We start from the raw sequence: 230,686 nt of genomic DNA on the forward strand, positions 1-230,686 counted from the left end.
ATCGGCGGCATGCTGGCGTATTCTGAGGCGTATCCAGCGACTTGTCGTCCACAAGACATCAAAGCAGCAAGAGAGTTTGATGAATTTGCGAATTTTACTTTATTAGATTGCTATGCGCACGGCAAGTATTCGGCAGCACAAGACCGATACGTGAAAAATCATCAACTCAATATGAATATTTTACCTGGGGAATTAGAAGCGATCGCAGCGCAGAAAAATGATTACATTGCCTTTAGCTATTATGCTTCTTCTACCTTGAATGCTGAAAAAATTCCTGAAGGAACGCCGCCGAATCGGTACATGACTTTTGGAAAACAAGACAATCCTTATATTGAAACGACGGAATGGAATTGGCAGATTGATCCGCTCGGCTTCCGTGATGTCTTAAATAAAGTCTATCAGCGGTACCGCTTGCCAGTGTTTCCGATTGAAAACGGGATTGGTGTCAGGGAGCATTGGAATGGCAAAGAACCGATTCAAGATGATTACCGTATTGCCTACCATCAAGAGCATATTCGAGCGATATTTGAAGCGATGGTGGAAGATGGAGTGGTTTGTCTTGGTTATCTTGGCTGGGGACTGATCGACATTTTGAGCTCGCAAGGTGATATGGAGAAACGATACGGACTCGTGTATGTCAATCGTGGCAACCATGAGTTGCGAGATATGAAACGTGTACCGAAAAAATCGTATGAATGGTTCAAAGAAGTGATCAAAACGAATGGTAGTACGATCTATACAAACCCATATACAGAATAGGAGGAACAAAAATGGCAGCAGAAAAGCGCACGTTTTTAGATAAATTTACAGAGTTTTCGGTCCGTCTCGGCAATCAGGTTCATCTCAAAAGTCTTCGTGATGCGTTTGCGACCTTAATGCCTGCCTTTATTATCGCAGGGATCGCTGTGTTGTTTAATAATGTCTTCTTTCCATGGTTTTTAGAAGGGGCTGCCTTGGCGCGAATGCAAGTGTTTGGCAATTCCATCACCAATGGAACATTGAATATCGCCGGTCTGCTGATCGCCCCGATGATTGCTTATTTTCTTTGCCGCAACAAAAACAATCCGAGCGCCATCAATGCAACCTTTGTGGCAACGACTTGCTTAGTGGTCATGTTGGCGATGGCTCATGCCGTGATGCCAGAAGGCGCTCAAGCAGAAGTGACCATCAGTGGTGTGATGTTATTTGACGATGTCGGGACCAAAGGGATGTTTTCTGGAATCATTTGTGGGTTAGTTGCCACGGAATTATTTATTCGACTGTCAGAAAACAAGCACTTAAAAATCAATTTAGGGGATCAAGTTCCTCCTGCCGTCAGCAAATCCTTCAGCACGTTGATCCCTGCTATTTTGGTGATTTCCTTCTTTGCCGTAGTTGCGACCGTGCTAGCAGCCTTTGATACAGACCTGATTCAAATCATTTCAACAGTGATCCAAGAACCCCTGCGTTTATTGAACACATCGATTTTTGGGTTCTTGATCATCTATTCAACGGGCAATTTTCTGTTTACTTTAGGCATTCACCAAACCGTCATCAATGGCACCTTGTTAGATCCATTGCTGTTAGTCAATATGAATGAAAACATGCAAGCCGTGCAAGAAGGCGCTGCGCCGCCCAATATCTTAAATTCAGCATTCGTGACGGTTTTTGCTCAACTAGGTGGGACTGGGTTTACGATCAGCTTGATCATTGCAGTGCTCTTATTCGTTCGCAATTACCAACCTTTTCGAGATGTCGTCAATCTATCCCTAGCTCCGGGTATTTTTAATATCAACGAGCCAATCATCTTTGGTTTACCGATCGTCTTCAATTTACCAATGATCATTCCCTTCGTTGCAAGTCCAATTGTTGCGACGTTGATTGGCTACTTTGCTACCGCAGTAGGATTCATTGAGCCGCTTTCCGTGATGGTTCCTTGGACGACACCACCAATTCTTAGTGCATTATTGGCATCAAAAGGGGATTTTAAAGTTGTTTTGGTTCAAGTGATCATCATCGTCGTTTGTGTAGCAATCTATTTTCCATTTTTAAAAATCGCTCAACGGGTTGCAATCAAATCTGCTGAATTGGAGCGGGCAGAATAAACAAAACAGGATGAATCCTATACTAGAGTGACCTACAAAAGTTAGAACAAAATTCTAACGTTTTGGGGGTCACTATTTTTTGAGGTGATTTTTTTACTAAGTTTCTATTTTGAACTTTAATTAAATGGTATACTATCCCAAAAGGAGCGACTATGAAACTTTCAGAAATGCAAAAAGCGATTTATCAAAACAAAATCGATCACCAATTCAATGTCACAAATATTGAAAAAGAGTTTTTGGCTTTATATGGTGAAGTAGGGGAAGCCTTTGACGCGTATCGGAAGCAACAAGAGGTAGGAGAAGAATTGGCGGATGTGGCGATTTATCTTCTTGGGTTAGCGGAAATCCTTTCCATCGATCTTGAAGTAGAGATTCATAAAAAAATGGCCGTCAACCAAAAGCGTCGTTATACGAGTTATGGCAATGGCTATGCCAAACGAATCGATAATTGATACACGCACAAAAACTAGTGGATTCCTCGAGTATAGGCCCTTACCGAAATAGAAATGGAAGCAGGAGATAGGATGGAAAAGAATGTAAGCATGCGTGAATTAACCACGGCGGATTTAGCAGAAGTCGTGGACCACTATATTGCCGTATTTTCAGCAGAACCATGGAATGACCAATTGACAGTGCCGCAAATCACCGACTATGTATCATCAATGATGGCAATGAATACTTTTATTGGTTATCGACTAATAGACCGAGCATCGAATGAATTGATTGGTCTTTCATTAGGCTTTATCAAGCCCTGGTATCAAGGAAAAGAGTATGTGATCGATACTTTTTTAATTACTGGCACGCACCAAGGAAAAGGCTTGGGTTCCACTTTTTTAGAAAGGATCAAAGAAGATCTGCTCAAAAAAGAGATTCCAACGATCCTGTTAGATACCGAAGAAAGTATGCCAGCAGCGGATTTTTATAAAAAGAATGGCTTTAAGCCGTTACCAGATAATGTGAGCTATTATTTATCTCTAGATTAATCCAAGCATGTCAATAAATAAAAAAGTCTGCGAAAAAATCGCAGGCTTTTTAGTTATGCACAGTTTCAACAGGTTTATCCACAATATGTTGTAGGAACATGTTTTCGCCTACTAAATATTGGGTGTGTGGTTTTTAGAAAAGGATTTCAAAGAGATTCTTATGGACCAATGAGCGTAAAAGTGAAAAAAGTACTGAAACGCTTATAGAATATAGCAAAATTTATCTAGATGAGAGGCTCTGTTGGTACCGATCAGCTAATTTCTATCATCTTCGCGATAGGTCTTGCGATACTGCAGCGGCGTTAAACCAAATTTACGCTGAAATCTTTTGCTGAAGTAGCTCAAGTGATTGAAGCCAACGTGGTAGCAGATGGTTGAGACAGGCTCATCCGTTTCGATCAATAGGTTTTTGGCTTGAGACAATCGATAATCAATCAGATAGTTGATTGGGGTCAATGTCGTGTATTGCCGAAAAAGGGCGGTACAAGTACGTGTATTGATGGCAGCAGCTTTAGCGATCGCAGGAACCGTTAATGGTTCTTGATAATGCTGATGGACAAATGCCAGCATTAAGTAGATAGTTTCTTTCTTGGGTGAAGCAGGCCTTGCAGCCATTAGCTGTGAAAGGGCAGCTAAAAACAATTCATAGAGAGTAAATCGTTGTTCAATAAGCAGAGGCAGACGCACGGTTTGAACAAATGCTTGATGTTGGGCTGTTAAGGTTAAGCGCCGATAGCTGCGGGTGCGATCGTGGACTAATTGTTCGATCGCTTCTTTAAAAACAGGGTCAGCAATAAAGCCTGAAGAAAAATCAAAGCAGCAATATCGGACGTTTTCTGAAGCTAAAACAGCACCATGGAGTACACGGCTATTAATAATGATCGCCTCATTCTTATTTAGCAAAATTTGCTCGTCGTCAATCGTATACATGAAGCTACCTTCTTCGACCCATACGATTTGCAGCTCGTCATGCCAATGTAGAGGCAATTGGTCGCCACGCTTTTGTTGCAAGCAACGTTGATAAATTGCAAAGGAGCGATTTGTAGTTGTATGTTTGGTCGTTTCTTCGTTTTCTTCTGTGCGTTCAAAGTACATACCGCACCACCTTTTTACTTAATAGTGTTAAAAACAATCAGGATATTGACAAAAATTCACTATCTGATTCGGTATAATACTAACAAAGTTAAGCGAAAGACAAAAGGAGTTTTTATGAAAAAAACAGTTGGGATTGTTTATGCTTGTTCAGCAGCAGCTTTGTGGGCAGTTTCTGGCATCGCTGGACAAATTTTATTTACAAAATATGGTATTTCAGCAAATTGGCTCGTTTCAACACGATTGGTTCTTTCAGGGTGTTTGTTGCTAAGTATTGGGTTAAAGGATCGCGCCCGATTGATTTCCCCATTTCGTGAGAAAAAGGACTTCATTCAGCTGCTCTTGTTTTCTTTCTTAGGCATGTTTCTCGTTCAATTTACCTACTTTAAAACGATTGAGCAAAGCAATGCTTCATTTGCAACGATTATTCAATATACTGGACCTTTCTTTGTTTTACTCTATGCTGCGATAGCCAAAAGGCAGTTCCCCTCTTTAAAGACATGTTTCTGGTTATTGGTAACCTTACTTGGCGTGACGGCTGTGGCATCAAAAGGACAGATTGAGCAATTAGCGACTTCCCAATCTGCGCTAGGCTGGGGGTTAGCATCAGCGATATCACTAGCTTTTTATTCTATACAGCCGCGTAAACTCTTGCAAAAATATGGGAGTTTACCAATTGTCGGCTGGGGGATGTTGATTGGTGGAGGCTTGGGGAATGTGGTTCATCCAATGTGGCAGATAGGTAGTCAACTGAACGTTCAAGTGATTCTTTATTTGCTGGTGGTCATTTTATTTGGAACAGCACTAGCGTATTTGATTTTTTTAACAAGTTTACGCTATTTATCCTCAACACTTGCAACAGTTTTAACAGCAGTTGAGCCACTGCTGGCTGCTTTCTTATCGATCATTGTTTTTCATGATCACTTCACAGTGGTGGAGCTAGTAGGATTTATGGCAGTTATAGGGAGCATCATGTGTTTACAAAAAAAATTGTGAAAAAGACGAGATTCGCCAAAATCGGTGAAGTCTCGTCTTTTTTATAAATCAACAGAAAAAGAAAACGCAGGAGTCTACGCTTTCTTTTTCTGTTCTTCTTTTTTCTTGTCTGTGGTCGGTACGGAATCTAGGGCTTTTTTGAAAATCTCTTCTTTTTTCGTTTTATAGTTATGTTGTCGTTCAGCATACACTTTTTCTTTCGTCTTTGTTTTCATACTCGGTCACCTCTTCCTTTTTTTTAAGTATAGCATGATTTCACAAATTTATGCAAATCCTTGGTTTTCTCCTTGGTATTATAATCTTTTTCGTGAAATACATTGTGAAAATATTTCTTTTGGCAGAGATGAGGGACTTCTCTCTCAAGAAATTCGCATGCGGTTGGAAGCGATATAACAGGATTTTATCATAGCGTCGATCACACAGGTGAAAGAAGCGTTCTTTTTGAAACAACTTTTTCACAGAATCCCTCGTGAAAAAAAGGAATGATAATTGGGTGGTTTTAGTATCGATTTTTAAAAAAGGGGATCAGGAAAGAAATGTTATTCAAATAACAGTCTTGTTTTTCAAAAAGTGGGTTTGTTTGCAAAAAAAATCCTGTTTTTATTCGCGAATTAAAATAACGTTGAATGAAATAGCATTTTTCTGTAGTTTATAGAAATCTTTGTAAATAGTGTGCCATTGAGCAACACCAAAGAGAAAGTGATCAAAAAGAATAACGCAGGAAAATAAATGACACGTTTTATTAAACGCAAATTAAAAAAATACAAAACGAAAACAATATCAAAAAATATTAATTTTTGTTAAAATGGGGTACAGGGGGTGTTTTATTGGAATCTCGGAAAATCAAACGTAAGCGTTTAGTGAAACAAAAACGGTCCCTTTTCGTACAAAAAGGATTGGGTATCACAGCAGCGTTAGCATCGACTTCAGGTGTCTTTACGTCTCTTGCCCATGCGACCGAAACGACAAACGCTTCGTCATCAACCAACACAACTGCTACTCTTGCCAGATCGTCAGCTGAAACGGCGATCAATCGACAATTTAAAACAACAGCTTCACTGAATGTTCGTTCAAATGCTTCAACAAGTGCCTCTATCGTAAGTGGTGTAGGAGCAAATACAACAATCACTGCGGTGGCTCAAAAGAACGGTACCTCAGTGAATGGCAATACAACATGGTATAAGCTATCAACAGGGGGCTGGATCTCAGGTGCTTATGTGAAAAGCACCTCAGGCTCTTCTTCTGCCAATACTAGCTCGTCCAATTCGTCGTCGTCTTCATCGGAAAAAGCAATCTCGAAATCAGTGAAAACGACCACTGCATTGAACGTCCGTTCAAATGCAACGACTAGTTCTAGTGTCGTACGTGGACTAAGCAGCAATGCGACAGTACAAGTCGTTGCACAAAAGAGTGGAACGTCGGTGAATGGCACGACCACTTGGTACAAATTGTCCACTGGCGGTTGGATCACGGCGGCCTATGTCAAAGATGTTTCCAGCAGCTCGACAGGCAATAGTTCTTCTGGCGGCAACACAAGTGTTTCTGCAGAAACGGCTATCAACAAGAACGTGAAAACAACAGCGACATTGAATGTCCGTTCGAGTGCCTCAACAAGTGGTAGTGTCGTTGGCAGCCTAAGCAACAGTACGACGGTGAAGGTCGTTGCCCAGAAAAATGGCACATCCGTTGGCGGCACCAATGTTTGGTACAAAGTATCGACTGGTGGCTGGATCACAGCGGCATATGTACGTGACGTCACGTCTAGTTCTGGAAATACAAGTAATAACAATAATTCAAACACAGGTTCAAGCAACACCGGTTCATCAAACGGCTCAAGCAATGCGAGTGAGCAAGCCATCAATAAAACGTTCCAAACAACCACTGGTATGAATGTGCGCTCAAATGCATCGACTTCTGCAAGTGTAGTCAGCAGTTTGGGCAGCAATGCGACCTTCAAAGCAGTCGCTCAAAAACAAGGAACGTCAGTCAATGGCAATGCCACTTGGTATAAGTTATCAACGGGTGGCTGGGTATCTTCAGCGTATGTGAAGGAAGTCAGTGCAACGACTCCTGGCAACAATAACAACGCAGGCAATACCAATGTTCCGATGAGCGTGAACGGAGCAGCGATCGTTGCAGAAGCTAGAAAACATATCGGCACTCCTTATCAATGGGGAGGCAAAGGACCAGATGTCTTCGACTGTTCCGGGTTTACACGCTACGTCTTCTTAAAAGTGACGGGCAAAAACATCGGTGATTGGACAGTCCCACAAGAAAGCGCAGGGACGATCATTCCTGTCTCGCAAGCACAAGCTGGCGACTTGCTGTTCTGGGGTCAAAAAGGGAATACCTACCACGTAGCGATCGCTACAAGTAATACAAGCTATATCCATGCGCCAAGCACGGGTTATACAGTCACCGAAGCACAATCAGGCTTTTCGACTGCTAGCTTCGCTCTACGAGTGAAATAAATGTTTCATTGAATAGGCAAAGGGTTTGTCCTTTGTTAGAAGCGCCCCTAAGAAAGCTGCCATCAGTTTTCTTAGGGGCGCTTTTTGGGTTGGGCGCAGATCTTTTTAAAAGGTGGGCTTTGCCCTGTTTTTTTGACAAAAAGGCCGATTTGTCAAAATCACTTGTTTTTACTAGTACAAATTTTTGTCAAAAAAAATAGTTACTGATACCATAAAAACGTACCAATATTAGGAGGGATCTACATGAGATATACGAACGGAAATTACGAAGCTTTTGCAAGAAGCAGAAAACCGAAAGATGTCGAAAAGAAAGAAGCCTATATTGTTGGTGGGGGATTAGCAGGACTTGCTGCGGCAGTCTTCTTGATCCGTGACGGCCATATGGCGGGTGAGAAAATCCACGTCCTTGAAGAACTTTCTTTATCAGGCGGTTCATTGGACGGAAAATTCATTCCCCATGATGGATTTGTGACCCGCGGCGGTCGAGAAATGGAAAATCATTTTGAGTGTCTGTGGGATCTATTTCGCTCGATTCCATCTTTGGAGGTGGAAGATGCTTCGGTGTTAGATGAGTTTTACTGGTTGGACCACGATGATCCAAATTCGTCTAACTGTCGGATCATTCACAATCGCGGCCAACGAGCAGCAGATGATGGAGAATTTACCTTGTCTGCTACAGCACAAAAAGAATTAACCCAATTATTTATGACTTCAGAAGATCAATTGATCGGGAAAAAAATCGAAGATGTTTTTGGCGATGAATTCTTTGAATCCAATTTTTGGCTATACTGGTGTACGATGTTCGCCTTTGAAAAATGGCATTCGGCGATTGAAATGCGCCGCTATGTGTTGCGTTTTGTGCACCATATCGATGGCTTGCCTGATTTTACTGCGTTAAAATTTACCCGTTACAACCAATATGAGTCATTGGTCAAACCACTACTTGCTTATTTGGAAGAACAAGGAGTTGACTTCCAATATGAATGCACCGTCAGCAATATCGATGTTCGGATCGTGGGCGAGGAAAAAGTTGCTCAAAAACTTGTGCTAGAAAAAGCGGGGGCAATCGAAGAAATTCCTTTATCAGAAGATGACTTGGTCTTTGTTACCAACGGATCGATCACTGAAAGTTCCACGCAAGGGGACCATTATACTCCAGCGCCTATCTCAAAAGCACCTGGTGGCAGCTGGCGTTTATGGAAAAACTTGGCGGCGCAATCGCCTGAGTTTGGTCATCCAGAAGTCTTTTATGAAAACTTACCTGAAGAAAGCTGGTTTGTTTCGGCAACCGTGACTTGGCAGAATTTTGATGTGGAACCTTATTTAGAAAAATTGACCCATCGCAAGTTACGAACAGGCAGAATCGTCACTGGCGGGATCATCACCATCAAAGATTCCAATTGGATGATGAGCTTTGCGACCCATCGCCAACCGCACTTTAAAGAACAAAAAGACCAACAAACGATCACATGGGTGTATGGCTTGTTGTCAAATACACCAGGAAACTACATCAAAAAACCAATTGAACAATGTTCTGGACAAGAAATCGTGCAAGAACTGCTTTACCATTTAGGCGTGCCAGAAGCAGAAATCCAACGCATTTCAAAAGAATCAAGTGTGGCAGTTCCAGTCTACATGCCGTTTATCACTTCTTACTTCATGCTGCGTGAACCAGGGGATCGGCCATTGGTTATTCCAAATGGCTCCAAAAACTTAGCTTTTATCGGTAATTTCGCAGAGACTGAACGAGACACTGTTTTTACAACAGAATATTCCGTTCGGACTGCAATGGAGGCTGTTTATCAGCTATTAGATGTGGAACGTGGGGTACCAGAAGTGTTTGCTTCCGCTTATGATCTACGTACTTTGGCCAAAGCTGTCTATTATCTGACCGATAAGAAAAAAATTACGGAAATGGAGCTGCCGTTTATCGAACGGAAACTCTTGGAAGGCTTTGTTAAGAAAACCGAACATACCTACATTGGCGATCTGTTGAAAGAAAACCATTTGATTTAAATAAAACGCAACGACAACGAGGCGAAAGAAGCTGCTCGTTGTCGTTGCGCTTTTTATTTACTTTTTAGCGCAGTTTAAACGAATCATTATTCCTCAGATAAAATCCGAACTTGGATCTCTGTCAAATAAGCTTGCTCGTTGCTAAGGGTCGTTTCGTGGATCGATCGTTCATAGAAGTAGTCATCGATTTGCCATTGGTGCGTCGCAATCAGCTGCTTGAGTTTTTGATAGAACTGCTTCAATCCTTCGTCATCCCCCTGATAAATGGCGGTTAAATAGCATCCTGCTGGTTTCACGAAGGAAGTCCCGTGCGGCTCTTCTTGCCGCACGTAAACGTAGTCGATGTCTTGCGTATCGTCTTTGTTCGTCCGAATCATAAAACCGTACTCGTTATTCGAGAATAGATAAGGCTGTGCCATCAAAAGGTCGTAGGCTTGGGTGATCATCTCTGGGATGGAGCTGCCGTTTAATCTAGGACTGAGGGAGAAATATTCCTCTGGCTTTTCCTTCAAGGTGAAGGGGGAAGTTTTTTCTGCAGCCAGGCGCAAATCCGCAGCTTTTCGTTCGATGATTTTTTTGATGTTGGTCAACTGCTGAATTTTTTCATCGATGGTTTGCCGCTTGGCTTCCAATAAGTTTCTCATGGTCTCGGCATCCCCCTGCAGCGCTGTTTGGATCTCTTTTAAGGGCATCGATAATTCTTTCAATGACAGGATCAATCCGAGATCCAAAAGTTGATCAAGGGAATAATACCGATACCCGTTCTCGTCTTTGCTGTTTGGTTGAAATAGCCCAATCTCGTCATAATAGTGGAGTGTCCGAGGATTGATCCGCGCGAAGCGTGCCATTTCCGATACTTTTAATTTGGTTTTCATGGCGTTCCTCCTTGACTTTACAGTTACTGTAAACTTTATACTAAGGATAGTCAACTACTGGGAGGAAGATAGAATGAATAAAAAAGTAACGTATCGACCATTTAAACGAGAAGATCTGCCTGCGCTTGTGCAAGTAATTATTGATAGCTGGAACTACGACAAGCAATTTGACAAGAAGACCGCCAAGCACTTTGCTCATGTCTTTTTGTGTTATGAACTTGCTCGTGCGACCTATTCGCGGGTGGCTCTTTTAAATGGTGAAGCTGTCGGTATCTTATTAGCAGATAGTAAGAGAGGGAAGAAGCTTCATCCAGCGCGCTATTGGGGGAAAACGATTTGGCATGCTGGCTGCTTACTGCTTACGAAAGAAGGGAGAAACACGCTGCTGCATTATGCCAAGGAGGTGGCTGAGTTAAATCAAGCGATGTTGAAAGACTTACAAACTCCTTTTCAGACCGAAGTTGGTTTGTTTGCCGTTAGTCCCAAAACACAAGGATTGGGTGTAGGCAAGCAGCTCTTTACTTCCTTTTTAGCGATGGTCCAGCAGGAAAAAACGGTTCCGTTTTTCCTTTATACCGATACCACCTGTAATTTCGGTTTTTATGAGCATATGGGCTTGAAGCGGGCAGCTGCTGTGAAACGCTGGATCAAAAAACCGATCAAGAAGGAAATCGAGTTTTATATCTATACTTCCTAAGAGTGCAGCGATGCACTCTTTTTTCATTGGCTAGTATGGTAAACTGGAAGCAAAGAAGGACAAGGAAGCTGTTTTCGTTTTATGGAAACGGCGCTTATTTTGGTCGAAAGCGATGGCTCAATCCGCTTTCGTAAAAAGGATGGGGAATGGGAAAGGATGGTTTATTTGGAAAAAAAGCAGATAGGGTTTATTTTAAGTGATATTGATGGGACGATCTTGGATCATAAGCATCAAATCGATCTGGATTTGATTGAAGAAATCAAACGATTGAAGCAGCAAGCGATTCCTTTTGTTTTGGCTTCCGCTCGCTCCCCGAAAGGAATGCTACCGATAGCTCAAGAATTAGGGATAGAAGACTGGCCCTTGGCTTGTTACAACGGTGCCTTGATTGGAGGGTACGATCAAAAGGGCACACTGGTACCGATTTTCAGTCATGAGGTCAAAAAAGCAGAAGCAAAAACTTTGGTTGCGCGCATCAAAGCTGATTTTCCTGGTGTTTCCATCAATGTCTACTCTGGTGATCAGTGGTATTGCGAAAGAGTGGACCAATGGGCACGAGCAGAAGCGGCGATCACCAAAGAGACTCCTGTAGAAACTTCATTAGAACAACTGTTGGCACAAGAAGCTTTTGAGGTTCATAAGTTTCTTTTGATTGGCACAATGGCAGAAATCCAAGCGCTTCATGCTGCCTGCCAGAACGCTGGATTTTTAGAAAGCGCCTTTTACTTATCCAAAGAGAATTATTTGGAAGTCACTCATCAAGCTGTGGGAAAAGATAAGGCGCTAAATGAATTGGCGGCCTATTTTCAAGTGCCGCTGGCGCAAACCTTAGCGATCGGCGATAATTTTAACGACCTGCCAATGATTGCTTCAGCTGGTATTGGTGTTGCGATGGAGAATGCGCCTGAATTGGTCAAAGCAAAAGCTGATTTTGTGACGACTAGCAATACAGACCATGGGGTTACTGATGCGTTGTGGCGATTTGTCACAGAATAGATAAAAAAACTAGGTTTTTTGAACAAATTGATTGACTTTCATTTCTACTCTCCTTAAACTTTTAGCTATACCTAAAAAGGTAAGTGTTTGTTGGAAAGAAGGAGAAAAATGAATAAGAAGATCGAGAAGACATTGACCAAATTTGCCGAGCCGTTGGGGCTCTCCGTTGATACTTCCACTGGGGTGATTTATGGAACGTATCATAGTTATAAACTTTTTTTAGTTCAAGAGAATAACAATAGTTATTCTCTAGTGGCTCATTTTTCACTTAGCAAAGATGGCGAACTTCCCAACCAAGAAGAAGTCAAAGAAGTTTTAAGTGAGTCAAAAGAGATCATCGACTGTGTGATCCAAGGATATCAAGTTGCCTATACATTACGCGGAGCGATGACTGCAGGGAAAACCGTGGACAAGTTGCGTACTGCGTTGGACCAGTTGACGAATTTTTTGAAGACGAAAGGCTTCCAAAATGCTTGTACCTTCTGCGGCGCGGTCACTGAGCCGGTTTCGCTGTATGCTATTGGCGGCGCTCCCGTCATTGCCTGTGAAGCTTGCTTTAAGAAACAACAAGAAGCAGTCCTTGCGCAAGAACGGGAAAAAGGGCAGAAAAAAGAAAATTGGTTAGCTGGAACCGTGGGTGCGTTTCTTGGCTCACTGATTGGTGCCGGCGCAATTATTTTATTGGGACAACTTGGGTATGTTGCTGCATTGTCTGGGATCGCGATGGCGATCTGTGCCATCAAAGGGTATGAATTATTAGGTGGAAAACTCAGCACAAAAGGTATTATTAGTAGTATTATCGTCATGATCATCATGGTCTATGTCGGGAATCGTATCGACTGGTCGATCAGTGTAGCGAATTATTACACGGACGTTGATGTCTTCTATGCCTTCCGTATTTTACCTGATTTGATTCGTGAAGGATATTTGGAAGCGAGTCAATATTACGGGAACTTAGGTCTGGTCTATCTCTTTACGGCGATTGGGGCTGTGCCAACTATTATCGCTACGGTACGAGAGGGGAAAGTGACGCGTCAAAGCTATAAAATGGAGTAATCCACGTTTCTATCCAAAGATAAAAAAACACAAAGCGAGATCTTTTTCGCTTTGTGTTTTTTGTTTTTGTGTCATAAATAATAACATGCTGTGTTAACATAAAAAATAAATAATAATAAAATGAGAAAAATAGCTTGCTTTTATAATTAATTTTTATTAAAATCTTATTTACATTCAGAGCTTTGTAATAATTCTGAAAATTTTGGATTTTCATAAGGGGTAGGTAAGATGAAGAAAAAATGGGGATATGGTGTCGTCGCTGTTTGTGGAATCGTATTAGCAGGTTGCTCAACAGGAGGGACATCAAGTACAGGTGAAAGTTCAAGTGGTAGTGGGACAGCAGCTGCCGAACAAATTTTTAATGTTGTGGTTCAACAAGAAATGCCGAGTGCCGATCTATCCTTAGCCACCGATACGATCAGTTTCAGTGCTTTAAATAATGTGTATGAAGGGTTGTACCGCTTAGATGCTGATAGTAAGCCCGAACCAGCAGGTGCCGCCGAATTAGCGGAAGTCAGTGAAGATGGTCTGACCTATAAATTGAAACTACGAGAAGATGCCAAATGGTCAAATGGAGAACCAGTAACGGCAGCGGATTATGTGTTTGGTTGGCAACGCACCGTAAGTGCGGAAACAGGTTCTGAGTATGCGTACTTATTTGCGCCCGTAACCAATGCCGAAGCGATAACAGCAGGTGAAAAAGATGCCTCAGAATTGGGGATCAAAGCAGTCAGTGACTATGAATTAGAAATCACGCTGACGACACCTACGCCATACTTCCAATACTTATTGGCATTTCCATCCTTCTTCCCACAAAGCCAAGCAGTCGTAGAAGACAACGGCGATCAATATGCTTCAACGAGCGACAATGCCGTTTACAATGGACCCTTTGTGTTGGCTGGCTTTGATGGGCCAGGAACCGATACAGAATGGTCATATGAAAAGAACGATCAATATTGGGACAAAGAGACGGTGAAACTTGATACCATCAATGTTAGTGTCGTAAAAGAATCATCGACCTCCTTGAATCTATTCCAAGATGGGCAAGCAGACGACGTCATCTTAACAGGAGAATTGGCACAGCAAATGGCCAATGATGAAGCGTTTGTGTCAGAACCATTAGCCCGTACTTCCTATATCGAGTTGAATCAGCGCGAAGAAGATTCGCCATTCCGCAATGAGGATTTGCGTAAAGCAATCTCTTATGCCATCGATCGTGATGCATTAGTGACATCGATTTTAGGGGACGGTTCATTGGCTTCCACAGGATTGATACCAAAAGGAATGACCTTTAACCCAACTGATAATACTGATTTTGTCGATGAAGCGGAAAGTGTCATTGAATACGATCAAGAAAAGGCCAAAGAACATTGGGAAAAAGCCAAAGAGGCGTTAGGAATCGATTCCTTGAGCTTTGAAATTTTGGCTTCTGATACAGATTCAACCAAAAAGGCCATTGAGTATATTCAAAGTGCGATTCAAGACACGCTGGATGGGGTGAAAGTTAGCCTAAGTCCTGTTCCTTTCTCCGTTCGTTTAGATCGTTCAAACTCAGGTGACTTTGATGTCGTCATGGGTGGTTGGGGAGCTGACTATGCGGATGCTAGCAGCTTTACTGATTTGTTTGTTACCGACAATTCCTACAACCGCGGTCGTTGGACAAGTGAGGCGTACGATGCAGCAGTGAAATCGTCTGCCACGACAAACGCTGGCAATCCAGATGCTCGCTGGCAAGACTTGTTAGATGCAGAGAAAATCATTATGGATCAACAAGGGGTCATCCCTGTGTACCAAAACGTTGAAGCTCATTTACGTGCACCAAAAGTAAAAGGGGTCGTATCACACGGTGCTGGTGCGCAATATGACTACAAGTGGGCAGTTATTGAAGAATAAGCGCCTAAAGAAGAAACTGGTTTTGCGTAAGCAAGCCAGTTTTTTTTCTTGGGCTTTGTTCTTACTTACACAATGTTAGTAATGAGAGCGGATGCAATTGTTTATAAAAAAACAAAAAAAGTTGGCAAGGGATCAACGATTGACTTGCCAACCTCGTTTTTTGTTCATCTATTTCACAGAAATCCAGTGAAAGATTATTCGCTAACTGTTACGTCACCTGTTACAGAAGCGCCATCTTCGTCAAGTGTTGCTGAATCTTGGAATTCTTTTGAAGTGAATGTTACGTTACCTTCAACTTTTGCACCGTTCAATACAAAGCCGTTAGCATTCACTTCAACGTCACCTTTGATTACACCGTGAACGATGTTGAAGTTTTCTGAGTTAACGATCAATTTAGGAACAGTTACTGTGTATTCAGCTGTTACGTTGCGGTCTTCATCTTGTGAGTACAATGCAAATTTACGGTAGATATCAGCAGAGTCGTCACCTTTGTCGTGGAATTCGCCATCAACGGTTACATCGTTATCAAATGTCATGTCGCCAGTTACAGCAACGATCCAGTTACCATCTGCGCTCAATGCTTTTTCGATCACTGAAGTTTGGTCACTGATAGAAGCAGTTGAAACAACGTCATCTGATGATTCAGTTGATGCAGCAGTTGAAGCTGCTGTTGATGATGATGAGCTTGCAGCTGTATCGTTATCTGAACTACATGCAGCTAAAAGAGTGCCTCCCATAAGCAATGATGCAGCGATTAAAGTGATTTTAGTTTTTTTCATGTTTCCTTCTCCTTTGTATTCCCATAGTTTTCTTAAAAACAAAATGATTATACCATACCGAGATGAAGTTTGTGAAACAAAAAACATAAATGAGGAGAAATTTAATAAATAGCAGCCTAGGATTAAAAAAATTTCAAAAAAACTGGGAATAAATGAGTGACGCTTACGAATGAATGAGACATCTCATTCACAAAGAACTCTCCATTATGGAAGAAATGCCCTTCTTCTATAATGGAGGATCATTACTACATGCGCTTTCGATCAGTCAACTGCTTGAACTTCGATACGATCAAATCCATGATGAACTGATACATAAAAGCATGGGTTTGAAAATGGGTTTGATGAGGGAAGATGATTGCTTCTTGGACAAAGGGCAGTTCCGAGATCTGTGGATTAGCGGTGATCACGATGACTTTGGCTTTGGTTCGATCGAAGAAATCTTTTCGTGGTGTTCCATTTCGAATTTGCTGTTTCGTTAGGTAGTCACCGGAGTTGGTAAAAATGATAAACAGCGATTCTTCATCAGCGGTCTTGATGATTTCTTCCTGTACGAGATCGTCTTGGAAGGTCCGAATGAACTTGCCGTTGTATGCTAGTTTGATCTGGAAATCAATAGCAGCTGATTCTGAGAATAAAATTCCAAAAGCAAAGACATTTTTATGGGTCACAATTGCTTGTGCGACCCGTTCGATGGCTGGCAGATCAAGATGATGACGCAGATAATCGATGTCTTGTACAACTGCGTCAAAATAGGAGTCTACGCCCTCTTGCTCTAAGGCAGACAAAATATTCGAACGATAATTCAGGGGATTGTTGAAGCGATTCTCGATAAAGGCAGCGTTGTCTTTTAGATCGCCATAATCATCAAAGCCCAAGGTGCGAGCGAATTTTGAAACGGTTGACTTTGACACATGGCAAAGAGCAGCAAATTCACCAATGCTTAGAGTTTGGATCTGATCATAATGGTTGATCATGGTCAAACCGATATAGTAGTTGGTGGAATCAGTGGGTGCATTATTTAAAAGATTCAATAAACGAATGATTAAGAGGCCCATTTTCTTTCCTTTCTTGTAAGCAGTTTCCAAATTGCGAACTTTCGCAGGTGAGAGAAAAAAATCTGCTATAGTAACGCCATAAAGCGCTTTATAAATCAAACACGGGAGTGAGTCATTTGGCAAAAGATTATTCAAAACTTGCTAGTGAAATTATAGCACAGGTCGGTGGGGAACAAAATATCGTTAGCCTGTATCATTGCATCACTAGATTGCGTTTTAAGTTGAAAGATGTCGAGTTGGCACGAAAAAATAAGGATAAGATTCAGCAGCTTGATGGGGTATTGTCTGTCATTGAAGGAAATGGCCAGTTTCAAGTCGTGATCGGTAATCATGTAGCGGATGTTTTTCAAACGATCATGAGTAAGTATTCGATCCAAAATGCTTTGGAAAGTGATGGGGATGCCGAAGAATCAACAGAAAAACAAGGCAATGTATTTATCCGATTCTTCAATGTATTGTCTGCGATCTTTAATCCAATCATTGTTGCTCTTGCAGGGGCAGGGATGTTGAAAGCTTTGCTAGTTGTTTTTACAACCTATCATTTGATGGATACGGAAGGAAGCACCTATAAAATATTAGCTGCTGCTGGCAATAGTGTCTTTTATTTCTTGCCTTTATTTTTAGCGATCAGTGCAGCGCGGATTTTCAAAGTCAATATGTTTATTGCTTTAGCAATCGTTGGGGCGTTGCTGGAGCCGAATTTTACAGCAATGGTGACGGAAAACGGTGTGACGGTCGATTTCTTTGGCATCCCAGCTGTGTTGATGGGGTATTCGGGTACCGTGATTCCAGCGATCGTTTCGATCTATATCTACTCGCATTTGGAACGACTACTCAAACGGATCATTCCTAAGAGTATCGAGATTTTTGCTCTATCACTAGTAGCTCTTTTGATCATGGTGCCTTTGACCGTTTTGATCATTGGACCGGTCGGTGTAATGCTTGGAGACGGTTTAGGCAATGCCATGAACTTTATCAGCGACAAGAGCGGGCTGTTGGCTGGCTTGTTGATCGGTGGCGGTTGGACATTCTTAGTAATGATCGGGATCCATTGGGGAGTTGTACCGATCATGGTCAATAACCTAGCGGTATATGGCTATGATACGCTGCGCCCGATGATCGCAGCAGCAACATTTGCGAGTGCTGGGGTTGCTTTAGGTGTATTTTTACGCTCTCGCAGAAAAGAAACCAAAGGCCTGGCGCTATCTTCCTTGCTTCCAGCATTGCTTGGCGGAATTACAGAGCCAATCGTCTATGGACTTTCGGTAAAATTTAAAAAGCCGTTGATTGCTCAAACCATCGTTGGTGCCCTTGCTGGTGCGTTTATGGGAATGATGCAAACCAAGGCCATCGTCTATGTTTTCCCAGCATTGACGACATTGCCAGCTTTCTTTGGGGACACCTTTGTGTACTATTTGATCGGCATTGCCTTTGCGTTCTTCGGTACTGCTATTTTGACCTATGTATTAGGATTTGAAGAAACGCTAGAACCTGTTTTAGAAGAAGGTGCAGGGCTGCAAGTGATGACACCAGTTGCTGGTGAAGCGATCACGCTTGATGATGTCAAAGATGAAGTGTTTTCTTCTCGAGCAATGGGGGATGGATTAGCCGTTTATCCATCAGCCGGCGATATTTATGCGCCACTTACTGGTACGGTTGTGACAGTTTTTCCAACTGGACATGCTTTTGGGATCCAATCAGCTGCTGGGACGGAAGTGTTGGTTCATATCGGCTTAGACACGGTTGATTTAGCAAAAGGCGTGTTTGAGATTTCGGTGAAACAAGGGGATCAAGTCGTGAAGGGGCAAAAAATTGGCACCTTTGACTTAGCAAAAATTATTGAAAAAGGATATGATCCGACAACCATGTTGGTCTTTACCAGTGTGATCAAAGAAGATGCATTGACAGTTGTGGATCAAGCGAAAAAAGACGTTACCGCTTTGGTAGCAAATGATTTATTAAAAGGAGCGATTTCATGAGTGTATTTCCAAAAAATTTCCTATGGGGCGGCGCGATCGCCGCAAATCAAGCCGAAGGAGCTTATTTGGAAGGAGGAAAAGGATTAAGTGTAGCCGATATTTTACCAGTTGGTGAAAAACGTATTGAGCAAGTTTCACTGCAGCTTGAAGAGGATAACTTTTATCCGAGCCATGAAGCCATCGACTTTTATCATCGGTACCCAGAAGACATTGAACTGTTTGCGGAAATGGGCTTGAAGTGTTTGCGTACCTCAATTGCTTGGAGTCGCATTTTTCCGAATGGGGATGAAACGGAACCCAATGAAGCAGGTTTACAATTTTATGATGATTTATTTGATGCTTTGAATGAAAAAGGGATCCAACCAGTTGTTACGTTAGCCCACTTTGAGACGCCACTGCATTTGGTGACGAAATATGGTGGTTGGCAAAATCGTGCGCTGATCGATTTTTTTGATCGGTATACAAAAGTGGTTTTTGCACGCTACAAAGGGAAAGTGAAATATTGGATGACTTTCAATGAAATCAACCATACCCATACGATCCCGTTACTCGCAGCAGGTATCGATGTGTTTTCTTTCGAGACTGAAGAAGAAAAATTACAGGCACTTTATCAAGCAAGTCATAATATGTTTGTTGCAAGTGCCAAAGCAGTTCTGAATGGGAAGGCAGTAGATGAAAACAATCAGATTGGCTGTATGCTGTCACTAAGCCCGATTTACCCTGCGACGTGCAACCCGCAAGATGTTTTTGAATCGTATCAACTGCGCCGTCGTTCCTTGTTCTATAGTGATGTGCAATTGCGAGGAGCGTATCCGGAATACTTCGACCGCATCGTGAAGGATAATCATCTGCTGCTGGACATTACAGAAGAAGATCTAGCGATCATTAAAGCGGGGACCTGTGATTATTTAGGCTTTAGTTTTTACCGCAGCTCATTGCATGAAGCAGGCATGAAAATTTTAGGCAATACTGGCGGATTACTAGGGAAAAAGAATCCTTACCTAAAAGAAACTGCTTGGGGATGGCCGATCGATCCACTGGCATTACGCTATGTTTGCAGCGAATTGACTGATCGCTATCAAAAACCATTATTTATCGTTGAAAATGGAATTGGTTTAAAGGATGTTGTCAATGAAGATGGATCGATCGTCGATGAAGAACGGATGGCCTATTTGAAAGACCATGTAGAAGCAATGGCGGAATCGATCAAAGATGGCGCCACGATTCTAGGCTATACATGGTGGGGGCCGATCGATATCGTTTCTGCGGGGACAGGAGAGATGGAAAAACGATACGGCTTTATCTATGTCGATAAGCAAAATGATGGTAGCGGAGATCTTTCCCGCAAGAAAAAAGCTAGTTTTGCGTATTATCAGCAAGTGATCGCCACGAATGGGGAAGCGTTGGCGTACGAATCATTTTTGAAAGGCGGCAAGTAAAATGAAAAGTTATTTTCCAAAAGATTTCCTCTGGGGAGGAGCAACAGCTGCCAACCAAGTTGAAGGAGGTTCTGGAATCGATGGAAAAGGCTTGTCAGTTTCTGATGTTTATCTATTCGACTCCTCAATGCCGAAAGAGCGTTGGACGGACCAATGGCATATGATGACTCATCAGCAAGTTGCAGAAGCACAGGATCCAAACAGCACGAAATACTATCCGAAAAGACAGGGAATCGATTTTTATCATCACTTTAAAGAAGATATTCGTTTATTTGCTGAGATGGGCTTCAAAGCCTATCGGATGTCAATTGCCTGGACACGGATCTTTCCAAAGGGGGATGAGGTAGAGCCAAACGAAGCTGGATTGGCATTTTACGACGCAGTCTTTGATGAGTGTTTGAAGTATGGGATCGAACCAGTGGTATCACTATCCCATTATGAGATGCCTTTGTATTTAGTGACTGAGTATGGAGGATGGCCAAACCGGCAAGTGATCGACTTTTACGTCCGTTTTGCCAAGACGGTGATTGAGCGATACCAAAAGAAAGTCAAATACTGGGTGACTTTTAATGAAATCAATTGTGTCAAACACCATCCATATGTTAGCGTCGGGATTATTGAAGAAGGTCATCCTAATATTGAACAAGACAAGTACCAAGGGGCACACCATCAATTTGTCGCCAGCGCAATCGTGACTGACTATTGCCATCGATTGATTCCCGATGCCAAGGTCGGCTGTATGATCAGCTATCAATTATTAACGCCGTACAGCTGTGATCCGGACGATGTCCAAAAAACAGTCGAAAGTCAACGAACCTCACTCTTTTTCAGTGATGTGCAGGCAAGAGGCTATTATCCAGCATATGCCAACCGCATGTTTGAAGAAAAAGGAGTGGAATTGGTGATCGAACCGGGAGACTTAGAAATCATCCGAGAAAACCCGGTTGATTTTGTTTCCTTTAGTTACTATATGTCCAGCGCAGTCAGCGCGCATCCAGAACGCTTGGAAAGTGCTGTCGGGAATCTGATCACTGGTGGGATTAAAAATCCCTATTTGCCAAGCAGTAAATGGGGCTGGCAGATCGATCCCAAAGGGTTGCGAACAGCATTGAATCAACTCTATGACCGCTACCAAAAACCTTTGTTTATTGCAGAAAACGGTTTGGGAGCAGAAGATGTCGTAAACGAAGATAGCACCATCGATGATTTTTATCGAATCGACTATCTGCGTCAGCATATTGAACAAATCAATGAAGCGTTGCATGATGGCGTCGAGGTCTTTGGCTATACGGCATGGGGCTGTATCGATATCATTAGTGCCTCAACCTCACAAATGTCGAAACGTTATGGCTTTATCTATGTTGACCAAGACGATGAAGGCAATGGCACAAAGAAACGCATCAAGAAAGCGTCATTTGATTGGTACAAAAAAGTAATTGCTTCAAACGGCGCAACTCTTTGATTTTTGATTCTTCCAGATAAAGCAATTGCTAGGCTTAATCATAAGGTTTTTTAACAATTTACCTTTTTATCAAGAAAAAAAGCCAACTTTATTTGCTATTTTATTTTAACCATGCTATGATGAATGGGTAAAGTTCTGATATGTTAATACTTGTTTATCTTTTCTATTGATACACACTTCAATTACACATCATTTTCTATTACAAACAAATAAACACAGTCGATGTGTAATATGGAGGTATACGTTTATGAATAACGGTACAGTAAAATGGTTTAATGCAGATAAAGGTTTTGGATTTATTACAGGTGAAGACGGCAATGATGTATTTGCTCACTTCTCAGCTATCCAAGGCGACGGCTTCAAAACTTTAGAAGAAGGTCAAGCAGTGACTTTCGACGTTGAAGAAGGCCAACGTGGCTTACAAGCAACAAACATCGTTAAAGGTTAATTGACGTTAACAAGCGAGAATCCATTGGGTTCTCGCTTTTTTGTTTTATTTTATATAAATATTGAAATGGATCGGGTTTTGATGATCTGCTATAAGAGAATAGTTGCAGGCTTTGAGGACCTAACATGGTAAATAGTACATCTTTGATTTCACTATTCAACTAGCCCTAAGCGTCGCGGTTTACTTACCCATGATTTCTCATTCGATGATAAGCGTATAAAAAGAAAGAGGGGCTGTATACCGTATTCAATAAATTAATAAAGTGGTTGAATAGGTTTAGTGGTGTTGCTACCATTAAAAGCAATGGTTACTAGTGATTCAAATGGCATGACTCATGTGAATGGAATAAAGAAACAGGTAAAGCGGAACATGCCACGATTCAGGTACCCCGTACTTATACAAGAGTAAACGATGTGAAAGATCGATAATTCTTATTCGTTTCCTCGATATTGTCTTGAATGAATTGGAAAAGTAGAATATATTGGTACAAATTAGCTGCTTTTTTTATTGCGATTGGAACACAGATGATTACATTTCGAGGGGGATTTATATGAAGCCAAAAGAAATACTTTGCCAATGGGTTGATGCGTTTAATCAGGCAGATGTAGAATGTATTTCAGAATTATATGATGAGAATGCAATAAACCATCAGGTTGCCAATGAGCCAGTTATTGGGAAAGAAGCGATCAAGCAGATGTTTGAGCAAGAATTTTCTAACGCAAACATGGTTTGTATCGTTGAGAACATTTTCGAAGATGGACAATGGGCAATTTTAGAGTGGCGTGACCCCTTAGGTTTGAGAGGCTGCGGTTTTTTTCAAATAGTAAATGATAAAATTTTATTTCAAAGAGGCTACTGGGATAAATTATCTTTCTTAAAACAGCACGACTTGCCTATTGAATAAAAGGAATTCCCTTATAGGAATGGTTAGCAGATATGCATGACAGGAAGGTTGATCGCTTTACGTAGAATTCTTAAAGGAGCAACACTGTTTGAAAACAATACCTTTTGTTTAAGTAATGATTAAGAATAAGCTAGTTTACTTCCGTTGGCGCCTTGTTGCGTGGTATAGTTATTGATAAGCGACAAATATTTTTGTACCACACGTTACTTGTTTTGAAGAAATTTATTCAAACCTGGCGTAACTTCAGAGTTACAAGGATACAATAGAGGTTAGGGATTGTATCGTTTAAATGAGAAATAAATAATAGTAGTAATAGTATGCTGCACTTTCAAAGAATAAATATTGACTCGTCAGATAGCCTTCTCGTTTACCCAAACGAGAGGGCTATCGTTCATTAGAAAAGAAAAAGTGTCTTTTTCCTAAAAGAAAGGAAGAAGACACTTTTTGGCTTTATTCTGCTGTGAGGGGGATCGTCAGCTTGCGATCATCGGTTTGATCGTCCAGCATTGAATCGACATATTGCTTCAAAAAGTAAGAATAGGTCGCTAACCACTGATACTCCTCGGAGTCTTTGATAGCAGCTTTTTCTTCGGCTGAGTAAGTATCATTGCCAGTAAAAAGGGCAGTGTTCAGCCTCGTGACAAACGTACAAAGTTTTGTCATCTGGGCATCTGACAGTTCAGACACTGCGGACAATTGGTCACGGACCAGTTGGTCGGTGTCTTTTTCAAAAATACTTTTCTGGTAGTTTTGATAGTTCAGCAACTGTTCATCAGTTTGCTTCGTTTCAGCCGCCCAAGCATCGAGATCAATCTGGCGTGCTTCGTAGTTGATTTCCTTGTCAGAAAGAGAAAGGACGCCGTAGCCTAATTCTGCCGTTGAATAAGACCCAGTGACTGCTTCATAAAGCGAATCATTCCCTTCGTTAATGTCTTGAATGTGGATATGACCAGAGAAAACGGCTGGCACGTTGAAGCGTTCCAACAAAGCGACAGTCTCAGAGGCGTTGTCAAGAACATAACCGTCTTGTAAGAGTTCATTATGACCGAACAAGTTATGGTGCAAGAAGACCAGTGGTACTTGCTCCGCTTCTTTCGTCAGGGTTAATTGCTCCTCCAACCAAGTTAGAGTAGCCGGTTTCAACTCACCATTCGTAGTAGGATCATCCCAATTAACCTCAGAATCGTAGATACATGAATCGAGCAAAAAGAGACGATACTTGTCGTTTAACTGAATGCTGTAGCTAAGGGAAGACTTGTCGATACTGTTGGCTTTTTCGTAACCTTCAGCAAAAATCGTTTGAAAATCCTCAGGACTGATTTGATCTGCGTAGTATTCCTTTTCACCTTTAAATGCTCGCGCCCAACCATTGTAAATCTCGTGGTTGCCAGGTAATGCTAAAACCATAATGTCAGCTTCTTGCAATGGTTCAAGCAATCTTGCCAACTCTTGAGCACTTGCTTTCTCGCCATTGAGCGTCATATCACCGGTCAAAATAATTCCCGTGGGTTTCTCTTTTAAGGCTTGAGCGGTGAAGGCCTCGATCGATTGTTCTTGATACGTCATCTCTTTGCCAGCAGCTCCCTTTGTGAAGGTCTGAAAGGCTGCGCCGTTATCATGGAGCGTGGAGGAAAGAAAATGAATATCACTTAAGAGCCAAAACTCACTGTTGCTCGCCTGTTTCAATGGAGTATCGGCTTCATGCACCTTACGAAATTGAAAGAATAACAGGAAACAGGTGACAAAAAGTGTAAGTAGTGCCAATGGCCAAAACCATTTTTTGTGTGTACGAATCGCGATTCCCTCCTCGCTTGTTTTATTTATTATAGAAAGGAATAGGGATCTTGTCACATAAATGGTCTTTTTTTGAATGATTTCTTGTTTTCACAGTTTTTCTTATTAAAATAATTGTGATCAAGTTATAATCCTTGAATAATTAGCCTTACTTTTGATAAAGATAACATGAGTTGAATTTATTTTAGATGATGAAAATGAAAAGAAAATGCGGTAATTTATTCAGAAACGTTGATTTAACGGTCTTTAATTGTCCTGTTATTTATCGTTGAGATAAAGGGAGTGTTAGATTGAAACATTTTTGTAACATTTCCTTTATCTGTGTGTCATATCATTATGGTAGAATTCATTTGTCGTTAAATCGAACATTAAACTTTCTTAGACAAAATTAAGTTTTTATAAAGGCAGTTCATCTGTCAAATCAACCAGCTAGTCGGAGGAAAAACGAGTGAAGAATAGTTTGTTATCAGCATTAATGGTGTGTTCACTAACATTAACAGCAGTTGCAGCACCTGCATTAGCATTTGCAGATTCCATTGATGATCAAATCGAGCAGCAAGACCAAAAAATCAATTCTCTTAAAGGTCAGCAAGCTGACGCCCAATCACAAATCGATTCTCTAGAAGCAGAAATTGAAACAGTGAGTGCAAAAGTTGCTTCATTAGAAGCGAAACAAGTTGAGTTAGGTCAAGAAGCTGAGAAATTGCAAGACAAAATCGCAACATTGAAATTGCGTATTGCCAAACGTGAAGAAGCAATCCAAAAGCAAGCCCGTGATGTACAAGTTAACGGTCAAAGCACCAATTTCATTGATGCTGTTTTAGAAGCAGATTCTTTAACGGATGTTATCGGTCGCGTACAAGCGATGACAACGATCGTCAATGCAAACAATGATTTAGTTGAACAACAAAAACAAGACAAACAAGATGTTGAAGACAAAGTCAAAGAAAACGAAAGCAAGATCCAAGAAGTTGCTGCGAACCAAGCAGAACTTAGCCAACAAAGAGATGCCATCGCGGCAAAACAAGCTGATTTAAATGTCTTGAAAGCAAACTTAGCAGCAGAACAAGCGACTGCTGAAAAAGACAAAGATGCTTTGAACAAGAAAAAACAAGAAGCGGAAGCTGAAAAAGCCCGTATCTTGAAAGAACAACAAGAAGCTGCTGCTGCTCAAAAAGCAGAAGAAGAAAGACAAGCTGCTGCTTTGAAAGAAGCACAACAAGAAGCTGCTGCTCAATCAACTGAAAGCACGACAGAGAATACAACAGCTTCTACTGAAACAGCAACAAGTAGTTCTTCAAGCAACACAAGTTCAAGCAATACCAGCAGTTCTAACAGCTCAAGTTCATCGAACGCAGGCTCTTCAAACACTGGTTCAAGCAATTCAAGCTCAAGTAACTCAGGTTCAAATTCTGCATCAAACAATAATTCTACCGGAAGTATTTCTACTGGCGGCGGAAAAGATCATTCAAGCTCAGGTAACATGTATGCTTGGGGTCAATGTACTTGGTACGTGAAAAACCGCGCTCCTTGGGTAGGTACTTACTGGGGTAATGGTGCACAATGGGGTGCATCAGCTGCAGCTGATGGATACACTGTCAATGGTACACCAGCAGCCGGTGCCGTTGTAGTCTTTGCCGCTGGTCAATCAGTTGGTGGCGAATGGACTGCTGATCCAACTTATGGACACGTAGCTTATGTTGAATCATACAACCCATCAAACAATACGATTACAATCTCTCAAGGCGGAATGGGCTTTGACAGTCCTGGTGGACCAAACACTGCAACAATGAGCGCATCTGGATATACTTACATCCATCGCTAATCAATTCAAAAGCAAAGCATCAACGCAATCGCGTTGATGCTTTTTTATTTGATCGATAGCTTTCTAAATCAGTCAGATAAGAGAACTATCTAGAGAAGCAAGACAGGGTTCTCTCAAATTTCATCAAGATTCTATAGAAAATAGGAGGTTTCTCGATCTACTAGCAAGGAGGGAGAAATGGCGAAAAGGTTCCTTTTGAAGTTACCACCAGTTCTTCCATTGCACGAGAAATCGCCGTATAGAGAATCCTTCGATCTTGATCGGTATGATAATTTTCTTCTGAGACATCATATAAGAGGACCTGCTTAAATTCCAATCCTTTGGCAAGATGAATCGGTAAAACCGTTCCATGAAATGACACGGCCTGTTTATCGAAGAACTGTTTGAGCTCCTCACTGGATCGACTATCTTTGGTGATGATCGTTACTGGCTGCTTAAGTTCCTTTACTATGTCTACCAAGGCAATATCAGACAGATTGGCATAAAACTGTGGCAACTTTCCTTCTGGTCGAACGGCAGAGATGTTTAAATTGGTTTCTTTTGGTAGAATTTGGGCAAATAACCGCGTGATTGCACCGCTAGAACGATAACTCGTAGTCAGCTGATACGTTTCGAGGAATTTCGCCTGTTGTTGAAATAATGTTTGGATTTCTGATACGGTGATGGCACTTGTAAAGATCGCCTGTTGCTGATCCCCCACGAGGGTAAAAGCGGTCATAGGAAAAAGACATAATAGAAACTGAATTTGTGCTGGCGTATAATCTTGGACTTCATCGATAAACAGATAGCGTAACGCAGGGACAGGTTGTTTTTCGGCGAGCAAATGACGAATCAGCAATAGACAAACGGTATAATCCAAACTATCTGTTGTTTGCGTCAAAGTGATCTGTCCGTGAGTAAAATAGTCGGCACTGTCTGCTAACAATCGTTTTGTATCAAACCAAGTAAGGTCGTTGATTTGTTTGGAAACCGTTGCGTATTTTTTCTTCAGGAGGCGAATGGCTGCTTTCTGAATTGTTTTTTCTGAATCATCCTTTAAAACTGTCCCTAAGAGGGAGCGCTGTTCGTCTTCAGTCAAAGAACGAACTTGGTCGTGAACATTTGCTGCTAAGGCATTTTTTTGCAGTCGTTCCTCCCAAGCGTAAGCCAATTTCTTTTTGACTGCTTGGATGCGATCGCGCAAGGATGCCTGTTTCGGTGTCTCTTGTAAGAAAGTGTCGATCGTTTCTTCAGAAAAAAGGACGACGTTTTTTCTTTTGATTGGTTTAAACTGAAGCACAAGTTCTTCTGGCAGCTGTTTGCTCAAGGATTGAAGAAAGCGACTAAAGTCAGCACTGCGCAAAAGGTCGATTGCTTCACTGGGTGTTTGCTGGATGCGGTCAAAATACGCCTCTTCCGATTCTAAGTCAACACTAGGAAATGCTTGGCAAAACTGGCGCATGGTCAATGTCAATGGATTTTTTTCACCGAGGGAAGGCAGCACTTGCGAAATATAATCAATAAACCGAGAGTTCGGGGAGAGGATCAAGACATTCTCTGCGGTCATCTCTTCACGAAAATGGTACAGCAAAAAGGCGATCCGTTGCATGACAGCAGACGTTTTTCCGCTTCCAGCAACACCGTTGACCAGTAGGTTTTTATGCGCTAAGTCACGGATGATGACGTTTTGTTCGTGTTGGATCGAAGCAGTGATATCTTGCATTTTTTGACTATTATTGGCTTCAAGGGCTGCCAGTAACACTTCATCTTGAATCGCGACTGAGGTATCAAAGGCTTGCTTCATGTGATCTTTTTCGATAATAAATTGTCGGCGATGTTCAAGAGCGGCAGAAATCGTCTGATTGTTCACTTGATAAGAGACCGGGCCCAAGCGTTTGGCATAGAACAATTCGGCAATAGGGGAGCGCCAATCATAGATCAACCCTTCCTTATTTTCATTAACAAAACCATTGATTCCAATGTAAAAATCTTCTATCGTTTCCTCATCTTCAAATTGTAGGGAGATTTTACCAAAGTAGGGACTATCCAGTAGACGGTCGATGGCAGCTAATTCACGTTCAGCAGATTGAAGAGCGGCGTTCATTTGGTCGATCTCACGGTTCTTACTTTCGATGGCAGCAAAAGTATCTAAACGGTCAGCAAAATTATCAAAGTTTAAGCGAATCTCTTCGCCGATGCTTTGCATCGCAAGGCGATCTTTTTTTCTGCCTTCAGTCAAGAAACTGCTCAGCACTGTCTTTCGTGTCAGCAATTGCTGGTACGTGTCTGCGAGATGCTTCTTTTCAGCCTTTAGGTCGTTCATTCAGACTCACATCCATTCTCCAAAGTATCTAAATTATACGAGCATCCACCAAAAATACTAGTCTATTTTTTTGACTCTGGATGCGGTATAATAATAGTGGGAAGAGGCAGCTGATTGTTCCAATGTCATGGGAGCAAGCAGAATGCGTCTATTTTTTTGTTTTAAAAATGGGAAAAAGGGTCATTGCTTTGTAGTGACCCCAAAAAGTTAGACTTTTATGGCTCTTTGTCAATAAGGACTGATGAGTTGTGCAAAATCAAATCTGGGTCAGAATGAACCAGATTCTGGCTCAGATTTTTTGTTATCTTACATTGATTAATTGATTGATCAAAAAGATTCTAATTCTCATGTTCTCGAATGATTTAAATCCGTAGGATACTCGTTTCATTGTCTTTATGTGGGTATTCTTCGCTTCTATTTTTCCATTGGAATAAGGATAGATCATTGCGTTGGTGATGCCTTCTTCATAGGTCAGAAGGTTTTGAAGCTTTTCCCGAAAGCCGTCATCTAACGTTTCGGGAAGTTCTGCCAATAAGGAGAAAAATAAGTCAGGGTCTTTGTCTCGAAAGGCTTCAACTAATTCATGAAAAAAGCGATACGCCTCCTTTAGGGGCGGAGAAAACTCAAGCAATCGATCAATCATCATTGCTTCAGTAAGAAATGGGTATTTTGGTGCTCGGAAACTTTTCCATGTTTTGTATTCATAATGGTTGATGTTTGCACGATTTTTTAGCAAAAAGCGCCAGTTCTTTTTCAGTTTTTCTGCCTGGCTTTTCTGTCCGGCTTTACGAAGTTCATTCATTTCACGGATACGCAACTCATTGAACGCTTGATTCATGTGTTTGACAATATGAAACCGATCAATCACGACTTTCGCATTTGGCAGAACACGTTTGGTGAGCTGGAAGTAGGCGGCGTTCATGTCTGTCACCAAGAATTCTACTTCTTCTGGATTGGTACAACCTAAGAAATAGCTTGTTAATCGAGGTAATTTACGCGTAGGCAAAACATCTATTAATTTTCCTGTTTCGCCATCTGCACAAATAAAGCTCATTTTATCTTCTATGGAAGCATGCGAACGAAATTCATCAACCATCAATACTCTTGGGAGAATCTTCTTAGATTGCTTTGGTAAATAGCTTTTAAACTCTTTCAATGTACGAATAACGGTGGTCAAAGATACCTGACAGCTTTTCGCAATAAAAGATAAAGATACTTTTTCAGTCAGTAAAGAAGCAATTTTATATCTAACATGATTTGCGATTGAATGTCTGGGTTGGACAAAATAACTTTGAGCAGTCCAATGGGTGCGACAGTTTTTACAGGTATAGCGCTGCTTTTTTAGGCGCATAACCAAAGGCATATGATTGTATTGTTCAAAACGGACAATTGTTTCCTTCTTCCCATTTTTCACTATAATTGCTTTCCCGTTTCCATCTACCACAGTAGAACCACAACTTCTACAAGCACGAGGAGTAGGCGAGAGAACAGCATCGACGACCAACGTCTTTTTCTTCTGAAGGGTCTCGTAAGAGACCTCTGTAATCATCAAATCTTTCTCTATTATTCTCAGCATTTTTTTGATAGAATCATTCATATAGCATATCGTCCTCTCAGTTGTTTATTTTGTGGTGATTTAATCATACTAGAGAACGATATGTTTTTTAATACCTAAAATGAAAATGGGGCTGAAGAATCAATTCTGATTCATCAGTCCCATAAATTATAGAGCCACTTTTATGGAGTGGAGAAATCCACTCCTTTTTTGTACGATAAGATTAACTGTTAGACAGCTGTTTTTACAGCTTCTCGAAACTGAACCGGACTTCGCCAATTTAATTTCTTTTTGATGCGTTTATGGTTGTAATAATAGATATATTGGTCAATTTTTGTTTTCAATTCATCTAAACTCCGATAGACTTCTCCATGAAAAATCTCTTGCTTTAATAAACCAAAGAAGTTTTCCATAGGTGAGTTATCTAAACAATTCCCTTTACGAGACATACTCTGGAAGATTTTATGCTGCTTCAATTTATTCTTATAAGCATTCATTTGATAGGCCCATCCTTGATCTGAATGGAAGGTTCTACGAAATGGACAATCATTTGTCATCTGGATTGCTTCTTCTAATCCTTCCATTATGGCTAGTGCGTTTGGTTTTTCAGAAATCCGATAAGATAGAATTTCACTATTGTAGAAATCCATGAAAGGATCTAAATACAGCTTTTTCTGACGAACGACACCTGTGGTGTCTACTTCATAATACTTAAACTCTGTGGTATCAGTTGTAATTTTTTGGTGACAGATATTTGTATAAAACCGACGATGAATACGATTTTTGGCGACAGTGCCAACCTTCCCACGATAAGAATTGTACCGTCGAGATTTTCGAGTGTAAGACTTTACTTCGATACCTAGTTTTTTTATCAGACGTTGAATCTTCTTTTTATTGACATGAATCCCTTGATTCTCTAATTCTTTTTTTAGTCGCAGACAGCCATAGTCTTTATGCTCTTTGCGAATTTCAAGCATTTTTTCTTCAATTTCTTGGTCTGGGTTTGGTCTGTCAAACCGTTTCTGCCAATACATATAGGTTGCTTTAGGAAATTTCAATGTTTCAAGAAGCTCAACTAGTTTGAATGATCCTCGGAGGCTGGCGATGATTCGTGCGATTGATTCTTGCGTCTTTGCTGGGCTTCCTGTTTTCGCAGCTTCCTCAACTCTTTTAAAAAGGCATTCTCAATTTGAAGGGATCGGACTTGCTTTTCTAATGCCTTGATACGATCGCGTTCTTCAGTTGTTGTATTTTCTTTTTTGTTTTCTTTTTTTCTAGTCAAAGTAAGTGGTCGCCCTTTCTCTTTTGAGAGCCCCTCAATACCTGCTTCTCTGAAATTACGCATCCAATTGGCAATAAGCGCAGGGTTGTTCATTTCTAAAGTGCTAGCAACTTCTCGATAGGACATCTCACTTGTTTGATATAACTCTAGCGCATTTAACTTAAATTGAACAGAATATTTCTGATTTTGATGCTTTCTCAATAGACCTTCCTCTCCGTATTCACGATAGGCATTCACCCAATTACTTACTTGAGACTTGCTTGAAATACCGTATTTGTTGGCAAGATACCGATATCCGCCCACGCCACTAAGATATTCTTTAACGATTTTTAGTTTTAATTCAAAAGGATATTTTGCCATACAAATAACGACCCCCAAAAGTTAGATTTTTTTGGTCTAACTTTTGGGGGTCGCTTCACTTGTGTTTTTGAAGGGGCTGTTTATACTGAATATAGAGAAAAATACAAAGCGAAAAATCGTTGAGGGAGTGTCAGCATGTCCAAATTATTGTCACCAGTGAAGCTAGCGAATTTAGCATTGGCCAACCGCGTCGTTATGTCGCCGATGTGTATGTATGAAGTAAAAAAAGAAGACGGTGTTGCGGAACCCTTTCATTTTGTTCACTATGGGGCACGAGCATTAAGCAAAGTCGGCTTGATCATTATTGAAGCGACTGCCGTTGAACCAGACGGACGAATCACAAACAATGATCTAGGGCTATGGAATGAAGAACAGCAAACAGAGCTGACGAAATTGGTGGAACTGCTGCATGGGTTCGATGCGCAAGTAGGCATCCAACTAAGTCATGCAGGACGAAAAGCAGTTGATGCCAGCAATCCTTTGGCACCAAGTGCCGTTGCCTTTAACGAACGCTACCCGTTACCGTCAGAAATGACCCTGTCGGAAATCAAACGGGTGCAAGATAGTTTTGTTCAGGCTGCCCAACGAGCAGCCAAAGCGGGTGTCACGATGATCGAACTTCATGGGGCTCATGGCTACTTGATGGATCAATTTCTTTCCCCTTTCGTCAATCAACGCACCGACCAGTATGGTGGTTCCTTAGAGAATCGGTATCGCTTTGTAAAAGAAACGGTACAAGCAGTTCGAGCAGTCTTTTCTGGGTCCTTGTGGATGCGCTTGTCACTGACAGACTATGAAGAACCAGGACGCCAAAATTCGTTGGAAGATTGGCAGCAAGTAGCCCAATGGCTTCAAGCAGATGGCATTGATTGTCTTGACTGTTCCACAGGCGGTGTGGTGGATAAAAAGCCTAATATTCCGATCTATGATGGCTACCAAGTGCCCTTTGCTGCAGCTATCAAGCAAGTGGTCGATATTCCCGTAGCAGCAGTCGGTTTATTGGATAATCCTGATCTTTGCGAATATCTTTTGCAAACCAATCAAGTGGATTTGGTTTTACAAGGCCGCGCATTGATCAGAAATGTCAACTGGTTGGCAGATGCAGCGGCTAAACTCCACGATAAGTCTTTTCAAGCGTACAATGATTCCTATCAACGCGGGGTGAAGCGTTGAATCATCTGATAAAATTCTCCTAGAAGAAAATTCTTCTTAGGAGATTTTTTTTATTCTACTAGTATGCTTTACAAACTAGTGACAAACACGTATACTAGGTACAACACTAGTTTGTATAACATACTAGATAAAGGGAACCAAAGGAGGGAAATCGTGAAAGAGACGCAATTGCTAAAAGGGGTTTTGGAAGGGTGTGTTTTGCAAGTGATTGCTCAAAAAGAGATTTATGGTTATGAACTGGTACAGGAACTGAAGCAAAGAGGCTTTGAAACGATCGTTGGCGGCACGATCTATCCTTTGCTGCAGAAGTTGGAAAAACAAGAACTTATTACCTCTGAGATGAAAAAATCACCTGAAGGACCTGATCGCAAGTATTTCTCGATCACCCCTAAAGGCATAGACTATTTGGCACAATTTAGAGAACAATGGACGAACCTAATGAAGAAAGTCGATGGATTATTTAAGGAGTGAGGAAACATGGCAAATAAACAAGAGACGTCCTATTGGCGAGAGCAAACCAATCTGATCGAGCAACAATTCAATGAGAAAAATCGCCAATTTTTTGATGATTTTCGAAGCTACCTCTTACTTTCCAGCCTTTTTTACGATGAGCATAAAGTCACAGAGCAGGTATACGCGATTGCAATGGATTTATTAGAAGCACAAACTCATGGGGAAGAGGCGCAACACTATTTTGGCAATGATCCGAAAGGGGTAGCAGATGAACTATTGGCAAACACGCCAAAGAGTAATCTCAAAGAGCGTCTCAAATTGGCGTATCTAGCGGTTGGCATCAGTTGGGGGATCAAGTTTATAGCTGATTTTACAAATCAAGGACCACTGGTCCTTAACCTGCTGGATTATCTTTTGACAGGATTGGTAACTGTGGTAGCGGTCATCGGGATTTTTGCGATCATCAGCAAAACCATCTATCAAAAGAAGGGCACAAGCAAGGTGATTCGTTTCGGCTCCCTTTGGCTCGTTGTGAGTGGCTGGATTGGTCTTTCACTGTTGATCAATCTGCTGACCCCAAACTGGTGGCTCCTGACGATCGCATTTCCTTTTGATGTAGTATTGGTTGGCAGTTTGCTGGTAGCGGCGATCGTTTTTGTTGTATCACGCAAAGAAAAAGCTTTTTATCCGATCGTTTTTCTACTGGGGGTATTTGTGTTGCTTGGTTGCCTGCAAAAAGCCATGGCATTTTATCACATTGGGGATCCATCGTGGATGACCGGCGGACTTTTGACACTGCTCGTTGTAGGGTTTCTTATTTTTCTCTGGTGGACCCGTCGAGTGATGAAAAAGCAATAAGCAAAGCCAGAAACAAGTGTGTTGCTTGTTTCTGGCTTTTTTACATGGACAAAAGCATTATCCTGAGGAATCTTTCTGCTTCATGCTACACTTAAAAAAGAAACGGAGGGAAATCAAGATGTTGACAACAGATCGGTTCTTTCACGGCCACGACAAGCAGACCGCTTTTTTTGAAGGCTGGTACCATAAGCACCAAATTGGTGAAGAAGTCTATGCTTTTATTCCTGGTCTTTCGATTCAAGAAGACGGTACCAAAGAAGTGTTCATTCAAGTGATCAATCATGAGGGCGCGCATTACTTCTCCTTTCCAGAAACTGATTTTCAGGTTTCAGAAGAGGAGCGAAAAGTAACGATTGGTGACAATATCTTTAGTGAAGCAGGCATTCAAGTTTCTTTAAAAAATAACGATCTCCAAGTACAAGGAGCAGTAAAATACAACGACCACAAACCGATTCAGCGGACACGTTATGCGCCGAGTATCATGGGGCCTTTTTCGTATCTGTCATTTATGGAATGCTACCACGGTGTCTTGAGCATGAGTCATACCTTAGAAGGTACGCTGTACTGGAACGAAGAACCAATCGATTTTACGAACGGGATCGGTTATTTGGAAAAAGACTGGGGAACCTCCTTTCCAGCAGCTTATATTTGGGTTCAGTGCAATAGCTTTGATGCGCCAGATGTTCGGTTCTTTTTCTCCGCAGCCGACATTCCCTTTGCTGGTTTTGCTTTTTTGGGAACGATTTGTGTTCTGCAAGTCGGCAGCCAAGAATATCGTTTTGCTACTTATCATGGTGCAAAGATTCATGATGTCAAACGTACGGAAGACCGTTTAGTGATCCATCTCAAACAAAAACAGTGGCTGCTGACGATCGAAGTGTTGACGAAAGAAGGCCATTCGTTGTTAGCACCTTCTATTGGGCAAATGAATCGGATCATTCGCGAAAGCGCCAGTACGGAAATTGCCTTGACCCTTTTAGAAAATGGGCAGGAGATCTTGCGGCAGACGGGAACGTTGGCTGGTTTTGAAGAAGTAGCGAATCTGCGAGGATTTCACTATTAAAAAAAGGCGGGAAAAAAGCAGAAAAATTCGTTTCTTTTGATATACTAGTAGATAGTTACTGCGAAAACACGTATCTTTGGAGGGAAACGGATGGAAAAAATAACGAATGAGACACTGTTTAAACTGAAAACGATTGCGCAGCCTGCAGTGGGGCAAAATCAGGTTTTTTACTTGGAAACGGCAGTCAACCAAGAGACCAATACGTATGATTCAGCGATTTATAGTATTGACCCAAAGACCAACGAACGGCGTGAGTGGGGCATCGAAGCGACGGCCCACAACAACCTAAAGGTCTCGCCAGATGAGCAATGGCTCAGTTTTGTGACGACCGATCCAAAGAAAGGTGAAAGTACGTTATGGACGATGCCAGTGTCCGGCGGCAAGCCCCAAGCACTTGTCACTGAGAAGGGTCTTTTGGAAGCAAGACGCAACGGCGGTCTATTATAAGCTAGCACAAGAAGAGCCGGTCTCAGAGAATCAAGACGACACAGAAAAGACGGACAAGCAAAAGGAATTTCCAGAAGTAAAAGCTACTACGAAAGTCAATTATTTGGCGGATGGCGTCGGCTTTTTAAAAGAAAAAAAACATTCAATCATCAAAAAAACGATCGCGACACAAGAAACGGAACTGATTTTTGAGCATGATTCTCCCTTTGTTTTTTCTGGCATCGCGGATGATCAGAAGACGTTGTTCCTCACCTTTGACAAAGAGGAAGAAGATGAATGGGACTATGGCTCGAAGGTTTGTCTCCTTGATAGCCAGACGAAAAAGACAGAAAGTTTAGAAAACATTCTGCCAGAAGGAACCTACACTTTTGCTGCTGCGCGCAATGATCAGCTATTACTATTAGGCAATGATCTCTCTTACGGATTTGTGACCTTGGATGATTTGTTTTTGATCGACTTAAAAACGAAAGCAGTCAAGAATCTTTCCAAGGAGTTAGATGTTGCCTTTGGCAATGCGATCATCAGTGATTTTCAACAAAAAAATCGTGGCGTAGCGATCACCTGGTTGACGGATGACACATTCCTTGTACCCGTAACGGAACATGGCAAGCTACAATTGTACCGTGCCACGATCCAAGGAGAATGGACCAAACTGCTTGATGAAAAAATGGATATCCTCGATGCGGCGATCTATTCAGAAGCCAAACTTGCTGTTGCTTATGCGACGCCAACGATCCCTAGTCGCTTAGCCTTGATTGACTTAACAAGTGGCGAAGTAACCGATCTCTATGATCCCAACCAAGCAGTTATGTCACAGTTAGCGATCAGTAAACCCGAAGCGTTTTGGTACGAAGGAGCAGATGGTTGGCAAATTCAAGGCTGGTATTTACCCCCGACCGAAACAAAGGAGAATCATCCAGCGATTTTGTACATTCATGACGGTCCGCAAGTTTGCTATGGGGAAACATTTTTCCATGAGATGCAAGTCCATGCCGCTAATGGCTATGGGGTCATCTTGTTGAACCCTCGTGGCGGGCAAGGATACGGTCAGGCGTTTGTCAAATCGATTTTAGGCGATTATGGCAATAAAGATTATCAAGACTTGCTGTTGGGGGTGGATGCCGTGTTGGCAAACCATCCAGAAATCGATACGAACACCATTCACGTGGCTGGCGGCAGTTATGGCGGCTTTATGACCAACTGGATCGTTGGCCATACCGATCGTTTTTGTGCGGCCGTTACGCAACGCTCGATCTCAAATTGGATCAGCTTTTATGGGACGAGCGACATTGGACCAGCTTTTGTCAAATTCCAATTGTTGCGGGAACTTGATGAGACCGAAGGACTTTGGAAGATGTCGCCTTTGGCCTATGCCAGCCAAGTCAAGACACCTACGCTAGTCCTCCATGGGGAAAATGATTTGCGATGTCCGCAAGAACAAGGACAGCAGTTTTACATGGCATTGCAACGTCAAGGCGTCAATACGAAGCTGATGCTGTTTCCTCAATCCTCTCATGGTTTGTCGCGCAATGGCTTACCGAACCTGCGGATAGAACGCTTGCAGGCGATTAGTGAATGGCTTGCATCACATGAGAACCAATCAGTAAATTAACCGAATGAAATCACCTGACAAAGAATCACGACTTGGGCTGCTTGAAAAGACCGACCAGTGATTACTTAAAGATCAGGTGATTTTTTTGCGGGATCAAAAGCTACAGGGTCCTGATATCTTGCCGTCAATGACAGTGACGGTTGAAAACAAATTCATATGACGTTTTCTTCACGTGTTAAATAACAAAAAGAAGAAATAGTTTTGCTTGCTTCCTGTGTTTTAGTGTGATATGATACAAAACGTAATCGTTACACTTTAAGTGTTCTTTTGGTGTGACGCAAGAGAAAGGAGCTGGTTATTATGAGAAACAATATTATTTTGGCATGTGTGGAGACAGGGGAAAGACTTTATTTGACCAATAAGAACCAGCGCAATACGCCGGAACGTTTAGAATTAAAAAAATATTCACCAAAGTTGCGGCGCAGAGCGATTTTTCGTGAAATCAAGAAATAGGAAGGAAAATAACTGAATGGCAAAAAAATCAAAAATTGCAAAATACAACAAACAAGTACAACTCATCGAACAATACCGAGCAGTACGTCAAGAACTAAAAGCACAAGGAGATACCCAAGCATTGGCCAAACTACCGAAGGATTCGAATCCGACTCGTTTGAAGAAACGGGATATGATCGATGGACGTCCGCGCGGCTACATGAATAAATTCGGCATGTCACGGATCAATTTCCGTAAGCATGCACATCTCGGAGAAATTCCCGGAGTTACAAAAGCAAGCTGGTAAAAGAAAGGAGTCAATATGGAAAAAACGGACTTGTCTAGTGCGTATCGACGTTTAAAGAGCCCGAACATCAAAACAAGGAAACGCGCATTAAAGATCATTCATGAATTTAAGCGAAATAAACGAAAAAATGCATTGCAGCTGCGTGCATAATGAGAAAGTGAAAGAAAGTTGGAAATGACATGGCAGTACCTGCAAGAAAAACATCAAAAGCAAAAAAGAATAAGCGCCGGACCCACTATGGCGTCAAAGCACCAGCGATTTCGTTTGATGGGACAACAGGAACCTTAAAGCGCAGCCACCATGTATCATTAGCAGAATATAAAGCGCAGCACCCGATCGAAAAGAATTAACGCCGTCTTATGACGCCGTCCAGAAAGCAGGGGGAAAATGGAGATCATCTATCCGTCATTGATTGAAGAAGCCTATCGTCACAGTAAAAAATTTCATCCAGAGATCACCAAAGAGGCAATCTATCGCCATTTTTACGAAGCAGGCTTGATTAAAGAAAACGGCGATCCGACGGAAAAAGCCTTGTCAGAAGGGGTCGTTAAAGATTATACTGAGGACTGGGATCTTACCTTTGAAGAATTTTTGATGATCTACCCCGTGTTTCGTTCCTTTGACTCAAAGCATTTCAAGAAGATCGAGCATTTTTGGGAAATGGATTTGGCTTTGCAAGAACAAATTCTTACCCAATGGGAGCAAGAAACCTTCACAGAGGAAGAGATCATCGACCTAACTGCTTTTTTTGAAGAGCGATTACCTTCTAAAAAGCAACAGTGAATGAACCGTGAAAGGCGTACATGTGATGAAAAAGACGATCCAGCCATTTTTAAAACTTCTAAAGCCCTATGATTATCTGCTGTTTATTCTGTTAGTTGTCGGCTCTTTTTTACCGCTTTTTCTATTTGAAGCACAAGCTCAAAGTGATACCGGCGATCGGTATGCAATCGTGCGGATCAATGGAGAAGAGGTTGACCGTTTTAACTTAGAAGAAATCGATGCGATGGAAAAAACCTACTATCCAGCAGAAGGTCAGTACAATATCGTCGAGATCAAAGATGGCGCGATCCGAGTTCGTGAAGACAATAGTCCCGACCAGATTGCTGTCAAAACCAGCTGGATCTATCGCAATGGGCAGACGAGCATTTGCCTGCCTCATAAGCTGGTGATCGAGATCAAGCAAGCCGGTGCCTCTGACTATTTAATTTATTAACAGAAAAAGGAAGCCAGCTGAACAATTCCTGTTCAGCTGGCTTTTTTATGAGGATGAGCAGAAGAAGCTGTCAAAACCGCCAATCGACCAACGTGTAAGTCAGCCAGAAACAGCGTTTTTGATACAAGAAAAGCGCAGAATTCCAACTGTCAGAAGAAAGAGGAACTATGGGTGAAAGCTACAATCTCTGTCCAATCTTTCACAAAAATTTCTGCCCAATCATCTAAAATAGTTGGGGAACTGCGGCTCTATTTGGTATACTTAGGCAAGTCAGTTCCTTTGAAGCTTCTCTTTCTAAGGACTATGAACGAGCGATGATACGAATATGACCAATTTTCGGAAGTGATAACTTTACTAGATGGGGGCTTAACGAAGATGGGAAATGAAACAATTTGGGAAAACACAGACAATTTTTATCTGTTATGTCAACCAATCATGCAGGTAGAATCGCTAAGTCAGCAAGAGGTGAACGGCTATGAGGTCTTGCTGCGCAGCGAGAAAAACAACCGCTTTCCGCAACAAGAATTCAGCGCAATGATTCAATCTGAAAGCGGCAATCAGCAGTTGATGGGGTGGTATGCCCAGGAGCTGCAACGGTTGTGCCAAAAAAAGCCGAAAACCCGCTTTAGTGTCAATATTCATCCACAACAGCTGCTGTGGCAGTCAACGTGGACTTTTTTTGAGGGGATGACTGCCCACAAAGAGCAGTTGCAGATCGAATTAACAGAGCATCCTGTAAAAGGTCAGCATGATTCTTTTGATTTGTCTACTGCTCTTGCAAAAATCAAAGCCTATGGCTATGTGATCGCTGTCGATGACATCGGCTGTGGCCAAAATACCCTGTCATTGGTCTTTGCCAATCTTGAAAATGTGGATTGTTTGAAATTTTCACTACTGCCGTTTATTCAGCTCGATGAGGAGATCGGGTTTAGTTTCTTGACCTGTTGGTTGAAGGTCGCCAAAAAGTATCAGCTTGAGTTGATCGTTGAAGACATCGAGACCCGCGATAAGATGACGCAGCTGCTTGAGATGGGGGTTCATTTACAACAAGGATATTTATGGTCTAAAGGAGAGCGATTGTGATGGAATGTTAGAACGAGGCGTGCTCTTGGCGTTTGGTTTGCCGCTGATGATTGCCAGTTTACTGGTGACCGCAGATGTTTTTGTACGAAGTGTGCAAAAAATATCGGTTTCTCGTCCATTTAAGTATTTTATTATTGGTATTCTGACGTTTACACATTTGTATTTTATTCTTTCTTTTTCAATGAATTCAGTTGGGTTTATCTGTTATCAATACACAACTGCTTTTATTGCGAGTCATTTTTTCTATGGTGATCGTGGCAAGATCTTGATTTTGATAACGCCGTGTATGGTCGTTTTCTATTTACTGTTTGTCGGTTTTTCTGACATTGGCAAAGCCTTTTATTTACCGCTATTAGGTGTCGGTGTCTTTGTCCTTGATTTTCTCTTATCAAAAATCAAGCCGCTGCGTCCGCAACAGCAATTTTATTTGATGTATTTTTTGACCTGTCTGCTCTCACCGCGTTTTTCGATGTTGGTCCATCATACGACGACCTATGACTGGGAAGCGATGTTGGCAGTACTTGTTGGTTCTTTTGTGCTGTTGGGCGGCTTTATGTGGCTGCATCGGTTGATTGAAGGCGAAGAGTACCAAGTACTGGCAGATTTGGCGAATAGTAAGATCGATGCGTTGACCGGCTGCTTCAACTATGGGACCTATAACCACGATCTGCTTCAAGCCGTTTCACAGAAAAAGACTGTGACGATCGCCATGATCGATCTCGATCACTTCAAAAAGGTCAACGACCGTTATGGTCATATCGCTGGAAATGAACTGTTGAGAACCTTTGCCACACGGACGACTACTTTTTTAGAGGCGCATTTTGCCGAGACCTTTTCCTTTTATCGTTATGGAGGCGAAGAGTTCTGTGTCGTGATCGAAGGGGATGTCAAAGAAAAGACCATAGCTGCGATGACGACGCTGTGTCAAACCATTTCCAGCAGTATGTTTCCTGTCGCCAATTTTGAAAAAGGGACGATGTCTTTGTCATGCGGCGTTGAAGCGAGCACCGTTTGTCATGGCGATATCTTGGCAGCCGTCGAAAGAGCCGATCAAGCACTCTATCTCGCAAAACAAAGTGGTCGAAATCGGGTGTGCACCTTACCTGACACGTAAAAAAATAATGAAAAAATGATTTGCACAAATTCACAAAGAATTAAATCTTTATGCACAAAAAGTTAGTAATAATAAAGAAATAATGTTATTTATTTAAAAAATATACATTTTGCTTTTTTTATTTATCTTGAGAATCTTCGTATATCAACAAAAAGATTGAAACTATGTATAATTTCTGGTAAATTATTCTAAATCAAGAGTGATAAAAACTGTCAATAATAAATAGTGATTCTTACTTGATGCTTTGTCCGCTTTTCCAATGAAATGTTTCTGGAATTGTCCCGTCGAATCAGCAAGTAAGGGTTCTTTTTTTTAGAAAGGAAGCACAGGAAATGGCAAATACGCTGGTTGTCAATACACTCGCAAATTTAGGCGCAATTATCATCAATATTTATTTGTTATTCAAAATCAGTGACGGATTCGTTGGCCAAGGGACGTTCAAAGCGAAACAGATCGCAGCTGCGATTGCTTGTGAAACCGTGGTAGGGATGCTGATGATGAATTTCTCTTACGTCGTATACGAAACGCGATTTGACCTGCGCTTTTTGCTTTACGCTTTTTCCATGAAATATCTGGGGTGGAAGGTGACCGTACCGACGATGGTCAATCTAGCGTTAGGGCGTTTCTTGTTTGAAGTATCAAAATCGTCTTGGTTGAACTTATATCTTACGTTTTTTTTGATAGTGACACTGACATTTCTGCATGCCTGGGCCAAACGGCGATTTACTGACAAACAAGAGTTGTTCCTATCAATTACCTACTTGATCGCTATCTCCTTTCTTTTTGGTTTTTATCTGACGGGTGATATTCAAAAAACGACCCTAATTTATATAGTTTATGGCATTCTGGCCTATACTTTGGCGTTTTTCCTTTACTCGATAGTAAATGATATGCAGCGCATTTTGGCATTGGTCAAAATCGATGATCTTACGCAGTTGAACAACTTCCGTAAATTTCAAGATGACCGCCAACGCCTAGACACGACCGAGGTGGACTTATCGATCGCTTTGATCGATATCGATCATTTCAAAAATTACAATGACCGTTACGGACACCGTGCTGGGGATGTGATTTTGCAAGAAATCGCTCGTATTTTTTCGACCTACTGTACAGCGAGCAATCCGGTCTATCGCATCGGTGGGGAAGAGTTTGCGATCTTGATCCAAGGAGACGCACAGGCTGCTGCTTATCTCCTCGAAAAAATTCAAAAGCGCATCCGTTACCAAGAGATCATCTTGGATGCAGGCGATTCGGTCAGCATCACGTTGTCGATTGGGATCGCACAACGGCAAAAGGGCGAGTTGCTACAGCAAACACAAGAACGAGCGGATCAAGCATTGTATCGAGCCAAGCGCAGCGGTCGCGACCAACTCTGTCTTTACTGATGGAGTTGGCTTCTTTTCTTTTTTATTTTCAAAAATACTACCTTTAATGAGGAGCGCATATGGAAAATAGTTTAATCATGATTCCTTCGCTAGAACCTGACCACAAACTGCTGGCTCTGGTGGAGAAAATTCGTTTGCATAACCAGCACCTGCCGATTTTGGTCGTGGATGATGGCAGTGGGGTAGCTTATCAACCTGTCTTTTCGGCATTGGCACAGCAGTTTGGTTGTCAGGTTTTGACCCATCCAAAGAATCTTGGAAAAGGCGCAGCCATCAAAACCGCCCTCACTGAAGTGCTGACAAACCAGCCAGCTGTTGAATTTATGGTGACCATTGATTCGGATGGGCAGCATGAGTATACCGATATGATGGCTTGCTTAGCAAAGGCCCAAGACCATCCCGACAGTATTATTTTAGGGACCCGATCCTTTGGCAAAGAAGTGCCCTTGCGGAGTAAGTTCGGCAACATTTTGACCCGAAATATCCTACGTTTAGCGACTGGTCTTGCCATCGAGGATTCGCAGACGGGCTTAAGGGTTTTCCCTCGGAAATTCATGACAGATTTGTTGGCGATCTCAGGTGAGCGCTTTGATTATGAAACGCGGATGCTGATCGAAGCCCAGAAACGTGGGTGGCCGATTCTCTCGCAACCGATCGCCACCATCTATATTGAAGAAAATGCCTCTTCCCATTTTCGGGTCTTGGCAGATTCCGTCGCTATCTATAGCGTCTTTTTGAAGTATTTGTTTTCATCTGTGGTCTCCTTTTTTGTCGATGTGATCGCCTATGCGTTATTGATCCATTTCTTGTCTGTCATCGATCTGTCCTCCATCGTGATCGCTTCGTTGGGTGCCCGCTTGATTTCGGCGATCGTCAATTACTACATCAATCGCGAGCTTGTTTTTGGTCAACGGACAAAGAACAGTATGCTGCAGTATTTTTTATTAGTGATCGTACAGATTTTGCTGTCCTCTTTCCTCGTCTACCTGATCTATTTGATCCTGCCGATCGGGGATTCTGTGTTGTTAAAAATAGGCGTCGATTGCCTGCTCTTTTTCTTTAGTTACCATGTGCAAAAAAATGTCATCTTTAAGGAGTGATTGAGGTGGAACAAAAACGTTTGCCTTGGGCGAAAAAAGTCGTTTACTTTCTGGCGTTTGTCTTTTCGCTGATCTATTTATCATGGCGGGGGCTGTATACATTGCCATGGCACGAGTCTTGGTTTGCCCTGCTGTTTGGTTTGCTGCTTTGGGGCAGTGAGATCGTATCGAACTTTACGGGCTTGCTGTTGATTTGGAACAAAAACAAAGCAAAACCTTTTGAAAAACCGATCGTGCCAGAAGCCGACTATCCAGCGATCGATGTGTTGATTGCGACCCATAATGAAGAAGTGCCGCTTTTATTAAAAACGGTCAATGCGGCAGTTCATATGAAATACCCCGATCCCAAAAAAGTTCACATCTACTTGTCAGATGACACCAACCGTCCAGAGGTCAAAGCACTGGCAGATAAATTTGGCATCGGCTATATCGGATTGACAGGCAATCAGCATGCCAAGTCAGGCAATCTCAATCATGCATTGTCAAAAACCAATTCGCCGCTAGTGGCGACCTTTGATGCAGATATGATCCCTTACTCAGATTTTTTGCTGGAAACAGTGCCATATTTTGTGGCAAATCAGCAGGAACGCCGCAAAGATCAGACCATCAAACCGTTGGGCTTTGTCCAAACACCGCAAAGCTTTTACAATGCGGATCTTTTTCAGTACAATCTTTTTTCAGAAGCGGCGATCCCTAACGAGCAGGACTTCTTTTCCAGAGAAGTCAATGTTTTGAACAACGCCCATGATACAGCTATTTATACAGGTTCCAATACGGTGATCGCACGAGAAGCGATCGAAGCCGCTGGCGGATTTCCGACGAACACGATCACGGAAGATTTTGAATTAGGCGCCTTGATCAATTGCCAAGGTTATCGCAGTTTATCAACACTGCAGCCCATGGCCAGCGGTCTGTCTCCCATTGATATCCCAAGTGCCTTAAAGCAGCGGATTCGCTGGGGAAGAGGAGTGGTCCAAAGTGTCCACAATCTCCATCTTTTTAAGAACAAGACGTTGTCTTTGGCGCAAAAAATGGTTTTCTTAAACAGTTATTTGTATTGGTGGTCGTTTTTACGTCGGTTGCTGTTTATTTTCGCGCCGATTTTGTACACCGTCTTTAATGTAAGGGTCGTAGAGACCAACTTTTGGGTCTTGCTGCTGTTTTGGCTGCCAAGCTATACGTTCTTGCATTTGGCGATGCAGGATTTGAGCAGTGATATTCGAACGCAGCGCTGGGGCGAGATCCAGGAAACGATTTTTGCACCTTACCTAGTGATTCCTGTCTTTTTACAAGCCATTGGCATCAAAGAGACCCGTTTCAAAGTGACCAATAAAGCAGCAACTCAGTCTAAAAAAGACTTGTTGTTTGTGGTGCCGCATTTGTTGCTGTTGATTTTGACGATTATCGGCTTAGTGAAGTTTAATTACGGCAAATTCGGCTCAGAGATTTTCTATGGCAGCGTGTTGACTTTCTGGTTGCTGACCCATTTCTTTAACTTAACCTTTGCGGTCTTATTTTATCTCGGTCGCCCGATTTACCGAACGACGGAACGGTTTAGAGCCCATTATCCTGTTGAAGTTTCCGACCAAGACGCCAGCTATTTTTTGATGACAGAAAATATCTCAGAAAACGGCTTGTCCTTCGTTTCTGACGTTCCTCTTTATTTTCCGCCAGATGCGCAGCTGACGTTTAAAATCACCCGTAATGGCTACCAAGCAGAGATGACGGGAAACGTCGTCCGCGTTTTTTCAGGCAAGGATCGCTGGGTCTATGGGGTTGCTTTACACCAATTATCAGAACAAGACTACTTGGCTTATTTGCAGATCATTTATGATGGCTTCAATCAAAGCCTGCCAGTTCTGCGTGACCCGTGGATGACCTTCTTTGACAGTCTTTTTGAAAATCTCGGTAAGCATCTGCTGCAAGCCAAACAAAAGCCATTGCCGCCTCAACGAGTGCCTGTCCTGTCGATTGATCAAGAATGGGTCTTTGAAGAAGGAGCCTATACGGTCACAACGTTTGGTTTTGACCAGCTCACGTTGGTAAAAACAGAAGAAGTCGAGATGCCGACCCATCTAACCTTACCGATCAGTAATCTTGTGCTTCACGCTGAAAAAGCAACGGTTCAGTCAAAAGAAAATCAAGTGATTTATCAAGTAAGCAATCTTTCCGAGCTGCGTTTTACAGCAGCCTTTCAAGAATGGGTAGACAGCTTGCTGAGAAAGGAGGAAGGTGATGATCGAGATCCTGCTGCGATTTAGTCTTTTTGGTTTATCATTAGCTGGCTATGCCTATCTTTTTGTACGAGTTTGCCATTTTCCCAAACACATCAGCTGGATCGCTGCTTGCTGTTTGCCGATCCTCGTTCTTTCCTTTGTCGCATATGGTCCAAAAGGATGGTTGATCTGGGGGGCATGGGTTTTATTTGGTCTTGGTTTACTATTATGCGTTTGGCGTTTTTGGCAGGAGCGCTATCAGGTACGTTGGGGCTTGCAAGAGCCCATCCTGCTGTGGTTTTACGGCTATTTTGCTTTGTTCGTTTTAACCTTGCTTCACAGTCATTTGACCCACTATGACAACTTCTCCCATTGGGCGACGATCGTTAAATTCCTTTATACGCAGGGACAATTGCCAACGGCAGCCGATGCCATCATCAGTTTTACTTCCTATCCTTTAGGCAGCTCGCTGTTTGTTACTTATACAGCGATCATTGTTGGCTATCATGAGAATGTCTTGCTGATTGGTCAATTGATTTTGATTTTCTGTAGTCTGTATAGTTTCTTTGCGATTATTCGTGATCCGAAAAGAAAGCTAGCTTTTGCCCTGATCTTCACCAGTATGGCGGTTTTCAATTATTTTAATATTGCGATTCGAATGAATAATTTGTTAGTGGACTTTATCCTGCCAGTGTTGACTTTAGCTGGCATCGCTGGCTTATTCGCTTTAAAAGGCAACGTACTACCGTCGATCGGTTTCTTTCTTTTGATTGGCGCCTCTCTTGATTTGGTCAAAAATAGCGCCGTCTTTTTTCTGCTGATTTTAGGCGGCTATTTACTTGTCTGCTTGTGGCAGGCATCAGTTCGTTGGCGGCAACGGCTGGGCATGATGATTGTAGGATTAGCTGCCATTGGGCTATCTGTCCTGCCAGCGATTCTTTGGAACCTGCATGTCAAAGCGAATTTTCCTAAATCGAAGCATGAAGTCAGCGTGACCGCTTATAAACAGATTTTTGGCGAAAAGGATTCTCAGATACTGCAGCAGATTACGGATGTTTTTGTCAAAACCATCACGGATGTTGCGACGATCTCCACGCAAGGGATTCTCTTGATCCAGGTCATTCTTTTGGGCAGTTGGCTATTTGTCCGATTTATCATGAAAAAACGCAATCCATTTTTCAAAGAACTGCTGTTGATCGATGGTATCATTGGTGGGTATTATTTAGGAATCTATGCCATGTTCTTGTTCTCGATGCCCACTGATGAAGCATTGTCTTTGGCAGGGTTCGATCGCTATGCCTCAAGTATCGTGATTTTAGCACTTGGATTAATGACCTTTTTCATGGTCAGAGGCATTGATCATTTGTATCATGAACAAGCGATCGATCGGCGAAACTACCGTAGTTTTGCCAGCTTGACCACGAAAAAAATCTATCAATACAGTACCTTGATTCTGCTATTTTTTGCGACATTGCTGATCCTTTCAGAGAATAATGGCATGCGTTATACCAATCGTGAATATGCTGCTTCGATTCCAGCACAAGTTTCAGCCGTTACTGGCGATCACTTTGACCTAAACGAGAAAAAATATTTGGTGGTCAGTACTAACAAAGAAGCAGTAGATAGCTACTTAGTTGGCTATGTCGGAAAATATTACTTGTTTTCACCTAATGTCGATGGCCGAGAGAATTTCCTCTTATCAGATGCAGAATTTCGCTCGCTTTTAAAGCAATACGATGAAGTCGTCGTCTTAGAAGAGCACTATACCTTTAATGCCATGACGAAGAAGCTAACAGGCAAGACCTTTGCCCCAGGCGTATATTCGGTGGCGGAGGTGTTGGGGCGTTAAATGAAGATTATACACACAAAAGCCGATCCTACTCTAGAGAGGATCGGCTTTTGTGGTATCTGAAGGTTGATTTATACGGAATGCACATCAATAAAAGGAACGGCTGACATACAAAACGTTTCTTATAGCGAACAACAAATCTCATAACTGAAGGCATCAGCATTAACGACTTCTGAAAAAAGTTCCGTTTGGAACAGGACGCGAGGTTTTGATGTACGCAAAAGGTCTGAAAAGACGGTACTTGCTTTTTGGATGTTTTGTTCCTTTGTTGTTAGGGTGACATAGGTTGCTGCTGGTAAATGAAGGATTTGTTCCATTTCTTCAAGCACACTTGATTTTGCTAATTCGATAAAGAGATAGGTCTCGAACTTATTCTGATCCACAAAGCTGATCAAGCCACACTCATAGGTAGGCGTTAGCTGATGTGAAACGATGGTATCATAAGCCGCTGCCATTTTTTTATGGTAAGCAATATCACCAATTTTTCCTTCATAAGGAACCAGCCAAAAATGAGCTTCAGGAATTTCCAATGTGTGGACAACTTCACGCTTTTTGATTTCTTCCGAACGTTGGATCTCCGTTTTTATTTCGGTTAATAAGGTAACTTTTTCTTTCATTTCCGCTATTTTCTCTATTGCCGCTTTCGTGGCAAAATCGATCAAATTTTTTCGTTCGACTTGGACGCCGTCTGTAGAAACGAGTTCTTTCAGTGTTTTTAATGGAAGCTGAAGATCTGTCCATAGTCGAATGACTTCAATTAGATAAGCATTGTAACTGACGGATATCGTTCCTTAAGAAACCCTAAATTGAATCAGTCGGAGGATCTGGCGATCATTATTGAAACGAATCAATAAACATGCCAACTTTTCAAATAAGTAAAACAGCAAGTGCAGTCATTTTTGTTCATGGTTTCACCTGCTGTTTTTTTAGTTATGAAAAAGCTTTGCCGGTTGTTTTTTCAATAAGCATTAGGAGAAATACTGCCTTTTCCTTGATAATACCCCAAAGTTCGCTCGACTTTCCTTAAAAAAACGTATCTGGAAAACTATGGCGCTGATTTCTTGCTAAAGCAGGTACTGAATTTGTTGAAGAGGAACACGGGGTGAAAGTTTCTGTCCGTCTTGCTATTGAGCAGTGAAGAATGACAAAGCGAATTGATTCTTTGACTGGCTGATTGATCAAAGGCCGATCATAACGAGAAAAATGATACAGGGGAGAGAGGAGAGCAAATACCAGATTGATTTTTACATGATAGGTATAAAGGATGCAAAAAGACGAATGTAGAAAATACAAGTAAAGACAAGAAAATGGTCAAATGGGAAAAATAGGCATTAACCTTCAACAAAATAATTTTTTACCTTCTTTATGATTGTTTTAATCGAAAAATAAAATTATTTTTAGCTAATTTGCACAAACGTATAAAAATATTTGTGTTTCCTGTTAAATGTAAGGAAACGATTCGCACATTACAATGTGAGTAACGCATGAAAACGCTCTTATATCAATCTTCTATACGGATTCGCTTGATTGATCATCTCTGAATCATTCGCGATAGCTATCAGCATTTTGTTTGTGAAAATGATCGATCGAGACAAATAAAGACAAGGAGGAGGAATAGTGGAAAATAAAGATTACCAAGTTTCAGAAGAGGAAGCCGCACGATACCGGGAAAGAGGGTACAACGAAGATATGCTTCCTAAAACACGTGAGAAAAGAAATATGGGAACAAAAAACTATTTTACACTTTGGATGGGATCGGTACATAACATCCCCAACTATACGGCTGTCGGCGGTTTCTTGTTCCTAGGTTTGTCTCCCATTAATGTGATGTTAGCCCTTATACTCAGCGCATTTGTCGTTGCGCTATTCATGACCGTGAATGGAAGAGCTGGTTCGAAATACGGTATTCCCTTTGCTATCCATCTTCGGTCGGTCTATGGGGATGTCGGAGCAAAATTGCCAGGATTTTTACGAGGGTGTGTGGCTGCGATTGCTTGGTTTGGCTTGCAGAACTATACCGGATCTTTAGCACTTTTAGTATTGATCGGTAAAATTTGGCCCGAGTTTTTGACGCTTGGCGGCTCTGCCGATTTTTTCGGTATCAGTATTCCTGGACTCATTGCATTTACACTTTTTTGGCTGATCAATATGCTGATTGGACTTGGCGGTGGAAACATTCTTAATAAATTTACAGCGATCTTAAGTCCGTTAATCTATCTGGTATTCGGAGGAATGGCTGTGTGGGCTATTCAAGCCGCTGGAGGGATAGGTGAAATCTTAGCTTTTGATACAAGCGGTGCAGCGCAAAGTGTCAACCCGATTTTTGCCTATTTTATGATTATTAATTCTGTCTTAGCAGTTTGGGCTGCGCCGGGAGCAAGTGTCTCTGACTTTACGCAAAATGCCAAGTCCACTAGAGACCAAACGATTGGACAGATGGCAAGTCTGCTGGTTGCTTATATTATTTTTGCATTCTCCAGTGCAGCGATCTTAATCGGCGGGTTGATTCATTATGGCATTCAAGAGTGGAATGTGTTGAATATTGTGGAACGCTGGGACAGTTTTCCTGCAGTCGTGATTGCAATGACGGTTTTCTTACTTACCACAATCTCTACGAATGCTACCGGTAATATTATTCCTGCAGCGTATCAGTTGTCTGCGTTGTTTCCAACAAAGGTCAATTACAAGAAAGGGGTTATCATTGCAAGCTTGATAAGTTTCATGATTATGCCGTGGAAGTTAATGGAAAATGCGGACAGTATCTTTATTTTCTTGAATTCAATTGGCGCTGTATTGGGGCCGGTTGCCGGTGTGATGATTGCGCATTATTTTTTTATCGGGAAACAAACCATTTGTTTAGACGATTTGTATATTGATCGCAAAAAGGACAATACCAAAAATAGCTATCGCGGGCTGAATCGACAAGCCTACACCGCAACCATCCTTGCGCTGCTGATTTCATTTAGCGGACAATTTATTCCAGTGTTGCAAGCGGTTTCTAATGTCTCATGGTTAGTTGGATTTTCCTGTGCATTCATTATCTACGTTGGTTTAAAGAAATTAGGCTCTGAAGATAATTCTGAAGAAGCCGTTAATTAAAAAGGAGGAAGTAGAATGAGTCATGATTTGGTTATAAAGAATGGTTTAGTAATTTTGGAAAATGGAGAGGTAGAAACGGATGTTGCAGTCAAGGACGGGATAATATCGGCGATCGGAAAAGATCTGACTGGCGCTCAAACAATTGATGCCTCAGGACTGGTAGTAAGTCCCGGTATGCTAGATGCTCATGTTCATATTACTGATCCTGGCGGAGGTTATCGTGATCATTGGTAAGGATACGAAACTGGAACCGCATCTTGCGCCAAAGGCGGCGTTACTTCATTTATGGAAATGCCGTTAAACCAAGTTCCTGCAACAACCGATGCAGAGAGTTTGGCTATCAAGTACCAAGCAGGAAAAAATAAACTGCGGGTAGATGTTGCCTCATTCGGCGGGCTTACTCCGTTAAACTTAGACGGTGGTATTCAAGAACTGGATGAAGGCGGCGTCACTGCATATAAATGTTTTATGGGGACTTGCGGCGATCGGACAATTGACGGCGATTTCATGAATGTCGACGATTATTCATTATATGAAGGAATGAAGCAAATAGCTAAAACTGGAAAAGTGTTGGCGATTCATGCGGAAAATGCCCCTATCACTGATAAGTTAGGTGAAATTGCATATAAAAATGGAGAGACCACACTTGAAGCGTATGTCAACACGCGTCCCGTCTTTACGGAAGTGGAACCTATTCGCCGTGCCATTCTTCTTGCAAAAGAAACTGGCTGCCGCATCCATATTGTCCATGTTGCTTGTCCAGAAGGTGTAGAAGAAATCACGAAAGCTCGCGCTGAAGGTGTGGATGTAACATGCGAAACGTGTACGCATTATTTATACTTTCATACAGCCGAGCTCGATTCGATTGGCCCTGTAGTGAAATGTTCACCGCCAATTCGTGATTTATCTGCTCGTGAAGCTTTATGGGAAAAGGTTTTAGCCGGTGAGATCTCTTTTATAACCTCCGATCATTCTCCTTGTACGCCAGATTTGAAAGACAAAGAAAATGCTTTTGAAGCATGGGGAGGAATTTCTGGGGTTCAAAACAATGTCGACGTTCTCTTTGACGAAGGTGTCCAAAAGCGAGGGATGAGCTTGAAAATGTTTGCCGATATAATAGCAAAAAATCCTGCTGATCGTTATAATCTACACTCAAAAGGACGCATCAGTATCGGAAAAGATGCCGACTTTGTTCTTATTAAACCGAACGCACCTTATATACTAAAAGCAGAAGACTTAGAGTATCGCAACAAAATCAGCCCATATATTGGTCGTGAGATTGGCGCGCAAGTCGTGCAAACGATTTTACGCGGAGAAACGATTTATAGTCAAGAAACTGGGGTAACAAAAGCATTCTCTGGAAAATTTTTCTAACTGAAACGATTCATTCGATGAACTGCGGATTTTTCCGCGGTTCATCGTAATTTTAAATTCAGGGAGGACGTGTGAAATGAGAGAAAAAACAGAACGTGAGCGAGCTCCCTACTGGAAGCAGATCGTTTTTGTCTTAACAGCCGGCTGGATTGTTATTTGGATCTATCGAACGATCTTAACACCCATTTATCCAATCATCAGCAGTTTTTTTGGCGGAGCAAGCGATGCAAGTCTGGGAAATATTTCCAGCTTTTATTTTTTAGGCTATGTATGTATGCAGATTCCTTCTGGTATATTGGTTGATCGTCTTGGAAAAAAGAAAATTTTAATCCCTGGGTTTCTGCTTTTAGGAATAGGTACTTTGGTAGTTGCGCTCTCTCAGAGAATTTCGACGGTTTTTATTGGAAGTATCCTTGCTGGAGTGGGTTGCGGAACCTACTATGGTGCAGCCTATTCATTAACGACTGAACATGTTCCGTTAAACAAAAAAAGTTTGGCAACTGCTATCGTAAATAGCGGAACTGCGGTTGGAAGCGGTCTTGGTCTGATTTCCTCTAGTTTTTTCGTTGGAGAAGGGATTTTACCCTGGCAGTCTTTATTATACATAACAGCTATTTTAGTTTTAATCATGATTGTCATTTTTCAGAAATTTATTCGCGAAGAACTGCCTGCGTCGAAGAAAGAAAACGCGCCTGTTAAAAAAAGTAGAATCTCTTTAAAAGATTTATTTAAGCTTCCAATGATTTCAGCCTATATTCTCTATTTTTCAACATTGTATGCGTATTATTTAATTGACACATGGCTGCCAAACTTTTTAGAAACTGAAAGAGGTTTTCAAGGAACTGCAATCGGGGTGACTTCTTCTTTAGTTTTTTTCGCTGCAATCCCTGGTGCCTTGGTTTTTAGCCGAATTGCAGACAGAATTCCAAATAAGAAAGTGACGATTATTATTTTTCTGGAAATCGCAGCTGCCTTTGTGCTGTTTATCACAGTCACGACATCAAATCAATCCTTGCTGATTTTTGGGATTATAGCGTATGGATTTTTAGGGAAATTAGCAGTTGAACCGATTATCATTTCTTGGCTAGGACAATATGCCCCCAGAAAAAGTATTGCAACTACTTATGGTGTCTTTAATTTCTTTGGAATGTCCGCCTCTGTGCTAGTTCCTTCAATAACAGGTATGATCTCAGATGCGACAGGAACAAAAGTTTATGCTTTTTATTTAGCAATTGGTATTCTTTGTGCGGGCACACTGCTGTTCTATTTAATTAACAGATTTTATGAGAAAAGTAAGAAAGAGTTTGAGGAAAAACACAGCAGTTGATACAGTGTTTCTGCAATTGTTTCAGCGGTTAGATTATCGAGAAGCCAGCTGCTGACTGGCGATGCGAATTTTAAAAAGCATTTTATGAGATAGTATAGACATTCATTTCTCAAAAATGTCTTTATTTTTTTAGACGCAGCAATGAATAGTCACCAGAAAAGCTGCTCTTTTGTTATCGTTTCTAAACAGTCCTTGCCAGCAGTGCCTATCGAAAAGGTGCCGGCAAGGGCTGTTTTTTGTAAAGAAAAATAGTTACCGTCCATTCTCCGTCTGTCGATAATCACTAGGTGAAATGCCGACTTTTTTCTTGAATAAACGGCTGAAATAGGCGGTGTTTTCGATGCCGATCGCCAATGAGATCTCTTTGATGGAAAGGCGAGAATAGCGCAAAAGGTCTTTCGAATAAGAGATGCGTTTGCTGATCTGGTACTCGATGGGGGGCAAGCCCATATATTTGGAAAACTCCTTGACGATTTGATACTTATTGATATGATACCTTTCCTCCAAAGATTCCAAGGTGATCCCTTGACGGAAATCTTCTTCTAGCTGGTCACGAATCTGCAAAATATAAGGCGGGATTTCACTATCCGAAAAGTCGAGATGATATTTTTGCAGGAGCAGTTCATTGAGCAGCTGATGGATCAAAACAGAGCTTTGGAAGGCAGTTTTCGCATTTGGTTCTGGCTGTAACATCAATAAATCTTGTAAGACCAAATGGATCGGATTTTGACGACTGCTGGCAGGATTGGTGTGAAAAACTGGACTGCCATTTTTGAGGAATTCCTCATAAAACGCTGCGACGTTGGCGCCATATAGATGGATCCAGTCCATTTCCCAGGGCTCTTGACTAACGGTGCGGTAGTACTGATAGTCTAGACAGTCGATAAAAAACACATCACCTGCTTTCAATTGATAGCTTTTTCCTTTGTAGCGCAATTCACCGCAGCCGGACAATGTATACTTGATCAAATAAGAAGGCAGGTTCTCTCGTTCTGTAAAGTAAGGTTTGCTGGCTTTGAAATAGCCGATTTCTTGAATGTAATAGAAAAGTTCACGCTGCTTTTGGGTTGAAGTATTGATGTAACGCAGTGAATCGGTTGACCATGAGTGGTTGGCTTTTTCCCAGTAATCCATCGGATCCTCCTTTTTACCAAGATTGTGCAAGTCTTTATCAAAATTGTGTGATGAAACTCGTTGATTGTCAAGCTAAAATTGAGTCAACAAGAATGAATCAGTGAATTGTAATCGATTTATTTTTAAACAAGATAATGAAAGGTGGAGACCAGTGAACACATTTATCGCAATCGATATCGGTGCATCAAGCGGTCGTCTGATGCTGAGCCGTTGGGAAAATGAGCAGATCACTTTAGAAGAGATCCATCGCTTTAAAAACGGCTTTCGTCCTCATGAAGGCTTTGACCGTTGGGCGATCGATTATTTGATCCAAGAGATTTTAGTAGGACTGCAAAAAGTGAAACAAGCAGGTATCAATGACTGCTTCATCGGAATCGACACCTGGGCAGTGGATTACTGTTTGATCGATCAAGCAGGCGAACGTTTAGGCGACCCAGTCGCTTATCGAGATAGTCGCACCAATGATGCGATCGCAGCTTTTGGTCAGCGCTATTCTTTGCAAAAACTGTATGAGAAAACAGGCATTCAGCTGCAGCCCTTCAATACGATTTTTCAGTTAGCCGCAGAAGAAGCGCAACTGCTGCAAAAAGCCGACAAGCTGCTGCTGATTCCAGACTACTTGGGCTACGTTTTTACTGGCAAGATGGTCACGGAAAAAACCAATGCTTCGACGATGCAGCTTCTAAATGCCAACACCCAAACATGGGATGCAGAATTGTTAGCTGAGATCGGCGTAACAGAAGGCCTATTCCCACCATTGGTTGATGCTGGAACGGTTTTAGGCGCACTGCAAACACAGAAGTTTCCAGCCTATGATTTGCCACAAGCGACCTTTGTCACTGTCGCTAGTCATGACACGGCATCAGCGATCATCGGTACACCTGGAGAGGGGTCAGATTGGGGCTACATCAGCAGCGGGACTTGGTCATTGCTGGGGATCGAAACCAAAGTACCCAATGTTTCCCTCGCCGCCTTTGATGAAAATTATACGAACGAATGGGGTGCCCACAACACGATTCGCTTTTTAAAAAACATCATGGGCATGTGGCTGATCCAAGAAGTGGCTCGGCAGCAAGACTATCAGTATTCCTATGCAGAATTGGCGGAATTGGCGCAAGCAACGCCTGCTTTTCAACAGTTTGTCGATGTCAATGATCCTCGTTTTTTGAATCCAGAAAACATGATTACTGAACTGCAAGCGTATTGTCGAGAAACCCAGCAGAAAGTTCCAGAAACCGCAGGGGAACTGGCTCGCTGTGTGTGTGATAACTTAGCGCTTTGCTATGCCAGTGAATTACAAAAGCTGGAACAGCTGACAGGTACGACGAGCAAGCTGCAAAAACTGCATATCGTGGGGGGCGGTTCCAACAATCGCTTTTTAAATCAACTGACGGCTGATGCTGCGCAGCTGACGATCGAAGCTGGCCCAAGTGAAGCAACGGCGATCGGTAATCTTTTAATGCAGATGATGAGTGCTGGCATCTTCACGTCGCTGGCTGAAGCACGCCGCGCGGTCAAACACTCATTTCCTTGCAGTGTTCATGAACCACAGCCTTTTGATCACAAGATTTTAAGCAACTATCAACGTTTTATAGAAGGAGTAGGAAAAAAATGACAACGATTCAACAGCGTTATGAAGAAGCTAAGACAGCATATGCCAAATTAGGCGTCGACACGGATGCGGTTTTGAAAAAATTAGCCGATGTGAAAATCTCGATGCATGTTTGGCAAGGGGACGATGTCCAAGGATTTTTGAGTGATGAAGCATTATCTGGTGGGATCTCTGTAACGGGGAATTATCCTGGTGCTGCCCATACCCCAGAGGAGTTGCGCCAAGATTTAGAAAAAGCCTACTCTTTGATTCCTGGAAAACACAAATTGAACCTTCACGCCATCTATTTAGACACCGAGGAAGCAGTGGATCTAAATGAATTGGAGCCGAAGCATTTTGAAAAATGGGTCGCTTGGGCGAAAGAACAAGGCTTAGGTTTAGACTTCAATCCAACCTTTTTCTCACATCCCATGTTCAAAGATGGCTTTACCCTTACTTCACCAGATGAAGAAGTTCGTCAGTTCTGGATCGAACACGGCAAACGTTCTCGTCAAATCGCTGCCTATATGGGGAAAGAAACTGGGCAAGTCTGTGTCAATAATTTCTGGGTGCCAGATGGCTACAAAGACAACCCGATCGATCGTTTTACACCACGGGAACGCTTGATGACAGCATTAGATGAGATTTTTGCTGAAGAATTGCCAGCGGAATACACGGTAGATGCCGTGGAAAGCAAGTTGTTTGGTCTTGGTGCTGAAGCCTACACCGTCGGCTCTCATGAATTTTATATGGGCTATGGCTTGACGCGCGATAAATTGATTTGTTTGGATGCTGGACATTTCCATCCAACCGAAGTGATCTCCAATAAATTGTCTTCATTGGCACTATTCAGCAAAGGCATTTTGCTGCATGTCAGCCGTCCTGTACGCTGGGATAGTGATCATGTCGTGATCATGGACGATGAATTGCAAGAGATTGGCCGCGAATTGGTTCGCAATGACTTATTGCCAAAAACCAACATTGGGTTAGATTTCTTTGATGCGACGATCAATCGGGTCGCTGCGTGGGTGATCGGGACGCGCAATACTCAAAAAGCGTTGCTAAAAGCGATGCTAGAACCGATCGAAGAACTAAAAGCAATCGAATTGTCAGGTGATTTCACCACTCGTTTAGCCATGACGGAAGAATTAAAAGACTATCCGTATGCAGATGTTTGGAATTACTTCTGTGAAAGCCAAGGGGTACCAGCAGGTCTGGATTGGCTATCAGAAGTGAAAGCCTATGAAGAAACCGTCTTAAAAGCCAGAAAGTAGGAGAACGATGAAAAAGATTGATATTTTACAAGCGAATTTTGTACAAGAAATGATGGAAACGACAGCAAATCTTTACTGTTTAGGGTGGGATGAGCGCAACGGCGGCAATATTTCTTACTTATTAACAGAAGAAGAGATCTTGCCTTTCATCGATCCGCAAAGCGTCTTGCGGGAAATTCCCATGATTTTTGATGCCACGGCACTAGCTGGCAAGTACTTTATCGTGACAGGTTCAGGAAAATACTTTAAAAATGTAGCGGCACATCCAGCGGAAAACCTTGGTGTGATCCGAGTCAAAGAAGATGGGCAAACATTGGAATTGCTTTGGGGCTTGGAAAATGGTGCGGTGCCAACGAGTGAACTGCCAAGTCATTTCATGAGTCATATCGCACGCTTGTCGGTCGATTCAGAAAACCGAATCATCATGCATAACCACGCATCACATCTTTTAGCCATGAGTTTTACCCATGAGTTGGATGAACGCAGTTTCACGCGGACCTTGTGGCAAATGTGTACGGAGTGCTTGGTGGTCTTCCCAGAAGGCGTTTCCATCATTCCTTGGATGGTCCCAGGAACGAATGAGATCGGCGAAGCAACGGCTGCTAAAATGAAAGAGACCCGTTTGGTTCTTTGGCCGCAACATGGGATCTATGGTGCTGGCAAAGATATGGACGAAGTCTTTGGCTTGATTGAAACGGCAGAGAAAGCTGCGGAAGTGTACACCTATGTCAAAGCGCAAGGCCCAATTTTACAAACCATTACAGATGAAAATCTGAAAAAAATGGCTGACGCTTTCAAAGTCACTCCCCGAGCAGGCTATCTTGAGGTATAATCAATGGTAGAAGAATAGAAAAGGCTTTCAGTCTTTTCTATTTAAAACATATTGTGAATAAACAAACAAACGGAGGTAGGAAGAATGGCAAATAGAATGATTTTGAATGAAACATCGTATTTTGGAAAAGGAGCGATCGAGAACGTACCGACCGAATTCAAGGCACGAGGGTTTAAAAAAGCGGCAGTGATCACCGACAAAGATTTGGTGAAATTTGAAGTTGCGACCAAAGTGACGAAATTATTGGATGAAGCAGGTGTCGATTATGCGTTATATGATGGGATCGTGCCGAACCCAACGATCCAAAATGTCAAAGACGGCTTAGCGTTTGTCAAAGAAGCCCAAGCCGATTGTATCATTGCGATTGGCGGTGGTTCACCGATCGATACGGCAAAAGCGATCGCAATCATTGCTACGAATCCTGAATTTTCAGATGTGATTAGTTTGGAAGGCGTGGCAGACACGAAACATCCATGCTTGCCGATTTTAGCGGTACCGACAACTTCTGGGACTGCAGCCGAAGTAACGATCAACTATGTGATTACAGATGAAGAAAATCATCGGAAATTTGTTTGTGTAGATCCTCACGATATTCCTCTGGTAGCCTTTGTGGACAGCGATATGATGATGGGGATGCCTAAGAGCTTGGCAGCCGCAACGGGAATGGATGCCATGACCCACGCCATCGAAGGCTTCATCACCAAAGGCGCATGGGAAATGACTGATATGCTGCACATCAAAGCAATCGAGATCATCGGACGCTCATTGCGAGATTCCGTGAATGGCGATCAAGCAGGACGAGAAGCGATGGCGTTAGGACAATACATTGCCGGTATGGGCTTTTCAAACGTCGGTTTGGGCTTAGTCCACGGCATGGCCCATCCATTATCCGCTTGGTACAACATTCCTCACGGAGTAGCGTGCGCGTCCTTGTTGCCAACCATCATGAAATACAACAAAGACTTTACGGGTGAAAAATACCGTGAGATCGCGATCGTTTTAGGCATTGAAGGGGCAGAAACGATGTCACTTGAAGACGTCCGCGATGCTGCTTGCCAAGCAATCGATCAGTTAAGCAAAGATGTGGGCATTCCAGCGACCATTTCTGAATTAGGCGTTAAAGAAGAAGATATCCCAGCCATCGCCAACGATGCCTTGAACGATGTCTGCACACCAGGCAACCCGCGGGATACGACTTTAGAAGAAATTATTGAGCTTTATCGTTCGTTGATGTAATCTTGTTAAAGGTACGAAATTCGAAGAAATGAAAGATACTTCTGCAAGTTTCCCTTAACAACGATCTGCTGATCAGTTGCTGTTTTATTCTGAAGACTTCAGTAAAATTGCGAGGCAAAGCGTTAGATTTTTGAAGAAATCGTTGTGCCCATATACTAGTAATCAAATCAAAAAAAGTGATCATTAGAGTTGGTTCTCTAATGGTCACTTTTTTGCTGTACGCAAGATCACAGCGTACCGATCGCTTCAAAATCATCACCTATCAAGAGCTGAGAGTTTCAGAATTGGTTAGTCAGCCACCCAATCATCTCTCGATAGCACTCATCAGCGCTCGCATTTGGTGTCCGATCAAAGTCATGCTGATCTAAGTCGAGCCAAAGTGTTTTGGCATGGGGGACTTGTGCAGCGAAAGCTTCGGATGCGCTGAAGGGAACATCTGGATCTTTTTTGCAATGAACGACAAAGCAAGGAGGAAAGTCTTGGTAAGCGGCAGCAGGAATCGCCAAGGCTGCTAGCTGTTCCCGATTCCCTAAATAACGCTGCCAGTTGCCATATTGACGGGCGGAAAGGTACAAAGGGAATCGTTTTTCTAAGGTGCCGTGGGTGATGGGTTGGCTTTCGATCATGGCTTCAGCGGCGAGTGGTGGGACTTTCGGAAATTGTGTGTAAAAGCGTGCCGGCTGCAAAAATTCTTTACAAAACAACTCTTGGTAACCGTAAAATCGGATCAAGCCCTTTTGCTCCGAGTGCTTTGTGCGTGCGGTCAGTAAGGTCGCTAAAAAACCGCCGGCGGAGCGACCGAACAAAACGTACTCATTTGTACCAACGCCGCTGAACTGCCAGCCTTCGGCCAAAAACCACTCCACTGCCTTTTTTGCATGAAGGTAGATATCGTGTAGCGCTACTTCGGGAGCCAGTGGATAATCGAACAGGTAAAGGCTAACACCGGCAGCCAGCAATTGGTGGACATAATCCTGCGGAAGGTCTTCCCGCTGACCATAGAGGAAGCCACCACCATGAAAATACAAAAGGCTGATCCGAGGCTGCGCTGCTTTTAGGATCGTCACTTCTAACGGCAAAGTGCCATAGGTGTCAAATTGGATTTTTTCTGTTTGCGCAAAGGCATTTTTAGGATAAACCATTGTTTTCTTCCTTTCTCTTCTTCGATAGTATAAGGAAGAGTATAGGAGAAGGAAGCGGTTTAAAAAACAGCGTTATGACTAAAAATAGAAACGGTTTTGTCGAAAGTGAACAATGATGTCCTTCAGTAACACGCTTACAATAACCGTATAAATCAAAGGAGGCAGAACAATGGAGTTGAAAAAAGAAGTAGCGGCAATGATCGATGCACTATCTCAGATTGGGAGTGATCCAACTGGAGGAATGACTAGACTGCTTTATACCGATTCATGGAAAGAAGCGCAATCATTTGTAGAAAAACAATTAAAAGAAACTGGCTTAACGACGTCCTATGATGCAGTCGGCAATCTCTTCGGCAGAATGGAAGGCAGCCAGTATCCAGAAGAAACGATTCTTTCAGGGTCACATATCGATACCGTCGTCAACGGTGGCACATTAGATGGTCAATACGGGGTCGTTGCTGCTGCTTTAGCAATCAAGTATTTAAAAGAGACCTATGGGCAACCTTTACGCTCCTTGGAAGTCATCTCAATGGCAGAAGAAGAAGGCAGTCGCTTTCCAACCGTTTTTTGGGGAAGCAAAAACTTTGTCGGAGAAGCCAAAAAAGCCGACGTTGAAGCGATCGCAGATTTTGAAGGCAATCGCTTCGTGGCAGAGATGCAACGCCAAGGCTTTGATTTTCGCGACCCACAAGAACCGGTTCGATCAGACATCAAAGCCTTCGTGGAAATCCATATCGAACAAGGCAGTGTTTTAGAAAAAGAAAATTTGCAGATTGGTGTCGTCAATAGTATCGCTGGTCAAAAGCGTTACACCTTTGTTTTAAAAGGACAAGCCAATCATGCAGGAACCACACCGATGGGCTATCGCCAAGATGCTGTGTATGGTTTTGCCAAAATGTGTGCCGCAGTGATCGACCGTGGCTTAGAGCTTGGGGATCCATTAGTAGTGACATTCGGTAAAGTTGAGCCAAAACCGAATACGGTCAACGTGGTTCCTGGTGAAGTGTTGTTTACGATGGATTGTCGCCATACCGATGGGCAGCTATTGGATGCCTTTACTGCTGAAGCAGAACAGATCATTCAAGCGATCGCCAAAGAGCACGACCTGACAGTGGAGATGGATCTATGGATGGATGAACGCCCTGTGCCGATGGACGAGACGATCGTTGCCACGGTGGAACAAGCGGTGAAGCAAACTGGCAAACGCTACAAAGTCATGCATAGTGGGGCGGGGCATGATTCCCAAATCATTGCACCACATTTTCCAACTGCGATGCTGTTTGTACCAAGTATTGATGGGATTAGCCACAACCCAGCCGAAGCAACGACTATCGAAGATTTAGTAGCTGAGGTTGAAGTTTTAGCAGCTTCCCTTTACGAGCTAGCATACAAAGAATAGAAAGCAGGGACACACATGGGATATAAAAATAATAATACGGGCTATTTAGATGGATTGCTGCAATCACGAGCAGTCATTAGAAAAAATAATTTTGCGATCTTGCCGCATGATGGGCTAGTGAATAATGTCATTCCAGGATTCGAAAACTGTGAATGTTCGATACTCGGCACACCAAAATTAGGGGCGTCTTTTGTCGATTACATCATTTCATTCAAAAAAGATGGCGCCAACCAATTGGGCTTCGGCGGTCCAGAGATCGAGAGTTTCTTGTATGTCATCTCGGGCAAACTGGAAGTAAGTGATGGCAAAGAAACCCATACATTGACGGACGGAGGCTATATCTATCTGCCTGCTGGAGAAAAACTGTATATGAAAAATCTCCAAGAAGAAGCGACAGAAGTGTTCTTGTATAAGAAGCGTTACCAATCGCTAGAAAATCACCAAGCCTACAAAGTAGTGGGGAATCTTTCAGAGTTGACACCGATCCAATACGAAGGGATGGCAGACGTCCTACTTTGGGATTTCCTGCCAAAAGAGCTGGGCTTTGACATGAATATCCATATCCTTTCCTTTGAACCAGGGGCAAGTCATGGCTACATTGAGCCCCATTACCAAGAACATGGGGCGTACTTACTGTCAGGTAAAGGGATGTATAACTTAGATAATGAGTGGTTCCCAGTGGAAAAAGGCGACTACATTTTCATGAGTGCCTATGTACAGCAAGCGGCCTATGGTGTTGGCCGTGACGAACCATTGACCTATATTTATTCCAAAGATTGCAACCGCGATCCGGAAATTTAAAGGAGTTTAGAAGATGGAAGAAACGGTTATTGTACAGTCACAAGAGTTACAGCAATTGATCCAAAACAAATTAGCGGCTGCTGGTTTGTCTGAAGAGCACGCAGCCATCGTTGCAGAGCATTTGGTCTTTGCCGATGCCAGCGGGATCCACTCTCACGGGGCTGTGCGGGTAGACTATTACGCAGAGCGGATCGCTAAAGGTGGGATGAATCGCATCCCGCAGATCACGTTTGAAGAGACTGGACCGAGCAGCGGGATCGTTCACGGTCAAAATGGCGCAGGGCAGGTCGTCGTATTAGAAGCGACAAAGCATGCCATTGAGATGGCCAAACGTTCTGGGATCGCGGCGGTTGGTGTGCGGAAAACGAGTCATAGTGGGGCACTATCCTATTATGTCAAAAAAGCCGCAGAAGCTGACTTGATTGCATTATCTATGTGCCAATCGGATTCAATGGTGGTTCCTTTTGGCGGCAAAGAAAATTATTTTGGTACCAATCCGATTGCCTTTGCGGCACCGCGAAAGCATGGTGCGCCGGTGGTTTTTGATATGGCAACGACGGTCCAAGCGTGGGGCAAAATTTTAGATGCTCGTTCCAAAGATAAAGAGATTCCAGCAACATGGGCCGTTGATGCCCATGGCAAGCCAACGACAAATCCGCATCATGTTCATGGGTTTATTGCCAATCTCAGGACCAAAAGGCTTTGGGTTGATGATGATGGTGGATATCTTGTCTGGAATGCTCCTTGGGCTGCCTTTTGGCAAGCATGTTTCCTCTATGTACAACGATCTGACGAAAGGTCGCGACTTAGGGCAGTTTATTTTGCTGATCGATCCGCAACGCTTTACAGATTTAGACACATTTAAAGAGTCAGTCGAAACGATGATCGAAGAGCTACACGCCATACCGGCTGCTGAACAGTTCCAGCAAGTCTATTATCCAGGCGAGATCAATCAACTAACCTATGAAAAATATATGGCAGAAGGCATTCCTATCGAAAAGAACATTTATCGCTATCTCATTAGCGACACGGTTCATTTTGACCAGTATTCTGGGTCAGATGCCTTTGCACAGACAGGAACAGGAAAGTGAGGAGACCCATGTTACACACTATTATTCAAAAAAACAATTACCAAGATTCCATTGTTTTAATGCTTTTGACCAATCGTTTACTGACGATCGAAGGGATCAACAACGCTTCGGTCATGATGGGTACACCTGCCAATAAGGATATCTTCAAGACGGGTGGTCTTTATACCGAGGAGATGAACAATGCGACATCCAACGATATGGTGCTCGTTTTAGACATTGAAGAGGAAGAAATCATCGAAACAGTCCTGTCAGAAATCGATGCCTTCTTATCGGACCAAAGCAATAGCGCAGGAGAAGAAACCCAAAGCGTCAAAACTTGGGAAAAAGCCTTAGATCTTGGAAAAGATGCGAAGGTCGCTGTCTTATCGATTCCTGGTACTATGGCAGCACCAGAAATTGAAACCGCATTAGCAGCAGGCAAACATGTTTTTTGTTTCAGTGATAATGTTTCATTGGAAGAGGAAGTTCGACTAAAGAAAATGGCTCATGAACAAGGACTTCTTTTAATGGGACCAGATTGTGGCACAGGGATTCTCAATGGGATACCAGTAGCCTTCACGAATGCCGTCCGTAAAGGGAAAATCGGTGTTGTCGGCGCTTCGGGTACGGGCATCCAAGAAGTCACCACCATCATTCATAAATTGGGTGCCGGTGTGACACAAGCCATCGGAACCGGTGGACGAGATCTCAAAGAAGCCGTCGGTGGGATCACCATGAAAGACAGCATTCTTGCCTTGGAACATGATCCTGATACGGAGGTGATCGTGGTGATCTCCAAACCACCTGCACCACGTGTCCGCGATGAAGTGTTGGCATTATTAAGAAGAGGAACAAAACCTGCAGTCACGATTTTTCTGGGGGAAGAACCAACGGATCACGAAGAAAATCTTTACCGAGCCTACACGCTGGAAGAAGCGGCACAATTAGCTGTGCAGCTGCTACGTCAAGAACAGATTGGATTAGAGCCAGTAAAAGAGGAAACGGCAGCTGCCGCTTTTGGCCCTGAACAGCAAAAAATTAAAGCTTACTATTCTGGCGGAACGTTGGCGTACGAAGCAGCGATGCTGGTCAAAGCAGGATTAAATCTAGAACAAGAAGATGCCCATCAGGAAGGGTACATCTTAAAAGCAGCTGGCCATGAGATCATCGATTTAGGTGATGACATTTATACGCAAGGAAAGCCCCATCCGATGATCGACCCAACAAAGCGGATCGAACTGTTGAAACAAGCGGGAGAAGATCCTGAAACGGCAGTGATTTTGTTAGATATCGTTTTAGGGTACGGCTCTCATCAAGATATGGCCAGTGAATTGGCACCGACCATCAAATCATTGAAGGAAGAAGCACAAGCAGCTGGTCGGGAGTTAGCGGTAATCGCTACAATCGTGGGAACTGATTTAGACCCCCAAGATAGCAAAGAGCAAGCAGAGATTTTAACCGCAGCTGGCGTGATTTTGTGTCAAAGCAATGCCCAAGCAGTCAAAAAAGCTTTAGCAATGCTTGGTCACCCCTTTTCCCCAATTAGTCGTAAGCTGTTGCCAAAAGCAGTGACAACTGCCGATGCGTTGCCAGAGCCATCTGACAAGAGCCGCGAAATGTTGGCGAATGACGCGTTCATCAATGTAGGGTTGCGTAGCTTTGCGGAAGCAATTCAGGCGCATCACGGTCAAGTCGTTCAATATGACTGGCAGCCAATTGCAGGTGGAAACGTAACGTTACAAAAAGCCTTACGGTTCTTAGCACAAGTGTCACTATCAGAGTAGGAGGAAGTTATCGTGTACGAAACTATTGAAGAAGCAAACCAAGCCGTTATTGCCAAGATCGTTGCCGGTTCGCCTTTTTTGCTGGATGTCGTTCCAGCAGTCAGTGTCATTCCAGAGTTAGGTGAAGGAAAAGTCCTATTGCATGCAGGACCACCGATCCGCTACGATCAGATGATCGATCCGATTCAAGGTGCTTGTGTTGGTGCGGGGCTTTTTGAAGGCTGGGGCAAAACGGAAGAAGAGGTACGTCATTTATTAGCATCTGGGGAAGTTCAACTGATTCCTTGTCACCACGTGCAAGCGGTTGGCCCAATGGGGGGCATCACCTCTGCCAATATGCCAGTACTCGTGGTGGAAAACAAAACCGATGGCAACCGAGCGTATTGTACGATGAACGAAGGGATCGGGGCAGTTTTACGATTTGGCGCCTATTCTCAAGAAGTCATTGATCGCTTGCATTGGATGAAAAATACGTTAGCACCAGTTTTAAGTGCTGCACTACAAACAAAACCCGATGGCTTGAACATCAATGTCTTAGTCGCAAAAGCAATCGCCATGGGGGATGAGTTCCATCAACGGAATATCGCTGCTTCGTTGACGTTCTTAAAAGAAGTAGCACCAGCGATCGTTACCCTGAAAGGATTTGAAAAAGAAAAACCAGAAGTCATTCAGTTTCTAGCAGATACGGATCAGTTTTTCTTGAATATCATGATGGCTTCTTCAAAAGCGGTGCTTGATGGCGCTCGGACGATTGAAGAAGGCACGGTTGTGACCGCAATGTGTCGCAACGGGCATGAATTCGGTATCCGTATTTCTGGCATGGGAGATGAGTGGTTTACTGGTCCTGTCAATACACCAAAAGGGCTGTATTTCTCAGGATTCAGTGAAGAAGATGCCTCTCCAGATATGGGCGACAGTGCCATTACGGAAACCTTTGGTGTTGGGGGAATGGCAATGATTGCTGCCCCAGCTGTGACACGCTTCGTTGGTTCTGGTGGATTTCACGATGCGTTGAAAACCAGCAATGAGATGTTAGAGATCTCCATTGATACCAATCCGAATTTTCCCGTTCCTACATGGGACTTCAAAGGGATCTGTTTAGGGATCGATGCTCGTAAAGTCGTGGAAACAGGGATCTTACCGGTGATCAATACAGGGATCGCCAACAAACAAGCTGGACGGGGACAAATTGGTGCCGGGACAGTGACACCACCAATGGATTGCTTTGAAAAAGCTGTCTTGGCTTATGCAAAAAAATTAGGATTTGAAGAATAAATCAGGGACTGAAAATGTGAAAAAGGAGCAATTTAGCGATGATACAGGCAAAATGGATCGACCAAGCTTTATTTGAACCCGCATTTATCAATGGCAACTGGCTCGTTCACAGTGTGTTTCAGCATAGTTTCAATCTACAAGATCCTCGTCAGGATCAGCTGATCTGTGTCTCCAAACAAGCGGCTCGCGTGCCCAAAGGGATGATTTTAGCTGCCGACGATTATGCAGCGTTGGCGACAGGCTTAGTTGCTGGTACCACTCTTTTGGTTCAGCAACGGGTGGTCCATTTTCCGCATCATCGTCTGTCTTTTCAAAAGGCAGCCAAATTTACAACGACCGTTCCGGCTGGCACAGTCCCATTTGATCGAGAACTGTTTTGGTCAATCCTTCAAAACGTCACGGAAAAGACGGGGATTCAAGAAGCTGTTTCAGAAACCATCCGCAGCAATCATCCGTTTTATGACGCAATCGATCAGCTATGCACGCCTTCATTTAAGGAACAACGGCAAGCAGTCGCTTATTTAGTCGGACGGGGTGTCGGATTGACCCCCACAGGAGATGATATGCTAGTTGGTCATTTACTGGCTCGCCGAGTGATGGGGCAAGAAGATACCCGCTTGGTGGCTTATCTACAAAGAAGGCTGTTGACAGTCAATGATTTAACGACTGACGTCAGTAAACACTATCTTCTGCATGCGTTGACAGGCGCATTCAATCAATCGGCATTATCCTTGACCAGGTGTACCGATTCAGCGGCTTTTTCCCAAGTAATCAAAGAGAGACTAGCGATCGGTCATACCTCGGGGGCTGACTTTTTGGCAGGGTTTGCTCGCAGTATCGATCAATTTCAAAACAATAGAAATGAGGAATTCATATGGCAAAACGAGTGGTCATCGCTCTAGGGGGCAATGCAATTTTAAAACCGAATCAACCAGCGACCGTTGAGACACAGCTTGCAAATATCCAGTTAAGTGCAGAACAGATCGCTAAAATCGAGAAGCTTGACCATCAAATCGTCGTGACGCACGGCAATGGTCCGCAAGTCGGCAATATTTTACGACAAAAAATGAAGAAGCCAAAGAAGTCGTGCCGCCTTTTCCACTAGATGTCTGCAATGCAGAGTCACAAGGCTTTATCGGTTATTTAATGGAGCAAAGCATCAAAAATAAAATTGAGCAAGAAGAATTGACCAGCAATGTCGTGACCTTATTGACCCAAGTGGAAGTGGCAGCGGATGATCCCGCGTTTGAAAAGCCAACGAAGCCGATCGGTTTGTTCTACTCAGAAGAAGAAGCAAAAAAGATGGCTGAGGAAAAACATTGGGTGATGGAAGAAGATGCTGGACGTGGGTACCGTCGCGTCGTGCCATCTCCACAACCTGTGACGATCCACGGCGTGGAATCAATGGTTCATTTATTGAATCAAAATACCATCGTGATCGCGGGTGGTGGCGGAGGGATTCCAGTCGTAAAACAAGCGGAAGACTTGAAAGGGATCGAAGCAGTCATCGATAAAGATCGAACTGGGAAAAAACTGGCAGAACAAGTGGATGCCGATGTATTTATGATGCTGACCGACGTCAACAACGTTTATATCAATTATGGAACACCGAAACAAGAAAAATTAACGGGCTTATCCGTAAGTGAAGCGCAAGCATATTTTGATGCGGGGCATTTTGCAGAAGGCAGTATGGGGCCGAAAATGGAAGCGGCGATTGCGTTTGCCAAACAAGGAAAGACAGCAATCATCTGCTCATTGGAAGAAGCGGACTTAGCATTGTTAGGTGAAGCAGGCACAAGGATCGCTGGGTAACACCAGCGATCCAACTGCTTGATTCGCCTATTAGTCGCCTTCTTCGGACAGCTCAAGGGCTAAACGCAGATCCAGGCTGATGCTAGGATCATGCACGTTTTTTCCTAGTAGCTTTTGACACTGTTCGATGCGGTATTTGATCGTGTTGCGATGAACGAACAAGGCTTTGGCGGTGCGGGTGATCTCACATTGATAATCCAAGTAAGCCCGTAAGGTTTTCCGCAATTCGATGGTGGCATCTTCTTGCGGAAACGCCAATTCTTTAAGAATCGTACGGCAGAAATAATGGATATCTTCAGGACTCATTTTTTCAAATAGACTCCGCATTCCACGTTGATGGTAGAAAGAGACGATGGACGAATCATGTTGGCCTCTTCGTTCTTCATAAGCAGTCTTTGCTTCGATGTAGGAGCTGGCTAAATCATTGATACTTTCAAAGACACTCCCTACCCCAAAGGCCATTCGAAATGGCAACCGATTGGTCAAAGCATTGGCGGTCTCGATCAAATGGTCTTCTAAGGCATCACACTTGTGCTGCACGAAAATCGCAAAGTGATTGCTGCCCTTTAAGCGAAAGAGACAAACATCTTTGATGCGATAAGGCAGTTGTTCACTAAACCACTGATAAACCAAGTCACTTTCTTCTTTTAAGTATTTGTCTTTGCCTTTGGTTTCTTTGGTTGATTCGCAGGCACCATAGATGACACGATAATGGCGGGCTTTGACTAACCCGTAAGTCTTTCCGAGATCTAACCAATCCTTTTGTTCTTGCTTGGTGGATTGCTGGTATTCGATCATCCGTGTTAAAAAGTCACTTTTTAAATCTTCAAAAGATTCTTGCACTTTTTGGTTCTTGTAAAGCATAAACGACAAGACCAAGGCTGCTTGTTCCAGCGCAAAATCCGAGACAGGATAAGGAATCGCCTCAGGATTCAAAATGACTAAATAATGGGGGAAATAAGTGGAGGTTTCAATGGCATAATAAGAAATTTGTGACGTTTTTTCATGAAGATCTTTGATAGGGATCGCCCCGCTTTTTTCACCAGTAAAAACCCCTTTCGTTTGTCCTAATTGATGGATGTAATACTCCGCGGGTTTTGACATGCGGGTGAAATGCTTGGAGTGGGCAATCACTTGTTTAAAAGGATTCAACAAAATGATCGGTGTATTGACCATTTGGCCAAAATCAGCGATAAAGCGAGCGATGCTGACATCCTTCATCAAGGAAGCAGAGAACCGTTTTTGAATGTCTAAGGCATAACTCAGCTGCTCGGTTTTGGTGTTCCACAATAAATTCAAAAGCTGGTGCATCAAACGCCCCAGCGGCATCGTGGCAGGTACTTCTACGATGGGGAAACCCAAGCTATCGGCGTAGGCGATGACTTCAGGATCGATGATATCCAAAAAACGACCGATCTTGATGCCTAATCCGGCGGCATTTTTGGCTACGAGAGAATCGATCAGCTCTAGAAGCGCTCCTTGATTATCTTTATAAACCATCGCCGTGCTTAAGATAAAGGTATGCTCAGGAATATAGTGGGCGATATCGGGGGTCTCGGTGATTTCGATACTGTCGACGGGAATTTCCGCAGTCAGGGGATCTGTCAATAAACGCAAATTGGAAAAGCGTGGTATAGCAAGTAATTCAGCAACTAACTTCATAGAGAAACTCCTTTTGGAATTGAACAAAACAAACAAAAACATGTCCTTTTTTAGCTTTATTGTACAACAAACTTGGAAACGTTGACAAGGCGTTGGACAGTGAAATCAAAAAGAGAAATGAGGGAAAAAGATGTATAAAGAGTTAACGATCGCACAACGTACGATCATGACACCTGGGCCTGTAGAAGCCCATCCAGCTGTTCTACAAGCAATGACCAATCGCATTTTGGGGCAGTTTGATCCGAATTTTTTGGCGATCATGGATGAGGTCAAAGAAATGATCAAACAACCGTTTGGAACCAAAAATAAAGAGGCATTTGCCATTGACGGAACTTCCCGAGCTGGTTTAGAAGCGGCGCTGATCGCTTTGATCGAACCAGGGGACAAAGTCTTGATCCCAGCCTATGGGCGCTTTGCTTTCTTACTGGGAGAAATCTGTGAACGTGCTCAAGCACAAGTCAAATATGTAGAAAAAGAGTGGACGGCTCCTTTTGCACCCGCAGAGGTCATCAAAGAAATCGACGCATTTCAACCCAAGATCGTGGCGATGGTCCACGGGGAAACCGCCAACGGGCAAATGCAGCCGTTAGCAGAAATCGGGCAGTATTGTCGCGCAAAAGATATTTTCTTTGTCGTTGACATGGTGGCGACTTATGGTGGCGTGGCCCTGTCAGTCGATGATTGGTGTGTCGATTTAGCGATTGCCGGTACACAGAAGTGTTTAAGCGTGCCGTCTGGTCTTTCATTAGTGACCTACAACGAGCGAGTCGAAGCCGTCCTTAATGCTCGTTACCAAAAAGAATTAGGCTTGAGTAAAACGGATCGAAACAAGCGGCACATTATAAGCAATTACTTGGATTTGAGTCAACTGCAACGCTACTGGAACACTGAACGAATCAACCATCACACAGAAGCGACGAGTATGATCTATGCGCTTCATGAAGGATTACGGATGCTGCTAAACGAAGGTCTCGATGCAGCCTATCAACGTCATTTGACGAATGAAGGCGCGTTGGTCGCTGGACTGGAAGCAATGGGGCTGTCGATTTATGGCGAAAAAGCAACCAAAATGCCGACAGTTACCCCTATCTTTATTCCAGAAGGTGTTGATGGCGAAGCTGTCCGAGAAGAGATGCTTCACTCCTTTGGTGTAGAGATTGCTAGTTCATTTGGTGATCTAAAAGGAAAAATCTGGCGGATTGGAAATATGGGCTACAGCAGCCGCAAAGAAAATATTTTACATGTCCTAGCCGCGTTAGAAGGGGCGCTATTGTACCAGCAAGCACCAATTTCTGCTGGCAAAGCGCTCATCGCTGCGTTAAATTACCACCAAAAAACGACTTAAATTTTTAGCACAAATGCACAACGACTGAAAGCGCTTTGTGAAAAATGACAAATGCAATCGTCGTCAAAAAAACGTACACTAAGACTATCTTAAAGCGCTTTCGTTGGCGTGCTTCACAAACTTTACTTGTGTAACTGATGGAGGGAAAAAAATGGAAATCAATAAAGAACGTGGTGGGCTTGCCTACTGGAAACAAATTATTATCTTAATGTGTTCAGGCTGGGTCACTATCTGGATTTATCGCGCTGCATTATCGCCAGTCTATCCGCAAATCAATGAGTCACTTGGCGGCAATATTTCTGATACAGCATTAGGATCGATTGCCAGCTTTTACTTTTTCGGCTATGTAATCATGCAGATTCCTGCCGGCTTTTTGGTGGATAAGATTGGGAAGAAAACAGTTCTGCTTCCAGGATTCGTGGTATTTGCACTGGCAGCTTTACTGATTTCACAAGCCTCTTCAATCTCCATGATCTATACCGGTAGCTTTTTAGCAGGGATCGGCTGTGGGTCATTTTACGGCTCAGCGTATTCTTTGACCTCACAGAACATTCCGAAAGAAAAGAAGAGCTTCTCAACAGCGATCGTCAATAGTGGTTCTGCCGTTGGTTCAGGGTTTGGGATGATCTTATCAAGCTTTATCGTTATTCAGATGAACATGCCTTGGCAAACAATGATGTATTTATCCGCTTTCTTGATCGTTTGTATGACGATCGCTTTTGCATTGGTGATCCGCAGCAACAAAGAAGACGTGGCTTTCTTGGAGAGCCAAGCAGCAGCTGAAGAAGAAACAACGGATCAGCCGAAAGAAAAAGTTTCCCTTTCAACCTTGTTCTCACTGCGGATGCTCTTTACTTATGTGTTATATTTTGCGACGTGTTATGCCTACTATATGACGGTTACTTGGCTACCAAACTTCTTAGGAACAGAACGAGGCTTCCAAGGAGTCGCGATCGGTTTTTCTTCTTCATTGGTAGCATTTGCTTCCATTCCTGGGGCATTGTTCTTTAGCCGCTTGGCAGACAAATACATGCATAAAAAAGTAACCTTTATCGTTATTTTAGAAGTATTGGCGGCGTTGATGTTATTAGTAACGGTGCAAGCGACAAATTCGACCTTCTTAATGATCGCGTTGATCTTGTACGGGTTCCTTGGAAAATTAGCGGTTGAACCAATCATCATTTCTTGGCTAGGGGAAAATGCACCCAAAGTTGGGGTCGATACGACATTAGGGGTCTTCAACTTTTTCGGCATGATGTCTTCCGTTATCGCACCAACATTGACCGGATCGATCTCGGATGCAACAGGGTCAAAAGTAATGGGATTTTATATCGCAATTGTTTTGTTGATCGGTGGTACATTCTTATTCTTGACTGTAAACTCTAAGAAAACAGCCAAGTAGAAAAGTGAGGCAAAACAGATGAAAAAACGATCCTTAAAAATCAGTTTGACCAACCAAATCATGATTGCAACGGTATTGGGGATTTTTTGGGGCGTTTCCTTTCCCGGTTTAGGTGATCAAATGCAGCTAGTCGGGGACTTCTTCTTGCGACTGATTCAAATGTCTGTGGTCGTGCTGGTCATGGGCTCGGTGATTGAAGCGGTGGGGGGACTTGATCCAAAAGAATTAGGTGGGATCGGCGGGAAAGTCTTCCTCTGGTTTACTGGATCGACCCTCGTCGCCGCTATTTTCGGTCTCTTGTTCGCCTTGATCTTCAAGCCTGGCGCAGGCCTTGATCAGTCGCTGCTGCAAAGTACAGAAACCGCATTAAGTACCAGCAACATGGAAGAAGTCATCTTAAACTTTGTTCCACTGAACATTATTCAAGCCATGGTGGAGCAGAATATGATCCAAGTGATTATTTTTTCGCTCTTCTTTGGCCTTGCCTTGAGCTTGATCAAGCATGAAAAAAAGAATCAGCTGTTTCTAGATATGATCAGCAGTTTTAATAATATTTTGATAAAAATGGTCAGCATGATCATGAAGTTGGCGCCGATCGGGATTTTCGGCCTTGTTGCTTCCTTAGTAGAAGATACCGGTATTCGTGTGTTGGGAATGTTAGCCAGTTTTTTATTGACGTTAGCAGCAGCATCTTTGCTCTTTTTGTTTCTTTGGTTTCTCTTGACGTCACTCTATTGCAAAGTTTCCTTGTTTCGTTTGATAAAGAACATGTGGCGCCTCTCGGTGGTTTCCTTTACGACTACCTCTTCTGCTGTTTCATTGCCGTTTCAAATCGAAGATGGCAAAGAACGATTTGGGATCAGTGATCGAATCAATAAGCTCGTGATGCCTCTGGGCATGACCTTAAATAGCAATGGGCTCTCCTTATTTTTAGCCCTGGCAATCGTAACCGTTGCTCAGGCGTACCAGATCCAATTGAGCTGGGGGGATCTTTTGCAAGTGGTCTTGTTGTCCTCGTTGGCATGCTTGGGAACGATCGTCGTTCCAGGCGGCGGATTAGTCACACTGGCTACGGTTTTACCTATGTTAGGACTGCCTAATGAAAGCATCGCCTTACTGGCTGGGATCGATTGGTTTTCTGGGATGTTTCGGACCCTCTTGAATGTTGACCCTGACGTCACGGTGGCGTTGATCGTTGCTCATGATGAAGGAGAACTGGATCATGCAGTCTTCAATGGTGAAAAAGCCTCGGTCAAATTAGCAGAAAAAATCACCGATGGCGTATAAGACCAATCATTCTTGTGATGAAACTTTACTCTTTTTTGAAAACGTGTTACGATTGATTCGTTGATAGACGAAAGAAGCTTCCTGAAATACCGTAAACGGTAAACAGTAGCGGCTGATTTTCCGCTCGTCGTTCAACAGACAACTACGACAAAAAGAGGAGGAAAAAACATGACAGCATCGATGAAATTGTGGATTGACCTTTTGAATAGCTAATTTAAATCTATTTCAAAAGTCTAGGCAATCGTGATTTCAAGGGATGAGTGTCCTCTTTTTTCCAATTTCTTATTAAAATCAGGGTATAGCGGTAGGCTATGCCCTTTTTTTGTTCTTGCGTTTTCCTAGACGGGAAGGACAGACTGATGGAACAATTAAGTGTAAAAATAAACAATCTAATCAAAAATTATGGGTCCAAAGAAGTACTGAACATTGAAGAACTGAGCGCCTATCAAACGGATCGTATCGGGATCGTGGGCGCAAACGGGCAAGGCAAGTCTACCTTACTGAAGTTGATTGCGGGAGTCGTCGATCCTGATTCAGGAACGATCCAAAAAGAAAATTCGTTTCACTATTTCCCGCAAATCGCTGAGGTGACTGAAAAGACGGAGGCCCTTGACTGGGCGCTGTTCGGTCGTTTTTCGATCACAACAAATGAATTGGCGACACTAAACGGCGGGGAGGAGACCAAATACCGGTTGGCACAAACGTTATCTTCCTATCAGTTAGGACTTTTGCTCGATGAGCCAACGACCCACTTGGACCAGCAAGGAATTCAAGTCTTGATTGATGAACTGCAGTATTATTATGGCACCCTGATCGTGGTCAGTCATGATCGGTATCTATTGAATCAGCTGGCAACGAAAATCTGGGAAGTCGATCAAGGAAAAGTCACCGAGTATTCTGGCAATTATGACAGTTACCGACAGCAAAAAGAGCAAGCGGCACAGCGTGTTGCCTGGGAGGCTGCGCAGTATCAGCAACAAAAACAGCAGTTGACCCAAGCAATCCAAAAGAAAAAAGAACAAGCGATCAAGAGCAGTCGTATTTCTGAAAAAAAGCGGCAGCAGAACATCCGACCAGACCGTTTGTCGTCATCAAAACAAAAAGACACGGTGCAAAAGTCATTGCAAAAAACAGTCAAAGCCATGGAAAGCCGCTTGGATCACTTGGAAGAAGTGAAGGGTGTCGCCCGGCAGCAGGCGATTCGTTTTCCAGTAGTCCCTGCAGTGGAGTTGCATAATAAACGACCGATTCGTGGGGAGCAAGTAACCATTCAAAGAGGGGCGAAACGTTTGCTAGACAGCAGCAGTTTCCAGTTTGCTGCCGGGAAGAAAATCGCTATCGTGGGTCCGAACGGTTCGGGAAAGTCGACTTTACTAAAAGAAATCATCGCAGGCGGAGAGGGAATCTATGTATCACCGAAAATCGTCTTTGCGGTCTACGAGCAAATGGGCTATCGAAAAAACAGCACCACCCCGCTTTTGACGGAATTGATGGCTCAAACAGACTATCAGGAACCACTGGTCCGCAGTATTTTACACAATCTGGGATTTAGCCAGATTGACGTGATGAAGCCAGTCAATGTGCTAAGCGGCGGGGAAGCGACACGGGTCGAGCTCGCACGCATTTTTACTCAACCTGCCAATGTTTTGATACTTGATGAACCGACGAACTTTATTGATCTGCCGACAATCACCGTCTTGGAACAATTGATTCGCAGCTATCGAGGCATGGTTTTGTTCACATCTCACGATCAAGCGTTTATCGATGCCGTCGCGGATGATGTGTATCAAATCGATCATGGAAAATTAACATTGGTTTCCAGTAACTAGCAGCATTGTCGCTTTTATAACTGTATAAAGAAAAACAGCGCGGGAAAGGAAGCGACCGCCCAACGTTCGATCAACAATCGGCCGTTGAGCGGTCACTACAAAACCCGTGCTGTTTTTTTCGCAATCATCGGTATCGCCTAGCTGTTGCTACATCGCTTAATAAATCTTTTTCGTAAAGTATTTTAAGATCAGGGGAGAGATCAAGGTACTCAACAAGACAACGATCACCAAAGGGGAATACAATGCGGACGAAATCAATTGGTTTTGTTGACCAATCTGCAAAATGATCAATGCCATTTCACCTCGGGAAATCATTCCAGCTCCCACCATCCAAGCACTGTTGTTCGAGAATTTCGCGATTTTCGCCCCGACATAGCCGCCGACCAGTTTGGTCAAGATCGCGACCACGGTAAAGGCAAGAATAAAGAATAATTGCTCATTTAAGCGGGAAAAATCAACTTCTAAGCCAACGCTGACAAAGAACACCGGAATGAAGACGGCGTAACCTAATGCTTCGACACTGTGTTCCACTTCCTCACGAACCTTCGTTTGACTGACAGCGATCCCTGCGAAGAAGGCACCAATGACAGAGCTTAACCCAACGAGGTCAGCAAGATACGCCATTCCTAAGCAGATGATCAGTGACATGATGATCACCGCGGAATTTGCAAATAGCTTTTCTGCAAGTACCAATAAGAACGGAGCGATCCATTTCACCAATAGAAAAATCAACACAAAATAAATCAATTCTACCAATAAGGTGACCGGCAGTGGTGTTGCTTGGCTGCTTTCACCGCCTAAAAAGGAAAGGCTAAGACTCAAAACCAACACGACCAAAATATCATCCACGACGGAAGCACCAAGAATCGTCGACCCTTCTTTCGTATTCACCACATTCAACTCTTTCAATACTTCGACAGAAATACTGACTGAGGTGGCAGCTAATACGATCCCGAAAAAGAACGCTTCTGTGGGACTGCTTTGAAAACCGACCCCCGTGGCATACCCGAAGAGCATAGGGAACACGATCCCCAAAAGGGCAACGAGCATCCCTGGACGAAAATAGCGTTTCAATAAAGAAATATCACTTTCCAATCCCGCTAAAAACATCAGCAAAATAACACCAATCTCTGAAAAATCATGAACTAGAATATCTGGATGGACCCAATTGAGTCCTGCGCCTCCTAATAAAACCCCCGCTAACAACTGCCCGATAACAGCAGGAACGCCCATCCGTCTCGCCAGATGCGAGAAGAGGGTCGTCGTGATTAGGATCAAACACAAAATCCCGACAAAATGCATAAAACCTCATCCTTCTTTCCTTAACATACTCCCCTTTAGTATAGCATTCTCTCTTGAATTGAGCCTGCATCAAGCTTTTTTTGAATAAAGGGATATTCGGAAACGGTTCCTTTTTCGAAAAGTCGGATAAAGTTAGATCAGATGAAGGCATTCTCATTGGCTACCAAAATAAAAAAACGTTACTTTCGGTTTATTTATAACAAATTAATGCTCTAGCCAAAGGGCGAGCTGCTGAAACACCATTTGGACTTGCGGCTCCTCGAAGTTTTTCAAAAAGTCGTGGGGCAAATCATAGACAGGGACAAATTTGCTTTTAGGCACTTTCTTCAAGCCTTTGCTGTAACGAAAAGGAACTTCCTCATCGGTACTGCTGGCACTGCTGAAAATTGGAGGAAATTGAGCAAGCAGCTCAGGATCAATGGCATAGTCAGAAAGAGCTTCAGCTGTTAGACCATAGATCGTGGTGAGTTCTTGCTGTTGAACCCAATAAACATAAGGCAAATAGCGCTGAAACTGCGGATCATCCCAAACGATCTCGGTTTGATCCAAAGAAGGGACTTGATCTTTGCTTAAGAGCGGCTGCTGCAAGACTCGTTTGTTTTCAATAAAAGAAAGATCGGTATACCCATAAAAATTGACCAGTTTTTCAGGCAATCTCTGTTGTTCCTTCAGTAATTGCTGGGTCAGCGTCAGCATCAAATAACCGCCAGCTGAGCGTCCGCAGAAACAAAACGGGTTATCTTTAAGCACAGTTGCTTGCAATTCTTGAAAATTTTGCCAGTTCAGCGCCATAATCTCCGCTAACGAGGAATTGGGCGCCAGTAAATAATCGACTGTGAGGACGCTGTATTGTTGCTCTTGAAATAGTGCGATCAGTGATGCGGGAATGTCTTGGCGGGTTCCATAAACAAAACCGCCGCCGTGAAAGTAAATCAGGTATTTCTCCGAAGCAGGATAAAGGGACACCGAAGCACCGGTGGTCAATTGCCATTCTTTTTTCATTTTGCTTGACTCCTTTTCTGAAGCTCTAATAAATAGGTGCCGATCTCGTAATTGACTAATTGGATCGGACTTGTCAGATCGATCTCTAGTAGCTGTTCGATTTTGCTTAGCCGGTAGCGAATCGTTTTGGCATGAAGAAACAAGGTTTCAGCTGTATTTTTGTAATTGCGATTCGTGATAAAAAAGGTATACAGCGTTTTGAACAGCTCTTCATTTTCTTCCGAGAGTTGATACAGCTTCGGGGGAATGCTTTGCTGCAGCTTTTCCAGTTGGTTCTCCTTGATAAAGGAACTAAAGATACCTAAGTCGCTATAGGCAATGATCGGCGCCAAATAAAACTGCCGATTGAAGCGGATCGCATCCAAACACTCTGGCAGGATCTCTTTGATCTGTTCCTTGCGCAAGACTTCGCTGACCACCAAGCAGCCATGTTCATCGGCTAATAAGGCATTATCAAAATGTGTCTGCAGCATCTGTTTCGTCACCTGATGGGCGATCGATTGGAAATTATAGAGGATCACCAAATAATTGTGGTGTTCGAAAAAGACGTGGGGTGTTTTCAATGCCCGTAGCTTGTGTAAAACGACGGACTTACGCTCCTTATCTTTAAAGCTGTTGGAAGCAAAGGCGATGCCTTGGTAGAAATCGTAGCGATCCAGTTGCGCTTCTTCTAACAAAAGATCCAGCTCAGCCAAATTACTAGGAGTGTTTTGTAAGATCGCATCGGCAAGATTGTTCATGCGATTGTAGCGTTCTTTCTTCAACAAATACTCCATTTGGAGGCGTTCATAAATGACGTCGATCACATTTTCAATGATCATGACTTTTGCCTCAGGGATCTGCGAATCTTTCTGATAAACGATCAAGGTACACAGATCATTGTAAGGATTGATGATCTCTACTTTTATGGCAGTCACATATTGATTGTTCTCATGAGAAAATAATTCCAAATATTCGTAGTGGTTCTTGGTAAACTCGATGGTTTTCATGGGTTCTTGTTTGGTCACCACGAAATTCTTAAAGGATTGACCGACGGACACATGCACATCTAAATGGGGGATGCGCAACGAACAAGGCTTTTCGATCAATTGATAGAACTCCTGCATGATCTGATCGAAAGAAGAGTGGTTGCGCTCAACTTTCATGAAGCGCTGGCGAACTTCGTAATAGGTACGCAGCAGCTGGGTTTGGTGATTCAGCAATGGTTCGTAAACCGCTAGCATGATGGCTTCATAGCTGACTTCTTGCTGCACTTTGATCAGAGGGATCTGATAAGCAAAGCTAAGCTCGATCACCCAATCTGGGATCATAGGGATCAAGCGATCCACTTTGATCACTAAACCGCTGACACCGATTTGCTGCATTTTTTCAAAAAAAACACGCAGTTCCTCAGGGGATTGGTCTTTGAAGGCATAAAAAGAAGTCAAAATCAATTGATGGGCTTTGCTCCATTTCTCGATGTCCATCGCTTCCAGCACCATGACGGAACCGACGGAATTTGTTAAACCAATGGAGCCAGTCAGGACTTTACTTTTTTCAAAAAGCGGCAGTTCAACCAATTCTTTTAATTTCATAAAATGCTCCTTTTTTCTCTTTTGGATAAAAAGTATAGCATTTTTTTAGAACTTTATCCAATGAAAACGCAAACAAGGCTCGTTAGAATGAGAGTATAAGAAAAGGAGGAGAACAAATGCTGCACACAGTAATCTTAAAGAATAACTACCAAGATTCCATTAACTTAATGCTGCTGACGAATACGATCAATGATCTAGGCGATGTCGAAATGAGTCAAATCATGATGGGGACGGACGCAAACAAAGACATATTAAATAACACTGGATTGCTTTCTGAAGAGGCTGAAGGTGCTTCACCCAACGATATGATGATCGTGGTCGATAGCCAAAACGAACAGATCATGGATCAAGTAATGCCAGCGATCGATTCATTTTTAGCTGATCTTTCAGCAAAAGATCAAGGCAAAGAAACGCCAGCGGCGGCTTCATGGCAAGAAGCCTTGAGCGCAATGCCGGATGCCAATGTTGCATTATTTAGTATTCCTGGGGAATATGGCGCAGCCGAGATGGAAAAAGCCTTGAAAAATGACTTGCATGTTTTCTCGTTTACGGACAATGTCGCTATCGAAGATGAAGTGCGTTTGAAAAAGCTGGCTCATGAAAAAGGCTTATTGATGATGGGGCCAGACTGTGGAACCGGTATTATTTCCAGCATTCCGATTGCCTTCACGAATGTCGTGGCACCAGGAAACATCGGCGTCGTTGGTGCCTCTGGTACGGGGATTCAAGAAGTGACGACGATCATTGACCGATTAGGCGGTGGTGTCGTTCATGCCATCGGGACCGGCGGACGTGACTTAAGCGACAAAGTTGGGGCGATCACTGTCAAAGATGCCATCGTTGCTTTAGAAAATCATGAACCGACAGATGTGATTTGCGTGATCTCGAAACCACCTGCAAAAGAAGTGCGGGATGAAGTCGTTCAATTGCTGCAAAGTATCAGCAAACCTGTGGTAGCGATTTTCTTAGGAGAAAAACCAGAAGCCCATGAAGGAAAAGTTTATTTGGCACATACTCTGGAAGAAACAGCGCGCATTGCTGTTGATCTTGCCAATGAAGAACCCGTCAAGGCGAACTATTTTGAACGCGTGGCAACCCCAGATGTGCCCAAACTCGCTGAAGACAAAGTGGTCAAAGGTCTTTATTCTGGCGGTACATTAGCTGCCGAAGCAGGAATGCTGATCTCCGAAGCCTTGAATCTAGAAGGCCTTGTAAAACAAGAAGGCTATATCTTGCATTCCCACGGCTATGATGTGATCGACCTTGGTGATGATATCTATACCCAAGGCAAACCGCACCCAATGATCGATCCTGAAGTGCGCATCAAAAAAATCGAAGACTATGCGCAAGATGAGCAAACAGGGGTCATTTTATTTGATGTGGTGTTAGGTTACGGCGCACATGCAGATATGGTAGGAGCTTTGTTACCAGCCATCGAAGCTGTACAGCAAACAGCCCAAGCAGCTGATCGCGCGCTGTACTTTGTTGCTACCGTCTGCGGAACTGAAAAAGATCCGCAAAACTATCAAGAAGCAGTCAACCGTTTGAAAGCAGCTGGCGTCTATGTGGCACCAAGCAATGCTCAAGCAGTGCAATTAGCCCTCGCCTTAAAAGGGGCGACTCTTTCTGAAGCAGACAAAGCGGTCAATGACTATACTGGTAGCAAAGTTGAGGTGCCGACAGTTAGCGAGAAAGTGATGGAGCTGTTGACCACCAAACCGCGAATCATCAATGTTGGCTTACAAAGCTTCAATGAATCGATCCTGCAATATGGCGGGAAAACAGAACAATTTAACTGGCGTCCTCGTGCCAACGGCAACAAGAAAATGATCCATATTTTAGACGCGTTAGAAGAATTTGACGAAAAAATCACAGCTGAAAACCAAGCAGTGACGGATAAAATCAAAAATGCCCAACCATTCTTGATCGATGTCGTTCCAGCTAAATCAGTGATCGCTGAATTAAACGAAAGCCAGAAAACCTTGCTGCATGCAGGACCGCCGATCCAATGGTCGGAAATGACGGGACCGATGCAAGGGTCTTGTATCGGCGCTGCCTTGTTTGAACGCTGGGCGAAGGATGAAGACGAAGCCCGCCGCTTACTCGAAAGTGGGGAAGTCCGCTTTATGCCATGTCACCATGTCCAGGCAGTTGGACCAATGGGGGGAATCACTTCTGGGAATATGCCTGTCTTTGTGGTTGAAAACCGCCTTGTCGGCAACAAAGCCTACTGTATTTTGAACGAAGGGATCGGTAAAGTCTTACGATTTGGTGCCTATTCACAAGAAGTCATCGATCGTTTGGATTGGATCAAAGACGTCTTAGGACCAACCATTGCCAAGGCATTGCAATTAACAGAAGAAGGCATCAACTTGAATGTATTGATTGCCCGGTCGATCACAATGGGGGATGAATTCCATCAACGAAATATTGCAGCATCATTGAACTTTTTGAAAGAAATCGCGCCGTTGATCATCCAAACAGAGATCGATGAAAAGCAAAAATATGAAGTGATCAAGTTCTTAGCAGATACCGATCAGTTCTTCTTGAATATCATGATGGCAACCGGCAAAGCCATCGTTGACGGTGCCCGTGTCGATGCCAAAGGAACGATCGTGACCACCATGACGAGAAACGGTGTCAATTTTGGGGTTCGTGTCGCCCAAACAGAAGACCAATGGCATACTGCACCAGTCAATACGCCGAAAGGTTTGTACTTTACTGGGTTTACCGAAGCAGATGGCAATCCTGATATTGGGGACAGTGCCATTACTGAAACCGTCGGCGTTGGAGCAATGGCGATGGTAGCCGCACCAGGGGTAACACGCTTTGTCGGCGCTGGGGGCTTTGAGGATGCGCTGGAAACTTCCAACGAAATGGCAAAAATCTGTTTCGGTCATAATCCGACCTTCTCGATCCCAACATGGGACTTCCAAGGGACTTGTTTGGGGATCGACATCCGCAAAGTCGTTGAAACAGGCATCACCCCAATCATTAATACTGGGATCGCCCATAAAGAAGCAGGTGTCGGTCAAGTCGGCGCAGGCACGGTGCGTGCACCGTTAGGCTGTTTTGAAAATGCCTTGACGGCTTATGCGAAGGATCTGGGGATCGATGTTGACTGAGAAAATTAAAATCAGTGATTATCTAGACTCACTGCAACGATTCGGTCGTACCGGTCGGGTGCATAGCGTGTTTGATCGTTCATTCAATGTGATGATCGGGCAGCAGCTGGTCAATATCAACAACTATCGCAACTATTTAACTGGCTTCGGCGTCTTTTTACCCGATGCATTGTTTGAACAAGTCCTACCTTTGATCGAAGTCGGCAATCGCGTGCAAGTCCGAGAGCATGGTCTGACCTTTTACAGCACAAAAGGAACATTTTCTCTTTCATTAGAGGAGAAAGAATTGGTTTCGCTGCAGGTGAAGGAGTTATCCTTCACCTCTGCGGAATTGCAGCTTTTGAAAGAAATACTGCTTCAACAAGAACTAGAAACCAAGATTGGGTTGCCAGAAGATGAGAAAACCCAAGCAGTGTTTGCGGCATTGCGGCAGTCTGTCTCAGATTGGGAACCAATCATTGACCACCTGATTGGTCGCGGCAAAGGATTGACACCTAGCGGCGATGATCTTCTCGTTGCCTATCAAGCGATGCTCTATGCCTTGCAGCAGCCAGAAGCCGAAACGTTAGCGCAAGCATTGGCAAAACCGCTGTCTACGACGGATGTCAGCCTTGCATATATTCAAAGTGCCAGTCAAGGGTATGTCAATTCGGTAATGCTGCAATTATTCCAAGACGTAAAAAGCAAAAACCCACAGGTGCTGGAAAACGACGTGCAGCAGCTGATGTCCATCGGTCATTCGTCAGGCAAAGATCTTAGCTTTGGGTTGTTGTTAGCGTTGGAGTCATTGTCACTTGAGGAAAAAGAATAGAAAAGGGGAGAAATCATGGAAATCAGTAACCAGAAAGATGCGGTCAAAGTAAGCAATTCTTACTGGAAAAAAGTCGTTGCTATTTTCTTTGTCGGCTGGATTTTAATGTACGCCACACGGACGATCTTCAATCCAATCATGGGTGTGATCGGTGAAGAATTCAATTTAAGTAACACACAACTAGGACTTGCCAATAGTATTTTCTTTTTGACTTATGCCGTTGCGCAAATTCCTTTTGGGATCATCGGCGACAAAATCGGTCGCAAATTAGTGATCGCTCTAGGCTTTGTTTTATTGGCGGTGACTACGTACTTCAGTGGGCTAGCCACAAGCTTTGTTTTGTTTTTAGTGATTCGTGCCATTGCAGGGATTGGTCAAGGTGCCTATTACGGTCCGCAATACGCATTGTCTACCGAAGCGATTCCCGACAACAAACGAACCGTCGGAAATGCCATTATCAACAGTGGGATGGCGTTTGGAACGTCTGGTGGGTACTTGCTTTCTAGTAAATTAGTCTTGGATAACGGGGGCCATTGGAGCCAACCCTTCTTCCTAATGGCAATTCCGACCTTGATCGTCGGTGTCTTGTTCTATTTTGTTTTGAAAGAAAAAGTGATTCGTCCAGAAGATGAAGGACAAGAAATAAAAGAAGAAGGGCCGAAAGAAAAGATTTCCTTGAAGCAGATTTTTTCAAACCGCAATCTCGTGGCAGCCTTTGTTCTATGCTTTACCAGCATTTATGCAAACTTTGTGATCATTACTTGGCTGCCGCAATTCTTGATTGCCGAGCGTGGCTTTGAAGGGGCGAGTGTCGGCTTTATTGCTTCCTTAGTCCCATGGGCATCAATTCCAGGTGCGTTGATTTTTGCTCGATTGAATGATAAAACAGGCGCAACGAAAAAATTAGTCTATTTATTGGTCCCATTGGCGACCCTTTCCGTATTTGCCATTGCCTTTGTAACGGATCGTACCTTATTGATCACTGTTTTGATTTTGTATGGATTGACTGGCAAGCTGGCGCTTGATCCAATCGTCGTGACCTTTGTGACGAAAAACGCACCAAAAGGCGCCTTAGGAACGACCTTGAGTGCCTATAATTTTATCGGGATGTCGGGGTCGATCTTAGCACCTTATGTTACTGGCTTTTTAGCCGATTCTTTAGGATCGATGCAGGTCGGGTTTTACCTGTCTTGTCTATTACTGCTGATCGGATTAGGTGTTTTTGCCGTATTAGCAAAGGAAAATCAGAAGGAGAGCATAAAATGAGTTTGAATGTGATCGCGTTAGGCGGCAATGCTATTTTAGATAAAGACCCTAGTGATGAAGGACAAAAAGCAGTTGTTGCGCAAGCAGCACGTTATATTGCCGATTTTGTCGAAAAAGGGGAAAAAGTCATTGTTTGTCACGGCAATGGACCACAAGTCGGCAACTTACTGTTGCAGCAAAAAGCAGGGGAAAGTGAAAAAAATCCCCAATTGAAATTAGACAGCTGCGTGGCGATGACCCAAGGAAGTATCGGTTATTGGCTGCAAAATGCCTTGATCAATGAGTTTGCCACACGTCAAGCACATCCTTCGGTGATCTCATTAGTCACCCAAGTTCGTGTCGATCCAGCAGATCCATCCTTTGAGAAACCTTCCAAACCAGTCGGACCTTTTTATAGTGAAGAGGAAGCCAATGCTGCGATGGCAGCCAATGGCGGGGTATATCAAGAAGATGCTGGGCGTGGTTACCGGAAAGTGGTTCCATCCCCGAAACCGCAAGAAATCGTTGAAAAAGAAGCCATCAAAACATTGGTCGATGCTGGTGTGATCACGATTTGCGCCGGTGGTGGTGGCGTACCTGTCGTTCGCAACGACAATGGGTTTACTGGCGTGGAAGCCGTCAACGACAAGGACTTTACCGCTAGTGTCTTAGCAAAAGACGTGCAGGCCGATCGCCTGATCATTTTGACTGGTGTCGACAATATCTACATCAATTACAACCAGCCGAATCAGCAAGCCTTAGGGGAAATCAGTGTGGCACAAGCCAAGGGCTACATCGAGGAAGGCCATTTTGCAGCGGGTAGTATGTTGCCAAAAATAGAAGCTGCGATTGATTTTGTCGAAGAAGATGCAGCCAGAACCGCGATTATTACCTCAATCGAAAAGTTAGCTGAACTGGATCAGCATACAGGAACCATACTTCGAAAATAAAGAGGGGATCAAAGTGAAAGCAAAAAAACTACCGATGGTGACGCAGATCGTTATTGCCGTTCTTCTAGGGATTCTTTGCGGTTTGTTCTTTGGGCAAGCCGCTTCGTTCCTAAAAATTTTGGGCGATCTTTTCTTGCGTCTGATGCAAATGGCGATCCCATTATTGATCGTTGGCCAAATCATTCAAGCAGTTGGGGGGATTGCCCCGAAAGAACTCACTCGTTTGGGTGGAAAAACGATCGCTGTCTTTGGGATTTCCTCCTTATTCGCTGCTGCATGGGGCGTGCTGATGGCGCTCTTCTTTGCTCCAGGCAAAGGGATCGACTTTTCACAAGCTGCCGGCGAACCTCTGCAAGCACAAGAAATTTCTATATCAGAGACAGTGATCAACTTTATTCCCACGAATATTTTCGATGCGTTGAGTAAAGGGTCAATTATTCAAATCATCGTTTTTGGGTTATTTTTTGGTGTTGCCCTCAATCGCTTTGTGCAAAAGAAACCTGAGTCAGCTCTTTATGGGCTGATCGTGGATCTGAATGAGGTCGTCATTGCCATCATTCGTTACGTGATGATCGTGGCACCAATCGGTATTTTTGCTTTGATCGCTTCAACGATCAGCTCCCTGGGCTTGCAGATCATTTTGCCATTAGGCAGCTATTTGCTCGTCTACGGTCTAGCCACCGTCACGTTCCTTGGGCTGTGGCTAGTCTTGTTGACCGTGTATTGTCGGATCAATCCGTTACGATTGATCAAAAATATGAAAAATATGTCGGTCATGGCATTGGCGACAACCTCCTCTGCCATCACGCTGCCGATCGCTATGGAAGAATCCCAGAATAAATTAGGACTCAGTAGCCGCATCACCAATTTGGTATTGCCGTTAGGGATGTCTTTGAACAGCAATGGGTCAGCGATGCATATGGCGATTACAGTCATGACGATCGCCCAAATGTATCAAATCAACTTTGACGGGATCCAAATGGTGACGGTAGCTGTAACTGCGACTTTCGTTTCTTTAGCCAATGCAGTTGTTCCCGGAGCGGGGTTAGTTTCCTTGGCAATCATTGTTCCCCAGCTCGGTTTACCAATCGAAAGCATTGCGCTATTTGCTGGTGTCGAATGGTTTGTTGGTATGCTGCGGACGATCTTGAACGTGAACTCAGACGTCTATTCAGCGCTTTTGATCGCTAAGTCTGCTGATGAACTCGATCATCGCGTGTTTAATCAATAAGAGAAGCCGTTGCCAAGCGTGCTTCTCTTTTTCTAAGGAGGAGAAAAGATGGAAGAAATGAGCAGACGATCTCTGCTGGAATTAGAAGCATTGATGAAAAAGAAACTCTTGGCTGCTGGTTTGCCAGAAGCCGCTGCCAGTGAAACAGCGGCGCATTTGACCTTTGCGGATGCGTGCGGGATCCATTCTCATGGTGCCGTGCGGATGGACTACTATGCCGAGCGCTTAGTAAAAGGCGGCATCACGCTAGAACCAAACATGTCTTTTGAAAAAACAGGCGCCGCTACTGGAATTTTTCACGGAGATAACGGCATGGGGCATTATGTGTGCAACGAAGCGATTGCGATCGCCATTCATCTGGCGAAAGAAGCAGGGATCGCTGCAGTAGGAATCGAGCAGACCAGCCATAGCGGGACGATGGCGTATTACGTCAAACAGGCTGCTGAAGCCGACTTAGTGGCGATCGCCATGTGTCAATCGGATCCGATGGCGGTGCCTTTTGGTGGGACCGAAAACTATTTTGGCACCAATCCAATCGCGTTTGCAGCACCACGAGCCAATCATCCGCCGGTGGTTTTTGATATGGCGACAACGGTTCAAGCGTGGGGCAAAATTTTGGACGCTCGCTCGAAGAAGCAGCAGATCCCCGATACTTGGGCCGTAGACGAGCAAGGCTTGCCTACCACCGACCCCTATGCAGTCCAAGGATTATTGCCAATCGCTGGTGCCAAAGGATATGGCTTGATGATGATGGTGGATATTTTAGCTGGCTCGATGTTGGGCTTGGCTTTTGGTAAACAGGTCACCTCCATGTATGCGGATTTGACGGAAAAACGTCGCTTAGGACAATTTCTTCTTGTGATCGATCCGTCTCGTTTTACGGACACCGAAACCTTCAAGCAAAGCGTCGATCAGATGGTGACTGAGCTGCATGCAATCTCGCCAGTAAAAGGGCAATCACAAGTCTACTATCCTGGAGAGATCAGCCAAATACACTTTGAAAAAGCTCAGCAAGAAGGGGTCCTGATCCCCAAAGCGATCATCGATTATCTCGAAAGCGAAACCCTCCATTTTGATCGCTATGGTAGTCAAGATTCCTTTGCTAAATAAAGATTTGCAGAAGACGGTTGGTTCATAGGGGTATTGAACCAACTGTTTTTTTGCTGTGTGGAGCAAAGAGAATTTTTCCGTCAAAAAATCGCAGCTTTTTGACAGGAGCAGACGAATTCTTTGAGTTGGTTCATTTTTTTCAAAGCATTTCTTAAGCCATTCGCCCTTTGATTGCTTGTTTTTTGGAATATGGTAGAATAGGTCGCATAAGTTTAGATCACTCAAGAAATGAGAGAAAAGCGAGGATGCAGCGTGGCAATGAATAAAGTGGTTCTTACTGGGAAAATCGCAGCGATGCCTAGTAAAGAAGCGTTTGATGCGGCGGACGATCAGGGCGTACGTTTTGATCTTGTCATTGTATCTCAATGGCAAAACAGTGAAGAAGTGCATCATGAATGGTTTGCTTGTGTCGTTCATGGGAAACAGGCAGAGACCTTTTTACGGTATACTCAAAAAGGAGCAAGTATCAAAATCAACGGACACTTGCAAGGCTGTCCGTATGAAACAGCAGAAGGGCAAAGATTTTGTGCGGCAGAAGTGGTGGTGGATACCTTTCAAATTTTAGAGTTAGCAGAAGAACCAGCGACGCCTTTTCCTAAAAAGCGACCATCGACACTTGATGAAACGACGCAAACAAAGTCGATCCGCAATGAAAAAGATCCCCTAAAAACACAGATGCTGGAGTTTTTAAAAGACAATCGATTATTTTAATGACGAAACATGCGGAAAGCCACGGCTTCTCGCATGTTTTTTTACGTAGAGAAAGCATTGGCAAAATTCAACTATATCTGACTAGCGGTGTTCTTTATTGCGAATCAAAGAGGCGGTTGAATAGAATGGTGATTGTAATAAATGATCGCGAAAGTGAAAATAGTGTTTCACAAAAAGTGCCGATTGGTTTAGAATAGTTGAAACATATCTTGAGGGAAAAAGTGGCGCTTGCCTTGTTCAACTGCTAGATGCCGCTTTTTTCTGAAAAATTCGTTAATCAGGGAGGGATGTCGATGGGCAAACCAATTATAGGGATCGCTGCGAATGAAGTGCAAGATGCTGGCGATGTGCTGCATCATTTGCCGATCGCCTACACACCATTAGGGTATGTGCGAGCGATCCAGCAAGCGGGCGGACTGCCATTGCTCTTGCCAATCAGTGAACCAGCTATAGCCAAGGACTATGTTTCACAGATCGATAAACTGGTGTTAGCTGGTGGACAAGATGTTTCACCCAAGTTTTATGGGCAGGAGGCCCATCAGGCAACTGGAAGCGGCTTTTTGGCACGGGATGAGTTTGAACTGGCGCTGATCGATGAAGCGCTGCTGCAAAAGAAACCAATTTTTGCGGTTTGTCGGGGGATGCAGCTGGTCAACGTGGCCTTTGGGGGCACGCTGCAGCAAGACATCAGTACCTTCAGTGAGATCATTCATATGCAGGCGCCGATTCCGAAAGAAGTGCCGACCCATGCCATCGCGACGGCTGAAAAAAGCATGTTGGCTCGTGTATACGGTCAAAAAACAAAGGTCAATTCCTTTCATCATCAAGCGGTGGATCGATTGGCTCGTCCATTGCAAAAGACAGCTTGGAGTCCTGATGGCATCATTGAAGGCATTGAACACGTGGATCAGCGCTTGTTGGCGGTTCAATGGCATCCAGACTTTGCCTATGATGCGCTTTTACAAGAACAAGCGGTTTTCAAGTATGTCGTTGATGTGTTGTAAGAAAGAGGGTCACGCAAGGAGGAGAAAAATGAAAAAGAAAATGATTGGTATCACTGCTTTCACAGTATTGGTTTTAAGTGCCTGCAGTACCACGAGTCCCACGACGGATTCTGGACAGCAAGAGGAGCAAGGCGCTGTTGCGCAAGAGATTCAAGTGTCAACCGCGGGCGCCTTATCGACCCTTGATAGCGGGCAATACACGGATGTCAACAGTTCCGATATGATCGGACAAGTGGCAGAAGGGTTATACCGTCTGGATCAAGAGGGGGATCCTGAGCTTGCGATGGCCGCTGAAGAGCCTACGGTATCAGAAGATGGACTGGTTTATACCTTCACCATTCGTGATGCAACATGGAGCAATGGCGATCCTGTTACAGCGGATGATTTTGTCTACGCCTTTCAATATGTTGCCAATCCAGAGAACGGTTCTAGCAGCAGCAATCAAATGGATGTGTTGAAAAATGGCAGTCAAGTACGTCAAGGAGATGCTGAGGTCAGTGAGTTAGGTGCCAAAGCATTGGACCAGCAGACGTTAGAGCTGACATTGGCAAGTCCAATCTCGTATTTGGATCAGATTCTGGTCGGGACACCTTTTATGCCAAAAAACCAAGCGTTTGCTGAAGAAAAAGGTGCCGATTATGGGTTATCAGCGGAAAATTTTGTTGGCAACGGCCCATTCTTGATCGAAGGGTGGAACGGAACCAATGAATCATGGACGTTAACGAAAAATCCTGATTATTGGGATGCTGAGAATGTCCAATTGACCAAGATCGACGTGCAAGTAGTGAAGGAAACGGCAACTGGTGTCAGCCTTTTTGAAACAGGAGAACTGGACTACACCACCTTAACGGATACGTACGCACAGCAATACCAAAACTCAGCTCAAGCCAACTATGTGCCAAAGGCGCTGGTGGGGTATTTAAGTGCCAACCAAAAACGAGAAGTCACAGGCAATGTCAAGGTACGTCAGGCGATTTTACAAGCTATTGACAAAGAGGCATTTGCTGAAAATATCTTAGGTGATGGGTCCACTGCATTAAACGGCTTTGTGCCAAGCAACTTTGCCAAAGATCCTGAAACAGACCAAGATTTTCGTGAAGAAAATGGCGATTTACTGCCGTATGATCTAACAGCCGCACAAGCGCTTTGGGCACAAGCCAAAGAAGAGTTGGGACAAGACGAGATCACTTTGGAACTGTTGTCAGCAGATACAGCAGCAGCCAAGAAAACCATCGAATTTGTCCAAGGACAGTTAGAAACCAATTTGCCTGGATTAACCATCGATGCCAAGTCGATTCCTTTACAAAACCGCTTGGACTTGCAATCCCAAGGTGAATTTGATCTCGTCTTCGGGACTTGGACACCAGATTACGCGGACCCGATCAACTTCTTAGAATTTTATGATTCGACAGGTGGCTTGAATACCTCTGGGTATGCTAGTGAAAGGTACGACCAAGGGTTACAAGAAGCACGGACGACTTTAGCAAACGATCCAGTTGCCCGTTGGGACTTATTGAAAGAACTCGAGAAACAATTGATCGTTGAAGATACAGCCGTCTTGCCGTTATATCAAGGAGCGGTAGCGTATTTGAAAACAGATCGTTTGCAAGGAGTGCAAGTGTTTCCTTTTGGACGAACAGTATCCTATCGCCTAGCATCTGTCTCAGAATAAACAGGAAGTAAGAAAACAGAGGAACTTTTTTTCAACCAAGTGTGCTGACCAAACAACGCTTGTTGAAGTGAGGGGCATCTGTTTTTTTATTTTGCCAAATTCCTTGCAACGCTTAGGATAAACCGAGAATTCGTTTTCAAAAAATAGTTGTAAAAAACGAGAAATTGAGAAACGCCTTTTTAGAAAAGTCAATCTTTTTGAAAAAAAATTAATAAAAATTGTTGCATTCTCAGAAACTTATCTGTAAAGTGTTAGGTGTAGTCAGCAAAAATAAAAAGAGAAGGAGGGATTACGATGCAAAAAGTATTTGATAAAAAAACAACCAAATTGAATAAAGTGAATCCCTCATTCGGTAACCATTAGTGTACAGATAATGTCTATAATAACGACGTTTATGCTCTGTCCTTTTTCCGAAGGGACAGAGCTTTTTTGTGTACTTTTTTAGAATGTGAGGGATAAAACATGAAGTATGTATTAAAACAATTAACAACGTATTTTAAAGAACATAAGGTGCGCTATACCTTTGTATTCGTCTTTATGGTGATCGCTAGTGCGATGTATGTCGCACCGATCTATATTCTGCGCTTGTTCATCGATGCGTTGATTCAAGATAATTTTGATTACTCCGTACTGATCCAATATGTGAGCCTCTTCGCGGGAGCTATCTTGTTAGGATATTTGGCGGAATTTGTTTGGACGTTTAATTTATTTATTGGTTCCTACGATCTGCAAAAACAATTACGGGAACAATTGATGAGCCACTTTCTCAAAATGGGGGCGCCGTTTTACCATCGTTTCCGAACAGGTGATTTAATGACTCGTTCCAGTGACGATGTCCAAGTGATGGGGATGACCATTGGGTATGGACTGATGGTTTTCTTAAATACTAGTTTGTATCTAAGTTTTATCGTAGCGATGATGGCTGGGACGGTTTCTTGGCTACTGACCTTGATTGCCTTGATTCCAATGCCGCTTTTAGCCTATTACATTTTCAAATGGGGCTCGCAAGTCGATAAGGCGTTTACGGAAGCGCAGAATTCTGTTTCTGAGATGAACAGTGAAGTGCTGGAGATCATTGATGGCATTCGGGTCGTCCGAGCTTATGGACTAGAAGGAGCCACCACGGAACAGTTTCAAAAGAAAACACTGGAAACACGAGCGAAAAACAATATCGTTTCTGAGATCGATTCCCGTTTTGGGCCGCTGATTACCATCATCTTAGCGATCAGTTTCGTGATGAGCTTTGGTGTGGGGGCGTTTCTTGTTGCCAACCAAACGATCACCATCGGTGCGATGGTCTCTTTCCAAGTGTACTTGACTATGGTCGTTTGGCCGATGATCTCAGCAGGAGATCTTGTGAATGTGATGCAGCAAGGTGCCGCATCCTGGCGTCGGATCAATGAAGTGCTGCAGACGGGGGATGAATTAGAAACGCCAGGCGAAGCCGACCTGCAAGCCATCAATACGATCCGTTTTAAAGCATACCATTTCCAATACCCGCAAGCAGCTCGTTATGTGTTAGAAGGACTGGATTTGACGATCACTCGTGGAGAAGTCTTAGGGATCGTTGGGAAGACCGGCAGCGGAAAAACGACGCTGCTAAGACAATTCGGTCACCGCTATCCATACTCTGATCAAGTCCCCTTGATCAACGAGCAGCCGTTGACGGCCTATCAAACAACAGCAGTGCGCAACCACTTTGCAGAAGTACCGCAAGAACATACCTTGTTTTCACGAACGATTCGCGAGAACTTGTTATTCGGGCAACCAGACGCTTCCGAAGAAGTATTGTGGGAAGCACTGGAAGCTGCTTGCTTTAGCGAAGACATCAAGCGGATGCCAGAAGGGCTCGAAACGGTCGTCGGTGAGAAAGGAGTTTCCCTTTCTGGTGGACAAAAACAACGCTTGTCCTTAGCACGGGCGTTTTTACGAAACAGTGAAGTCCTCTTACTGGATGATGCCCTTTCGGCAGTTGATGCCAAAACGGAACAAGCCATCATCACGAATTTGAAAACGATGAAGCAGGCACCGACCTCCATCATCGTGACCCATCGATTGTCCGCCATCACCGAAGCGGATCAAATCATCGTCTTAGAAGACGGTCGGATCACACAACGTGGTACCCATCAGGAGTTGATCGAAACGCCAGGCTGGTACCAAGAGCAGTATTATCATCAACAGTTAAAGGAGGACGATACGAGTGTTCTCAACGATTAAACGTTTGCTCACGTATTTGAGCTATTATAAAAAACAATTTATCGTGGGTGCGATCTTGCTGTTGCTGGCTGCAGCGCTCGAACTGACTTCCCCACTGATTGCCAAGCAGCTGATCGACCGAGTGATGACACCGGCGGTTAACAGTAGCAATTTAGACACGATGCTTTTGATCCAATTACTCGCTGGGTATTTGCTGGTCAATTTGATTGGTTCCCTCTTTCGTTATATCAGCTTGCTGCAATTGCGAAAAATGTCCAACAGTATCGTCAAAAAAATGCGGGATCAGCTTTTTGACCATATGCACAAATTACCGGTTTCTTACTTTGACCAGATCCCAGCAGGTAAAGTCGTCGCACGAATCACGAATGACACTGAAGTCTTGCGGTCGAATTTCTACGTGATCGTGATCAGTAATTTGTTAAGCAACATCATCCAAATCATTGGGGCGTTTATTGCATTGTTTCTTTTGAACCGCACCTTAGGAGCAGCGATGCTGATTTTGATCCCGATTTTAGGAATCTGGCAGCATTTTTATACCAAATATGCCTCCCGTTACAATTTAGCAATGCGGGAATACATCTCACAAATCAGTGGGCAGTTGAATGAATTTGTCCAAGGAATGGCGATCATCCAAGCCTTCCAACGAGAAAATCAGTTGCAGAAAGAATTTAATGAAACAGTAGAGAAATGGTTCAAAACTGGACGTAAATACCTCTTGCTCGATTCAAGTATCGCTTGGGGATTAGGCAACTTGTTGCGAAATTCAACGATCTTGATTTTGATCACGACCTTGGCCGCCTTTTTCCTTGATGGTCGCTTGGCGATCTCAGCAGGCTTGCTGTATGCCTTTATTGATTACATCAACCGCCTGTATGATCCCATCGAAGGGCTTGTCCAAACCATCACCAATGTGCAGCAATCATTAGCTGCTGGACAGCGGGTCTTTGAGTTTGCTGATCAGCCGGTTGAAAAACAACAAAGTGAGCAGCTGACTGTTACGAATGGCGATGTTTCTTTCCAACAAGTGACCTTTGGCTACGACCCTGAGCAAGCGATCTTGCACGATATCAACTTTGACGTTGCCGCAGGAGAGACCATTGCTTTAGTTGGTCATACTGGTTCTGGAAAATCGAGTATTTTGAACCTGTTGTTCCGTTTTTATGATCCGCAGCAGGGAAAAATCGTTGTGGATGGACAAGTGATCGCTGATTATGATCGTCATAGTTTAAGAGATTCAATGGCGATCGTCATGCAAGATCCCTATCTATTTACTGGAACGATCGCCAGCAACATCGGGATGAACGATCCAACGATCACCGAAGCGATGATTATCGATGCCTTGAAGCAAGTCGGCGCTGACTACCTTTTGAGCCGCTACGAAAAAGGCATCCATCATCCAGTCGTTGAAAAAGGCAATGAGTTTTCTAGTGGAGAACGCCAGCTGATCAGTTTCGCCCGTGCGCTGGTGTTTGATCCAAAAATCTTGATTCTGGATGAAGCGACGAGCCATGTGGACACTGAAACAGAGTCCATCATTCAAAAGGCGATGACCGTCTTGCAAAAAGGACGGACGACCTTCATGATCGCTCACCGTTTGTCAACGATCAAACAAGCCGATCAAATCTTGGTCCTAGACCAAGGGAAGATCGTGGAACGGGGAACCCATGCGAGTCTTGTCCAAGGGCAAGGAATCTATCAGCAAATGTATCAAATGCAGGCAGAGCAGCTGTAATCAGCGGTGATTGCCGACAACAGTAACCGTAAAAGAAAATCCTTGAGCCTCCTGCATGGGAAGTGGCTCAAGGATTTTTTATATAATGCGAAGGTGCAGCCAATCATCTATGGGGAGTAGGAAGAGGAGGCCTTCGCTTATATATCAGTAGGAAAAGCGGCAAGGTGTTGTCGTAATTTTGTTAAGAAACGCTCGCCGATCACTGATAATGGGCGATCGTTCTTTTTAATGAGGATGATCTCACCCTCGGACGCGTCGATCAAAGGAAGAAAAGCCAAGCCTTGGCGTTCTGGTTGGGCAACGATCCCCGAGCCGGTTCCATAAAGATCCGTCTGCTGTAATAGCTGGACCATTGTGCCTCGATCGCTGACATGCACCACTTGAGGGCTTTGAGCAAAGTCGATCAAATCCTCGGAAAAGAACGAATAGCGTTCATCTTCTTGCAAAAAGCGTACTTGCGGATAAGGCGCAAGATCCTTTAAGGAAAGCTGCTTTTTTTCTGTCAAGGGATGAGTCGCTCGTAAAAAGACATGGGGGCGAAACCGTCCCAACGCTTCGAAGGACAATTGGGCGCCTTGTAACAGTCGTTCCAATCCTGCTTGGTTTTGCTCATTCAAATAAAGAACCCCAAATTCACTTCGATATTGCTGCACGTCCGTGATCACCTTTAAGGTCGTGGTTTCTAATAGGCGAAACTGGCGGCAGTTGGGAAATTCCTGTAGCAGTTCACTGAAAATTCCAGCCGTGAAATCATAGTGCTGGCTTGCGATGGCGAAGGTTTGACTCGCTGCTTGCTTGCTGGAATAACGCGTTTGCAGCTGCGCCACTTGACTCAAGATCGGCTGGGCATGGTCTAGAAATTCCGAGCCTTCGGCAGTCAAGCGGGCACCTTGATTCGTACGCTCGAAAAGCTGGACCTCCAATTCTGCTTCCAACTCTTTCACGGCTTGGGAAAGACTTGGCTGTGAGAGATACAGCCGTTTGGCTGCTTCACGAAAACTTCCATGGTCAGCGATCGCTTGCACGATCCGCATTTGTTGAATATTCAATTTTTGACCTCCTTTACAAAGATTCAGACGGAAAAAGGGTTCACCAATCAATAGTAGTCAGTTCTTTTCCTTCTATAATAGAAGCTTCTTAAAAAATAAGACGACAGTTGCTGCTTATTGCTACTTGTGAAGCGGTTATTGCAATTCTTCAGGAATAAACCAATAGCCCGTTTGATTCTCTTCTGCCAGCAGTTCTTTAAAGGCTTCAGAACGATATGCTGCCACCACTGCCTGTGCCCAATCACTGTCTTGGTTGGCTTCTTTGACCGTTGCCACCAGTTCATACTCTTGCAAAATGTCTTCACTTAATAAGCTTTCCTCTGCAGCAATTCCAGCACTATAAACGATGCTGCCGGGAATCACCGCATAGTCTAAGTCTGCTAAGCTGCGGGGGATTTGCGCAGAATCCATCTCGACGATATCCAGGTTATAAGGATTGTCAGTAATGGTTCTTAACGTCGCGTCAATGGGCGCCACTTCGGGGTCAAGTTCGATCCAGCCAGCTTTTTGCAGCAGCAACAGGGCACGGGCGCTGTTTGACGGATCATTGGGAATCCCGATGGTATCGTTTGCTTCAATCGCTGCTAAATTGTCCTTTCTGCCAGGATACAAGCCAGCTGGAACGGTAGGGATCGGTGTGATACCCACCAAATCGGCACCCGTGTTTTCATTAAAGTTCTCTAAATAGGCGGTATGCTGATCCACGTTTAAGTCGATTTCGCCATCGTTCAGTGCAATGTCTGCTTCCAACACCCCAGTAAAGCCAATATCGGTCACGGTATAGCCAGCTTCTTCTAAAATCGGTTTGATTCCCTGAAGAAACAGCTCGCTGTAAGGTCCTGGTGTCGTACCAACTCTGATTTCTGTCTGCTGTTCTTCGGCATTTCCGGTCACTTCTTCTTGGTTGCCACAGCCCGTAAATAAGACCAAGGACAACAGACCAATGCCCATACCTAATCGAATCCTTCGTTTCATACCTCTTCCTCCTTTTTTATAAAAAAAACCTTCCCAAAGACAATTCTTTGGGAAGGACGATCATTTCGCGGTACCACCTTCATTTGTTTTTTGTTGAAACAAAAAACCTCAGTCAGTTCATCAAATAAACTGCATTGCGCTATCGGGCTTTCTCCGTCGGGGATTGTTCGTCCACGAATGCTCAAAGGTCATCTTCGGATCGTCTTCCTTACTCGTTTCCACCAGTTCCGAGCTCTCTTGAAAGAAAGGGGGGATCGTACTCTTCTTCTCACTGCATGTGTATGAAATTAGTAGTATCTTAGAACAAGATGAGAAAGTTGTCAATTGCTTTCGTGATAGGTGATTCCAATCACTACGCAGGTAGTAGGGGAACAAATGGGGAAGGGTAAGAATAGATCAATAAGGCAGGAAAAGCAGATGAATGGTCGAAATCGCTTGGTTGGGTTAGAATCGAAGCACAAAACAAAAAAAGAGGCGAGGAAATGAAATTACTTTTGATTGGACATACCGGCACACTTGGGCAGCTTTTAGTTGAAGGCTTTCAGCAGCTACCAGAGGTGGAGCTGATCACGGCTAGCCGTAGCAGCGGCGATCATCAAGTCGAAATTGCGGATGCAGACAGTGTCAGCCAGCTATTTGCAGCTACTGGGAAAGTGGATGCCATTGTTTCCGCTGCGGGAAGCACAGTGTTTAAACCCTTTGAGGAATTGACGCCAGCAGATATTCAACAGTCGGTGGCTTCGAAGCTGCAAGGACAAGTCAACCTTGCGTTGATTGGCCAGCATTTTCTCAATGAAGGCGGCAGTATCACACTGACTTCTGGAATTATCAAAGACGAATTTATCCCAATGGGCACGCCTTCAGCACTGGTCAACGGCGGTTTAGAAGCCTTCGTGGCATCGGCAGCTTTTGAGATCGGTCATGGGGTACGAATCAATGCAGTCAGTCCCAATGCACTTGTGGGCTCTTGGGAAACCTTCGCCGATTCTTTCAAAGGCTTTATTCCCGTTGGTGACGCACCCGTTTTTGCAGCGTATCAAAAAGCAGTCTTTGGGATCATGACTGGCAAAACCTTCACCGTTTATTAAGAAAAAGCAAAAGTAGGAAAAACCGCCAAATCAAAGCTGACTTGGCGGTTTTTGTTCTACTGAAAAAGAAGTAGCAAGCAGTTAAGAAGAGAGCAATTGGGTTTTCAGCTTGGGCATTTCTGCTTTGAGTTGTTGGCGAGCAAAAGCCAAGTCATTGATCCAAGAAGCAATCGCTTCTTTTTCTAAGAACAGAGGCATTCGATCATGGACTGGTTCAACAGAATCGTTCGCGGCAGTCGTTAGAATGATTGATTCGGTTTCGATCTGATCCTCTTTTTGAAGGATGCGATAAAAACCAGCGGCATAAATCACGTGATCTTGCGAAAAGAGAAACTTTTCCTTTTCATGATTCCATTCATAGAAACCAGACATCGGAAAGACACAGCGATGCTCTTGGAAAGGTTTGCGAAAAGTCGGTTTTTCTTCAACGGTCTCAGAACGGGCATTGATCATCAAATGCCCTTTTTTAAAGCCGGTAAAGCCCCATCTTGTCACACCAGCTACAACTTGTTGTTGTTGATTTGCACCGATGGTTACGACATGATTGGAAGGGAAAACATCATTGACAGCGACAGTCTGTTGGCGCTTGCGGGCTTTCGCCGCGGCTTCTTGATAATATTCTGACAATTCGCCAGTTGTTGGGTCAAATAAGTATCGGCCGCACATGGACGGGTCACTCCTTTTTTTGGATTGGCTGGTGCCTTTGTTTCAGTATAAAGACTCAAGGCGTCAAAACCAACTAACTTGCTTCACTTCTCGATTCAACAAGAAAAGGAGCTTAAACATATGTAAAAAGTCAGGAGTATTGCTTGATTTGCTGGAAATCAGATAACAAAAAAAGGCAGTCACCTACTGAGGTTGACAGCCTTTTTTATTCTAGTTGGTTAGCCAATTTTTTTAACTCTCCCGCCGATTTTATTTGCGAAACGTTCAGCATCTTCTCTGCAAGTATAGGTTAATGCAATTGTTTTGTCCCGTGTTCTTTTTCCTTCGGCGGTTAGATAACCATGAAAGATTTTAATCGCATACAATAGATAAACACCTCCTTATCCTTGGTAATAATAACAAATTTATCGCTTACATTCAAGGGATATAGTAAAAGTTTATTTTTTGTTAGTTATTTTATTAAGAATTTATTCAAAGGTTTAAAAAACGATTGAAGGAGAAAGTAAGGGGTGATGGAATAGACCAATGTTTGCTGTTAAAAGGAAAAAAACTCCAAGGAAAAAGAGGCATGTTTCTGAATTTCCATCAAATAAAGAAACTGGCAACCGCTTAAATTATTCTTTTGCTGCGCCAATCGAATAGACCAATCCACGCGAATCAAAATGGCCGAAAGAAAACCTATGATAAAGCATAGCTGCCAAGCAGGGAATCCATCGTAAGGGATAGGGGCAAGTACGAAAAGGGAGAGTGGTCCAAACTAAGCACCTGTTTCTGTATTTTTTTATCAAAGAAAAACACCAGACCTTGTACTTTCACAAGATCTAGTGTTTCATCAGTTGCCCCGATAAACAAATTGCCCATCAAATACGGTCGCTTCAACAGTCGTTTGAAGCAATTCTTCGGCAGTCAAAGGCAAGATATTTTGGGACAAAATACAAAGATCGGCTAAACAGCCAACTTCTAATCGACCGATATCTTGCCGACTCAAGGCTTTGGCGGCGCCTGCGGTGTGGGCATAGAGGGCATCGGCGATGGAGATTTTTTCTTGTGGCATCAATCCGCCTGCTGGCTGGCCGTTTTTTTCCTGCCGAGCAACCGCATAATACAGCGAGTCTAAAGGAGTCACGTCGATCACGACTGGCGTATCAGTCCCAAAAGCCAAGGTTGCGCCTTGCTCTAGAAAGGACTGAAAAGGAAACATTTGACTGGCACGCTGAGGGCCTACTTCTTCATCGAGGGTCTCATAACCGACTAATAAATGGCTAGGCTGTACGGAGAGTACCAGTTGTTCTTGGCGAACTAGTGGCAGATCAGCGGCATCCATCACTTCCAAGTGTTCCAAAGTATTGGCTTTGCCTTTAGAAAGCGGGTGAGCAGCAGCACTTTCTTGATAAAAGAGGAGTGCTTGTCGAATCGCTTCATCACCGATGGTATGGATGCGCATCGGCCAGTCTTGCTGGTTGGCTTGTAAAATAAAGCGGCGCATCCGTTGAACATCGATCAACGGCATCCCGACATCACCAGCAAAATACGGTGTTTCATATTCCTCTTTTAAAAAAGCCGTGTGCGTACTCGTCACACCATCAAAAAATTGTTTGACGCCGCCCATTTGTACTTTTTCGGAGCGATAAGTACGGTAAGTTTTTTTCAGTTGCGTGATGTCTTCTCGCATGGCTGGATAAAAGACAGCGCGCAAGGTCGCTTCTGCTTCTGTTTGCCGATAAAGAGTGGGGTAGACCAAATCGTCCCAGCTTTCTCCTGTCAAGGCAACATCACCGATCGTCGTAATGCCGTATTGATTGAGCTGCTTCATATAGGTCAGAAAGGCAGCAGGGCTTTGTGCTTGGAAAGACTGTAAGACCTTTGCTAAATAATGAATGGCGATCGCTTCTAAAAAGCAGCCGCTTAATTGTCCGCTGTTTTCGTCAAGCAGTGCCTCGCCGCTGATCCCTGCTGGTAAGTTCTCAGGTGTGATCCCTAAAGCAGCGATCCCTTGGCTATTCAACCAAATACTGTGGGCATCACCTGAAATCAGCATGACAGGCGTGTCGGCACAATAGTTGTCGATCGAATCTTTCGTCGGGTAGACTTGCTGACCGAAATCACTGCTGAACCAGCCGATGCCGATTTTCCATCCATGAGTGATGGGCAAGGCGGGCACTTGCTGGGCAACGGCTTCTTCTGTCACTCCCGTAAGATGGGTCAGTGCCCCTTGATGGAGTAATGCGGAAAGATAAAAATGAACATGAGCATCAATAAAGCCTGGAATGATCATTTGTTCTTTGAGATCAATGACCTGGGTGTCTTCAGCAAGTGTTGGCAGCGCTGAAAGAGGACCTACAGCCGTGATTTTCTGGTCTTCTATCAGGAGAAAGCCCGCAAAAGTCGTTTTCGTTTTGGTATCAAAGATGTGTTCAGATTTTAGTAATAGTGACAATTATAATCCCAACTTCCATTCAAGGAAAAGGTCGTTATAAAGCTCAACCGCTTCTTTTCCTAAGTATTCATAATGTTCCATTTGTTCCATCGCACTTGGCTCAGGGTAGAAAGCCTTGTCAGCAGTCAGTTCTACTGGCAGCATGGCTTTGGCCGTTTCACTCGGCGTGGCGTAGCCCACGTATTCGGCATTTTGTGCGGCATTTTCTGGTCGCAGCATAAAATTGATGAAGGCGTAGGCTCCCTCAAGATTGCCAACGGTTTTCGGGATCGCAAAATTGTCTGTCCAAATCGCACCGCCGTCATTGGGAACGATATAGGTGACGGCAGGATTTTCCGCCATCACATAAGCGGCATCGCCCGAATATCCGATTCCTAAAGGGGCATCGTTGTTGATCATCAAGGTTTTGATCTCGTCGGTCAAAACTGCTTTGACATTGGGACGGATACTTTCCAGCTTCTTCAAGGCTTTGGTGACCTTGGTCGGGTCTTTTTCATTTTGGGAAAGACCGAGCGTCTGTAACGCGATTCCTAAGGTTTCGCGAGCACCATCCACCATCAATACATCATTTTTAAATGCAGGGTCCCATAAATCACTCCAGCCATGGATCGAAGAAACATCAACTTCTTCAGTATTTGCCATGATTCCGATCGTGCCCCAAAAATAGGGGATCGAGTAGGTATTGTCAGGATCAAAGGCTTGATCCATCAAAAAAGGCGACAGATCTTCCGTTCCCGTCAATTTCTGATGGTCTAAAGGCACTAACAGTCCTTCTTCGATCATTTTCGGAATGATCGATTCGCTAGGGAAAACCAAATCATAGCGCGAGCCGCCTTGTTTGATTTTCGTTTCCATCGCTTCGTTGGAGTCAAATGTATTATAAATCACTGAGTAACCAGTCTCAGTTTCGAATGTTTTGATCAATTCGGGGTCAATATATTCGCCCCAATTGTAAATAATCACTGTATTTTTGTCGGACGACGTTGCTGCCCCCGATTCTTTCGTTAACACCGAAGCACCTAAAAACAGCAACGCGGTGATGCCGATCACACCGCCAAAAAATACCCACAACCTTTTCAATTCATCAATTCCTTCTTTCTCTACAATTTCGTATTTCTTGAGTAGCGTAATTGATTTTTAAAGAAAAGGCAATAAAAAAATGAAGAAAAAATAAACCCGTTTCTTTCAAGGCTTTGAAGGAGGAACGGCCAGGTGGCTGGGGCAGTTTCCAAACATATCATTTGTCAAATTCCCTCCTTTTGCCTAAGCTAGGGAAGTGAGAAATCAAGGGATGGAAAAACAGGAACCTCTCTTTGATGAAGAATGAATGTAAGGAGTGAAGCATCAATGGAAACACGTGCTGTCGTTATTGAAGCCTATGGTGGAAAAGACCAATTAAAAGAAGCAACGGTCCAATTACCAGAATTAAAACCAAATCAATTATTAGTCAAAGTTGCCGCAACATCCATCAACCCGATCGATTGGAAATTAAGAGAAGGCTATTTAAAACAAATGTTTCCGTGGGACTTCCCAATTATTTTAGGCTGGGATGTCGCAGGGGATATCGTAGAAATAGGTGCTGACGTGACAGAATTCAAAGTTGGTGATGCGATCTATGCCCGCCCTGAAACGACTCGTTTTGGGACGTATGCTGATTACGCCATCGTGGATGCTGAGTTAGCAGCGATCAAACCAGAAAACCAAAACTACGCAGAAGCAGCTGCAGTGCCATTAGCTGGTTTGACTGCTTACCAAGCGTTGTTTGAACACGGTCGTTTAAAAGAAGGGGAAAAAGTCTTGATCCATGCCGGAGCAGGCGGAGTTGGTACCTATGCGATCCAACTAGCAAAAGCAGCTGGCGCTTACGTCATCACGACGGCTAGTCCTCGTAACCATGAGTTATTGCAAAAACTTGGTGCCGATGAGATCATCGATTACCATACGACAGATTTTGAAGAAGTCTTGCAAGACATCGATTTGGTCTTTGATACGATGGGGGGCGACACCCAGAAGAAAAGTTTCACTGTCTTAAAACCTAAGGGCCGTCTGATCTCAATTTTGAGTATTGAAGACGAAGACTTGGCAAAAGAAAAAGACATCTTCGCCAAAGCAATTTGGTTACGAACCAACGGCAAACAATTGGCAGAATTGACAGAGCTGATCGAAGCAGAAAAAGTCAACAGTGTCATCGGTGCAACCTTCCCATTGACGGCACAAGGAATTTACGATGCCCACGCATTGAGTGAGACACACCATGCAGTCGGCAAGATCGTTATTGAAAATCAAGACAATTTCATCAGCCAGGACGCAGAATAAAGGAGGCTGAACCGATGCGCTTATGGCATGAAGCGCTGATACCTGCTTTGCCTCGGCAGCAGCTGTTAGGCCAGCATCGTGAAGCAGCAGCCTTACGGGGGCTAGGCTGGGGTAAGAAGCACGCAACCGTCGATTACGTTTTTACCCATCCGCCCTATAAATTGTTTCAATACCATCAGTTAGTGCTGGATGAAATGACCTATCGAGGCTATCGGCCAGCACCTGAATGGTACGATCCAGCGTATCGTGGCAAAAATCTGCCGCTGGAACCCTCCGTTCAAGCTGTTCCTTTGACTACGCCGATCTATCCAGAACATGATGAAGCATACTTGGAAGAATGCTTAGTGAATCTCCATAGTAAAGGGATCTATCTTTAAAGACCAAACACTTTCCTGAATTTTTGTTCGGGAAAGTGTTTTTTTGCTTTAAAATTGGCAACTTACAAAAAGTAAGCATATTGTTCGCAACTTTTTTTGTTCCTTGTTATAGTGAGAACAGAGAATCAGTAATGAGAAATGAGGAAAAGAAAATGACCATCAATCACAGAAATCTTGAATTTGGGTTAGATACGTTTGGCGATCTAGCCTTTGATGATACAACGAAAGAACGGATCAGTTATAGCGAATCGTTGCGCAATATCGTGGCAGAAGGGAAATTAGCCGATGAAGTCGGCATCGATGTCATTGCCTTAGGGGAGCACCATCGGGAAGAATATTCGATCTCAAGTCCTGATACGGTACTAGCGGCTTTAGCGATGGTTACCAATACCATCAAATTAGGTACCGGTGTAACTGTCTTGAGTTCGGATGATCCCGTGCGGGTCTACGAACGGTTTGCGACCGTTGACGCGTTGTCGAACGGTCGTGCACAAATCATGCTGGGACGAGGATCTTTTACTGAATCATTCCCTCTATTCGGCTATGACTTGCAAGATTATGAAGAACTATTTGAAGAAAAAACAGCGATGTTTAGTGAACTGAGAAAAGGCAAACCATTAACTTGGGAAGGCAAGTTCACGCAATCCTTAAAAAATGCCGACGTTTTTCCAAAAATCGAGGGACACCAATTAGATACCTATGTAGGTGTCGGTGGAACCCCTGAATCGATCATTCGTGCCGTCCGTTATGGGTTTCCCGTTATGTTAGCGATCATCGGTGGCGAGCCTGCTCGTTTTGCGCCCTATGTTGATCTGTATAAAAAGGCAGCGCAGCAATTGGGGCAACCGATTTTGCCAATCGGCATGCACTCCCATGGTGTGATCGCCGACACCGACGAAGAAGCCTATGAAATCGGCTGGAACTACATCAAAAAGAGCATGGACAAAATCGGTCTTGATCGCGGCTGGCCAGCCATGAGCAAAGAGCGCTTTGACTTTGAAGTCGAACATGGATCTTACTATGTAGGCAGTCCAGAAACCGTGGCGCAAAAAATCGCCCGTATGATGCCGCAAGTCGGTGTAGAACGCTTTGATCTGGTTTACGGTACTGGCGGACAGCTGCAAAAAGACCGTTTCAAAACGATTGAATTGTATGGAACCAAAGTGATTCCACGGGTGAAAGAATTGTTGGCAGCAGGTGATAGCAATGCCTAAAACCATCGGTATTTTAGGCGCAGGCAAGTTAGGCTTAGCACTCGCAAATCTTGGTGCCCAGGCGGGCTATCGGGTCTTGATCGCCAGTACGAAGCCAGCAGAAAAAATCGCCTTGTCCGTTTCTGTGTTGGCTCCGGGAGCGATCGCAAAAAATGCCGTTGAGGTGATGACAGAAGCCCAAACGATCCTTTTGGCAATCCCATTGAGTAAGTACCAACAGCTGCCAGCAGAAGCTTTGGCTGGCAAGCTAGTGATCGATGCCATGAATTATTGGTGGGAAGTCGATGGCAAAGAAACAGAATACTCATCCATCGAGCAGACTTCTTCGGAACGTGTGCAACGCTATTTTTCCCAAAGTAAAGTAGTCAAAGGATTCAATCATATGGGGTACCACGATATCCAAGAGGAATCCTTGCTGACGAGAACGGCTGCTCAAGGAACTGCCAAAAAAGCCATCGCCATTGCTGGTGATGACCAAACCGCCCTCGATCAGATAGCAGAAATCGTTGCTGCCTTCGGCTTTGATCCCTTTCCTATCGGTGCTTTAGCTAATGGCATCATGTTAGAACCCGGCAGTCCTTTCTTTGGTGCCAATCAAACCAAAGAGGGATTGACGGCATTGATGAAGGCGTTTTGGAGCAGTGAGAAAGGGCAAGCGTTTCTGGCGCGTCCTTCCGCTGTGAGTAACAAGCAGCAGGTTCCTCAGTAAAAGAGCCGGCTCCACGTACGGCTGGATACGATAAAAACAACCCTCTTCTCAAAAAAAGAAGAGGGTTTTTCCCATCCAGTCAAATCAGCACGTGGTCGCTAAAAAATACAATGTGATTGTTACGATTGTGATTCGTAAGCAGTGGTTGTTACGTTTACGTCTCTGCCAGACGTTCCATAGTGTACATATTAGCCTGTACCTGCTTTGTGCTCGCCTTTGACACCCACCCATGTTTGTTAAAGATCGACTAGCCAGTTGGTTTGTTGGATCTTTCCATCTAATTCTCGCAGCTGTTTGGCGGTCGTATTCAATTGCTCCGTTAGCGTTTTTGTATCGATCGTGCGCACCAGTCGAATTTCGTTGCGACCCATTCGGGGAGCTGCTTTGGTTTCATCCAGTGCTTGCGTAAGCAGTGCATGCTTGCGGCGCAGCTGTTCTCGCTGTTCTAGTGCTTCCATCAGCAATAACGCACTATCTGCTAAAGAGGCAGTCGCATTTTTCCGATTGATGGCTACGACTAATTCTGAATACTGTTGATTGATCTCATCGTATTCCTTGAACAATTCTGTGATACTACGATCCAAGGTATCGCCTTCTTGGACTAACACACTGCTAGAGATTTCGTTGCGCAATTGAAACAGACGATTGTTCAAATCTCGTCTTAAAAGTAACGCTTCTGCTAATTTCATTTTGGCACACTCCTTTTTACAAATGAGAAGGCTTATCTAGTTCTTATCCTAGAGAAGAACGTGACGAAAGGCAAGCAAGACGCAAAACAAGCTCTGATAGAAAAATCATAAAAAACTGAATATTCGCAATTCTTGTTGACTTCCAAAAACACCAATAGTATACTTTAAAACAATCATGAAATAGACAAAAAAACGTCATTTACCTGTTTTTTAGATAAAAAGAAAGACGATGAAGAGAAGAGTAGCTTTGGAATCTGTTAGAAGAGAACCCGGATGGTGAGAAAGGGCAGCAGAAAAAAAGTGAAGATGAGCTCTGAGTGATCTGATTTGTTCACGCAAATCAGACGGAAAGCAGCCGTTACCGTGCCAAGTATCTTAGCGTACTGTTGAGGTGCCATTTGTGAGAATGGTGCGAAAAAGGGTGGTAACACGAAAATCTCGTCCCTTTGTTTGTCAAAGTTGATAAGCAAAGGGATGAGGTTTTTTCTTTTTATCGTTGAATGCGTTTTTTGCTGTCATGAAAAACACTTGCGTTGGTTGCGCAATCACATAGGAGGAAGAATGAAAATGATCTGGAAGAAGCGTTTATTGGTTGCAGCAGGAGTGATTGGGTTGACCCTTTCTGGCTGCACGACAACAGGAAATACCGAGGGATCAGAGGCTGAAACTAACGGTGCGCCGAATCAAGCGATTGCGGTGAGTCTACCAGCTGAGCTGACGACTCTCGATACGACCCAAACGACGGATAAAGCAACGTTTACCATCGTACAACATTTATTCGAAGGGCTCTACCGTTTCGATGAAAACAGTGAACCAGTTCCAGGCTTGGCAGAAGGAGTCGAAATCAGTGAAGATGGCAAAACCTATACCTTTACTTTGCGAGATGATGCGAAGTGGAGCAATGGCGAAGCGATCACTTCGGCTGACTTTGCTTATGCGTGGAAAAAGTTAGTTGATCCAGCAACGATGGGACCAAACGCCTATTTGTTGGATAATGTAGTCAATAGTAAAGACATTCGTGAAGGCAATGCAGACGTAGAAACGATTGGTCTGGAAACCCCAGATGACGCGACCTTTATCGTACAGTTGGAGCAGCCGCAGCCTTCGTTTTTATCCTTGATTTCCATCGGCTGGTTGGCACCGCAAAATCAAGCCTTTGTTGAAGAAAAAGGCGAGACCTATGCTCGGACAAGTGAAGATTTGTTGTATTCTGGTCCCTTTACTTTAACCGATTGGCAACAGACAGGAGACGAGTGGACGCTAGTGAAAAACGACCAATACTACGATGCTGATGTCGTTCAATTGGAGGAAATCAAAGGCTCCACCATCAAAGAAGAAAATACGGGGATCCAATTGTTTGAAAGCGGCGACCTTGATTTGCAAAAAATCAGCGGGATCTACGTCCAACAATACGGGGACAATGAAGAACTAGTTACGCAAAACGATGTGGCGAACTTTTTCTTAGACTTCAATAAAACCGCCAACGATGCCTTAGCAAATGTTCATGTGCGTAAAGCAATCGCGTTGGCGATCGACAAAGAAAGTCTCGTGGATAATGTGTTGAACGATGGAGCGAAAGTTTTAAATGGATTGATCCCTACTGGCTTAGCTGCGAATCCAAATACTGGCGAAGATTTTCGAGCATATAGCGGTGATTATAATCTGTATGATTTAGAGGCTGCCAAGGAAGAGTGGGAAAAAGCCCAAGCGGAAATTGGTGAAAGTACGACGCTGCGTTTATTAGTGACAGATGATGACAATGGTCAAAAAATCGGGGAGTACTTGCAAAGCCAACTGCAAGAAAACTTGCCAGGCTTGTCGATCTCCATCAACAAACAGCCACGTGCCAGCTTAAATCAATCAAGAGCAAATAGTGATTATGAGCTTTCCGTTTCTGGCTGGATCGCTGGAAGCAGTGACATGGATATGTTCTTTATCTTATACAAAAACGGCGCTTCCTTTAATTACGGCGGCTATGTCAATGAAGAATATACGGCGTTGACGGAAGATGCGCGCACCGTTCATGCCAATGACCCCGATCAATATTTTGAAGATTACAAAGCGGCAGAAGAAATTTTGTTGGAACAAGATGCTGCGCAAGTCCCTCTTTACCAAAGTGCTTCAAATTATTTGATCAAATCAAATGTTAAAGACATCCAATTCCCAGCTTATGGTGCGCATTTCTTTTTCCGCACCGCCTATGTTAGTGAATAAGGGGAAAAATAGTTGAATGAAACGCGCATGTTTATTCGATGAACATGCGCGTTTTGCAACAAAAAAAGCAGTTCAGAAAGCTGAACTGCTAAATGCGGAAGATGGGAGTTGAACCCACACGAGATAAACTCACACGCGCCTGAAGCGTGCGCGTCTGCCATTCCGCCACTTCCGCATAAGATAAAGATAATCCTTTCTAGGAAGAAAATCAAGTCCAATCTCACAAAAAGGAGCCCGCCAGCGGGGACTGGCGGGAAGGAGTAAAAATGAAAAAGTGTTAGGGTTGTTCGTTGGTATGCATTTATAATAGCGGGAAAATGTGAAAAAAAGTTGACGAATCAAACAGAATTCTGAGAAGAAATCGCCAAGAAAAAGTGAAACCATCTAGAACAGTCAGAAGGCAAAAAGGAGCCCGCCAGCGGGGACTGGCGGGAAGGAGTAAAAATGAAAAAGTGTTAGGGTTGTTCGTTGGTATGCATTTATAATAGCGGGAAAATGTGAAAAAAAGTTGACGAATCAAACAGAATTCTGAGAAGAAATCGCCAAGAAAAAGTGAAACCATCTAGAACAGTCAGAAGGCAAAAAGGAGCCCGCCAGCGGGGACTGGCGGGAAGGAGTAAAAATGAAAAAGTGTTAGGGTTGTTTGTTGGTATGCATTTATAATAGCGGGAAAATGTGAAAAAAAGTTGACGAATCAAACAGAATTCTGAGAAGAAATCGCCAAGAAAAAGTGAAACCATCTAGAACAGTCAGAAGGCAAAAAGGAGCCCGCCAGCGGGGACTGGCGGGAAGGAGTAAAAATGAAAAAGTGTTAGGGTTGTTTGTTGGTATGTATTTATAATAGCGGGAAAATGTGAAAAAAAGTTGACGAATCAAACAGAATTCTGAGAAGAAATCGCCAAGAAAAAGTGAAACCATCTAAAACGGTCAGAAGGCAAAAAGGAGCCCGCCAGCGGGGACTGGCGGGAAGGAGTAAAAATGAAAAAGTGTTAGGGTTGTTTGTTTGTATACAGGTATCATACCGAGAAAATATGAAGAATTTTCGAGTGAAATTTAGAAATTGCGTGAATCTTTTGACAAATTATGGCTTCTGTTTGAATTTTTTCTTAAAAGAGAATTGACAAAAGGCACAAGCTTTGATAATTTTAATGAAACAAAATGCAAACGCGATGAAAAAGAAAGTAGAATCACGGGCGTTGTCTAGCAGAGAGTTCCAGCAGGTGAGAAGGAACGACAACAAATGATTTGAAAATGACTTTGGAGCGGATTTTCTGACTAATTAGGAAAATACGGTTGCCCCGTTAACAAGCGACAGTCTCCGAGTGTTTTCGGGTACTGAATGAGGTGAGGCCTGTGAAGGTTTTACAGATTAAGGTGGTACCGCAGGTGATGCCCTTAGCTTTGGCTAAGGGCTTTTTTTGTGTCTGTAGGGTCAGCTGTTTCATGCGAAGGTTTTGTTGAAAAGGAGAAAGGTTGTTGGGAGGAGAGAAAATGCACAAATTAGTGGTTCAAACCGATTTTGGTTTGCAAGATGGAGCGGTCAATGCGATGTACGGGGTAGCCTATCAAGTGGCACCAGAGCTGGTCATTGCGGATTTGACTCATGAGATCGAGCCATACAACATTCATGACGCCAGCTATCGCCTGCTACAAAGCGTCACCTATTGGCCAGCAGGAACCGTCTTTGTTTCAGTGGTCGATCCTGGCGTAGGGTCTGATCGACGAAGTGTGGTTGCCAAGCTGGCGACCGGGCAGTTGGTTTTGACACCAGATAACGGCACCCTGACCTATTTAGCGACTTATATCGGAATCGCTGAACTTCGGGTGATCAATGAGGCAACTGAGCGCTTGGCAGGATCAGCCGAAAGCCATACGTTTCATGGTCGGGATGTTTATATGTATAATGCCGCTCGGCTCGCCAGCGGCGCCATCAGCTTTGAAGAGCTAGGAACACCTGAACCTAAAGAAGCGATCCAAGTTTTTGCCATTGAAAAGCCAAGCCAAACAGCTGAAACGATCACAGGGACGATCGATATTCTCGATATCCGCTTTGGTTCGTTGTGGACGAATATTCCCCACACGTTCTTTAAGCAATGGCAGGTCCAATACAATGAGTCGCTACTCGTCAGTATCTACTACCAAGATACCCTGCGTTATCAAGAAGAAGTGCGTTTCGGACGCTCCTTTGCGCAAGTGGCAGAACAAGAACCCGTCTTATATGTCAATTCCTTGCTGAATATCGGTTTAGGGCTCAACTTGGCTTCATTTGCTGAAACCTATAAAATAGGGACTGGCACGAATTGGAAAATTACCCTTAAAAAAAGGAGAAATGAAAAATGAATCAATCAAAATTTACAGTAAAACACATTGTTGCAATCGGTATCGGTGCTGCGGTCTTTTTCGTCTTAAAACGTTTCGTCACGATTCCGACGGGTTTCCCAAATACAGATATCGCCACAGCCTATCCTTTCTTGGCGCTATTAGGCGTTGTCTACGGTCCGATCGTGGCTGGTTTAGCAGGTTTTATCGGTCATGCTCTAGGAGATTTAACGACTTATGGTCCATGGTGGTCTTGGATCGCCGCCTCTGGGATCTTAGGGGTGTTCTTTGGACTTTTGACTCGTTGGATTCCAATCCAGCAAGGAACCTTTGGCGCTAAAGAAATTCGGACCTTCTTGATCGGTGAAACGATCGCAAATTTGGTCGTCTGGGTGATCATTGCCCCGATCGGGGATATTTTGATCTATGGCGAACCAGCGAACAAAGTCTTTACGCAAGGAGTCATTGCGGGATTGACCAATGCAGTCGTAACTGGGATAATCGGAGTGATCCTGCTAAAAGCCTATGCCCAAACCAAAACCAAAAAAGGCAGCTTGAGTAAGGAATCCTAACCAAAGAAATGTGTGAAGGCTAAAAATGAAACAAAAAATCATTCAATTTACGAATTTTTCTTTCCAATATGATGCACAAGCGGAACCGACCTTGAAAAACATCGATCTAACGATCTATGAAGGAGAAAAAGTCCTGATCGTCGGTGCCAGTGGTTCTGGCAAAAGTACATTAGGAAAATGTTTGAACGGTTTGATCCCGCAAAACGACAAAGGCAGTAGTACTGGAGAATTGACAATCGGTACCAATGCCTTTGGGCAAGCTTCCATCTATGAGCTGTCTTTGACCGTCGGCACGGTGCTGCAAGACACCGATAGCCAATTTGTAGGCTTGACCGTAGCAGAAGATATCGTGTTTTCATTGGAAAACGATCAGCGCAGTCAAGCAGTGATGCAAGAGGCGCTGCGTTTTTGGGCAGAAAAGACTGACTTAATGGATCATTTGGCGAAAAAACCGCAGGAATTATCGGGTGGCCAAAAGCAACGTGTTTCAATGGCAGGTGTTTTGATCGATGAAACACCGATTCTACTGTTTGATGAGCCGCTAGCCAACTTGGATCCGCAAACAGGTGTGGAAGCCATCAAAATGATCGACCAGCTGTATCAAGAGAAGCGTTTTACCACCATCATCATTGAACATCGCTTAGAAGAAGTGTTAGCCGCAGCTGTCGATCGCATCATCGTGATGGAAGAAGGCCGCATCCTTGCCGACAGTACACCGAATGAACTATTAAAAACGGATATGCTGCAGCAAGTCGGCATTCGTGAACCGCTGTATTTAGCTGCTTTAAAAAAAGCGGGGGTTCCCGTGACCGACGCTGCTGATTTGGTCGCGGTAGAAGCATTTGCATCACCTGAGATTGCCGAAAAACTGACTCAGTTTCAAGAAAAATTTCCGAAACCGGCGCTTCCTAGCCACCAGCCGCCGTTGTTGGAAGCGAAGAATCTATCGTTTTCCTACCAAGTGGGCAAACCCATTTTGCAAGCACTGGATTTTACCATCCATCAAGGAGAAATGATTAGTTTGGTCGGGCATAATGGCGCAGGAAAATCGACCTTGTCCCATTTGATTACCGGCTTTTTAACTCCGACTTCTGGCAAGTTGCTTTGGCAAGGAACGAACATGGGCAATGATTCCATCAAAGAACGAGCGCAAAAAATCGGGTATGTGTTGCAAAACAGCAATCAAATGCTGTCAAAAAACTTCCTGTTTGACGAAGTTGCCTTAGGCTTGCGCAACCGAAACGTTCCAGAGGCTGAAATTACAGAAAAAGTTCATCAGACCTTGAAAATTTGTGGTCTTTATCCGTTTCGTTCATGGCCATTGTCGGCACTAAGTCATGGGCAAAAACGCCGAGCCGCCATTGCAGCGATCCTCGTCTTAGATCCTGAACTCATTTTATTGGATGAGCCGACAGCGGGACAAGACTATCGCCATTACACCGAAATGATGCAATTTTTACAGGAGTTGAACCAGCGGGGATTAACGATCGTTATGATCACCCACGATATGCATTTGATGTTGGAGTATACACAGCGGACGATCGTTTTGACAAAAGGAACGATTTTGCTGGACGCTCCGCCAGAAGTTGTCTTAGCAGACAAACAAGTGGTGAGTGCCGCAAACCTCAAAGAAACCAGCTTGTATACACTGGCGACCCTTAACCAGCTGACAGATCCCGCCGCTTTTACTGCCGCCTTCATTGCCAGCGAGAAGGAGGGACACGATGGAGAGTAATCTAATCGGCTATCTTGACCGCAAAACGTGGATTCACCAATTAAGCGGTGCTGCAAAACTGATTTGTTTTTTGCTGCTATCCGTCATCGGGATGATTTCTTATGATACGCGCTTTCTCATTGGACTGGCATTGTTTTCGGTCTTTCTATTTGCCAGTGCTGGAATTCGCTACCGAGATATCGCTTTTGTATTAAAATTTATCATCTTCTTTTCGCTTTTGAATTTGGTGGCGGTCTATCTTTTCGCACCAGAATACGGGGTGGAGATCTACGGTACGCGCCACGTGATTTTCGAAGGGATCGGTCGGTATACATTGACCCAAGAGCAAGTGTTTTATGAGTTGAATCTATTGATCAAATATTTTGTCACGATTCCGCCAGGATTGATTTTCCTGTTTACCACCAATCCTAGTGAGTTAGCGTCCAGCATCAACCGCATCGGGATTTCCTACAAGATCGCCTATGCAGTCGCACTGGCTTTGCGTTACATTCCCGATATTCAAGATGATTTTCGGACCATTGCCAAAGCGCAGCAAGCACGGGGCGTGGAGCTTTCTAAAAAAGCACCTTTGCGCAAGCGAGTGGCAGGCAATGTCGCGATCGCGATTCCTTTGATTTTTTCCAGCTTGGAACGGATCGACCATATTTCTGCTGCCATGGAGCTAAGAAGGTTTGGCAAACATAAGCAGCGTACCTGGCTGAAAGCTAAGCCGATCCAAGGCAAAGATCTTTTGGCGATTGCTGTCGTTTGCTTGATCGTGGCGCTCGGATTGTCCTTGATGGTACTTAATGGCGGACGTTTCTACAATCCGTTTCGTTAACAAATCACCCCATGAAAACTAAAAAAACGGACGCATTGTCAATAATGAAAGTGGGACGGATGATTCAGAATTGATTCATCCGTCCCAGAAATGATCGAGCCAAAAAACGCAGGATAGTCAGTCAATTGACTTTAGCGAGTGCTACATTTGCTAAAGTCAGTTGCTGCTAGGTCTGCGTTTTTTTGCCGCAAAAAAAAGGAGCCCGCCAGCGGGGACTGGCGGGATAGGAGTAAAAATGAAAAAGTGTTAGGGTTGTTTGTTGGTATGTATTTATAGTAACGGGAAAATGTGAAAAAAATAGGAAGAGAATGTAGTGACCCCAAAAAGTTAGACTTTTATGGAGTGGAGAAATCCACTCCTTTTTTGTACGATAAGATTAACTGTTAGACAGCTGTTTTTACAGCTTCTCGAAACTGAACCGGACTTCGCCAATTTAATTTCTTTTTGATGCGTTTATGGTTGTAATAATAGATATATTGGTCAATTTTTGTTTTCAATTCATCTAAACTCCGATAGACTTCTCCATGAAAAATCTCTTGCTTTAATAAACCAAAGAAGTTTTCCATAGGTGAGTTATCTAAACAATTCCCTTTACGAGACATACTCTGGAAGATTTTATGCTGCTTCAATTTATTCTTATAAGCATTCATTTGATAGGCCCATCCTTGATCTGAATGGAAGGTTCTACGAAATGGACAATCATTTGTCATCTGGATTGCTTCTTCTAATCCTTCCATTATGGCTAGTGCGTTTGGTTTTTCAGAAATCCGATAAGATAGAATTTCACTATTGTAGAAATCCATGAAAGGATCTAAATACAGCTTTTTCTGACGAACGACACCTGTGGTGTCTACTTCATAATACTTAAACTCTGTGGTATCAGTTGTAATTTTTTGGTGACAGATATTTGTATAAAACCGACGATGAATACGATTTTTGGCGACAGTGCCAACCTTCCCACGATAAGAATTGTACCGTCGAGATTTTCGAGTGTAAGACTTTACTTCGATACCTAGTTTTTTTATCAGACGTTGAATCTTCTTTTTATTGACATGAATCCCTTGATTCTCTAATTCTTTTTTTAGTCGCAGACAGCCATAGTCTTTATGCTCTTTGCGAATTTCAAGCATTTTTTCTTCAATTTCTTGGTCTGGGTTTGGTCTGTCAAACCGTTTCTGCCAATACATATAGGTTGCTTTAGGAAATTTCAATGTTTCAAGAAGCTCAACTAGTTTGAATGATCCTCGGAGGCTGGCGATGATTCGTGCGATTGATTCTTGCGTCTTTGCTGGGCTTCCTGTTTTCGCAGCTTCCTCAACTCTTTTAAAAAGGCATTCTCAATTTGAAGGGATCGGACTTGCTTTTCTAATGCCTTGATACGATCGCGTTCTTCAGTTGTTGTATTTTCTTTTTTGTTTTCTTTTTTTCTAGTCAAAGTAAGTGGTCGCCCTTTCTCTTTTGAGAGCCCCTCAATACCTGCTTCTCTGAAATTACGCATCCAATTGGCAATAAGCGCAGGGTTGTTCATTTCTAAAGTGCTAGCAACTTCTCGATAGGACATCTCACTTGTTTGATATAACTCTAGCGCATTTAACTTAAATTGAACAGAATATTTCTGATTTTGATGCTTTCTCAATAGACCTTCCTCTCCGTATTCACGATAGGCATTCACCCAATTACTTACTTGAGACTTGCTTGAAATACCGTATTTGTTGGCAAGATACCGATATCCGCCCACGCCACTAAGATATTCTTTAACGATTTTTAGTTTTAATTCAAAAGGATATTTTGCCATACAAATAACGACCCCCAAAAGTTAGATTTTTTTGGTCTAACTTTTGGGGGTCGCTTCAGAAAGCAATAGAAGTGTGTCAATCTGTTGATGATTTTCGTAAAACATTCCAGCGGAAGCCTTTTAGATCTTTGATTGACGGAAACGCCAAATAAGGCTACACTGATGGCATCAAAGCAGTACAAGGAGGGGACAGGATGGATGCCATTACGATCAACGGACTAAGCAAACAATACAACAAGAAGTACGCCATCGAGAACGTATCATTGCAAGTGGCAGAAGGAGAGATTTTTGGCTTTATTGGACCAAATGGTGCGGGAAAATCAACGACCATCAAAGTATTGTTGAATTTTATCAAACCAGATGCAGGACAGGCGGCGATTTTTGGACGAGATTGCCAACAAGCAGCCAAAGAGATCAAAACGTTTACTGGGTATGTTTCCAGTGATGTACGGTTCTATTCAAAAATGACGACAGCAGAACTACTGGCATTTACGGCGGATTTTCATCAAGTCAAGCAGCCAAAAAAAGAGATTCAGGAGTTGATGGAGCTTTTTCAAATTGATCCAAACAAATCGATCGCAGAACTTTCTTTAGGGAACAAGAAAAAAGTCGGGCTTGCGAGCGCCTTGATTGCACAACCGAGAATGTTGATTTTAGATGAGCCGACCAATGGCTTAGATCCCTTGATCCAAAAACGGCTGTTTGAAGAGCTCCTTAGAAGAAACAAACAGGGGATGACGATTTTTCTATCTAGCCATGATTTGCATGAAATTCAGACCTATGCCCATCGGACCGCCTTTATTCGTGAAGGACAGATCATCACCGTGAAAGAACTGAGTGAGGAAGAAAATTTCGGCAAAGTTGTAACGCTCACGAATGAGGGTAGCCTCTCATTAGCCGGCTTGGAAAACGTACAGGTTCTTGCTCAGGAATCACACAGCTTGCGTTTTTTCTATCAAGGGGACATGAATCAGCTGGCACATTTTTTAACCAATCCTGCCATTAAAGAGTTCACGATCGAACACCCAACCCTTGAACAGCAATTTATGCTCCTGTATGAAGGAGGTTCTCAAAAATGACTTTAATGAAAATCGATCTTAAAAATACCTTCAAAGGCTGGCTAGTCTGGGCGATCCTTTTTGCAGCAATCATTTTTGCATTTACGGCTATCTATCCTCAAATGATCACGCCAGAAATGAAAACGTCGTTAGACCAGATGTTGGGCTCTTTCAGCCCAGAATTACTAGGCATCTTTAACATCCAACTGACAGGACCCTCAAGCTTGGTTTCCCCGACAGGCTTTTTCGGGTACTACTTTCAATACTTATTTATCGCTGCGTGTATTTATGGGATGCTTTTAGGCTTGAACAGTCTGATCACTGAAGAATCAGAAGGAACGATCGAGTATTTATACGCTCAGCCTATTAGCCGCAGAGAAATCGTTGGGTGGAAGTTCCTCGCTCGATTGTTGTTGCTGACTGGCTTTTGGCTGATTGCTTATGGCAGTAGTCTGGCCTCATTTGCTTTGTTCAAACTACCTGAAGATGACCTGTCCGCTTTTATAGAAGAAATCAGCAAAATCTTCGTTGCCGAGTACGGTGTCTTAGTCTTTTTCCTCTGTCTAGGTTTCTTTTTATCCACGATCTTGCGTTCCAGCAAACAAACCGCCAGCGTCGGCTTAGGCTGCGTGTTCGGTCTGTATTTGCTCGGCATCGTGGGGGAACTCTACGATAAATTGGAATGGCTGGCAGGACTTTCACCTGTGCGGATGGCATTACCCGTCCAACTCATGGATAACGGCGCGACATCAGTCCTTTGGGTACTGCTGATCGGTATCATCTGTTTCTTTGGCACCTTTTCCCGTTATGAGCGTAAAGACTTGCAGGTCTGAGTATATCAATCAAAAGACAAAAAAGAGCCTGTCAGCGGGGACTGACAGGCAAAGGAGTAAAAATGAAAAAGTGTTAGGGTTGTTTGTTGGTATGCTTATATAATAGTCTCGAAATGTGAAAAAAGTATGACGAAGCAGGCACGTTTTTGCGAAAAAATCATTGCGAAAGTTAAGAAAGCGTAAAGCGTCCCTTCACCAAAAGGCTTGAAGGGGCAACAAGAACCTAAAATCACTCCGAAGCAGCAGGCGGTTCATGCTGTTTCGGAGTGATTTTTTAATTGAAGCTACTTGCTCAAGTCAAGGCTATCGACATTAAAGGTGTCGCCATGTGCTAAGTCACCATAACGATAGCCACGGTTAAACCAGTCCACGCGTTGCTGCGATGTGCCGTGCGTAAAACTATCTGGAACAACATAGCCTTGGTATTCTTTTTGCAGCGTATCATCCCCGATGGCATTGGCAGCTGTGATTGCTTCTTGAATGTCGCCAGCTTCTAAGATCGGTTGTCCTTGATAGGTTTCGCCTTGCAAGTATTTCGCAAAAGTACCAGCTAAGTAGTCAGCTTGCAGTTCCAAACGAACGCTGTACTGATTGTATTCCTTTTCTGAAACTTGCTGGCGGATTTTGTCCAATTGTTGGGTGATCCCCAGCTCATTTTGCACATGATGACCGACTTCATGGGCGATGACATAGGCCATTGCGAAGTCGCCGCTTGCGCCATATTTATCGGAAAGCTCATTGGCAAAGCTAAGATCAAGGTACACATTCTCATCTGCTGGGCAATAAAACGGACCAACCTGTGACGTGGCATAGCCGCATGCCGACTGCACGCTTCCCGTAAATAATACGAGTGTCGGGTCTTGATAGGTTTCTTGCCGCTCTTGAAAAACGTCTTGCCAATAATCTTCTAAATAGCCGAATACGACTGCGGAAAACTCTTTTTCCTCCGTGTACTCACTGGTGCCCACATTTTCTGTCTGGTAATTGGCTGCTTGACCGCTGCCACCCAAGACATCCGGCAGCGAATTTAAATCACCACCGCTAAACAGGAAAAATAAAACAGCGATGATCACCGTACCGATCCCGCCACCAGCAGCCAGCATCCCGCCTGAGCCAGATGATCGCCCCGTTCGATCATCGACATTTCTGCTTTGTCTACCCCCACGCCATTTCATGTTATCTCCTCCTATATAAATCCTAGCTTAATTATAAGAGAAAGGCGGCAGATTGTGAAAAAAAGCGCCTTGAAATTGTTATAAAATGCCTGCAGGAGCATTGAAAATCAAAGTGTACACTCCTTTTAATCATTCTTTAATCTAACAATTAGCCTTCTAATTTGGTACAGTAGCAATAAAATAGAGGTAGAGGGTGAGCGTATGAAAATGAATTATTCGGGGACATCGGAACGAAGGATTTTGATTTTTAAACGGTTGATTGCTGGCGAGCACCTCAGCTATCAGCAGTTAGCAGAGGATTATTTCGTTTCCCGCAGCAGTATTGCAAAAGATATTTCTTATTTAAAAGAACTGTTTCAAAAAGAAAGCTTGCGCCTGAGATTTGATAATTCAGGTACATTTTTTGAAGGAAGTGAATCCCAGATCCATCGGGTGCTCAAACGCTTTTGCTTAATGATGCTGGATCAACCAGCGGCGTTTTCCTTGTTGGTGGAACCTGCGAAATACCAGGAAGTAAATCAGGCGTTTCGTCGAGCGTTAATGGAAAAACAAGTGGAAATGCCCGACAGCTACATCCAAAGTATCGTCCTTTCCATCGTGCTGCTGATCGAACGGGCGAGTCATGCGGAAAACTTAGTGATTGAAGAAAATCGCCAAGTGGGGAAACTGTTTTTGGAGTTCGACAAATATCCGTTAGTCTATGAGCTACTGAAAGAAATCGAAGAACAGCACATTTATCAATTTTCACCAAAAGAAGTGCAATATCTAACCTACCTGATTGTCGGTAGCGGCTTGAAATTTTTTATGAAAAGTGAAAAAGTTCCTTTCGTCTTTCGGGGAAAAGTGCGTAACATGATTCAAAAAATCAGCGAAGGCTTAGGCACCGACTTGACCCAAGACAATCGATTGGAAGAAGATGTGACGATCCATCTGTATCAACTGCTGTTGCGGATCGAAGCGCAAACCACAGTCGTCAACCCTTTGTTAGAGGAAATCAAGCAAAACTATCCTGCCTTGTATGGCGTGGTCTGGTTCTCGCTCCATGATTTTTTGAAAGCGTATCAAGTGGGGATCTCTGATGATGAGATCGGATTTGTCACAATCCATTTTCAAGCAGCGATCGAGCGAATGCGCCGCATGAATAAAATCATTTTTGTCTGTCCCAATGGCGTCGGCACTAGCTCGTTTGTCTCTGCGAAAATTCGTCGCATTCTGCCAGAGATCGACAGTATCGAAACCGTTTCAGTTGAAAAATTAAAGCAGATGGACATCTCGGCGATCGATTTTATTATTTCAACCATCGATCTTGTCGGGATTCAAAAACCTGTGGTGCGGATCTCGCCTATGGTGACCAATCGCGACATGAAGCGGATCATGAATCACTACATCGATTTAGTCATCGATAATGAGGCGGTGGTCGATCAAAATGGTTTACTTCTTCAAGCCCAATCGATGATCCAGCCAACCGTCTTTTTCGAGCGATTTGCCAGCAAAACAGAAGCCATCAATTTTCTGATCGAACAAACCCCTTTTAGTGATGAAAAACGAAAAGCGCAGTTTCAGCAATCCGTCATTGAAAGAGAGCAGCTACAATCAACCTATTTAGATAATGGCTTTGCCATCCCTCATGGCAATCCAAATTATGTCGAAAAAACAGCCATCTCGATTTTGCTTTTGGATCAGCCAGTAGAATGGGGCAACCAAAAAGCCGACATCATTATTTTATTGATGATCCGAGAGGATGAGACGCAAAAGGTGGAACCAATGATGAAATTGATCATGCAAGGAATCGAAAACAAAGAATGGTTCCTATCAAAAATGTTGGAGGTTAAATCAGAATGAAAGTGAAGGATTCTTTGCCTGAAAAGCATATACAAACGGATGAGACAGTGACAGATTGGCGCTCAGCCGTAAAATTAGCCAGCCAGCCCTTGCTGGATGAAGCGCTGATTACGTCAGCTTACATCGAAGCGATGATTCAAAGTGTGGAAGAAAATGGTCCTTACATGGTGTTGGCGGATTACTTTGCGCTGATGCATGCCCGTCCTGGAGAAGGGGTTTTGGAACAAAGTATGAGCCTTTTAGTAACGAAACAGCCCATCGATCTTGAGGGCAAACCGGTGCGGATATTTCTTGTCTTAGCCGCCGCAGATAGTCAAAGCCATCTAGAAAGCTTGAAAGAGATCATGGCGATCTTTATGGATGAAGAAAAATACAACGTGATATTAAATGGCGATTGGGAACAAATTTGTCAATTATTCCAATAGGAGGAAAAGGATATGAAAATTTTAGCAGTATGTGGATTTGGTGTAGGAAGCTCAATGGTATTGAAGATGACGATCGACAAGGTAATCAAAGAGTTAGGGTTGACGGCAACTGCCGAGAATACTGATTTATCGACGGCAAAAGCGACACCAGCAGATGTTTATTTTACGAGTAATGAATTATTGAATGAGTTAAAAGCATCCGTGAAAGCACCCGTTTATCCAATCAAAAAGTATATGGATAAAGAAGAAGTCAAACAGCAAATGGAAAAATTTTTAGCTGAAAGAGAGGGATAATCATGAATTTTGTCACGGATTATATTTTAAAAAATCCGCCAGTCCTACTGGGGATCATTGCCATGATTGGGTTATTGGTACAAAGAAAACCTTTTGCAGAAGTCGTTAAAGGAACCTTAACAGCTTCCTTCGGGATGGTGGCATTGACGGCTGGGGTAAATATGTTGGTGGGAACGATCGCACCGATCAATGCAGCGGTTCAAACCCAATTAGGCGTTGCTGTGTCAGATGGGCTCTCTGACATCACCTTTACGGCAGAATACGGCGGAACAGTAGGTTTAGCGATGTTTTTCGGACTTGTCATTCATTTATTGATTGCTCGCTTTACACCTGTGAAGACGATTTTCCTCACCGGTCACATGTTGTGGTGGTTCCCGTTCGTCATCGTCGCTGGGGGCGTTGAAGGCGGACTTACCGGAATCCCATTGTTGATTTTAGGGGCGGTTCTATCTGCTTGTTACTGGTCCTTCATGCCATGGATCATGCGTAAATATGTGTGGGATGCCACAGGCGATGATTCATTCTTGATCGGTCATCCAACGGGGATCTTGTCATTGGTTTCAGGCTTTGTTGCAAAACGGGTCGGAAACAAAGAAAAATCGACGGAAGATTTGAAAGTGCCAGAAAATCTCTCGTTTTTCCGTGAAATATCGATTACTGGCGCGTTAGTGATGTTTTTGATGAATATCGTTATCGGTTTGATTGCGCCCGTATTAGTTCCTGAAGGGGGCAACTTGGTGATGTTTGCGGTTGATGCTGGCTTGAACTTCGGTGCAGGATTATTGATCATGTTGTATGGGGTACGTCTATTGATCAACCAAATCATTCCCGCCTTTCAAGGGATCGCAGAAAAAGTCGTTCCTGGAGCGAAACCAGCTTTTGATGTACCAATCTTGTTCAACTATTGTCCAAATGCTGTAATCATCGGCTTTATCGTGGCGATGATCACCTCAACGATTTTAGTGGTCATTGCCAATACGACCAACGTCTTTGGCATTTTGATCGTTCCTTTAGTTATCACCAGCTTCTTTGAATGTGGCGGTGCTGCGGTGATCGGCGAAGGGCAAGGGGGCTTGCGAGGTGCCATTATTGGTACGATCACAGCTTCTGTCGTTATGGTAGCACTCGTTGGGATCTCTGCAGCGATGTTCTCAACGACGATTCAAAACTGGATCTTGATTTTCGGTGGGAACGATTTATCTCTATGGGGCATCCTTGGTGAATTGATCGGCAAGCTGTTTGGAGGGTTTTAAATGTTTCAATACTTTGAAAAAGCAAAAGAACTATTGTCTATTGTAGAAGAAAAAGAAGCACCAGCGATTGAGCAAGCCATTGAATTACTGACGCAAGCCAACTTGACCAAAAAAGCCATCTACATTTTTGGCGCAAGTCACGCTGGGATCTTAGCCGAAGAGATGTATTATCGAGCAGGCGGCATGATGACCATCAACGCGATCTTTGGAAGAGAACTGATGCTTGATCGCAGCCCAATCACCTTCACTAGTAAAATGGAGCGCTTAGAAGGCTACGGTAGTGCCTTGGCGGCGACCCAACCCTTTACAGCAGGTGATGTGCTGATCTTGCATTCGGTGTCTGGGCGAAACCCAGTTATCATCGATATGGCGCTTCATGCCAAAGAAAAGGGGGTCAAGATCATCGCATTAACGAATCTTACCTATTCAAAAACAGTCACCAGCCGCCATACTTCAGGCTTGCGTTTGTTTGAAACGGCGGATATCGTCATCGACAATCATGGGGAGATTGGCGATGCAGCGTGTACGATTCCTGACGTCGAACAAAAAGTCGGCCCCACATCCACCGTAGTCGGCGCAACGATCTTAAATGCGATCATCGTTGAAGTTTGCCAAAAACTAAAAGAAGCCGGTGTCGACTATCCGCCGATTTTTTACTCAGCGAACCTAGACGGCGGGGATGAATTGAACCAGTCCCTGTTTGAAAAGTACCAAGAAGCGATCCATTATCAGCTGTAAGTAGGGAAGCAAATTCGTTTATTATTGATATTAAAACATCATCTGTTGCTCCGTCGATCAAGGAGTAGCAGATGATGTTTTTTAGGTATCATTGTTTATTCAAATTCTTCATACTCATTTGGGTCTTGACCATCGATGCGGCCGTCTGCTTTGTTTAACTGATTGATTTGATTGATTTCATCTTCAGTCAGTTCAAAGTCGAAGATTGCAAGATTTTCTCGTTGATGGGCGAGGTTTCTTGATTTTGGAAGGGGCAAAATGCCACGATCCACATGCCAGCGCAAGATGATTTGACCAGCTGATTTTTGGTATTTCTCAGCTAATTCAGTGATCAGTGGTTCTTTCAGGGCATCGCTGCCACGACCTAATGGGCTCCAAGCTTCCGTTACGATGCCGCGCTTTTTGTTTTCTGCGACCATCCGTTCTTGGACCCAGTAAGGATGGATCTCAATTTGATTTAATGCAGGAGTCACACCAGTTGCTTCAATGATGGCATCCAAATGTTCTGGTTCAAAATTGGAAACGCCGATGGAACGGATCAAGCCTAATTTTTGGGCGGTCACTAAGGCTTGCCAAGCTTCGACATATTTGCCGCGTTTTGGTAATGGCCAGTGGATCAAAAAGGCATCGAAGTAGTCGAGCCCCATGCGAGCAAGGGATTCTTGAATGCTGGTTAAGGCATCATCATAGCCATGGTATTTTCCTGGTAATTTTGAGGTGATATAAAATTCTGAACGTGGGATACCCGAGCGACGGATCGCTTTGCCGACAATGCCTTCATTGTCATAATTGGTTGAAGAATCGATCAAGCGATACCCGTCGGCGATCGCTGCTTGCAGCTGGCTCAATCCTTCGCCACCACGGATCTGATAGGTACCGATGCCCAATGCGGGGCGTAAATTGCCGTCGTTTAATGTCAGTAAAGGTGCTTTCATAAAATGATTCCTCCTTTTCTTTTCTACATTCTACTCTAACGCTTTTTTGACAGGAACGTAACCAACTTGCTCAAACAGACAAAGAAAAAAGAGCAACGGTTTCTGTTTCAGAAACAATTGCTCTTTTTGATCAAATTATTTTTCAGGCGGTGTGCCATACATTTTTGGTGTGACTTGATCGAGTTTTGGCGCTTTTCCTTCGACTTTTGGTTCGTCTAGCCATTGGTATTCGCCTTCACCATCAAGGGCTTTGCCTTTCGCCCAAGAGCCTTCTTTACTTTGGTCGCCTTCTGAGAAGTTATAGAAATCATAAGCGATATCTAAGCGTTCGTTTTTGCGGTCAAAGGTAGTCGGCACTAAAATTGAGCCTTCGTTTTCTTCCAATTCTTTCACGGCAGCTGCCCAGAGATTTTGGTGGTAGCTATCACGTGCTAATAAAACTGAAAGTAAGTCTTTGACCCCACGGTCATCGATCATTTCATAGATGCGTGCTACTTGCAGACGACCTTGTGATTCCGCATTTAAGTTGGCACGGAAATCAGCAAGTAAGTTGCCACTAGCAATGATATACGCACCTGACCATGGATTGCCGACGCTATCAGCAGGACGTGGTCCTAAGCCTGCAACGATGGAATGTTGCGGATTCATTCCAGAAATGATCGCACCGATCGTTGGGTCTTTTTTCATAGCCGCTTCTTGATCTTCCACAGGTGCACCTTCCAGTAGACGTGCAACCATCGTTGCTAACATTTCAACGTGTCCAAGCTCTTCAGTAGCGATATCCATTAACATGTCTTTGTATTTTTCTTCCCCACGGCAGCTCCATCCTTGGAATAAGTATTGCATGGCAACACTCATCTCTCCATATTGTCCACCGATTAATTCTTGAAGGTATTTCGCAACTAACGGATTTGGTTTTTCTGGTTTAGCTTCAAACTGTAATTCTTTCTGATGACGAAACATACTATTCCTCCTAAAATTTTTTATTGGGCCCATAAAAAGTTTCTCATGAATCGAAACGTTCGTCTAATAAAACGCACTTTGACAAAATGAAAAAAGCATCGAAAAGAAAAGCCATTTATTTTGACAAAAAGCCTGAAGCGTTAGATAGTTAAATTAAGAGAGAATTAGAAAAGGAGCGAGTCACCATGTTTCAGTATTACAAAATGGAAGACCGAAAAATAAGCAAATCTTCGGAGGAGGATTACAATTGGCTAGTGGTTTCTGGCACAGATCCAGAGGAACAACGACACTTGTTAGATAAGTATCAACTGCCTGAAGATATTTTTATTGGCGCCAATGAACCGGAAGAAGTGTCACGGTTGGAATACTTGCGCAACACCAAGTTAAATCATCCGATTCTCTATACCTTGATCGATTTGTCGGAAGTGACTGAGGATCGAATCGAAGACCGTCTTGAGCCTGTGACTTTTATCTACACCAAAGATCTATTGATCACGTATGTCTCTCATCAATCCAATCTGATCAAACGATTGATCGAAAAGCATGAGCAAGATATCCAGCGGTATGAAGATATCGTTGCCTATTCGACGTTGATGATCTACACCCATTACATCAAAGGTCTGCAGGAGATGAAGAAGCAAATCGATGATTTGGATCAAGCAGCCCGTAAAACGACAGAAAACAAGGAATTGTTTAACTTAGCCGATACCGAGCGAGACATGGTCTATCTTGATCACACCTTGCGGGACCAAAACCATACCGTCGATCGTTTGATGGATCGCAAAGAATTTTTGGATCGTTTGGATAATGAAGCACTCGTTTATGACATCAAGCTGCGGCAAAAATTTGCCATGAAAATGGTCACTATCTATCGCGACTTGTTAGAAACCATCGGTGGCTTGTTCTCCGATATGATGGACAACAATCTAAACCATCTGATGAAATACTTAGACTCTGCAGCATTAGTGGTGGCAGTGCCGTCCTTGATCGCGGGGCTATGGGGGATCAACACCGGAGGACTGCCAGGAAAAGACAATGCGATCGGTACGATCGTCGTCTTTGGCTTGGCTATTTTAGTCGGCATTTTAACTGCCGTCTACTTGTCACGAAAAGACTTTTCAAAATAAAAAGCGCCGCTGCTCTGTGGCACCGTTCATCCATAAAAGGAGAAAGGTGCGACGAAGCAGTCGGCACTTTTTTTTATTTTAGCCCGCTGTCTAAATTGCTGTCGAGAATCCAGCGCTGAAAGGCGAGGAAGACCAGCAGCAAAGGCAAAATGGAAATTACCGAGGCAGCGATCAAAATCGTCCAATTGATATTTTCCGCGCCCACCAAGCTGCGGATCGCCACTTGCAAGGTGTATTTTTTCGGATCATTCAAGACGATCAAGGGCCAGATATAATCATTCCACCGCCACTGGAAGGAAAAGATCCCCAGTGTCATAATGATTGGTCGGGCAATCGGCAGCATGATTTTCAAAAAGATCATCCCATCCGAAGCGCCATCGATGCGGGCTGATTCAATCAGATCGTCAGGAACGGAGACGAAAAAGGTTCGGAACATAAAGATACCTGTTGCTGTATTGATGGAAGGGATGATGATCCCCAATAAGTTATCATATAAGCCTAGTGAACGAATGACAGAAAACGTTGGGTTCATGATAACTTCCGTCGGCAGCATGGTGGTGGCGATGATACAGATGAAGAAAAAACGCAGCCATTTCGCATCATATTTTGCAAAGGCATAGCCACAGGCGGCGCTGACTAGGATCGTCAATAAAGTGGTGACCACCGCTGAAATCAACGTATTATTGAAGTAACGAAAGAAATCCAATGTTGTCCAAGCATCAATAAAGTTTTGAATGGTTGGATTTTCAGGAATGATTTTCAAGGGATAAGCAAATAATTCAGTCCCTGGTTTAAAGGCACTCAATAAGAACCAAAGTAGTGGAAAAAGGTACAGCAGGGAAGTGATGATCAGTGCCAGCGTTAAAAAAAACATCGCTGACTTTCTTGTGACAGGTCGTTTGGTTTTGATGGTCTTAGATGTCATTCTTGCCGCCTCCAATCTTCATTTGTGCTAAGCCTAACAGTAAAAGAATCACGAAAAGTACCATGGAGGCAGCACTGGCATAGCCGACCCGCATTTTGTCAAACCCAGTCGTATAGATATATTGCACGATCAACATGTTGTCGGTTCCTGGACCACCATTGGTCAGCGATTGCACGAGGGCGAACTCTTTCATGGCGCCGATCGAAGCCAATAAGATGACCATAAAGGAAGTCGGCCGCAGCATAGGCAAGGTGATGTAGCGTAATTTATGCCCAAAGCTGGCGCCGTCGATCTCGGCAGCTTCATACAACGAGCGGGGGATATTTTTCAAAGCTGCAGTAAATTGCAGCATGTTAAAGGCAGTCCCGCCCCAGATGGCAGCCAAAATAATAACAGAAAAGGCAGCATTCGAGTCGGTAAACCACGGGACAGTTTGTTGTCCCGCTTGCTCTAGAATAAAGTTGATAAAGCCAAAGTTTTCACCAAACAGCCATTTCCAGATAACCCCAGCGATGATCCCAGAGATGGTCCATGGTAAGAAAAAAATGATCTTTGCGAAAAATTTGCCTTTCGCCAGCTGACTGTTCAACATCAAAGCGACGGCGAGAGAAACGACATAGATACTTGGGACCAGAATGATCACATAACGAAATGTACGAAATAGTGCTTTATAGAAGCTGGCGTCTTGAAACAATTCTTGATAGTTCGCCAAGCCGATAAAATTGGCTGTCGCAAAGCCTTTATAGTCGGTTAACGAGTAATAAAGTCCTAAGAGTGCTGGAATCAAAAAGAAGATAATGAACAAAATGATGCTTGCGCCAGTGAATAGCAACGGCCATTTGTTTTTTTGTAAAGTACTCACAGAAAATTCCTCCTCCGACGATCGTATCAGCAACAAAGAACCCGCAGTCTGCAAAAAGCCAGACTATGGGTTCTTTGTGGTTGAACGTCTGTTTATTTCTTCAAAAACCCATCATTGTAATCCTTGATCGTCTTGTCGATTGCCTCATCTAATGTAATTTCATCATTTAACACTTGCACGATGGCATCACGGTAAGCCCCTGTCAATCCAGTGTAGCCTTTCATACTCATCGTCACTTGATCGGTAGTTTGCTTGCTGCTGATTGGTTGAGCAGCGGCTGCGATCTCTTGGTTGTAGATTTCATAAGCATCCTGGCCTTGTTCATAGTCGACCGTCAAATCTTCCACCGCAGGTAAGTAACCAGCATAGGTACAAAGCTGTTTGTAATTTTCTTCTTCGTACAACCATTTGATGAATTTTTCGCCTTCTTCACTGTTTTTACTGTTGTTGAAGCCAGTGATGAAGTTGCCGCCCATATTGACCGCGCGGGTCTCTTCATAAGGAGAATAGGTCGATTGCCAGTTAAAGTTGCTGATGTTGGTAGAAAAATCAACGATCTGCCAGCTGCCAGAAAAGTAAGCTGGAACACGGCCGCTCTTGAACATAGCAGAAGCATCTTCTCCAGAGGTCCAAACCGATTTTGGCATCACTTCGTCATTGTTCAAATCAACAAATTTTTGCAAAGCCGCTTTCGTAGCATCATCGGTCGTGTAAGAATCACCGCTGTCATCTAAAAAGAAATCTTGTCCCCCGTATTGATAAGTGAAAGCCCGTAAACGGTGATCCGACGCGTCCATGACCATGCCGTATTTGGCATCGGTTTTTTCAACGACTTCATTGATCGCAGTTAAAAATTCATCCCAAGTCCAAATATCCTCTTCCGAAGTGGGGTAGGTCACACCAGCTTCGTCAAACAAATCCGTATTGATAAACAACCCAGTGGCAGTGACATCAGAAGGGAGTGCTTTGACGACATCTGCTTCATCTTTGATCGTCATCGATTCCAATGTGTTTGCCTCACTGGCAATGTCTGATAGATCCATCAGATAGTCATTCCAGTCAGGTTGAACGGTAGAAACCCGCACGACTTCTGGCGCATCATCCGCTTGAACAGCTTTGGTGATCTTTGTCAGCAAGTCCGCATAAGGCACATCGGTGACTTCGACAGTCACACCAGTTTCTTCCTTGTATTTTTCCGCCATTTTCGAATAAGCGCCGCCTTCACTGGTATCTCCAGAAACGAACATACGGATCTGCTTGTTCTCGCTGGCACTGTCACCACTGCCGCAGCCAGCGACCCCTAACATCACTGCCGCCAAAGACAAAATTGAATAACCTATTTTTTTGTTCATTTTGTTCCTCTCCTTTATTGAATGATTTTTGTTCAAAAAAACGTTTCCAATCGAAAACGATCGAAACGTCCCCCAATGAAAAATAGCTGATGTACTGAAAAGATAGCAGTCCTACGACTGATTGAGGAGTGAAAAGTGCCAATTATCTGACAAAATAAGAGTGGTTCTCCCTCAGTTTAGCGGATAAGATGCAAAATACAAAATAAAACGATTTCAAAAAATGCACCAATACTAAAAAAAACGAATTAAAGCTCTTACAACGATAATTAGGAAGTGCTGATAAACGTTAATATAACAAGGTTTGAAAATTTTTTTTGCAAATTGAGTGCAAATCTTTTGTCTAAAACGGGGATTAAGCGTAACATAATATGTGTAATAACTACTTAAAAGAAAGAAGGAGAAAAATATGCATTGGTTATGGGTATTAATCGTAGGAGCTATTATCGGTTTGATCGCCGGAGCTATCACAAATAAAGGTGGATCAATGGGTTGGATCGCCAACATCGTTGCAGGTTTAGTAGGTTCAGCTATTGGACAAGCGATCTTAGGTTCTTGGGGTCCATCACTTGCTGGAATGGCAATCGTCCCATCAATTATTGGTGCGGTTATTGTAGTTGCTGTTGTTTCATTCTTCTTAGGACGTTCAAACGGCTAGTCCATTCAGCAATTGTTTTCATTCATTTATTTCGGGTAGGAACTACCTTGAATAGACAGGCAAATCCAGAGTTTCTGGGTTTGCCTTTTTTGTTTTTTAAAAGGATGCATAAGCAATCCCTTTGTCAGATTAGAAAATTGTCGTTACACTTGAAGTAGGTCAAAAAAAGAAAGGAAGAGGTTCAATGAAAAAGCAATATGAAACAGCGATGATCAATCGAGGCGGACGTGTCGGAGAGGTCGAAGCACCAAACGGTAGTTTTCACCTGAAAATCGACAAGCCAGGTCTTCATAGTGAAGGGACCAATCCAGAGCAATTATTTGCCGCAGGCTATGCTTCATGCTTCAACGGTGCCGTACAGCATATGCTGAAAGAGCATAACATCGAATCCGAATCCGAAGTTAAAGCAAGAGTGTCTTTGTATCAGCATGAGGACGGCAGTTACCAAATCGGCGTGATTTTAGAGGTATCGTTACCAGGCGTTGAAAAAGCCGAGGCAGAGAAAATCGCAGAAGAAGCCCACGATTTTTGTCCGTATTCTCGTGCCACTCGCGGCAACATTGATGTCGAAGTTCAAGTAGTCTAAGCAGTATTACGAATAGACAAACAATAAGCGGTTGGTAAATCAGCCGACAAGAGGGAATTCATCAAGGAGGCCAATCAATGAGACAAACAGAGAGCTTGCTGCTTTTGGGCGTGTTTGTGGTTGGCCTTTTTGTGGTGTACTGGCTAAAAAAGCACCGACAGGCGCGCCACAACCAAGCACTGGCAGCTCAACTGAAGCGTTATCCCAGCGTGCGGCAAGCGTGGCTGGCAGCCGGGGCAAACAGGGAAGCAGTCCTTTTGGTTCCAGGTTTAAAAGAAGCCACTGCCGCAGTGGCAACGACGGCAACGGCGAAAGCAGAAACGAGGCTGCACAAGCATGCGGATCAGTGTGAAGCAATGACCCCGCAAGGGTTGGCCGTTTCAGAGGACTATTTGTTCATCTCAGCGTATTGTTCGCAGCAGGAACATCACTCACAGCTTTATATAATAGAAAGAACGAGCGGGCGGCATCTGAAAACGGTGGTTCTGCCAAAACGCCCCCATGTCGGTGGGCTAGTCTTTGATCGAGCAACGCAAATGCTGTGGCTAACCATTACAGGGAAAGGAATGGGGCGCGTGGCGTGTGTTTCTCTACAAGCACTGCTGGAAGATGATTCCTTGGCAACCAATCAGTCTATCGCTTATCAGCAAGTCATCGAATTGGCAGGCATCACTCACAGCTCCTATTTGGCAGCCGATGGCGAGGAACTTGTCTCGGGGACTTTTGCCTTGAAACAAGGAGGCGTGGTGGCGAATTATCCGCTGCCTGTTCTTTCAGCCAGCGGTCGCAAAGCGCCTCATCGCATCAAGCCTAGTAAGAGAAGGGTCACCACCACGAAAGTCCAAAGTATCGCCTTTACCACTGAATACATGTTGCTGGCACGTTCCTTTGGACCAGGGTCGGCGGAGTTATGGGTCTTTTCAAAGGATGCAACGGTGCTGACCCGCAAACATGCGTTGCGGCGCATCAAGTTTCCCCATTACCTTGAACAGATCGTGGTAGAAAAAGGACAGCTGTACTGCTTGTTTGAAAGTGGGGCATGGGCGTATCGGCAAAAAGGCGGCAGCATCGATGAAGTCGTGGTATTGGACCTTGCGACCTTGCTCCAGTAAAAGCACTACTTAAAAAGAAAAAAGACCAGCCTCTTAAGAAGCTGGTCGTAAGTGCAGTGATTAGTCCACGATTGCTCGTTGGATATCTAAGACGGTGCCTGTATGAGCATCTGCCAAAAATTCATAGGTGACAAGCTGCCCGTCTTCGGTGCGGGTGATGCCGCCAGTATATCCTTGGGAAGTGATCGCAAATTTGCGCAAAGGTTGTTTTTCGAAATTGATCCAAGAACCTTCGATCGGTCCTTCTTTGATAAACGCCGCTTTTATATTGTCTAAGACATCATCGGCATTCATGGCTTGCCTTTTCTTCAACCAGATCGTTGAAAAAATCCCTCCTGCAAAGCCAAGACCTAAACCGATGGTCAGTCCATTTTTAAAATAATGCAATGGATGCTCATTCTCCATCTAATGTCCCTCCTAAAGTAAGTTTTCCCGAATGTTTTGATCTCGGTGAAAGCACAGGTTCTCTTAACAATAGTTTACCATAGTTTAGAAATATTCTATAAGAAAAATAACCAACAATAGAAATTTGCGCTATAATAAAGAATATCAGTAGGAATAAGGAGGAAGAGAGCACATCCGTTGTTTCGCCCAAAAATTGCTGGAAAACACAGCAACAGCAAGCGTTGCTTTTTCAAAAAAAGCAGCTTTGTTTCTTTAGGGCAGCAAACAACCGATACGTGTTTCTCGAATGATCATGGAAGAAAAAACATTTCAACGCATCAAAGAACTAACGGAGTTACAAGGAACCAGTGGGTTTGAACACGACGTGCGGGCGTATATGCGTGAAGCGATGACCCCCTTGGTGGACGAGATCCAACAAGACGGCTTAGGCGGCATCTTCGGTTTGCGTCACCACCAAGAAGCAGATGCACCACGAGTGATGGTAGCTGCTCACATGGATGAAGTTGGTTTCTTATTGACGACGATCACCGATCGCGGCTTATTCAAAGTCACTCCTTTGGGCGGATGGAACCCTTATGTGGTTTCTGCTCAACGCTTTACATTGAAAACAGCAAAAGGCGATTATCCATGTGTTTCTTCTTCAGTACCGCCACATTTGTTGCGAGGAAGCAGCGGTCAAAAAAATGTCGAAGTCACAGATATTTTGTTTGATGCTGGGTTTGAATCAAAAGAAGAAGCAGAAAGCTTTGGGGTACGTCCTGGCGATACGATCGTCCCACAAGTGGAAACCATCAAAACAGCCAATGGGAAAAACATCATCTCGAAGGCTTGGGACAACCGTTACGGCTGTGCAGTCGTCTTAGAAGCACTTGAAGCCTTGAAAGAGGAAACGTTAGGCCATACGCTGATTGCTGGTGCCAACGTTCAAGAAGAAGTCGGCTTACGAGGTTCTCGTCCGTCTGTGACGAAATTCAAACCCGACTTGTTCTTTGCGGTCGATTGCTCGCCAGCAGATGACACAGTCACCAAAAATGGTACCTTTGGTCATCTAGGGGCAGGGACTTTGATGCGAATCTATGATCCGGGCATGATCATGTTGCCACGGATGAAAGAATTCTTGTTGGATACAGCAGAAAGCAACAACATTCCTTACCAATACTTTGTTTCAAAAGGTGGTACCGACGCTGGTGCGGCACACATGGCAAATGAAGGAATCCCAAGTTCAGTTATCGGTGTTCCTGGACGTTACATCCATACTCACCAAACATTATTCAGTATCGCTGATTATGAAGCGGCACGGGAAATGGTGATTCAAGTCTTGAAAGGTTTGGATCGTTCAACCGTTGATACGATTTTGGCAGGACAATAAGCGAGAACGAACGAAAGCAAAGAGACAGCAACCCGTTGTCTCTTTTTTTCTGCAGGGGTTTGCAAGATCAGCATGTCAGTTGGTAGTCCCTGAAAGAAAGGTGTATACTGAAAGAAAAGAAAGTGGTGAGCATTTGATTATTCCAAAAGATTTAGCAGAGTTAGCAACATATGTGGAGAAAGGCAAAAATGTCTTCTTTTTCACCGCCGATTGGTGTGGCGATTGCCGCTACATCAAACCGCAATTGCCTGAGATCGAAGCGGACTTTCCAGATTTTCAATTTATCGAAGTCGACCGTGATGAATACATGGATGTAGCGGTTGAATGGAACATTTTTGGTATTCCTAGCCTCGTCGTTATCGAAGACGGCAAGGAGCTGGGACGGTTAGTCAACAAGGATCGCAAAACCAAAGAAGAGATCGAAGCCTTTTTAACCAGCGTACAATCAGCATAGGAGGGGAAAAAGATGGAAGCACAAAGATATCAAAACATTTTAGTAGGGATCGACGGTTCAGATCAAGCGATGTCTGCCTTCAAAAAAGCAGTGGAAGTCGCTCGTCGAAATCAAGGGAAGGTCTATGCCGCAACGATCATCGACCAGCAAGTGCCGACCATGATGGGCTATGCACCTTTGGATAGTTCGATCTTGGAACAAGAAAAAGATACGGCGAAAAATCTGATCGACGACTGCAAAGCTTATGCAAAATCAGTGGATTTTGATCTAGTTGAAGGCATCGTCGCTTACGGCTCCATCAAAGACGCCCTTGCCACTCAATTACCAGATCAATACGACATCGATTTGATCATGGTGGGGCAATCTGGGCTGAATGCCGTGGAACGCTTCATGATGGGGAGTGTCGCCAGCTTCGTTATCCGTGAAGCCCGGTGCGACGTGCTGATCGTATCGCCTGAAGAAACAAAAGCCTAAGGTCATTTTTTGAAAAAATAAGCTTGTCGTTGCCGAGTTCTTTTCCTTAAAGAAGATGGCAGCAAAAGCAGACAAGGGTTAAAAGAAAGTTCCTGAGAACCAGCGATGTTTCACTTGTTAGCAAAGCACCGTCTTTCGCTGATGAACTGCAGCTGGTTCTCAGGCTTTTTTGCTCGTTTTGAGGGAAGACATCTGTCGCTGTTGTCTTGTTACATAGGTAGTAGTGCCAAACAGAAGTTTTTAGAACCAGCGTTTATCGGCTCGTTAGTAAAGCAGCGTCTTAGCTAATAAGCCGCAGCTGGTTCTTAGTTTTTTTTCTGTATACAGTTTTTGGATAACTTATTGTTGCCTTCTTTCGTAGAAAGTAGTTCTACTAGCAAGTTCTTGAGAAGCCGCGGGTTCTGCTCCTTCGCCAATTTTCAACCTAAGTCAGCCAGCAGAAGTTGGTTCTCAGGCGTTTTTTGTCTTTGAAAATAACTAGAATTTCAAGGAAAACAAAGAAATTCCATGACGGATGCCGAAAAATTTGTTAAGATTATGGGCGGAATGTGTAAGTACCTAAGGAGGAAAAAACGTGATTTTTGCTTATAACAAAGAATATGTCAGTGATACACTGCTTGCCATCACAGCAGATGATAAAGGATTAGAACAAACCGTCGAACGCAAAGGCAATGTTGCCCAAATCAAAAATGAAGAAGGCACGATCGTCGGCTGGAACTTTTTTGCGATCTCAGAAGTGATGACGATCGAAGGCCGTGGCCAAGTGACGTTGACGAAAGAACAAATCCAACAATTGAACACCATGATCAAAGAAGCAGGATTCAGCGAAGAACTGCCAGCAGATACAGAACCAAAAATCGTCGTTGGCTATGTGAAATCATGTGTGGAACATCCAGACAGCGACCATCTGTCTATCACGGAAACAGAAGTCGGGGATGGGGAAGTTTTGCAAATCGTCTGTGGTGCTGCCAATATCCGTAAAGGCTTGAAAGTCGTTGTCGCAAAACCTGGGGCAATGATGCCAGATGGCTTGATGATTTGGCCGGGTACGCTTCGTGGCGTAGAAAGCTTCGGAATGATCTGCTCTGCTAAAGAACTGCATTTAGAAGGTGCACCAATGAAAAAAGGCATCCTTGAGCTGCCTCAAGATGCCGTTGTAGGTGAAGCTTTTCCAGTCGGTAAAGCCTAAAAAAATGAACTGCCGCTTCCTGTTTTTGCGGCAGTTCATTTTTTGATTGTTTCGATTGGTTTTGGTGATTAGTTGCTGCTGTCTGTTGATTGTTCGTTGATCGATGTATCAACGGAAAGTTTTACTTCTGCCGTTTTTTCTTCATCGCCACGATAGAAGGTTACAGTGATCGTGTCACCGACTTTGTGTTTGTACAACGCAGATTGTAGATCCGTTGTTGTGCTGACTTCTGTATCATCGATCTTCGTGATAACATCATATTGTTGCAATCCTGCTTGTTCTGCTGGTGTTGCATTGTTGACTGAATAGATCACAACGCCTGAAGTTACGGATGAAGGAACTTTCAAGATTTGTTCTTGTTGTTGTGATGTGATGGAACCTAAATCGATCGTTTGGATACCTAGTGCAGGGCGGACCACTTTGCCGTCTGCTTCTAGTTGATTGATGATTTCAACGACATCGTTACTTGGGATCGCAAAGCCCATCCCTTCGACACTAACACCTGAAGCAGAGCCAGAGGTGCTGGCGATTTTACTTGAGTTGATCCCAATCACTTGACCATCAACGTTGATCAGTGGACCACCAGAGTTCCCTGGGTTGATCGCAGCATCCGTTTGGATCGCATTGATGCTGATCGTACCACCAGATTCGTTTTGGCTTGTTACTTGACGATTCAAGGAAGAAACGATCCCTTGTGTCACAGAGTTTGCGTAGTCAGAGCCGAGAGGTGAACCGATCGCGATGGCTGGTTCGCCGACTTTCAAGGCACTTGAATCACCAAATGTTGCGGCAGTCGTCACATGCTCTGAAGAGATTTTCAATACAGCTAAGTCTGTGTAAGCGTCAGTACCGACCAATTCAGCTTTAACTTTCGTACCGTCTGCTAAAACAACTTCCAAACCGTCTTGACCTTCTACGACGTGGTTGTTGGTTACAACATAGGCATCGTCGCCATCGATTTTGTAGATGACTCCACTCCCTTCAGAAGAAGCTTCTAAAGCACTGTCGTCGTCGCTTTGGCTATCGCCTTCACTTTGTCCGCCTTGCTGACCAAAGAGGCTGTTCCAGTCGTTGCTTTGACTTTGTTGTAGATTAATGATGGAAACGACAGAATCTTGTACTTTTTCAACTGCCTCAGTGACATCGCTAGTCACATCAAGTTTTACATTGGATACTTGGGTTTGTCCGTTAGAATCTTGGACCCCGCTGTTGGTCGTGGTTTCTGGTGTTGAAGTCAAAGAGGAACCCATTGCCAGATACAGACCGCCGAAGGTCAATAAACCGCCGACCATACCGCCTAAAATCCCAATACCTAATCGTTTTAATAAACCAGGAGAAGTTTTCTTGCCTGGTGTGACATATTTTCTTGCCATTACTATTTCCCCCTTAATGAATAATTCGTTATAATCAGTATATTCCTTCTATCTGAGATTAGTCTACTAAGAGATTTTGAAAAAAATATGAAGAAGTTGCGTAAGAATCTGTTTCAAACGATGAAATTTTCTTCGCAAAACCCGTTCATTTTTGAATAAAAATAGCAGGGGAATCTGGGGAGAAGCAAAGGTCTGTTTATCCACAGTGTGTGGACAAACTTGAAAGCTTTGGTTGGGTGGATGAAGAAACCCTTGAAGTGTCGCGGTTTTATAGATAGGAATAGAAGAATTTCAAAGAAAGTCAAAGTGTGTAAAAGGTTGTGGATAGCATTGTCCACATTTTCATAAAATAAGGGGATAACGAGGAGGAACCTATGAAAATCAAAGTCGTCACGGTAGGAAAATTAAAAGAAAAGTACCTCGTTCAAGGAATCAACGAGTACGCCAAGCGATTGGGGGCATACGCAAAGCTTGAGTTTGTCGAAGTATCGGATGAAAAAGCACCAGAAACCTTGAGTGAAGCCCAAATGCTGCAAATCAAAGAAAAAGAAGGGCAGCGCATTTTAGCCAAAATCAAAGACACCGAATATGTCTTTGCCTTAGCGATCGAAGGCACTAACCCCACCAGCGAAGCCTTCGCCAAACAAATCGATCAGCTCGGCATCCAAGGAAAAAGCCAACTGACCTTCGTCATCGGCGGCTCCCTAGGCTTAAGCCAAGAAGTCATGACCCGCAGTGATGCCAAGATCTCTTTTGGCAAAATGACCTACCCCCACCAACTCATGAAACTGATCTTATTGGAGCAAATCTATCGCGCGTATCGAATCAATACGGGGGCGCCGTATCATAAGTAAATATCTCAAGCAATATAATAGAAAAAATTATCCACCGGTACTACCGGTAAAAAGGAGCAACAACCATGCGAAATATCAAATTAACGATTGAATATGACGGCAAGCGCTACTTAGGGTGGCAACGACTAGGAGATTCTGAAAAAACAATCCAAGAAAAAGTTGAAGGGGTCATCAAATTATTGACGGGAGAAGAAATTGAGATCGTCGGTTCTGGCAGAACCGATGCGGGCACGCATGCTCGAGGACAAGTGGCGAATTTCAAGACGACCCATCAAATGAGTTTGCCAGAGATGCAGCAGTTCTTTAACCGCTATTTGCCGCAAGACATCGTCGTCAACAAGATTGAAGAGGTGCCTGAGCGCTTCCATGCACGCTATCACGCCAAAGGCAAGCAATATAGCTATTATGTTTGGAACAACGCGATCCCATCGGTCTTTGCTCGCAATACTAGTTTTCATTGCCCGCAGCCCCTTGATTTGGAAAAAATGCAGCAAGCGGCTGAGAAGTTGATCGGCACCCATGATTTTATCGGCTTTTCTGCATTGAAAAAATCAAAAAAATCAACGGTGCGCACGATCGATGAAATCACCATCACACCAGAAGGCGACCTATTGCGGTTTACCTTCAAAGGCAACGGCTTTTTGCATAAAATGGTCCGAATCTTGACAGGCACACTGATTGCCATTGGCGATGGCACACTGCCACCAGAAGTGATCGATCAAGTGTTAGCCGATAAAGTACGACAAGCAGCTGGTGAAACAGTGCCTTCTCATGGCTTATTTCTAGATGAGGTGTATTATTAAAAGAAACATGGTAATGGCTATTTAAGGAAAGGAGATCATCTATTGATCACATTAAAATCCCCACGAGAGATCGAACAAATGAAAACTTCTGGTCGTATCTTGGCAAGTATTCACGAACAGCTACGAGAGAAAATCGTTCCCGGTATCACCACGAACCAAATCAACGCCTTTGTCCATCAACAGATAGAAGCTGCAGGGGCAACAGCCGCGCAAATCGGGTTTGAAGGCTATGAATTTGCGACGTGTATCAGTGTCAATGAAGAGATTTGTCATGGTTTCCCTTCAGAATATGTTTTAAAATCAGGCGATGTCATTAAAGTCGATTTTTGTGTCGATTACAAAGGGGCAATCTCTGACAGCTGTTGGACGTATGCGGTAGGAGAGATTTCACCAGAACATCAAGCACTGATGGAAGTCACGAAAGAAGCCTTGATGAGAGGAATCGAGCAAGCACAGGTCGGCAACCGAGTTGGCGATATTGGTTATGCGATCCAAAGCTTCGCTGAAGAAAAAGGGTATGGTGTCGTGCGGGACTTTATTGCTCACGGCATTGGCCCAACCATTCATGAAGAACCATTCTTTCCTCATTTCGGGTTACCTGGCAAAGGAATTCGGTTGAAAGAAGGTATGACGATCACCATCGAACCGATGATCACGACAGGCACTTGGCGCATGAAGATGGACCCGAACGGCTGGACAGCACGCACCATTGACGGCAGTTATTGTGCCCAATATGAACATTCGATCGCCATCACCAAAGAAGGTCCTATTATCATGACGTTGCAAAAGGAAGAAACGTGAACACAAGGCCGATAGAATAGAAGAAAATACGAAAATCGTTCGAGTGTTTCTACACGAACGATTTTTTGCATTTACTTGTCGAAGTTGCGAAGCTAGGGTATAGCACATTCAAATAGGAAGAAAAGTAGGTCTTTTTAGGAAATGATTATGAAACAATCAAACTACTTCCAGTAGAAGCTTTTTGGAGTAAACATTAAAAGATATAAAAGCTGGATATAAGAAGAGTCAGTATCGAAGTATTTTTTTGTTATTTCCTTTTTAAAATATCGTTATAGTTTTGAGAGAACGAAAAAAATTCTCGGAAAAATCAGAATCGTTAAATTTAGAAGTTTTTATTCATCTATATTTATCTCTTTATAGCCTTTATTTACTGAAAAAACCGTGATATACTTTTAAGATAAAAATATAAAGGAGAGATAAAGTGAAAAAACGTGTATGGGGTATTTTATTATTAGGAATTGGTTGTTTTTTTTGTTCATAATTTCACATTCCAATCTGTACAAGCAGATGAGTTTGACGATGGGCAGGTGACTTTTGAAGACTATTCAAAGGATAATCGTAGTTCAGTTATGACATATGAAGAATATGTAGAATTCATCAATGAAATTAATTCTCAAAATAATCAACTAACAAGAGAGGTCGTATCTCGTTCATTATCAGGCGGTAATTTGAGTCAAAGAGAGCAAATTGTAGCAGAAGCAAAAAAACATATAGGTAAACCATATACTCAAACAAATCCTGATAGATTGGGACCTGACAAATTTGATTGTTCTGGCTTAGTTTATTATGTTTTTAATCAAGTTACAGGAAAAGATGTCGGAAAATTGACGTGGGAGCAAGAGTATGCTGGAAAGCAAATTCCTATCTCTGAGGCTAAACCAGGTGACTTACTTTTTTGGGGAAGTAGAGGGAAAACGAGTCATACTGCCATTTATATTGGAAATAATCAGTATATTCATGCTCCAACTTTTGGAAGAACGGTTGAATTATCTCCAATCTGGGACAGTTTCTATCCATCATTTGCCATCCGGATGGATCTATCAGAATACCAAACAGTGCCTTATGGAAAAACGGTTATGGCGGTCAGTAATTATCCAATATGGAACAACTTAGAATTTACTTCTCAAAATGGAAATACTTCTAATTTTCAAGATGGTTTAGTTTATTATGCGAAAAATCAAATCTCTTTTAGTGATGGTAGAACGTTTTATGAACTATATCGTGGAGATTCCTTTGTAGGATTTATTAATACTGTAGCAGTTGAAGAATTAACCGCTACAAGCGAGAATAAAAATATTATGGCAACTAAAAATTATCCAAGATGGGGAAATCTCTATTGGACTAGTAAACTAGGCGATACTTCTGATTTCGCCGATAATCCAGTGTACTATACATCTGTTAGTTATACTTTAACAAATGGTAAAAAGTTTTATTCTCTCTATCGTGGTGATCAATGGTTTGGTTATATCAATGCTGAAGCGGTTATTGATTTGAAGGCTGAAAATATTGATAAATTTGTCAGTGCGACGAAGAATTATCCGATTTGGGGAAACCTATATTGGACGAGTAAATTAGGAAGTACAGAAAATTATTCGAGTGGTCTGGTCTATAAAGCAAAATATAAATATACTCTGTCAAATGGAAAGATATTTTATTCTATATATCAAGGCGACACATGGATAGGTTATATTAATTCTGATGCTACTGAAGATTTAAGAACTGAAAATATTAACATAGGAGTACAGATTACTAGCAAAAACTATCCTATGTGGAACAATTTTTATTGGACTAGTAAAAAATTCGAAGCAGGTCAGTTGTATGGTAATAGTTACACTGCTAAAGTAAAATATACATTAGGAAATGGAAAGACCTTCTATTCCTTATATGATAATACAAATACATGGATTGGATATGTTAACACTCAAGGTACAAGTGTTAAATAAGTTCTCGCAAAAATTATCAATATTTTTTATTATCCTAGATGAAAGCAAAAAGCGAATCCACACTTGATTCGCTTTTTGCTTTCTCAAGTTTAATTAATATAATTAGGACAATGAATTTCGAACAATTCATTTAAAAGCAAAAAACTCAAATCGTTTTGCCCCTTTTTCTTATCCCTCTCACCGCTCCAGTGAAAGCTTTATTCAACAACCCTTTAGCAAGCACATCAATCATCCCCATGATTGAGTTTATCAGCAACAAAGGTTTCTACACTATACCTGCCCCATTTTGAGAGACTCTCTATAAACAAAGGGAAGGTTACATCTGTAAAATGACTGACCAAGAGATAACAAGCTTGACCTGAAACTTTATGAAAGACTTCAATTTCTTTGTATTGATTCACGAAGGCTTCAAAATCTGTATAGCGATTTGAATCCATAAAAAACCGGATGTATTGCGTACTTGGATAGTTTACTACAATACTAAATCGCTGAATGATTCCTTCATCTTGCAATTTCAGGATCCGATTGCCTACAGCTTGTCCCGTCAGGTGGACCATTTCGCCGATTTCTTTATTCGATAATTTGCTGTTGTGTTTCAGGATAGCTAGGATTTGTTCATCGATGATGTCCATAAGGGTTCCTCCTTTCATAATGAAAGTAAATTGACTTTATCTTTTTCAAGAGACGCTTTGTTGTAGGGTCATATGTATTTATACTGGATTATAACAAATAAGAAAAGAAATGGTGATTCTATGAAAAAAGCTTTAGTAATTATTGATGTCCAAAATGACTATTTTAAAGAAGGAAGAATGGCCCTTCATTCCCCTGAACAGGCGCTTGCAAACATAAATAAACTAGAAGCGTCTTTTATCGAAAAGCAACTCCCGATCATCTATATCCAACACATCAACGATCAAGAAGCGGCTGATTTTTTTGAACGAGGGACCAAAGGCGTACGGCTGCATGAACAGTTAAAAACAACGCATTCTTCTATTATTATCGAAAAGCACTTTCCTAACTCGTTCATTGAAACAAATTTAAAAGAAACGTTAGACTCTTTAGGTGTCCAACAAGTTATCATCACTGGGATGATGACGCATATGTGCATCGATTCAACCACAAGAGCTAGTAAAGAACTCGGTTATCAGCCCATACTGATTTCTGATGCCACGGCAACGAAAGCATTAACATTTGAAGCACACGAAATTCCTGCGGAAGCTGTTCAACGAGCGTTTTTATCGGCCTTGGAAACCTTCTCTACGGTGATGAAAACCGATGACTATTTAAACGGATTGTAGAAAAATTGCGTATTTACCAACAAAGGCAACGTTCATTTGCATTGAGTGGTTCTTGATCACTCTTTGAAATTGGTGATCCTAACTCATTCCGCTTCAATGTTTCTAAAAAAATGAATGCCCAGTTGCGTACCCACCAATTCTACTGAGCTGATTCTTCAGAGGATGCATGCGAACCAATTACGCACCAACCCATACAAAAGCCAAAAACGTTCGAGGATTTTTCTCGAACGTTTTTTGGGCATCAAATTGGGCGAATCGGCGAAACTATGGTACAGTGCAACCAAACAAGGAGCGAAAGTCGCTCCTTCATGAGGCAAAGGGGCAATGGTGATGAAGCAAAAAACGATGGCGTGGCTGTCAGAAATCTATAATTTGATCTTGCATCCTGGCACAAGACAGTGGGAACGAGAACAACTGGTGCAAGCAAAAAATACACTGGAAACTCAGCTGGCGACCAAACAAAAAGCAGGCAAACACGAAAAAGAATCGTCAAATAGCCTTGAAGACCAACAGACCAAGCGGGTTTTGGAAAAACTAGAAGCGTCGTTGCGTCCTTTGGCACTGAGAAACAATCTGACCCCGAATGTCGCAGAGTTTTATCAAACAATCAGCCAGTCAGCACCGAAAAAGGCAAGGAATGAAGAAACAAGCAAAGTCCAACCAGTAGAAGTTTCCGTGGAGCCGAACGAAACAGGTGAAAAAGCACAAGAAGTGGCTATTTTTGCTGGCGGCTGCTTTTGGTGTATGGTAGAGCCTTTTGAAGACCAGCCGGGCATTCTTTCCGTCTTGTCGGGGTATACTGGGGGAACAGTCCCGAATCCGACGTATGATCAAGTACTAAGCGGAACAACAGGGCATGTCGAAGCGGTAGAGATCGTTTTTGATCCCAAAATCATCACCTATCAGGACTTGTTGCAGTTGTACTGGCAAGTGACAGACCCGACAGATGCTTTCGGACAATTTCAAGATCGCGGCAATTTTTATCGCCCAATCATTTTCTATACGACTGCTGAACAGGAAGTGCTTGCGCAAGAAGCCAAAAAGGAACTAGCCCAATCTGGTTATTATCAGCAACCCATCGTGACCGAGATCCGCAAGGCCACGCAGTTTTGGCCAGCGGAAAACTACCATCAAGCATTTTACAAGAAACAGCCAAAGCGCTACCAGCGGATCAAGCGAGCGCGCAAACAACTGATGCTTTTTTATCGGCTGAAACGCTGGACAAACCGAGGAAAAAAACGATCATAAACAGAGGATCACTAAAAAAAGCGGGGCTCCGAGAAAAGGGGAAAAGAATCAAATGAAGGCTCTTTTCTCCACAAGCCGCGCTTTTTTCTGCGCTTTTAGCCAATTGGATAAAAAACGTAGATTTATTTTAGAATAATGTCCAAAGAAAGCGTTAACAACAAGAATTATAATAGAGAAAGAAAAAGTGGCGAAAAAGGTCGAAAAAGCAGGTGTCTTTTGCTTGATTCCTTTCTTCGAGGAAAGAAGGTGGGAAACACCAGAGAAAAATCAGCGGAAAAATCAATCGGCAACACCCCATAGCAACACAACATTTATTATATGAAGGTTCATATAAGTTAGGAGAAATGTGATGAAAAAAAAGGGAACGTTCGTCTCACTGTTTATGGCTCTCATTCTTTTTATCTTTTCAGAAAGAACAGTGTTTGCGGCAGAAGCGATCAATGAGATCGTCGCACCAACAGGAGTTAAAGCATTTCTAGTACTGATTCCATTAGTGTTAGTGCTGGTTTTGCTCTTTAAAAAAGTAGATATGATCATTGCTGGCTTGATTGCTGGGATCTTGGCGATGATTATTGGCGGGATCAGTTTAGCTGAAGCCAATTCGCAACTGTTGGAAGCTATTCCGACGATGTTGAGTATTACGGTGCCAATCATCAATTCCGCTGTAGCGATGGCGGTCTTCAAAGCGGGCAGTTATACGGCGGCCTTAACCTTAGCCAAAAGAGGAACCAAAGGAAAAGTGGAATATGTGGCTGGTTTTATTGTCATCTTATTGGCAGCAGCGACTTATATGTCTGGAATCGGCGGCGGGAGTGCGATGGTGATCGCACCGTTAGCATTTGCGGCAGTTGGGGTGGTACCCGAATTGATCGCAGCGATGTCGTTAGCGGCAGCGGTCTCCTTTACGACTTCTCCTGCCTCTTTGGAATCTAGTATCGTGTCTGAACTAGGCGGTTTTAGTGTCGCTTCTTATGTCGATCAAATGCGCCCATTTTGGTTGTTATTCGTTGGTTTGGCGATTTTATTGGCATTCTTCGGGACCAAGCGTCGTCATCTGGGCTTCAAAGAATCAGCCAACCAAGAGTACGAAAACAAAAGCAATGGCGAGTTATTCAAAACGACACTGCCTGCGATCTTCTTGCTTTTTGCGGTCATCTTTGGACCGTTGATCAATGACCTGATCGGCTTTGTCCTCTTTACACCGCTATTTTATATGGTGGTCACGTTAGCGTTGATTTTTGTTTGTACCGACTTTTCCATGAATCAATCGGTGGAAGCGATGGTGGACGGATCCACGTATATTTTGACCCGCTTGTTCCAAGTGGGGATCTTTTTAGCCTTCATCAACGTGATCGCTGAAACTGGGACGTTTGCTGTAATTGCAGGTGCGGCACAAAATGCCCCCGCAGCGATCGTCGTTCCCGTGGCGATCTTGACGGGTGTCTTGATTGGGATTCCCGCAGGTGCCTATGTCGGCTCCGTTTTAACACTCGTGCTACCAGTTGCCGTTTCATTAGGCTTCCCAGTCTTAGCTCTTGGCTTTGTAACGATGGGGGTTGGCCTCGGCAGTCAAATGAGTTTTGTCAACATTACGATGCAAGCTTTATCTTCTGGTTTCCAAATTCCGATTCTGGATGTAGTCAAAGGAAACGTGAAGTGGTTGAGTTTAGCAGCCGTATTATTATTAGTCATCGGCTTAGTGTTTGGCTGATGGATAGGAGGAAAACATGGATTTATTGATCAAGCAAGCACGTCTTGAAGACGATGCAGAATTAGTAGACATTGCAATTTCAGAAGGAAAAATCACCGCAGTTGCACCCAACATTGAAGAATCAGCAGCAACAACGATTGAGGCGAAAGGCAAAGTGGTGATCCTTGGATTGATCGAAAGCCATATCCACTTAGACAAAGCCTTGATCGCCGATCGTGAGCCCAATAATTCAGGAACATTGCAAGAAGCGATCCAAGTTACGGCAAAGCTCAAACCGACCTTTACCGAAGAAGACATTTATGATCGGGCGAAACGCGCATTAGAAATGCTGATCCTGCACGGCACGACTGCTGTTCGCACCCATGCCGAATTTGATCCGGTGCAAGGCTTCACTGGTTTTGATACCATTATGCGCTTAAAAGAAGAATACCGCGACTTGATCGATATTCAGGTCGTTGCCTTTCCGCAAGAAGGGATTTTTAAGGCCCCAGGGACGGATAAGATGATGATCGAAGCGATGGAGAAAGGCGCCGATGTCGTTGGCGGGATTCCTTACAATGATGCGCCAGCCAATGAGCACATCGACTTGATCTTTGAGATCGCCAAACGATTTGATAAAGACATTGACTTGCATCAAGATTTTGCTGACGAAGCAGACGATACATCGATCGTCTATCTGTGTGAAAAAACCATCGCAGAAGGCTACCAAGGTCGGGTATCAGTAGGACATTTGACTGCGCTGCACGCCATGGAACCGGATCAGCTGGCAGAAGTCATCGATTTGATGGTCAAAGCCCAAATCAATGTGATGCCGTTGCCTGCGACCGACTTGCATTTAGGTGCCAGAAACGATGCTTACAATGTTCGTCGTGCCGTGACACCGATTCGCAAGTTACGTGATGCTGGTGTAAATATTTGCTTAGGCAGCAACAATATCCGAAACGCCTTTACGCCCTATGGCAATGGGGATTTGATCCAAATCGCTATGCTGGCTGTGCCAGTGGCACACTTAGGCGGCGCCGATGACTTGCCGACAGTCTTGCCAATGATTACGACCAATACCGCAAAAGCGTTAAATATCAAAGACTATGGAATCGCTGTTGGCAACCGCGCAGATTTGATTCTTTTAGATACCCAGAAAAAAGCCGATGTGCTGATCGATATTCCTGAACGTTTGATGGTCATCAAAAATGGCCGCATCACCGTGGAAGTCAAAAAAGAAGTGACGATCCACCGTTAACAACAGATCATGTTTTCTCAAGTAGTACGATTTATTCGTGCTACTTTTTTGTCGTAATATAGTCGAAATAAAAAAATCATTTTCTAGTCATTTGTTCTTTTTTCATCTATGATAGAAAGAAAACCGCTATCACGGAGAGTTCGTTTAAGAAAATCCTGTCAAAACTGTTTGACAACGCCATGATATCAATGGATTTGAGCAGAAACCACAGCAGGTCTGCGTTAAGGTAGGAGAAGGAGGCCAAGATGACGATTGGGGAAGCACTAAAGAACCATCGAGTCACACAGCAAATGAGCCAAGAAGAAGTAGCAACAAAAATTTTAGTGACCCGCACATCGATCTCAAATTGGGAAACCGGCAAGACGGTACCAGACAGTTTGAATTTATTGAAACTGAGTACCCTTTATGGGTGCAGTGTCGATGAGCTATTAAAAAAGGAGCGAGCAGGAATGAAAAAGAATTTTCGTACGATGACCTATGGTGCTGGATTGAAAGACGGAACGATGCGTTTGAAAATTGAGACTGATGCCAGCAAGTTTTTCCCACGAGGGGTTGAAGTCAAAGCATCCGTCGATTTAGAAACAGGAGAAGTGACCTTTTTTGTCGAGCAAGAGGATTTGAAAAAGCTGAAAGCAGCCACCGACGACAAATAATTTTTTTATACAGTTTTTTGCTAAATTTTGCTTGGACAAGAGAAAAAAAAGCGATGGATAAAAAAACACGATCCTAGCTGCGTCGTGTTTTTTTTTGTGGGATGAAAGAGGGATGAGGCAATCGATGGAAGCTGATTCTACTTTTTCTTTTCTGCTATTTTCAAGATTTGTAACGATTAAGGGTAAGCGAAAAGATGCAGAAGGCTATATACAATATATAGTGAATAGATCGATTTTTATCTAAATGAAGCACAATATGTAGTATTTACTTTTTTAAGAGATTGTGTAAAATAGCAGGTGTAGTGAAAAAGGAGCTGTTGTTTTTGAGAGTAACTGTATATTGCGGCACCCGTTTAGAAAATGCGGAAAAGTTGGCAAAGACCGCTCGTGCCATCGGCAATGCCTTAGCAAAAAATCACATCGAGTTGGTTTATTGCGGCCCTTTGGCTGGCTTGATGAGGGAGATCGTGAAAGGGGTCTTTGAAAAAGAAGGCGCAGTGACGGGGATCTATCCATCAGGTTCCTTTGCAGAAGATTTGCCGCCAATCATCACTGGATCAAGCACATACACCGAGTTCTATACGGATACGAGGGAGGAACAAACGCAACAATTGCTGGAAATGAGCGATGCCTACCTTGTATTACCTGGTGGATTTGGTACACTAGAGGAGTTGTCATCAGTATGCTCTTTTATGACTCTTGGGAAATTGCCAGTCAAGCCCATAGGTGTGTTAATGAACGAAGGCTTGAAGGATGGACTGAAGCCGCTGCTAACTATGTTTGAAGCTTCCAGCTTTGCTTGGGCTGAACTGTCGGAAACGCTCTTTGTCCTATCTGACGTTGAGACGTTGATCCAGCGATTGGCGGCGAAGGGTTCAAAAAAGGAGTGCTTGGCAGGATGAAGCATGTCTATTTAGCGGGACCGTTTTTTTCAAACGAACCAATCGCACGACTCAAGCAAGTAGAAAGCTGTTTAGCTGAAGACCCGCAGCCCTTGGCGGTCTATGCGCCGCGCTTGTATCAAGAAAGTTCATCTGAACCCTATACACCGAAATGGGCGAGAGAAGTTTTTGAAAAAGACATGCTGGAATTGACACGGGCCGACGTCGTCGTTGCCGTTTTGGATGACCATGAAGGGATCGCCGATCCGGGAACAGCCTTTGAAATCGGCGCAGCACACGTACGAAATAAACCAGTAATCGCTTTTCAGGAAAAAGCCGCGGCGGTCAATCTGATGTTGACGGAGTCGGTGCAAGCGTATTTGACTGATCTGGCGGCACGAACAGCGTATGATTTTGAAGCGATGGCGCACCGAGCCTTTGTCGGTGACTATATTTAATAAAGGATGATGAATGTGTTACTAATCGCAGGAACGATCGGGGCAGGAAAAAGCAGTTTGACTGATTTTTTATCGAAGGAAATGGCGTCGAAGCCTTTCTATGAAAACGTGGAGGACAACGATGTTCTGCCATTGTTTTATTCCAATCCAGAACGATACGCCTTTTTATTGCAGATTTTTTTCTTAAACAAAAGCTTTTTAGGGATGCGGGAAGCTTTGTCCAATGATGACAATGTCATTGACCGCTCCATCTATGAGGATAGCTTGATGTTTCATCTAAATGCGGATCTAGGTCGCATCGCACCGATGGAAGTCGAACAATACGATAACCTGTTGAACACGATGCTGCGGGAATTGGAAGAATCAGCGCCGTTGAAGCATCCAGATCTAATGGTTCATATCAAGGTTTCATTGGATACAATGATTGAACGGATCAACAAACGTGGTCGTTCCTATGAACAAATTGCCAACGATCCGACATTGTACGACTATTACAAAGAATTAAATCAGCGGTACGATGAATGGTATGAAAACTTTGACGTTTGTCCGAAAATGCAAATTGATGGGGATCAATTGGACTTTGTTGCCAATGAAGACAACCTCATGGTGATCCTCGAGATGATCCAAGAAAAACTGGCGGAAGTCCGTCAGACCCATGGCAAAGGCCACTATTGTACGGACAAAGCCATCGCAAAAGGTGATTTTTCTAAGAAAAACGCAGCATCTGTGACAAGCTGACCCAGCAGTTGAGGACAGCTTAGGGAAAAAACAAGTGTCTTATCGACAATGGGAGGGAGCAAGGCGATGAATGTTGAACGATTTATTGAAGCGAGGAAACAGGCGGGCTTCTCGCAGCAAGAACTTTCGGAAGGAATCTGTACGCAAGCCACTTTGAGTAAATTTGAAAACAACGGTCAGGTACCGTCCCTCAAAATTTTGATCAAATTGTGTAATCGGATCGGCTTGCCATTGGTCGACTTGTTTTCTTCCATGAATGTCGCAACGACCAAAATCAAAGAAGAATTGGCAAAAGCCGAATTCTACTTGATCACGAGCGAGTATGAACAGTTGGCTGCATTGCTAAGTCAAATCGAAGTGAAGCTGATCGATGAACCAGCATTAAAAGCGCAATATGATTATTTAAAAGGCTTTGAAATGATTTTTAATGAAGCTGCGATTACCGATGTCTTGTTTCAATTCGATCAGTTATTGATGAATGAAACGGCGGAGGAATTGTTTGATCTCTTAGCGTATACTGGGATCGGTTTGGTGTATGCCAGAGAAGAAGAATGGGCAAAGGCTGAGTTTTATGTGACGAAGGTCTTTGAGAAAATTTATACCTATCCGATCAAAACGATCGAAGACACGTGGCGGGTGTTGAACATCGTCTTTCATTGCGGCGTCTTTTATGCGAAAGTCGATGATTTGGAAACTAGTGATACCTTGTTGAATTATGTGTTGGCGATTTGTTCCGACAATCATTTGACCTACTACTTGGCTCGCGCGGCAGCCCAACTGACCGAAAATGCCATTCGTGAACAACAGCCGAAAGAAACAATTTTGGAAATGTTACACGATGCACGAGCGTATGCCAAAATCAATAAAAATGTAAAATTATTGGCGCATTTAAAAGCGGTCGAAGAAACGATTGATTAAAAATATATTTTCGACAAAAAAGTTTTGTTGCGCAAATGCTTGATAAATAGCAGTCCTTTCGACGAAGGGACTGCTTTTTTGAATTTTCTTTATATAAAAAAATATATAATCGTGTTGACAAAAAAATATATCGGGAGTATTCTTTAATTGTGAAAAAACTAACATAATTTGAGGTATATCGTTTTTAGGAGAAGGGATTTTATGAAGACAGCAGTGAGAGAAGCCGCTCGCGCGATTCAGCGGATGGGCACGTCCATTGAGTTAAAAGTTGCTCATACAAAACCAGAAAGTGTACTGGACGAGCTGGAGACCCAACTGAAAGTATACGACCATCGCTTTAGTGCCAATGATCCGCGATCGGAATTGAATCAGCTGAATCAGTTAGCAGGACAAAAGGGGCTTGTGCTTGATCCAGAATTGTACCAGCTGATCGAAATCGGCAAACATCATAGCTGTGCTCCCCACAGTCAGCTGAATATTGCCATCGGTCCACTGGTCCAAGCATGGCGCATCGGGTTTGAAGATGCCCGCATCGTATCAAAGACGCAGGTCAAAGAATTGCTTGCGCTAACAGACCCGCAACAGATCCAATTGGCAGCAGGCAAGGTTTTTTTGAAAAAAGCTGGAATGAGGATCGACCTCGGAGCATTAGCAAAAGGCTACATCGCTGATAAGTTACGCACCCATTGCCAAGCCCGTGGAGCAGCGTATGGATTGATCAACTTAGGCGGAAATATTGTCTGTTTCGGCGCTGCACCAAATCATTCGGACGGGCATTGGCGGATCGGGATCCGAGATCCCAAAGGCGGTCGGGCAGACACCTTGGGCATTCTGCCAATCAAGGACCAAACCGTCGTCACTTCGGGGATCTATGAGCGGGTCTTGACCACCGCTGAAGGAACGTATCATCATTTGATTGATCCTCAGAGTGGCTTTCCCATCGAATGTGGGTATTTGAGCATCACGATCGTTGCAGCGACATCGTTACTGGGGGAAATCTGGACTTCGCGCTTGTTTGGCAAGCCCATTCCAGTTGTTTTGCAAGAGATTCAGCAGCAGCCAGAAATCGAAGGAATCATCGTAACCAAAGAAAATGAAGTCATTGCCTCTAAAGGCATTCAGGCAAGACTTTTAAGATAGCCCAACCAGAAAGGAAGAGACAGGATGAAATTTATCGGATTCGTAGGAACCAATGCCACTCGTTCCACCAATCGCACGTTGTTGCAATTTATGAAAAAAATGTTTGCCAATGAGGCAGAGATCGAACTAGTCGAGATCAAAGATCTTCCAATGTTCAACAAACCAGAATCAAAGGAGTTGCCCGTACAAGTAACCCAGCTTGCCGAAAAAATCGCGGCAGCAGACGGTGTGATCATCAGTACACCAGAATACGATCATGCCGTACCCGCAGCGTTGATCAATGCCCTGAACTGGTTGTCCTATGGAATTTTCCCTTTTGTTGACAAGCCAGTGATGATCACTGGTGCTTCTTATGGGACGTTAGGTTCTTCTCGTGCCCAAGCCCATCTAAGACAGATTCTGGATTCTCCAGAGTTAAAAGCACGGATCATGCCTAGCTCTGAATTTCTCTTAGGTCATTCGCTGCAAGCGTTTGACGAGCAAGGCAACTTGATCGATGAAGAGCAGACCCAAAAACTGCAAGGACTGTTCAACGATTTTCTTTTATTTGTAAAAATTACCAGCCAGTTGCAGCACGCCCATGCCGCCAATCAAAAAGAAGCTGCTGAATTTTCATGGGAAACCATCTAACCGCAAAAGATAGGAGCGTAAAGACAATGAAATTGATCGGAATCGTCGGATCAGCCGCTGAAGTCTCCACCAATCGTCAGCTGCTGAACTTTATCAAAAAGCAATACAAAAAGGAATTCACGTTAGAACTTGTAGAGATCAAAGACTTTCCTCTCTTTAATCAAGAGGAAGATCAAACCCAAAGCCCAGCCATCCAGCGTTTGAATCGGCAATTATTGATGGCAGACGGTGTGATCATTGCTACACCAGAGCACAACCATACCGTGACGGCAGGACTGAAAAGCTTGCTAGAATGGCTTTCATTCAAGATCCATTCTCTGGAAAACAAACCAGTAATGATCGTGGGTGCCTCTTACTATGATCAAGGAACTTCAAGGGCCCAGCTACATCTGCGCCAAATTTTGGACGCACCGGGAGTCAATGCTTTAGTGATGCCAGGGAATGAGTTTTTGTTGGGCAAAGCCAAAGAAGCTTTCGATGAAGCGGGTGATTTGATCGATGCCCGAACGGTTGCTTTTTTAGATGCGACGATCAACAGCTTCTTGCAATTTATCAAAGTCGTTTCTGCCTTAGCGGGTCCCAAACAATTGCCGCCCGAAGACCTCTACGCCACAGGGAAAATCGCAACCACCGTGGAAGGAGTGGATATGTATGATGATCAATGGCTGGAAAAAGCCGCTGAAGCAGTCGGTGCCGTTTCTGGCAATACCTACGTCAAACTAAATCGCGGCTTGCTGACAGTCGATCAGATTAATTACTTCTTAGATTCGATGCCGATGGAATTGACGTTTGCCGATAGCAACAACCAATTCTTGTATTACAATCTGCGGGAAGAAGCCCAAAATATGCTGGCAGCACGTGTGCCAGGACAAGTCGGCAATCCATTAGCAAAATGCCATCCTGAAAAATCCTTCAAAAATGTTGAGTGGGTGATCCAACAGCTGCGCAGTGGGGCAACCGACGCGGTTCGGGTCCATGTGCCGAAACAGGTGCCAGAAAAATACATCGTCCACAATTATCAAGCGATGCACGATGAAAACGGCGAATATGCGGGGATCAACGAATACATCCTTGATTTCAAGCCAATCATCGAATGGTATTTGCAACAAACCGGTCAAAAACTTGTCGGCAATGAAGACGCCATTTCCAGTGCTTCTGTGCGCCAAGAACCGACCGATGCGGTCACTAGTGCCAGCACTCATGACGCACCTGCAGCAGATGCGGTCACCAGTGCTTCAGTGAAATAAGGGTTGTCTAAAGGGAGAAAAGGAATCGCTAGAAGCATTCGCTTGCAATCAGTTGCCAAGCGAATGCTTCTCTTTTTGCTGCTTTTTCATGAATGAACGGTTTTCTATGAGCGATTGAATTGATCAAGGACATCGTTGCGAGGATTTCACAAAGTTTCTGAAAAAAATTTGCATATTCATCTTTTGCTTCGTATACTAGTTTAGGACGTTGCTTATAAAACGGCTGTATCATCGTACATATTTTTTGATAGGAGGAATTGCATGAAAGACAAACGAAAAGTCTTGCGTCCATTAGGATCAGGGTTTGCGATGGCGGTTCCTTTGTTTATAGGGATCCTCGTTCAGGACCCTTTGATAAGTTCTGTGGGGGCGATGGGGGCTTTTTCCTACTTGGCTTTTCAACATCGGACCCTTTTTTATAATCTGCGCGCCATTTTGACCCACGGCGCTGCGCTGCTGCTGGCATTTATTTTAGGCGCTGGGACAGCACTGATTCCTTGGAGCGCACCTTTTATCATCGGTGCGTTATCGTTTTCTGCGTTTTTGTTGTCAAAAGTGATGCGGATCCCCAAGCCCGATTATTTCTTCGTGTTGATGCTTTATGCCACCGGCTTTAATTTTCACGCAGCGCACCTTGGAGAGATCTTGCACCACAGTTCCTATTTGCTTTATGGCATCGCAGGCTCGCTGCTTGCTGGACTGGTGATTTCTTTGGCTGAACAGCTGCCGTTGAAAGAAGAAAAAACGGCCTTTCAACAACTGAGCTTGCACGAGAAATATTCGCTAGCATTATCTCAGCAACCAGAAATGGTCATCAAGGCGCTGCACTTTTCTTTGATATTGTTCATTGCGACCTACATTGCCTATCTGTTGCGGGACAGCAACGGCTATTGGATCTTGATTTCTGCTGCTGCCGTCTTGGCAGGAGAACATATGGAAAAAATCAAAAATCGCACGATTGGTAGGGTACTGGGAGGAATCGTGGGGCTGCTGCTGGGTTTCTTATTGATGTCCTTGCATATGCCCCTTGAAGCGATCGCAGTGGTATTGATCATTCTAAACATATTGACGGAGTTTTTTATGCCAGTCAATTATACCGTTGCTAATTTTTTTACCAATCCGCAAGTCCTGCTGTTAATGACCATCGGTACTAGTTTTACGCCGCTGAAATTGATCCCATTGCGTTTTTCAGGGGCATTGATCGGCAGTGTGCTGGCAATGCTGTTGATCTTTCTAATGGATTGGGCAGTAAAGCAAATGGAGCAAGCGCTGGGAAGTAAGCCAGAAGACACGACGGATCAAACACAATAGAATGCACCATCATCGATAAGCAAGAGCTGTAGCTCTTGCTTTTTTTTGCCTTTGATCCTCTATCTAAACGTTATCTCCATCGGATAGGAAAAATAAGGGAAATATGAAATAATCGAGCAAAGGTTCCTATTTTGAAATAGAAGCGTTTACATTTTTGCAAACTAAAGTGGCAGAAACATCTACTTTTTTTGTTGTAAGCGAAATCATATACTCAAATCAGAGAAGGAGAGAAAGTTGTGAAAAAACGAATCGTAGATGTTTTGCATCGCCTGTTGGTGACTGATTATCCACTATCCATTGAGCAACTGGCAGAAGAGACCGCAGCCAGTGGGCGGACGATCCGCAATGATTTGAATGAGATCAACACGTTTCTTGCTGACTTACACATCGGACCGATCCAAACCCTTCGAGGAAAGGGCATCCTTTTGAAACTGACCTCGAAACAGCAAGCCATCGTTTGGCAGGCATTACACGCACAACAGTCGGAATATATGACCCGTGAAGAGCGTCGTTTTGATCTGCTGCTGCATCTGACCTTTTCAAAAGAGATCCTGGTGTTGAATAAAAAAGAAGAAGCGTACCAGATATCAAAAAGCAGCATGGATGAAGACATGCGCCGTTTGCGGGCGGACATCAATAAATATGGCATTGAGATCATCAGCCTAGGAAAAAAAGGACTGCGGTTGAATGGATCGGAACGAGCGATTCGGACGATGATTTTTGACATCATCAATCAGCGGATCGGTAGGTTGCCACTTGATAAACAGACCCCAGATTTAGTCTTTACGAAATTGCTTTATCGCTATTTGCCGCAAAAAGAAATCAAACAGATCCAACTAGTGATGCAAGCAGTGTTGCCGCCAAATCAAAATGAGTTGTATAGCAGCCAAATTTTATTGTTTACCGCCATTTGGCTGATGCGTATCAGAATGAAGGAATTTATCACTCGCATGAACTGGTCTACTTCCAGCAATCAGCTCCAAGGGTCAGCCTATATCCAGGCGATCGCTGAAACCTTTTCGATTGAGCCACCAGAAATCGAAGTCAACTATCTTTCTTTCATCATCGAATCACTGAATTTTAAAGATTTGTCCAATTCCATCGAATGGGCGCATGCGCAACTCTTGTCGCTGCAGCTGATCCAATTTGTGGAATGCCAAACCAAGATCCCTTTTAGTAAAAAGGAAGAAGAGTTGTTAGAGGGATTGTATAAACATATGGCAGCGCTGATCGTTCGAGCCAAGAGCGGTATTCAAGTACCCAATCCGATCAAAGAGACCGTTCGCAAAAATTATGGACAAATCTACCAAGCCGTCAAGGGGTTCGCTCCTACGATCGAAGAGATCGTCGGTCAACCACTATCGGAAGATGAACTGACATTTCTCGTGATCCATTTTTCTACAGCCCTAAGTTCATTGAACCACGAGATTATTACGATCTATAAGGCGGTCGTCGTCTGTAACCATGGAATGGCAACCGGCAATCTGCTGGCAGCCAGCCTCAAGGAGAAGTTTCCAAAAGTAGAAGTTGCGGCAGTCTTGAATTCACAAGAAGTCAATTTGATCACGAAATTCGATGTGGATCTGGTTTTTTCAACCTATGAGATCGATTATCGAGAAAAGCCGGTATTACTGATCCCACCGATCATCAATGAAGAAAATCACCAAGTGATCCGCCGTTTCTTAAAAAACAATGAACAATTCAAGCGGATCGCCTTTGACCAAAAAAATGCCACGCTGTTCTTCAATCAATTGCTTACAGTCATTGAAGAAAGCGGTGGGACGGTCGATGCTGCCGCCTATCGCAAATTGACACACTTGTTTGAACAAAATCAATTAGCCATTAATGCAAGGGAGATTCAGCCAATGTTAAAAGATGTTTTATCCGCTAGTCATATTCAATTAAATGTTCCTGTTCAAAATTGGGAAGAAGCCATTGAACGCTCGGCGCAGCCACTATTAAAAGAACAGATCATCGAAAAACACTATATCGAGGCAATGGTTGCTGCGGTGAAGGAATACGGTCCTTATATCGTCATTGGTAAACATTTGGCGCTGGCGCATGCCCGACCAGAAGATGGCGCCCAGCAGTTGGGTGTGAGTGTCCTCACCTTGGCGCCGCCAGTCGCATTTGGGAACCCAGAAATGGACCCTGTCAAAATCATTTTTTGCTTGGCTGCGGTGGACTCTTACTCTCATCTTGCCATCATGAAGGAATTGATCGAATTGATCAATGATGAAAAAAAAGTCACGCAGTTGCTGGCTTGTTCCACGATTGAAGCTTTTCAATCATTGCTATTTTCATAAAAAACAAGAAAAGGGGAAAAAATCATGAACAAATTATCGATCTTATTCGTATGCGGTGCAGGTCTTGGCAGCAGCTTTGCGGCTCAGATGTCAACAGAAGATGTCTTAACGAAATTAGGAGTGGAGGCGAAATTGGATCATGTCGATATCTCATCAGCGGTATCAATGAAACCAGACATCATCATTACGGCAGAGAATTTCCGAACGCAATTTGAAAAGTTTGCCTTGGACCCGACAACCGCAATCATTTATTTACGCAACATCGTTTCAAAACCAGAAATCGAAGAAAAAATCACCCCGGTATTAACGGAAAAAGGCGCACTGTAAGGAAGAGGCATGACGAAGGGAGTTTGAAAAAATGGGCATCATCAATTTTATCATTGATAATATTTTAACGCAGGCATCGATCACGATCGCTTTGATCGCGATGTTAGGGCTGCTGCTTCAGAAAAAGTCAGCAGGTCAAGTCATTTCAGGAAGTTTGAAGACGCTATTGGGCTTCCAGGTTTTAAGCGCTGGTTCTAGCATCATCGTCGGTAGTTTGACCTATTTCGGCGAGATTTTCACAGAAGGATTCGACATGCAAGGCATAATTCCTTCCATCGAAGCCATCAACGGGCAAGCGATGAATGAGTTGGGCTTGGGTCGGGACATAGCGCTGACATTTTTAGCTATCTTTGTTTTTAATATTTTATTGGCACGCTTTACAAAATGGAAATATATTTTCTTAACGGGTCAAGCCATTTTATGGATGGCGACCATGACGACGGTCTTTGGCTATTTCGCTGGTTTACGCGGCGTTGTCTTGATTCTTGTCGGTGGGGTGATTGGGGCGATCTTTGCCGTAGCGATGCCAGCGATGGCTCAGCCCATCATCCGCAAAGTCACTGGGTCAGACGACATTGCTCTCGGACATTTCTGTACGATCGGCTACCTCTTTGAAGCAGGCGTTGCCTATCTGTTTGGAGAAAGAGGCGAGAAGAAAAAATCGATCGAAGACATCAAACTGCCACGTTCTTTTGAATTTTTACAAGATACCTATCTTTCTGTCATGGTCGTGATGGTTCCACTGTATATCGTGACGGTCTTGTTTGCTGGAGAAACCTTTGCTTCTACGCTCTCTGGTGATCAAAATTACATCATGCATGCCTTCTTACAAGCCATTCAATTCGTGGTTGGGGTCTATGTTTTGTTAGCAGGCGTTCGGTTGCTCTTAGGCGAGATCGTCCCTGCGTTTCGTGGGATCGCCATGAAATTGGTGCCTGATGCAAAACCAGCACTCGATTGCCCAGTGTTCTTCCCATATAGCCCCAATGCAGTTATTTTAGGCTTCATTACTACAACGATTGGGACAGTCATCGCCATGTTCGTTTTACCAGTCTTTGGCTTGGCGATGATCTTGCCGGGGATGCTGACGAACTTCTTTGCAGGCGGTACCGCTGGGATCTTCGGCAATGCGGTCGGTGGACGTCGAGGGGCGATCATCGGAGGGATCTTTCACGGCTTCTTCATTACGTTACTGCCAGCCCTACTTGTAACGATCTTCAATCAAATGGGCTTTGTTAACGCTACGGCAACTGATGTGGATACCGTCACGGCAGCCTTGCTATATGCTTGGATCATCAGTCCCTTATTGAAAAACTTTTAATCGCTAGGAGGAAGACGCATGTTCTCTTTTTTCAAAAAAGAAAAAAAGCCCACAGAAACACCAGCGGTTCCTTTGATCGCTGAAGAAAGCCAAGAGGCAGAAGCGCTTATTGCAAATCTAGAAAGTCAGTTGCAAGCAGAAACCGACATCGACGAACAAGCAAAATTGTATGAAGCGTTAGGCTTAGCGCAGGCAAAACTTTCCCGCACAGAAGAAGCGATCGACGCATTGGAAAAAAGCTTGCAGGCGAAAAAATCGATCGGGGACGGCTACAAAAAACTGATGTCCCTTTACAATGCTCAGCGTGCCGCCGCCGCACGAAACGGCGACGATGCAAAGATCGACTATTACATGGACAAAATGGAAGAAATGCGGCAAATCGCCAAACAACTTACGATCAGCGGCAATTAAACTAGACGAGGTGGAATCAAGGATGTATACAACATTAAAAGAAGTAACGAAAACAGCAGAAGCATTGAATTTTACAGTGGGGGCTTTTAATACCCATAATTTAGAAATGCTGCCAAGTATGCTGCGGGCAGCCAAAGAGATGGGGGCACCCATCATCATTCAAACAAGTATCGATACAGCGAAATACATTGGCTATGATGTCTTGGTCAATGTCGTCAAAACGATTGCCGATCACGAGCTAGTGGACGCTGTCTTGCATTTGGACCATGCCAGAGATTTCGATGAGATCAAAGCAGCGATTGATAGCGGCTATAGCTCGGTGATGTATGATGGCTCGCATTTGCCCTTCAAAGAAAACATTTTGAAAACGCGCGCAGTCGTAGAATACGCCCATGCCCATGGGGTGTCCGTCGAAGGAGAACTAGGAACGATCGGCGGCACAGAAGAAGGCATTCATGTGGAAGAAGACGATAAAGTCTTCACACGCCCAGAAAATGCGGTAGAATTTGTCGCTGCTACTGGCGTCGATGCGCTAGCCATCGCTATCGGAACCAATCACGGCCAATTCCGTTCCAAAACCGAAGTGAATGTTGAGTTATTGAAGGAGATCCATGCAGTCGTCGACGTGCCGCTAGTCATTCATGGAGGAACTGGCGTCAAAGAAGAAGATTATCCCGAATTGATCAATAACGGCATTCGTAAGTTTAATGTAGGTACTGAATTGTTGGTGAACTGGACGAAGATTGCGAAAGAAAATTTTGGGGCAACGGAAGTCAACAAATCTTTGCGCCACAACGTGATCCCATCCAATGAAGCCATCAAAGAAATCGTCAAGCATAAGATCGGCCTTTTCATGAATACGAAAGCGCCGACTGCGATCGGCAAATAGATGGTACGCAAAAAGATGCTTGTTTTATTGGCAGGCAGCCCTGGAACTGGAAAAAGTTATTTACTGGATCTGTTGAAGACACGTTTTCCTGATCTTTTCGCTCTTACGCCAGATGAAATCAAAGAGTGCTATGCCGAATCCCTCGGCTTTGATTCATTGGCAGAAAAAGCCCAGATCGAAAAGCAGTATGTTTGGCCTTTTTACTATCAGGCATTGGGCTTGTACATGTCTTTAGGAAAACGCTTGGTGGTCTCGGAATACCCTTTTAGTGAAAAACAGAAGCCATTGCTAACTTTTCTCGCCCAAAGCTATGGTTATGAGTGCTTGACCATTCGCTTGACTGCTTCTTTTGAAACCTTATGGGAAAGACGCTTCTTACGTGATCGAGCGGATGACCGTCATTTAAGTTTCATCATGGAACGGTACCATTACGGGGATGTACTGGAAGATAGACAAGCTGCAACCAACCATATAACCAAAGAAGCGTTTCGGCAAATCATCACTGATCGCCGTTACGATGACTTTCAGTTAGGAGCGCTTATCGAAGTCAATGTGGAAGATTACGAGCAAGTGGATTATCGCCCGTTGATCGAGAGAATCGCTGAACAACTCAATGACTTAAATTGAAGAAAAACAGGCGCTACACCTGAAAAGGGCAGCGCCTGTTTTTTTAGTCTAAGCCCAAAAATTTCGAAGTTCCTTGGTTTTGGACTTGGAGGATTTCGGCTAATACTTTGGCATCAAATTGCCCCTCTTTATTGGCAGAATAGACATTGACCTTGAGCTGGTAGTCGGGCAAAGCATAGTTTTCAAGACTTGCTTCAAGCTGCGCGACCGCTTGTTTCGAGAGTGGTTCACCGACGAGTTTTAATTCAAGGGATTGTTTCTGCTCATTAAGTGTTTGCTCCAGCAAATAATGTTCCCCCAGTTTGGCTTCTACAAAACGCTTGGCATGGTATTCCACGATGGTCGTTTGGATCGTCGTATAAACGAAGAAACTCCCAATGATCGTGATCGGTAAGGCAACCACGGCAAACTTCCACCATTTTTGGTGACGGAAATCCCCATACTGCAACAGCCAGATGGTAATGAACAAGGAAAAACAAATCAAAAAGGAATTGGTGAAAAAGAGTTGAGCAGATTCCCATGAAATCGAATAGTCTTTGATCGACAGCCCATAACCCGTTACACAAAGCGGCAAAATCAGGGACGTCCCGATGGAGACGCCGATAATAACATCGTTGTCGCGGCCCCTGACTTTGGCAAAAGCCAGTGCGGAACCACCGATCAATGCGACGCAAATATCCCAAATCGTCGCAGACGTTTGGGTGATGATCTCAGGTGTTGTGTCTTTGACAGGCGTGAGTAAGAAAAAGGCGAATGAGATGATAAGTACGATGATGACTTGGATGCTAAAGACCAGCAGCCCTTTTTTGACTAAGCGCAAGTGGGAAAGACCTAAACCAAAGCCGATCCCGTTGATCCCATTTAAAAGTGGCGAAATCAACATCGCCCCGATAATCGTTGTCGTAGAGTTGTAGTTCAAACCAATCGAAGCAATCAGCGTTGCACAAACTAAAAGTGCATAGACGAGCATCGTTTGGTCCATATCTTTTTGAATTTTTCCAATCAATTGTTCTTTGGAAACTAAATCAGGCGTTAAGTTCACATTCATCATCCTTTCTGAGAAAAATCGTTCGGCTCTTTTCATTGTCCCTTAAATCGGCTGATTTTACAAAAATCTGCGTTTATCAGGCGATGGCAGCAACGAGAATTCAATGATTGGGTTGCCAATCTTTTGCAAAACCGCCGATTTCCTCTAGAATAAGAAGCATATCAGATAAATGGAAAAGGTGGGGAATGGATGAAAGATTATTTTGCGCAATACAAACGCCTGTTATCGATCGCTGAAGCAGGTTTGTACTATGGCAAAGATGTCTACGATAAGGAACGTTACCAAGAGATCAAAGAGTTGGCATTGCATTTGATGAGTACCGTCGTGGATCAAGACGCAGCTGCGTTGACTCTTTTAACAGAAAAAAATGAGGGCTATCCTACGCCCAAAGTCGATGTACGAGCATTGATCCAAAAAGACGAAAAAATCTTGCTGGTGGAAGACAGCCTGACGAAAGAATGGTCACTGCCAGGAGGCTATGCAGAAATTGGCTTGACGCCACGGGAAAACATCAAAAAAGAAGTGCTGGAAGAAACTGGCTTACTCGTTGAGGTCAAGGAGCTGCGAGCAATTTTTGATACGAATCTAAGACCAGACATTCCGCAAGTGTTTCAATACTATAAGCTGGTCTTTGTCTGTGATGTTTTGGCAGGGGACTTCATCAAAAACAGTGAAACCTCCAACAGCGATTACTTTTCGTTGAAGGAGCTGCCGAAGCTTTCCATCAAGCGCACCACCAAGGAACAACTGGAGCAATTGGTGAATGAGAAGTCGTTACACGTTGATTAAAAACAGCTAAGGGTAAGATGTTGGAAAAAGCGTTTTATTGGTTTTTTTAACTGGATAATATTTACTTGCAGATAAAGTTGGTTTATGATTGATTTCGTCGTTTTCATTATAAAAAATCAAGCAATGGCGATACCTTTGCTTGATTGCTGGAGGAGTAAAAATGAAGAATCAAATCAATTCCTTTTTTGGGCTGGATGCCTTACAAACAACGGTTAAACGAGAAATCTTAGCTGGTTTTACCACCTTTATCTCGATGGCCTATATTTTATTCGTCAATCCAACGGTCCTTGGGGCATCTGGGATGGACGAAGGTGCCGTCTTTACGGCAACGGCGTTAGCCAGCGCATTGGGCTGTATCTTGATGGGAGTTTTAGCAAAATACCCGATCGCTACGGCACCCGCATTAGGGATCAACGCCTTCTTTTCTTATTCAGTCTGTATTGGAATGGGGGTTCCATGGCAAACAGCATTAGCGGGTGTGTTTGTGGCATCACTGATTTTCATCGTGATCACGATCTTCAAATTACGGGAGCTGATCATTGATGCGATTCCTGCTGATTTAAAATATGCCATCTCTGGTGGGATCGGTCTGTTCATCGCCTTTTTGGGATTGAGCGAAGGTGGGATCATCGTTTCCGATGATTCGACCCTTGTGGCACTAGGGTCATTGAGTGTCGGTACGACGTGGCTGACGATTTTTGGTTTAGTGATCACTGCCGTCTTGATGGTTCGCAGAGTTCCTGGTGGAATTTTTATCGGGATGGCCGCAACAACTGTTTTAGGTCTTTTGACTGGCTTGATCCAAGCACCATCCAGTATCGTTTCTGCTGCACCGAGTATTTCTTCCACATTCTTAGTGGCGCTAAACCATGTAGGAGACATCAACTCCCTGCAAATGTGGGTCGTAGTACTGACTTTCTTACTCGTCACTTTCTTTGATACGGCAGGCACCTTGGTGGGACTTGCCAATCAAGCGGGCTTTATGAAAGACAACAAAATGCCGCGGGTCGGCAAAGCACTTGCTTCTGACTCCACCGCCATGCTCGCTGGTTCTTTATTAGGGACCTCACCAGTAGGCGCATATGTCGAATCCTCCGCTGGGATCGCCGTGGGCGGTCGCTCTGGCTTGACTGCCGTGACGACTGGAATTTTCTTCTTGTTCGGCTTGTTCTTTTCACCATTGCTATCCGTTGTTACTTCCCAAGTGACGGCACCAGCACTGATCGTCGTAGGCGTGCTGATGGCACAATCGCTACGAGAAATCAAATGGCACGAAATGGAAATCGCAATCCCAGCCTTCTTGATTCTACTAGGCATGCCGTTGACCTATAGCATCTCCGATGGGATCGCCTTGGGTTTCATCTTTTACCCAATCACCATGTTAGCAGCCAAACGCGGCAAAGAAGTCTCACCAATCATGTACGGCTTGTTCTTTGTCTTTCTTGGGTTTATGTGGATTTTGAATGTGTGAGAGAGACGTTTTAATGTAAACTTAGGATAGGATTTCAACTAATAAAAAACCAGTTAAGCGTGGCTTAGCTGGTTTTTATTATATGTCGCTTGCTATAAAAATGTTCAGAATTGAATAACGGTTAAATATCTAAGCCAGGACGTCTTTTTTTGAATTTCCTTTCCAGCCGAAGGGGCAAAGTCGATCCAAGCGATAGTCGCTTTTTGGAAATGTATGTTTGAACATTAGTTACTAAAAAATCATTCTCCCTTCAGATGAAAGGTCTTCCCACGCATCTTTTTCATAAAACTCTGATTCCACTCCACCATTAAAAGGATCTTCAATTTTAGGAACAAGAATGATCGTCCCATCCTCTGGGTAGACAACAATATATTCTTGGTTTTCAGGCGGATTTTTTCCGTTATCAGAAGGAAGCGTAACGACGATGGAATTGCCTTGTAGGCTTGATTTAGTAATAAGCATAGTATCACCTCTTAGAGATAGTAACCCTTGCAATACTATGGAAGGAGAAGACAACAGTGAGATTTAATGTATTTTGAACACATCAAAAGTTCAAAACGCACTTTACATAAGATAGATAAGAAACCGCAATGAAATATTGTTTGAAAAGATGGATGAACATCTCAGAAAAATAGATGTTAGATTTTAGCAGAATTACGAAGTTTTTTAGATGGATCATTTATGGCATACCAAGGACCAGGGGATTAAAGCAACGAAAAAGTGAAGCTTCATTCCAAAACCGCCCAACCCAACAATTTTCACGCAAAACCTGCGCTTTTCTTTCAGTTATTGTTATAATAAAAGAAAACGCAAAGGTGGGAAATCATGACAACGATCAAGGACATTGCTGAAAAGGCGGGAGTAGCGAAAAGTACGGTTTCCCGCTATCTGAACAATGGTTATATCAGTGAAGAAAAGCGCAAAAAAATTGATCAGATCATTGCTGAAACTGGCTATCGCCCCAATACATTTGCTCGTTCGCTGAAAGCCCAAGACACGAAATTGCTGGGCGTGATCATTCCTCGACTGAATTCACCATCGACAAATGATGTGTTGAAAGGGATCGATACGACGGCACGGGAAAACGGCTATCAAATGCTGATCACCAACTCTGATCAAAGCGATGAACGGGAATTAGAAAATATCGAAATGCTAGTCAAACAAAAAGTAGCAGGGATGATCCTGTTTGCGCGCAAAATCACGCCGCAGCTACAAGCGGTGCTGGCAGAGGTTCCTATGCCTGTTTTATTGTTAGGCCAACAGTTAGCTGGCATTCATTCCATCGTCCATGAAGATTATCAAGCTGGCAAAACCATGGCAGAATATGCAGTCAGCGCTGGCCACCGACGTTATTTATTTGTTGGTGTCAGCGAAAATGATTATGCGGTAGGTGTCTTGCGGAAAAAAGGATTTCTTGATGTCTTGGCACAAACGCCCAACGTCAAAGTCGACTTTATCGAAACGTCCTTTTCAAGAAGAGAAACGTACCAAAAAGCCCTTATGTTCTTGAAAGATCAATCGGCAACGTACATCGCCTGTGCTACCGACAATATTGCTGTTGCTGTATTGAAAGCCGCCCATGAACTAGGGTATCAAGTGCCGCAAGACTTTTCCTTGAACGGATTTGGCGGCTATGATTCGACGGATTATGTCTATCCGACCATCACAACGACCCAATATCCCTATGTCCAATTAGGCATCGATGCCGTCTTAACGATCCAAAAACTGACACAAGGGGAAGAGGTTCCTGAGGTGATCGAATTACCGAATCAATTAGTGGTCAAACAGTCGACTACCAAGCGTGACAAGCAGGAGCAATAAAGCAAACATTTTTAGAGAAAACAGGACGTCCAGTTGCGGCGTTCTGTTTTTTTATTTTCTTTGCTTGCAATTGCAAACGGTTTCTGTTAATCTACAAATGTAGAACCGGTTCCACAAATGGACCGACGATCAAAGGAGTGGGAAAAATGAAGGAACAAAAAACGATCGACCAAGTGTTAGAAGCTGTTGGCGGCAAAGAAAATGTCAAAAACTTTGAACACTGTGCCACACGTTTGCGCTTGATTTTGAAAGACGATCAGTTAGTAGATAAAGACAAAGCGGAAGCAGTTGAGGGCAGCAAGGGCTATTTTTTCAACACGGGACAGCATCAGTTCATTTTTGGAACAGGAAAAGTCAATGAAGTTTATCAAGCCTTCGCAGCAGAAATGGGCAATGACGCCTCCGGTGATAAAGCTGGCTTCAAAGATGATGTCTATTCGAATCTGTCACCCGTCCAAAAAGTTGTCCGCACGTTGTCAGATGTCTTGGTGCCATTGATTCCAGCTTTGGTAACTACGGGGCTTTTGATGGGGATTCGGGGATTATTGACCGAGTTGGGGGTCACTTATAGTGCTGACTGGTTAGCTATGTTTGAAATGTTAACGGATACAGCGTTTGCCTTTTTACCTGTTTTGATCGCCTATAGTGCGACGAAAAAATTCGGCGGTAATCCGATCATCGGGATCGTGGTAGGATTGATGATGGTGGCACCGCAATTGCCGAACGCTTGGGCAGTTGCCAGCGGGGATGCAGAGCCATTGCACTTATTCGGTTTATCGATCTCTGGGTATCAAGGGTCGATTTTTCCAGCAATTATTGTCGGGATCTTAGTTTCTAAGCTAGAAAAATGGTTCCGTAAATTTGTTCCGCAAATGATGGACTTGATCGTGACACCATTCTTAACGATTGTCATTACTTTAGGTTTGATTTTGTTTGCGTTAGGACCAATCTTGCAAGTAGCTGAAAGAGCAGTCATCAACAGTATCGTTTACTTGGTGCAAGCACCATTGGGCATCGGTTATATCATTTACGGAGGGGTTCAGCAAGTGATCGTAATCACTGGATTGCACCATTCGTTAAGTATTATTGAGTTAGGGTTATTGAATACGACAGGCGAAAACGTCCTACAAGTCTTAGGTACAGCAAGTATGGCGGGACAATTTGGGGCTGCGATTGCTGCGGCATTTATTTATAAAAACAAAGTCAAACGCTCAAATGCCATCAGTGCGGCGGTTCCAACCTTATTTGGGATCACTGAACCTTTACTATTTGGGGTCAACTTACGCTCGATGCGGATTTTTGGCGCAGGCATGCTGGGGGGCGCAGTCGGCGGGTTTGCGACGTATGTCTTCCAATTAGCTGCTACTGGGATGGGCATCACTTTTATTCCAGGTCTATTGTTGTATACTGGAGATTTCGATGCCATGCTGAAATACGTTGTCGTGATTTTGATTGCCTTTGGTGTCGGTTTTGCTGGTGTCCAATTGCAGCGCAAACCGCTAGTCAAAGAGTTGAACCAATAAATAATCCCTTGCTGCTCATCGGCAAGAGAAAAGAGGTACCACATTGTTAACGAAGGAATACTGGGCACAGCTTGCCCAAACCCAAAGCGAATTAGCAGAAAAAATCAGTGCTGATGCGTGGCGCTTGAACTATCATTTGATGCCAGAAACAGGATGGATGAACGACCCGAACGGTCTTTGCCAATTCAAAGGCGTGGTTCATTTTTACCATCAATATGTACCGCAAACGCCCCATGGCGGGGAACCACCCCACTGGGGACACAAAACGTCGACGGATTATGTCACGTTTCAAGAAGAAGCGCTGTTTCTTTCTCCCGAACACGACTATGACAAAGACGGGGTCTACTCGGGCTCTGCCTTTATCGAGAATGACGCGATCCATTTCTTCTATACTGGGAATGTCAAACATCCTGGTGATCATGACTATACCTTTAGTGGACGAGAACAAAACACGGTCCATGTAATCAGCAAAGACGGCTATACCGTCGAAAAGCAAGAAGTCGTGATTCCTCATGAGGACTACCCTGAGGGATTTACCGATCATATTCGTGACCCAAAGGTTTTTGCCCACGAAGATAACTACTATATGCTGCTAGGCGCGCGTACGTTGGAAAACGAAGGCAAAATTTTGATTTATGAATCGACGGATTTAAATGAATGGACCTATCGAGGAATCTTTTTCGGTGAGGACTATGCTCTAGGCTACATGTGGGAATGCCCAGACTACTTCCATTTAGATGGCAAAGATGTGTTGGTCTTCTCACCGCAAGGCTTGGCAGCCAAAGAACATGCCTACCAAAATATTCATCAATCAGGGTATCTGATTGGTGAGGTGGATTGGGAAACCCTGACGTTCAAAGAAACTTCTGCGTTTCGTGAACTTGATTATGGGTTTGACTTCTATGCCCCGCAAACCTTTAAAGATGAGCAGAAACGTCGGATCTTGTGGGGCTGGATGGGGCTAGGGGATACCAGTCCTGAATACAGCAATCCTACGATCCCTCGCGGCTGGCAGCATGCCGCAACGCTGCCAAGACAGCTTTCGGTCAAAAATGACCAGTTGTATCAAGAACCTTTGCCAGAATTCCAAAAATTGCGAGACAAGCAAGTCAGCCAAAAAATTGTGCTTTCAGAGAAACCGCAGCACTTGTCTTTCGATGAATTGGCATATGAGTTGCAAGTTACGGCGGAAGTCCCATTGCAGCAGTTCCAGCTTGGACTTTTGCAAGATACGACTTTGGCTTATGAAGCTGGTGTCTTCACGATCCATCATGGCGTTTCTGGCTACGGTCGTAAACAGCGCAGTGTCAAGTTCGATGAACTGACGCAGCTGCAGATTTTTGTCGATACGTCTTCGATTGAGATCTTCCTAAATGGCGGGCAATATTGTTTGACCTCTCGCGTGTATCCCAAACGGACCGAGGCGATCGCTCTCAGCGGAACCGGCACGGTTTGTGTCAATACTTGGGCATTGGCGAAAAAATAAAGCAACGATCCGAAAACGACAGCAAACAGTTGGTTTTTCTTGTTGCACCCCCAAGAGTCAGCTTTTTCTCTGGCTTTTAGGGGGGCATCATACCAACTATTTTGCTGTCGTTATTCGCTTGTTACTGCTTTTGTTGGTTTTGGATAAAGGTCTGCAGCGCAGGTGCATCGATCCGATAGCCGTCTGCAGTTTTTGTGACTAGTTTTTGCGTTTTGAAATCTTTTAAGGTATACGTCAAATGGCGATAGCTCACGCCTAAGTATTCTGCGGTCTCCGTTAATTTTTCTTGAAAAAGATCATCGATCGAAGCTTCCAACAGTAGATGGGCAAGGCGCCAAGCTAAGGGATAGGTTTGATTGACGGAAAAATGATCCATACGCAGCAGCAATTTTTCACCGATAGTTTTGCCTAGTGTTTGTACGAAAGCCAGGTCTTGCATGAGCCCGTGAGCTGCTGCTTGCATCGGAATGCCCAGACATGTTGTTTCACCGATCGCAACCACGGTTTTCGGTACTGTTTCGGCGCCAATCAACGTGAGATCGCCAATGCAATCACCAGGATGGAGAAACTGCAGCAAGGCACGTTTGCCGTTTTCTTGCGTTTGAATGATCTTGGCTTTGCCAGTCAATAGGACGAAAAAGACCGACATCGGCACCGTTTCTTTTTGGATCGCTTCTCGATGATCAAAGGTCCAGAGGGCACTTTGTTGTAAAATCTCCTCAGGAATCGGCAAGGGGCAGCTTTCTTTGATTGGTACCTGCTTTATTGCCAAGGCATAAGCGGTTTTTTTCACTTTTTTCCTCCAAACTAGGAGAAATCTCCTATTTGTTTTTAGTCAGTATAGCACATACTTAGAAAAGCAAAAAAGAAAGTGTGGGAGAAAAAATGAATAAAAAGCAATGGATAGGATCAGGAATTTTTTATGGGCTGAGTGCATTCGGGATCAGCTTGACCATTAAAGCAAGCGTTGGGGTCAGTAGTTTTAATGCCTTGAATGTTACGCTGGCAACGATGTCAGGAATCAAAGTCGGCACCATCACAACAGCCATCAATTTGAGCTTTTTAGCTGCCTGTTGGCTATTGGATCGGCGGCAGACGTCCCTCAAACAAAAAGGCAGTGAGTACTTGATTATGTTTTTTGCTTTGCTGGCATTCGGCTATTTGATCAATGGCTTTGTTTACTACTTCTTGGCATCGCTGCACTTGACGAATTATTGGAGCCAACTAGCTGCTTTGATCGGTGGGATCTTGATTTCTGGAACGGCGACGGGACAAGTCCTACGGTTGCAGGTCTTGAAATTTCCAATCGAGTACTGGTGTCATTTGCTGGCGCAACGCAGTCGTTGGACATTTAAGCAGTACCGTTATGGCGTTGATGCAGTCTGTATTTCGGGGGCACTCTTGCTAGCGATCAGTTTGGGCTTGCCGCTAGCGGTGAGGGAAGGGACCGTCATTAGTTTCTTTTTGCTCTCAGGTGCCATTGCTTGGTCGAAGGAACGTGATTTGGCAGGGGCTTTACCCATTTGGCAAAGAAACAGTTAGCCAGCAGTATTCTTGGAATCGGGAAGGCGTCGAGTGTTCTAAAAATGCAGAAAGCTTTTTTTATGCTACTCTTATTAAAAAAGCGAGATATTTAGTAGGAGGAGACAGGATGAATCGGTTGATTGAAGGGTTTCAGGAAAATTTTGCACCAAAATTGGTTAGGATCAGTGAAAATCGGTTTTTAGTTGCCGTGCGCAACGGAGTCGCCGTCACGATGCCGCTGACGATAATCGGCAGTCTCTTTTTGATTTTAGCCAATCTGCCTTTTCCTGGCTGGACCGAGTTTGTCGGGGAATTTGGCGTCAAACTAGGCGCCGCCAGCAATTTTACATTTGGAATTTTGGGACTGGCCGCTTGTATCGGGATCGCCTACTATTTGGCGGCTTCGTATGAGATCGATCGGATCGGTTCAGTCGTGTTGGCAGTCTGCGCGTTTTTGCTGCTGCAGGCGGGGGAAGAATGGACGATCGATCCAGCTTCTTTGGGGGCGTCTGGTCTGTTTACAGGAATCGTCACGGCGGTTGCGACAGTAGTGATCCATCGCTTTTTTCTCAAGCACCGCTTAGTGATTCGGATGCCAGCAGAAGTGCCGCCCGCAGTTGCCAAGAGTTTTTCGGTCTTGCTTCCTGGAGCTGCCATCATCACTGGTGCCTGGGTGATTCGGGTCTTGTTGGAATTTAATGTCAATCAATTCGTGCAAGCCATCTTTTCACCGCTGGCAGTTGGTCTAAACACATTGCCTGGGATGCTGTTGTATACCTTTTTGATTTTGTTGCTTTGGTGTTTAGGGATTCATGGCAGCAATGTGATGGGGAGTATCGGCGATCCGATTTTTCTAGCTTTATTAGCAGCCAATACCGAAGCCTACACTGCAGGCGAACCGTTACCGAACATTTTTGCAGGCGGGTTTTATATCATGTTTTTGTGCTATGGAGGCACTGGTTCAACACTGGGGCTGATCATCAACATGTTAGTTTCAAAGAAAAAAGCCTATCGTTCCCTAGGGAAGATGGCTTTGCCCTCTGCTATTTTTTGTATCAATGAGCCAATCATTTTTGGGTTTCCGATCGTGATGAACCCTATTATGATGATTCCTTTCATCCTGACACCCCTTGTATTATGTGTCGGAACGTATTTCTTGTCGGTCACCAATGTCATTGGGCGAATCATGTTCAATCCACCGTGGACCACACCGCCCTTTATCAATACTTACCTTGCAACCGGCGGCAATATCCCTGCTGTTCTTTGGAGTATCGCTTCCTTACTGATTAGTGTGGCGATCTACTATCCATTCTTTAAAATCAGCGAACGAAGTTTAACAGAAGAAGAAAAAGGCGTTACCGACGCAGTTGCCGCGAAGGGGGAGAACTAAACGCTTATGATTGGCACGTGGTGCGTTGTTTTGTCTGGCAAAGAAAACAGTGGCTGCTACTCATCAAATTGCACAGTGATCCCAGATTTCGTCAATTGTTCCCATTCACGGATCGTTGGCAAGCGACCTTGGCAAAATAGCTGATCGTTGACATACACGAGTGGCAGACAGCTGCGGCCATTGCTTGCTAATTGCTGCTTGACGGCTTGATTCGTATAAAAAGGGGCAGGATCTTCTGCAAAAAAATATTCGTCGATCGTTAAAGGTTCGTTATGGAATGTTTGATGAGCCTGGGTCCTTTCTTCATTTATTTTTAACTGGTGAGTCAAGTGTGCTTCCCAAGTATCTTCTTTCTGGTCGGCATAAACAGCGATCGTTGGCATTGCATCAAATCCTTTCATGGCAGCTGATTTGTCAAAAGTATACCTGAATTTCTTGCCACGAGCAAAAAAGAGTATCAAAAAGAAGTGAAACAACAAAAAAAGACTCAAATGCGTCTTTTTTGTTGTTTCTTATTCGTCAGCGGGTAAAAAATCGAAATTGGTCAACTCGTTGTAAGAATACGCTTGGTCGATTTGACCCTTGTCTTTCGTCCAAGCAATGATTGCGTCGAATTGCTCTTGCGGCACTGCCTGGGCATACGGATAGTCTTCCTGGCTATCTAAGTAAGTACTCATAGCATCGGGAAATTGATAGTCTGCCAAGATGTCGGCATAGTCTTTTGCTGAATGAGCATTCATGTAATCGATGGCTTCGTTGTAAGCAGTGTAGAATGCTTTTAGGTCTTGCGGGCGATTTTGGATAACTTCGTCCATAAATTGTAGTGTGCCGCCTTTGATGCCAGCATCTTTAGAGCTGCCTAAAACAATCGCCCCTTGGGCAGCCAACATGCTGGCTTGCGGTTCCGTATAAACTGCGCCATCGACTTGGTCATTGAGCAATGCTTCGGAACGGGCAGAAAAAGAAGCGATATCCACGATGTCATAGGTAAAATCATTTTCCTGTGCAAATTGGTCCATGATGTATTCTAAAATGAAATTCGGTACAAGGGTGATTTTTTTATCCGCTAACCCTTTCATCTCAGTGATCCCTGAATTCGGTGAAGCGAGAATCTTGAAGTTTTCCAAAATATCAGAAGTGATCGTCATATCGATGCCGTTTTGCTTAAAGGTCGCTTCTGTCATGACATCGCTGATCGTACCATCCAGCTCGCCTGCCTGCACCGCCACATTGCGGTCATTCGGGGAAGTGAAGGATTTGAGTTCTACAGTCAATCCTTGCTTTTCGAAAAAGCCTTCTTCTTTTGCTAGAATGATCGGAATCGCTGATTCAGCTGGTAACACCCCGATCGTCAATGTTTGATCTGTGACCGCAGCTTCTGTACTGCTAGTGCTGGAATTGCTGGTACTTGCTGTTTCGCCAGTGTTACCGCAGGCGGCAGCGCCAACAGCGAATAGTGCTAGGATACTTGCTAAAATCGTTTTTTTCATTGGTTCATTTCCTCGTTTCTAAATCGTTGTTCAAAAGCAGCCATTGGTAGTGAGAACGGGATGACTGCCCGATGGAGTTCCATTGGCTTGGTTTGTGCCGTGTTGATACCTGGTTTGGTGGTAAATGCTAGAACGAAGCCTTCCTTTTCCAAGGTAGCGATCGTCTGCGGATCATAAAAGCCAAAGGGATAGGCAAAAACATCCTTGATGGCCACGTGCTGATTGCAGCTTCGTAAGTCTTGCGCAAAGGCTGCTGGTGTTTCCCACATCGAACGCCCTTGCTGGTCCTTGCGTTCGTGAAAATGATCGGTATGGTTGGTATATTCGAAGACATCGCTCATTTCGGCTAATTCGGCGCTGCTCAATGTCCGCGAAACTTCTGGCTCGTAAGGCTGAGGGGCATCAAAAAGCCAGCCAGTCACGACAAAGGCTGTTGCCTTGAAACCAGCTTCTTTCAACAGTGGGTAGGCATATTCTTTCATCGATTGATAGCAGTCGTCAAAGGTCAGCAACACGGATTTTTCTGGTAGCGGCTGCTGCCGGAAATAAAAATCTTTGACTTCTGCAAGGGTCAACGTATGGTAATTTTCTGCTTTCAAAAAGTCGATTTGTTGTTTAAAATGAGAAGTGCTATTGAATAAGGGCAGAGGCAAGGCATCTTGATACCCGTCTGCGACTTTGATCGGGCGGACCTGATCATAAAGTTCTGCTTCGGGACGTATTTCATGAAATACGAGGGTCTGAAACATCATAAACCATCCTTTCTTGTCAATCACGCAAAAAATAGTATAGCATAAAATGTGAAAACCAACACAAATAATTTGAAGAAAGAAGTTTATTCTCTGATGAGTATTCTATTCGATTCCGTTTCCTTTACCTATGGAGATACCGCCATTTTTAAAAACCTTTCGTTTTGTTTTGAACAAGGCGTGACCTATGTGCTGCTGGGAGAATCGGGCATTGGCAAAAGCACGCTTTTATCCTTGGTCAAAGGGTTGCAGCGACCGCAATCGGGCACGATCACTTACCAAGGCTGTTCCCCTGACAACATCGAGGTCGTTTTCCAAGAACTGCATTTGTTTCCTTGGCAAACAGTCTACCAAGCACTGGAAATGCCGCTGATTATCAACCAAACCCCTAGTGAGCGCCGTAAAAAACGGGTCGCCAGCTGTTTGGCTGAGTTGGGATTGACGCAGGTGCAGGACTGCTATCCGCATCAGCTTAGCGGCGGTCAAAAACAGCGGACCGCCATGGGGCGGGGACTGATCACACAGCCCGATGTTTTATTATTGGATGAGCCGACTGCTTCGCTGGACCAAGAAACCAAAGCAAACGCCCAAGCCATGATCGCTGCCCAACAGCAGCGCAGACAAAACAGCTTGATCGTGGTGACCCACGATCCAGAAGAGGCAGTGTTTTTGGGGCAGACGATTTTACTGCTAAAAGATCAGGGGGTTACGCCGATCAGTAATCCTTTTTACGGCAGCCAGCAAGAACGAGACTCATTGGCATTTTATGAAGTCGTCTTGCAGTTGAAAGAACAAATGAGGGAGGCGAGGCAATGAAAACCATCAAATCTTTTGCTTGGGGCTTCTGTTCGTTTGTCGTGGTTTGGTGGGGTGTAAGCTGGGTGACCAACAATCGCTCACTGCCTAATCCTTTAGAAACGGCCGAACGTTTTTGGGCACTGCGAGAAGTCTTACTGATCCACACAGGTGCCAGTTTGCTGCGGGTATTTGCGGCGTTGAGCGGGGCGTTGCTAGTCGGTGTGCCGTTAGGAATCTTGATTGGGCGATCCCAAAGAGTGGATCGGCGGCTTGGTCCACTGCTTTACTTTTTATATCCGATTCCTAAAGTTGCGTTTTTACCCGTCTTTATGATTTTCTTTGGCTTAGGCAATCTCTCAAAAATTCTCTTGATTTTTGCGGTGATCGTCATTCAAGTGATTGTCTCGATTCGTGATGCAGTCACAAAGATCCCGCCAGCGTATTTTCAAGTCATGAAAAATTATACCAATCAATGGCGCCATGTCTTGCGCTTCGTTATTTTGCCCGCGCTCATGCCCGCGCTTTTTGCCAGTGTGCGGGTCAGTATCGGGATCGCGTTGGCTTCCCTCTTTTTTGCCGAAAACTATAACACGACGTATGGTGTCGGCTATCTGATCTTAAGTGCGTGGTCAAAAATGGACTACCCACAAATGCTTTCGGGTATCCTCCTGATTGCTTTGATGGGCTATCTGCTTTTTGCCAGTATCGATTGGTTGGAAAAAGTGGTGTGCCGTTACCGACAATCTTAGAAAATGAATGGTTGCTCCATTGTATGATAGTATTTATTGATAAGAAAGAGCGATCGAGCAAGAAAAACGAAGTTGATCGCAATACTAAGGAGTGAGCGAGTGATAGGGTTTATCTATTTTATTGTCATTGTTTTGGCGAATGCAGTAGGCGCTGTTTCGGGTATGGGTGGTGGTGTATTGATCAAACCGATTTTCGATTTTATCGGTGCCCATTCTGTTGCTGCGATCTCTTTTTACTCGGCGACAGCGGTCTTCACGATGTCCATCGTTTCGACAGCTAGACAATTAGCCAGTGGACGGAAAATCAATTGGTCGATTGCCTTGTGGGTTTCTGGCGGCGCTGTGTTAGGTGGTATCTTAGGAAATGTTGCCTTTGAACGGTTATTGCTGGTCTTTCGAGACGACAAGATGGTTCAGCTGATCCAAATCCTTGTGACTGTGCTGACACTATTGTTTGCTTTTTTGTATACAAAATATAACTGGCGCGGGTTTGCGTTGAAAAAAGTCGGCTGGTATGCAGCTTGCGGCTTGATTCTTGGCTTTCTAGCCAGTTTGCTGGGGATCGGCGGCGGACCCATCAATGTTTCTTTATTGATGCTGCTGTTTGCCATGCCGATCAAAGAGGCGACGATTTATTCCATTTGTACGATTTTTTTCTCACAGCTGGCAAAAATTTTGACGATCGCTTTTTCGACAGGTTTTGGTCTATATGACCTCAAGGTTTTATGGTTTGTCATTCCGGCAGCCATTGTTGGGGGACTCATCGGGGCAAAGGCTAGCAATGTCCTTTCGCCCCAGCGGGTGACACTGGTTTTTCAAACAGTGATCGTTTTGGTTTTGCTGATCAATATTTACAATGGCATGCAACTATTTTTCTAATTCAATCGGCTTGCTTAACTATGAAAAAGCGGCACCTATCCACGAAGATAGGTACCGCTTGTTTTATTGCCATTCGGATTGATAATTTCCTTTGAGATCATAAACATAATTGATCTCGGTGCGATTACGAATCCCATTTAAACCAACGGTCCAAGTCCATTCGCCTTGGAAGCCGTTTAAAATGACGATGCTGACGCCAGGAACATAGTGATCCAGCTGAGCTGCTCGTGCCTCAGAATCCTTGATGATCTTGGGAATGACGCCCCAATCGATGGCATCAAAGGCAATGGTATCTTCCATCGAAAGCTCGATCGTATCGTCGTCTTTTTTCCATTTGGTCAACAGATTTTCTGGGTAATACCAATACTCGTCTTGCAGGCCTGTGTTTGGATTGATCACTCGCGCAACTGCATAAATGCCGCTTTTTAGCGGGACATTGCGGATGTGAAAACTATAGCTGACCAGTTGCAGCTCTTTGTCCTTGAGTGAGGATTGATTCGGCAGCGCAGCCATAATTTCTTTGGCACTGGCTTCTTCTCGAAAGAGTTGGCGGTCTACAGGTAAAAAGGTGGAAACTACGCCAATACAAAAGAGAATCACTGGCAGCAAGAGCAATGAGAATAACCAATAGAATGGCGATTTTTTGCGTTTCTTGATGCCGATGATCAGACCGATCAAAAAGACCAGCAGGATCCCTGCTACCCAAAAATAGGGGAACAAACGAATGATCTGATGCCTGGTTTCAACGACTTGGTATTCATTCAGACCAAACCAATTTTCCGCGATGGTGAGGTTATTTAAAACAATGATTCCGCCAATAATACTTAAAATAAATAAGAAAATCAATAGCAAAAGCATCCGACCGAGTATCCGACGTATCAGCGAGGGTCTAGTAGGTGGGGTCATGAGTCACGTCCTTTTTATTTTTTTTGAAAATAGTAGGTTAAATACAAGAGTAGTACAACTGGTGTTTTTTTTTCAATGATTGTAGACAAAAAAACTGCATCCACAGATGCGACCTCAAAACGTTAGACCAAAAATCTAACTTTTTTGGGGTCAGGACATCGCAGATGCAGGTTTTATTTTCATTTAGTCGAGGGTTTGTTGGCGGGCGATAGCTGGAAAGAATTTCAGGCTATACAATGCACTGATCCCAACTAGAATATAAATGACGCGGGCAATGATCGACGTGCTGCCGCCGGTGATCGCTGCGACAAGGTCAAACTCGAAGGCGCCGACCAGCAGCCAATTGATACCGCCGATGATCAATAAGGTCAGTGCGATCCCATCAAATGTTTTTAACATAGGAAACTCCTCTCTAGTTGTCGTCCCATCAACGTTCATCGTCGGTGATGGTGACATCTTTTTCTTTCTCGCCGTCTTGATTGCGCTCATTATAAATATAGACATGGCGAACGATTTTAATCAGCGGGCGAATGGTCAAAAAGACTCCGCCGATCAAATAGGCGATCGTTCCGTATATCGCAGGCAAACTAGTTAATGAAACGATACTCCCGAAAATATAAAACAAGCCCGTCAAAATATCATTCGTAAGTGAGATCAACATGTAGCGATTTTGAAAATAGATGCGAAAGCGACTTGCCTTGATGATCACATCTTCTTCTTTTCCCGGATCGAATTGATGTTCACTCCGTTTGATTTTTGGCATAGGTGCCATCACTGCTCCTTTATTTGTGCTAAGGTTTCAAGACAACTTTGATGTTCTTGTCTTCTTTTTTGTCAAAAATCTCATACGCTTTGGCAGCATCTGCTAAAGGCATCGTGTGGGTGATGATCTGTGACGGGTCAAACAAGCCGTCCGCAATCATGTCATAAATTTTTGGCATCAAATGGATCACAGGTGCTTGCCCGTGTTTGACATCGATGTTGCGCATAAAGAATTCTTGCAATGGATAAGAAGAAGCTGGTGTCATGTAAACACCAGTAATTTGGACGGTACCAAATTTTTTGACTGCTTTGGCGGCCATCTGGATCGGTGAGATCGTTCCACTTTGCAAGCTGACTAAGTTTTTGGCTTTTTCTTTGACGGGTTCTAAACCATCCATCCCAACACAGTCGATGATCACATCAGCGCCACCTTTGGTCAGCTCATACAGTTCATCAGCACTAGTAGCCAAATCATCCAATTGGAATGTTTCGACTTGATTGTAGCTGCTGGCTTTTTCTAAGCGATGAGCAACAGGGTCCACGGCAATCACCCGCTTAGCGCCTGCCATCACGGCAAATTTTTGGGCAAACAACCCAACTGGGCCTGAGCCTAAGACGATCACGGTATCATCCTTTTTGACGCCAGCATTTTGGACACTCCAATACGCTGTAGGTAAGATGTCAGATAAAAACAATACTTTTTCATCAGGGATCGTTGATTCAGGTACGATAAACGAGGTGAAATCTGCGAAAGGTACGCGCAAGAATTCGGCCTGACCGCCCCAGTGGTTACCGTTCATTTTTCCGAAACCGAATAAGCCGCCATACAATGTATCTTCTGAAGAATTGTCGCATTGACTTTCCATTTCATTTTGACAAAAGTGGCAATGGCCGCACCCGATATTGAAGGGGATGACGACACGGTCGCCTTTTTTTAGTTTCTGTACTTGACTGCCAACTTCTTCAACAATACCCATTGGTTCGTGACCAACGACATAGCCTTCTTCCAAGACCGAGCCGCCATGGTGGTAAAGGTGGAGATCAGAGCCGCAGATTGCGGTTGCGGTGATTCGGATGATCGCATCCGTCGGTTCTAAAATCGTTGGATCTTCTACACGACGAACGTCCATTTTTTGATTTCCTTGCCAGGTTACTGCTTGCATCATTTTTCCTCCTTGTTTGTTCAGATAAGTTCGGACAATCACTAATTTTTTCAACAACACGTTTTTACTTTTTAGTAACAGATAATTTAATTCTGCAAGGATTTTAACGATTTGACAACGAAAACGCTCAAAACGGTTGATTTGTTTTTTCTTCATCAATGGTTTAAAAAAAGAAAAACAGATGATTTGCTAAAAAAGTGAAAGCGTGACACTATTAAAGTGAAGCGTGCATGCGTTACGAGTATCTAACGAAACCTGCATCAACCAGTGACAAGAAATGAGGAGGGATGATCATGGATCTAACGATTCGAGGAAAGGCTTCCTGCACCAATTGCAATGAAAACTTTGATGGGAAGCTGGTCGTTCATTTACAAGAAGACAGCGAGGGGCAATTAACCATGGTACCACCGTTGGAAACGAATGAATTGGCAGAAGATGAAATCGCTATTCATTATGCTTACGGGGAAGTGAAGGAAGCCATCGAAGGAACCTTCATATGTCCAAACTGTCAGACTGAAAATGAGGTTCGGATTGAAATTCCGACCGAGCTATTAGATGGCTCAATGAATTAAATGAATAATCAAATTGAAAAAGCTCTCTGTTCCTTGAACAGGGAGCTTTCGTTACCTATTGGTCATTGGTTTGTTTTGTGCCATCAATGATTTCGACATTGAAGTCTCGTAAGATGTCGAGTCCTTGTGACTCGTGGTTTTTACCAGCGACTAATGTTTTATTGATAGTAAAATCAGCGTCAGGAAAGGCGCTTTGGATCTCGATGGTATTGGAAAGGACACAGATGTTGGTTTCAACACCAGTGATTTCGATTTTCTTTTCTTCTCCAGGTTCAAATAGATTTTTCTTAATGTCGATCAAGACCTCAGGTGGAATACTGTAATAGTATTTCTTGACGACTTTTTCATTTTCGAGAGGCTTAAGTTCTGGGATCAGCTGCAGGGCATCTGCTTCTTCATCAGGCGTTCCTTTGACTTCGATTGGAATGTCGCGGGTGTGTAAAATGTACTCCCCATTCGCCCGCGCTTGTTCTAGGCGCTTGGCGATTCGTTTGACGAGAGCGGCGCCATCTGGTACATACGCTTCGTTCTCTTCATCGAGAATTTGGTTTTGCATATCGACAATGACTAGCATGTGGTTACTCCCTTTCTATAAACATCGTTTTTCAAATGGTCTGACGTGAGGTTGAAAAATAGGTGCTATTTCTATGATGCCCCACTTTTTTTATATTTTCAAAGAAAACGCTCTTCTTGTCGAGAAACGGTAAAAACGTTATTTTTTTATTCGAATCACGATGCTTTTTGTTTGCTGAAAAGAAGAAGTAGTGATAGCTTTTAATATAGTACATTAAAAATAAATGAAAGTAGGTTAGGTTAAATGAGAAAGTTATTTTATATGGGGACTTTGCTTTTTTCAGTTGGTGTACTGGCGGCAGGATGCGGCAACAGTGAAACCGCTGTTTCCTCGGGGAATGAGTCAGCAGATGGCAAAACGACGTTGGACTTTTGGTCCTTCTGGGGGTCTGGTGCAAGACAAGAAGTAATTGAAGAAATTATTGATGATTTTAATGCGTCACAAGATAAAATCGAGGTCAAATACAGCTACCAGCCTTGGGGCGATATTTGGACAAAATCACTGTCGTCGATCACTGCTGGCAATCCGCCTGATGTTATTGTACAAGATATCAATTCTGTTGCTCAGCGGGCAGAAGCGCAGCAAGCAACGAATTTAAGTGAGTATATCGAAGAGGGCTTTTCTGATGAATTTTATCCGCAATTATGGGATACAGTGGAATACGAAGGGGATGCCTATGCCGTTCCTTTCAATACAGATACGCAAGTGATTTTCTACAATAAGACACTCTTTAAAGAGGCTGGTATCAGTGAAGAGCAACTGCCACAAACGTGGGAGGAGTTAGAAACAGTTGCTCGTAAATTAGATGTCAAAAACGGTGATGACTTTGAGCGGATCGGCTTTTACCCATTGTGGAATCTAGGCGCTGACGTGTGGGCGTTGAATGCCGACGATGGCGTCAGCTGGTTTGACAAGGATGAGAACGTCAAAATCGATACAGACAACAAAGTGGAAGCGTTGGAATGGATCTTAGACTGGCAAGAGTATTATGGTCAAGATACCATCAATCGCTTAGAAGCTGAATTTGGTTCAGGGGTTGCCGATCCATTCATTTCTGGATTAGTGGCGATGCGTGCGCAAAACATCAACTACTACTCAAGTTTGGCGGAAAATGCACCAGATGACTTTGAATTTGGGGTCATTCAAATTCCTGAAAAAGAAAGCGGCTCTGGTCACTGGTCATGGGGCGGCGGGTTCGTCCTAGAAGTGCCATACGGTGCCAAAGATCCTGAAGCGTCCTATGAGTTTATCAAATACTTGTCGACACCAGAAGTTCAAGAGAAATTTGGTGAGAAGAGCTTTGATATCATGGCGAATCGGACAGCCAACGAAAACTTGGTCAACAACGACAATCTAGATGAAAACGGCCAAATGATCTACCAAATGGCGGATGAAAACTTTGCCAATACGGTGATCACGCCTGTGCCATTGACAGCGCCTGACTTCAGTAGTCTTGTCAATGAACAGATCGACCAAATCATGCTAGGCAGCAAAACACCGGCTGAAGGGTTGGCAGATGCGCAAAAAGCGGTGGAAGATCTTGTTGAGCAAAACAAATAAACCTCAAAACGAGCGTTTTTAAAAAAAGAAGGAAAGTCCAGTCGGTTAGCAGACTGGGCTTTGCTTTCTGCTTTGCGAAGCGGACATGTTTTCTTGAACAAACAATGAGTAAAAATAGAATGGAGTGGAAGGAATGCCAAAGAAGCGTTCAAAAAGTAAACGGCAAGAAGCTCTTTGGGGCTACTTCTTCGTAGCACCATTTTTGCTTGGGTTCGTGGTGTTTATGTTAGGGCCCATGCTGTTTTCCTTCGTAGGAAGCTTTACCGATTACAATCTGACTTCAAAAATGAATTTTATCGGCTTTAAGAACTTTACCCGCATGTTTACGCAAGATACCCTGTTTTGGAAATCTCTTTATAACACGGCGTATTTTGTACTCTTCAATGTTCCCTTAACAACGTTATTCAGTGTTTTTCTAGCCACTTTACTGAATCAAAAAATCCGCGGAATCAGTTTTTTCCGAACGACCTTTTACTTACCAGCGATCCTTTCAGGGGTTGCCGTCTACGTCTTATGGATGCAATTATTATCTCCTTCCGCAGGATTGATCAATACCTTCTTGAGCTGGTTCAATATCAAAGGTCCGGCATGGCTGTTTGATCCAGAATGGACGAAACCAGCGTTGATTTTGATGAAGATTTGGAGTTCAGGGGGCGCGATGCTCTTGTATCTAGCTACTTTGCAAAATATTTCGCCGACGCTGTACGAATCGGCTGAGATCGATGGAGCGGGGGTTTGGGCGAAATTCAAAAATATTACGATTCCTTTGATCACGCCGATCATCTTCTATGATGTGATTACTTCAACGATCGGTTCTTTTCAAATTTTCCAAGAAGCATACGTGATGACCAAAAATGGTACCGGCGGTCCGGCGAATTCGCTGCTATTCTATAATTTGCATATGTGGAACAAAGCATTTGTTGCCTTTGATATGGGTTATGCGATGGCAATGTCGATGATCTTGTTCTTGATCGTCTTAGTCTTGACCTTTATCAATCTCAAGCTGGCACCACGCTGGGTTCACTATACCGGAGGTGGCAGCTAATGGAAATGACGACAAAAACGCGAAGCAAATCAAGCCAACAGCGAGTCAAGAAAATCATCAGCTATGTGGTGATGTCGATCATCGGGATCGTGCTGCTGATTCCTTTGCTGTGGATGGTCTTTACGTCATTGAAACCGATGGAGGAGATCGTGCGTTACCCGCCGACCTTTTTCCCAGAAGAAATCAATCTTGGCAATTATTTGGAGACCATCAACGCCTTTCCTTTTTGGCAGTATGCAAAAAACACCTTATTCATTACTGTCTTAGTAGTCTTCGGGAATGTCTTATCAAATTCCTTCATTGCTTATGGGTTTGCAAAATTGGCCTTTCCAGGAAAAAATCTGATCTTTGCCCTCGTCTTGTCTACCATGATGATTCCTGGCTTTGTGACGATGATCCCGCAATATGTCTTGTTTTCCAAAATCGGCTGGGTCGGCACCTATCTGCCGCTGATCGTTCCAGCGTTTTTCGGCAACGCCTTTAACATTTTCTTGATGCGGCAGTTTTACTTGTCCGTCAACAATGAATTGATCGAAGCCGCTAAGATCGATGGCGCCAATCATCTTTATATTTGGAGCCATCTAATGATCCCATTGACGAAACCCGCGCTGATCACGATTGCCATCAACTCCTTCAATGGGGCGTGGAATGATTTCTTAGGACCATTACTGTATATTCAAAACCAAGAAAAGTACACGCTGCAGATTGGCCTGCAAGTTTTCCAAAACCAATCAACGACCCAGTGGAACTACTTGATGGCAGGAGCAACGCTTGTGCTATTGCCGACGATCTTGCTGTTCTTCCTCGCTCAACGTTACTTTATTGAGGGAATGGATCTGACGGGAGGTTCCAAAGGATGAGAACAAAAGTTACCCCGCAACGCTTAAACCAAGCGCTGTTGACTGGCATCAACTGGCTTCCGCATTTACTGGTTTTACAAGGCATGTGGCTGTTGTATTCCTTGCCTTTGATCACGAGTACCACCGCTAGTCGAGCATTGATCGAGACGTTGACGGAACTGCGTAACGATGGCTTGGAGGCAAGCAGCAAAGCTCGTTTTCAGCAGGCATTTCATCAACAGTGGACAACAAGAAAAGGGCAAGACCGTTTGCTCAGTCTATTCTTCCTGCTGCTTTTGGCGGACAGCTTTATCTTTAGCCGTTTGCAGCACCCGCTGTTTCAGATCGCTAGTTACGCGTTAGCGTTCACCTTTGGCTTGTTTTGCTTGGTCTTACTTTATCAAACGAGGCTGCTTCACACCTATCCGCAGCAGCCCAGCTCATTGTTTTATAGTTTTTATCAGTTTGCTCGTTCACCCAAACGAGTACTGGCGCATCTTTTAGCAACAGTGACGCTTGTCTTGACCTTTTTGCTGTTTGGTCCTGTCTACTTATTGGTCTTAGGGATCAGCACCTTGTATTTGGTCAATGTCGTGCTCTGTGACCAAGCGCTCAAATAGAAAACTAATGGGTATCCCGAAACTTCCTTAGTGAAAAGCTAAGGAGTTTCGGTTTTTTTGTGAAAAGAAGGTTGACAGGGTCAAAAATTATGCCTATGCTGAATGTAAATTTAGTAAACAGTAAACAGATGAGGTGCAGCTATGGCAAGTATGAGAGATATCGCGAAATTAGCCGGGGTGTCGGTAGCAAGTGTTTCTAGAATCCTTAACAATGATGAAACCTTCAGTATCAATGAACACACGCGTCAGCGAGTCATTGAGATCGCCAACCAAATGAATTATTCAAAAGAAAAAAATCAACCCCATTCCCGTGAAGTCGGCGACCAAAACACGATTGCCATCATTACCCGCCACGATCGAGAGTCGGAAAGAAACGATCCGTATTTTATGATGATCCGCAATGGGATCGAAAAGGAAGCGGCGAAGTGGCGCTTAAAAACGATTCGGGCCTTTTCCATGCGGGAGCCTCAAAAAGATTTGGTACAATTGGCGAAGTATGGCGCAGTCATTATTATTGGAGAGATGACCAGCGATGCTTTGGCAGAGATCAGTCAGCAAAATGCCAATATTATCCTGGTGGATAATTATAGTGAAGCACCCAGCTACGATTGCATCCAAACCGATTTTGCCCAAAAGACTCACCAGATCCTCACGTTGTTAAAAGAGAAGGGCCATGAGAATATTGCCTTTGTGGGCGGTGTTGCCAGCCGAGTGACGATTTCTGGCGAAGTCGTTTACGATGAACAAGAGATTCGAGCAGAAAACTACCGCCAATGGATGCTGCTCAATAAATTGGAAAAGTTCACAACCGTGCTGCAGGGGAAATGGTCACCAGAGACTGGTTTGCATTTTGGTCAGCAGATCGCGCAAATGAATCCTCGCCCCACAGCGATCGTCGTTGCCAGCGATCCTATGGCTGTCGGGGTTTACAAGGCACTCGCTGAAGCGGGGCTATCGATTCCTAAAGATGTGTCAGTCGTTAGTTTTGATGATATCGAAATGGCGCAATTTATGACGCCCGCACTGTCTTCCGTCAAGATGAAAGCTGAAGAGATGGGGCAGATGAGTGTCGAATTAGCGAAAAATAAAATCCTTGGGGTGCGAACGATGCCTGTTCGCGTCGTTTGTGGCAGTGAATTGATCATTAGAGAATCGATTGCCGAAAAAGATCAGTGACGTCTGATCTTTTTTTATTTTAGGGGTTGTGTAAACATTAACTAAACAACTATACTGATTGTAGTAAACGTTTACAGTTGAAAATAAAGGAGAAAACGAAATGAAGTTTATTGATAAATTAGCCGAAAAGATGGTGCCTTTTGCTCAGATCATTGCCAACAACAAATACTTGTTAAGTCTTCGTGATGGGTTTATGGTCGCTTTTCCTGCAACAATGTTTGCGTCAATTATGATTATTATTCAAAATCTGCCTGCTACTTTCGGACTCTCGGAAAAACTTCCAGAGGGATTCATCACGTTTCTAAACGACTTTTTTGGTCCTATCGGAAATGCAACCATGAGTATCACCGCTATTTTCGTTGTTTTTGGGATCGGCTATCAGTTGGCTGGCAAGTATGGACAAGCCAAATTATTTGCGGGTGCCATCTCACTGTCTTCGTTTTTGATGCTGCTGCCTTTTGGCTCATCCGAAGAGTTAGGTACAGTGATCCCCTTGTCGAAATTAGGGGCTGAGGGAATGTTTGTCGGAATCATCACGGCCATTATCGCTACGCAGATCTATTGCAAAATCAGTGCGGCTGGGCTGACGATCAAAATGCCAGATTCGGTTCCGCCAATGATCGCAGAATCCTTTGTCGCCATCATTCCTGGTGCGGCACCGTTGTTCCTTTTCAATTTGATTCGCTACTTGTTCACCTTTACTTCATGGGGCAATGCCGTTGATTTCGTTTATGAGATTTTGCAAAAACCATTAATGGGCTTAGGCGGTACGTTGCCAGCAGTACTGATCGCCGTCTTGTTCACCCAATTCTTCTGGTGGTTTGGGATTCACGGAACACTAGTGGTCAATGCGGTGATCGATCCAATCATGAATGCGTTAGCGATCGAAAACTATGAAGCTTACAAAGCAGGGGCGGAACAATTGCCCCATATCATTAACACTACGTTTATGGGCGTGTTCGTCAATCAAGGAATGCAGCTGGGGATCTCGATTACGATGGCATTCTTTATCGCTCGTTCGATTCGGATGAAAAAATTAATGAAGACGGTGATCGCTCCATCTGTTTTCAACGTATCTGAACCGATGACCTTTGGTTTGCCGATCGTCTTGAACCCGATCGCTTTTGTCCCATGGATCTTAGCGCCATTAGCCAGTACGACGATTTCTTACTTTGCGATCGCCGCAGGCTTGGTGCCACGACCAATTGGAGCAACGGTGGTTTGGACGACCCCTGTTTTCTTATCTGGTTGGTTAGGCACGGGTTCTGTTGCCGGCGCAATCTTACAGTTAGTGACGGTTGCCGTAATGACCTTGATTTGGGTGCCATTCTTGATCGTAATGGATCGCGGGTACTTGAAAGAAGAAAAAGCAGAAGCGGCATTAAATGAACAAGCGGCATCTGAAATGATCAATCAAAGAGTAGAAGAAAGATAAGCCCAGAAACGGAAAGGAATGCAATAGCGCACCCTTTAGAAAGGAATTTGTGATGAGAACCGATACATTGTCTTGCAGTTATCAAATGAATACCACACCTACGGACTTTTCCCGTGTGTTATTGGCGGAACAAGAGAAATTCTTTCTAGCCAAACAAGCCCAAGAACCGTTCGGGGAAGGCTGCCGTATTGAAACGATGATCCAAACCAAAACCGCCCCGCGGTTGGTACCTGCCGTCATGACGGTCAAAAAAATTGCCGCGGATGAGCTGTGGCTTCGTACGACCCATGAAGAAGGAGTGATCGATCAACGGTACAGTTTTGCACCAGGACGAAAAGGGAAGCTGCAAGTCACGTATTCGGAACAAAGCCGTTTTGAGCAGCAGAAAACAACCTAAAGTTTTATGCTGGCGGCGCTGTTTTACAAATTCTTTTTCAATCGCGGCGTCAAAAAACGCTTGCGTTATCTTGAAGCAGCTTGTCAACGAGCAGGGACAAATGAAAAAAATGAGGAAAATTGAGGATAGCAATGATAGAAATTAGGAATGAACAACTCTTTCACTTATACAATGAAAAAATCAGTTATATCATAAATGTGTTACCAAATCAGCAACTGGGTCATGTCTATTTTGGGCCATCTCTAGGCACACTGGCGCCGTTTGATCAAGCGTACCTTGAGAAAAAAGAGAATAAATCGGCAGGAACCGTCAAATTTTTTGAAGCAGACAATCTTTTTACTTTGGCGGACCGTTTTCAAGAATTGCCAACGTATGGGACTTCTGATTTTCGAGAAGGGGCAGTGTCGGTTTTTGAGGAAGAAACCCCTCTTTATGTTGATTTTAAACTTGTGGCTTTTCACTGTTTTGAGGGCAAAGAACGAAAGCTGGCGCAACCAGCCAGCTTTGCTTCTGCCGATGAAAGCCAAAGCATCGTCTTTGAATTAGTAGATCAAGAGCGACAGCTGGAAATGGCGCTCACCTATACGATCTTCAAAGGATCAGGAACCATCACGCGGCAGCAAACACTGACCAATACGGGGAGCAAGCCGAGAACCATCCAGCGCTTTTTGAGTGGTGTCTTGGAGCTGAAAAATCGCGATTTTGAACTGCTGCATCTTTCAGGCGCATGGCTGAAAGAACGGCATATCAAGACGGTCCCTTTGACCCAAGGGACGATCAGTGTCGGCTCGTTAAAAGGAGCGTCTGGTCATCAGCACAATCCTTTTGTCGCCTTAAAAGAACAGCAAGCCACCAATGACACTGGTCACGTCTATGGTGCCAACCTGATTTATTCTGGCAACTTTTTAGCGCAAGCGGAAATGGATGAGTGGGACAACGTTCGATTGATGTTGGGGATACATCCTGAGCATTTCAGCTGGCAGCTTTCACAAGGAGAAACTTTTGAAGCCCCAGAATGCCTCTTCACCTTCACCGCTGCTGGTCTGAATGGCTTGAGTCAAGAATCCGCCCAATTTATCGAAAAGCATGTGATTGCCCCTTATTGGCAAAAGCGGCAGCGGCCGATCGTCTTTAATAATTGGGAAGCGACTTATTTTGATTTTAATGAAGAAAAGCTGTTGACCTTAGCCCAAGAAAGCAAGGCGTTAGGGATGGAGTGCTTTGTGCTGGATGATGGTTGGTTTGGAAAACGCAACGACGACCGCAGTTCATTAGGCGATTGGGTGGCGGACCCTGCCAAATTTCCAAAAGGAATCGGTTCTTTTGCTGAGAAAATTCATGCCATGCAGCTGCAACTGGGGATTTGGTTTGAACCAGAAATGGTTTCGCCAGATAGTCAGTTGTACCAAGAGCACCCTGAGTGGGTAGTCAAGCATCCTTATGAGCGGATCTCTGTGGGGCGCGGGCAATACGTGTTGGATTTTGCCAATCCAGCAGTGGTCGAGGCGATTTTCGAAGCGATGCAAAAAGTGATCCTTGAAACCAAGCTGGATTACATCAAATGGGATATGAACCGCAATATCACGGAAGCTTACTCTCCCTATTTAGCGGAACAGGGAATTTCTCAGACGGAGTTTTATCATCGCTACATTTTAGGTCTTTATCGCTTATATGAAAAAATCTTAGCGGCGTTTCCGACCCTTTTGATTGAAGGCTGTGCTGGCGGCGGGGGCAGATACGATTTAGGGATCTTATTTTACAGTCCGCAGATTTGGCCTAGTGATGATAGTGATGCAGTGGAACGTTTAGCCATCCAAAGCGGAACGTTGTTAGGGTATCCTTTGTCCTCCTTCAGCAATCACGTGTCGGCGGCACCAAACCACCAAGTCGGCCGGGCAACGTCTTTAGACTTTCGGCAAACCGTCGCAATGTTTGGGCCTTTGGGGTATGAACTCGATCTCTTTCATTTGTCTGACGCTGAAAAGCAGGCAATCAAATCCCAAATCGTCTTTTATAAAAAACAGCGGCAATTGCTGACCTTTGGCACTTTTTACCAGCTGCAGCAGTTGGACCATGCCAATGAAACGACTTGGGCAGTGTATGATCCGCAAAACGAAGAAGCATTGATTGCTTTCTTTCGCGTGTTGGCACAAGCCAATCCGACGGCGGAAGACTTTTTGCCCGCAGCCTTTCTTAATGCCCAACAGGTGTATCAGGTCAATGGCGAAACTGTCTCTGGTCAGCTGTTAAGGCAATTAGGGTTGCGTAAACCCTATCAGTTTAATGCCGTCAACCATGGAACAGCGCAAGTCACTGGCGATTTTCAATCATTTGTCTACCAGTTACAAGCTAAAAAGGAGTAGAATGATGAGCAATCAATTGTTTGATCAGCAGTTTATGCATGGCGGGGATTACAACCCCGATCAATGGCTGGCTTATCCAGAAATCTTGCAAAAGGACCTTGCTTATATGCAGCAAGCCCATGTCAACACTGTCACATTAGGGGTGTTTGCTTGGAGTGCCTTAGAGCCGCAAGAAGGCGTTTATCAGTTTGACTGGTTGGATCGTGTGTTTGATCAGATCCATGGCATCGGCGGCAAAGTCATTTTGGCCACTCCTAGCGGTGGGCGTCCTCAATGGCTGAGCCAAAAGTATCCCGAAGTCAATCGGACCAACGCCCAAGGGCAAAAACATACCCATGGGTTTCGCCACAATCACTGTTACTCTTCACCGATCTATCGGGAAAAGGTGACGCAAATCAATCAGCAGTTGGCAAAACGGTACGGCAAGCATCCGGCATTAGCCATGTGGCATATTTCCAATGAGTACTCTGGGGAATGCTTTTGCTCCTATTGTCAGGAAAACTGGCGCAGCTGGCTGCAAAAAAAATATGGTGATTTAGCCACGTTGAATCATGCCTGGTGGACTTCTTTTTGGGGCGGTACGTACTCTGATTGGTCGCAGGTTTTACCGCCTTCACCTTTAGGGGAACACAAAGTGCATGGCATGGATCTTGATTGGAAACGATTTGTCACAGATAGGACGATCGATTTTTATTTGCATGAATGTGCGCCGATCCGTCAGCTGACACCGGACATTCCTGTGACGACGAATTTTATGGCGGAAGGACATGCTACCCAAGATTTTATTCCTTTAGAAGGCATTGACTACAGCAAGTTCGCTCGTCATGTGGACATCGTTAGCTGGGATAGTTACCCTGATTGGAACAACAACTTTGAATCCTTGGCAGCGACAGCGATGAAATCCGCCTATGTACATGATCAATACTGGTCATTGAAGAAACAGCCCTTTTTAGTGATGGAATGCACGCCGAGTTTTGTTAACTGGCATTCCTTTAATAAAGCGAAAAAGCCTGGTGTCCATCAGTTGAGTGCCATGCAGCAGATCGCTCACGGCTCAGATAGTACCTTGTATTTTCAATGGCGCCAATCCCGCGGCAATTCAGAAAAATTCCATGGAGCAGTCGTGGGACATGATGATTCCACGGAGAATCGGGTCTTCAAAGAAGTTGCGGCTTACGGCAAGCGCTTGGAAAAAATCAAAGAGATTCAAGGAACCACAAGAAAAAAAGCAGTGGCGATCCTTTTTGACTGGGAAAGCAACTGGGCATTGAAGCGAGGCGGCGGGTTTGGTCGACCAACCAGACGGTATCCGCAAACGTTGCAGGAGCATTATCGTTATTTCTGGGAACAAGACATCGCTGTCGATATTTTGACGCCAGAGCAAGATTTTTCTGACTATCAGTTGGTGATCGCTCCAATGCTTTACTTGATGACATCAGAGACGATGGCAAAACTTTGCCAGTATACACAAGCCGGTGGTACCTTGATTTCCAGTTACTTTAGCGGCATGGTCAATGAAACCGACTTGTTGTATCTGGGGGGCTTGCCACAGCCGTTGCGAGCATTATTAGGCATCAACGTGTTGGAGCTGGAAACTCTTTTTGACACTGAACACAATCAGTTGGTTTTTCAAGGACAGCCCTTTGAAACACGGGACTATTCTGCAATCATCGAAGCCGAAACAGCGGAGGTACTAGGGGAGTATCAAGCGGATTTTTACCAAGGAACACCTGCGATCACCAAACATACCTTTGGTGCCGGCACCGCCTACTATCTGGCGGCTCGCACCAACTATGACTTTTTCGAACAGTTTTATGCCTCTTTGGTCCGTGAGCTGTCCTTGGCAGAGGAAAGGATCGCGCATGCCAATCCTGCAGTCTCGATCCAAGGCAGGATCAGTCCAGAACGAACGTACTTTTTCATCATGAATTTTTCTGAGAAAGAGCAGACACTACACTTGATCAAAGAAGTCGTTGATTTAGAGACCAATCAAGCAGTCCCTCAAACAGCAACCTTGGCGCCGTATGAAGTGCGAGTGGTTTATTTTAACAATTAGCTGACCATTGGAAAAAACGTCCCTTTCGACAAATGCAGAAAGGGACGTTTTTTTGATGAATGGTTTATCAGAAATCATTCTGGATCGGATGCTTGGTGCTTTTTCATCCATTGAGGCAATGCGGCACTGATTTGTGTCGGCAAAACGACATAGTGCTCTTTTGCCAATGCTTCGCCAATCAGGCTATGGAGATAGACAGCCGCTTGGATCGTTTCCTCTGTTTTTTCAAACTGTGCCAAAAAGCTGGTGATCATGCCTGCCAGCGTATCACCCATCCCACCAGTCGCCATTGCGGGTGTTCCGAGGGGATTTTGGGCGATGTTGCTGCCGTAAATTTGTGTGCGATGGCTTTTTAAGACTACCAGACTTCCGAGTTTTTGTTGGGCTTGCTGGTTGTTTTCTTCTGTCTGGTCGGCAATTGCCAGTCCGCTGAGCCGTTGCCATTCCATCTGATGCGGCGTGAAGACGACTTGTTCAGGAAAGGGGATGATCAGCGGATATTTGGCAGCCAAATTGATCGCCGAACCATCGATCACCAACCATTGGTGTTCTTTTTGGGCAGAAACGATCCGCTGCAGCAGATCAAAATTGCTTTTTCCTTCGCCTAATCCAGGACCAATCAGTAGGACGTCCGCCGATTCGGTGACCGTATCGATCAGTTCTGTTTGCTGCCAATCGACAAACATCGCTTCAGGCAAGCGGGCGTGCAGGGCGGTTCGGTTGACGCCATCGGAGATCACGGTGGTCAAACCAGTTCCCCCATACACACAGGCTTGCGCAGCCATTAAGATCGCCCCACCGAATTGGCGGTTGCCCCCTACTAAAACGGCTCGGCCAAAAGTGCCTTTGTGGCTTTTTGTCGGGCGCTGTTGGATCACTTTGGATAAAATTGCAGAATCAAGTTGCTCCATGCAATGACTCCTTTCGTTAATCAAAATCGAGTTATATTTATTATACCTGTTTCCTAGAAATTTCATAGAAAAGACCCATGGAAAAAGGCGCAATTTTTTTTCCTTTTTTGGTTTAAGAGTGTTATCATAAATAGCGAGAACAGAAATGGAGGGAACACTATGACAATCGATTGGAAAAAAGAGGTCGAAGCCCGCAAAGACGATTTGCTGAACGACTTGATTGATCTATTGAAAGTGAAAAGTGAAAGAGAAGATGATAAAGCGACTGCGGATGCGCCATTTGGTCCTGGACCTCGTGATGCGTTGCTACACATGCTAGCTTATGGCGAACGTGATGGCTTCACAGTCAAAAACGTCGATAACTACGCTGGTCACATCGAATTTGGTGAAGGAGACGAAACATTAGGGATCTTCGGCCACATGGATGTTGTTCCTGCAGGTGACGGCTGGTCAACCGATCCTTATGATCCAGTCATCAATGACAACAAAATCTATGCTCGTGGTTCTTCTGATGATAAAGGTCCTTCAATGGCTGCCTATTATGGGATGAAGATCATCAAAGAATTGGGCTTGCCATTATCGAAAAAAATCCGTTTTGTCGTTGGTTCTGATGAAGAAAGCGGCTGGGCAGATATGGATTACTACTTTGAGCATGAAGAAAAGCCTGATTTTGGCTTCTCACCAGATGCCAATTTCCCAATCATTAATGGAGAAAAAGGAAATGTGACATTAGGGATCCATTTCCAAGGCAACAATGAAGGAGACTTCACGCTGCAAAGCTTTACTGCTGGCTTGCGAGAAAATATGGTACCAGGAACGGCAACAGCAAGCTTCATTGCTCCATCAACAGAAGAAGCATTAGCGATCGAAAAAGCCTTTTTCGATTACGTTGAAGCCAATCCAGTGACGGGGACGATTGAAACAGAAAATGAACAAGTGACGATCGAATTAGTCGGTAAAGGTGCTCATGGTGCCAGCCCACAATCAGGAATCAATGCGGGGACTTTCTTAGCAGTCTTCTTAGATAACTATGCCTTTGGCGGCGGCGCAAAACAATTCATCCATGCAGCAGCAGCCTATGTCCATGAAGATTTCTACGGTGAAAAATTAGGTGTGGCGTACGAAGATGAAAAAATGGGTAAATTGACTATGAATGCTGGTTTATTTGCTTTTAAAGCGAACCAAGCAGGAACGCAAGCAGACAACTTTATCGCATTGAACTTCCGTTATCCTAAAGGCGTAACTGCGGAAGGACTTGAAATCGGTGTGGAACGCACCGTCGGTATGGAAGGGGCAACCGTTACCCGCAATGACCGCAACATGGAACCTCACTACGTGCCAGCAGATGATCCATTGGTAGAAACTTTATTGGCGGTTTATGAAGAACATACTGGCGAAAAAGGCTTCGAACAAATCATCGGCGGCGGCACATACGGCCGTCTATTGAAACGCGGCGTTGCTTATGGCGCAATGTTCCCTGGCTATGTTGACACCATGCACCAAGCCAATGAATTCATGAGCTTGGATGACCTATTCAACGCAGCGGTGATCTATGCAGATGCTATCTACCGTTTGGCGAAATAAAGAGAGATTGATTGGGTCTGTTCACTCGCTAAATAAATACAATTGAACGTTTCGTGCGGCATTCTCGTATCTTTTTCATGTGAGAGAATGCCGCACTTTTTTAGTATGGAACAGGGGGATGAGTAGTAAAAAACACCTCATAGTGATGAGGTGTAGAAGCAATTAGTCTTTACATTTTTTCTTTAGGATTGCGTCAGTGAGGATTTCTGAAAAATCTAAATGCATAGTTCGTCCTAGTTTATCCGCCCATTGAGGAATCGCCAGTTTTTTCTCGACGAAGGTTTGATTCTCTAAATATTCTGAAACATCAACAAGGACCATCGATAGAAATGATTTTTCTTTGTCGTAATCGAATTCAAAATCTAAATCGTCTATAAACGGATTATTCGCTTCCAGTGATAAACAATTAATGGGGGTAGAGAGCGGAATCTCCCGATTATTTTCAATACAATCTGCCAAAACGATTCCGAGCCAATCGGATGCCATGAATAAAGCATCGGCGATGTCTAAGCCTTGAGTGCCGACTTGCTCAGGAAAATCAGGAAAAGAAATAAAATACTTCACTTCGCTTTCGTCTGTATCGGTGTAATAAAACAATGCAGGGTAACTTGCTAACATAGTGTACAACTCCTTTTTCGCGATTCTCTACAGATCTGATTGCAATGGTAGCGCTCTTATTTTTCACTAGTACCTAGTAGTCTTAGCAAGAGTTGTTGCTTTTTTATTGTACCAGTGTCATAAATACTGAACAATAGGCAATATTTTTTTAAGAGGAGAGTATCAATTCAGAAATTCTGATGATTGAAAGAACATCATCTTTTGTGGTAATTTAAAAATCTTTGTGTCTATTATTAATGAAAATGTTATATTTTGTTATTGATATCAAATCATCCGAATGATTTACTTTTTGTAAGGAGTTGAAAAGTGATGCCTGATTTAGTGAAATTTATTTTGGTTATTCTGGCGATTTGGGTGGTTTATCAAGTATTTACGACGATTTTATTTACCCTTTCCCAAAAAGCAGTTGCCAAACGAATCAAAAGCGGGAAGATGTCTGATCAGCAGTTGGCGAATTTGTACCACGCTGTAGCACGAGCAAATCAAGGAAGCAATTTCCAAGCGATTTTCTCTTATGGGCTCTTTTACCGCAGCCATGCAAAGCAAAGTGATGCGGTCTATGAACTGTATCGCGCAGAAATGGCGAAAAGAAATCTGTTGTAACCAACTGTGAAGCAGCTGCTTTCGAGAATATTGCTCGAAGTAGCAAAAAAGCCTAGGTCCTGCACAACAAGTGCAGAACCTAGGCTTTTTTGGTATTTACTGGGCAGCAAGCTGTGACAGATAAACACAGCTCCTTGCTGCAGCTATTTCTTGTCTTTGCTGCTTTTTTGATCCATGCCCGCACCGATCGCTACACCTAGTGCGATGCCTAAACCCATGCCTAATGCTAGATTGTCAAAAAACAGCATCCCAAACGCAGCACCTAATGCCATTCCGACACCGATCCCCAGTCCCATATTGTTAGAAGCGGCTTCCTTTTCTTCAGACGTTTGCGGCGGTTTTTTCGTCATTGTGAAAAACCCCTTTCTTTTTAGTATAGAGGGGTTTCGTTTGGATGACAAATATTCGAACTGCTGCTCAGTGATATGCATCAGGAGAGTGCAACCGCTAAGTATGGCAAACGGGTTGAACCATTGGTCTATCTTCCGCCGGGCAAATAGTTACGCTCGGGGTTGTAGCGACGAATGATCTTATTTTCAGCGAGTACGTGCTCATAATAATAAACAGGCGCATCCTTAGTCTCTAGTCGAAAAACAAAGACGAGCGGAACCTTTAAGACGGAATAGCGCGCGGGGATCGCAATATACGATTTTTGATTGCGCTCCATCGTCAGTGCGAATTCATCAAACAAAAGCGCCACTGGTGTGGGAAAGTTTACCAATTCATAATAGTGTTTTTCAAATGCATAGGTTTCTTGTTTTGCATAAGCAATTTTTGCAGCTGGCATACACATTCACCTCACTCGAATTATACGAACGTTTGTTCTGTTTGTAAAGTGAAAAATTACCAAGCGAGGAAAAAGGAGGCGTTCTCTATGAAAAAGATGTTATGCTAACAAGAAATTTGCTACACTAGAGAAAAGAAGGAATCAAAAAGGAGCAGATACCATGGATTACGAACGTTTCGCACGATTACAGGCACGCTTTGCCGATGAAAAACTGCTGACCAAAGAAGGGGTCTATCGGTTGCGTTTGTCAGGGAAGGCGCAGTTCGAACTAGCCTTTATCAAAACCGGACCCTGTGGCGAGTCTGTCTACCAGCCGCTGATCAAGGGCACTTTTGCTGAAAAAGAAGCAATCCCTACCTATTTGCTGGATCTTGCGGCGCAGCCTATGACGCAAATCAGTCAGCGAACCTCCGAAAATGAAGCAGTGTTAGATAAAGCGTTAGTAGCATTAATGGAAAAATGTGAGCAGGCAGTTGCCGTCAACGAAGCCGCACAAGAAGCCGCACGTTGATTAGCATGACAAAGATACAAGAGCCGCCTGAACCTGATTTTTTACACTAAGCAAAAAACGATCCTGACAAGATTCCTTGCCAAAGATCGTTTTTTATTTTCCCGTGGTAATTAGTGTCCTCATTCGCCGAAGTGGTCTGAGAAGCCTTGTTGTTTCATAAAGGCCGCAACATCTGGACGTCGCGGTTCACGGAAAAATTCCGTCATTTTCGTTTGCCAATTGGTTTGCTGTTGATTGCTGCTGCGCTGTGCATAATAGGCTTCTGTCGTTTGATTGTACTGGGCTGTTTGCTCCTGCGTCAGCGGTTGATACTGATCGACACTTACGATCGCTTCTTGGGGCAAGCGGACTTTCGGCTCATTTCTGTGTTGCGGATAGCCGATCGTTAAACCGAATAACGGAAACGTCAATTTTGGTAAGCCGACAAGTTCTGCGATACGAGGCAAATCATTGCGGATGCCGCCGATGTAACAAATTCCTAAGTCTTGCGCTTCAGCGGAAGCTACCATGTTTTGGGCAGCGATGGTCGTATCAACGACAGACACAATAAATGGTTCCATCGTGGTTAAGTGGGTATCAGGCACCCCTGCTTGGGTCAGCAGCTGCTGGTGTTTATGTAAGTCGGCGACAAAAAGATAGAAGACGCCCGTTCGAGTGATGTAATTTGGGGCACCGGCAATTTCTTCGATGGCAGCCAGTTTTTCAGGATCACTGACCTCAATGATCGAATAGGCTTGAACAAAGTTCGAACTGGAACCGCTCTGGGCAACCGTTACTAATTTTTGCTTGAGTTCCTTTGATAGTGGGCGGGGTTGAAAATCTCGGACAGAGCTGTGGCGGGTAAAAGTATCAAAAAGATCCATCGTTTTTCCTCCTGTAACGTACAAATTTCTTTCTTCCTTAGTGTAACAGAAAAAAAGGAATGGGAACAAAAAGAATGTTTTCAAAAAATTTTCAAATTGATGTTTTATAGTTGCCAAGCACAAAAGTTTCCGTTATGATAATGATACATTCTTATTATTATTCCTTAGGGGAGTAACCGGTGGCGCAAGCTGCGATAATATCAACAGTAAGTAAGCTGGCGACAGCTTTCTGGTATTATTTGAAATGGTGAGACCTAAGACAAGCGTATACTTGTCTTAGGTCTCTTTTTTTCTAGCAGAGTGCCTAAGGAAAATAAAATTAAAAGGGGCAAAAAAATTGGCGAAAGAAATGTATCAAAAAGAAATCTCGGAAATTATGGCAGAGGTCCAGAGCAGTCCAGAGGGGTTGACGCAGCAAGAGGCAGCCAAGCGGTTAGAAAATGGCTTGAACCAGCTGAAGGAAGCACCTAAGAAATCTAGCTTTGCCTTATTCTTAGATACCTTCAAAGATGCGATGGTGATCGTCTTGCTGATCGTGGCAATCATCCAAATGGTTATGGGTGCCCACGTTGAGTCGATCGTTATCTTCGCAGTACTCTTGTTGAATTCCGTCGTCAGTGTGATTCAAACGAAAAAAGCCGAAGGGTCGTTAGACGCTTTGAAAAGCCTGTCGGCACCAGATGCTAACGTCATTCGGGATGGCAAAGAACAAAGTGTGCTGGCGAAAGAATTGGTTGTCGGCGATATCGTTATTTTAGAAGCTGGGGACTATGTACCAGCAGATGGTCGATTGATCGAAGAGGGTTCTTTGAAGGTCGATGAAGGAATGCTGACTGGGGAATCAACGCCAGCGGAAAAAGAATTAGGGGTGATCGATCGTACCGCACCGATCGGCGACCGTGACAACATGGTCTTCAGTGGAACGATCGTCACTTATGGACGTGGTCGGTTTATCGTAACTGCGACTGGTAATGTGACGGAAATCGGTCAAGTGGCTGGCTTATTGGAAAGTACAGTTGAACACAAAACACCATTGCAAAGAGGATTAGACAGCTTCAGTAAAAAACTGAGCTTGGCGATCTTAGTCCTTTCATTGATTATTTTAGGGGTTCAAGTCGCACGGTTGTTCTTAGGTGACGGAACAGGTGATATGACACAAGACTTAGTCAACGCCTTTATGTTTGCGGTAGCCGTAGCCGTTGCAGCGATTCCAGAAGCCTTGCAATCGATCGTGACGATCGTTCTTTCGATCGGAACAAAACAAATGGCGAAGCGTCATGCCATCATTCGAAAACTACCAGCGGTTGAAACATTGGGTTCAACGAGTATCGTTTGTACCGATAAGACCGGGACTTTGACCCAAAACAAAATGACCGTTGTTGACTACTATTTACCAAATGGGCAAACGGGCACGTTCTCCGATGAGCCAACCACCTGGACATTGCCTGAAAAACGCTTAGTAGAGATCAGTGTCTTGGCCAATGATGCTGCCATCAGTGAAGATGGGGCGAAGCTAGGAGACCCTACTGAAATTGCTTTTCTGGATTACAGTGAGAAACTAAATCAGCCTTATCGGGCAATTCGTCAACAGTTTCCTCGTTTGCAAGAATTGCCTTTCGATTCTGATCGTAAATTGATGTCTACCTTACATGAGATCGATGGCGAACATTTATTGTTGACCAAAGGTGGGCCAGACATCGTCTTTGGGCGCAGTACCAAAGTCTTGATCGATGATCAAGTCGTGCCTTTAACAGATGAAATCAAGCAGAAATTACAACATCAAAACGAAGAATTCTCAAAACGGGCATTACGGGTCTTGGCGTTTGCTTACCGTCCATTGACCGATGCCCAATCACGAGAATTGACACTTGAAGATGAAAACGAGCTGATTTTGGTTGGTTTGATGGCGATGATCGATCCTCCTCGTAAAGAAGTCAAACAAGCCGTAGCGGATGCTAAATCTGCTGGTATCAAAACAGTAATGATCACAGGGGACCACAAAACGACAGCCGTGGCGATTGCACAAGAGATCGGTATTTCAGCCGAGGGCGACTTAGCCTTGACCGGTACGGAATTGGATGCTCTTTCTGAAACCGAACTAGCGGATCAATTAGACAAAATCACAGTCTATGCTCGTGTTTCGCCAGAAAACAAAATCCGTATCGTGCGGGCTTGGCAAGACAAAGGCAAGATCTCTGCCATGACCGGGGATGGGGTCAATGATGCACCCGCCTTGAAACAAGCGGATATCGGGATCGCAATGGGAACCGGAACGGACGTTGCCAAAGACGCAGCGGCGATGGTCTTGACGGATGACAACTTTGCCTCGATCATTCGTGCCGTAGAAGTTGGCCGAAACGTCTTTGACAACATCAAAAAAGCTATTTCGTATTTGTTTGCTGGAAACTTAGGTGCGATCATTGCGATCGTCTTTGCCTTAGTGATGGGTTGGGACAATCCATTTACTGCCTTGCAGCTGCTCTTTATCAACCTAGTCAACGACTCATTACCAGCGATTGCTCTAGGAATGGAAAAAGCCGAACCAACGATCATGCAGCGCCAGCCAAGAGATCCAAATGCTGGTATCTTCACTGGAAAAACATTGATCTCAGTAACGTATCGTGGTATTTTGATTGCCGCTGTCGTGATTTTGGCACAATGGTTAGGAATGAACCAATCACCTGAATTAGGTGTAGCGATGGCCTTCTCAACACTTATCTGGAGCCGAACATTGCAAACATTACCAGCACGCTCAAACACTGAGACTGCTTGGCAAGCTGGCCTTTTTGCCAATAAAATGGTGTGGTTGGCGATCGTCGTTTGTGGTGGACTATACAGCATTACCTTGATTCCTGGCATCCGTGAAGTCTTTGCGATTCCAGCAACCTTCACTTTAGGACATGTCGGTCTATGTATCGCAATGGCTGCTGTGGCAGTTGTTTTGATGGAAATCACGAAACTGATTATTATTGCCGTTCAAAAACGTCAAGGAAACGCCTAAAGCAAAAAACGTATCGATCGTTTGATCGATACGTTTTTTTGTCGTTTATCCTCACTGCTTAGTTGATTTTTTTCAGCTGACTGATTTGGGCAGCGACTTGCTTCAAGAAGGCTTCTTGACCAGCCGGCTGTTCTTGGCTGTAAAGGTAGGCTTCGTATTGCTGCGTCAAGCGGATAAAATCACCATGGAACAGTGGATAGAATGCTTCGAGTCGTTGGGCATAATCGATCAACGGCTCCGCCTCGTTACGGTACAGAACTTTCGTCGTTTGCCGTAAAAACAAAGGATAGGCAGCAACTAGCGGCTGTTTGGTAAAGCGGCAGATCAACCATAAATGAATACGGAAAAACGAATGGCGGAAATAGAAAAGTAGGCCAAGTCCTAGGATAGCTAAGCCTCCAAAGAAGCCATTGCGCAGCGTTTGTTTCAACTCCTCAGTCAACCAAACGTCATCGGAAACCGCGGCTGTTGCAGAACTGCTGGTCGTGGTTTCGCTGCTTTCTGTTTCCCTGCTGCTCGATGGTGTTGTTTCGCTGCTAGCGGTCGGTGTTTCTTCGGATTTAGTAGATTCTTGAGTCAACACGGGACGATCTGGATTTTGGAAACTAGGGGTCGGTTCAAAAGGTACCCAACCGTAGCCGTCAAAGTAGACTTCCACCCATGAGTGGGCATTCAAGTTGCGAACGGTATAGGTAGTAATGCCGTTTTCTGTTGCAGGAGATCCAGGAGAAAAGCCTTTTGCCCAGCGAGCAGGGATCTCTAAACTCCGTAGTAGCACGACCATTGCCGTGGAAAAATTGTCGCAGTAGCCGACTTGTGATTCAAATAAAAATTGATCAACATAATCTTGCTCTTCTGCAGGCACGACGGCATCGGTTTTGGAATAGCGGAATACGAGCGGATCTTTCAAATAGCTTTCAACCGCCGTGACTTGATCAAACAGACTGTTGCTTTCAGTGGTGATCTCAGCTGCGAGATCTCGTACCCGCTGCGGCAAAGAATCGGGTAACTGGATATAATCGATCAGAGAATCCGGATAGATCAAAGGCAGATTTTGGAGATTTTCTGCGGCAAAGTCTGGATGGTCCCAATCGAGGGTCAAGGTGGTGTCTGGGAGTGGATCAATGAGATCGACCCGCTGGATGGCGTCGCTGATCTGAAATCCGCGAGCACCGTTTTCAAGGGACAACGTGCTGCGTCCATAGGGCAATGGGACATAGTCTCCATGGTTTTGAAATTGGACCCGAACGGATTCGTTCTCAAGATAGGCTTGCTGATAGCTTTGATCCGCGATCGTGACGCCCTCTGCTTCTAAGCGAGCCTCTTCGCGGCTCGTACTGATCCAGCCCTTACCAGAATAAAAATCTTTGCTTTCCACCCGCCAGTAATGCGGGGTTTCTTGTTGCGCTTCAAATAAAATCGTCGCATCATCCAGTAGTGGTCCGCCTAATTGACGGTCGTTTTCACTGAATCCAGTGCGAGAGCCGCTGGGCGTGCCATGTTCTTCAATAAATTGATAAAAACCCAGCTGATTCAGATTTGTCCGTATAGGCGTGGAACGGGCTGCCAACTGTTCCCGCAGGCTCGTTTGCGGCAAGTAGACAGCAGTGACGGCTAGTCCACCAATCAATAGCATCACAGCGAACCAGGGAGCGATCGTTTGACTGGATTGAAAGACGCTGCGCTGGATCAGTGAAGAAGCCAAGGCACAAAGAAAAATACCCATCAAATGCCACGTCAGATCAAATTGATTAAAAATCACGACTGTTAGCAAGTAGCCGATCATGGTAGCGTAAATCAAGAAAAAGCGTTGATAAGCGATCGGTAAGATCGCTAAAAACAAAACCCAACTAACAATCAATGTCACCGCCGCCAGTTCGGTGATATAGCCGACTTCACCGCTGAGGATCTCTTGAAAGGCACGGTGCAGGTCTAGCCAAAAACGCAGCAGCCAATCAAAAGAAAAGGCAGTCCCATAAGGAAAGATCCGATACAAGACGATCAGCCAAGCGGCTGCCAGCAAAGGCAAACTGTAACGGACTTTCGGCACCACGGTCAAAATCAAACAGACACTAAAGGCATAAGTTAAAAGGGTGAACTGATTGCCAAGGTCATAAACTGCGATAAACGGCAAGATCACCAGTGATAGACTGAGAAAGGTCAGAAGACCAATCAGCGCTTTCTTAATAAATCTCATCCTACCGCCTCCTCAAGTTTATTCAACTGCCTCATTAAATCAGCGTAGGTAAACACTTGGCAGCTGTTTTTTGCTTCCAACTGACTGAGGTAGTCTTCCAGTTGTGGGGTAAAAACCGGGGTAATGAAGACAAGATGGCTGCCAGTCAAAAGCGGTACCCCTTCAGGAACTTTCTCGAAGGGAAGGATCTGGGCATAGGCAGCGGCATCCGTTTGGTAAGGAGAAGTCAATCCGTCACCAATCAAGAGCGGCTGAAAAAGTCGTTGATTTTGCGAGAAATGGTGGATCGAATAAAACAGTGATAAAGTCTCTTCAAAAGCAGGATGATCTTCTCCCCAAAAGAGCAGAACGATGTCTTGTTCTTCTTCATGTTCTCGTTCGCGATAGATCAATTCCTGTTGTTTGCTGGATAATTTCCAATCGATATTTTTTAAGGAATCCCCTAACTGGTATTGACGGAACTGTCGAATAGAAAAATTGGGTTCCCCGTGGGTTTGGCTGCGGACTTGCTGTTTAAAAAATGGCAGCAGGGTAACGGCTTCTGGCGCCAATTTAGGCAGGATCAAAATCGATTGTTTCGCAACTGCAGCGTAGCTTTTTTCAAAAAAGCCAAAGAGATCATGGCTGTACAATTGAACGGGCAATTCTTCATAGATGCCTCGCTCCTTTGGGGTCCAAGGCAGCTGCAGCCGAATCAGATTGCCTCGATAAAAGGCGCTGTGATGACTTTCCTTGAAACGATCGTCAAATTTTAAGGTGAAATCGACCAGCGGCAGCAGCGTCGGGCGATACTTGAAGACTTGCAGCGGTAAGGTGATCGCTGTGTGTGTTTCAGCTTGGATCGATTCTTCTAAAATGATTTGGACCTTCTTGAGGGAGGGGAGCAAGAATACTGCATCAAGCAACAATAACAAAGTCAGTAAAAACCAAAGGCTCCAGCCAGCATTATTATTGAAGATCACACAATAAGCCAGCAGCAGAAAATAGGCAGCGCTAAACAACAGGAGGCGCAGCAGGCGTTCAAGCTTCTTTTTCTTCATCGCTATCTCCTCGTTGGGACAGGCACTCGTTGGATCATCTGTTTCATCAAGTCTGAAAGGGTCTCCGTGCTGGCATGAACGCCACCTTTCAGTAATAAACGATGACCGAAGACTGCTGGTAAAATTCGCTGCAAGTCTTGCGGCGTGACAAAGGTCCGACCTTCCGTCAACGCTAACGCTTTTGCCCCTTTTAAGAAGGCGATCCCACCACGAGGGCTGATACCAAGGTCAATGGCATTATGCTGACGGCTCGCTTGAACCAGCTGCAATGCGTAACGGGCGACCCGCTCATCGACATACACGTCATCGACCATCGCTTTTAAAGCAGTCACTTCATCAGCATGTAAAATGGTTTGGATCTGATCCAAGCTTTGCTGTCGTTTTCCAGTCAAGAGGGCGAGCTCATCTTGAAAATCTGGGTAACCGATATGCAGGCGGAACAAAAAACGATCCAATTGGGCTTCAGGCAAAGGATACGTTCCTTCATACTCGATTGGATTTTGCGTGGCTAAAACAAAAAAGTGGGGACTCAATGGGTACGTTTGATTGTCGATGGTGACATGATTTTCTGACATGGCTTCTAAGAGTGAGGCTTGCGTCCTTGGTGTGGTTCGGTTGATCTCATCTGCCAAGAGGACGGAGGTGAAGATCGGGCCAGGACGAAACTCGAACTGGTGGCTTTGGGAATTAAAAATCGACACACCTAACACATCGTTAGGTAAAAGGTCTGGGGTAAACTGTACCCGTTTGTAGTCACTTTGAATGGCTTTGGCTAACGATTTGACCAACATCGTTTTCCCAACACCAGGGATATCTTCGAATAAAACGTGTCCGCCAGCAAGCAGCGCAGCCACGGTAAATTGGATCACATCTCGTTTGCCTAAAATCACTTTTTCCACTTCTGCGATCAAGGCATCTATTTTTTGTAATTCAGCGGTCATCTGATAACCTCCCTACGTTCGTTTCTTCCATTGTAACGGTTTTCTAGGACTGTCGCAATTTTCGTGTAACAATTAAAGAAAATTTCAAGAATATTCAAAAAAGAGAAATCCTTTCTGCGGATTTGCGAAAGAAAAACAAAAAACTTCCGAAGCGTTTCCTCGGAAGTTTGCGTTTGATAGAACAGAAGCGACTAGAAGGTGTGGTGCAAGAGGTCAGCGGCGATCTGGTCCGCCTGCCGTAAATTCCAAGCATCGGTTCCTGGCTGAGCAGTGGCAGCCGTCAGCCAGTGGATGCCTTCTGTGGGAATCCCAAAACAATAGAGGGTAGGGTAAGGGCGGTCATCTGGTCCGAGGATCTGATTGGTCTCAGGATCGATGGCGATCGCACCCGTCTCAAAAGGCACCTCATTGGGGATCGCCAACTGGTGCGGGTGAATAATCCGATCGTTTAGCAGTTGCCGCAACAAGGAATTGTTGGTTCGACGAATCGCTGTCGATGGAATGCGAGCCTCAATTAGTTGCGTCGCGTGATAGCGTGTGTCGTCAAATCGCTTTGAATACGTACAGTAAGCCTCCTCGATCTCAACAGTCATGTCAGGACCTAGTAAGGTCACCACTCCCGCTTCCATCAATGCCACCAGTTCCTGCAGTCGCTGAACTGGCGGTCCGATCGATAAAAAGCTGTTCAAGGGAACGAAAGACTGCCAAAAGAGTGTTTTCAAGTCTTGTACTGGCATTAGCTGATGATCGAGAACAAACCGAATCGGGTCCCGCAGATCTTTAAAGACTTCCAAGGCACTGCTGATAGGTCCTGTTAGATTGCCTTTTTCGGCATCTTGGATTTGGGTACGTAATAGTGCAATGAAAAAGTCTTGCAACGACTGTTGCTTTTTCTGAGCAAAGGGGTCGGCTAGTTGTTGCCATGACCACCACTCCGTCGTAGGAAGCTGCCATTTTTTCAGCAAGTCTTCAGCTCCTTCAGAGGCAACAAAGGCGGCGGTAAAAGCGGCAAGCTGATCTTTGTCCAGCAGCTGTTTTTCTAAAAGCAGCGTCTGATAATAGACGAGTTCTGCCTCTTTTTTTAAATAGAAGAGTAGGGTCTTGCCAGCAACCGTTTTGGCTGCTTGCCAAGCAGCGAGGCGTTCAGGGGTCAAAAAAACGGGCTTTCGCTGCTGCGTCGGTGTTTTTTGATTGCGGCCACGAGGATGATATGGGACACCCCGACGAGAACCTGCGATGATTTGTGGTTCTTCACCAGAAGGTTGATAGACGAGGGATCCATTGACTTTGACGAAGGTGCCGCCCCGACCGCTGGTCAAGCGGGTGACGTAATCGTAAAAGGCAAGTCCTAGTCCCCGTAAAATCACAGGTTCGCCAGCTTTCACCGCCGTTAGATCCGTATCTGCCGCATTGGCTGGCGGTGCATAAAACCAGCCATTATTTTCTGCGGCCGCCGCCAATCGTTGTTCTGCTGCTGACAGTTGGGCTTGTGAATGGCCTGTAGCTAAGACGACGGCATCAACAAGAAATGTTTGGTGAGCCGTCGTCAACTGGTAGCGATTTTTGGAAAGAGGGGTCAAGGAGCTGACACTGTCTGACAGATGGTTGACGGTAATGGATTCAGGCAGCTCTTTTAATAGCTGCTGATAAAACCACTGCTGATAGAGGCCATATAACGCCCGCGAGCAATGCCCGTTAGGATCAAGTGAATCAAGTGCTGTGCATTCCGTAACGAGCTCAGGAGCATGCGTGGCTGCGAAATGTTTCCCTTCTGTCACTGCCCATTCGTATAAGGTAGGTCCTTTGACCACGGGACCGCCGGTGCTTAATGTGTCATCCGTGAAAAGGGTGACTTGACTGGTTACAGAATTCAATAGCAGATCCGCCGATTGGTCCGTGCGCCAAACTGCCCCAGGAAGAAAGGGATCAAACAGCAGCAAGTCGATGGCTTGTTTGTTTTGTTTGCTATGAGCGATCAGTCGTTCTGAAAGTGAAAGTCCACGAGGACCAGCACCAATGATAGCTATTTTCATATCACACCGCCTCAATTATTCTATGGTCTTTGTGTCATCAACGGGCTAAGTCAAAAGGTGTCTTGCGGAAAATCAGCCAGTGCATGCCTAGCACCATGGCTTCCTCGATGGCATCGATATAATGGAAAGTAGGCTGATTGGGTTGTTGCTGCAGCAATGGATTTTTTTGGATCGCGTCTAAGAGATCGGTTTTTACTGCATCACTGCTGGCTAAAATAATACAGTGGGGGGCAAAAGCTGCATTGTAAAATGGCAGTAAGCTTGTCAGGCGCTGAACCAAAGCCGTGCGGTCTTGCGGTGCCCCTTGATCCAAGTAGCCGGGCAAAAACTTTGCCTCTCCCGCTAGGGCGTCTTTTCCTTCTAAAAGTGCACCATTGACCAGGAGCGTGATACCAGGCATGCTTTTTTCGGGATTGTACATGCCGACGATGGTTTGCTGCAAAGAGATCTGTTGGGCGATGCAATAGCCGATCGTTAAAATATGGGCATCGTTTTGACAGTAGAAGGGCAGTGCAGTGACCTCTGCCACGAGGGCTGCCAGGTGCCAGCCATTGAATTTTTCATACCAGCTGGAAGTCACGGTTCCTCCACTGATTTTTCCTGGTAAAAAGAGGGCGATCTGTTCCACAGAGGGAAATAATGCTAGCTCGTTCGTTACACATTCTTGAAAGCGATGAGGGGCAACATCAGGAAACGGCTGGTCGTGTTTTGCCAAAACCTTCCCCTTGCGGTCGATCAGCATGGACCAAAGAGCCAAGGAACCATCGTGATCAATAAAGCTAAGCAAAAGAGAATGACCTCGGTCTTGGTTGAGCTGATAGGTCACAGCAGGGCGCCCTAGCTCTTTTTGCTCCAGCGGACCTTTAGTGATTTCCCCCTCTGCCAACAATTCTTTTAATAATGAGTTAGTGGTGACCATGCTGATGCCGGTTTTCTTTACTAAATCGGAGGCGAATAATGCCCCGTTTTGAAATAAGGTTTTTAAAACCAGCTGTTTGTTTTGCTGGCGAATGGAATGGGTGGTAGAAGCCATAGGTGTTCTCCTTAATGAAGTGATTTAATTAAGTATACCGACGGGATGGAACGATGTAAAGTTTTTAAAAGACTGACTTGACGGAAAACTTGAAAATAAGTATACTTAATTAACAATGTTAATTAAGTGGTTCGCCATAAAGAGGACACGAGGTAGAGGGGAAGAGAAACGTATGATCAAATTAGTCATCACAGATTTAGACGGTACATTTTTGAACAGCCAAGGCAGTTTTGATCGGCCTTATTATGAACAAGTCAGCCAACAAATGAAAGAAGCGGGTGTTGCTTTTGCTGCGTGTACCGGCAAACAGTGTGAACGAGTGGAAGAACTGTTTGGTGAAGCAGCAGCGGATGTTTGGATTCTTGGGGATAGCGCGACCCGCATCAAACATCAAGGCGAATACATCTTTGAATCACTGCTGCCAAACGAATTAGGGCGGCGGATCATTGCGAAGCTCGCTGCGATTGCGCAAGATCATGTGATCATCGCCTGTACACCGACTGCGGCATACATTGCGGAAACGACCAATGAAGCAGATGCCCAGAAAGTTCGCGGCTCTTATCGGGTGGTCAAAACGGTGACGGATTATCAAACCATCACCGAAGATTTTGTGAAGCTCACTATTTTTGATCCCAAACTACGTTGCTTTAAGCATGTCCAACAGTTAGGTGAGTTTACAAACGACGCCTACATCGTGGCTTCGGAAGCCGCTTGGATCGATATCACCAATCAAGGCGTCCACAAAGGAACGACTGTGGCACACTTGCAAGAATTGCTGCACGTCACACCAGAAGAGACTATGGTCTTCGGCGATGGCTTGAACGATTTGGAGTTGATGGCAGCTGGCACGTTTAGTTTCGCCATGAGCAATGCCTTTGAGGAAGTCAAGGCAGCGGCAGCGTTTGTGACCAAGTCAAACGATGAAAATGGCGTGCTGAAAACCATCGAACGTCTGTTACCGCTACAAATGAACCAATAAAAAAACCGCTCCCTAGCAGGGATAGCACGTACTTTCATTTGACTGAAAGTAGAGTGCTGCCTGTTGCTAAGGCGCGGTTTTTTCGTTATGCATGTGGTTGACTGACGCTATAAGGATAGGCATCGGCTGACCACTCTTTGCTGCGAGGGACGATACCTAGCTGGAAGTTCAATGTACCACCGGCAGTCAATTCTTGGTGGGTGAAAAACAATCGCTCGAAGGGTTCTTCGTTCAATGTGATTTTATCCACGAAGAGCTGTTGCGGCGCATTGGGCGTGCTCTTGATCACTAAGTCTTTGCCTGAAGCAAGATGTAGTGTTGCTTGATCAAATAATGGCATGCCGATGACATATTCCCCCGTCCCTGGTGTGACTGGATAAAAGCCCAAGGAGTTGAAAATGTACCAACCAGCCATGCTACCGTTGTCTTCATCGCCAGGAAAGCCTTTGGGCGAGTAATTGAAGCATTGTGTCAATAGCTGCTTGATCAAGGGCTGTGCCATTTCTGGTTTGCCCAAATAGCTGAATAGATACGGATAGTGGAAGCTTGGTTGATTGGAGATCGCCAGCTGACCAAAATCGAGTGCAGCCATCTCGCTCATTTCATGGATCTCAAAGCCGTAGCCTTCTGTCGTATAGCGAGGTTCTTGATTGCACAAGTCGATCAGTTTTGCTTCAAAGGCCGCTTTGCCGCCGTGTTCGGCGATCAAGCCAGCGAAATCATGGTAAACAGCAAAACTGCTTTGCCACGCACTGCCTTCTGCATAGTCTAAGCCCCAGCGTATGTCACTGAATTCTGGACGAAAGGCACCATCGGGATCTTTTGCCCGCATAAAGCCAGTTTCCTGATCGAAAATGTTGCGGTAGTTTTGCGATTGCTGCTGATAATAGTCTGCTTGCTCGTCACCCAGCTGTTGCGCGACTTGTGAAATACAAAAATCACTGTAACAATAATCAAGGGTGTGATTGACCGATTCATGATGCGTCAATGGCACATACCCATAAGTCAAATAGTCCGTCGTGCCGCGCCGACCATAATTGGGATTTTCACTTTGGACGGTGGCGCCTTTTTTCATCGCTGCTAAAAATTCGGGCATCAAATCAGGACGAATGCCTTTTACTGCGGCATCAGCGATCACGGCATCGATCAGCGTCCCTGGCATCAATCCACGCTCATCTGGCGATAGCCATTTTGGTAAAAAGCCGCTTTCGCGATAACTGTTCAAAAAGCCTTCCAGCATGTCTTCCAATTGTTCGACAGCCAAGAGTGAAAAGAGCGGGTAGACAGTTTTATACGTATCCCAAAAGCCGTTGTTTGTATACAGTGGTCCTGGTTTGATTGCTTTTGCCAAGGTATCCCAATGCATTTTGCAGCCCTCTTGGTCGATTTCGAAGAAGGTTTGAGGAAACAAGAATAAGCGATAAAAATTATGATAAAAAGTAGAAACTTGTGTTTGATCGTGATGCTCAATCTCGATTTTTTGCAAAAAATGATTCCATTGCTGTTGGACAGAAGCCAGATAATCGTCAGGAGCCCATTGCTGTTCCCGTTGCAAGTTCAAACAAGCTTGTTCGCGACTGAGAAACGAGGTCGCAAAACGGATCGTCTGTGTTTGGCAATCATCAAAGCGGAGAACGACGAAGGCTTCTTTGCCTGTCAAGGCACCTTCGATCGCCGTGGTGGGTGTTTCAAAACGATAGACGAAATGGAAGGTGAAGCGTTCATCTTCGCACCCTGAAAATACGATCAGTTGACCAGCCACTGTTTGTTCATCCACCTGTTCTAAGACATAGTCACCCGGCAGTGACAAGCCAAGACCTGGCTGATCCCCGCAGTTTTCAATAGTCAGCACACCGCCATACATACTGGGGATCAAAGTCGTTGTTGTTAAATACCGCTGCGTCTTGATTTTAAGAAAGGCTGGATTAAAGGTGCTTTCTTCGGGACGATACGAGCTTTGCGCATGGAAAAGGGTATTTTCAGAAAGCGTGCCGTTTATCGGCAGCATCGTCAGATGGCTGAAATCCCCCATCCATGGGCTAGGCTGATGGGTGAGGCGAAAGCCCTGAAAGGTTCGATCTTCTGGATGAAACCACCAACTGCCGCGTTGATCGCTGGTTTGCGGGGCAAAGTAGTTCATGCCAAAAGGAACCCCTGTATAAGGCAGGCAGTTGCCGTGGGAAAAACTATATTGGTTGTCTGTTCCGTGTCGTGTGTCGATCATTGATACGTTCACTTGGTTCACTCCTTTAATTGGGTTGATTCTCTTTTGATCAAAGAAACCGCCACTAGATGGGTGGTCGTCTCCGTTGGTACTGGGGTTGCTGCCTTCGCAGCGTTGATTTTCTCAATCACTTGGTTTCCTGCCAAGCGCCCCATCTCGGCAAAATTCTGCCCGATAGTCGTTAGTGCTGGATCAACGAGGGCTGCGGCTTGGATATTATCGAAACCAACTAGGGAAATGTTGGCAGGGACGTGCAAATCTGCTTGGCGCAAAGCACGCATCAATTCAATGGCGATCAAGTCATTTTCACAGACGGCTGCCGTGACCTGATGTTCTTCCAAGTAGGCAAGCGCATTCGCGATGCTGGCAGCCGTGTCGTCGAGCTTGGTGCGAAAGGTTCTTTGGGCTTTTTTCAGCGCATCGATGTAACCTAGATAACGCTGACGGACGGATTGCGGATGATGGGTATCACCAAAAATATAAGCGATCCGTTGATGCCCCAACGCAAGTAAATGCTCCGTGGCTAGCTGTCCGCCTTGAAAGTTATCTGGCATCACCGCTGGAAAATCAAACTCATGCAGCTTTTTATCTAAGGTCACGATAGGAAAGTGCTTTTCAGCACATTCGAACAGCAAGTCATAGTAAGAAAACGTATTGCTGGCGTAATAGATCAGGCCGTCGAATTCTTGCATCAGCTCAGCTGCCGTCGTTTTTTCCAAATAATCCACTGGTGTCATCAAAAGTTCAAAGCCGTGTTCTTGCATCACGGGGTAAATGCCTTCGGTAAAGTTTCCTAAAGAGAGATCATTGGCAAAGGGCAAGACAAACAAAATTCGTCCAGTCGCTTTTTTTTCCTTCAATTCTCGGACAAAGCTGCCGCTGCCTTGCACGCGATAGATCAGCTGATTTTGTTCCAGTTCCGTCAAGGCTCTTTTAGAGGTGATCCGACTGACTTGGTATTGTTCAGATAGTTCTTTTTCAGTAGGGACACGACTGCCAGGCGCTAATCGCCCTTCAACGATGGCTTCGTGAAGCTCCGCGTAAATTTTTTTATATAATGGTTGTTTCATAAGAAAACCCCTTTTGATATATCATATTTGTTAGCATACCATAAACCAATAAAAATGAAAACCCTTTAATTATTTTGAAAAAGCGCTAGACATTCAATTAATTCATGATATACTAGGTTCGTAAATTGATATATCAAATCAGGGAAGGTGATGGAATGGTTTATAAAGAAATACCAACTTCAGTAGCAACATTTATGGAAACGATTACGGATCTATGCGGAGAAACGCATGCCGATTGGGCGAAAAATTTTAACGCAGCCTTTGCCAATACACTATTAACGACGGTCAAGCGTCATGAGGATGGCACGACCTTTTTACTGACGGGGGACATTCCAGCCATGTGGCTGCGAGATTCCACTGCACAAGTTCGTCCGTATTTGGTGATCGCCAAAGAAGATGAAGACTTAGCAAGCATGATCAGCGGGTTAGTTAAAAAGCAATTCTACTATATTACGATCGATCCTTACGCAAATGCCTTTAACGAATCAGCCAATGGCGCTGGCCACCAAACAGACGATACAGAAATGAACGATTGGATCTGGGAACGCAAATATGAGATCGACTCTTTGTGTTATCCGATCCAACTGGCCTATCTGCTATATAAAAACACAGGCAGAACCGATCAGTTCAATGATGATTTTGTAACAGGCATCAAAAAAGCCTTGGAGGTGTTTGTGACAGAACAAAACCATGAGGAGTCTCCATATCGCTTTGAACGGGATACCTGGCGAAAAGAAGATACCTTGACTCATGACGGCAAAGGCGCACCAGTGAAACCCGTCGGCTTGACTTGGTCAGGCTTTCGACCAAGTGATGATGCCTGCAAATACGGCTATTTGATTCCCTCCAATATGTTTGCGGTGGTGGTCTTAGGCTATATCCAAGAAATCTTTACGACGGTTTTAGAAGATGCATCGATCGTGGCACAAGCGAAAAAATTGCAAGCAGATATCGAAGCAGGGATTAAAGCATATGGGTTGACCACGAACCAAGCTGGCGAAGAAGTCTACGCCTATGAAGTGGATGGATTCGGCAATGGCACCCTGATGGATGACAGCAATGTGCCGAATTTGATCGCCGCCCCTTACTTGGGGTATGGCAGCATGGAAGATCCCCTTTATCTTCAAACCCGTAAAACGTTGTTGAGCAGTGAAAATCCGTATTTCTATGAAGGGAAATACGCCAAAGGCATTGGTAGCTCTCATACGCCAGAAAATTATGTGTGGCCGATCGCCATGGCAATGGAAGGGATGACCACCACTGACAAAGAAGAAAAGAAACGAATTTTGGATCAGTTAGTGGCGACAGATGCGGGTACAAATTTGATGCATGAAGGGTTCGATGTCGATGATCCTTCGCAATACACGAGAGAATGGTTCTCGTGGGCGAACATGATGTTTTGTGAATTGGTTATGGATTATTTCGATATCCGAGTGGAAAAATAAGCAGCACGACCCATCACCATTCGAGTGACACAAAAAGCAGTCCAACGACGCAAACAGCGAGGAGTAAAAATCAATGAAGAAACAAGTTTATATCATCTCACACAGCCACTGGGATCGGGAATGGTACATGCCTTACGAACAGCATCACATGCGGCTAGTGGAATTGATGGATGATCTTTTAGAATTAATTGAAAATGACCCTGAGTTCCACAGCTTCCATCTAGATGGACAGACGATCATCTTGGATGACTATTTAGAAGTGCGGCCTGAAAAACGCGAGGCGGTCAAAGCGGCCATCAAACAAGGGAAATTACAGATCGGTCCGTTTTATATTTTGCAAGATGACTTTTTGATCAGTGCCGAATCAAACACCCGTAATATGCTGATTGGAATGGCAGAAAGCAAAAAGTGGGGCACCCCCGTTATGTTGGGGTATTTCCCAGATACTTTCGGCAATATGGGGCAAACCCCGCAAATGATGCTGCAAGCCAATCTTGAAAGTGCTGCATTTGGACGTGGCGTCAAACCGATCGGCTTTGACAACGAAGTTTTACCCGATGATCAATTTACTTCCCAATATTCTGAAATGCATTGGGAAGGTCCAGATGGCAGTCAAATCTTTGGTCTACTCTTTGCCAACTGGTACTCCAATGGCAATGAGATTCCAGTGGATAAAGCAGAAGCCAAAGCTTTTTGGACACAAAAACTGCAAGATGTAGAAAAATTTGGTGCCACCAATCATTACTTAATGATGAATGGGGTCGATCATCAACCTGTCCAAAAAGACATTTCGGCAGCGATTCGTATAGCCAACGAGCTTTTCCCAGAGTATGAATTCAAACACGCCAGCTTTACCGAATACCTTGAAGCGGTGCAAGCAGATCTGCCAGATGACCTAGGAACTGTCACAGGTGAATTGACCAGTCAAGAAACCGATGGTTGGTATACTCTAGCCAATACCGCCTCTTCCCGAGTCTATCTGAAACAATGGAATACAAAGGTTTCCCGCCAATTAGAAAATGTCGCTGAACCATTAGCAACTATGGCTTATGAAGCAAGCGGCAGCTATCCTCACGATATGTTGGATCATGCGTGGAAAACCCTGATGCAAAATCATCCTCACGACAGTATCTGCGGCTGTTCAGTGGACGAGGTACACCGAGAAATGATGCCGCGGTTTGAAAAAGCCAATGAAATTGGTAAGTTCGTGGCAGATGAAGCGTTACGCAATTTAGTAGCCGCCATCGACACGAGCCAGTTTCCTGAGGAGAGTCGTCCCTTTGTGGTCTTCAACACCACTGGCAGCACCCGTTCTGGTTTAGTGGAAGTCGTGATCGAACTTGAGCGTAAAACATTCCGTGAAGGATTGCCAAGCAAGCTTTACCACGAATTATTGGCGAAGCCAAAAGGTTCTTATTCGGTGATCGATGAACAGGGGAACCCTGTTGCTGCGATCATCAGTGAAGAAGAGGTCCTTTTTGACTATGAATTGCCTAAAGATGCCTTTCGGATTCCTTTCATGAAACGCTTTGTCACGGTTCAAGTAGAAGCAAACCAGTTGCCAGAATTTTCATGGCAGACCTTTGCCCTAGTGGAAAAAGCCGCTACGCCAGTAGAGAGCGCACCGATCGTTTCAGAAGGAGGGCGTAAACTTGCCAACGCACATTTGGAAGCCGTCATTACTGAAAACGGCAGCTTGGCGATTACAGACAAAGTAACCCAAAAAACGTATCGCAATTTATTGGTTTTCGAGGATGTGGGGGATATCGCCAATGAGTACATCTTCAAACAACCAGAAGGGGATCAAGCAATCTTATCGACACAATTTCCGCATCACGTGACGATCGAACAAAACGATCCACTGGTGGGGATCGTGCGACTGACGCAAGAATTGCAGATTCCCGTTTCAGCAGATGACCGTTTGTTAGAAGAACAAAAAGCTGTTGTCGATTTCCGTTTCCGTAAGGCACAGCGGAGTCAAGAATTGGTTGCTTTCAAGATCGAGACGGAGATTCGCTTAGAACGAACCAGCAACCGCCTGGCATTTAAAACCACCGTCAACAACCAAAGCAAAGATCACCGACTGCGGGTGTTATTCCCAACAGGGATCACCACGGATTTCCATGAAGCTGACAGCATTTATGAAGTTGTAAAACGGCCAAATCAGGTTTCCAGTCATTGGGAAAACCCAACAAATCCGCAGCATCAGCACGCCTTTGTCAACTTGCATGATGAAACTAGCGGCATGACGGTTTCTAATTTTGGTTTGAACGAATATGAAATCGTGAAGGATCAGATCTGCTTGACCTTGTTGCGCTGTACGGGAGAGCTAGGCGATTGGGGCTATTTCCCAACACCAGAAGCGCAATGCTTAGGCAGCCACACCTTTGAATACGGCGTAGCCTGTCATGGGGCTCCTGAAGAACGTTATGAAACGTATCGCCAAGCACAAGCTGCCCAAGTTCCTTGGACGGCAAGTCAGACCGACAAGCATCAAGGCAAGCTAGCCAGCAGCAACCAATACATGGAAGCTCATGGATCGACGGTAGCTATCACCGCCTTAAAACGCAATCGCCAAGACCAGCAGATCGTTTTGCGGGGCTATAATTTAGCGGATCAAGCCACTGCCTTTCACGTGCAAAAAGAGCAGGCGACGCTCTGTCTGATGAACCTTTTAGAGGAAGAACAAGTATCGACCGTCAATGAGCAATTACACCCATATGAAATTCGTACCATTGGAGTAAAGGAGTGAGTAATGATGGTTTATGGAGGAATTGAAGCCGGCGGCACAAAAATGATTTGTGCCGTTGCCGATGAACAGTTGACGATCATCGCCCAAGAGTCGATCCCAACGACAACACCAGAGGAAACGTTAGCGGCGATCTTTGCCTTTTTCGATCCCTACGATCTCGTGTCATTAGGGGTCGGTTCCTTTGGTCCGATCGGGATCGATCCAACCCAAGCAACCTATGGCCACATACTAGCGACGCCGAAACAGGGCTGGCAGCAGTTCGATTTTCTCGGTGCATTGAAGAAGCGCTACCCAGAGACAGCATTTGCTTGGACAACAGATGTCAATGCTGCCGCTTATGGGGAATTACGTCAAGGAGCGGCGCAAGGCAAAGACAGCTGTGTCTATTTGACAGTAGGAACCGGCATTGGCGCAGGAGTCGTTCGTGAAGGAAAGATTTTCGAGGGGATCGGTCATCCAGAAATCGGTCATACCTATGTCAAACGCCACAGTGAAGATACGTATGCGGGTACTTGCCCGTATCACGGCGACTGTCTGGAAGGATTAGCCGCAGGGCCTTCTTTAGAAGGACGTACGGGGATCAAAGGACAAGACTTGCCGCAAGCGCACGAGATTTGGGGGTTGCAGGCCTTTTATCTAGGGCAAGCGCTGGTCAATATCACGTTGACCTTAGCACCTGAGAAAATTATTTTAGGCGGTGGGGTCATGAATCAGCCGCATCTACTCGCTCAAATCCAACAAGCCTTCCTGAAACAAATGGCAGGCTATATGGAGACACCACCAGTGGAAGACTACATCGTCACTTGGGGCTTGCCGAACAAAAGCGGCATCATCGGCTGTCTCTTGTTAGGCAAAGAGCAGGTGACTGCCCATGACTAACCTGCATTTTCCTAAAGATTTTTGGTGGGGAGCCGCTGCCAGCGGTCCGCAAACTGAAGGACGAACGGCCGATGATGGCAAAGGCGATTCGATTTGGGACTATTGGTACGCAACGGAGCCAGAACGTTTTTATCAAAAACGGGGACCAAAAGATACCGTCCAGCTGCTGCAGCGTTACCCAGAAGATGTGGCGTTGATGAAAGAGATCGGCTTTAATTCTTTTCGAACCTCGATCCAGTGGAGTCGCTTGCTGCCAGAAGGAAGAGGAGCGGTCAATCAACAAGCGGTGGCGTTTTATCGCGAGTACTTCGCCACTTTGATCGAAAATGGTATCGAACCCTTCATCAATTTGTATCATTTTGATATGCCGATGGCACTGCAAAAAGAAGGCGGCTGGCTCAATCGCGAGACTGTCACAGCATTTGCAGATTATGCTGCTTTGTGTTTTGAGTTGTTCGGTGATCAAGTCCGTCATTGGTTCACGCAAAATGAACCGATCGTGCCAGTGGAGATGGGGTATTTGTATCAACAGCATTACCCAGCAGAAATCAACTTGGCACATGCGGTGCAAGTCGGCTACCATGAAGCACTCGCCAGCTCCTTAGCGATCCAACGCTTCCGTCAATCTCAGCAATCAGGCGAAATCGGCATCATCTTGAATTTGACACCGACTTATCCGAAAGATCCGAACGATGAAAAAGATGTCCAAGCGGCGCAACTGGCAGATGCCTTTTTTAACCGATCCTTCTTAGATCCAGCGGTCAAAGGCACCTTTCCTGTAGAATTGATCGCTGTCTTAAACGAGTTGGCGATCATGCCAGAAACCAGGGCAGAAGATTTGCAGATCATTAAAGAAAACACGGTCGATCTCTTGGGGGTCAACTATTATCAGCCACGGCGGGTGCAGCAAAAGCGTTCTGCCAAAACAGCGGACACACCAATGCCAGAAGATTACTTCGATGTGTATGATTGGCCAGAAAAGAAAATCAATCCCCATCGAGGCTGGGAGATCTATGAACGAGGCATCTATGATACCTTGATCAACCTACGAGACAACTACGGCAATATCCCCTGTTATATTTCAGAAAACGGCATGGGGGTCGAAGATGAAACACGCTTTATCGATGCCAGCGGTCAGATCCAAGATGAGTACCGCATCACCTTTATCAAAGATCATTTGCGGTATGTTCACCAAGCGATCCAAGAAGGCAGCCAGTGCCGCGGGTATCACATGTGGACCTGCATGGACAATTGGTCTTGGCTGAATGAATTCAAAAATCGTTACGGGTTTATTGCTGTCGATTTGGCTACCCAAAAACGGACCATCAAAAAGTCTGGTGAGTGGTTCCACGAAGTGATTCAGCAAAACGGCTTTGTCGACTGATCATTCATAAAAAACAAATCAATGAAGCGTCCTATCTTGCAAAAGGTAGGACGTTTTTCAGGTTTTTAGAGAATAAAAACAAAATATAAACAAAGACCTTTAATTTGTTTCATTTTATCTTTAGTTTGTTCCTTATTTTTTAGGGATGAAAGCGTTATTCTAGTAGCATGAAGGAGATGATGAGATGTGAAGAAAAAGGGGTTTTGGAGGAATGTCTGGCAATACAAAGCATTGATATTGATGGCTTTGCCAGGTGTTGTCTGGTTTATCTTTTTTTTCTATATACCTGTATTCGCAAATGTGGTGGCGTTCAAAGATTTCCACATTTCACCAGACGGCTTTTTTGCCAGTTTGAAACAAAGCCCATGGGTCGGCTTTGATAACTTTAAATTTTTATTTGCATCCAATGATGCTTGGCTGATCACTAGAAATACCCTACTCTACAATATCGTATTTTTAGCATTCAACCTATTCTTTGCGATTGCCTTTGCCATTATTATGAGTGAGCTGCGCAATAAGCGCTTGGTAAAAGTGTATCACACGATGTCCCTGTTGCCGTACTTCCTTTCTTGGGTGGTTATTTCGTACTTTGTCTATGCCTTTTTGAGTCCAGACAAAGGGATCATCAACCAATGGATCACGGGTATGGGCGGTGAAGGAATCAACTGGTATGCTGATCCGAAATGGTGGCCGTTTATTTTCGTCTTTATGAATGTCTGGAAGAGCTTAGGCTACAACAGCATCATCTATTATGCGTCAGTGGTCGGGATCGATCAGACGTATTACGAAGCCGCGATGGTCGATGGCGCCAGCAAATGGCAGCAGATCAAAAATGTGACGTTGCCACAGCTGATTCCAATGATTTCTGTTTTGTTGATTTTGAACATCGGTGGGATCTTCCGTGCCGACTTCGGACTTTTCTATCAAGTCCCACGAAACTCTGGGGCGTTGTACCAAGTCACCTCCGTTTTAGATACGTACATTTATAATGGACTGACTGCCACAGGCGACTTCGGGATGACCGCAGCTGCCGGCCTTTATCAATCTGTGGTTGGGGCATTACTATTACTAACAGCGAATTTGGTTGTTCGTAAACTAGAACCAGATTCAGCATTATTCTAAGGAGGATGGATAAATGAAGAAAAAAGTAACGAAAGTCGAGATCCGCTCCTTTAACCCAACGGTCAACCTGATTTTTAATATCGTGATCGGTCTGTTCGCGATTTCCTGTGTCTTGCCGTTTCTCTTTGTGATCGCGATCTCATTGACCAGTGAAACCTCTTTGGCAGAAAACGGCTATCGCTTTTGGCCACAAGAATTTTCGTTCGCAGCGTATACCTACCTGTTTAGCGGACAAATGAGCAGCAAAATTTTCCAAGCATTTGGCGTATCTATTTTTATCACTGTTTTTGGTACCTTCGTCAATGCAACGATGACTTCGCTATATGCCTATGTCATCTCTCGCTCAAATTTTCCATTCCGTCGTTTCTTTACGATCTTCGCTTTGATCACCATGTTGTTTGCGCCAGGGATGGTTGCCAACTACTTAGTGATGGTCAACTTGATCCAATTGAAAGACACGATTTGGGCGTTGATTTTACCCCTTGCCTTAGGGCCTTTTAATATCCTTGTTATGCGGACCTTCTTTAAAAAGACGGTACCAGATAGTATTATAGAATCTGCGCGCATCGACGGTGCCAGCGAAATGAAGATTTTTCTGTCCATCGTGTTGCCGTTAGCCGTTCCAGGGATCGCAACGATCAGTCTATTTGCCGCTCTTGGCTATTGGAATGACTGGTTCAATGCATTGTTGTATATTCAAAAAGACTCTTTAGTGCCGTTACAAGCACTTTTGATGCGGATTCAAAGCAACTTGGACTATCTAGCCAAAAGCTCTGGTATGGCTGCCCAGATCCAAGGTGGTTTGGCCGCTTTGCCAAGCGAAACTGCTCGCATGGCAATCGTTGTTGTTGCAACCTTACCGATTGCGATCACCTATCCATTCTTCCAACGGTATTTTGTCGGTGGTCTGACAATTGGTGGCGTCAAAGAATAATCAAATAAGTATAGGGAGGAAACAAAAATGAATTTGTGGAAAAAAACAGCTTTTGCTGGGATGGCCGCAGCGGCAACTTTGGGAATGGCTGCCTGTGGGTCGAACGGCGCAACATCCGATTCAGAAAACAATGCAGACGGCGTAACGACTTTATTGATGTATCAAGTCGGGGACAAGCCAGAAAACTTTGATCAATTAATGGAGATCGCCAATAAACGCATTGAAGAAAAAACCAACGCTCGCATCGATCTGCAGTATATCGGCTGGGGTGATTGGGATCAAAAAATGAGTACCATCATTTCATCGGGTGAAAACTACGATATTTCCTTTGCCTCAAACTATGTTGCGAATGCGCAAAAAGGCGCGTATGCAGATTTGACGGAGTTAGCACCAAAATATGCCAAAGAAGCGTATGATCAATTAGACGAATCTTATATCAAAGGCAATACGATCGACGGAAAATTATATGCCTTTCCAGTCAATGGCAATATTTATGCCCAACAAGTCTTGACCTTCAATAAAGAGTATTTAGATAAATATGATTTGGATATTAGCGGGATCGAATCTTATGCAGATGCCGAAGACGTGTTGAAGAAGTTTAAAGAAGAAGAACCAAACATCGCACCGTTTGCGATCGGACAAACCTTTAATGTTTCTGGAAACTATGATTATGTGATCGGGAAAGATTACCCATTTGCTGTTAAATTGGACGGCGATACAACGAAGATCATCAATCAATACGAAGATTATGAACAAATGGAAAACTTGAAATTGATGCACAAATGGTACAACGAAGGCTTGATCCCAACTGATGCAGCCACTAATACGACTGGTTACCCATTAGAAGGCAACACATGGTTCATGCGTGAAGAAACCCAAGGACCAATGGATTACGGCGATACGATCTTAAGCAATGCCGCAGGTCATGAATTGGTTTCACGTCCAATCACGAAACAATTAAAATCAACAGGCCAAGCGCAAATGGCAAACTTTGTCGTAGCGAATGTTTCGAAAAACAAAGAAAAAGCAGTGGAAGTGTTGGGCTTGTTGAACAGCGATCCTGAATTGTTGAATGGATTGGTTTGGGGTGTCGAAGGCGAAGCATGGGAAAAAATCGAGGGCGAAGACAACAAAATCCGTCTCCTTGATGGCTACTTGCCAAATACCCGGATGGCTGCTTGGAACACTGGGAACAACATGATCCTTTATACACAAGAATCCATCACAGACGATATGATCAAAGAGCGTGATGAAAATATTGCTAACGCTGAAGCATCACCAATCTTAGGGTTCAACTTCAAGACTGATAATGTGAAAACTGAAATCACGAATATCGCCAATGTCATGAACCGTTACAAAGCAAGTTTAGCAACGGGAACGATCGATCCAGAAGAAAATGTTCCGAAACTAAACGAAGAATTAAAAACCGCTGGCTGGGAGAAGGTCCGCGATGAAATGCAAAAACAATTTGATGAGTATCGTGCAAGCCAAGAATAAGCAACAGGCGCCGCTCACCAATCAATAGATCAAGTAAGCCGGAGGCTAAACGCATCAGGACCAATGGTTCCCACGTCTAGCTTCTGGCTGCTTTTCTTTAAAGTAAGTAGCGAAATCTTTGATGAAAAAATAACGTTACTTTTGTTTTTTAACCTTCAAGCAGCAAGCATAGTGCCTCTAAAACGTACATAGCATTAAAAGATTCTCAGGTAGCTTGAGTAGGAAGCTAAAATCATGCTACATTTTCGATAGGGAACAAATAAGGGAGGAATTTTAAATGGAAGAAACAGCAAATAGTGGGTTGGTCAAGGGCTTTCGCTTGATTTGGGCGATCGTGAAGTTGAATTTGTTTTTCGTCGTATTGACATTGGCAGGTGGCGGAATCTTAGGGATCGGTCCAGCGTTTCATACCATTAGTACCTTGATCCATGAAGACGGTTTAAATTATGAGCATCAAAGCTTTCGCAGCGCATGGCGCATTTGGCGCAGCGTCTTTGTCAAAGCCAATAAACAGTTTTATCTTTTCTTCCTACTGACAGGTTTCTTAGTGTATAACTTGTATTTAGCTACCCAGATCCAAGGCTTGATTTGGCTGATGATCTCTTTTGTTTTAGTTGTCGTCAGCGGATTGAGTATCTTACTGTACTTACTAAGTGTGGTTTTTGACACATCCTATGAGATTTCCTTGTGGAATAACCTAAAATTGTCCTTCGTGTGTCTGTTTCTTCATATGGCGACCTTTCTAAAATTGTTCGTGGGGATTGCCAGTATTTTCGCTTTTACTTGGATGATGAAAGGGCTCTTGCTCTTTGGAACCTTCAGTCTATTGATTTTGTGGTGCCACGTGGCGATCAGTCAGGAAAAAACCGTCATTGATCGGGACTTGGCACATGACTAAGCAGCGCTTTCGTTTGTTTAAACATGACTTTTTGATCAATCAGTTGATGCAGTTGTATAGCGTCCTTTTGGTGATCATCTCGATTATTATCATGCTGGTTCTGACGGCATATACTGGGGCAGACCGCTTCAATAGCAGCGAACGCCTCGTGGAAGCTACCAGTATGCAGCTGGATGCATACGTGCAGGATCAAAACGCGGTCGTTTCAACGGTATTAGGCGAATTTACCAGTTCGGATACTGCTTTTGAATCGCTGCGCAATTATTTACAGCTTTCATTGCCAGACTATTTTTCCTATAGTAATGATATTTTTCGCCAGACGGGACAAAGTGTGTATTTGCCAAACATCCTCTATCGCTTGATCCGTAATCATCCTAGTATCGAAGAGATCATTATTCAACTAGATGAAAGCAATGAGACACTAGTGGCAACCCCAGATACCCCTTATGGAGAAAAACGCAGCGGCAAGCAGATCGATTTGAAAAATCGTCTGTTTTTTGTTCGTTCGATCGCCCAACCAAGTAATTATGCGCAACCGTTAGGGCAAGTCTACGTGATTTTTCACTCAGACGATGTCTTAGCCAATCGACAAGAAGACAACCAAGCGCATGGTATTAACAGTTTTTTGTATACCTCCAATGGTCAGCGACTATACAAGGATGCCGTGAACCTTAGCAAGCAGACCTTAGCGAAAATTGATCAGGCGGTGGCTCATGGAACTATTAACGACACTCTGTCGAAAGACTTTTATATCAAAAAACAAACGACCGTCAGCGGAGAGTTGTCACTGATCTTGTTGTCAAAAGGTGTGATCTGGCGGGATATTTTTTCTAGCGCCATTTGGATCTTTAGCTTTGGGATTGGGATTCTCTTATTGGTCCTATGGGTGCTCCATCGGACCTTCAAGCGCTATACCTCGCAAGTACAGCAGATCGTCTATGCGACGAAAGAAGTCAGTCAAGGAAATTTTGATAAGCGGATCGATACCGCCAATGTCCAACAAGAGCTGAAAGAAATCGCAGAAGCCATCAATCAAATGACTTACAGTATCAACGAGTATATCAAAGACATCTACACGTTAGAGATCAAGCAGCGAGACGCCGATATGCGGGCGCTGCAAGCACAGATCAATCCGCATTTTCTGTATAACACGTTAGAATACATTCGAATGTATGCCTTGAGTCGCAACCAAGAAGAGCTGGCGGATGTCGTCTATGCCTTTTCGGCACTGCTACGGAACAATACGACACAAGAAAAGACGAAGACCTTAAAAGAAGAAATCGATTTTTGTGAAAAATATGTCTACTTGTTTCAGATGCGCTACCCAGATAAGATCGCCTATCATGTAACCATCGATTCGGCATTAGAACAGTTGGAATTGCCGAAGTTCACGCTGCAGCCGCTTGTCGAAAACTATTTTGTTCACGGCATCGATTATCAGCGCAATGATAATGCCATCAGTATCAAGGCTTATAAAGAAGTCGATCAGATCGTGATTGAGGTCAAAGACAACGGCAAAGGCGCAGATGCACAGCAGTTGGCGATGATCCAAGAAGAACTGCAAAATCAGGAGATCGGAGCCCAAACCTCGATCGGGATCAAAAATGTTCACGAACGGTTGCGGGGCATGTTCAACAGCGCCTATCAAATGGACGTTACGTCTCAGGCAGGTGCTGGGTTTACGGTCAAGATCCGCTTAGATGAGAAACGTTTGCAAAGGGGGCATGAGACAGATGTATAAAGCAATGTTCGTTGATGATGAATACATGATCTTGCAAGGGCTGCAAATGATCTTGCCTTGGCAAGAACTGGGCTTTGAAGTGGTGCATACAGCGAAAAGTGCTAGTGAAGCCCTCGAGTACTTGCAAGAGCATTCCGTTGATTTGCTGATCACGGATATTCGGATGCCAGAAATGAATGGCATCGATATGATCCGCCAAGCACAAGCGTTTGGGAATCGATTTTTCTCGATCATTCTATCAGGCTATCAGGAGTTTGCCTTTGTCAAACAAGGCATGGCGTTAGGTGTGCGTAACTATCTCGTCAAACCTGTTAACAAAGAAGAACTACGCAGCAGTGTACAAGCAATTGCAGCTGAGTTAGAGGAGCAGCAAAAACTGTTGGCAGAAAAAGAACTGTATCAAGAGTCAAGCCTGCTGCTTTGGTTGAATGATGAATTGAACGAAAGCGAGTACCTCCATTTGCTGGCGCAACAGCGGGTGCCACTAGCAGCACCCTTTACCGTTTTGCAGTTCAATGGGACTGCTGAGATCTTACAAAAAATCACGACGTTTTTTCAGCAACACGATCAGCCATTGATCTTACCAGGGCGATTAGATGAAAACCAAGTGATCATTACTGCTGCTGGACCAAGGCAGCAAATCAACGCTGATCTAAAAGCACTGGCACAGCAGCTCAATAGTACTGACTGGCAGTTGATTATGAGCGAGACCATCAACGAGTGGGAGAATTTGTATAAAGCCTATGAAAAAATCAAGCAGGTTCAGTCACTGCAAGCCTTCTACCCAGATCTGTTCTTACAAGAACAGACGATCCACGTGGATATTTTAGAGCGAAACGAAGAACTCCCGTTTCTGTCTTTTAACAAAGCACTGACCATTGGGGATGTCAAAACGATCCAACATGAGCTGGATAAAATGTTCGCTATTTTGGAACAAACCCAAGCAGACCCTGAGCATGTTCGCTATGTTTCGTTCTTGTTGTTCAATGATATTTATCGGCAGCTGCCAGTACTTTCCCACGAAAACCATGAACAAATTTTGGCACGGATTCGTGAGTCTAATACACTGGCAGATTTGCGGCAGCTCTTTGATGATGTGCTGGAGTTGGCGAAATCGCAGCCGCCGCAAAAACGCTATTCAGAGATCGTTCAAAAGACGATCCAGTTGATCGAAGAAGGCTATACCCATGATTTGACGGTCAAATCAGCGGCTGAAGAACTGCATGTCAGTGTCGTTTATTTGGGGCAGCTCTTTAAGAAAGAAACGGAAATGAGTTTTAATCAGTACGTCAATCTGGTGCGGATCAAGCAAGCCCAGCAGCTGCTGCTTCATTCGAAAGCCACGATCAGTGAGATCGGCGATCGTATTGGTTACAACAATACCAACTATTTTTCCAAAATGTTTAAGAAATTGAATGGTCTGACCCCAAAAGAGTTTCGCGATACCTATGAACAGCATTATGAATCCCTTGATTGAATTTAGATTTCTTCAAAAAAAATCTGGTTTTTGTGATTAAATGATAGTAATTGTGACGCTTTCACGGTAAACTAAGAGAGGAAAAATAAAGAAGAGAGCGTGATGTTGTGAAAGAAACCAAAAAATTTGCACAAGTTTTGATAGGTACCGGGCTGATTGCGTTGGCCATTTCCTTATTGATCACCGCCCATCAAGGTTATGATACGATCAGTACGTTTTTACTAGGAATTTTGAATTTCGTCGATGTCCCTTTTTGGATTGCCAGTTTGTGTTTTAATATTATTGTTTTGTTGATCGTTGCAGTCTTTGATCGTGCCGAATTAGGCATTGGCAGTTTTATCAATGGGATTGGCTTAGGCCTGTTGATTGGGATCTTTGAACCAGTGATGGACAAAGTATCGATTCATTTGCCTTTTTATCCTTGGATCGCTATTTTCGCAGCACCGATCTTATTTGGGATCGGCGCTGGTATCTACGTTTCTTCCAACAAAGGATCAGCGGCGTTAGAAGCCTTGACTGCCTTAATCTACAAACGAAGCAAATTGACGCAAAAAACGATCCGTATCGGCTTGGATGCAGCCATGGTCTTGATCGGTTTTGCGTTAGGCGCCAGTGTTGGGTTAGGTACTCTCTTGTGTATCGTCTTTATTGGCCCAATCTTTGAAGCCACCATGAAAACCATCGCTGCTCGGAAGAAAAACGCCTAGCCTTGAGAATAAGTCGGAAAAAGCTGTCTGTGAGGACAGCTTTTTTGTTGCTTCTATTTAAGGGAATTATCTGAAGGAAGAAAAATCCTGATTTCCTTAAGATTCTCTGGGTAAAAAAAGTGTTTTCTCCATGGTTACTGTCTTATTGGACTTGGTATACTGATAAGACGAGTAAAGGAGAAGTGAAAATGAAAAGTTATCGTTCGACGATTGCGGCTTGCTTTGTAGGGTACATCGTTCAAGCCGTCATCAATAATTTTGCCCCCTTATTATTTTTGACCTTTCAAAGCCAATACCAGCTACCGATAAGCCAGATTACTTTGCTGGTTAGTTTTAACTTTTTGACCCAGTTAGCCGTCGATTTTGCAGCAATCTTTTTTGTAGACCGCATCGGCTATCGAGTGTCGATCGTAGCCGCGCATTTTTTTGCAGCGATCGGCTTGATTGGTCTAGCCGTTTTTCCCTTATGGTTTCCGACCCCGTTTAGCGGATTGTTAGCAGCGGTTTTGTTGTATGCCATTGGCGGTGGCTTGCTGGAAGTCTTAGTCAGTCCCATCGTTGAAGCCTGTCCAACGGAACATAAGGAAAAAACGATGAGCATGCTGCACTCGTTTTATTGCTGGGGGTACGTGGGGGTCGTTTTGTTCTCAACGGCGTTCTTCATGGTGTTCGGTATTCAACAGTGGCCGATTTTGGCGATCATCTGGGCACTGATCCCGTTGGTCAATTTGTTTTTCTTTACCAAAGTCCCGTTGGCGCCAATCGTTGCCGAAGGAGAACGAGGGTTGACCACTCGGCAGCTCTTTTCCTTGAAAAGCTTTTGGCTGTTTCTGGTGATGATGGTCTGTGCTGGAGCCAGCGAACAAGCAGTCAGCCAATGGGCATCGACCTTTGCCGAACAGGGCTTAGGCGTTAGTAAGACGCTAGGCGATTTAGCAGGGCCAATGGTTTTTGCCTTGATGATGGGGATCTCCCGTTTGCTTTACGGCAAGTTTGGGGAACGCATCGATTTGAAACGCTTTATGTTTTTGAGTGTTTTGCTTTGCCTACTGGCGTATATGATGATCGGCTTTGCTTCATTGCCATTGATCGGGTTCCTTGGCTGCGGCTTAAGCGGTTTTGCCGTAGG

Annotated in this window: 201 protein-coding genes, 1 tRNA gene, 5 pseudogenes and 2 other annotated features (2 of these 209 only partly in view); of the genes and pseudogenes, 148 read left to right on the forward strand and 59 right to left on the reverse strand. The window is 44.1% G+C overall.

All coding sequences use genetic code 11. From position 1 onward, the window contains the following. The 4 genes from IGI71_RS04140 to IGI71_RS04155 all read left to right on the forward strand — a co-directional run. Nucleotides 1-759: the 3' portion of a glycoside hydrolase family 1 protein gene (locus tag IGI71_RS04140; RefSeq protein WP_010747618.1), read on the forward strand. Its footprint begins 621 nt before the window's first position; only the last 759 of its 1,380 coding nucleotides appear in the window; its start codon lies beyond the left edge, outside the window; it ends in the stop codon at nt 757-759. Nucleotides 760-770: 11 nt separating this feature from the next. Continuing rightward, the gene (locus IGI71_RS04145; protein WP_010747619.1) at nt 771-2,084 is read left to right on the forward strand and encodes a PTS sugar transporter subunit IIC; all 1,314 of its coding nucleotides are present in this window, start codon (nt 771-773) and stop codon (nt 2,082-2,084) included. 152 nt (nt 2,085-2,236) lie between these two features. Then, a complete protein-coding gene (locus tag IGI71_RS04150; protein WP_010747620.1) occupies nt 2,237-2,536 on the forward strand; it encodes a MazG-like family protein in 300 nt (99 codons plus the stop codon). A gap of 72 nt (nt 2,537-2,608) precedes the next feature. Continuing rightward, nucleotides 2,609-3,067 carry a GNAT family N-acetyltransferase gene (locus IGI71_RS04155; RefSeq protein ID WP_010747621.1) on the forward strand — a complete coding sequence of 153 codons (459 nt, stop codon included), beginning with the start codon at nt 2,609-2,611 and terminating at the stop codon, nt 3,065-3,067. Between the two features lie 255 nt (nt 3,068-3,322). Here IGI71_RS04155 and IGI71_RS04160 read toward each other — a convergent pair whose 3' ends face one another. After that, nucleotides 3,323-4,162: an AraC family transcriptional regulator gene (locus IGI71_RS04160; protein WP_010747622.1), complete on the reverse strand. Its 840-nt coding sequence runs from the start codon at nt 4,160-4,162 to the stop codon at nt 3,323-3,325. Nucleotides 4,163-4,276: 114 nt separating this feature from the next. On the opposite strand from IGI71_RS04160, the gene IGI71_RS04165 reads away from it, so the two are divergent. Next, entirely contained in the window at nt 4,277-5,155 is an 879-nt protein-coding gene (locus IGI71_RS04165) for a DMT family transporter (RefSeq protein WP_010747623.1), read from the forward strand. Nucleotides 5,156-5,229: 74 nt separating this feature from the next. Here the strand turns inward: IGI71_RS04165 and IGI71_RS04170 are convergent, their stop codons facing one another. After that, nucleotides 5,230-5,370 (reverse strand): hypothetical protein, encoded by a 141-nt coding sequence (locus IGI71_RS04170; protein ID WP_005237363.1) that lies wholly within the window; start codon nt 5,368-5,370, stop codon nt 5,230-5,232. A 612-nt stretch (nt 5,371-5,982) separates the two neighbouring features. On the opposite strand from IGI71_RS04170, the gene IGI71_RS04175 reads away from it, so the two are divergent. Together IGI71_RS04175 and IGI71_RS04180 are read left to right on the forward strand one after the other, a co-directional pair. After that, on the forward strand, nt 5,983-7,626 hold the full coding sequence (locus IGI71_RS04175; RefSeq protein ID WP_010747624.1) for an SH3 domain-containing protein: 1,644 nt from the start codon (nt 5,983-5,985) through the stop codon (nt 7,624-7,626). Between the two features lie 243 nt (nt 7,627-7,869). Continuing rightward, nucleotides 7,870-9,642, forward strand: coding sequence for an oleate hydratase (locus IGI71_RS04180; protein ID WP_010747625.1), 1,773 nt, complete (start codon nt 7,870-7,872; stop codon nt 9,640-9,642). Between the two features lie 86 nt (nt 9,643-9,728). On the opposite strand, the gene IGI71_RS04185 is transcribed toward IGI71_RS04180, so the two are convergent. Continuing rightward, nucleotides 9,729-10,517: a MerR family transcriptional regulator gene (locus tag IGI71_RS04185; protein ID WP_010747626.1), complete on the reverse strand. Its 789-nt coding sequence runs from the start codon at nt 10,515-10,517 to the stop codon at nt 9,729-9,731. Between the two features lie 73 nt (nt 10,518-10,590). Here IGI71_RS04185 and IGI71_RS04190 point away from each other — a divergent pair, with 73 nt between their 5' ends. The 4 genes from IGI71_RS04190 (at nt 10,591) to IGI71_RS04205 (ending at nt 15,159) form a co-directional block, all read left to right on the forward strand. Next, nucleotides 10,591-11,214 (forward strand): GNAT family N-acetyltransferase, encoded by a 624-nt coding sequence (locus tag IGI71_RS04190; RefSeq protein WP_010747627.1) that lies wholly within the window; start codon nt 10,591-10,593, stop codon nt 11,212-11,214. 156 nt (nt 11,215-11,370) lie between these two features. Next, nucleotides 11,371-12,210, forward strand: coding sequence for a Cof-type HAD-IIB family hydrolase (locus tag IGI71_RS04195; RefSeq protein WP_430616182.1), 840 nt, complete (start codon nt 11,371-11,373; stop codon nt 12,208-12,210). A 108-nt stretch (nt 12,211-12,318) separates the two neighbouring features. Then, nucleotides 12,319-13,266, forward strand: a complete 948-nt coding sequence (locus IGI71_RS04200) for a hypothetical protein (protein ID WP_060792887.1) — start codon at nt 12,319-12,321, stop codon at nt 13,264-13,266. A 228-nt stretch (nt 13,267-13,494) separates the two neighbouring features. Next, complete coding sequence (locus IGI71_RS04205) at nt 13,495-15,159, forward strand: peptide ABC transporter substrate-binding protein (RefSeq protein WP_010747630.1); 1,665 nt, start codon at nt 13,495-13,497, stop codon at nt 15,157-15,159. Between the two features lie 194 nt (nt 15,160-15,353). Here IGI71_RS04205 and IGI71_RS04210 read toward each other — a convergent pair whose 3' ends face one another. Further along, nucleotides 15,354-15,938 (reverse strand): polymer-forming cytoskeletal protein, encoded by a 585-nt coding sequence (locus IGI71_RS04210; RefSeq protein WP_010747631.1) that lies wholly within the window; start codon nt 15,936-15,938, stop codon nt 15,354-15,356. A 245-nt stretch (nt 15,939-16,183) separates the two neighbouring features. Then, nucleotides 16,184-16,993, reverse strand: coding sequence for a MurR/RpiR family transcriptional regulator (locus IGI71_RS04215; RefSeq protein ID WP_005225327.1), 810 nt, complete (start codon nt 16,991-16,993; stop codon nt 16,184-16,186). A 107-nt stretch (nt 16,994-17,100) separates the two neighbouring features. Here IGI71_RS04215 and IGI71_RS04220 point away from each other — a divergent pair, with 107 nt between their 5' ends. The 5 genes from IGI71_RS04220 to IGI71_RS04240 all read left to right on the forward strand — a co-directional run bounded on the left by IGI71_RS04220 (nt 17,101) and on the right by IGI71_RS04240 (nt 23,225). After that, entirely contained in the window at nt 17,101-18,972 is a 1,872-nt protein-coding gene (locus IGI71_RS04220) for a beta-glucoside-specific PTS transporter subunit IIABC (protein ID WP_080646951.1), read from the forward strand. Further along, nucleotides 18,969-20,411, forward strand: a complete 1,443-nt coding sequence (locus IGI71_RS04225; RefSeq protein ID WP_016610579.1) for a glycoside hydrolase family 1 protein — start codon at nt 18,969-18,971, stop codon at nt 20,409-20,411. Before IGI71_RS04220 ends, IGI71_RS04225 begins: the two co-directional genes overlap by 4 nt. Before the next feature lies 1 nt (nt 20,412). Then, nucleotides 20,413-21,873 carry a glycoside hydrolase family 1 protein gene (locus IGI71_RS04230; protein WP_010747634.1) on the forward strand — a complete coding sequence of 487 codons (1,461 nt, stop codon included), beginning with the start codon at nt 20,413-20,415 and terminating at the stop codon, nt 21,871-21,873. 247 nt (nt 21,874-22,120) lie between these two features. Next, nucleotides 22,121-22,321, forward strand: coding sequence for a cold-shock protein (locus IGI71_RS04235; protein ID WP_005225331.1), 201 nt, complete (start codon nt 22,121-22,123; stop codon nt 22,319-22,321). 550 nt (nt 22,322-22,871) lie between these two features. Continuing rightward, the gene (locus IGI71_RS04240) at nt 22,872-23,225 is read left to right on the forward strand and encodes a nuclear transport factor 2 family protein (RefSeq protein ID WP_005225332.1); all 354 of its coding nucleotides are present in this window, start codon (nt 22,872-22,874) and stop codon (nt 23,223-23,225) included. A 450-nt stretch (nt 23,226-23,675) separates the two neighbouring features. Here IGI71_RS04240 and IGI71_RS04245 read toward each other — a convergent pair whose 3' ends face one another. Further along, on the reverse strand, nt 23,676-25,076 hold the full coding sequence (locus tag IGI71_RS04245) for a metallophosphoesterase (protein ID WP_010747635.1): 1,401 nt from the start codon (nt 25,074-25,076) through the stop codon (nt 23,676-23,678). 391 nt (nt 25,077-25,467) lie between these two features. Between IGI71_RS04245 and IGI71_RS04250 the strand changes: the two genes are divergently transcribed. Continuing rightward, nucleotides 25,468-26,844, forward strand: a complete 1,377-nt coding sequence (locus IGI71_RS04250) for a CHAP domain-containing protein (RefSeq protein ID WP_015509160.1) — start codon at nt 25,468-25,470, stop codon at nt 26,842-26,844. Nucleotides 26,845-27,004: 160 nt separating this feature from the next. On the opposite strand, the gene IGI71_RS04255 is transcribed toward IGI71_RS04250, so the two are convergent. The 4 genes from IGI71_RS04255 to IGI71_RS04270 form a co-directional block, all read right to left on the reverse strand. Continuing rightward, nucleotides 27,005-29,146: a HelD family protein gene (locus IGI71_RS04255; RefSeq protein WP_010747637.1), complete on the reverse strand. Its 2,142-nt coding sequence runs from the start codon at nt 29,144-29,146 to the stop codon at nt 27,005-27,007. Nucleotides 29,147-29,447: 301 nt separating this feature from the next. Beyond that, complete coding sequence (locus tag IGI71_RS04260) at nt 29,448-30,743, reverse strand: ISL3-like element ISEfa11 family transposase (protein WP_016249833.1); 1,296 nt, start codon at nt 30,741-30,743, stop codon at nt 29,448-29,450. Nucleotides 30,744-30,931: 188 nt separating this feature from the next. Continuing rightward, nucleotides 30,932-31,819 carry an IS3 family transposase gene (locus IGI71_RS04265; protein WP_317756472.1) on the reverse strand — a complete coding sequence of 296 codons (888 nt, stop codon included), beginning with the start codon at nt 31,817-31,819 and terminating at the stop codon, nt 30,932-30,934. Further along, entirely contained in the window at nt 31,777-32,343 is a 567-nt protein-coding gene (locus IGI71_RS04270; protein ID WP_016249835.1) for a helix-turn-helix domain-containing protein, read from the reverse strand. The genes IGI71_RS04265 and IGI71_RS04270 overlap by 43 nt, the downstream gene beginning before the upstream one ends. A 135-nt stretch (nt 32,344-32,478) precedes the next feature. Between IGI71_RS04270 and IGI71_RS04275 the strand changes: the two genes are divergently transcribed. From IGI71_RS04275 to IGI71_RS04355, 17 genes and pseudogenes are all read left to right on the forward strand, one after another. Next, nucleotides 32,479-33,516 carry an NADH:flavin oxidoreductase/NADH oxidase gene (locus tag IGI71_RS04275; RefSeq protein ID WP_010747640.1) on the forward strand — a complete coding sequence of 346 codons (1,038 nt, stop codon included), beginning with the start codon at nt 32,479-32,481 and terminating at the stop codon, nt 33,514-33,516. Nucleotides 33,517-33,669: 153 nt separating this feature from the next. Beyond that, nucleotides 33,670-33,987 carry a PadR family transcriptional regulator gene (locus IGI71_RS04280; RefSeq protein WP_430616183.1) on the forward strand — a complete coding sequence of 106 codons (318 nt, stop codon included), beginning with the start codon at nt 33,670-33,672 and terminating at the stop codon, nt 33,985-33,987. Nucleotides 33,988-33,993: 6 nt separating this feature from the next. Beyond that, nucleotides 33,994-34,827, forward strand: coding sequence for a hypothetical protein (locus IGI71_RS04285; RefSeq protein WP_010747641.1), 834 nt, complete (start codon nt 33,994-33,996; stop codon nt 34,825-34,827). Nucleotides 34,828-34,945: 118 nt separating this feature from the next. Beyond that, the gene (locus IGI71_RS04290) at nt 34,946-35,890 is read left to right on the forward strand and encodes a tocopherol cyclase family protein (RefSeq protein ID WP_010747642.1); all 945 of its coding nucleotides are present in this window, start codon (nt 34,946-34,948) and stop codon (nt 35,888-35,890) included. A 90-nt stretch (nt 35,891-35,980) separates the two neighbouring features. Next, a pseudogene (locus tag IGI71_RS04295) lies at nt 35,981-37,949 on the forward strand (prolyl oligopeptidase family serine peptidase). Between the two features lie 300 nt (nt 37,950-38,249). Continuing rightward, nucleotides 38,250-38,402, forward strand: a complete 153-nt coding sequence (gene rpmG, locus IGI71_RS04300; protein ID WP_005225339.1) for a 50S ribosomal protein L33 — start codon at nt 38,250-38,252, stop codon at nt 38,400-38,402. A gap of 16 nt (nt 38,403-38,418) precedes the next feature. Continuing rightward, nucleotides 38,419-38,688, forward strand: coding sequence for a 30S ribosomal protein S14 (gene rpsN, locus IGI71_RS04305; protein WP_005225340.1), 270 nt, complete (start codon nt 38,419-38,421; stop codon nt 38,686-38,688). A 15-nt stretch (nt 38,689-38,703) separates the two neighbouring features. Further along, the gene (locus tag IGI71_RS04310) at nt 38,704-38,838 is read left to right on the forward strand and encodes a putative metal homeostasis protein (protein ID WP_005237325.1); all 135 of its coding nucleotides are present in this window, start codon (nt 38,704-38,706) and stop codon (nt 38,836-38,838) included. 29 nt (nt 38,839-38,867) lie between these two features. Continuing rightward, complete coding sequence (gene rpmF, locus IGI71_RS04315) at nt 38,868-39,038, forward strand: 50S ribosomal protein L32 (RefSeq protein WP_010747645.1); 171 nt, start codon at nt 38,868-38,870, stop codon at nt 39,036-39,038. 37 nt (nt 39,039-39,075) lie between these two features. Next, nucleotides 39,076-39,471, forward strand: coding sequence for a hypothetical protein (locus tag IGI71_RS04320; protein WP_010747646.1), 396 nt, complete (start codon nt 39,076-39,078; stop codon nt 39,469-39,471). Nucleotides 39,472-39,496: 25 nt separating this feature from the next. Then, a complete protein-coding gene (locus IGI71_RS04325; protein WP_034868672.1) occupies nt 39,497-39,904 on the forward strand; it encodes a NusG domain II-containing protein in 408 nt (135 codons plus the stop codon). Nucleotides 39,905-40,279: 375 nt separating this feature from the next. Then, nucleotides 40,280-40,987 carry an EAL domain-containing protein gene (locus IGI71_RS04330; RefSeq protein ID WP_010747648.1) on the forward strand — a complete coding sequence of 236 codons (708 nt, stop codon included), beginning with the start codon at nt 40,280-40,282 and terminating at the stop codon, nt 40,985-40,987. A 4-nt stretch (nt 40,988-40,991) separates the two neighbouring features. After that, nucleotides 40,992-42,101 carry a GGDEF domain-containing protein gene (locus IGI71_RS04335; RefSeq protein WP_010747649.1) on the forward strand — a complete coding sequence of 370 codons (1,110 nt, stop codon included), beginning with the start codon at nt 40,992-40,994 and terminating at the stop codon, nt 42,099-42,101. A 332-nt stretch (nt 42,102-42,433) separates the two neighbouring features. Then, nucleotides 42,434-43,486, forward strand: a complete 1,053-nt coding sequence (locus IGI71_RS04340; RefSeq protein ID WP_005225346.1) for a GGDEF domain-containing protein — start codon at nt 42,434-42,436, stop codon at nt 43,484-43,486. Between the two features lie 59 nt (nt 43,487-43,545). Continuing rightward, the gene (locus tag IGI71_RS04345) at nt 43,546-44,586 is read left to right on the forward strand and encodes a bifunctional glycosyltransferase family 2/GtrA family protein (protein WP_010747650.1); all 1,041 of its coding nucleotides are present in this window, start codon (nt 43,546-43,548) and stop codon (nt 44,584-44,586) included. Then, a complete protein-coding gene (locus IGI71_RS04350) occupies nt 44,583-46,847 on the forward strand; it encodes a glycosyltransferase family 2 protein (RefSeq protein WP_430616184.1) in 2,265 nt (754 codons plus the stop codon). The genes IGI71_RS04345 and IGI71_RS04350 overlap by 4 nt, the downstream gene beginning before the upstream one ends. Next, on the forward strand, nt 46,822-48,651 hold the full coding sequence (locus IGI71_RS04355; RefSeq protein WP_010747653.1) for a hypothetical protein: 1,830 nt from the start codon (nt 46,822-46,824) through the stop codon (nt 48,649-48,651). The genes IGI71_RS04350 and IGI71_RS04355 overlap by 26 nt, the downstream gene beginning before the upstream one ends. A 122-nt stretch (nt 48,652-48,773) precedes the next feature. Here IGI71_RS04355 and IGI71_RS04360 read toward each other — a convergent pair whose 3' ends face one another. Next, on the reverse strand, nt 48,774-49,268 hold the full coding sequence (locus IGI71_RS04360; protein ID WP_010747654.1) for a hypothetical protein: 495 nt from the start codon (nt 49,266-49,268) through the stop codon (nt 48,774-48,776). Between the two features lie 1,000 nt (nt 49,269-50,268). Here IGI71_RS04360 and allW point away from each other — a divergent pair. The 3 genes and pseudogenes from allW (at nt 50,269) to IGI71_RS04375 (ending at nt 54,451) form a co-directional block, all read left to right on the forward strand. Continuing rightward, the gene (gene allW, locus IGI71_RS04365) at nt 50,269-51,750 is read left to right on the forward strand and encodes an allantoin permease (protein ID WP_010747655.1); all 1,482 of its coding nucleotides are present in this window, start codon (nt 50,269-50,271) and stop codon (nt 51,748-51,750) included. Between the two features lie 15 nt (nt 51,751-51,765). Then, nucleotides 51,766-53,124 (forward strand): annotated as a pseudogene (allB, locus tag IGI71_RS04370) (allantoinase AllB). A gap of 76 nt (nt 53,125-53,200) precedes the next feature. After that, entirely contained in the window at nt 53,201-54,451 is a 1,251-nt protein-coding gene (locus IGI71_RS04375) for an MFS transporter (RefSeq protein ID WP_010747658.1), read from the forward strand. Between the two features lie 252 nt (nt 54,452-54,703). On the opposite strand, the gene IGI71_RS04380 is transcribed toward IGI71_RS04375, so the two are convergent. Next, nucleotides 54,704-55,585 (reverse strand): AraC family transcriptional regulator, encoded by an 882-nt coding sequence (locus tag IGI71_RS04380; protein ID WP_005225353.1) that lies wholly within the window; start codon nt 55,583-55,585, stop codon nt 54,704-54,706. A 199-nt stretch (nt 55,586-55,784) separates the two neighbouring features. Between IGI71_RS04380 and rhaB the strand changes: the two genes are divergently transcribed. The 4 genes from rhaB to fucO all read left to right on the forward strand — a co-directional run bounded on the left by rhaB (nt 55,785) and on the right by fucO (nt 60,518). Further along, nucleotides 55,785-57,200 carry a rhamnulokinase gene (gene rhaB / locus IGI71_RS04385; RefSeq protein WP_371179785.1) on the forward strand — a complete coding sequence of 472 codons (1,416 nt, stop codon included), beginning with the start codon at nt 55,785-55,787 and terminating at the stop codon, nt 57,198-57,200. Further along, nucleotides 57,197-58,450, forward strand: coding sequence for an L-rhamnose isomerase (gene rhaA, locus IGI71_RS04390; protein ID WP_010747660.1), 1,254 nt, complete (start codon nt 57,197-57,199; stop codon nt 58,448-58,450). Before rhaB ends, rhaA begins: the two co-directional genes overlap by 4 nt. Before the next feature lie 7 nt (nt 58,451-58,457). Further along, complete coding sequence (rhaD, locus tag IGI71_RS04395) at nt 58,458-59,282, forward strand: rhamnulose-1-phosphate aldolase (protein ID WP_430616185.1); 825 nt, start codon at nt 58,458-58,460, stop codon at nt 59,280-59,282. An 84-nt stretch (nt 59,283-59,366) separates the two neighbouring features. Beyond that, complete coding sequence (gene fucO / locus IGI71_RS04400) at nt 59,367-60,518, forward strand: lactaldehyde reductase (RefSeq protein WP_010747662.1); 1,152 nt, start codon at nt 59,367-59,369, stop codon at nt 60,516-60,518. 278 nt (nt 60,519-60,796) lie between these two features. Here fucO and IGI71_RS04405 read toward each other — a convergent pair whose 3' ends face one another. Beyond that, a complete protein-coding gene (locus IGI71_RS04405; RefSeq protein WP_010747663.1) occupies nt 60,797-61,660 on the reverse strand; it encodes an alpha/beta hydrolase in 864 nt (287 codons plus the stop codon). Between the two features lie 169 nt (nt 61,661-61,829). Here IGI71_RS04405 and allC point away from each other — a divergent pair, with 169 nt between their 5' ends. From allC to arcC (IGI71_RS04440), 7 genes and pseudogenes are all read left to right on the forward strand, one after another. Beyond that, a complete protein-coding gene (gene allC / locus IGI71_RS04410; RefSeq protein WP_010747664.1) occupies nt 61,830-63,059 on the forward strand; it encodes an allantoate deiminase in 1,230 nt (409 codons plus the stop codon). 15 nt (nt 63,060-63,074) lie between these two features. After that, on the forward strand, nt 63,075-63,860 hold the full coding sequence (gene allE / locus IGI71_RS04415) for a (S)-ureidoglycine aminohydrolase (RefSeq protein ID WP_430616186.1): 786 nt from the start codon (nt 63,075-63,077) through the stop codon (nt 63,858-63,860). A gap of 13 nt (nt 63,861-63,873) precedes the next feature. Continuing rightward, nucleotides 63,874-64,951 (forward strand): annotated as a pseudogene (gene allD, locus IGI71_RS04420) (ureidoglycolate dehydrogenase). 8 nt (nt 64,952-64,959) lie between these two features. Next, nucleotides 64,960-66,714: an acyl-CoA synthetase FdrA gene (gene fdrA / locus IGI71_RS04425; protein ID WP_010747667.1), complete on the forward strand. Its 1,755-nt coding sequence runs from the start codon at nt 64,960-64,962 to the stop codon at nt 66,712-66,714. A 12-nt stretch (nt 66,715-66,726) separates the two neighbouring features. After that, nucleotides 66,727-67,989, forward strand: a complete 1,263-nt coding sequence (locus IGI71_RS04430) for a DUF1116 domain-containing protein (RefSeq protein WP_010747668.1) — start codon at nt 66,727-66,729, stop codon at nt 67,987-67,989. A gap of 38 nt (nt 67,990-68,027) precedes the next feature. After that, nucleotides 68,028-68,891, forward strand: a complete 864-nt coding sequence (locus IGI71_RS04435; RefSeq protein ID WP_154694223.1) for a DUF2877 domain-containing protein — start codon at nt 68,028-68,030, stop codon at nt 68,889-68,891. Next, a pseudogene (arcC, locus tag IGI71_RS04440) lies at nt 68,864-69,801 on the forward strand (carbamate kinase). The gene IGI71_RS04435 and the pseudogene arcC (IGI71_RS04440) overlap by 28 nt, the downstream one beginning before the upstream one ends. A gap of 30 nt (nt 69,802-69,831) precedes the next feature. Here arcC (IGI71_RS04440) and IGI71_RS04445 read toward each other — a convergent pair. Continuing rightward, nucleotides 69,832-71,463: a PucR family transcriptional regulator gene (locus IGI71_RS04445; protein WP_430616187.1), complete on the reverse strand. Its 1,632-nt coding sequence runs from the start codon at nt 71,461-71,463 to the stop codon at nt 69,832-69,834. Nucleotides 71,464-71,593: 130 nt separating this feature from the next. On the opposite strand from IGI71_RS04445, the gene IGI71_RS04450 reads away from it, so the two are divergent. From IGI71_RS04450 to abc-f, 4 genes are all read left to right on the forward strand, one after another. Next, complete coding sequence (locus IGI71_RS04450; RefSeq protein WP_010747674.1) at nt 71,594-72,808, forward strand: pyridoxal-phosphate-dependent aminotransferase family protein; 1,215 nt, start codon at nt 71,594-71,596, stop codon at nt 72,806-72,808. Nucleotides 72,809-72,959: 151 nt separating this feature from the next. Further along, nucleotides 72,960-74,210 carry an MFS transporter gene (locus IGI71_RS04455; RefSeq protein WP_010747675.1) on the forward strand — a complete coding sequence of 417 codons (1,251 nt, stop codon included), beginning with the start codon at nt 72,960-72,962 and terminating at the stop codon, nt 74,208-74,210. An 18-nt stretch (nt 74,211-74,228) separates the two neighbouring features. Beyond that, nucleotides 74,229-75,497 (forward strand): dicarboxylate/amino acid:cation symporter, encoded by a 1,269-nt coding sequence (locus IGI71_RS04460; protein ID WP_010747676.1) that lies wholly within the window; start codon nt 74,229-74,231, stop codon nt 75,495-75,497. 359 nt (nt 75,498-75,856) lie between these two features. Then, the gene (gene abc-f / locus IGI71_RS04465) at nt 75,857-77,326 is read left to right on the forward strand and encodes a ribosomal protection-like ABC-F family protein (protein ID WP_010747677.1); all 1,470 of its coding nucleotides are present in this window, start codon (nt 75,857-75,859) and stop codon (nt 77,324-77,326) included. Between the two features lie 156 nt (nt 77,327-77,482). Here abc-f and IGI71_RS04470 read toward each other — a convergent pair whose 3' ends face one another. From IGI71_RS04470 to IGI71_RS04480, 3 genes are all read right to left on the reverse strand, one after another. Then, nucleotides 77,483-78,628, reverse strand: a complete 1,146-nt coding sequence (locus IGI71_RS04470) for a cation:proton antiporter (RefSeq protein ID WP_010747678.1) — start codon at nt 78,626-78,628, stop codon at nt 77,483-77,485. A 204-nt stretch (nt 78,629-78,832) separates the two neighbouring features. Then, nucleotides 78,833-79,630, reverse strand: coding sequence for an alpha/beta hydrolase (locus IGI71_RS04475; RefSeq protein WP_010747679.1), 798 nt, complete (start codon nt 79,628-79,630; stop codon nt 78,833-78,835). Beyond that, the gene (locus IGI71_RS04480) at nt 79,627-81,204 is read right to left on the reverse strand and encodes a PucR family transcriptional regulator (RefSeq protein ID WP_010747680.1); all 1,578 of its coding nucleotides are present in this window, start codon (nt 81,202-81,204) and stop codon (nt 79,627-79,629) included. Before IGI71_RS04480 ends, IGI71_RS04475 begins: the two co-directional genes overlap by 4 nt. A gap of 116 nt (nt 81,205-81,320) precedes the next feature. On the opposite strand from IGI71_RS04480, the gene fdrA (IGI71_RS04485) reads away from it, so the two are divergent. The 11 genes from fdrA (IGI71_RS04485) (at nt 81,321) to IGI71_RS04535 (ending at nt 97,012) form a co-directional block, all read left to right on the forward strand. Continuing rightward, nucleotides 81,321-84,329: a DUF1116 domain-containing protein gene (gene fdrA / locus IGI71_RS04485; RefSeq protein WP_010747681.1), complete on the forward strand. Its 3,009-nt coding sequence runs from the start codon at nt 81,321-81,323 to the stop codon at nt 84,327-84,329. Further along, complete coding sequence (locus tag IGI71_RS04490; RefSeq protein WP_430616188.1) at nt 84,319-85,140, forward strand: DUF2877 domain-containing protein; 822 nt, start codon at nt 84,319-84,321, stop codon at nt 85,138-85,140. Before fdrA (IGI71_RS04485) ends, IGI71_RS04490 begins: the two co-directional genes overlap by 11 nt. Before the next feature lie 15 nt (nt 85,141-85,155). After that, the gene (locus tag IGI71_RS04495) at nt 85,156-86,406 is read left to right on the forward strand and encodes an MFS transporter (protein ID WP_005225376.1); all 1,251 of its coding nucleotides are present in this window, start codon (nt 85,156-85,158) and stop codon (nt 86,404-86,406) included. After that, nucleotides 86,403-87,335 (forward strand): carbamate kinase, encoded by a 933-nt coding sequence (gene arcC, locus IGI71_RS04500; protein ID WP_008379201.1) that lies wholly within the window; start codon nt 86,403-86,405, stop codon nt 87,333-87,335. The genes IGI71_RS04495 and arcC (IGI71_RS04500) overlap by 4 nt, the downstream gene beginning before the upstream one ends. 13 nt (nt 87,336-87,348) lie before the next feature. Then, nucleotides 87,349-88,566 (forward strand): dicarboxylate/amino acid:cation symporter, encoded by a 1,218-nt coding sequence (locus IGI71_RS04505; protein ID WP_010747683.1) that lies wholly within the window; start codon nt 87,349-87,351, stop codon nt 88,564-88,566. A 48-nt stretch (nt 88,567-88,614) separates the two neighbouring features. After that, nucleotides 88,615-89,676, forward strand: a complete 1,062-nt coding sequence (gene allD / locus IGI71_RS04510; protein ID WP_010747684.1) for an ureidoglycolate dehydrogenase — start codon at nt 88,615-88,617, stop codon at nt 89,674-89,676. A 228-nt stretch (nt 89,677-89,904) separates the two neighbouring features. Beyond that, nucleotides 89,905-90,387, forward strand: a complete 483-nt coding sequence (ssb, locus tag IGI71_RS04515; RefSeq protein ID WP_034695396.1) for a single-stranded DNA-binding protein — start codon at nt 89,905-89,907, stop codon at nt 90,385-90,387. A gap of 293 nt (nt 90,388-90,680) precedes the next feature. Further along, nucleotides 90,681-91,391: a gamma-glutamyl-gamma-aminobutyrate hydrolase family protein gene (locus IGI71_RS04520; protein ID WP_010747687.1), complete on the forward strand. Its 711-nt coding sequence runs from the start codon at nt 90,681-90,683 to the stop codon at nt 91,389-91,391. 28 nt (nt 91,392-91,419) lie between these two features. After that, the gene (locus tag IGI71_RS04525) at nt 91,420-93,063 is read left to right on the forward strand and encodes a peptide ABC transporter substrate-binding protein (RefSeq protein ID WP_010747688.1); all 1,644 of its coding nucleotides are present in this window, start codon (nt 91,420-91,422) and stop codon (nt 93,061-93,063) included. A gap of 462 nt (nt 93,064-93,525) precedes the next feature. Beyond that, complete coding sequence (locus tag IGI71_RS04530; protein WP_430616190.1) at nt 93,526-95,280, forward strand: ABC transporter ATP-binding protein; 1,755 nt, start codon at nt 93,526-93,528, stop codon at nt 95,278-95,280. Continuing rightward, entirely contained in the window at nt 95,264-97,012 is a 1,749-nt protein-coding gene (locus IGI71_RS04535) for an ABC transporter ATP-binding protein (protein ID WP_060791748.1), read from the forward strand. Before IGI71_RS04530 ends, IGI71_RS04535 begins: the two co-directional genes overlap by 17 nt. A gap of 137 nt (nt 97,013-97,149) precedes the next feature. Here IGI71_RS04535 and IGI71_RS04540 read toward each other — a convergent pair whose 3' ends face one another. Then, nucleotides 97,150-98,061, reverse strand: coding sequence for a LysR family transcriptional regulator (locus IGI71_RS04540; protein ID WP_060791749.1), 912 nt, complete (start codon nt 98,059-98,061; stop codon nt 97,150-97,152). A 135-nt stretch (nt 98,062-98,196) separates the two neighbouring features. Continuing rightward, nucleotides 98,197-99,036: a MetQ/NlpA family ABC transporter substrate-binding protein gene (locus tag IGI71_RS04545; protein WP_010747692.1), complete on the reverse strand. Its 840-nt coding sequence runs from the start codon at nt 99,034-99,036 to the stop codon at nt 98,197-98,199. 49 nt (nt 99,037-99,085) lie between these two features. Beyond that, nucleotides 99,086-99,317 (reverse strand) — a binding site (T-box leader). A gap of 201 nt (nt 99,318-99,518) precedes the next feature. On the opposite strand from IGI71_RS04545, the gene IGI71_RS04550 reads away from it, so the two are divergent. Beyond that, on the forward strand, nt 99,519-100,124 hold the full coding sequence (locus IGI71_RS04550; protein WP_010747693.1) for a short chain dehydrogenase: 606 nt from the start codon (nt 99,519-99,521) through the stop codon (nt 100,122-100,124). A gap of 81 nt (nt 100,125-100,205) precedes the next feature. Here IGI71_RS04550 and IGI71_RS04555 read toward each other — a convergent pair whose 3' ends face one another. From IGI71_RS04555 to IGI71_RS04570, 4 genes are all read right to left on the reverse strand, one after another. Continuing rightward, a complete protein-coding gene (locus IGI71_RS04555) occupies nt 100,206-100,790 on the reverse strand; it encodes an SOS response-associated peptidase (protein ID WP_005225388.1) in 585 nt (194 codons plus the stop codon). A gap of 218 nt (nt 100,791-101,008) precedes the next feature. Then, nucleotides 101,009-101,155, reverse strand: coding sequence for a hypothetical protein (locus IGI71_RS04560; RefSeq protein ID WP_005234527.1), 147 nt, complete (start codon nt 101,153-101,155; stop codon nt 101,009-101,011). 467 nt (nt 101,156-101,622) lie between these two features. Next, the gene (locus IGI71_RS04565) at nt 101,623-103,227 is read right to left on the reverse strand and encodes an amidohydrolase (RefSeq protein WP_010747694.1); all 1,605 of its coding nucleotides are present in this window, start codon (nt 103,225-103,227) and stop codon (nt 101,623-101,625) included. Further along, nucleotides 103,228-104,307: an ABC transporter substrate-binding protein gene (locus tag IGI71_RS04570; RefSeq protein ID WP_010747695.1), complete on the reverse strand. Its 1,080-nt coding sequence runs from the start codon at nt 104,305-104,307 to the stop codon at nt 103,228-103,230. Between the two features lie 267 nt (nt 104,308-104,574). On the opposite strand from IGI71_RS04570, the gene IGI71_RS04575 reads away from it, so the two are divergent. The 4 genes from IGI71_RS04575 to IGI71_RS04590 all read left to right on the forward strand — a co-directional run bounded on the left by IGI71_RS04575 (nt 104,575) and on the right by IGI71_RS04590 (nt 107,843). Then, nucleotides 104,575-105,543: an NADP-dependent oxidoreductase gene (locus IGI71_RS04575; protein ID WP_010747696.1), complete on the forward strand. Its 969-nt coding sequence runs from the start codon at nt 104,575-104,577 to the stop codon at nt 105,541-105,543. Nucleotides 105,544-105,557: 14 nt separating this feature from the next. Next, complete coding sequence (locus IGI71_RS04580) at nt 105,558-105,920, forward strand: TIGR02328 family protein (protein ID WP_010747697.1); 363 nt, start codon at nt 105,558-105,560, stop codon at nt 105,918-105,920. Between the two features lie 152 nt (nt 105,921-106,072). Continuing rightward, nucleotides 106,073-107,134, forward strand: coding sequence for an LLM class flavin-dependent oxidoreductase (locus IGI71_RS04585; protein WP_010747698.1), 1,062 nt, complete (start codon nt 106,073-106,075; stop codon nt 107,132-107,134). Then, the gene (locus tag IGI71_RS04590; protein ID WP_010747699.1) at nt 107,127-107,843 is read left to right on the forward strand and encodes an NADPH-dependent F420 reductase; all 717 of its coding nucleotides are present in this window, start codon (nt 107,127-107,129) and stop codon (nt 107,841-107,843) included. The genes IGI71_RS04585 and IGI71_RS04590 overlap by 8 nt, the downstream gene beginning before the upstream one ends. A 236-nt stretch (nt 107,844-108,079) precedes the next feature. Here IGI71_RS04590 and IGI71_RS04595 read toward each other — a convergent pair whose 3' ends face one another. Continuing rightward, complete coding sequence (locus IGI71_RS04595; protein ID WP_010747700.1) at nt 108,080-108,532, reverse strand: DIP1984 family protein; 453 nt, start codon at nt 108,530-108,532, stop codon at nt 108,080-108,082. A gap of 561 nt (nt 108,533-109,093) precedes the next feature. On the opposite strand from IGI71_RS04595, the gene IGI71_RS04600 reads away from it, so the two are divergent. Beyond that, on the forward strand, nt 109,094-110,746 hold the full coding sequence (locus tag IGI71_RS04600) for a peptide ABC transporter substrate-binding protein (RefSeq protein ID WP_060791756.1): 1,653 nt from the start codon (nt 109,094-109,096) through the stop codon (nt 110,744-110,746). A gap of 93 nt (nt 110,747-110,839) precedes the next feature. Here IGI71_RS04600 and IGI71_RS04605 read toward each other — a convergent pair. After that, nucleotides 110,840-110,921 (reverse strand) — tRNA-Leu (locus IGI71_RS04605). 985 nt (nt 110,922-111,906) lie between these two features. After that, nucleotides 111,907-112,146, forward strand: a binding site (T-box leader). 91 nt (nt 112,147-112,237) lie between these two features. On the opposite strand from IGI71_RS04605, the gene IGI71_RS04610 reads away from it, so the two are divergent. From IGI71_RS04610 to IGI71_RS04625, 4 genes are read left to right on the forward strand one after another with little or no spacing between them, the layout of a single operon-like run. Next, nucleotides 112,238-113,086: an SAM hydrolase/SAM-dependent halogenase family protein gene (locus IGI71_RS04610; RefSeq protein ID WP_005225399.1), complete on the forward strand. Its 849-nt coding sequence runs from the start codon at nt 112,238-112,240 to the stop codon at nt 113,084-113,086. Beyond that, nucleotides 113,083-113,637 (forward strand): ECF-type riboflavin transporter substrate-binding protein, encoded by a 555-nt coding sequence (locus tag IGI71_RS04615; protein ID WP_005225401.1) that lies wholly within the window; start codon nt 113,083-113,085, stop codon nt 113,635-113,637. Before IGI71_RS04610 ends, IGI71_RS04615 begins: the two co-directional genes overlap by 4 nt. Before the next feature lie 25 nt (nt 113,638-113,662). After that, nucleotides 113,663-115,372, forward strand: a complete 1,710-nt coding sequence (locus tag IGI71_RS04620; protein ID WP_010747702.1) for an ABC transporter ATP-binding protein — start codon at nt 113,663-113,665, stop codon at nt 115,370-115,372. Next, on the forward strand, nt 115,362-116,192 hold the full coding sequence (locus IGI71_RS04625) for an energy-coupling factor transporter transmembrane component T family protein (RefSeq protein WP_005225404.1): 831 nt from the start codon (nt 115,362-115,364) through the stop codon (nt 116,190-116,192). The genes IGI71_RS04620 and IGI71_RS04625 overlap by 11 nt, the downstream gene beginning before the upstream one ends. A gap of 383 nt (nt 116,193-116,575) precedes the next feature. Here the strand turns inward: IGI71_RS04625 and IGI71_RS04630 are convergent, their stop codons facing one another. After that, a complete protein-coding gene (locus IGI71_RS04630; RefSeq protein ID WP_317756472.1) occupies nt 116,576-117,463 on the reverse strand; it encodes an IS3 family transposase in 888 nt (295 codons plus the stop codon). Further along, a complete protein-coding gene (locus tag IGI71_RS04635; RefSeq protein WP_016249835.1) occupies nt 117,421-117,987 on the reverse strand; it encodes a helix-turn-helix domain-containing protein in 567 nt (188 codons plus the stop codon). The genes IGI71_RS04630 and IGI71_RS04635 overlap by 43 nt, the downstream gene beginning before the upstream one ends. 194 nt (nt 117,988-118,181) lie before the next feature. Here IGI71_RS04635 and IGI71_RS04640 point away from each other — a divergent pair, with 194 nt between their 5' ends. Next, the gene (locus tag IGI71_RS04640) at nt 118,182-119,066 is read left to right on the forward strand and encodes an ABC transporter ATP-binding protein (protein ID WP_081116807.1); all 885 of its coding nucleotides are present in this window, start codon (nt 118,182-118,184) and stop codon (nt 119,064-119,066) included. Then, nucleotides 119,063-119,878, forward strand: coding sequence for an ABC transporter permease subunit (locus IGI71_RS04645; RefSeq protein ID WP_016610651.1), 816 nt, complete (start codon nt 119,063-119,065; stop codon nt 119,876-119,878). The genes IGI71_RS04640 and IGI71_RS04645 overlap by 4 nt, the downstream gene beginning before the upstream one ends. Before the next feature lie 284 nt (nt 119,879-120,162). On the opposite strand, the gene ypfJ is transcribed toward IGI71_RS04645, so the two are convergent. Further along, nucleotides 120,163-121,053, reverse strand: coding sequence for a KPN_02809 family neutral zinc metallopeptidase (gene ypfJ, locus IGI71_RS04650; RefSeq protein ID WP_010747705.1), 891 nt, complete (start codon nt 121,051-121,053; stop codon nt 120,163-120,165). Between the two features lie 201 nt (nt 121,054-121,254). On the opposite strand from ypfJ, the gene IGI71_RS04655 reads away from it, so the two are divergent. From IGI71_RS04655 to IGI71_RS04675, 5 genes are read left to right on the forward strand one after another with little or no spacing between them, the layout of a single operon-like run. Then, nucleotides 121,255-122,895: a BglG family transcription antiterminator gene (locus tag IGI71_RS04655; protein WP_010747706.1), complete on the forward strand. Its 1,641-nt coding sequence runs from the start codon at nt 121,255-121,257 to the stop codon at nt 122,893-122,895. Beyond that, complete coding sequence (locus IGI71_RS04660; protein ID WP_010747707.1) at nt 122,892-123,320, forward strand: PTS sugar transporter subunit IIA; 429 nt, start codon at nt 122,892-122,894, stop codon at nt 123,318-123,320. The genes IGI71_RS04655 and IGI71_RS04660 overlap by 4 nt, the downstream gene beginning before the upstream one ends. Nucleotides 123,321-123,332: 12 nt before the next feature. Further along, nucleotides 123,333-123,614: a PTS sugar transporter subunit IIB gene (locus tag IGI71_RS04665; protein ID WP_005225413.1), complete on the forward strand. Its 282-nt coding sequence runs from the start codon at nt 123,333-123,335 to the stop codon at nt 123,612-123,614. A 2-nt stretch (nt 123,615-123,616) separates the two neighbouring features. After that, on the forward strand, nt 123,617-124,867 hold the full coding sequence (locus tag IGI71_RS04670; protein WP_010747708.1) for a PTS ascorbate transporter subunit IIC: 1,251 nt from the start codon (nt 123,617-123,619) through the stop codon (nt 124,865-124,867). Further along, nucleotides 124,868-125,605, forward strand: a complete 738-nt coding sequence (locus tag IGI71_RS04675; RefSeq protein ID WP_005225415.1) for an SIS domain-containing protein — start codon at nt 124,868-124,870, stop codon at nt 125,603-125,605. 95 nt (nt 125,606-125,700) lie between these two features. On the opposite strand, the gene IGI71_RS04680 is transcribed toward IGI71_RS04675, so the two are convergent. Then, nucleotides 125,701-126,540, reverse strand: a complete 840-nt coding sequence (locus IGI71_RS04680; RefSeq protein WP_005225416.1) for an aldo/keto reductase — start codon at nt 126,538-126,540, stop codon at nt 125,701-125,703. Nucleotides 126,541-126,675: 135 nt separating this feature from the next. Next, a complete protein-coding gene (locus IGI71_RS04685; RefSeq protein WP_010747709.1) occupies nt 126,676-127,503 on the reverse strand; it encodes a manganese catalase family protein in 828 nt (275 codons plus the stop codon). Between the two features lie 185 nt (nt 127,504-127,688). On the opposite strand from IGI71_RS04685, the gene IGI71_RS04690 reads away from it, so the two are divergent. Next, nucleotides 127,689-128,630: a magnesium transporter CorA family protein gene (locus IGI71_RS04690; protein WP_010747710.1), complete on the forward strand. Its 942-nt coding sequence runs from the start codon at nt 127,689-127,691 to the stop codon at nt 128,628-128,630. Between the two features lie 73 nt (nt 128,631-128,703). On the opposite strand, the gene IGI71_RS04695 is transcribed toward IGI71_RS04690, so the two are convergent. From IGI71_RS04695 to IGI71_RS04705, 3 genes are all read right to left on the reverse strand, one after another. After that, on the reverse strand, nt 128,704-129,555 hold the full coding sequence (locus IGI71_RS04695) for a carbohydrate ABC transporter permease (RefSeq protein ID WP_010747711.1): 852 nt from the start codon (nt 129,553-129,555) through the stop codon (nt 128,704-128,706). Then, nucleotides 129,545-130,417 carry a carbohydrate ABC transporter permease gene (locus IGI71_RS04700; RefSeq protein WP_010747712.1) on the reverse strand — a complete coding sequence of 291 codons (873 nt, stop codon included), beginning with the start codon at nt 130,415-130,417 and terminating at the stop codon, nt 129,545-129,547. Before IGI71_RS04700 ends, IGI71_RS04695 begins: the two co-directional genes overlap by 11 nt. Before the next feature lie 92 nt (nt 130,418-130,509). Further along, entirely contained in the window at nt 130,510-131,769 is a 1,260-nt protein-coding gene (locus tag IGI71_RS04705) for an ABC transporter substrate-binding protein (RefSeq protein WP_010747713.1), read from the reverse strand. A 406-nt stretch (nt 131,770-132,175) separates the two neighbouring features. Here IGI71_RS04705 and IGI71_RS04710 point away from each other — a divergent pair, with 406 nt between their 5' ends. The 3 genes from IGI71_RS04710 to IGI71_RS04720 all read left to right on the forward strand — a co-directional run bounded on the left by IGI71_RS04710 (nt 132,176) and on the right by IGI71_RS04720 (nt 134,122). Further along, nucleotides 132,176-132,424 (forward strand): GlsB/YeaQ/YmgE family stress response membrane protein, encoded by a 249-nt coding sequence (locus tag IGI71_RS04710; protein WP_005225422.1) that lies wholly within the window; start codon nt 132,176-132,178, stop codon nt 132,422-132,424. A gap of 184 nt (nt 132,425-132,608) precedes the next feature. Continuing rightward, entirely contained in the window at nt 132,609-133,010 is a 402-nt protein-coding gene (locus tag IGI71_RS04715; RefSeq protein ID WP_005225423.1) for an Ohr family peroxiredoxin, read from the forward strand. 77 nt (nt 133,011-133,087) lie between these two features. Next, complete coding sequence (locus IGI71_RS04720; protein ID WP_005225424.1) at nt 133,088-134,122, forward strand: hypothetical protein; 1,035 nt, start codon at nt 133,088-133,090, stop codon at nt 134,120-134,122. 60 nt (nt 134,123-134,182) lie between these two features. Here the strand turns inward: IGI71_RS04720 and IGI71_RS04725 are convergent, their stop codons facing one another. Beyond that, nucleotides 134,183-134,527: a peptidase gene (locus IGI71_RS04725; RefSeq protein WP_005225425.1), complete on the reverse strand. Its 345-nt coding sequence runs from the start codon at nt 134,525-134,527 to the stop codon at nt 134,183-134,185. Nucleotides 134,528-134,819: 292 nt separating this feature from the next. On the opposite strand from IGI71_RS04725, the gene pepA reads away from it, so the two are divergent. The 4 genes from pepA to ytpR all read left to right on the forward strand — a co-directional run bounded on the left by pepA (nt 134,820) and on the right by ytpR (nt 138,013). Then, on the forward strand, nt 134,820-135,896 hold the full coding sequence (gene pepA, locus IGI71_RS04730) for a glutamyl aminopeptidase (protein ID WP_005225427.1): 1,077 nt from the start codon (nt 134,820-134,822) through the stop codon (nt 135,894-135,896). A gap of 133 nt (nt 135,897-136,029) precedes the next feature. Beyond that, on the forward strand, nt 136,030-136,350 hold the full coding sequence (locus IGI71_RS04735; protein ID WP_005225428.1) for a thioredoxin family protein: 321 nt from the start codon (nt 136,030-136,032) through the stop codon (nt 136,348-136,350). A 12-nt stretch (nt 136,351-136,362) separates the two neighbouring features. Then, a complete protein-coding gene (locus IGI71_RS04740) occupies nt 136,363-136,824 on the forward strand; it encodes a universal stress protein (protein WP_005225429.1) in 462 nt (153 codons plus the stop codon). 574 nt (nt 136,825-137,398) lie between these two features. Further along, on the forward strand, nt 137,399-138,013 hold the full coding sequence (gene ytpR, locus IGI71_RS04745) for a YtpR family tRNA-binding protein (RefSeq protein ID WP_005225431.1): 615 nt from the start codon (nt 137,399-137,401) through the stop codon (nt 138,011-138,013). A gap of 68 nt (nt 138,014-138,081) precedes the next feature. Here ytpR and IGI71_RS04750 read toward each other — a convergent pair whose 3' ends face one another. Continuing rightward, nucleotides 138,082-139,386, reverse strand: coding sequence for a S1C family serine protease (locus IGI71_RS04750; protein ID WP_010747716.1), 1,305 nt, complete (start codon nt 139,384-139,386; stop codon nt 138,082-138,084). A gap of 374 nt (nt 139,387-139,760) precedes the next feature. On the opposite strand from IGI71_RS04750, the gene rlmH reads away from it, so the two are divergent. The 4 genes from rlmH (at nt 139,761) to IGI71_RS04770 (ending at nt 143,787) form a co-directional block, all read left to right on the forward strand. Beyond that, the gene (rlmH, locus tag IGI71_RS04755) at nt 139,761-140,240 is read left to right on the forward strand and encodes a 23S rRNA (pseudouridine(1915)-N(3))-methyltransferase RlmH (RefSeq protein WP_010747717.1); all 480 of its coding nucleotides are present in this window, start codon (nt 139,761-139,763) and stop codon (nt 140,238-140,240) included. Between the two features lie 65 nt (nt 140,241-140,305). Then, nucleotides 140,306-141,043 (forward strand): tRNA pseudouridine(38-40) synthase TruA, encoded by a 738-nt coding sequence (gene truA, locus IGI71_RS04760; protein WP_005225435.1) that lies wholly within the window; start codon nt 140,306-140,308, stop codon nt 141,041-141,043. 42 nt (nt 141,044-141,085) lie between these two features. Continuing rightward, entirely contained in the window at nt 141,086-141,844 is a 759-nt protein-coding gene (gene map / locus IGI71_RS04765; protein ID WP_005225436.1) for a type I methionyl aminopeptidase, read from the forward strand. Nucleotides 141,845-142,413: 569 nt separating this feature from the next. After that, entirely contained in the window at nt 142,414-143,787 is a 1,374-nt protein-coding gene (locus tag IGI71_RS04770; protein ID WP_230209433.1) for a C40 family peptidase, read from the forward strand. Between the two features lie 224 nt (nt 143,788-144,011). Here the strand turns inward: IGI71_RS04770 and IGI71_RS04775 are convergent, their stop codons facing one another. Next, complete coding sequence (locus IGI71_RS04775) at nt 144,012-144,419, reverse strand: Lrp/AsnC family transcriptional regulator (RefSeq protein ID WP_010747719.1); 408 nt, start codon at nt 144,417-144,419, stop codon at nt 144,012-144,014. Between the two features lie 120 nt (nt 144,420-144,539). On the opposite strand from IGI71_RS04775, the gene IGI71_RS04780 reads away from it, so the two are divergent. The 19 genes from IGI71_RS04780 (at nt 144,540) to IGI71_RS04870 (ending at nt 163,141) form a co-directional block, all read left to right on the forward strand. Then, the gene (locus IGI71_RS04780; RefSeq protein ID WP_005225439.1) at nt 144,540-145,085 is read left to right on the forward strand and encodes a cysteine hydrolase family protein; all 546 of its coding nucleotides are present in this window, start codon (nt 144,540-144,542) and stop codon (nt 145,083-145,085) included. 324 nt (nt 145,086-145,409) lie between these two features. After that, complete coding sequence (msrA, locus tag IGI71_RS04785) at nt 145,410-146,333, forward strand: peptide-methionine (S)-S-oxide reductase MsrA (RefSeq protein WP_010747721.1); 924 nt, start codon at nt 145,410-145,412, stop codon at nt 146,331-146,333. A gap of 349 nt (nt 146,334-146,682) precedes the next feature. Further along, nucleotides 146,683-148,044, forward strand: a complete 1,362-nt coding sequence (locus IGI71_RS04790; protein WP_430616191.1) for a citrate transporter — start codon at nt 146,683-146,685, stop codon at nt 148,042-148,044. Nucleotides 148,045-148,060: 16 nt separating this feature from the next. Then, nucleotides 148,061-149,284 (forward strand): amidohydrolase family protein, encoded by a 1,224-nt coding sequence (locus tag IGI71_RS04795; protein WP_430616192.1) that lies wholly within the window; start codon nt 148,061-148,063, stop codon nt 149,282-149,284. Between the two features lie 245 nt (nt 149,285-149,529). Then, a complete protein-coding gene (locus IGI71_RS04800) occupies nt 149,530-149,937 on the forward strand; it encodes a helix-turn-helix domain-containing protein (protein WP_005225444.1) in 408 nt (135 codons plus the stop codon). A 323-nt stretch (nt 149,938-150,260) separates the two neighbouring features. Beyond that, nucleotides 150,261-150,839, forward strand: coding sequence for an LOG family protein (locus IGI71_RS04805; protein ID WP_010747723.1), 579 nt, complete (start codon nt 150,261-150,263; stop codon nt 150,837-150,839). After that, nucleotides 150,836-151,276, forward strand: coding sequence for a nucleoside 2-deoxyribosyltransferase (locus IGI71_RS04810; protein WP_010747724.1), 441 nt, complete (start codon nt 150,836-150,838; stop codon nt 151,274-151,276). The genes IGI71_RS04805 and IGI71_RS04810 overlap by 4 nt, the downstream gene beginning before the upstream one ends. A gap of 15 nt (nt 151,277-151,291) precedes the next feature. Next, complete coding sequence (locus tag IGI71_RS04815) at nt 151,292-152,014, forward strand: deoxynucleoside kinase (protein WP_005225447.1); 723 nt, start codon at nt 151,292-151,294, stop codon at nt 152,012-152,014. Between the two features lie 66 nt (nt 152,015-152,080). Next, nucleotides 152,081-152,932 carry a helix-turn-helix domain-containing protein gene (locus IGI71_RS04820; protein WP_010747725.1) on the forward strand — a complete coding sequence of 284 codons (852 nt, stop codon included), beginning with the start codon at nt 152,081-152,083 and terminating at the stop codon, nt 152,930-152,932. A 201-nt stretch (nt 152,933-153,133) separates the two neighbouring features. Continuing rightward, nucleotides 153,134-154,072 (forward strand): FAD:protein FMN transferase, encoded by a 939-nt coding sequence (locus IGI71_RS04825; RefSeq protein WP_010747726.1) that lies wholly within the window; start codon nt 153,134-153,136, stop codon nt 154,070-154,072. A gap of 24 nt (nt 154,073-154,096) precedes the next feature. Next, nucleotides 154,097-154,702 carry an NADPH-dependent FMN reductase gene (locus IGI71_RS04830; RefSeq protein WP_005225450.1) on the forward strand — a complete coding sequence of 202 codons (606 nt, stop codon included), beginning with the start codon at nt 154,097-154,099 and terminating at the stop codon, nt 154,700-154,702. Between the two features lie 26 nt (nt 154,703-154,728). Continuing rightward, nucleotides 154,729-155,949 carry an NAD(P)H-dependent oxidoreductase gene (locus tag IGI71_RS04835; protein WP_010747727.1) on the forward strand — a complete coding sequence of 407 codons (1,221 nt, stop codon included), beginning with the start codon at nt 154,729-154,731 and terminating at the stop codon, nt 155,947-155,949. A 261-nt stretch (nt 155,950-156,210) separates the two neighbouring features. Further along, nucleotides 156,211-157,260, forward strand: a complete 1,050-nt coding sequence (locus tag IGI71_RS04840; RefSeq protein ID WP_005225453.1) for an FUSC family protein — start codon at nt 156,211-156,213, stop codon at nt 157,258-157,260. 236 nt (nt 157,261-157,496) lie between these two features. After that, nucleotides 157,497-159,566 carry a BglG family transcription antiterminator gene (locus IGI71_RS04845; RefSeq protein WP_430616193.1) on the forward strand — a complete coding sequence of 690 codons (2,070 nt, stop codon included), beginning with the start codon at nt 157,497-157,499 and terminating at the stop codon, nt 159,564-159,566. 24 nt (nt 159,567-159,590) lie between these two features. Next, entirely contained in the window at nt 159,591-159,893 is a 303-nt protein-coding gene (locus IGI71_RS04850; protein ID WP_005225455.1) for a PTS sugar transporter subunit IIB, read from the forward strand. Nucleotides 159,894-159,924: 31 nt separating this feature from the next. Further along, nucleotides 159,925-161,214, forward strand: coding sequence for a PTS sugar transporter subunit IIC (locus tag IGI71_RS04855; protein WP_005225456.1), 1,290 nt, complete (start codon nt 159,925-159,927; stop codon nt 161,212-161,214). 18 nt (nt 161,215-161,232) lie between these two features. Further along, a complete protein-coding gene (locus IGI71_RS04860; protein ID WP_289230470.1) occupies nt 161,233-161,625 on the forward strand; it encodes a tetratricopeptide repeat protein in 393 nt (130 codons plus the stop codon). A gap of 22 nt (nt 161,626-161,647) precedes the next feature. After that, nucleotides 161,648-162,514 carry a class II fructose-bisphosphate aldolase gene (locus tag IGI71_RS04865; protein WP_005225458.1) on the forward strand — a complete coding sequence of 289 codons (867 nt, stop codon included), beginning with the start codon at nt 161,648-161,650 and terminating at the stop codon, nt 162,512-162,514. Next, nucleotides 162,515-163,141 (forward strand): zeta toxin family protein, encoded by a 627-nt coding sequence (locus tag IGI71_RS04870; protein ID WP_081116570.1) that lies wholly within the window; start codon nt 162,515-162,517, stop codon nt 163,139-163,141. It begins immediately after the preceding gene. Between the two features lie 43 nt (nt 163,142-163,184). Here the strand turns inward: IGI71_RS04870 and IGI71_RS04875 are convergent, their stop codons facing one another. Beyond that, on the reverse strand, nt 163,185-164,189 hold the full coding sequence (locus IGI71_RS04875) for a DUF389 domain-containing protein (RefSeq protein ID WP_289230471.1): 1,005 nt from the start codon (nt 164,187-164,189) through the stop codon (nt 163,185-163,187). A 189-nt stretch (nt 164,190-164,378) separates the two neighbouring features. Here IGI71_RS04875 and IGI71_RS04880 point away from each other — a divergent pair, with 189 nt between their 5' ends. Both IGI71_RS04880 and IGI71_RS04885 read left to right on the forward strand, forming a co-directional pair. After that, nucleotides 164,379-164,978: an NUDIX hydrolase N-terminal domain-containing protein gene (locus tag IGI71_RS04880; protein WP_005225461.1), complete on the forward strand. Its 600-nt coding sequence runs from the start codon at nt 164,379-164,381 to the stop codon at nt 164,976-164,978. Between the two features lie 160 nt (nt 164,979-165,138). After that, nucleotides 165,139-166,449 carry an NCS2 family permease gene (locus IGI71_RS04885; protein WP_081116571.1) on the forward strand — a complete coding sequence of 437 codons (1,311 nt, stop codon included), beginning with the start codon at nt 165,139-165,141 and terminating at the stop codon, nt 166,447-166,449. Between the two features lie 231 nt (nt 166,450-166,680). Here the strand turns inward: IGI71_RS04885 and mazE are convergent, their stop codons facing one another. After that, nucleotides 166,681-166,911 carry a type II toxin-antitoxin system PemI/MazE family antitoxin gene (gene mazE, locus IGI71_RS04890; protein ID WP_005225463.1) on the reverse strand — a complete coding sequence of 77 codons (231 nt, stop codon included), beginning with the start codon at nt 166,909-166,911 and terminating at the stop codon, nt 166,681-166,683. Between the two features lie 363 nt (nt 166,912-167,274). On the opposite strand from mazE, the gene IGI71_RS04895 reads away from it, so the two are divergent. From IGI71_RS04895 to IGI71_RS04905, 3 genes are all read left to right on the forward strand, one after another. Further along, on the forward strand, nt 167,275-168,270 hold the full coding sequence (locus tag IGI71_RS04895) for a LacI family DNA-binding transcriptional regulator (RefSeq protein ID WP_005225464.1): 996 nt from the start codon (nt 167,275-167,277) through the stop codon (nt 168,268-168,270). Nucleotides 168,271-168,416: 146 nt separating this feature from the next. Continuing rightward, a complete protein-coding gene (locus tag IGI71_RS04900) occupies nt 168,417-169,793 on the forward strand; it encodes a PTS transporter subunit EIIC (protein WP_081116572.1) in 1,377 nt (458 codons plus the stop codon). A gap of 43 nt (nt 169,794-169,836) precedes the next feature. Next, complete coding sequence (locus IGI71_RS04905; RefSeq protein WP_289230473.1) at nt 169,837-171,279, forward strand: glycoside hydrolase family 32 protein; 1,443 nt, start codon at nt 169,837-169,839, stop codon at nt 171,277-171,279. A 121-nt stretch (nt 171,280-171,400) separates the two neighbouring features. Here the strand turns inward: IGI71_RS04905 and IGI71_RS04910 are convergent, their stop codons facing one another. After that, nucleotides 171,401-172,072 carry a cyclic nucleotide-binding domain-containing protein gene (locus tag IGI71_RS04910; RefSeq protein WP_005225467.1) on the reverse strand — a complete coding sequence of 224 codons (672 nt, stop codon included), beginning with the start codon at nt 172,070-172,072 and terminating at the stop codon, nt 171,401-171,403. A 92-nt stretch (nt 172,073-172,164) separates the two neighbouring features. Here IGI71_RS04910 and IGI71_RS04915 point away from each other — a divergent pair, with 92 nt between their 5' ends. Continuing rightward, the gene (locus tag IGI71_RS04915; RefSeq protein ID WP_034868378.1) at nt 172,165-172,821 is read left to right on the forward strand and encodes a YczE/YyaS/YitT family protein; all 657 of its coding nucleotides are present in this window, start codon (nt 172,165-172,167) and stop codon (nt 172,819-172,821) included. Between the two features lie 109 nt (nt 172,822-172,930). Next, on the forward strand, nt 172,931-174,193 hold the full coding sequence (locus IGI71_RS04920) for a PTS sugar transporter subunit IIC (RefSeq protein WP_430616194.1): 1,263 nt from the start codon (nt 172,931-172,933) through the stop codon (nt 174,191-174,193). Between the two features lie 56 nt (nt 174,194-174,249). On the opposite strand, the gene IGI71_RS04925 is transcribed toward IGI71_RS04920, so the two are convergent. The 3 genes from IGI71_RS04925 to IGI71_RS04935 are packed head-to-tail and all read right to left on the reverse strand — an operon-like array spanning nt 174,250 to nt 176,432. Beyond that, nucleotides 174,250-174,654 (reverse strand): arsenic metallochaperone ArsD family protein, encoded by a 405-nt coding sequence (locus tag IGI71_RS04925; protein ID WP_034868676.1) that lies wholly within the window; start codon nt 174,652-174,654, stop codon nt 174,250-174,252. A 51-nt stretch (nt 174,655-174,705) separates the two neighbouring features. Next, nucleotides 174,706-175,683 (reverse strand): ABC transporter substrate-binding protein, encoded by a 978-nt coding sequence (locus IGI71_RS04930; protein WP_005225471.1) that lies wholly within the window; start codon nt 175,681-175,683, stop codon nt 174,706-174,708. Continuing rightward, nucleotides 175,680-176,432, reverse strand: coding sequence for a polysaccharide deacetylase family protein (locus IGI71_RS04935; RefSeq protein ID WP_301994509.1), 753 nt, complete (start codon nt 176,430-176,432; stop codon nt 175,680-175,682). Before IGI71_RS04935 ends, IGI71_RS04930 begins: the two co-directional genes overlap by 4 nt. A gap of 96 nt (nt 176,433-176,528) precedes the next feature. Between IGI71_RS04935 and IGI71_RS04940 the strand changes: the two genes are divergently transcribed. The 3 genes from IGI71_RS04940 to IGI71_RS04950 all read left to right on the forward strand — a co-directional run bounded on the left by IGI71_RS04940 (nt 176,529) and on the right by IGI71_RS04950 (nt 178,858). Continuing rightward, nucleotides 176,529-177,248 (forward strand): ABC transporter ATP-binding protein, encoded by a 720-nt coding sequence (locus tag IGI71_RS04940; RefSeq protein WP_430616195.1) that lies wholly within the window; start codon nt 176,529-176,531, stop codon nt 177,246-177,248. Further along, entirely contained in the window at nt 177,245-177,979 is a 735-nt protein-coding gene (locus tag IGI71_RS04945; RefSeq protein WP_005225474.1) for an ABC transporter permease, read from the forward strand. The genes IGI71_RS04940 and IGI71_RS04945 overlap by 4 nt, the downstream gene beginning before the upstream one ends. A gap of 99 nt (nt 177,980-178,078) precedes the next feature. Further along, on the forward strand, nt 178,079-178,858 hold the full coding sequence (locus IGI71_RS04950) for a sulfite exporter TauE/SafE family protein (RefSeq protein ID WP_005225475.1): 780 nt from the start codon (nt 178,079-178,081) through the stop codon (nt 178,856-178,858). A gap of 63 nt (nt 178,859-178,921) precedes the next feature. Here IGI71_RS04950 and IGI71_RS04955 read toward each other — a convergent pair whose 3' ends face one another. The 4 genes from IGI71_RS04955 to IGI71_RS04970 form a co-directional block, all read right to left on the reverse strand. Next, nucleotides 178,922-179,764, reverse strand: a complete 843-nt coding sequence (locus IGI71_RS04955) for a hypothetical protein (protein ID WP_005225476.1) — start codon at nt 179,762-179,764, stop codon at nt 178,922-178,924. A 183-nt stretch (nt 179,765-179,947) separates the two neighbouring features. Then, a complete protein-coding gene (locus IGI71_RS04960) occupies nt 179,948-180,163 on the reverse strand; it encodes a DUF378 domain-containing protein (protein WP_008379021.1) in 216 nt (71 codons plus the stop codon). A gap of 28 nt (nt 180,164-180,191) precedes the next feature. Further along, nucleotides 180,192-180,536 carry a YrhK family protein gene (locus tag IGI71_RS04965; RefSeq protein WP_034868385.1) on the reverse strand — a complete coding sequence of 115 codons (345 nt, stop codon included), beginning with the start codon at nt 180,534-180,536 and terminating at the stop codon, nt 180,192-180,194. Between the two features lie 19 nt (nt 180,537-180,555). Beyond that, the gene (locus IGI71_RS04970) at nt 180,556-181,689 is read right to left on the reverse strand and encodes an alcohol dehydrogenase catalytic domain-containing protein (RefSeq protein ID WP_074534994.1); all 1,134 of its coding nucleotides are present in this window, start codon (nt 181,687-181,689) and stop codon (nt 180,556-180,558) included. Nucleotides 181,690-181,976: 287 nt separating this feature from the next. Here IGI71_RS04970 and IGI71_RS04975 point away from each other — a divergent pair, with 287 nt between their 5' ends. Beyond that, the gene (locus IGI71_RS04975; RefSeq protein ID WP_005225480.1) at nt 181,977-182,261 is read left to right on the forward strand and encodes a hypothetical protein; all 285 of its coding nucleotides are present in this window, start codon (nt 181,977-181,979) and stop codon (nt 182,259-182,261) included. Between the two features lie 55 nt (nt 182,262-182,316). On the opposite strand, the gene IGI71_RS04980 is transcribed toward IGI71_RS04975, so the two are convergent. Then, nucleotides 182,317-182,835 (reverse strand): isochorismatase family cysteine hydrolase, encoded by a 519-nt coding sequence (locus IGI71_RS04980; protein ID WP_005225481.1) that lies wholly within the window; start codon nt 182,833-182,835, stop codon nt 182,317-182,319. 243 nt (nt 182,836-183,078) lie between these two features. Between IGI71_RS04980 and IGI71_RS04985 the strand changes: the two genes are divergently transcribed. The 9 genes and pseudogenes from IGI71_RS04985 to IGI71_RS05025 all read left to right on the forward strand — a co-directional run bounded on the left by IGI71_RS04985 (nt 183,079) and on the right by IGI71_RS05025 (nt 194,326). Next, nucleotides 183,079-184,395: an ABC transporter substrate-binding protein gene (locus tag IGI71_RS04985; RefSeq protein ID WP_005225482.1), complete on the forward strand. Its 1,317-nt coding sequence runs from the start codon at nt 183,079-183,081 to the stop codon at nt 184,393-184,395. A gap of 133 nt (nt 184,396-184,528) precedes the next feature. Beyond that, complete coding sequence (locus IGI71_RS04990) at nt 184,529-185,440, forward strand: carbohydrate ABC transporter permease (protein ID WP_005234717.1); 912 nt, start codon at nt 184,529-184,531, stop codon at nt 185,438-185,440. Next, nucleotides 185,440-186,300 carry a carbohydrate ABC transporter permease gene (locus IGI71_RS04995; RefSeq protein WP_005225484.1) on the forward strand — a complete coding sequence of 287 codons (861 nt, stop codon included), beginning with the start codon at nt 185,440-185,442 and terminating at the stop codon, nt 186,298-186,300. The genes IGI71_RS04990 and IGI71_RS04995 overlap by 1 nt, the downstream gene beginning before the upstream one ends. Then, the gene (locus tag IGI71_RS05000; protein WP_005225485.1) at nt 186,297-186,899 is read left to right on the forward strand and encodes a hypothetical protein; all 603 of its coding nucleotides are present in this window, start codon (nt 186,297-186,299) and stop codon (nt 186,897-186,899) included. The genes IGI71_RS04995 and IGI71_RS05000 overlap by 4 nt, the downstream gene beginning before the upstream one ends. Nucleotides 186,900-187,040: 141 nt before the next feature. Continuing rightward, entirely contained in the window at nt 187,041-188,075 is a 1,035-nt protein-coding gene (locus tag IGI71_RS05005) for a LacI family DNA-binding transcriptional regulator (protein ID WP_225000976.1), read from the forward strand. A 100-nt stretch (nt 188,076-188,175) separates the two neighbouring features. Then, nucleotides 188,176-189,510: a PTS sugar transporter subunit IIC gene (locus IGI71_RS05010; protein ID WP_005234719.1), complete on the forward strand. Its 1,335-nt coding sequence runs from the start codon at nt 188,176-188,178 to the stop codon at nt 189,508-189,510. Nucleotides 189,511-189,562: 52 nt separating this feature from the next. Further along, nucleotides 189,563-190,030, forward strand: a pseudogene (locus IGI71_RS05015) (hypothetical protein). An 8-nt stretch (nt 190,031-190,038) separates the two neighbouring features. Continuing rightward, nucleotides 190,039-192,270, forward strand: coding sequence for an alpha-galactosidase (locus IGI71_RS05020; RefSeq protein ID WP_034868389.1), 2,232 nt, complete (start codon nt 190,039-190,041; stop codon nt 192,268-192,270). A 1-nt stretch (nt 192,271) separates the two neighbouring features. Next, entirely contained in the window at nt 192,272-194,326 is a 2,055-nt protein-coding gene (locus IGI71_RS05025) for a beta-galactosidase (RefSeq protein WP_225000974.1), read from the forward strand. Between the two features lie 74 nt (nt 194,327-194,400). Here IGI71_RS05025 and IGI71_RS05030 read toward each other — a convergent pair whose 3' ends face one another. Beyond that, the gene (locus IGI71_RS05030) at nt 194,401-195,237 is read right to left on the reverse strand and encodes an NAD(P)H-hydrate dehydratase (RefSeq protein ID WP_034857687.1); all 837 of its coding nucleotides are present in this window, start codon (nt 195,235-195,237) and stop codon (nt 194,401-194,403) included. A 159-nt stretch (nt 195,238-195,396) separates the two neighbouring features. Here IGI71_RS05030 and pepV point away from each other — a divergent pair, with 159 nt between their 5' ends. After that, on the forward strand, nt 195,397-196,821 hold the full coding sequence (gene pepV / locus IGI71_RS05035; protein ID WP_005225493.1) for a dipeptidase PepV: 1,425 nt from the start codon (nt 195,397-195,399) through the stop codon (nt 196,819-196,821). Between the two features lie 162 nt (nt 196,822-196,983). Here pepV and IGI71_RS05040 read toward each other — a convergent pair whose 3' ends face one another. Beyond that, nucleotides 196,984-197,439, reverse strand: coding sequence for a type II toxin-antitoxin system HicB family antitoxin (locus IGI71_RS05040; RefSeq protein WP_081116579.1), 456 nt, complete (start codon nt 197,437-197,439; stop codon nt 196,984-196,986). A 309-nt stretch (nt 197,440-197,748) separates the two neighbouring features. Here IGI71_RS05040 and IGI71_RS05045 point away from each other — a divergent pair, with 309 nt between their 5' ends. Continuing rightward, nucleotides 197,749-198,042, forward strand: coding sequence for a hypothetical protein (locus IGI71_RS05045; RefSeq protein WP_005234725.1), 294 nt, complete (start codon nt 197,749-197,751; stop codon nt 198,040-198,042). A gap of 143 nt (nt 198,043-198,185) precedes the next feature. On the opposite strand, the gene IGI71_RS05050 is transcribed toward IGI71_RS05045, so the two are convergent. Both IGI71_RS05050 and IGI71_RS05055 read right to left on the reverse strand, forming a co-directional pair. After that, entirely contained in the window at nt 198,186-198,392 is a 207-nt protein-coding gene (locus IGI71_RS05050; RefSeq protein WP_015509297.1) for a hypothetical protein, read from the reverse strand. A gap of 128 nt (nt 198,393-198,520) precedes the next feature. Then, on the reverse strand, nt 198,521-198,829 hold the full coding sequence (locus IGI71_RS05055) for a DUF5960 family protein (RefSeq protein ID WP_008378984.1): 309 nt from the start codon (nt 198,827-198,829) through the stop codon (nt 198,521-198,523). Between the two features lie 160 nt (nt 198,830-198,989). Here IGI71_RS05055 and IGI71_RS05060 point away from each other — a divergent pair, with 160 nt between their 5' ends. Continuing rightward, nucleotides 198,990-199,340 (forward strand): hypothetical protein, encoded by a 351-nt coding sequence (locus tag IGI71_RS05060; RefSeq protein ID WP_005225497.1) that lies wholly within the window; start codon nt 198,990-198,992, stop codon nt 199,338-199,340. A 119-nt stretch (nt 199,341-199,459) separates the two neighbouring features. Here IGI71_RS05060 and IGI71_RS05065 read toward each other — a convergent pair whose 3' ends face one another. Continuing rightward, complete coding sequence (locus IGI71_RS05065; RefSeq protein WP_154694288.1) at nt 199,460-200,203, reverse strand: NADPH-dependent oxidoreductase; 744 nt, start codon at nt 200,201-200,203, stop codon at nt 199,460-199,462. Nucleotides 200,204-200,552: 349 nt separating this feature from the next. On the opposite strand from IGI71_RS05065, the gene IGI71_RS05070 reads away from it, so the two are divergent. Then, nucleotides 200,553-203,204, forward strand: coding sequence for a cation-translocating P-type ATPase (locus IGI71_RS05070; RefSeq protein ID WP_016608271.1), 2,652 nt, complete (start codon nt 200,553-200,555; stop codon nt 203,202-203,204). A gap of 58 nt (nt 203,205-203,262) precedes the next feature. Here IGI71_RS05070 and IGI71_RS05075 read toward each other — a convergent pair whose 3' ends face one another. The 5 genes from IGI71_RS05075 to IGI71_RS05095 form a co-directional block, all read right to left on the reverse strand. Continuing rightward, a complete protein-coding gene (locus tag IGI71_RS05075) occupies nt 203,263-205,401 on the reverse strand; it encodes a transglutaminase-like domain-containing protein (RefSeq protein ID WP_289230481.1) in 2,139 nt (712 codons plus the stop codon). Beyond that, nucleotides 205,398-206,441 carry a DUF58 domain-containing protein gene (locus IGI71_RS05080; protein WP_010747771.1) on the reverse strand — a complete coding sequence of 348 codons (1,044 nt, stop codon included), beginning with the start codon at nt 206,439-206,441 and terminating at the stop codon, nt 205,398-205,400. The genes IGI71_RS05075 and IGI71_RS05080 overlap by 4 nt, the downstream gene beginning before the upstream one ends. Nucleotides 206,442-206,443: 2 nt before the next feature. Beyond that, on the reverse strand, nt 206,444-207,382 hold the full coding sequence (locus IGI71_RS05085) for an AAA family ATPase (RefSeq protein ID WP_005225502.1): 939 nt from the start codon (nt 207,380-207,382) through the stop codon (nt 206,444-206,446). A 191-nt stretch (nt 207,383-207,573) separates the two neighbouring features. Beyond that, on the reverse strand, nt 207,574-209,415 hold the full coding sequence (locus IGI71_RS05090; protein ID WP_194185454.1) for an FAD/NAD(P)-binding protein: 1,842 nt from the start codon (nt 209,413-209,415) through the stop codon (nt 207,574-207,576). Between the two features lie 37 nt (nt 209,416-209,452). After that, a complete protein-coding gene (locus IGI71_RS05095) occupies nt 209,453-210,448 on the reverse strand; it encodes an ROK family protein (RefSeq protein ID WP_430616196.1) in 996 nt (331 codons plus the stop codon). A 172-nt stretch (nt 210,449-210,620) separates the two neighbouring features. Here IGI71_RS05095 and IGI71_RS05100 point away from each other — a divergent pair, with 172 nt between their 5' ends. Then, the gene (locus IGI71_RS05100; RefSeq protein WP_096741439.1) at nt 210,621-211,427 is read left to right on the forward strand and encodes a Cof-type HAD-IIB family hydrolase; all 807 of its coding nucleotides are present in this window, start codon (nt 210,621-210,623) and stop codon (nt 211,425-211,427) included. An 85-nt stretch (nt 211,428-211,512) separates the two neighbouring features. Here IGI71_RS05100 and IGI71_RS05105 read toward each other — a convergent pair whose 3' ends face one another. Both IGI71_RS05105 and IGI71_RS05110 read right to left on the reverse strand, forming a co-directional pair. Next, nucleotides 211,513-213,663: a GH92 family glycosyl hydrolase gene (locus tag IGI71_RS05105; protein ID WP_096741438.1), complete on the reverse strand. Its 2,151-nt coding sequence runs from the start codon at nt 213,661-213,663 to the stop codon at nt 211,513-211,515. 5 nt (nt 213,664-213,668) lie between these two features. Then, nucleotides 213,669-214,721 carry a GntR family transcriptional regulator gene (locus IGI71_RS05110; RefSeq protein WP_096741437.1) on the reverse strand — a complete coding sequence of 351 codons (1,053 nt, stop codon included), beginning with the start codon at nt 214,719-214,721 and terminating at the stop codon, nt 213,669-213,671. 155 nt (nt 214,722-214,876) lie between these two features. Between IGI71_RS05110 and IGI71_RS05115 the strand changes: the two genes are divergently transcribed. The 12 genes from IGI71_RS05115 to IGI71_RS05170 all read left to right on the forward strand — a co-directional run. Beyond that, nucleotides 214,877-216,166, forward strand: a complete 1,290-nt coding sequence (locus tag IGI71_RS05115) for a glycoside hydrolase family 125 protein (RefSeq protein WP_430616197.1) — start codon at nt 214,877-214,879, stop codon at nt 216,164-216,166. Nucleotides 216,167-216,239: 73 nt separating this feature from the next. After that, on the forward strand, nt 216,240-218,918 hold the full coding sequence (locus tag IGI71_RS05120) for an alpha-mannosidase (protein WP_430616198.1): 2,679 nt from the start codon (nt 216,240-216,242) through the stop codon (nt 218,916-218,918). A 3-nt stretch (nt 218,919-218,921) separates the two neighbouring features. Next, nucleotides 218,922-219,797: an ROK family protein gene (locus tag IGI71_RS05125; RefSeq protein WP_270266416.1), complete on the forward strand. Its 876-nt coding sequence runs from the start codon at nt 218,922-218,924 to the stop codon at nt 219,795-219,797. Further along, the gene (locus tag IGI71_RS05130; protein ID WP_128431792.1) at nt 219,790-221,181 is read left to right on the forward strand and encodes a glycoside hydrolase family 1 protein; all 1,392 of its coding nucleotides are present in this window, start codon (nt 219,790-219,792) and stop codon (nt 221,179-221,181) included. The genes IGI71_RS05125 and IGI71_RS05130 overlap by 8 nt, the downstream gene beginning before the upstream one ends. 240 nt (nt 221,182-221,421) lie before the next feature. Further along, nucleotides 221,422-222,303, forward strand: a complete 882-nt coding sequence (locus IGI71_RS05135; RefSeq protein WP_086294872.1) for an ABC transporter permease — start codon at nt 221,422-221,424, stop codon at nt 222,301-222,303. 13 nt (nt 222,304-222,316) lie between these two features. Beyond that, nucleotides 222,317-223,237: a carbohydrate ABC transporter permease gene (locus IGI71_RS05140; RefSeq protein ID WP_005225516.1), complete on the forward strand. Its 921-nt coding sequence runs from the start codon at nt 222,317-222,319 to the stop codon at nt 223,235-223,237. 27 nt (nt 223,238-223,264) lie between these two features. Continuing rightward, the gene (locus tag IGI71_RS05145) at nt 223,265-224,734 is read left to right on the forward strand and encodes an ABC transporter substrate-binding protein (RefSeq protein ID WP_413131463.1); all 1,470 of its coding nucleotides are present in this window, start codon (nt 223,265-223,267) and stop codon (nt 224,732-224,734) included. 277 nt (nt 224,735-225,011) lie between these two features. Beyond that, on the forward strand, nt 225,012-225,632 hold the full coding sequence (locus IGI71_RS05150; RefSeq protein ID WP_034868397.1) for a DUF624 domain-containing protein: 621 nt from the start codon (nt 225,012-225,014) through the stop codon (nt 225,630-225,632). After that, entirely contained in the window at nt 225,625-227,373 is a 1,749-nt protein-coding gene (locus IGI71_RS05155) for a sensor histidine kinase (protein ID WP_201691682.1), read from the forward strand. Before IGI71_RS05150 ends, IGI71_RS05155 begins: the two co-directional genes overlap by 8 nt. Further along, complete coding sequence (locus IGI71_RS05160; RefSeq protein WP_005225520.1) at nt 227,366-228,850, forward strand: response regulator transcription factor; 1,485 nt, start codon at nt 227,366-227,368, stop codon at nt 228,848-228,850. Before IGI71_RS05155 ends, IGI71_RS05160 begins: the two co-directional genes overlap by 8 nt. 107 nt (nt 228,851-228,957) lie before the next feature. Further along, nucleotides 228,958-229,557, forward strand: a complete 600-nt coding sequence (locus tag IGI71_RS05165; protein WP_005225521.1) for a YczE/YyaS/YitT family protein — start codon at nt 228,958-228,960, stop codon at nt 229,555-229,557. 188 nt (nt 229,558-229,745) lie between these two features. Continuing rightward, a protein-coding gene (locus IGI71_RS05170; protein ID WP_010747782.1) for an MFS transporter crosses the window boundary here: on the forward strand, nt 229,746-230,686 show its 5' portion. It continues 280 nt past the right edge of the window; the window shows 941 of its 1,221 coding nt (coding positions 1-941); its start codon is at nt 229,746-229,748; its stop codon lies beyond the right edge, outside the window.

The sequence above is a fragment of the Enterococcus sp. DIV1279b genome, assembly GCF_050531515.1.
Lineage (GTDB): Bacteria > Bacillota > Bacilli > Lactobacillales > Enterococcaceae > Enterococcus_D > Enterococcus_D casseliflavus.

Coding starts and splice junctions, on each gene's coding strand:
- IGI71_RS04715 (WP_005225423.1), top strand. CDS start 132,609: ATGAAAAAGCAATATGAAACAGCGATGATCAATCGAGGCGGACGTGTC.
- IGI71_RS04470 (WP_010747678.1), bottom strand. CDS start 78,628: ATGCATTTTGTCGGGATTTTGTGTTTGATCCTAATCACGACGACCCTC.
- IGI71_RS04710 (WP_005225422.1), top strand. CDS start 132,176: ATGCATTGGTTATGGGTATTAATCGTAGGAGCTATTATCGGTTTGATC.
- IGI71_RS04355 (WP_010747653.1), top strand. CDS start 46,822: ATGATCGAGATCCTGCTGCGATTTAGTCTTTTTGGTTTATCATTAGCT.
- IGI71_RS04930 (WP_005225471.1), bottom strand. CDS start 175,683: ATGAAAAAAACGATTTTAGCAAGTATCCTAGCACTATTCGCTGTTGGC.
- allE (WP_430616186.1), top strand. CDS start 63,075: ATGGGATATAAAAATAATAATACGGGCTATTTAGATGGATTGCTGCAA.
- IGI71_RS05125 (WP_270266416.1), top strand. CDS start 218,922: ATGATGGTTTATGGAGGAATTGAAGCCGGCGGCACAAAAATGATTTGT.
- allD (WP_010747684.1), top strand. CDS start 88,615: ATGGAAGAAATGAGCAGACGATCTCTGCTGGAATTAGAAGCATTGATG.
- IGI71_RS04610 (WP_005225399.1), top strand. CDS start 112,238: ATGCACAAATTAGTGGTTCAAACCGATTTTGGTTTGCAAGATGGAGCG.
- IGI71_RS04240 (WP_005225332.1), top strand. CDS start 22,872: ATGAAGCCAAAAGAAATACTTTGCCAATGGGTTGATGCGTTTAATCAG.
- IGI71_RS04275 (WP_010747640.1), top strand. CDS start 32,479: ATGTCCAAATTATTGTCACCAGTGAAGCTAGCGAATTTAGCATTGGCC.
- arcC (WP_008379201.1), top strand. CDS start 86,403: ATGAGTTTGAATGTGATCGCGTTAGGCGGCAATGCTATTTTAGATAAA.
- IGI71_RS04165 (WP_010747623.1), top strand. CDS start 4,277: ATGAAAAAAACAGTTGGGATTGTTTATGCTTGTTCAGCAGCAGCTTTG.
- IGI71_RS04235 (WP_005225331.1), top strand. CDS start 22,121: ATGAATAACGGTACAGTAAAATGGTTTAATGCAGATAAAGGTTTTGGA.
- IGI71_RS04740 (WP_005225429.1), top strand. CDS start 136,363: ATGGAAGCACAAAGATATCAAAACATTTTAGTAGGGATCGACGGTTCA.
- IGI71_RS04340 (WP_005225346.1), top strand. CDS start 42,434: ATGGCAAATACGCTGGTTGTCAATACACTCGCAAATTTAGGCGCAATT.
- IGI71_RS04635 (WP_016249835.1), bottom strand. CDS start 117,987: ATGGCAAAATATCCTTTTGAATTAAAACTAAAAATCGTTAAAGAATAT.
- IGI71_RS05085 (WP_005225502.1), bottom strand. CDS start 207,382: ATGACCGCTGAATTACAAAAAATAGATGCCTTGATCGCAGAAGTGGAA.
- rlmH (WP_010747717.1), top strand. CDS start 139,761: ATGAAAATCAAAGTCGTCACGGTAGGAAAATTAAAAGAAAAGTACCTC.
- IGI71_RS04325 (WP_034868672.1), top strand. CDS start 39,497: ATGAAAAAGACGATCCAGCCATTTTTAAAACTTCTAAAGCCCTATGAT.
- truA (WP_005225435.1), top strand. CDS start 140,306: ATGCGAAATATCAAATTAACGATTGAATATGACGGCAAGCGCTACTTA.
- IGI71_RS04310 (WP_005237325.1), top strand. CDS start 38,704: ATGGAAAAAACGGACTTGTCTAGTGCGTATCGACGTTTAAAGAGCCCG.
- IGI71_RS04475 (WP_010747679.1), bottom strand. CDS start 79,630: ATGAAAAAAGAATGGCAATTGACCACCGGTGCTTCGGTGTCCCTTTAT.
- IGI71_RS04660 (WP_010747707.1), top strand. CDS start 122,892: ATGAAAGTGAAGGATTCTTTGCCTGAAAAGCATATACAAACGGATGAG.
- IGI71_RS04965 (WP_034868385.1), bottom strand. CDS start 180,536: ATGGCACCTATGCCAAAAATCAAACGGAGTGAACATCAATTCGATCCG.
- IGI71_RS04200 (WP_060792887.1), top strand. CDS start 12,319: ATGAATAAGAAGATCGAGAAGACATTGACCAAATTTGCCGAGCCGTTG.
- IGI71_RS04995 (WP_005225484.1), top strand. CDS start 185,440: ATGGAAATGACGACAAAAACGCGAAGCAAATCAAGCCAACAGCGAGTC.
- IGI71_RS04860 (WP_289230470.1), top strand. CDS start 161,233: ATGTTCTCTTTTTTCAAAAAAGAAAAAAAGCCCACAGAAACACCAGCG.
- IGI71_RS04575 (WP_010747696.1), top strand. CDS start 104,575: ATGGAAACACGTGCTGTCGTTATTGAAGCCTATGGTGGAAAAGACCAA.
- IGI71_RS04450 (WP_010747674.1), top strand. CDS start 71,594: ATGTATAAAGAGTTAACGATCGCACAACGTACGATCATGACACCTGGG.
- IGI71_RS04810 (WP_010747724.1), top strand. CDS start 150,836: ATGAAGCATGTCTATTTAGCGGGACCGTTTTTTTCAAACGAACCAATC.
- IGI71_RS04920 (WP_430616194.1), top strand. CDS start 172,931: ATGAATCGGTTGATTGAAGGGTTTCAGGAAAATTTTGCACCAAAATTG.
- IGI71_RS04850 (WP_005225455.1), top strand. CDS start 159,591: ATGAACAAATTATCGATCTTATTCGTATGCGGTGCAGGTCTTGGCAGC.
- IGI71_RS04880 (WP_005225461.1), top strand. CDS start 164,379: ATGAAAGATTATTTTGCGCAATACAAACGCCTGTTATCGATCGCTGAA.
- IGI71_RS04945 (WP_005225474.1), top strand. CDS start 177,245: ATGAAAACCATCAAATCTTTTGCTTGGGGCTTCTGTTCGTTTGTCGTG.
- IGI71_RS04215 (WP_005225327.1), bottom strand. CDS start 16,993: ATGGGCCTCTTAATCATTCGTTTATTGAATCTTTTAAATAATGCACCC.
- IGI71_RS04960 (WP_008379021.1), bottom strand. CDS start 180,163: ATGTTAAAAACATTTGATGGGATCGCACTGACCTTATTGATCATCGGC.
- IGI71_RS04285 (WP_010747641.1), top strand. CDS start 33,994: ATGGCAAATAAACAAGAGACGTCCTATTGGCGAGAGCAAACCAATCTG.
- IGI71_RS05060 (WP_005225497.1), top strand. CDS start 198,990: ATGGATTACGAACGTTTCGCACGATTACAGGCACGCTTTGCCGATGAA.
- IGI71_RS05005 (WP_225000976.1), top strand. CDS start 187,041: ATGGCAAGTATGAGAGATATCGCGAAATTAGCCGGGGTGTCGGTAGCA.
- IGI71_RS04720 (WP_005225424.1), top strand. CDS start 133,088: ATGAGACAAACAGAGAGCTTGCTGCTTTTGGGCGTGTTTGTGGTTGGC.
- rpsN (WP_005225340.1), top strand. CDS start 38,419: ATGGCAAAAAAATCAAAAATTGCAAAATACAACAAACAAGTACAACTC.
- IGI71_RS05065 (WP_154694288.1), bottom strand. CDS start 200,203: ATGGATCTTTTTGATACTTTTACCCGCCACAGCTCTGTCCGAGATTTT.
- IGI71_RS04190 (WP_010747627.1), top strand. CDS start 10,591: ATGAATAAAAAAGTAACGTATCGACCATTTAAACGAGAAGATCTGCCT.
- IGI71_RS05000 (WP_005225485.1), top strand. CDS start 186,297: ATGAGAACAAAAGTTACCCCGCAACGCTTAAACCAAGCGCTGTTGACT.
- IGI71_RS04750 (WP_010747716.1), bottom strand. CDS start 139,386: ATGGCAAGAAAATATGTCACACCAGGCAAGAAAACTTCTCCTGGTTTA.
- IGI71_RS04155 (WP_010747621.1), top strand. CDS start 2,609: ATGGAAAAGAATGTAAGCATGCGTGAATTAACCACGGCGGATTTAGCA.
- IGI71_RS04795 (WP_430616192.1), top strand. CDS start 148,061: ATGGATTTATTGATCAAGCAAGCACGTCTTGAAGACGATGCAGAATTA.
- IGI71_RS04940 (WP_430616195.1), top strand. CDS start 176,529: ATGAGTATTCTATTCGATTCCGTTTCCTTTACCTATGGAGATACCGCC.
- mazE (WP_005225463.1), bottom strand. CDS start 166,911: ATGCTTATTACTAAATCAAGCCTACAAGGCAATTCCATCGTCGTTACG.
- msrA (WP_010747721.1), top strand. CDS start 145,410: ATGGTGATGAAGCAAAAAACGATGGCGTGGCTGTCAGAAATCTATAAT.
- IGI71_RS04550 (WP_010747693.1), top strand. CDS start 99,519: ATGAAATTACTTTTGATTGGACATACCGGCACACTTGGGCAGCTTTTA.
- IGI71_RS04595 (WP_010747700.1), bottom strand. CDS start 108,532: ATGAAATTAGCAGAAGCGTTACTTTTAAGACGAGATTTGAACAATCGT.
- IGI71_RS04975 (WP_005225480.1), top strand. CDS start 181,977: ATGATCATGGATCTAACGATTCGAGGAAAGGCTTCCTGCACCAATTGC.
- rhaD (WP_430616185.1), top strand. CDS start 58,458: ATGAAAAAGATTGATATTTTACAAGCGAATTTTGTACAAGAAATGATG.
- IGI71_RS04705 (WP_010747713.1), bottom strand. CDS start 131,769: ATGAACAAAAAAATAGGTTATTCAATTTTGTCTTTGGCGGCAGTGATG.
- IGI71_RS05050 (WP_015509297.1), bottom strand. CDS start 198,392: ATGACGAAAAAACCGCCGCAAACGTCTGAAGAAAAGGAAGCCGCTTCT.
- IGI71_RS05100 (WP_096741439.1), top strand. CDS start 210,621: ATGATCAAATTAGTCATCACAGATTTAGACGGTACATTTTTGAACAGC.
- IGI71_RS04210 (WP_010747631.1), bottom strand. CDS start 15,938: ATGAAAAAAACTAAAATCACTTTAATCGCTGCATCATTGCTTATGGGA.
- IGI71_RS04335 (WP_010747649.1), top strand. CDS start 40,992: ATGTTAGAACGAGGCGTGCTCTTGGCGTTTGGTTTGCCGCTGATGATT.
- IGI71_RS05095 (WP_430616196.1), bottom strand. CDS start 210,448: ATGGCTTCTACCACCCATTCCATTCGCCAGCAAAACAAACAGCTGGTT.
- IGI71_RS04205 (WP_010747630.1), top strand. CDS start 13,495: ATGAAGAAAAAATGGGGATATGGTGTCGTCGCTGTTTGTGGAATCGTA.
- IGI71_RS04225 (WP_016610579.1), top strand. CDS start 18,969: ATGAGTGTATTTCCAAAAAATTTCCTATGGGGCGGCGCGATCGCCGCA.
- IGI71_RS04545 (WP_010747692.1), bottom strand. CDS start 99,036: ATGAAACGAAGGATTCGATTAGGTATGGGCATTGGTCTGTTGTCCTTG.
- IGI71_RS04480 (WP_010747680.1), bottom strand. CDS start 81,204: ATGAAATTAAAAGAATTGGTTGAACTGCCGCTTTTTGAAAAAAGTAAA.
- IGI71_RS04690 (WP_010747710.1), top strand. CDS start 127,689: ATGTTTCAGTATTACAAAATGGAAGACCGAAAAATAAGCAAATCTTCG.
- IGI71_RS04145 (WP_010747619.1), top strand. CDS start 771: ATGGCAGCAGAAAAGCGCACGTTTTTAGATAAATTTACAGAGTTTTCG.
- IGI71_RS04445 (WP_430616187.1), bottom strand. CDS start 71,463: ATGAAGTTAGTTGCTGAATTACTTGCTATACCACGCTTTTCCAATTTG.
- IGI71_RS05135 (WP_086294872.1), top strand. CDS start 221,422: ATGGCTTTGCCAGGTGTTGTCTGGTTTATCTTTTTTTTCTATATACCT.
- IGI71_RS04345 (WP_010747650.1), top strand. CDS start 43,546: ATGGAAAATAGTTTAATCATGATTCCTTCGCTAGAACCTGACCACAAA.
- IGI71_RS05145 (WP_413131463.1), top strand. CDS start 223,265: ATGAATTTGTGGAAAAAAACAGCTTTTGCTGGGATGGCCGCAGCGGCA.
- abc-f (WP_010747677.1), top strand. CDS start 75,857: ATGGAACAATTAAGTGTAAAAATAAACAATCTAATCAAAAATTATGGG.
- IGI71_RS04530 (WP_430616190.1), top strand. CDS start 93,526: ATGAAGTATGTATTAAAACAATTAACAACGTATTTTAAAGAACATAAG.
- rhaB (WP_371179785.1), top strand. CDS start 55,785: ATGCTGAGCCGTTGGGAAAATGAGCAGATCACTTTAGAAGAGATCCAT.
- IGI71_RS04520 (WP_010747687.1), top strand. CDS start 90,681: ATGGGCAAACCAATTATAGGGATCGCTGCGAATGAAGTGCAAGATGCT.
- IGI71_RS04195 (WP_430616182.1), top strand. CDS start 11,371: ATGGTTTATTTGGAAAAAAAGCAGATAGGGTTTATTTTAAGTGATATT.
- IGI71_RS05140 (WP_005225516.1), top strand. CDS start 222,317: ATGAAGAAAAAAGTAACGAAAGTCGAGATCCGCTCCTTTAACCCAACG.
- IGI71_RS05080 (WP_010747771.1), bottom strand. CDS start 206,441: ATGAAGAAAAAGAAGCTTGAACGCCTGCTGCGCCTCCTGTTGTTTAGC.
- IGI71_RS04255 (WP_010747637.1), bottom strand. CDS start 29,146: ATGAACGACCTAAAGGCTGAAAAGAAGCATCTCGCAGACACGTACCAG.
- IGI71_RS04435 (WP_154694223.1), top strand. CDS start 68,028: ATGATACAGGCAAAATGGATCGACCAAGCTTTATTTGAACCCGCATTT.
- IGI71_RS04600 (WP_060791756.1), top strand. CDS start 109,094: ATGAAAATGATCTGGAAGAAGCGTTTATTGGTTGCAGCAGGAGTGATT.
- IGI71_RS05075 (WP_289230481.1), bottom strand. CDS start 205,401: ATGAGATTTATTAAGAAAGCGCTGATTGGTCTTCTGACCTTTCTCAGT.
- IGI71_RS04150 (WP_010747620.1), top strand. CDS start 2,237: ATGAAACTTTCAGAAATGCAAAAAGCGATTTATCAAAACAAAATCGAT.
- IGI71_RS05115 (WP_430616197.1), top strand. CDS start 214,877: ATGGTTTATAAAGAAATACCAACTTCAGTAGCAACATTTATGGAAACG.
- IGI71_RS04645 (WP_016610651.1), top strand. CDS start 119,063: ATGACTTTAATGAAAATCGATCTTAAAAATACCTTCAAAGGCTGGCTA.
- IGI71_RS04460 (WP_010747676.1), top strand. CDS start 74,229: ATGAAAAAACGATCCTTAAAAATCAGTTTGACCAACCAAATCATGATT.
- IGI71_RS05090 (WP_194185454.1), bottom strand. CDS start 209,415: ATGAAAATAGCTATCATTGGTGCTGGTCCTCGTGGACTTTCACTTTCA.
- fdrA (WP_010747681.1), top strand. CDS start 81,321: ATGCTGCACACAGTAATCTTAAAGAATAACTACCAAGATTCCATTAAC.
- IGI71_RS04380 (WP_005225353.1), bottom strand. CDS start 55,585: ATGGATTACTGGGAAAAAGCCAACCACTCATGGTCAACCGATTCACTG.
- IGI71_RS04655 (WP_010747706.1), top strand. CDS start 121,255: ATGAAAATGAATTATTCGGGGACATCGGAACGAAGGATTTTGATTTTT.
- IGI71_RS04985 (WP_005225482.1), top strand. CDS start 183,079: ATGAGAAAGTTATTTTATATGGGGACTTTGCTTTTTTCAGTTGGTGTA.
- IGI71_RS05030 (WP_034857687.1), bottom strand. CDS start 195,237: ATGGAGCAACTTGATTCTGCAATTTTATCCAAAGTGATCCAACAGCGC.
- IGI71_RS05055 (WP_008378984.1), bottom strand. CDS start 198,829: ATGCCAGCTGCAAAAATTGCTTATGCAAAACAAGAAACCTATGCATTT.
- IGI71_RS04670 (WP_010747708.1), top strand. CDS start 123,617: ATGAATTTTGTCACGGATTATATTTTAAAAAATCCGCCAGTCCTACTG.
- IGI71_RS04885 (WP_081116571.1), top strand. CDS start 165,139: ATGAAGAATCAAATCAATTCCTTTTTTGGGCTGGATGCCTTACAAACA.
- IGI71_RS04180 (WP_010747625.1), top strand. CDS start 7,870: ATGAGATATACGAACGGAAATTACGAAGCTTTTGCAAGAAGCAGAAAA.
- allC (WP_010747664.1), top strand. CDS start 61,830: ATGGAGTTGAAAAAAGAAGTAGCGGCAATGATCGATGCACTATCTCAG.
- rpmG (WP_005225339.1), top strand. CDS start 38,250: ATGAGAAACAATATTATTTTGGCATGTGTGGAGACAGGGGAAAGACTT.
- fdrA (WP_010747667.1), top strand. CDS start 64,960: ATGTTACACACTATTATTCAAAAAAACAATTACCAAGATTCCATTGTT.
- IGI71_RS05070 (WP_016608271.1), top strand. CDS start 200,553: ATGTATCAAAAAGAAATCTCGGAAATTATGGCAGAGGTCCAGAGCAGT.
- IGI71_RS05130 (WP_128431792.1), top strand. CDS start 219,790: ATGACTAACCTGCATTTTCCTAAAGATTTTTGGTGGGGAGCCGCTGCC.
- IGI71_RS04915 (WP_034868378.1), top strand. CDS start 172,165: ATGAATAAAAAGCAATGGATAGGATCAGGAATTTTTTATGGGCTGAGT.
- IGI71_RS04375 (WP_010747658.1), top strand. CDS start 53,201: ATGAGAGAAAAAACAGAACGTGAGCGAGCTCCCTACTGGAAGCAGATC.
- IGI71_RS04800 (WP_005225444.1), top strand. CDS start 149,530: ATGACGATTGGGGAAGCACTAAAGAACCATCGAGTCACACAGCAAATG.
- IGI71_RS04555 (WP_005225388.1), bottom strand. CDS start 100,790: ATGTGCGGCCGATACTTATTTGACCCAACAACTGGCGAATTGTCAGAA.
- IGI71_RS04270 (WP_016249835.1), bottom strand. CDS start 32,343: ATGGCAAAATATCCTTTTGAATTAAAACTAAAAATCGTTAAAGAATAT.
- IGI71_RS04620 (WP_010747702.1), top strand. CDS start 113,663: ATGAAACAAAAAATCATTCAATTTACGAATTTTTCTTTCCAATATGAT.
- IGI71_RS05120 (WP_430616198.1), top strand. CDS start 216,240: ATGAAGAAACAAGTTTATATCATCTCACACAGCCACTGGGATCGGGAA.
- IGI71_RS04495 (WP_005225376.1), top strand. CDS start 85,156: ATGGAAATCAGTAACCAGAAAGATGCGGTCAAAGTAAGCAATTCTTAC.
- IGI71_RS04980 (WP_005225481.1), bottom strand. CDS start 182,835: ATGCTAGTCATTGTCGATATGCAAAACCAAATTCTCGATGAAGAGAAC.
- IGI71_RS05155 (WP_201691682.1), top strand. CDS start 225,625: ATGACTAAGCAGCGCTTTCGTTTGTTTAAACATGACTTTTTGATCAAT.
- IGI71_RS04640 (WP_081116807.1), top strand. CDS start 118,182: ATGGATGCCATTACGATCAACGGACTAAGCAAACAATACAACAAGAAG.
- IGI71_RS05150 (WP_034868397.1), top strand. CDS start 225,012: ATGGAAGAAACAGCAAATAGTGGGTTGGTCAAGGGCTTTCGCTTGATT.
- pepA (WP_005225427.1), top strand. CDS start 134,820: ATGGAAGAAAAAACATTTCAACGCATCAAAGAACTAACGGAGTTACAA.
- IGI71_RS04820 (WP_010747725.1), top strand. CDS start 152,081: ATGAATGTTGAACGATTTATTGAAGCGAGGAAACAGGCGGGCTTCTCG.
- IGI71_RS04360 (WP_010747654.1), bottom strand. CDS start 49,268: ATGAAAGAAAAAGTTACCTTATTAACCGAAATAAAAACGGAGATCCAA.
- IGI71_RS04260 (WP_016249833.1), bottom strand. CDS start 30,743: ATGAATGATTCTATCAAAAAAATGCTGAGAATAATAGAGAAAGATTTG.
- IGI71_RS04970 (WP_074534994.1), bottom strand. CDS start 181,689: ATGCAAGCAGTAACCTGGCAAGGAAATCAAAAAATGGACGTTCGTCGT.
- IGI71_RS04525 (WP_010747688.1), top strand. CDS start 91,420: ATGAAAAAGAAAATGATTGGTATCACTGCTTTCACAGTATTGGTTTTA.
- IGI71_RS04490 (WP_430616188.1), top strand. CDS start 84,319: ATGTTGACTGAGAAAATTAAAATCAGTGATTATCTAGACTCACTGCAA.
- IGI71_RS04725 (WP_005225425.1), bottom strand. CDS start 134,527: ATGGAGAATGAGCATCCATTGCATTATTTTAAAAATGGACTGACCATC.
- IGI71_RS04625 (WP_005225404.1), top strand. CDS start 115,362: ATGGAGAGTAATCTAATCGGCTATCTTGACCGCAAAACGTGGATTCAC.
- IGI71_RS04680 (WP_005225416.1), bottom strand. CDS start 126,540: ATGAAAGCACCTTTACTGACATTAAACGACGGCAATTTACGCCCCGCA.
- IGI71_RS04330 (WP_010747648.1), top strand. CDS start 40,280: ATGGGAAATGAAACAATTTGGGAAAACACAGACAATTTTTATCTGTTA.
- rhaA (WP_010747660.1), top strand. CDS start 57,197: ATGACAACGATTCAACAGCGTTATGAAGAAGCTAAGACAGCATATGCC.
- fucO (WP_010747662.1), top strand. CDS start 59,367: ATGGCAAATAGAATGATTTTGAATGAAACATCGTATTTTGGAAAAGGA.
- IGI71_RS04835 (WP_010747727.1), top strand. CDS start 154,729: ATGAAATTGATCGGAATCGTCGGATCAGCCGCTGAAGTCTCCACCAAT.
- IGI71_RS04615 (WP_005225401.1), top strand. CDS start 113,083: ATGAATCAATCAAAATTTACAGTAAAACACATTGTTGCAATCGGTATC.
- IGI71_RS04675 (WP_005225415.1), top strand. CDS start 124,868: ATGTTTCAATACTTTGAAAAAGCAAAAGAACTATTGTCTATTGTAGAA.
- IGI71_RS05010 (WP_005234719.1), top strand. CDS start 188,176: ATGAAGTTTATTGATAAATTAGCCGAAAAGATGGTGCCTTTTGCTCAG.
- IGI71_RS05160 (WP_005225520.1), top strand. CDS start 227,366: ATGTATAAAGCAATGTTCGTTGATGATGAATACATGATCTTGCAAGGG.
- ypfJ (WP_010747705.1), bottom strand. CDS start 121,053: ATGAAATGGCGTGGGGGTAGACAAAGCAGAAATGTCGATGATCGAACG.
- rpmF (WP_010747645.1), top strand. CDS start 38,868: ATGGCAGTACCTGCAAGAAAAACATCAAAAGCAAAAAAGAATAAGCGC.
- IGI71_RS04695 (WP_010747711.1), bottom strand. CDS start 129,555: ATGACATCTAAGACCATCAAAACCAAACGACCTGTCACAAGAAAGTCA.
- IGI71_RS04185 (WP_010747626.1), bottom strand. CDS start 10,517: ATGAAAACCAAATTAAAAGTATCGGAAATGGCACGCTTCGCGCGGATC.
- IGI71_RS04955 (WP_005225476.1), bottom strand. CDS start 179,764: ATGACCCCACCTACTAGACCCTCGCTGATACGTCGGATACTCGGTCGG.
- IGI71_RS04825 (WP_010747726.1), top strand. CDS start 153,134: ATGAAGACAGCAGTGAGAGAAGCCGCTCGCGCGATTCAGCGGATGGGC.
- IGI71_RS04230 (WP_010747634.1), top strand. CDS start 20,413: ATGAAAAGTTATTTTCCAAAAGATTTCCTCTGGGGAGGAGCAACAGCT.
- IGI71_RS04170 (WP_005237363.1), bottom strand. CDS start 5,370: ATGAAAACAAAGACGAAAGAAAAAGTGTATGCTGAACGACAACATAAC.
- IGI71_RS04580 (WP_010747697.1), top strand. CDS start 105,558: ATGCGCTTATGGCATGAAGCGCTGATACCTGCTTTGCCTCGGCAGCAG.
- IGI71_RS04870 (WP_081116570.1), top strand. CDS start 162,515: ATGGTACGCAAAAAGATGCTTGTTTTATTGGCAGGCAGCCCTGGAACT.
- IGI71_RS05110 (WP_096741437.1), bottom strand. CDS start 214,721: ATGAAACAACCATTATATAAAAAAATTTACGCGGAGCTTCACGAAGCC.
- IGI71_RS04665 (WP_005225413.1), top strand. CDS start 123,333: ATGAAAATTTTAGCAGTATGTGGATTTGGTGTAGGAAGCTCAATGGTA.
- IGI71_RS04290 (WP_010747642.1), top strand. CDS start 34,946: ATGTTGACAACAGATCGGTTCTTTCACGGCCACGACAAGCAGACCGCT.
- IGI71_RS04840 (WP_005225453.1), top strand. CDS start 156,211: ATGAAAGACAAACGAAAAGTCTTGCGTCCATTAGGATCAGGGTTTGCG.
- IGI71_RS04775 (WP_010747719.1), bottom strand. CDS start 144,419: ATGGACATCATCGATGAACAAATCCTAGCTATCCTGAAACACAACAGC.
- IGI71_RS04875 (WP_289230471.1), bottom strand. CDS start 164,189: ATGAATGTGAACTTAACGCCTGATTTAGTTTCCAAAGAACAATTGATT.
- IGI71_RS04160 (WP_010747622.1), bottom strand. CDS start 4,162: ATGTACTTTGAACGCACAGAAGAAAACGAAGAAACGACCAAACATACA.
- IGI71_RS04790 (WP_430616191.1), top strand. CDS start 146,683: ATGAAAAAAAAGGGAACGTTCGTCTCACTGTTTATGGCTCTCATTCTT.
- IGI71_RS04830 (WP_005225450.1), top strand. CDS start 154,097: ATGAAATTTATCGGATTCGTAGGAACCAATGCCACTCGTTCCACCAAT.
- IGI71_RS05045 (WP_005234725.1), top strand. CDS start 197,749: ATGCCTGATTTAGTGAAATTTATTTTGGTTATTCTGGCGATTTGGGTG.
- IGI71_RS05020 (WP_034868389.1), top strand. CDS start 190,039: ATGATAGAAATTAGGAATGAACAACTCTTTCACTTATACAATGAAAAA.
- ssb (WP_034695396.1), top strand. CDS start 89,905: ATGAGAGAAAAGCGAGGATGCAGCGTGGCAATGAATAAAGTGGTTCTT.
- IGI71_RS04685 (WP_010747709.1), bottom strand. CDS start 127,503: ATGTTTCGTCATCAGAAAGAATTACAGTTTGAAGCTAAACCAGAAAAA.
- IGI71_RS04585 (WP_010747698.1), top strand. CDS start 106,073: ATGACCATCAATCACAGAAATCTTGAATTTGGGTTAGATACGTTTGGC.
- IGI71_RS04990 (WP_005234717.1), top strand. CDS start 184,529: ATGCCAAAGAAGCGTTCAAAAAGTAAACGGCAAGAAGCTCTTTGGGGC.
- IGI71_RS05025 (WP_225000974.1), top strand. CDS start 192,272: ATGATGAGCAATCAATTGTTTGATCAGCAGTTTATGCATGGCGGGGAT.
- pepV (WP_005225493.1), top strand. CDS start 195,397: ATGACAATCGATTGGAAAAAAGAGGTCGAAGCCCGCAAAGACGATTTG.
- IGI71_RS04405 (WP_010747663.1), bottom strand. CDS start 61,660: ATGGTTTATCCTAAAAATGCCTTTGCGCAAACAGAAAAAATCCAATTT.
- IGI71_RS04320 (WP_010747646.1), top strand. CDS start 39,076: ATGGAGATCATCTATCCGTCATTGATTGAAGAAGCCTATCGTCACAGT.
- IGI71_RS04455 (WP_010747675.1), top strand. CDS start 72,960: ATGGAAATCAATAAAGAACGTGGTGGGCTTGCCTACTGGAAACAAATT.
- IGI71_RS04865 (WP_005225458.1), top strand. CDS start 161,648: ATGTATACAACATTAAAAGAAGTAACGAAAACAGCAGAAGCATTGAAT.
- IGI71_RS04780 (WP_005225439.1), top strand. CDS start 144,540: ATGAAAAAAGCTTTAGTAATTATTGATGTCCAAAATGACTATTTTAAA.
- IGI71_RS04900 (WP_081116572.1), top strand. CDS start 168,417: ATGAAGGAACAAAAAACGATCGACCAAGTGTTAGAAGCTGTTGGCGGC.
- IGI71_RS04895 (WP_005225464.1), top strand. CDS start 167,275: ATGACAACGATCAAGGACATTGCTGAAAAGGCGGGAGTAGCGAAAAGT.
- IGI71_RS04935 (WP_301994509.1), bottom strand. CDS start 176,432: ATGTTTCAGACCCTCGTATTTCATGAAATACGTCCCGAAGCAGAACTT.
- IGI71_RS04855 (WP_005225456.1), top strand. CDS start 159,925: ATGGGCATCATCAATTTTATCATTGATAATATTTTAACGCAGGCATCG.
- IGI71_RS05040 (WP_081116579.1), bottom strand. CDS start 197,439: ATGTTAGCAAGTTACCCTGCATTGTTTTATTACACCGATACAGACGAA.
- IGI71_RS04590 (WP_010747699.1), top strand. CDS start 107,127: ATGCCTAAAACCATCGGTATTTTAGGCGCAGGCAAGTTAGGCTTAGCA.
- IGI71_RS04770 (WP_230209433.1), top strand. CDS start 142,414: ATGACATATGAAGAATATGTAGAATTCATCAATGAAATTAATTCTCAA.